A 228,312-nucleotide genomic window follows, 5' to 3' on the forward strand; every position below is an offset into this window, starting at 1 on the left:
GCCTCTTTTGGCTCTTTTATTCCATCGCTCTAAGTCATTGTCAAAAAAGAAAGAATATATGCGAATTCGCTCTTGACTAACCCTCGATTGGAATCTATAGTGATTGCGAGTGGAAAAAAGTGGAGAAAATTGGAGTTTTCTGGAAGCGGGAGTAATTTTTGTTTAGGGGCATCAGTTCGATCAATCTGGATGACAAAGGACGTCTGGCAATTCCCACCAAGTATCGGGAAGAACTGGTGGAATGCTGTGACCGTCAATTGATCGTCACTGTCGCCGTCGACGAGCGTTGTAACGGTGAGCCCGGATGTTTGTGGCTTTATCCTCTTCCTGAGTGGGAGAAAGTCGAAAAAACCATCAAAGCATTGCCTACTTTGAATAAAATGGCGGACAAGCTTCGGCGTTTTGTTATCGGAAACGCTTCGGAATGCGAAATGGACAATCAGGGAAGATTATTGTTGCCCGAAAGACTTAGACGCTACGCCAAGATGGACAAGAAAATCTTTCTGGTCGGGCAGCTCAGTAAATTTGAGATCTGGAACGAAGACGCCTGGACAGCCAAGGAAAACGAATGGCTGAACGGCGATGACGACGAAGGTTTGGAAGCGCTCGGGCCGATTACCTTTTAGTCCGGGGATTTGTTTATTATGAAACATTTGCCCGTCATGTATGCAGAAGCACTGGAGCAGCTCGCCATAAAAAAGGAAGGTATTTATGTCGACTGCACTTTTGGGCGCGGTGGCCACAGTCAGGGAATCTTGAGCCGGTTGAACGATTCCGGCCGATTGCTGGCCATGGACAGAGATCTTGTAGCGATCGATTCGGAAGCAGCGCAAACCTTATTGAAAGACAAACGGTTTAAGTTAAGGCACTGTTGTTTTTCGGAATTGGAAAGCGTGGTGGCCGATGAGGGATGGACGGGGAAAGTCGAGGGGATTTTATTGGATCTGGGGGTTTCCTCGCCTCAGCTTGACGACCCCGAGAGGGGGTTCAGTTTTTTGCGGGATGGACCGCTGGATATGCGAATGGCCCGGCATGTCGGGCTTTCCGCGGAGCAGTGGCTGGCTCAGGTAACGGAAAAGGATCTGGCAAAGGTCTTGTTCGAGTACGGTGAAGAGCGGTTTGCGCGGCGCATAGCCAGAGCTGTTATAGAAAGCAGAGCGAAAACTCCGATCACGACGACACGGCAGTTGGCCGATTTGGTCGAGAATTCGCTCCCTTTCAGGGAGAAACACAAACATCCGGCAACACGCACTTTTCAGGCCATACGCATCGAAATCAACAGGGAGCTGGACGAACTCAAGGAAGCACTGCAGCAATCCGTTCGTGTTTTAAAGCCGGGCGGCCGATTAGTGGTCATCTCTTTTCATTCTCTGGAAGACAGAATGGTCAAGCAGTTTATCAGGTCTGAATCGGGGGCTAAATTTGATCCGGGCAAGCTGCCGGTGAAAGAGGCCGACATAAGTAAAGGCATGCTGAAAAAAATCGGCAAGGCGATCAAGGCCGGTGATCGGGAAATCGGGCAGAATCCCAGGGCACGCAGCGCAGTGATGCGGGTGGCCGAGAGAGTTTAAATGACAAAATATCATTTCATGCTGGCCGGCGTCCTGCTGTCCGGATTGCTGGCGTCGGCGCTGGGGGCGATTTACAGTAAATACTATTCGCGCCTGGTTTTTATCGAGATTCAAAAGCAGGAAAGAATCCTGGATCAATACGAAGTGGACTGGGGGAAATTGCAATTGGAACTGACGACTTTGGCCGAACACGACCGGATTGAACAACTGGCGCGGCAGCACTTAAAACTGACCATGCCGCAACGGGATAAAATAGTTTATTTAAAACCGTAAATGCTGGACTATCAACGAAAAAGCAAAACGAAAGCCGGTGATGGCGATTATTCGTCCAGAAGAAAGTTCGTTGTTTCATTCATGATGGCTTGTATGGCCGTGCTTGTTTTAAAGGCAGTGGATTTGCAGGTTTTGAACAAGGACTTCCTTAAGGAACAGGGAGACAAGAAACATGTAGACGACGTGTCGGTGTCCGCTTACCGAGGAATGATCAAGGACCGAAACGGAGAGCCGCTGGCGATTAGTACACCGGTGCAATCCATCTGGGTGAATCCCAGGGAACATCATCTGGCGGAGATCAGTTTCATCGAGAAGCTGAAAAAACATAAGCAACCGGACGAGCAAATTGCCGAGGAACTGAAAAATTACCGATCGGCGGACCGCAAACACATCAGCCAAATGGAAAAAGTGCTGGAGTTGCCTCAAGGCAAAGTGGCCAAGTTGTTTAACAGCGATCCCACCCGGCAATTTGCGTATGTGGTTCGCCGGATCAGTCCCGGTGACGCTGAGAAGGTGAAGAATTTAAACCTGCCGGGGGTAAATTTCGATCGAGAGTTCAAACGCTTCTATCCGGCGGGTGCCGTTTCGGCGCATATCGTGGGATTCACCGATCTGAACGATATCGGACAGGAAGGCATGGAGAAAGGGTATGAAGCCCTGTTGAAAGGCATTCCGGGAAAAAAACGGGTCATCCGGGACGGCAAGCGTCAGATTATCGATGACGTAGAAAATATAAAAGAACCCGTCTCCGGCGGAACCCTGGAGCTGAGCATCGATCAGCGCATTCAGTATCTGGCTTATCGTGAGTTGCAGTCGGCGGTGGAAGCGCATAAGGCCAAGTCGGGTACTTTAGTGGTATTGGATGCGAAAAACGGCGAAATACTGGCGGCGGTCAACCAGCCCTCCTTCAATCCGAATGTAAGAGAGGATTTAAAGGAAAACTTATACAGAAACCGCGCCTTTACGGAAGTGTTCGAGCCGGGCTCGACGGTAAAACCGTTCGTCGTGGCCGCTGCGCTGGATGGGGGGTATGTCCGTCCCAACGATATTTTTTACACGCATGGAATCTTTGAGATCGGTCGTCATCAGGTTAAGGACGTGCATAACTACGGAGCTCTCGATTTAACGCACGTGTTGAAAAAATCCAGCAATATCGCGGTGAGTCAAATGGCCTTGAAGATGCCGCCGAAATATCTCTGGAATCTTTACCATCAGCTTGGCTTTGGTACGGCGTCCAATGCGGGCTTTCCCAAAGAGGCAAGCGGTATTTTGACGGATTACCGGAAATGGCAGGATTTCGACCGGGCGATTCTGTCGTTCGGCTATGGTCTGAACGCTTCGGCGGTGCAACTGGCAAGAGCGTATACGGCCCTGGCTGACGACGGCATGCTGCATTCGGTCAGTTTGCTGAAGCGGGAGGAAGATCCGGATGCGCATCGGGTTTTTTCCGCGAAGACGGCTCAGAGCGTAAGAACCATGATGGAAAGCGTGATCATGAAAGACGGCACCGCTTATGAAGCCCGCGTGGACGGCTATACCGTTGCCGGAAAAACCGGGACCGTAAAAAAAGCGGGGCGCGGAGGATACAGCAGCAACAAATATTTTGCGGTTTTTGCCGGCTTGGCGCCGGCCAGGGATCCGCGGTTGATCATTACGGTAATGATCGACGAACCTTCGGCCGGGGAATATTACGGTGGGCTGGTATCGGCGCCCGTGTTTTCCAAGGTAATGGCCGGAGCCTTGAGAATCCTGGGCATCGCTCCCGATCAGCAGAGCACCATGCCCCTGTTGTTGACCCGTAATGATTCTTGAAACAGCCTTGCAACTGAGTCAGTTACTGGCAGGGATCGCGGTGGTTGCCGAAGACCGGTTGGTAACCGGCCTGTCGCTGGACAGCCGGACGCTTGTGCCGGGAGATGTGTTCATCGCCTTGGCCGGTTCCAGGCAGCATGGCTTGACGCATCTTGATGAAGCCGTCCGGAAGGGGGCCTGTGCGGTGGTGTTTGACCCCGCCGGAGATACGGCCGGTTTTGCCCTTCAGTTAAAGAGAATACCGCATATTGCAGTAGATCATCTGGAACTGAAACTCGGGGACGTGGCGGCGCGTTTTTACGGGGATCCGTCGCGCCGGCTTGACGTTATCGGCTTGACCGGCACCAACGGCAAAACCTCCTGCAGCCAGTTTCTGGGCCAGTTACTGGACGATTGCGGCATTATCGGAACCTTGGGCTGGGGCGAATGGGGCAAGCTGAACGAAACATTGAACACCACGCCGGACGCCTTGGCCGTGCAACGGATTCTGGCTCAACTGGCGGCCGAGCAAAAAAAATCGGTGGCCATGGAAGTTTCGTCGCACGGCCTGGAACAGGGGCGAGTAAACGGCGTTCGGTTTAAAGGCGCGGTATTGACGAACATCAGCCGGGATCATCTGGATTATCACGGCTCTATGGAAGCTTACGTGCAGGCCAAAATGAAGCTGTTCGATAAACCGGATTTGTCCTTTGCGGTCGTGAACCTGGACGACGATTACAGCAACCGCGTGCTGGCGACTGTTCCTAAGAACGTGGCGTTATGGGGATACAGTCGGCAGGGGAACAAAACGGCACAGGCCGAGTGTCTCGCGCCGGAACGGATCGCCTACCAGGCGGACGGCATTGAATTCGACGTGCGTTGGCAGCATGAATGCCAACGGATACGAATCCCGCTGTTCGGCGAGTTCAATATCGATAACGTGTTGGCGGTTTTAGCCGTCATGCTGGCCTTGGGTCATTCGTTGGAAGAGTCGGCTCGCAGGTTACGCTCGCTGAAGCCGGTCGCGGGCCGGATGGAGCGTTTCGGTGGCGGCCGGGCTCCGGTCGTATTCGTCGATTATGCGCATACGCCCGATGCGGTGGAAAAAGTGTTGTCGAGCGTAAGAAAACATTGTAACTCGGCGGTGTGGGTCGTATTGGGCTGCGGCGGCAATCGGGACCGCGGCAAGCGGCCCGAAATGGGCGCCATCGCCGAACGGTGGGCGGATCAGGTCATCCTGACGGACGACAATCCGCGTTTTGAGGACGGCCAGGCGATCGTCGACGACATCGCATCGGGATGCCGCATGGAAAAGGTGAAAGTGATCCGAGATCGGGAAAAAGCCATACAAACCGCTGTTTTGCAGGCACAACCGGACGACTATGTCGTCATTGCCGGCAAAGGCCATGAGCAGTATCAGGAAATAAACGGCGTAAAGCTGCCATTTAGTGACGCCGGAATCGTAGCAGCGGCATTAAATAAGAGAGCGGATCAAAATGCAATTGTTGTTGAGTGAAATTTCCAGATGGGTGGGCGGCGATCTGATCGGTAACGACGTGACCGTTTCTTCGGTCGGCATCGATACCAGGACGATTCAGCCGGGTGCTCTCTATATTGCCATCAAGGGGAAGACTTTTGACGGTAACGATTTTATCGAACAGGCTGAGCAAGGCGGGGCCGTCGCAGCCATTGTTCGAAAGGGCGTCACGGCAGGAATACCGCACGTAACGGTGGCCGATACTCGTTTCGCTCTGGCCGAACTGGCGGGAGCCTGGCGCCGAACCCTGCCGGCATCGATCGTCGGCGTTACCGGGAGCAACGGCAAGACCACCGTCAAGGAAATGGTTGCCGCGATTCTTTCGGTTAACGGTCAGGTGCTCTACACCCCGGGGAACTTGAACAACGACATCGGCGTGCCTTTAACTTTGCTGCGCCTGAACGAGCAGCATCGGTACGGAGTGATCGAGATGGGCGCCAACCATCACGGCGAAATCGAATATACTAGCCGCTATGCTCGGTCCGACGTGGTGATTCTCACCAATGCCGGCCCCGCTCATATCGAAGGTTTCGGCAGTGTGGAAGGAGTCGCCCGGGCCAAGGGTGAAATCATCCGCACGTTGGGCCGGGACGGCGTGGCCGTCATTAATCGCGACGACCGTTATTACGATTACTGGAAGTCGCTGGCGGGCGACAGGAAAACCCTGTCTTTCGGACTGCACGACCGGGCGGACCTGACGGCGAAAGCGATTAGAACAGGTATTGTCGACAACCGTTTCGCCACGGCGTTTCAACTGGTAAGCGCCGGCGGTTCCGCCGAGTGCGTTCTGCAACTGGCCGGCCGGCACAACGTCGTCAACGCCTTGGCCGCTGCAGCCGCCGCTCGTGCATTGGGCATCGGCCTGGATCAGATTGTATCGGGATTGAAAACATTGCAGCCGGTTACCGGAAGATTGCAGCCTTTGATCGGCCGCAAAGGCAATGTGGTTATCGATGATACCTATAACGCCAATTCGGCCTCTCTGAAAGCGGCCGTGGATGTTTTAATCGGCCTGGACGGCGAGCCCTGGCTCGTTTTAGGCGCTTTCGGCGAATTGGGATCGGACAGCCTGAAAATACATAAAGAAATGGGTGAAATGATTAAGGCCGGCGGCGTTACTCGGCTCTTTGCTGTGGGTGAGGATGCCCGGGCTACCGTCGACAGCTTCGGCAGGGGCGCTGCTTTTTTTGAGACGCAGGAACAGTTGATTGCGTCGCTGGTTCAAGAATTAACAGGGGAGGAAACGATATTGGTTAAAGGGTCGAGAAGCCAGCGCATGGAAAATGTTGTGGCTGCCCTGGTGGATAATTTCAGGGTTTAAGCCATGCTACTTTATTTTGCGGATTATTTGATGACGTTCGACAGCGGTTTCAGAGTGTTTCACTATCTGACCTTCCGCGCCATTCTGGGCGTGCTGACCTCGCTGACGATCAGTTTTATCGTGGGTCCCACGATGATCAGGAAGTTGAGCCGAAAAAAGATAGGTCAGGCCATTCGTGAATTGGGTCCTCAGTCCCATTACGAGAAAAAAGGCACTCCGACGATGGGCGGAACCCTGATACTGGTCGCCATCGCCGTCAGCACCCTGCTGTGGGCCGACTTGAGCAACCGTTACATCTGGGTCATCCTGCTGGTGACTCTGGGTTACGGCGTTATCGGTTTTATTGACGATTACAGGAAAGTCATCAAGAACAACAGCGACGGCTTGTCGGCCAAGGCCAAATATTTATGGCAGTCGATCATCGGTCTCGCGGCGGCGGTGTTTTTATACGAAACCGCGCAGGTTCCGGCGGAAACGCAACTGGTCGTGCCTTTTTTCAAGGACGTCATGCTGAACATGGGCTGGGTCTACGTCGTATTGACCTACTTTGTCATTGTCGGCACCAGTAATGCCGTCAATCTGACCGACGGTCTGGACGGTCTGGCGATCATGCCGACGGTCATGGTGGCAAGCGGCCTGGGCGTTTTCGCCTATTTGTCCGGGCATCTCGAATTCTCGAATTATCTGGCCATTCCCTATTTGCCCAATGCCGGCGAATTGATCGTTTTTTGCGCCTCGCTGGTGGGCGCCGGCCTGGGCTTTTTATGGTTTAACGCTTACCCGGCCATGGTCTTCATGGGCGACGTGGGCGCTCTGGCTTTGGGCGGCGCTTTGGGGGTCCTGGCGGTTCTGGTCAGACAGGAAATCGTTCTGGTGATCATGGGCGGCGTGTTCGTCATGGAGACGGTATCGGTCATTATTCAGGTTGCCTCTTTTAAAATGACCGGCAAACGAGTATTCCGGATGGCGCCCATTCATCATCATTTCGAGTTGAAAGGCTGGCCCGAGCCGCGAGTCATCGTGCGTTTCTGGATCATTACCGTCATCCTGGTGCTCATTGGTTTGGCGACGTTAAAACTGAGATAACCGATGGATAAGGCAGCGATTATTGCGTCATTGAAGCAGAAAGTGGCTCTGGATCCGGAGAAGGCCAAGGTGCTGGTCGTCGGTCTCGGCGTGACCGGACTTTCCGTGGCGCGCTTCCTGTGCGAGCTGGGCTATCGGTTCGCCATCACCGACAGTCGCGACAAGCCGCCCTTTATCGAGGAATTTTTTCGGCAAATGCCGGATACGCCGGTCTTTACCGGCGGTTTCGACGACGGCGCCTTTAAGGTGGCCACTCACCTGATCGTCAGCCCCGGCGTTTCGCTGCACGAAAAAGCGATCATCAAGGCGATAGCGGGCGGAGTGAAAATCGTCAGCGATATCGATTTGTTCTCCTGCTCGGTCCATGCCCCGATTATTGCCATCACGGGATCGAACGGCAAAAGTACGGTCACGACGATGGTCGGAGAAATGGCGAGAATGGCCGGAAAAAAGGTCGGCGTCGGCGGCAATCTGGGGACGCCGGTGCTGGATCTGCTGGATCAGCCGGCAGAAACGTATGTGCTTGAGCTGTCGAGTTTTCAGTTGGAAAGAACTTCGGTATTGAATGCTGCGTCGGCGACCGTTCTCAACGTGACCGCCGACCATCTGGACAGGCATGCCGATCTGGCCGAATACGCAAGAGAAAAACAACGGATATTCGGCGGCGACGGGGTAATGGTGCTCAATGCCGACGACGCCACGGTCATGGCCATGCAGGAGCCGGGCAGAAAGACGTTCACCTTTTCTATCGCCGGCAAGGCTGATTTTTATCTGGAGATCCGGGACGGCGCCGAATGGCTGATGCATAACGGCGAATGCCTGATGTCACGCAAGGATTTGCCTCTGGTAGGCCGCCATAACGCCGCCAATGCGCTGGCGGCGCTGGCGCTGGGAACGGCCGTAGGATTGGATCCGGTAGTCATGTGCAGCGCCTTGAAAAGCTTCAAGGGTCTGGCCCACCGCATGCAGCGGGTTGCCGAGATCGACGGCATCGTCTGGGTCAACGACTCGAAAGCCACCAACATCGGAGCCTGCATCGCCGCGCTCCAGGGCAGCGACGGCAAAGTGATACTGATTGCCGGGGGCGATGCCAAAGGCGCGGACATGAAGGAGCTGACGCCGGTCATTAAAGAGAAGGTCAAGAGCGTGGTGTTGATGGGCAAGGATGCGGAATTGATCCGGCAGGCGTTAAACGGCTGCGTTCCGGTTTATTTTGCCGCCAACATGAGCGACGCGGTAAAAACCGCCGCCAATCTCGCGGACCGGGGCGAAAGCGTGCTGCTTTCGCCGGCCTGCGCCAGTCTCGATCAGTACAAGAATTATCAGGACCGAGGCGAAAAATTTACCGAAGCGGTATTGGAGCTGGTGGCATGAACAAGTGGCTTGAATCGATAACGACCGTCCGGTTTCACGTTGATTACCGGATGCTCGCGGCTTGTCTGGGGCTGCTGTCGATCGGCTACGTCATGGTCGCCTCCTCTTCGTTGCATCTGGGCGTGATGCATGCGAAGAATTTCCTGCACTACCCTGTCCTGCAACTGGTGCATATCGGACTGGGGTTGACTCTGGCAAGCCTTGTCGCCTGTGTGCCGATGCAGCGCTGGGAGAAACTGGGGCCCTGGCTGTTGATTATCGGCTTCGTGCTGCTGACGGCCGTTTTGGTGCCGGGGCTTGGGATTAAAGTGAACAGCAGCATCCGCTGGCTGTCGTTATTCGGTTTTCGGATTCAGGTATCCGAAGTGTTCAAGTTTGCGGCGGTCATTTATATGGCGGGTTACATCACGCGGCATCAGCAAACCTTGAGGGCTTCCGTTTTCGGATTGGTACTGCCGTTGGGTCTGTTCGGCGTCGCTTCTTTATTGTTGTTGCTTGAGCCCGATTTGGGTTCGGCGGTCGTTATTGTGGTGATCGCCATGGGCATGATGTTCCTGGCGGGAGCGCGCTTATTGAGCTTTATCGCCCTGTTTTCCGTGGTGGCCGTGCTGGGTTTTCTGTTGGCTTATCTGGAGCCTTACCGTTGGCGACGGGTGGTCAGTTATTGGAATCCCTGGGCCGATCCGGAAAAAACCGGTTATCAATTGGTTCAGGCGCTGATTTCTTTCGGGCGCGGCGAGTGGTTGGGCGTCGGTCTGGGCAGCGGGGTGCAAAAACTGTTTTATTTGCCGGAAGCTCATACCGATTTTCTATTCTCGGTCATTGCCGAAGAGCTGGGCTTGCTGGGCGTGGTGACCGTCATCGGCTTGTTTGCATTCCTGATCTGGCGCAGCTTTCAATTGGCTCTGGCTGCGGAAAAGGCGGGACAGCGGTTTTCGGCTTACCTGGCTTACGGGTTAAGCGTCTGGCTCGGTTTTCAGTCGTTCGTCAACATGGGCGTCAACATGGGCATTCTGCCGACCAAAGGATTGACGTTGCCGTTGATGAGCTACGGCGGCAGCAGCATGATCGTCATGTGCTGCGCCGTCGGATTGTTGTTTCGAGTCCACCACGAAACCGCGGAAATTAACGCGAGCACGCCGAAAGGAAAGTCGAAATGGACAAACGCATAGTGATCATGGCCGGCGGCACCGGCGGACATGTTTTTCCGGCTCTGGCCGTGGCGCAGTCGCTGGCGGAAAAAGGCTGGCAGGTCAGTTGGCTGGGAACGAAAAAAGGACTGGAAAGTCGGGTGGTTCCCGAGCAGGGCATCGAGATCGATTGGTTGGCCGTCGGCGGCATCCGGGGCAAAGGAGCGGCCGCCAAAATATCCTCGATTTTGGGATTGTTCAAGGCGTGCCTGCAGGCCGGACGGATTTTAAGGAAACGGAAACCTCACGTGGTGTTGGGCATGGGCGGTTTTGTCGCCGGGCCGGGCGGATTGATGGCGCGGCTGCTGGGCATCCCCTTGATCATTCACGAGCAAAACCGGGTTCCGGGCACGACCAACCGGCTGCTGGCGAAGATGGCCACGCGGGTGCTGGAGGCGTTTCCGGGCAGTTTTAACAGAAACATCGAGGCCGTTTGCACGGGTAATCCGTTGAGAAAAAGTTTTTTACAGCAACCGGAAAAAGAAACCGGCGCGTTGCCGCAAGTTCTCAGAATTCTGGTTTTCGGCGGCAGCCAGGGGGCCAAGATCCTGAACGAAATCGTTCCCGAGGCCATGGCGCTGCTGCCGGAAGTCGAGGTTCGGCATCAAACCGGCGCCGCGATGCGCGAGCAGGTGGCGGCCCGGTATCAGGAACTGTCGGTAAATGCCGAAGTAACGGCTTTTATCGAGGATATGGTCGCCGCCTACCGGTGGGCCGATCTGGTCATCTGCAGATCGGGCGCCATGACCGTCAGCGAAGTGGCGGCGATGGGTGTGCCGGCGATCTTTGTTCCGCTGCCGGGCGCGATCGACGATCACCAGGTGGCCAATGCCCGGTTTTTGGCCGACGTAGGAGGCGGCATGATTTTGTTGCAGAAAGATTTGAATGCCGAGTCATTGGCCGAAAAAATAACTCAGGCCAGGACACAGGTGAAAACGATGGCGCAGGCAGCCAGACGATGTGCCCGCCTGGACGCGACCGAGGCAGTGGCAGGCTTTTGTATGACCGAGGCGAAGGCATGACTTTTCCGAATATTCAGATGCCGACCCAGGTATTGGGCAAGATCGAGCGCATCCATTTCGTCGGGATCGGCGGCACGGGCATGAGCGGAATCGCCGAGGTGCTCTCGAATCTGGGTTATCAAGTCTCGGGATCGGACATCAAAGCCAGCGCCGTGACACAACGCCTGGCCGAACTCGGCGTCGCCATCACCATCGGGCATGAGCGAAAGAATATCGAAGGCGTCGATGTGGTTGTCGTGTCCAGCGCGGTAGATCGGAGCAATGAAGAAATCGACGAGGCCTATGTCAGACGTATTCCGGTGATTCCCCGTGCGGAAATGCTGGCCGAACTGATGCGCTTCCGGTTCGGCATCGCCGTGGCCGGCACTCACGGCAAAACAACGACGACCAGTCTCGTGGCCAGCTTGCTGGCCGAGGGCGGGCTGGAACCGAGTTATGTGATCGGCGGGCGTTTAAATAGCGCAGGCAGAAATGCGAAACTGGGACTGGGCCATTATCTGGTCGCCGAAGCCGACGAAAGCGATGCGTCCTTTTTATATTTGCAGCCGATGATATCGATCGTCACCAACATCGATCAGGATCACATGGCGACCTATCAGGGCAGTTACCAGCGGCTTAAGGATACTTTCATCGAGTTTCTGCATCATTTGCCTTTTTACGGCATGGCCGTGCTCTGTCTCGACGACGAAGGCGTCCGGGAAATTCTGCCGCAGTTATCGAAACCGGTAACCACCTATGGCGTGCATGAAGAGGCCGACGTCCGTGCCGTCGATATAAAACAGCAAGGTATGCATACCTCTTATACCGTTCTGCGCAGAGGCGACTATCCGCCTTTGCGGGTGACGTTGAACATGCCCGGCTGGCACAACATGCTGAATTCTCTGGCGGCCATCAGCGTCGCCACGATGTTGGGCGTTGCCGACAGCGCAATCCTTGCCAGTCTGAGTGCTTTCAAAGGCGTAGGCAGGCGATTTCAGATTAACGGCGACCTGATGCTGAAAACGGGCCGGCTGACGCTGGTCGACGACTACGGGCATCACCCGCGGGAAATTGCCGCGACGCTGGAAGCGCTGCGTCAGGCTTGGCCGGACCGCCGGGCCGTGGTCATCTTCCAGCCCCATCGGTACACGCGTACGCGCGATTTGTTCGAGGATTTCGTCCAGGTGCTCTCCACCGTGGACGTGCTGATTTTGATGGATGTTTATTCGGCCGGAGAGAGCCGAATCCCGGGCGCCGACGGCCGGGCGCTGAGCCGGGCGATTCGGGTGCGGGGGCAAGTGGATCCGGTGTTTGTGGAGAATTGGGAAGAACTGCCCCAATTACTGAACGGCATCCTGAAGAACGACGACGTGCTGCTGACGATGGGCGCGGGCAACGTCGGTCAAATTGCCATGCAGTTGCCGCAGCTTCTTACCGAAACATTGAGTTGAGGCGTGCCATGCGATGGAGTTACGAAAGAATGAAAACCGCTCCAGCCTGTTTTACGCCGTGCCTTGCTCCGGACCATGACGAGGCGGAGGAAAACTACGAAATGAAAGGCCATCTTCGGCTCAACGAACCTTTGGCGAAATATACCAGTTGGCGTGTCGGCGGACCCGCGGACCGGCTGTACGTTCCATACGATAAACAGGATCTGATTGAATTTGTGAAAAATCTTCCGGCCGGCGAGCCCGTCTTCTGGATCGGTCTGGGCAGCAATTTGCTGGTCAGGGACGGCGGCATACGGGGCACGGTCATCAACACTAAAGGCCGCCTGAAACAGATCCGCATGGCCGACACGGGACTGGTCTATGCCGAGGCGGGCGTGCCGTGCGCGCATGTGGCCCGTTTTTGCGGAGATCAGGGCTTGGTCGGCGCGGAGTTTCTGGCCGGCATTCCGGGCACCCTGGGAGGGGCCTTGAAGATGAATGCGGGCGCCTTCGGCGGTGAAACCTGGGGAATTGTGCACAGCGTCGAGATGCTGGATGCCGCCGGGCATGCGGCGGTTCGAGCCCGGGACGAATTCAGTGTCGGTTATCGTTCGGTCAAAGGCCATGACGATGAATGGTTTTTGGCGGCCCATCTGCAGCTCGAGTCCGGCGATGCCGAGACCAGTCAGCAGAAGATCAAGGAGTTGCTGGAAAAACGAAACAGAACGCAACCGACCAACCAGCCCAGTTGCGGCTCGGTATTTAAAAATCCGCCGGGAGATTACGCCGCCCGGTTGATCGAGGCGGCGGGTTTGAAAGGGTACGCCCTGGGCGGCGCCTGCGTCTCGGTCAAGCATGCCAACTTTATTGTAAATACCGGCCATGCCACGGCGGCCGACATAGAAGAACTCATTCAATGGGTCCGGCTTAAGGTGCAGGAACAACATGGCGTCGTTTTACAGACGGAAGTGTGCATGGTTGGAGAAAAACAGGAGAACTCAGGTGGTTAAAAAACCGGAAGAATTTGGCCGTGTGGCCGTATTGATGGGCGGAACGGCGGCGGAACGGTCCGTCTCCCTGCGCAGCGGCGCAGCGGTTTACGAGGCTTTGAAACGTAAAGGGGTGGATGCGGTAGCCATCGACGTCACCGGCAGCCCCATCGAGGCGCTGGCGGCGCACAAGATGGACCGTGTATTCAACATCATTCACGGCCGCGGCGGCGAGGACGGCGTTCTGCAGGGCGTGCTGGAGGCCATGAACATGCCTTATACCGGCAGCGGTGTGATGGCGTCGGCCTTGAGTATGGACAAGTTGAGGACCAAGTTGTGCTGGCAAGGTTACGGTCTGAGCACGCCGAAATGGCATCTGTTGCAGGATGAACGCGATATCGATCCCTGCATCGAGAAACTGGGCTTCCCGGTCATCGTCAAACCGGCGCAGGAAGGATCCAGCATCGGCATGAGCAAGGCGAAAACCCGGGACGAACTGGTCAAGGCACTGGCTTTGGCGGCCTCCTACCGCTGCGACGTCTATGCGGAAGCCTGGGTGACCGGCAAGGAATATACCGTGGCGATCCTGAACGGCGAGTCCTTGCCGCCCATTCGCCTGGAAACCCCGAACGAGTTTTACGATTACGATGCCAAATACGCGGCAACGACCACGCAATACCATTGCCCTTGCGGACTCGACCCGGATCGGGAGGAACAATTGAAAAAACTGGCGGAAACCGCCGGTAAGGTTGTCGGCGTCAAAGGTTGGGCGCGAGTGGACGTGTTTATCGATCAGTCGGGTCAATCCCAACTGATTGAAATCAACACCGTTCCGGGCATGACCGATCACAGCCTGGTGCCGATGGCCGCGAAGCAGGCCGGGATAGATTTTGACGATCTGGCCTGGCGCATACTCGAAACCAGCCTGATCCGGGATTGAGCCGGAACTATTGAATTGGGAATGATTTGTTTAGCAGTTCTTATGAGTCATTGCATTCGCCCGCGGATGCCGGTTGCCGAATCGGTCTTGGGAATGGATTGATGCAGGCAGTGAAAATAGTGGCAACTCTGTTGTTGCTGGCAGGCGTGATATGGATTTACGGTTATAAACTCAAGAAATACGGAAACGAAGCGATTCCGATCAAATATGTAAGAACCGAAGGTGTATTTCAGCATATCAGTAAAGACGAAATAAAAAGGATTCTGCTGCCGTTGGTCAAAACCGGAATACTGACCGCCGATATGCAGGCCATACACAATGCAGTAGGCCAACTGCCGTGGGTGGATACGGTTTCGGTCAAGAGGGTGTGGCCCGATGCGATCGATATCCGGATCAAGGAAAAAAAACCTTACGCGCGTTGGGGAGAGAACAGTTTGATAAATGAACAAGGCGTGATTTTCACCCCCGACAACGTAGATCAGTTTCAATCGCTGACCTTGCTGAACGGTCCGGAAAAGCAGCAAATCAAAGCGCTGGAAATCATGAAAGGAGTGAAAACGGCATTGGCGGACCAGTCCATGGAAATGGTGGAGTTCGATATCAACAACCGATGGTCATGGAAAATCAGGTTGGCGACCGGAATGGAAATATTGTTGGGAAGGACGGATCAACTGATGAAATTACAACGGTTTTTAAGAACCCTGGCCCTTCTGGGCGAAGACAGAGTCAAGGCGATGTCGGTGGTTGATTTGAGATACCCGAACGGATATGCGGTTTCATGGAGGCCTGGAAGCGAAAAGGTGGATTGGGAAAAGATGGCAAACCCGCAGCAAACGACAGACAGGCAACCGGAAACAGCGACAAAGAGTAAACAAAATGGCAAAAAAAACAGAACGTAATTTAATAGTCGGGTTGGACATCGGCACTACCAAGGTTGCCGCTATTGTGGGTGAGCTTACCAGTGAAGGTCACATTGAGGTTATCGGCATCGGTTCGGCTCCGTCCCGAGGATTAAAGAAAGGCGTCGTGGTCAATCTGGAGTCGACGGTCACTTCCATTCAAAGGGCCATCGAAGAAGCCGAATTGATGGCGGGCTGTCAGATTAAATCGGTGTTCGCCGGCATTGCCGGCAGTCATATCCGCAGCCTGAACTCTCACGGTATTGTCGCGATCAAGGACAAGGAGGTGACTCAGTACGACATCGACCGGGTCATCGATTCGGCCCGAGCGGTGGCGATTCCGGCGGATCAGAAGATATTGCACATTTTGCCCCAGGAGTTCGTGATCGATCTTCAGGAAGGCATTAAAGAGCCGGTCGGCATGTCGGGCATTCGTCTCGAAGCCAAGGTTCATATGGTGACCAGCAGCGTCAGCGCGCAGCAGAACATCATCAAATGCATCCGCCGATGCGGATTGGAAGTCGATGACATCGTTCTGGAGCAACTGGCCTCCTGTACCGCGGTACTGACCGAAGACGAAAAGGAACTGGGCGTCTGTCTGATCGACATCGGCGGCGGGACCACGGACATCGCCATTTTCGTCGATGGCGCCATCAAGCATACCGCCGTCATTCCGATCGCCGGGGATCAGGTAACGAACGACATAGCCGTCGCCTTGCGTACGCCGACGGTCAATGCGGAAGAAATCAAAAGAAAATACGCCTGTGCTCTCACTCAACTGGCCAGCGTTGAAGGAGCCATTGAAGTGCCGAGCATCGGCGATCGGGCGCCGCGAAAGATTTCCACTCAGAATCTGGCCGAAATCATCGAGCCGCGGTATGAAGAACTGATGTTGCTGGTGCAGTCCGAGCTCAGGCGCAGCGGTTATGAAGAATTGATTGCCGCCGGTATCGTATTGACCGGAGGCAGTGCAAAAGTGATGGGATTGATCGAACTGGCCGAGGAGATTTTCCATATGCCGGTACGAATGGGAGTGCCACAGAATGTCACTGGGCTGGCGGAGGTCGTAAAGAATCCGATCCATGCCACAGGAGTAGGTTTGTTAATGTACGGAAAGGAGCATCAAGTTTTAGGAAAAAGTGTAGATTTTGAAAGCGGTGGATGGCTTTCAAAGATAAGAAATTGGTTTCAAGGTAATTTTTGATTTAGTTTTTTAAGGGGCAGCGGCAATGAAATACGAATTGATGGATATGTGTAGCGAAACAGCGGTTATCAAGGTAATCGGTGTCGGGGGTGGCGGCGGCAATGCAGTCAGCCACATGGTGGGCAGTCATATAGAAGGTGTTGAGTTCATCTGTGCCAACACCGACGCTCAGGCATTAAGAAAGTTGAACGTAAGTACGATTATTCAGTTGGGAGTCGAACTTACCAAAGGTTTGGGAGCAGGCACGAATCCGGAAATAGGAAAACAGGCGGCAGAAGAAAACCGCGAGCGCATCAAGGAAGTGCTGCAAGGCGCGGACATGGTGTTCTTAACCGCCGGCATGGGCGGTGGAACGGGTACCGGAGCCATTCCGGTGATTGCCGGCATTGCACGCGAAATGGGTATTCTGACGGTGGCGGTCGTGACCAAACCGTTTCTGTTCGAAGGCAAAAAGAAGCAGGCGATCGCCGAACAGGGCATTGCGGAGCTTGAGAGATACGTGGATTCGTTGATTACGATACCCAACCAGAAATTATTGCCGGTTCTGGGCAATAACGTGTCGCTGGTCAACGCGTTCAAGGCGGCTAACGATATTTTGCTGGACGCCGTACAGGGCATTACTCAGTTGATCGTGCATCCCGGCATGATCAACGTCGATTTTGCCGACGTCAAGACCGTGATGACCGGAATGGGAGCGGCCATTATGGGTACGGGCTCCGCATCCGGCGATCAGCGCGCCCGGGAAGCGGCCGAAAAAGCCATCGCCTGCCCTCTGCTGGAAGACATCAACCTGCAGGGTGCCAAAGGCATTCTGGTGAACATTACCGCCTCGGACATGGGCATTGCCGAGTTTGACGAAGTGGGCAGCATCGTCCATGAATTTGCCTCGGAAGATGCGATCATCAAAATCGGTACGGCCATCGATCCGGCTTTGGGCGATGAAATCAAGGTGACCGTAGTCGCAACCGGCATGGGCTTGCCTCGTCAGATGCAGAAAGCTCCGGTAAAACTGGTGCAGAAAGCCTCGGCCGGCGAAGTCAGTTACAGCGAGTTCGATAAACCGACCATCATCCGGAACAAATCGGAAAGCAGGGAAACCCGTTTCGGCGTTCCGCCTAAAAACGACGACAACCTGGATTATCTGGATATTCCAGCTTTCTTGAGGCGTCAGGCCGACTGATCGGGCAAACGATGAAAAAACCAAGGAGATGAACGAACAGTAGATCCGGTTTCTTTTCAACGCCTATTTTTGACGGATACCCTGCAGGATTGGCCTCCTGCGGGGTATCGTTGAATAAAGTAGACGGTCGGGAAGTCCCGTCCCTTTACCTCTTACGGGGCGGATCATGATAAAATTCAATCTCTAGCTCCCTATCCCTGACCTTTTATAGTTATGATCAAACAACGAACTTTAAAAAATACCATCAGAGCCACAGGCGTAGGCCTGCATACCGGCGAGAAAGTGTATTTAACGTTACGTCCTGCCGAACCCAACACCGGCATTCGTTTCCGCCGGGTGGATTTGCCCGAACCGGTCACCATTCAAGCTTCTCCTGTCAACGTCGGCGAAACGGTGCTCTCAACCACGCTGGTTTCGGGCAACGTCAAAATCTCCACGATCGAACACCTGCTTTCGGCTTTTGCCGGTCTCGGCATCGACAATGCGATTATCGACGTCAGCGCGGCCGAAGTTCCCATTATGGACGGCAGCGCCGGGCCTTTCGTGTTTTTACTGCAATCGGCCGGGGTCGAAGAACAGGACTGCCCGAAGGAATACATTCGCATCAAGCGCAGTATTCGGGTGGAAGACGGAGACAAATGGGCGGCTTTCGATCCGTTCGACGGATTCAAAGTCACCTTCACGATCGATTTCGAACATCCGGCTTTCAAAAAACACGTCAAAACCGCCACCATGGATTTTTCTTCCACCACGTTCGTGAAGGAAGTCAGCCGGGCACGGACTTTCGGTTTTATGAAGGATATCGACATGCTGCGGCAAAACAACCTGGCTCTGGGCGGGAGCCTGGACAACGCCATTGTTGTCGATGAAGACAAGATTCTGAATGAAGACGGCCTGCGCTATGCCGACGAATTCGTCAAGCACAAGATTCTTGATGCAATCGGAGACTTATACCTTCTGGGGCACAGTCTGATCGGCGAGTTCACCGGCTATAAATCGGGGCATGGCCTGAACAATCAACTTCTCCGGACCTTGTTGAACGAAAGGGACGCCTGGGAAATGATTACTTTTTCCAATGAAGAAGAGGCGCCCATTTCGTTTATGCGTTCAGCCGTGTCGCCGCGGCCGGCGGCCTAAGATCCGGTTCGATTTTCCCCGGCACGGAGTCAGCGGGGCTGGGGATTCACCTCTTTCCTTTCACCTTCGGGTTTCCTGTCATACACCTCAGCGTTCTGCCTGTCAAAAAGCGCGCCCAAAATTCGTGTATCGGGCGGCGGGTATCCAGGGAGACAGCGGGGCTTTACAGCCTGGCCAGGGTCGCGCTTAATTTTTGCAGCGCCCGTTTCAATTCCTCGTCGGCAATATTTTCGCTGTGGTTTCGGATTAACAGGATGTTTTCCGGCGATGGAACATGCGGTTTTTCAATGCTCTTTTTTTCAGGGTCGAACCGGTCCGCAAGAATGCGAATCTGCAAACTTTCTGCCGCAGGTTCATCCGTCGAGGCAATGGCCGTCAATAAGTCATTGTTATAGAATCGGATCTGGGAAGCCCATGCCGCCGAATCGGTATAAATCAGCAATTTTTTGTCATTTTTTACACAATGAAAAACATGCCGGGACAAGGGAGGCGGCAATACCCCGCGGATTCGGTCGAGCATGCGTTGTTGTTGCTCCAACTGGCTCGAATATTGCGCGAGCAGCCGATTGGGAAAGGACGCTGCGGTTTGGAAAGGCATCGGGAACAGGCCAAATCAAAAATCACATCATCCTATGGGGCGATGGGTTTGGCAAGGAAATTTGAGCGCCTTATCCCAGGATTATGAAAGAACGGCGTACGATAGGCGGCAAGATCCAGCCATTTTTGACAAGAACGATTTCATTGGCCTCTCTGCGGCAGGAAAACGCCTCTGTAAAAGCTATTGAAAGCGGTAGGTGAACCACAACCGGAAATTGCGGCCGTCCTGCGGGACGGTATTGATCCGCGTTTCATCGCCGGCGGGATGCTCGTAACGGCTGTCGAACAGATTGTAGAGAGAAGCCGACAGCTCGAAGCCGGGCGCCAGCCGGGCGGCGGTCATCGTTAAATTGGTGACCTGATAATCCGAAGCGCGTAATTCGCTTTTTGTTTTACGTTCCCCGACATATTGCCATTCGACGCCGAGTCTGATTTTATCCAGCCAGACCGGCATCGATAAATTCAATTTGCCGAGATGACGCGGCGAGTTGCTCAGCCAGCAGCCCTGCAAATCGTCCATCGCGTAGGTAAAGGTATAGCTGCCGCGCAAACGCACGCCGCTGTCCCACAGATAATCCCCCTCGAATTCAAAGCCGTCCATGTCGATATCGCCGTAATTGGTATAGACCAGCAAATTGTCCTTCGGATCGTTGACTAAATTGATCAGGTTTCTGATGTTGTTGTGAAACGCCGTTCCGATCAGGCGCAGATTGCCCATCGGCTGGTATTCGGCAATGAATTCGAAGGATCGAGTTTTCTCGGGATCCAGAGTAACCGGCGATTTTTGCACATTGGCCAGATGGTAATATTTCTCGTACAGATTGGGCGCCCGGAAGGCGGTGCCGTAGAGCATTTTTAACGCCAGGGAGTCGGCCGGTTTGTAAATCAGAGCGATGCGGGGATTGACGGTATCGCCGGAAACGCTGTAATAGTCGTAGCGGACGCCGGCGTTCAGAGTGAAATAATCCCAAAACGACACATTATCCTGTAGATAAATGCCATAGCGGGAACTCGTCACTTCGGCATCGAGAAAATTGAAATAAGGATCGTCGTTATAGTTTTGCAGAATGACGTTGAAATTCTTTTGATATTCGCCGCCGAGCACCAGCTTGTGGGAGCCGAGATCCATCACGCTTTTGACTTCGGCTCCGGCCCATTGGCTGCGTTCCATTTCGTAATTATGAGTAGCGCCGAAAGGGTACACGGCGTCAAAGTCGTAAGCGCCGTAAAAAAGTCGGGCGGTCAGATCCATGGCTTCCGTCATTTGATCTTCGTAGCGGGCTTCGATGAAAGCGTTTCTGTCCCGGTAGGTTTCATTGGCATCGAATGTACTGTTGTAAACGGCAATGGGAAGGTTTTTGGTACGGTCGGAATAGATGCCTTCGAGCGTGAACCCTTTGTAATTGATCTTTCCGAAATAGCGGTCGACTTTATCTCCGTCCTGGTAATGGGCGATGCCGTCGGAAGGACCGGCGGCATCGATTTCGGGAAAATAAAGGGACTTGTGACCATCGCTGCGGTAGCGTGAAACGGAGAGAATGGATTCGACGCCGTTTTCGAAGCGATAGCCGGCGCTGGCTTTTTCACGGTCCATGCCGAAACTGCCGAAGCCTCCGGACAGGGCCGCGCCCTGTAGATCCCTGCCCTGCTTGGTGATCACGTTCATGACGCCGAACAAGGCGTTGCTGCCGTAAATCGATGAGCCGGAACCCGGAACGAACTCGATCCGTTCCACGTCTTCCAGATCGATGAGTCCGTCGGTGCCGATGCTGGCGCCGTCGTAAATGCTGTCGTTGACCCGCCGCCCGTCGATCATCAGCAGCAAACGGGAATTGTAATCGCCCGACCGGCTGAACCCCCGGGCGCCGAAATATTCGTAAGCCCGGTCATAGGTGGTATAGGTGCCGCGGATGCTGCGGATGACGTCGGCCAGGGTAAGATAGCCGAAATCCCTGATGTCTTTGGCGGTGATGACGGTCACCGCGGACGGCGCATCCATCTTCTTTTGAGGAAACTTGGACGCCGTGGTGACGTCCAGATTCAGCAGTTCCTCGAGCGGCATTTCAAAGATTTGCTGATCGTCGTCGGCTCCGTAAGAGCCGGCGGAGTAACCCAAGGCTAAAGTAAAATCCAGAACCAAAAGAACGAGTTTTGCACGCCGGCTGTTAACTGAGTTCCGCTTTGCCATTATCGATGCTTTTGACTTGTAACCGGCTGGGATGAGGATAAGGTCATTGCCGTCCTTGAACGACATGAAAGAATTCCGTCATTCGAATAGCTGAAAAGAGAAGGTGGAAAAAAGCGGATGTACAACATGAAACGTTAATTCGCCTCCTGGTTCTTCTCCTGATCTGAAACATGGACAAAGACTTGCCGCCTTTTATCGGCCGCGTATGAAGACGGAAGCGAGCAATAAGCAAAAACAATTCAAAATTTCTGTGACCGATGTCAACTTTCCGGACATGATTCTTAATGATAGTAGAGATTTCGGCGTTTTCCAGCAGGCAGGATGCGGGATGCGTGCGAGGAAAAAGACGGGGAAAGAATGAGGGAACAGGCGCCGTTGGCTAAAGCCCCTGCCGGACCGGTTTCCGGTTTGGGGAAGATCCCATCCGGAAGAGATTGCGGGTCCGGGGCCAGGCCGCGCCTGAAGGCCATCCGTACGGTTATGCGAGCAGATTGATCAGCACGTTTTCATAGATCGAGCTTAAAATCTCGAGATCCTCCAGCGCGATATGCTCGTTGATTTTATGGATGCTTTCATTGATGGGGCCGAGCTCGATCACTTCGGCGCCGGTCGGAGCAACGAAGCGCCCATCCGACGTGCCGCCGCCGGTATCGTCTTTCGGGCGGTAGCCCGTCACTTTTTCGATGGCGCCGTGGGCGGCATCGATCAGAGGGCCTTTTTCGGTAAGAAAGGGATTGCCGGACAGACGCCATTGAAGCTCGTAGTCGAAGCCGTGTTTATCGAGAATGGCCCGAGTGCGCCGCTTGATGGTTTCTTCGTCCAGTTCGGTGCAAAAGCGCAGGTTGAACAATGCCTCCAGGGAGCCGGGAATGATGTTTTCCGCGCCGGTGCCGGCATGAATGTTCGATACCTGCAGACTGGTCGGCGGAAAGAAACGGTTGCCCCGGTCCCAGATTTCCTCGGTCAGTTCCTTTAATGCCGGAGCGAACGCATGAATCGGATTCTCGGCAAGCTCGGGATAGGCGACATGGCCCTGAATGCCGGAGACGGTCAGTTTCGCGCACAGCGAGCCGCGGCGGCCGACCCGGATCACGTCCCCGATCCGCCGGTCGCTCGAAGGTTCGCCGACCAGGCACCAGTCGATTTTTTCATTCCGCGCTTCCAGCACTTCGACGACTTTCACGACGCCGTGCGTGGCGATGCCTTCCTCGTCGCTGGTCATCAGCACCGCAATGGAGCCGCGATGGCCGGGATAGGCGGCGATGAAACGCTCCACGGCGGTGATGAAGGCGGCGATGCCTCCTTTCATGTCGGCGGCGCCGCGGCCGTAGAGCTTGCCGTCGCGAACCGTGGGTTCGAAAGGCGGAGACGCCCAATGATTTAACGGGCCGGTGGGAACCACGTCGGTATGGCCGAGAAAAACGAACAGCGGCTTTGCCCGGCCCCGCCTGAGCCAGAGGTTGCGGGTATCGGCAAAATCCAGGCGCTCTTCGGTAAAGCCCAAGGGAGTGAGCCGGGCAGCGAGCACGTCCTGACATCCGGCGTCGTCGGGAGTGACCGACTCGCGCCGTATCAGGTCCTGCAGAAGTTCCAAAGTTTTCGTCATCATCCGTTTTTCGGCGGCAAGGTTGAAGTCGCGGGCGTGGGTCCGGAAAAGAGGGCGGCGTATCGGTCGGCCTTGAAGCCGATCATCAACTCGGTGCCGGTGTCGAGGATCGGGCGCTTGATCAGCGTGGGCGTCGCCAGCATCAGACGGCAGGCTTTGTCCCGGTCCGGATCGGCCCGCTGCTCTTCGGTCAGTTGCCGCCAACTGGTGCTGCTGCGGTTCAGCAGGTTTTCCCAGCCGAGTCGGTCGGCAAAACGGTTAAGCAACTCGGACGTCAAGCCGTCGCTGCGGTAATCATGCAAACGGCAGGCGATGCCGTTCTGCTCCAGCCACTTCTGGGCCTTTTTGCACGTGTCGCAATTTTTGATGCCGTAGAGGGTGATCATGAATGACGTTTATAACTGGCTGTTGAGCAATTCGTCCAGGCTGGGCAGGGATTTGTCCGCCTTGAGACGGGATTTGTACAAATCGATGAATTCCATGAAGGCCTGTTCCAGGTCTTCCAGAATGCTTTCTTCGTTGTCGCGCTCCTCCCCCGGCACGTCGCCGGAGTCGAGATAGTCCTTCTGCAAGGAAATTTCGCTGTTCAAGGACAGCATTGCGTAAATGACGGCGTTGTTGGAAAGGTTGATGCTCATGATGGATTCGGCTTGAAATTGGGTTATGGTGATGAAGGCCGGGCCGGAGTGTGGCGCATTGCTTTAATGACTGAAGAGGCGTCTTGTCCTTGGTTCAATCTCGCCTGCTCATGGTTGACAAGCAGGCAAGACGGCGTTTCGGTCAATGCCCCGGGTTAAGACCGCCTCCCTGCGGCCGTATTTTTCCTTAGACCATTAATCCCGCAGCAGTTCGTTAATGCCGGTTTTACTGCGCGTTTTTTCGTCGACCTGTTTGATGATGACGGCGCAGTACAGGCTGTATTTTCCGTCCGCGGAAGGCAGATTGCCGGAGACCACGACCGAGCCGGCCGGAATGCGTCCGTAAGTGATTTCGCCGGTCATGCGGTTATAGATTTTGGTGCTCTGGCCGATGTAGACCCCCATCGAAATGACGCAGCCGTCTTCGACGACGACGCCTTCGACGATTTCCGAGCGGGCGCCGATAAAACAATTGTCGCCGATGATCGTCGGGCCGGCCTGCAAGGGTTCCAGAACCCCGCCGATGCCGACGCCGCCGGAAAGATGCACGTTTTTACCGATTTGCGCGCAGGAGCCGACCGTGACCCAGGTATCGACCATGGTACCGCTGTCGACATAGGCGCCGATGTTCACGTAAGAAGGCATCAGGATCGCTCCGGGCGCGATATAGGAGCCGCGCCGGGCCACGGCGTTGGGCACGACCCGGACGCCGGCCTTGGCGAAGTCCTCTTCGCTGTAGCTGGCGAACTTGCATTCGACCTTGTCGTAGTAACGGGTGTTGCCGCCGTCCATCAGGCGATTTTCATTGATTCTGAACGACAATAATACGGCTTTTTTCAGCCATTGATGGGTTACCCAGTCGCCGTCGATTTTTTCCGCGACCCGGGCCTTGCCGCTGTCGAGCAGATTGAGGCATTCCTGGACGGCGCCGCGGATTTCCTGGGAGACGTTGGCGGGGGTGATGTCCGCGCGCTGTTCGAACGCCGCGTTGATGATGTCTTCAAGTTTTTTCATGTCGGTTTTATAGCGTGTTTAAGAAATTTTTGATCCTTCGCGCGGCTTCGACGCATTCCTGAAGCGGCGCGACCAGCGCGATACGCACATGGTTGACGCCGGGATCGAGCCCATTGAATTCGCGCGAAAGAAAGCTGCCCGGCAATACGGTCACATTTTCCCGGGCATACAATTGCCGGGCAAATTCGATTTCCGAAACCGGAGTTTTCAGCCAGACATAAAAACCGGCGGGCGGTTTGGCGACGTCGCAGACCTCGCCGAGAATATCGATGACAGCATCGAACTTTTCCCGATAAAGCCGCCGGTTTTCGCGCACGTGGCGCTCGTCTTGCCAGGCCTGAATGCTGGCGTGCTGGGTCGGCACCGGCATCGCGCAGCCGTGATAAGTCCGGTACAGCAGATAATCGTTCAGAATCGACGCGTCGCCCGCGACGAAGCCCGAGCGCAATCCCGGCGCATTGGAGCGCTTGGACAGGCTATGGAACACGACGCAGCGTTTGAATTCGGTGTTGCCGAGGCGGCAGGCGGTTTCCAGAAGGCCCGGCGGCGGGTTGTTTTCGTCGTCGTAAAGCTCGCTGTAGCATTCGTCGGAGGCGATGACGAAATCATGCCGCTCGGCGAGCCGGAGCAGTTGCTCGTGGGCGGCGACCGGCATGACCGCGCCGCTCGGATTTCCCGGCGAGCAGATGTAAATCAACTGGCAGCGGCGCCAGACGGATTCCGGCACCGAGCCGAAATCGGGCAGATACGAATTGCTTGCCGGCGTATTCAAAAAATAGGGTTCCGCTCCCGCCAGAAGCGCCGCGCCTTCGTAAATCTGGTAAAAGGGATTCGGCATGATCACCACGGGGCGCTCCCCGGCAGACGGATCGACCACGCATTGAGCAAACGAAAACAGCGCTTCCCGGGTGCCGCTGACCGGCAGAATCTGACGCTCGGCGTCGATCAGGCCGGCCGGCAGCCGAAAACGGTTCGTCAGCCAGTCGCCGATCGCCTGTCTGAGCTTGGGCAGACCCTTGGTCGTGGGGTAATTGGACAGCCCGTGCAGATGGGTCAGCAAGGCTTCCTGAATCACGTGCGGCGTCGCGTGCGCAGGCTCTCCGATCGACAGTACGATGGGCGATTTGCCGGCGGGCGCGGCGATTCCCTGCTTGAGCTGCGCCAGTTTTTCGAACGGGTAAGGTTGCAGCAGTTTTAAACGTGGCGTCATCGTTTATTGGCAGCGCGGTTGGCGGCCCATGGCCTGGGCTTGCTGGAAGAGTTGCATGGCTTGCGGCATGTGTTGCTGCAGATCCTGTTCCCGAGTCGCGTGCGAAGGGTGCGTCGACAGGAATTCGACAGGCTGCCGTCCCTGCATCGCCTGTTCCATTCTTTGCCACAGATTGATGCTCTGCCGGGGATCGAATCCGGCTTTCGCCATCAGATCGAGGCCGATAATGTCCGCCTCGCTTTCCTGCAAGCGGCTGTAGGGCATCAACACGCCGTACTCGGCGCCGAGCCCGAGCAGACCGAACGCGGTTTGCCCCAGCGTCGAGGTGGGCGTGCTCATCGCCTGAATCAGCGCCATCCCCGAACTGACCGCCATTTCCTGAGATGCCCGTTCATTGCTGTGCTTGGCCAGGACGTGGCCGATTTCATGGCCGATCACGGCAGCCAACTGGTCCTGATTCTCCACCAGGTTGAACATGCCGCTGTACACGCCGATTTTATTGCCGGGCAAGGCGAAGGCATTGTAGGAGGAATCCTCGAAAACAACCACTTCCCAGTTGCCGCCTGTTATTTGAGTGATGTTGCCGGCTATGCACCGGGCGATTTCATTGTAGCGGGCGTTCGTGCTGAGAGGTTTGTCTTTCTTCAGCGTATCGAATGCCTGCAGGCCCATCTGGTCGACTTGCGCGTCGGACATCAAAATCAGTTGTTTTCTGCCGGTAGGGCTGACGGCGCAAGCGCTGAGCAGGCACGCCGCCGCAACGGCGGCAAAAAAGGGTTTCAACATAATTCCGTCTCGTCAGAATTGAAAAAGGCATTTTAACGTAAACCGTATCATCTTGGGATGAAAAAAATCACTGCAAGCGGCGGCGCTTCCGCTTGAATGCTGCTGAGTGCACGCCTCGTTCCGCTGAAAAAGTCACGGATTCCGGAAGCGTTCGTTATCTTTGGAACGGTTAAACCGGCGTACCGTTAGCCCGATTCTCCGCAACCTTTTATAATCCTTTCTCTTTCCTGTTTCCCGTCCGAATTCCGATGCCCGTGAACGCAACCTCCTTGTACCGCAAACTGGCCTGGCGTTTGCTGCCGCCGCTGTATCTTATCTATATTCTGGCCTATCTCGACCGCATGAACATCGGTTTCGCCCAGTTGCAGATGAAGGAAGCGCTTCGGTTCAGCGATACCGTTTACGGGCTCGGTGCCGGCATTTTTTTTATCGGTTATACCCTGTTCGAGATTCCGAGCAATCTGATTCTGGAAAAAGTCGGCGCCAAAATCTGGCTGACGCGGATCATGATCACCTGGGGGCTGATTTCCAGCGCGATGGTGTTCATAGAAACGCCGCGCGATTTTTATATCCTGCGGTTTTTGTTGGGCATCGCCGAAGCCGGATCGTTCCCGGGCTTGATTCTTTATTTCAGCTACTGGTTTCCGGCGCCGGTCCGGGCCAAATTCGGCGCCGTGCTGATTACCGCGACCGCGGCCTCGGGCCTGATCGGCGCTCCCCTCGCCGGCTTGTTGCTGAGCGTGGATGGGTTTATGGGCTGGCAGGGCTGGCAATGGCTGTTTCTGGTCGAAGGCATTCCCTCGGTTGTCTTCGGCGTCGTTTTGTATTTCTGGTTGACCGATCGGCCGGCGCATGCGTCCTGGCTCAGCGAGGAAGAAAAAGCCTGGCTTGAGCGCACGCTGGCGGCCGAGCAAAAGTCGGCTTCCCATGCTCATGCCTCGGAGCTGAAACAGGCGCTGCTGCATCCGAAAGTCTGGCTGCTGGCCTTGCTGTATTTTGCCGTGGTCGTCAATTATTACAGCATCAGCCTATGGCTGCCGCAATTGATCAAGAGCTGGTCGGGGCTCGACAACGTGCGCACCGCGTTGCTCACCGGGCTGCCGTATCTGGTCACGGTGATCGCGATGGTGGTGGTCGGCGCGCATTCCGACCGGACTTCCGAGCGCCGCTGGCACATCGTGCTCTGCGGCTGGACGGCGGCGGCCGCGTTCGCACTGAGCCCCCATCTTCAGTCGCCCGTATGGGCGCTGATCGCGATTACGGTGGCGGCCGCCGGCATCTGGAGCATTCTGGCGCCGTTCTGGACCCTGCCCCATGCGTTGCTGAAAGACGGCGCGGCCCGTGCGTCGGGCCTGGCCTTGATCAATTCGGTCGGCAATCTCGGCGGATTTGCCGGGCCGTATTTCGTGGCCTGGCTAAAGACCGCGACCGGCGACTTCAAAACGGCGTTGCCGATATTGGCGTTGATCCTGGCGGCCGGTGTGCTGCTGGTGTTTGTTGCTGCCAAGCCGCTGAGTCGGCGAACGGACACGGGCCGTATCGATCTTAGGAGGCGATAAGATTAGCTATGGAAAAGTCAACCGGATTTTATTACAATAAACGGTTAAATTTTTCCTCTTCAGCAATTCTCATAAGTGTAAATAACCCCGTTTTAGGTCTGTTTGCGCTGTCTTGAGCTAATCGAACTAGATACTATGGATCAATACAACCTTACGCTTGGAATTCCCGGCTTTAGCTATCCGGATTTATACGATGCCGCACGTCTGAAAGATTTAATGGATGTGTTCGATGCTTCAGTAAAAAAGCATGACGTTGAGCTTTTTGACAAGTTTGCCGCTTATCGCCAGTGCCAGGGCGAAGGCATGTCGGCGGAAGCGATTTCCGATCTGATGGTAAAAATGGGGCCCTATGTCGGCCAGTTCGTCGCCCGGCTGTTCAAGGTGGAAGGCGAGCATCAGGTGCAGGCTGCGAAAATCAGGGAAGAATTCGAGACCATTTTTACCTACAAGAACGAAGTGGTCGGCAAGTTGAATCTGGCGTTCAAGGATCAGTCCATCGCCGATTGGGATGCCGCGGCGATCCAGCGTCGTTTCGATTTGCTGATTGCGGCCGCTTTTCCGGAAGCGGACCGGGACAGCGACGCCGAGCGTCGGGTGGCTCGCGCCGGCGCGGCCGTAGGATTGCTGGCGGCGCACTACAAGGCGATCGCCAAAGGCAAGGAAGGCACTTATCCGAACGCCGACGAGGCGGCGGCGAGTCTGCGCAGCCGATTGTCCGATCATGCGGAAGCCTCGTCCGAGCTGGCCGACGTCATCGCGGCGCCGGATATGGCCGGTTTCGTCAATGGCCTGATGGATCTGGTCCAGCGCTGGAGCTTCGTTGCTCAGCACAATCCCGAGATCGCAGACCACTGGCTCAGTTTCAAGTTTCCCGAAAAGCGCGATTTCGATCATCTGGTCGAACACGACACCGTCGACAAGGGCGAATTCACCGCGTGGATGGGCGAGCTGGCGCACCGGCGCCGCCGCGACGGGTTCAAATTGACCGACCCGCGCTTCAATCAGCGCGAAGTGTTGTCCGAGGTCGACCATTGCATTTACTGCCACGAGCGCGACACCGACTCCTGCTCGAAAGGCATGCGCAACAAGAAAACCAATACCTTCAAAGTCGACCCGCTGGGCGTGACCACGACCGGTTGCCCGCTCGACGAAAAGATTTCCGAAATGCACCTGGTCAAACGGAACGGCGACAACATCGGCGCGCTGGCGATCGTCATCGTCGACAATCCGATGTGCCCCGGCACCGGTCACCGGATCTGCAACGACTGCATGAAGGGCTGCATCTATCAGAAGACCGATCCGGTCAACATTCCGCAGATCGAGACCAACGTGCTGACCGACGTTTTGTTCATGCCGTACGGTTTCGAAATTTACAGTCTGTTGACCCGCTGGAATCCCCTGAACGTCAAGCGGCCGGTCATGCTGCCTTACAACGGCAAGAACGTGTTGGTGGTCGGCCTGGGTCCCGCCGGCTACACGATGAGCCACTATCTGTTGAACGAAGGCTTCGGCGTCGCCGGCATCGACGGCCTGAAGCTCGAGCCGTTGCCGTCGGCTTTGACCGGCGATGCGGAAAGCCTGCCGATGCCGATCGCCGATTTCAGGGAACTCTACGAAGATCTCGACCAGCGCGTGCTGGCCGGGTTCGGCGGCGTCGCCGAGTACGGCATCACCGTTCGCTGGGACAAAAATTTCCTGAAGGTCATTTATCTGACGCTGCTGCGCCGCGCCTCCTTCCGCGCCTATGGAGGCGTGCGTTTCGGCGGCACGGTCACGATCGAGGACGCCTGGGCGCTGGGTTTCGATCACATCTGTATCGCCTCCGGCGCGGGCAAGCCGACCATCATCGATCTGAAAAACAATCTGCTGCGCGGCATCCGCAAGGCGTCCGATTTCCTGATGGCGCTGCAATTGACCGGCGCGGCCAAATCGTCGTCGCTGGCCAATCTGCAGGTGCGCCTGCCGGCCGGAGTCATCGGCGGCGGTCTGACCGCGATCGATACCGCGACCGAATTGATGGCGTATTATCCGGTGCAGGTCGAAAAGATCCTGAACCGCTACGAAACGCTGGCGGCGGTTTACGGAGAAGCCGCCGTGCGCAATCGCTACGACCGGGAAGAACAGATCATTCTGGAGGAGTTTCTGAGGCACGGCCGCGAGATTCGGGCCGAGCGCAAACGCGCCGAGGCCGCGGGCGAACAGCCGAATTTTCAGCCTCTGGTCGAAAAATGGGGCGGCGTTACGCTGTTTTACCGGAAAGGCATGCACGATGCGCCGGCCTACCGGCAAAACCACGAGGAAATTTCCGAAGCGCTGGAAGAAGGCATTGCGCTGGCCGAAGGCATGAGCCCCATCGCTGCCGTGCCCGATGAGTTCGGTCACCTCTCAGCCGTCGAATTCGACAAGCTGGCGCTGGAAAACGGCCGCTGGACCAGCAAGGGCCACGCCGTCCGGGTGCCGCTGCGCAATCTCTACATTGCCGCGGGCACGTCGCCGAATACGATTTACCAGAGCGAATACCCCGATACGTTCGTCATGGACAAATGGTTCTTCCAGCGTTACCAGCCGGAATGGACCGACGGTCAGGTCGAACTGGTGCCGATGCACGATGAAGCCGCGCCCAAGCTCGGCAAGCCGGCGCCGTTGACTTCGTATCAAAAAGACGGCAAATTCATCAGCTTTTATGGCGACAACCATCCGGTTTATGCCGGCAACGTGGTCAAGGCGATGGCCAGCGCGAAAAACGGTTATCCGTATGTCGTCAAACTGTTTGAAAAAGAACTGGCGAGTTTGAATCCCGCCGCTCAGGCCGAGCGCGACGCCGCGCTGAAACGGCTGTTCGCAAAGCTGGACGAGGCTTTCACCGCGACCATCGTGGCCATCAACCGGCTAACGCCGACCATCATCGAAGTGGTCGTGAAAGCGCCGATGGCGGCGGAAAAATTCCATCCGGGCCAGTTTTACCGGGTGCAGAATTTCGAAGCGCTTGCTCCGGTGGTCGAGGGCACCGTTCTGGCCGCCGAAGGACTGGCGTTGACCGGCGCGGAGGTCGACAAGGAAAAAGGCACCATCTCGCTGATCGCGCTGGAAATGGGATCGTCTTCTCGTTTGTGCGCGACCTGGAAGGTCGGCGATCCGTTGATCATCATGGGCGTCACCGGCACGCCGACCGAGATTCCGACCGGACAAACGGTGCTGCTGATCGGCGGCGGCCTCGGCAACGCGGTGCTGTTCTCGATCGGCAAGGCGCTGCGCGCCGCCGGCAACAAAGTGATTTATTTTGCCGGCTACAAATACCGCCGGGACATTTTCAAGATCGAGGACATCGAAGCCGCTTCCGACATCATTATCTGGTCGGTCGACAACACGCCGGGAGCCGAACCGTTCAAGACGACGCGTCCGCAGGACAAGACCTTCATCGGCAACATCCTTGAATGCATGCTGGCTTATGCGAAGGGCGAACTGGGCGATACGCCGATTTCGCTGAGCGACGTCGACCATCTGATCGTCATCGGTTCCGACCGTATGATGGCCGCGGTGAAGGATGCCCGTTACGATGTCCTGAAGCCGTACCTGGGCAAGGTGCAGCATGCGGTCGGCTCGATCAATTCGCCGATGCAGTGCATGATGAAAGGCATTTGCGCGCAATGCTTGTGCAAGCACGTGGACGCCGAAAGCGGCAAGGAATATTTCGTCTATTCCTGCTATAACCAGGATCAGGATCTGGACAAAGTGGATTTCCCGCATCTGAATGCCCGTCTCAGGCAAAATACGGTGCAGGAAAAATTATCGAATCTGTGGCTGGATTATCTGCTGGAAAAACGGAAAGCGGCGGAAGGCACGGATTGAGAATCGGTCGGCTTTCCTTTTTGGAAAGCCGATTTCAAGCCGCCGCCGGACAAGGTTCCGGCGGCGTTGATAGAGTGCGGCCTATGACAAACGCTTGGCGATACGGCTGTAGGCTTCCTTGAGTTCCTCTCCGATGATTTTGGCTTTGGCGATGTATTCGTCGGAGGTTTCGACCGTATCGTCGGCGATATCGGCCGCTTTCTGCCGGATCTGGCTCCATTGGCTTTCAGCCGCGTCAAATTCTTCCTTGGCTTCCATCGAGGCGAGATGAAGCTTCAAGCTGATTTCATCCCGTTCGGTTTTCAGCTTCTCTATCAGTTTTTCGAAGTCTTGTTTTACCGTCATTGTCCACCTCGTTCGTGCGAAATAAAAGGAACTAAGCCAGGGTATGAGCGAAGTCTAAACTGTTTGCGGGTATAATGCCATCGATTTCTGAAAGGTTTCTGCCGCCGTGCGAGGACATGTTTTTTCGGAAATAAATTCAGGAGCGCGCGATGCGGTTCGATTCAGACCCCAGGGCATCGAGCGCTCCCCACTATTGCCAACCGCTTGTGAATCCGTTGAATATGAAAATCGCCATTCTGTCCCGCAATGCCAAACTGTATTCGACTGCCCGGCTGGTTGAGGCGGCGGAAAATCGCGGGCATCAAGTGCGGGTGCTGGACGTCTTGCGCTGCTACATGAACATCACCTCGCATAATCCGTCGATACATTACCGGGGCGAGGATTTAACGGGATTCGACGCGGTCATTCCCCGCATCGGCGCCTCGGTGACTTTTTACGGAACGGCGGTGCTGCGGCAGTTCGAAATGATGAACGTCATGCCGTTGAATGAGTCGGTGGCGATTTCCAGGGCGCGCGACAAACTGCGCTCGACGCAACTGTTGGCCCGAAAAGGCATCGGCCTGCCGGTGACCGGATTTGCCAATAATCCCGACGACATCACTGATCTGATCGAACAGGTGGGCGGCGCGCCGCTGGTGATCAAGTTGCTGGAAGGCACGCAGGGGATCGGCGTGGTGCTCGCCGAAACTCATAACGCCGCCGAAAGCGTGATTCAGGCGTTCATGGGGCTGAAGGCCAATATCATGGTGCAGGAATTCATCAAGGAAGCCGAAGGCAGCGACATTCGCTGTTTCGTGGTCGGCGACAAGGTCGTGGCCGCGATGAAGCGGCAGAGCCGGCCGGGCGAATTTCGTTCGAATCTGCACCGCGGCGGCACCGCCTCGCTGATCCGGCTGACGCCCGAGGAGCGCTCGACCGCGGTGCGGGCGGCGAAAGTCATGGGGCTGAACGTCTGCGGCGTGGACATGCTGCGCTCCACTCGAGGGCCGGTCATCATGGAAGTGAATTCATCGCCGGGACTGAAGGGCATCGAGGCCGCCAGCGGCAAGGACGTCGCCGGATTGATCGTCGAATTCATCGAAAACCGTTTCAAAACGTTGGAATCGACTAAAGAAAAGCCCTCTTCCCAGCCGTCGCCGCGGACCCGCACTCGCGGAAAAGGCTAAAGCATCTTCGATTTGTATACCCTGTAATCGGGTTGGGATAACGCATTAGGTTCGAATGCACTTCTTTCCGGGCAAGGAAGGCTTCTGTCGCTATTGGTTCAAAAGCCGGCTGTTTTTTCCGGAAATGTACGATTATTCGGCGAAATTTTTCCCTCCTTGAAATAGCTTTGCCGAATCGCCATTGTATCCGTTAACCGAAGTTTTATTTCAAACAACCGGCAGGGCGAGGCGATGGATCCGGGTTTTTACCGGATTTTTCCTCTCCGGGCTCTGCGATTATTCTGATAACCTTAATTTTAAGGAGTATTCAATGGCAAAAGCACAGCAACAAGCGGTCATCGTTTCAACGGTTCGGCAGGATTCCGGCTCGGATTATCACGACGATGATTTTACCGACGACACCGATTTTCCGAATTTGGCGGAAGGCGCGGACAAGGACGCGAAAAAAGCGAGCGCGCGCAGAAAAATAGAAATTTATTGGGAAAAAAAGCGGCTGAAAGAACAATTGGATGATTTCGATGAATCCGAGTTTGATTTTTGAGCGCAAAGAAAAATTAAACAACCTTGAGCGCTATCCGGAACTGCCCGGGAAGCACCGGTCAAGCCGAAAAGCCGGGAGTACCCTTTCGTAAGAGTTCCATTCAAAATCTTCGTTTCTGATGACGTCGACGCGTCAGGCAGCCCGGACATTCGTTATTGAGGGGCAATTCCCAATAAGGAGTCGAGTTTCTTGAGACGCTCCAGCTCATACAGTTCGTCGAATCCCCCGACGTGCAGAGCGCCGATGTAAATTTGCGGGACCGTCCTGCGTTTCGTTTTGCGTATCAATTCCTCCCTCAGACCGGGATTCGACCCGACGTCGATTTCCGTATAGCCGGCGCCTTTTTTATCCAGCAAGCGCTTGGCCATGATGCAATAAGGACAAATGCGGGTAGTATAAATGACGACGTCAGTTCTCATAAATAAGTCTGAAAAGGTGTTCGATCGGGGGCGAAATTGTCGAGGATGGCGCCGGGCGGGTCAACCGGAGCGCAAGAAAATTCCAGAAAGTCGAGACGGACCGGTTCCATCACGGTCATGTTGCCAACCGATGACGAAAAATCGTCCGGCCATCGCTGAGGCCATGAGCCTTGCGAATCTCAGACAGTGTCTGGAATGGATTTCTCTCCATGCGCTTGTTCAAGAATTTTGGGGCGGTCTGGATCTAATTCAACCCGCCTGCCGGTAGATTTGCCGCTCTTTTTTCAGATACAATCAGACTGTCCCGAGAAAAAGAAACCGATCGCTTCATGCCGAATTTCCGTTTTGTCAAATACCTGTTCAGCAGTTTCCTGGATCTGGTGCCCATTTTTGCCGTCGTTCTGGTCTTTCAAGTGTTTGTGATCAAACAGCCGGTTCCTGATCTGGAGCGGTTAATATCGGGTTCGCTGTTCGTAATTCTCGGTCTGACTCTTTTTGTCCAGGGACTCGAGCAAAGTCTGTTTCCGCTGGGTGAAGACATGGCTTACGCATTTGCCCGCAAAGGCAGCCTGTTCTGGCTGCTGGTCTTCGCCTTCTGTTTGGGTTTTGGCGCGGCCATCGCCGAACCGGCTCTGATTGCGGTCTCCAGGGAAGCGGCGAATATTGCCAGTGAGGATCATCTGATCGATGCCACTGACGCAGCGAAAGATAGTTATGCGCTGGGGTTGCGTATTACCGTCGCTTTCTCTATCGGCTTGGCCATCTTGATTGGCGTATTAAGGATTATCCGCGGCTGGCCGGTGCATTACCCCGTTTTCGTGGGATATGTCTGTGTCGCCGTCATTACGAAGTTTGCTCCGTCCGAGATCATTGGCATTGCCTATGATTCGGGCGGCATTGCTACGTCGAGCATCACCGTTCCGCTGGTGACCGCTCTGGGAGTCGGTCTGGCTACCGTCATCAAAGGCCGCAATCCCATAACGGACGGCTTCGGGTTAATCATCTTCGCCTCCTTGTTGCCGATGATTTTCGTCATGATTTACGGGATGGCGGCATGACCGAGTGGTTAGTTCATTTTGGCCTCAAATTGCTGGTCGTCAGCCGGGATATCTTGCCGATTATTGCGACCGTGATCGGCTTTCAATTGCTGGTGATCAGAAGGCCGCTGGCGCATCCCAGGAAAGTGGTCTTTGGTTTTATTTATGTTCTGTTGGGAATTGTTTTCTTTCTGGAAGGGCTGGAAATGGCTTTGTTCCCTTTGGGAAATTTGATGGCTACCCAGTTGACTGATCCTGAGTTTTTGGGTGTGAGTGCGCTTGACGAGTCCCTTTCCTGGCAGACTTATCGCTGGGTATATCTATTCGCCGCCAGTATTGGTTTCGCCACGACGTTGGCCGAGCCGGCGCTTCTGGCTGTTGCCCTCAAAGCCGAACAAATTTCGGGAGGGACGATTCGGGCTTGGGGGTTAAGAATTTCTGTTGCGGTCGGTGTCGGGTTCGGGATCGCCCTCGGCACCTTTCGGATTGTTACAGGCTCTGAGCTCTATTGGTTCATCATAAGCGGTTATATTATCGTAATGATACAGACGCGCTTCGCTCCTAAGTTAATCATCGGCCTGGCTTTTGATTCCGGTGGCATTACGACCTCCATGGTAACCGTCCCCATGGTGACTGCTCTGGGTCTGGGGCTGGCCACCGCTTTGCCCGGCCGAAACCCCGCTCTGGATGGTTTCGGTCTGATCGCCTTCGCCAGCTTGTTTCCGGTCATTTCGGTACTGGGCTATGCGCAAGTTGCCCAATGGCTCAACAAAAGCGGCCTTTCTTCCAATTCGTGAGGTAATCCATGCATTTCAAACTCATCATAGCGTTCGTCGAAGACGACAAAACCGACCTGGTGCTCGATGCCGCCCGCCACAGCGGAGCCAAGGGCGCAACCGTGATCAGCAACGCCCGCGGCGAGGGCATGAAGCAATCGAAAACTTTCTTCGGCCTGACTCTGGAAGCGCAGCGCGACGTCCTGTTGTTGCTGGTCGAAGAACACATCAGCCGGCATATCCTGGAAAAAATTGCCATTGTGGCGGATTTCGACAACAAACCCGGCACCGGCATCGCCTTCCAGATCGATGTCGAGGATGCGATCGGCGTCCTGCATCAGGTGGAAGCATTAACTCAAGAACTCGAGGGGACTATATGATTGAAAATCGCCTTATTATCCGGGTCAGGGACATCATGAAAACCGACTTCGGTACGATCGACGGAATCGCCACTGTGCGGGATGCCTTGAACAAAATGAAAACATTGAAGACGTCGGTGTTGATCGTCAACAAGCGTCATGACGACGATGAATACGCTTTGATCAACTGCGGTGATATTGCGCGGCATGTGCTGGCCAAAGACAAAGCCCCGGAGCGGGTGAACGTCTATGAAATCATGACCAAACCGGTCATTTCGGTCCATCCGGACATGGACATCCGCTATTGCTCGAGGTTGTTCGCAAACTACAATCTGGTGCGGGCACCGGTGGTCGAAAACAAAAAGGTGATCGGCATCGTCAGCCCCAATTCCCTGGTTTTGGACGGACTGTACAAATTGACTCAATAAATGGCATCGGATACAAAATAGCAGTACAATTTTCAACTTGCAGAGTAAGGATGTTGAAGAGTGGAAGTTCCTAATGGGGTAAGTAGGTGATCCGATTATCAATGTTGTTGTTCTGTATTAACCGTAAGTTTTTATTCCAGGAGTTCAAAATGGCAACAGGCACTGTTAAGTGGTTTAACAACACAAAAGGGTTTGGTTTTATTGAACCTGCAGAAGGCAAGGAAGATGTTTTCGTCCATCATTCGGTAATTCAGGGAGAAGGATTTAAAACCCTGACTCCTGGTCAAGCGGTTACTTTCGACATCGAATCCGGCCCCAAGGGATTGACTGCCGTCAACGTCTGCCCTTCCAAATAACGGCAGCGGGTTTATTCGACAAAAAACCCGACGGCCTGCCGAATCCAGCGGTTGAGCAATTTCTTGTAGCCGCTGCGATTTGGCCGGTTTGCCGGTTCCTCGGTCGTAAGGAATAGAGCCCATTCCGCTATCGGTGAAAGATCGGCCGGACGGAACAGACAAGGCCGCGCACTCTTGTTTTTATTTTTCGGATTTATGTGCGGACAAAGCCGGCCTGGAATGGCGGCAACGGCTTAAGGTCCCGAAGCGTCTGCGGGATCGCCTTCATATGGCGTGGCATAACTGCATTCTTTCTGAGGGCAGACCTTTTCGACGCCGCGCCGTTTGGTTTCCTTGATGGTCAGAATCGGCCATTGGCAGGCCGGACAGGTTTCTTTGAACGGCGCATTCCAGAGTGCGTAATTGCATTTGGGATATTCCGAACAGGAATAAAAGATTTTGCCGTTGCGCGATTTGCGTTTCAGGAGACTGCCTTTTTTGCACTGCGGACATTCGACTCCGGTGTCCAGAGGTTTTTCCAGAGGCTCGATATAGCGGCATTTGGGATAGGCGCTGCAGCCGATGAATTTGCCGTAGCGGCCCGCCTTCAGGACCAGCGGCGAAGCGCAGCTTGGGCACGTGCGTCCTTCCACCACTTCGGGTTCGTCCGGACTTTTGGCGTCTTCATTGAGATTTCGGGTATACGAACATTCCGGATAATTGGTGCAGCCGACGAACCGGCCGTTGCGGCCAAGGCGTATGGACAACGGACTGCCGCATTCCGGACAAGTCTCGTCAATGGCTTCCTGAGTCACGTCCTTTCGCTGGACGCTTTCGTCCTTGTCCTGAATCAAGGACGTAAACGGACGCCAGAATTCGCCCATCAACGGAATCCAGTCTTTTTCGCCGCGGGAAACGGCGTCCAGATCATCTTCCAGTTTCGCGGTGAAATCGTAGTCGACGTATTTCGTGAAATGTTCGGTTAGAAACTTGTTGACGATTCGGCCGACGTCGGTCGGATAGAAGCGTTTGTTTTCCAGAGTGGCGTACTCTCGATTCAGCAGCGTGGAAATGATCGACGCATAGGTGGAAGGCCGTCCGATGCCATGCTCTTCCAAAGCTTTCACCAGGCTGGCCTCGCCGTAACGCGGCGGCGGCTCGGTAAAATGCTGGCCGGCGAGGATGTCGTTCAAGGGCACCGGCCGCCCTTCTTCCAATACCGGCAAGAAACTTTCCTTGTCGTCGCTGTCGGCGGTGTCGTCCTTGCCTTCCAGATACACCGCCATGAATCCGGGATTGGCGATCGATGAACCGGTGGCTCTGAACACGTGTTGGCCGTTGTCGCCGCAGGTCAGATCCACCGCGATCACGTTTAACGTCGCCTGAATCATTTGGCAGGCGATGGTCCGCTTCCAGATCAGATCGTACAGCTTGAATTGTTCGTCACTCAGGTAGGCCCTGAGCTGGCTCGGCAAGTATCCGGGATAAGTGGGGCGTATCGCCTCGTGTGCTTCCTGTGCGTTTTTCGATTTGGTTTTGAAAAGACGCGGTTCTTTAGGAACGTTTTCGGCGCCGTAGGTTTCGGCGATCAGTTTGCGCATTTCGGCAACGGCTTCTACCGACAGATTGACGGAGTCAGTACGCATGTAGGTGATCAGGCCGGCGGTTTCGCCGCCGATATCGATGCCTTCGTACAACTGCTGGGCGACCATCATCGTGCGCTTGGTCGTAAAGCCCAGTTTGCGGGAGGCTTCCTGCTGCAGGGTCGACGTAATGAATGGCGGGGCCGGGTTGCGTTTTTGCTGCTTTTTTTCCAGTTTCGCGACCAGCAGCTTTCCGTCCGCCGCATCGAGCAGAGTCCGTTTGGCTTTCTCGGCCGAGACTTCGTCGGTGAAGCTGAATTGGTTCAGTTTTTTGCCGTCGAAGTGGGTCAGCCTGGCTTTAAAGTTTTGTTCCTGGGCCGTCAGCAAGGCTTCGATCGTCCAGTATTCCTGGGTCTTGAAGGCTTCGATTTCCTGTTCGCGCTCGACGATCATCCGCAGCGCGGGGCTTTGCACCCGTCCTGCCGAAAGGCCTCTGCGAATTTTTTTCCACAATAACGGCGACAGATTGAATCCCACCAGATAATCGAGGGCTCTGCGCGCCTGCTGGGCATTGATCAGATTGGTGGACAGATGTTCCGGATTGGCGATCGCTTCGGTCACCGCTTTTTTGGTAATCTCGTGAAAAACGACGCGGTGCACCGGCTTGTCCTTGAGAATCTTTTTTTCTTTCAGCAATTCGTAAAGATGCCAGGAGATGGCCTCGCCTTCCCGGTCCGGGTCGGTTGCGAGGTATAAGGCATCGGCGGATTTAAGGGCTTTGCTGATGGCCTGCACGTGGCGCAGGTTCCGTTCGATGACTTCGTATTTCATCGCGAAGTCATGCTCAGGATCCACGGCGCCTTCTTTGGGCACGAGATCGCGCACGTGACCGTAGGAAGCCAATACCTGGAAATCCTTGCCCAAATATTTTTCTATGGTTTTGGCTTTTGCAGGCGATTCTACAATGACAAGATTCTTGCTCATTTATTCCGTAAGGAAAGGTGAAAGTTGGCAGAAAAAACTGTGGCTGATTTGCCTTTCGCCTTTGACCCGATTTATTTAATTAATGCAGATAGGCCGGCACCAGATCGTAGACGATGTCTTCCATTCTGGAAAATGCAATTTCTTCGTCCGGTTGACTGAGTAATACCATTAATACGATCCATTTCAGTTTTTCGATCGATATTTCTTCATTTTCCAGAGCCATGACCCGGTCGATGACGATTTCCCGATTGGCCGGGTTCAAGATTCCGCTGTGTTCCAGAAACATGATGAAATTGAGGCAGTCGAGATCGAGCTTTTCTCTTTCTTCCGGACAGAAGATACGGAACGCCGCGGTCACTGTCGGCCGGATGGCGCGTTGCACGCTCAGCGATTCCAGCCAGTCGAAGGCTTTGCTCACCTCTAGTTGATCAAAACCCGCTTCCATTAATTCGGTTCTGATCACGTCGCTGTCCGGCAGTATTTCAATTTCGTCTTCCATATAATTTTCAAACAAATACATCAGGACATCAAAAATATTTTCTTTCATAAAGGTTATTTCCGCCTATTTAAGTCGAGTATAGCAACCGCCGGGGGTGGCTTCGATGTAACCCTGCAATTCCAGAATCAGCAACATTGAGGAGATTACTTCAACGGTTTCACCGGAATTTTCAACCAGCGTATCGATAGATGTTGGGCTGAACATGACAAGATTCAATAATGTTTGTTGCTCCAGGTCAAGTGTTGATTGCGTATCGGCAGGTGTATATTTATTATCCTGCTGATTATATTGGTTTAATTCTTCAAGAATGTCCTGACAGGATTCTACCAGTTTCGCGCCTTCCCGGATCAGGGCATTGCAGCCGCGGGCCAACGGATTGTGAATCGATCCCGGAATGGCGAATACTTCGCGGTTCTGCTCCAGCGCGAACCTGGCGGTTATGAGCGATCCGCTTTCCCTGGCCGCCTCGACCACCAGCAAGCCCAGGCAGAGCCCGCTGATGATGCGGTTCCTCCTGGGAAAATGATCCGCCCTGGCCGGCGTTCCCGGAGGAAATTCCGAGACGATGGCGCCGGAACTCACGATCTTGCCGGCCAATTCCTTGTTCCTTGCGGGATAAAGGCGGTCCGGTCCGGTGCCTGCAACGGCTATCGTTTGGCCGGGACCGCTCAGTGCTCCTTGATGGCTCGCCGCATCAATGCCCAGGGCGAGACCGCTGGTGATGACAAAACCGTACCGGCTCAGCGACTGGGCAAAATTGAATGCGGTTTCCAAGCCGAGCGAAGAAGGGTTACGGCTGCCGACGACGGCAATTTGCGGACGCGATAACAGGCCGGTATCGCCGCGGACGAAAAGTACGGGAGGTGGATCGGAAATTTCCTTTAATTGCGGCGGATAAGCCGGGTCGGTGAAGGTTACGAGATTGTTGTGTTCTTGTTGCAGCCAGGAAAGGTCGAGATCAACCGTGGACCAGTCCGGGTTTTTGATTGCGTGAATTATATCAGGTTTCAGGCCCAATGCGGAAAGAGCTTGGACCGATTCCTCAAAAAGTTGGCTGGGCGCATGCGTCTCGAGCAGCCTCAGGAAGGTTTTGCAGCCGATGCCCGGCGTGCGCAACAGCGCCAGCCAATATTTGATTTCGTGTTCGAAATGTCGAGTCTTAATTTTCAGGGAGTTTGAACTTTGTCTAAAACGTGAATGGCCTGATGAGCTTCCATGACCAGAGCGTAACTGATGCGTTCAAAAGAACGGAACACCATCAGCTTGCCGGCCATCTCATCGGGAAGTTGAACCAGATCGTTCTTGACCCGGCTGTACGGATCGGGACTGACTCTGCCGTGCTGCAGGATGTCCAGTTCGTGGCCGGGTTTCAGCCCGTCGCTGGTGCCTCTGTCGATCACGACGACACTGTATCGTCCGATTTGAGTAACGCCGTCGAGTACGCCAATGATGTTACCTTTTATACTTTCTTCCGGAGGAGTGGGAAAATAGTTCAGAATAATTTCTTCGTTCAAGTTTTCCATGATCCGGTCGCCGATGCGAATTTCGCCGCTCGCCTTGGTGATCGACAAAGTGGCCGGATCACCGGGCTGCAGCAGCGAGGCATCGGCGATGTAATCGGCTTCATAACCGAGGACTTCACGGGTTTCGGGATCGGTATACGTATCCCCTGCCCGATAGACGGTAAATGACTGGCTGGTAGCGGCATCGATCGACCGGACATAGATTTTGTCGCCGATGCCTGCGATCAGATGCTCGCCTGCAAAATCGATGACGTAGGGCGCCTTGTCCAGCTCGTTTTTGCCGACTACCCTGGGAGACGTCAGGTATTTGGCGATCGTATCGGCGGGTATCAGCTTGACCGCTTGTTTTATGCCCGTTTCCCGAATGCAGGGTTTGAGTTTGCCGCCTTCGGAAACGGCAAAATTTGTCCGGCCGCTTTTGACGTCTTCCTCGCTGATCACGCAGGGAGCATCGGAGGCCGGTCCGGCGAGAGGAGCGGTTTTGGATAAGCTCAGTTGCGGTTTGCCGTTGACAATCGAAAAATACACCGTATCGCCCGGATAAATCAGATGGGGATTTTTGATTTGGGAATTATAACTCCACAATGCCGGCCATTGAGATGGGTTTTTTAGAAATTTTCCGGAGATGTCCCATAACGTATCGCCTTCGACCACGGTATAGTGATCGGGATGGGACGGATTGATCTGAATCTCATCAGCCCATGCGGCCGCGCTGACTACGAAAGGAACTATAAAGCCAATGAGTGTTCGAAAAGCCATGTCTGAATCCTGCCGGTTCTTTTAGTCAATTTGAATTCAAAGTTTAGAAGATTTCATATAGAAATCCAGGCGATTCTATGAACCAGTCCAAACTCTTGATCTGCGGCAGGAAAGAGAAAACGATTTCAATAGACTAATGAAGAGCGCGCCATCTTTGCGCCCTAGTGAATGTTTCCTTGGTATTGCAAAATTTGACGCTTTATCGGGTTGGGACCGAGTCTATTGTTGATGTTGCCCTTGAATTTACGGAGAAAATGGATAAGAGGGAATACGAGTGCGTGGCGATAGCGGGCATGATGTTTAATATTGAACCGAATCAACTTGGCTCACGTTTCAAGTTTGATTCAATCAATTCAAAAATGCCTTTAACTCTCCTAATGCGCAAAAAGTCTCGAGGTCGGTCTGGCCGTCCAGGTTGAATGCACTGTAGCTAAAGCCGTCGGAGAGTTTTATCGCTCTAACGTTGGCGTTCTCCAGGGTTCGTAAACGCTCGCAATAGGCATCAAGAGCGGATTCCTCTTCTGTCAGGATAAAAGGAATTTTCTCATGCAATGCTTGAGCGATTAATTTTACGTCGTCTTTTACTGCTGCCCCATTATCGCCGTTACCGATTTCACATAGCAGGCTCCAAATGCGGCCTACTTCCATCGAATGGGGCGTATTGAACGGAAGGGAGCGGAAATTTTTTAGCGGTAAATCGGTAATCGGCTGCCTGATGGCAATTTCAGCCGCGACAATGGCGGAAAAATAAAGAGGCGACTCTCGCTCCAGTAAAGCTTTGTAGTATTGTTGGGCGACGCTATGGTGGGGGCGATTGCGGTCAAGTAATGAAATCAAAAAACTGGTATCCAGCATGACAGGCGTTTTCATCAGAGGTTGCCCCGCAATTTTTCTACCCATTCCGTCGAGTTCGGGACATTCGACCATGCCAGCGTTCCTCTTTCCACCATAAGCCTGAATTGATTTTCACTATAGGCGGGATGGTAATCCTCGAAAGCGATCAGGTTCAAATTGCGTAATTCTCCGGTATGCAGGTTTTCCTCGGCCGTTACATGGAGCAGGGCCGGGCGGTATAGCCGATTCTGCTCACCTTGCGCCAGTAATTCCTGAGTCGACGCAATAGTCAGAGTTTCTCCGCTTTCCAGTTTGAGATGCACGTTGGCCCTTGTGCTCCCGCCCATGTCGACGATGTGGCCATGCACGTATTTTTCCACGTAAACCCATGACTCTTCAGTCTTGTGCAAGCTGGAAGCCGAGTCGATTGAAAAAAATACTCGATCCGACGGATCGCTCACGGAGTAGCACCTATCAGGATTTTTTTGAGCCGCATTCTGCCATCGCGCCAGGACGCCCGCTCGTTTCGGGTCGATCGAGCCAAGGGACTGGGTGAAACCGAGATGCTCCAGATCACTCCAGAGAGAGCGGGCTGAAAGCAAGCCACTGACCACGAAAGCCAATGACCCTTCTTTTATTGAAACGATGACCTTTGAAAGATCGAGATCCCGGCTTGAGCCTCTTAAAAAGTCATTGACGTCTTTTTGAAACTCGCCCAGCAATATTAAAGGAATATGAGCCGGACTGACCTGATCATCATTGATGCGGTCACTAATGGCAAAGCGTAGTTGGTTTCCTGGAGCCATGGCGATTAAACGAAAAGGGTTGTTTGAGCAATCAGAAAAGCACTGAATAGCGCTGAATAGGATAATGCGATGGCATCTTATCAAGAATTCTTTTGAAAAAGTAGACTGGATGGTTATGAATGAAGTTGTACCGTTCCAGATGAATCAAGCCATAACCGATTGAATTGATGATTTCCGGTATGGGGATGCGATGAAGGTCAACTTCTCGTTTGTTGTCAGAGCCGTTTCTCAAATAGAGGCCGTACCATAAAAGCAGATGTGGAACTTTTACCCGTCTGCCGCCCTCTTTTGTGTCAACAGGGGGGCAACCCCAGGGCGCGACGCCATAAGTAAATTATCCGGCCTATCGCTGGAAGCCCGATAATTTCTACATTTGTTTAGATTTTTTACAAAATCATATAGAATTCCAGCATTGTAGCTATTGTTGATAGTGGAGAGATTGTTGAGTATTTTAACTGTTCTGGAATTTCCGGATGAAAGGCTGAGAAAAAAAGCCGCACTCGTTAAAACGGTCGATGAAAATATCATAAAACTGCTCGACGACATGCTGGAGACCATGTACGAATCCCGAGGCGTGGGCTTGGCTGCGACCCAGGTGAACGTGCATCTTAGGGTCATCGTCATCGACGTGAGCGAAAACAAGGATTCGCCCTTGTTCTTGATCAATCCCGAAATCATTGAAAAAGACGGGGTTGAAGAATCGGAGGAAGGTTGTTTGTCGGTGCCCGGCTTTTTCGAGAAAGTCAGGCGGGCCGAGCACGTGGTGGTCAGGGCTCTCGGCCGGGACGGCAAGCCTTTTGAATTTCCGGCTACCGGATTGTTGGGGGTTTGCGTTCAGCACGAGATGGATCATCTGGAAGGCAAATTGTTCGTCGATTATCTGTCTCCGCTCAAGCGCCAGCGAATCAAGAAAAAACTGGAAAAAATACATAAAATGGAACATGTCGGCTGATGAAAATCATTTTCGCCGGTACTCCGGATTTCGCCGTGCCGACTCTCGAGATGCTTTTGTCTTCGGGACATGAAATCGTTGCGGTATACACCCAGCCCGACCGCCCTTCCGGCAGGGGGCGCAAATTACAACCCGGTCCGGTCAAGGAAATCGCTTTAAAAGCCGGAATTCCGGTATTTCAGCCGCTCGGCTTCAAATCGCCGGAAGCCCTGGAGCAATTGGTCTCCCTGCATGCCGATCTGATGGTCGTCGTTGCCTACGGCATGATTTTGCCTCAAGCCGTTCTGGATGAGCCGAGGCTGGGCTGCATCAATGTCCATGCTTCTCTTTTGCCGCGCTGGCGCGGAGCCGCTCCGATCCAGCGGGCGATCATGGCGGGCGATCGGCAAACCGGCGTGACCATCATGCGCATCGCTCTGAAGCTGGATGCCGGAGACATGCTGCACAAGGAAGAAATCCCCATCGGACCCCACGACACGGCCGACGAATTGCACGACAAACTGGCTGTTCTGGGCGCCCGGGGACTGGCCGGGGTGCTGCCGGAACTGGAGTCCGGACGTACTCATGCGGAGCGGCAGGATGAAAGCCGGGTGACTTATGCGCATAAGCTGGAAAAAAGCGAAGCGGAGTTGGACTGGTCGCGGCCGGCGATCGAGCTGGACAGAAAAATCAGAGGGCTGTGCTCGTGGCCGGTCGCGCAAACCCTATTCGACGGGAAGATTCTCAGAATATGGCGCGCGGAAATTGTCGGCGAAAGGGCCGAGGCCGAACCCGGCACCGTGATCAGTTCCCGGAGAACTGTGGACGTCGTTACCGGCGACGGAATACTGCGGCTGCTGGAAGTGCAGTTGCCGGGAGGAAAGCGCATGCCGATTGAAGCCTTTCTCAATGCACACAACGTCAAGGGAATCAGGTTAGGTTGAAGCTCCTGAATTCAAGGCTGGCTGCCGCCGGGATCGTGGCCGAGGTTTTACAGGAGGGACGTTCCCTGACGGCTGCGTTGGAAGGCGTCCTGTCGTCGGTGCCCTCCGCCAGGGACAGAGCGTTGATTCAGGCGCTGTGTTTCGGCGTTTGCCGGTCTTATCACCGACTGGACTTCATTTTGAACGAGCTGGTGGAAAAGTCGATCAAGGACGGGCAAGTCCGGGCGCTGGCGTTGGTGGGACTGTATCAGTTGCAGGCCATGAGAATCAAGCCTCATGCGGCCGTGTCCGAAACCGTGAAAGGGGCATCGAAAAAACCCTGGGCCAAGGCGCTGCTCAATGCCCTGTTAAGAAATTATCTGAGACATCAGGCCGACCTCGAGCAAAAGGCGGACGGTGATCCTGCGGCGGCCTTAAGCCATCCCGAATGGCTGATCGAACAGGTCCGTCAGGACTGGCCGCATGAGGCGGCAACGCTGCTGAGGGAAAACAACCGGCCGCCGCCGATGGCCTTGAGGGTCAATCTGAGCCGCCTGTCCCGGGAGCAGTATCTGCATCGATTGGCTGAGCGGGACATTCCGGCGGAACCGGTCGATTTCTGTGCGTCGGCCATTGTCTTGACTCAGCCGGTACCCGTCGAATCGCTGCCGGGTTTCGACGAGGGTCTGGTTTCGGTTCAGGACGTCGCGGCGCAGATGGCCGCCTATTTGCTGGAGGCCAAGCCGGGGCAAAGAGTACTCGACGTCTGCGCGGCGCCGGGCGGGAAAACGGCTCATATTCTTGAACTTCAGCCGCAATTGGCAAGCCTGGTGGCCGTCGACAAGGAAGCCTCCCGAATGGAACGGCTGGGCGTTAATCTGACGCGGTTGCAATTGCACGCCGAGCAGGTCACCGGCGATGCCGCCCATCCCGAAGCATGGTGGGACGGCCGGTTATTCGACCGGATTCTGGTCGATGCGCCCTGCTCCGCGCTCGGCGTCGTCCGCCGGCATCCCGACATCAAGCTGTTAAGGCGCGCTGACGACATCGGCGCTCTCCAGTCCCAGCAGCAATCGATTCTCCAGGCCGTCTGGCCTCTATTGGCGCCCGGCGGCATCCTGCTTTATGCGACCTGCTCCATCCTGAAGCAGGAAAACGAACGGCAAATGACGGCTTTTCTATCGGCGCATGCCGATGCCGCCGAGTGGCCCATCATGGCCGACTGGGGCATTCCTCAGTCCTGCGGCCGGCAGATTCTTACCGGGGAGAGGGCGATGGACGGATTTTATTATGCGCGCCTCGAAAAACGGTAAATTGATTATGTTGCTGAGCCTTCTGGGATGGCTGTCGGCTGTTCCGGTTTCGGCCGGCGCCCGGTCCGTTACGGTCAAAAATGCCGAACTGCATTTGCAGGGAGGCACCTATCTTCTGTCCGCCGAAATCGACTATCGGCTCGGCGACAAGGCCACGGAGGCTCTGCGCAACGGCATTCCTCTGTTCTGGGACATCTGCATTCGCATTCAGCAGCAGCGCAAGTATCTGTGGGACAGAACGATTGCCGAAAAAAAATTACGGTATCGGATTCAATATCACGCCCTGCTCAACATGTACAGGGTACGAAACGAGAACAGCGAAGAAGTTTATAATTTTTCCACGCTGCCGGCGGCGCTGGACCTGATGTCGTCGATACGCGACATCCCGATAGCGAGCAGGGCCCGCCTCGATCCTGAACGCCGGTACGTCGCCAGGCTCAAAGTCAGCTTCGATCACGAGGCCCTGCCTTTGCCGCTGCGCCCGATCGCCTATCTCAACCCGCAATGGTACTTATCCAGCGACTGGTATGTATGGTCCCTGACAAAATAAAACCCCCGGTCAGCCTCTCGATTTTATTGCTGTTCGCGCTGATTTTGCTGTCGCTGCAACTGATGAGCACGGCCACGCAGGAATCCTCCGAATTGAGCGCCATGTATTCCTGGCTGCTGCTGGTCAATGCCCTCGGTTCCGTGGTCCTGTTCGTGCTGGTGGGAGCCAATATTTATTCGCTCGCGCGGCAATTGAAAAAGCGGGAAGCCGGTTCCCGGTTAACGATACGGATGCTGTCCCTGTTCGTGCTGCAGGCGCTGGCTCCTGCCGCCATCGTGTTTTATTTTTCGATGCAGTTTCTGCATCAGGGCATCGACAGTTGGTTCAACGTGGAAATCGACCGGGCGATGGAAGACGCTCTGGAGCTCAGCCAGGCCTCGCTGGACCAGCGGATGCACTGGCTGCTCAAGCAATCCCAGCAATTGGCCAAGAAACTGGAGCAGACTTCGGAAAACCTGGCTTCGCTGGAAATGGAAAATCTGCGCGAGAGTTCCGGCGCGGCCGAAATGACCCTGTTTTCGCGCCGGGGACGAATCATAGCGTCGAGCAGCATTTATGCGAGCGATATTTTGCCGAGCCTGCCGGACGAGAATATCTGGCTGCAATTACGGCAGAACAGCGACTACGTCGCGCTGGCGCCGGTGCGCGAAGAGGAATTGATGATCCGGGTGATCGTGTCGGTCAACAAGGAAGAGCCCCAGTATTTGCAGATTTTGTATCCGGTGCCGGTACGAATTGCCGATCTGGCCGATTCGGTGGAATTCGCCTTTGTCCGCTATCAGGAAATGAACTTCCTGCGGAATTCGCTAAAGATCAGCTTTTCGCTGGCCTTGTCGCTGGTGCTGTTGATGAGCTTGCTGGCCGCCATCTGGGTGGCCTTCATTTCCATCCGGAACATCATTGCCCCGGTAAAACAACTGGTCAAAGGGACTCAGGCAGTCGCCTCGGGCCGCTACGATCAGCAATTGCCGGTGATGGCTCAGGACGATCTCGGTTTTCTGGTAGAATCGTTCAATGAAATGACGCACCGGCTGGCCATCGCTCGCGATGAAACGCGGCAGGCGGGCGTCGAAGTGGAAAACCAGAGGGCTTATTTGGAAACGATACTGGCTAATTTAACGGCGGGCGTGATCAGCTTCGATTCCGATTATAAGATCCGCACCGCCAATCAGGCGGCTTATCGAATTTTTCACATTCACGTCAGTCAGTTTATCGGACGCTCGCTGCTCGAGCTCGCCCAGGGTTATTCTGAATTGTCGCAGCCTTTGACAACAGTTCATCATATTCTGGAACAGGCGGACGACATCTGGCAGCAGCGCCTTGCCTTTTTGGGTCCGAACGGACGGCAGGAACTGCTGTGCCGGGGCACGCCTCTGTTTTCTCACGTCGGTAGCCGGGTGGGCGCCGTCGTGGTGTTCGACGACGTGACCGATTTGATTCAGGCGCAGAAAAACGCCGCCTGGGGCGAAGTGGCAAGAAGGCTCGCTCATGAAATCAAGAACCCGCTGACGCCGATCCAGTTGTCGGCGGAGCGGCTTCAGCATAAACTGGCGGCAAAACTTGAAAGCCCCGATGCCGACATCCTGAAGCGGTCGACTCAGACCATCGTGCAGCAGGTCGAGGCGATGAAGGAAATGGTGGACGACTTTTCGGAATACGCCAAGCCGTCCAAAAAGCAGAGCGTCGATATCGACATGCCCGCTCTGATCCAGGAAGTATTGGCGCTCTATGCGTTAAAATCGGGCATCACGTTCAATGCCGACCATAAGACCGGTCTTCTGGTACTCAAAGGCGACCCCGTCAGCATCCGGCAGGTCCTTCATAACCTGATCAAGAACGCTCTGGAGGCGACCGATGAGAAGGGGCACATTGAACTCAACCTGAGGCGGGTGCAGAAAAACAACACCGATTTTATCGAGATAGCCCTTTACGACGACGGCCCCGGCATCAAGGAAGATCAAATTGAGCAAATTTTCGAACCTTATGTTACAACTAAAGCCAAGGGCACAGGCCTGGGTCTGGCCATTGTCAAGAAAATCATCGAGGAACACGGCGGCGCCATTTGGGTCGACAGCCGCCGAAAAGTCGGGGCGGGTTTTATCATACAGTTGCCGGCGAGCCATTTATAATTGAGTGATCCCATGAATGTGAATACTTCGCGAATCTTAGTAGTAGACGATGAACCGGAAATTCGCCGTTTGGTCGGCGAGATTCTGGAAGACGAAGGCTATCAGGTTTCGATGGCGGAAAACGCCGGCGCCGCCAGAGAGCTGAAAAAAACCAAAAACCCAAGCCTGATTTTGCTGGATATCTGGATGCCCGATGCCGATGGCATTACTTTGTTGAAAGAATGGGTCTCGGAAGAAGGCGCGCTGTGCCCGGTCATCATGATGTCGGGACACGGGTCGGTCGAAGCCGCCGTCGAGGCTACCCGGCTCGGCGCTTACGACTTTCTGGAAAAACCTTTGTCGATGGCCAAGTTGTTGCTGATCGTGGAACGGGCGCTGGAGGCCAGCCATCTGCAAAAAGAAAATGCCGGGCTTAAACAGCAACTACTGGCGGACGTCGAGCCGGTCGGCAAAAGCGCCACCGTCGCCCGCATCAAGGATCAGCTCAAGCGTCTTGCCCAGCACGATGCGCGCGTACTGCTCGTCGGCGAAGCGGGGGTCGGCAAGGAGATGTATGCGCGTTATCTGCATCAGAACAGCGCGCATCGGGACGGCCCTTTCGTCGATGTCGCGGTCGGCAGTATTTCTCCCGAAAATTCGGCGGTGGAGTTCTTCGGCAAGGAAACTCAGGGCAAGGTGTATCCCGGCTTGCTGGAACGCGCGGATAAAGGCACCCTGTTCCTGGGCGAAATCGGCGGCATGGACAGCGAAACTCAGTTGCGGCTGCTGAGCGCTTTAGAGTCGAGTTCGTTTCTCCGGGTCGGCGGCAGCGAAGCGATCCGCGTGGACGTCCGGGTTGTGGCTTCGACGAGGATTCCTCTCGACGAGGAAATCAAATCGGGCCGTTTCCGCCAGGATTTGTACTATCTGCTCAACGAAGTCACTCTTGAAATTCAGCCGCTCCGGGAGCACAGCGAGGATGTGCCGGCCTTGCTGAACTTCTACGTCGACTATTTCGTCAAGCACGAAAACCTCCCGTTCCGGAAATTCTCGATGGGTGCCCAGAACTTTTTGCGCAATTACAGTTGGCGCGGCAACGTGCGGGAGCTGAAAAATCTGGTGCAGCGCCTGATGATCCTCGGCGTCGGGGAAGATATCGAGCTGGAGGAAGTGAAGTCGGCGCTGGGAACGGTCACCGGCGACATGTCCGGGGCTTCCGTGCCCGATTTTTTCAACCTGCCGCTGAAGGATGCCCGCGATCAGTTCGAGAAAGCCTACCTGGAATACCATCTGGAGAAAACGGGCGGCAGCGTGGCCAAACTGTCCGCCACGGTCGGCATGGAGCGGACTCATCTCTACCGGAAGCTGCATTCGTTGAACATCAAACTGTGATTCCGACCGGATTGATTCGGTAGGGAAAAGGTGCTGCGGCGCATGGCCTGATTGGGTGCAACCCTTGTTCTCGGACGCTGGATTGCCTTGGCGCCTGAGGCGATCCGGAACCGATCAGGGTCAATGGTTTTTTCCACCCCATTACCGGGAGCGACCGTATTGAACAGCCCACAGGCTCAAAAGAAAGAACGGCAAGCCATCGGCACGCTCGTCGAAGTCCACGGGCCGGTGGTGATTATCGATTGCCGCCGGTTGCCTCCGTTGCGCCAGGCTCTAGCGGCCAGCTTCGATCACAAGCAGTATCTTTTCGAAGTGCATCAGCATCTCGACGAGCGGCACGTCAGAGCCATCACGCTGCACGGCACCGCCGGACTCAGCCGCGGCATGACCGTGTTCGATACCGGCGCGCCGTTACAGGTGCCGGTCTCGGAGCATTGCCTCGGCCGATTGCTGAATATTTTCGGAGAGCCTCTGGACGGACAACCCGCGTTGGCGGTTAACGGATTTCGCAATATTCATTCCAGACCGCTGCCGTTGTCCGAAGCCATGGCAATGACCGGCATTTTGCAGACCGGCATCAAGGTCATCGATTTGCTCTGTCCTTTCGTCAGGGGTGGAAAAACCGGGCTATTCGGCGGCGCCGGCGTCGGCAAGACGGTGTTGGTCATGGAATTTATTCACGCAGTGTCGTCGATTCATAAGGGTGTTTCTGTGTTTGCCGGGGTCGGCGAGCGCATCCGGGAAGCGCACGAGCTGTGGCGGGAAATGCAGCAAGCCGGCGTCATGTCCGATACCCTGATGGTTTTCGGGCAGATGGACGAGTCGCCCGGCGTTCGGTTTCGGGTCGGCCTGTCGGCGCTGACCTATGCGGAATATCTGCGCGATTCGCTGCACAAGGAAGTGCTGTTCGTCATGGACAATGTCTTCCGCTTCGTCCAGGCGGGCAGCGAAATCTCCAGTTTGCTGGGGCGCATGCCCGCCACCGTCGGCTACCAGCCGACGCTGACCTCCGAAGTGGCCGAACTGGAAGACCGCATTTTATCCACGCGGCAAGGCTCGATCACGTCGGTGCAAGCCGTTTACGTGCCGGCCGACGACATGACCGACCCGGCGGTCAGCGCCATTCTGAGTCATCTCGATACCACGGTGATCCTGTCCAGGGACCAGGCCAGCAAGGGCATCTATCCCGCGGTCGATCCTTTGCGTTCCAGCAGCAACCTGATGGACCGGCAGACTTTGGGTAACCGCCATTACGCCGTTGCCGAGGCGGTGCGCGAACATCTTGCGCGCTACCGCGAGCTGGAGGATATTATCGCCATGCTGGGTATCGAGGAACTGTCCGAAACCGATCGGAAAATCGTCATGCGCGCCCGCAAACTGCAACGCTACCTGACCCAGCCGTTCTCCGTCCTGGCGCAGCACACCCGGCAGGCCGGGGTATCGGTGCCTCTGGAGCGGACTCTGGACGACTGCGAAGCCTTTTTGGCCGGCCGCTACGACGACATGCCCGAAGAGCAGTGTTACATGCGCGGAAGCATGCAGGATCTTTTATGAATTCGTTCGTTCTGAACTTGTGTGATGCTACCCGTCAGATGAGAATTACCGACGTCGTTTCGGTTGTCGGCATGGACGCTTCCGGCTGTTTCGGACTGCGGGCGCGCCATGCGCCGTTCATGACCGCTCTGACGTTCGGCCTGGCGCGCTTCCGGACGGCGGACGGAGTCTGGACTTATCTGGCCCTTCCCGGCGGCATCCTGTATTTCAGGCAAAACGAATTGACGCTGAGCACCCGTCATTTTCTGCTCGATACCGACCTTGAACGGGTCGCCGGATTGCTGGAGCGTCAACTGGCCGCCGAGGAGGACAATCTGCAAGCCACCCGGGACAGTCTCCGTCATCTGGAACGGGCCATGTTCAAGCGCCTTCTCGCCCTGCAGAGAAACAAGGAATAGCCTATGAGCCGACAGCAAAAACTCAAAAAAAAGATCGAAGACCAGGTCGTGCGCATGAAAAAGGCCGAGCGGGACAGGGCCACCCTGCTTTCGCAAACCGTCTACATCGGCACGCTGGGGCTGGTCATGGTGTTGCCCGTGGTGGCCGGCGCTTATCTGGGCCGATGGCTCGACGGGATGAGCGAAGGCTATTCGATGCGCTGGACCCTCAGCCTGCTGCTGCTCGGCGTCGTGATCGGCATTTTTAACGTGTATTATCTGATCAAGGACTAGGCGGCGGACCCATGGAAACCGATTATTCATTTGCGCTCGGCCCTCTGACGATCCAGGCTTCGGTCGTTACCACCTGGGGCGTGATGCTGCTGTTGTTCGGATTGGCCTGGCTGTCGACGCGGAACCTGAAAATGTTTCCGGGCGTATTGCAGACCGTGGTCGAAGGCATTGTCGCGACGATCGAGGAAGCCGTGCTCGCCGTGGCGCCGGAGCACGGCCGGCTGATCCTGCCTTTCATCGGCACGCTCTGGCTGTTTCTGATTGTCGCGAATCTGGTCGGGCTGATTCCGGGGCTGCATTCGCCCACCCGGGATCTTTCGGTCACCTCGGCTCTGGCGGTATTGGTCTTTTTTTCGGTGCCGTGGTACGGAATCAAGACTCAGGGTTGCAAAAACTATCTGCGTCATTACCTGACGCCCAGCCCGCTGCTTTTGCCTTTTCACATCATCAGCGAATTCACCCGCACGCTGGCGCTGGCGATTCGCCTGTTCGGCAACATGATGAGCCTGGAAATGGCGGCGCTGCTGATTTTGCTGGTGGCGGGCTTTCTCGCGCCGATACCGATTCTGATGCTGCACATTATCGAAGCGCTGGTGCAGGCCTATATTTTCGGCATGCTCGCGCTGATCTATCTCGCCGGAGCGATTCAGTCCCAACGGCACGACTCAAAGGAGTAAATAAATGAGCGATATTTCCCTGATTGTCATTGCTTCCAGCGTGGCCGCCGTGATCGGCATCGCGCTGGGCGTCATGCTGCCGGCCCTGGCCATGGGCAAGGCGATCGGCAGCGCGCTGGAGGCGCTGTCGCGGCAGCCCGAGTCGGAAAGCTCGATCATGCGGACCTTGTTCATCGGCCTGGCGATGATCGAATCGCTGGCGATCTATTGTCTGGTCATCATCCTGATTGTGCTGTTTCGAAATCCCTTGCTGGAATACATCGTCAAATAGGCGTTCAAGGCAGCCATGACATTCGACGTTTCCACTTTTATCCTTGAAGTCGTCAATTTTCTGGTCCTGATCTGGATCCTGCAGCGTCTTTTTTACAAGCCGCTGCTAGCGATGATCGCCAGGCGCCGGCAGTATATCGACGATTCTTTGGCCGATGCGAAGAAATTGCGCGAGGAAGCCGAGGAGCTTCGCAATCTTTATGAAAACCGGCAAAAGGTATGGGAGCAGGACAAGCAGGCGGCGATGGCCGCACTGCATCAGCAACTCGAAGGCGAGCGCACGAAACAGATGGACCTGCTTCGGGTCGAGCTGGAAGAGGAGCGGCGAAAAGTAAATGTGACTTTGACCCGCCAACTACAGGAGCAGCAACGGCAAGCCGAGAAACAGGCCCTGTTGAACGGCGCCCGTTTTGCCGGTATCCTGCTGCGGCAGGCGGCCGGACCGGAGCTGGAAGAGCGTTTGTTCGACCTGCTGCTGGATCATTTCAACGTACTGCCCGAAGCCTGCCGGCTATGTCTGGAAACGCTCGGTCAAGTCGAATCGGTTGCTATCAAGGTAACCACCGGTTATCCGTTCCCGGCCGCCCGAAGGCAGCGGCTGGAGCACAAGTTCAGCGCCTTGCTGAGCCGGCCGGTTGAGTTTCACTATGCTCGGGACGCGGCCCTGATCGCCGGAGTGCGGCTCGATATCGGTGATTGGGTGCTGCACGCCAACCTGAAACACGAACTGGCCGGTTTTGCCGAGATTGCCTATGAGACCGAATAATCCGGTCGGCGTGCTGCAAAAACAGAGCGACTGGCTGGATTCTTACCGGCCGGAACTGCGCATCACGGAACAGGGCACGGTCGTTTCGGTCGGCGACGGGATCGCCTGGATCAAGGGGCTGCCGTCGGCGGCCATCGAAGACGTGCTGATTTTTGCCGACGGCAGCCGGGGCATGGTATTCGATCTTCACCGGGATGGCATCGGCGCCATTCTGCTGTATGAAACCGAACGGCTGACCGCGGGCACGACCGTCCGGCATGCCCGGCATTCGCTCAGCATTCCGGTCGGCGATGAATTCATCGGCCGTGTCGTCGATCCGTTGGGCGCGCCTCTGGATGGCTTGCCGGCGCCGGCCGGCGCCGGCCGGGGCTTGCTCGAGCAAGGCTCGCCGCCGATCAGGGCAAGAGATTTCGTGCACAAGCCTCTTTATACCGGCCTTAAAATTATCGATACGCTGATTCCGGTCGGCAAGGGACAGCGGCAACTGATCGTCGGCGACGAAGGTCTGGGCAGAACGTCGATCGCGCTCGATACGGTGCTCAATCAAAAAGGGCAGGACGTGATCTGCATTTACGTCCTGATCGGTCAGAAGCGCTCCGCCGTGGTCGGTGCGATCGAAACCTTGAGAACCCGTGACGCGCTGGCCTATACCGTTTGCGTCGTCGCCGAAGCCAGCGACTTGCCGGGTTTGCAATACATCGCTCCTTTTGCCGGTTGCGCGTTGGCCGAGTACTGGATGAGGCAGGGCCGGGATACGCTGATCGTCTACGACGACCTGTCCACCCATGCCCGAACCTATCGGGAACTGTCCCTTCTGTTGCGCCGTCCGCCCGGACGCGAAGCGTATCCCGGCGACGTCTTCTTCGTTCATTCCCGCCTGCTGGAACGCTCCACCTGCCTGAACGCCGAAAACGGCGGAGGCAGCATGACCGCCCTGCCGATCGTCGAAACCCAGCAGGGCGAAATTGCCGCCTACATTCCGACCAATCTGATTTCGATTACCGACGGCCAGATCTATCTGGACGAAGACCTGTTCAATTCCGGATTCCGCCCGGCCATCGATATTGCGCGCTCGGTTTCTCGGATAGGCGGCAAGGCGCAGCACCCGCGCATTCGCGATCAGGCCGGCAAAATGAAACTGGATTATTTGCAGTTTCTCGAACTGGAGGCGTTTACCCGCTTCGGGCAACGCCTGGAAGCTTCGATGGAGGCAAGGATCAAGCGGGGACGCCTGTTGCGAGAGTTGCTCAAGCAGGAGCGTCTGAGACCGCTGAGCCGTCTTTTTCAATTGGCTTGGCTGACGGCTTTCAACGAGGGCTTGTTCGATCAGGCGGAGCCCAGGGAAATCGCCGTCTGGCTGGCAAAAATCGAAAACGGCGTCGCGGAGTCCGGGTTGAATCTGGACAGCCCTTCCGGGCAGTGGCGACAAGCGGTCAGACACTGGCTTAATCCCGAAGGCAGGCGGCAGGAAGCATGAGCCGAAGCCGCAAATTGCAACTGCATGTCGCGCAGATCGAGGAAATACGCACGATATTAAATTCGATGAAAAATCTGGCTTTTATCGAAACGCACAAACTGACTCGCCTGGTGACCTCTCAAGAACAGGTGGTCGCCAACATCGAACAGGCGGCCAGGGATTTCTTGTATTTTTACCGCCGTGAGCCGGAGCCGACCGTTGCCGGATCCGGCCGGATCGGGATTGTCCTGGGCTCCGAGCGGGGCTTTTGCGGAGATTTTAACGAGCGGCTGATCGATTTGGCCGCGGCCGAAAACTATTCGGGTCTTGTTGCCGTCGGCAGCAGGCTGGTGGGCCGGCTGGAAAGCTGCGGTCCGCACACTGCGGCGACGTTGCCGGGAGCCAATGTCGCGGAAGAAGTGCCGGCGATTCTGGATCGGCTGATCGATTCTGTCCAGTTTTTGCAGAAGGAGTCCGGCCATTTGATTCTGACCGTTGCCTATCACGATTACAAAGCCGGCAAGATGAGGCAACGGCAACTCCTTCCGCCTGTCTGGCCGGCGAAGGATGGAACGCGGCAGCGGGGGGCGCCGCCCTTGCTCAACCTGGAACCGGCCGAGTTTTTCGCCGAAGTCGTTCACCATTACTTGTTTGCCTCGTTGCATGAAATTTTCTATCTTTCCTTGATGGCGGAAAATCAAAGCCGCCAGCAGCATCTGGACGGTGCGGTTCGGCATCTGGAGGATGAAATGGTCAGGTTGCGCCGAAAAGCGCAAATTGTTCGCCAGGAAGAAATTACCGAGGAAATAGAAGTCATTCTGCTCAATTCGGAGAATCGGTAAATAATTCCGCCTCCGATTCATCCTCCCTTCGCCGTTTAAAATTAACAAATGGGTTTGATCCTGGTCGGTCAGAGCAAGGCACCGTTCTGGATGCCGATTGATGGCGATAAGGGAGCCCCGGCTTGCAGGAAGATGGAAGCCCTTTTTATCCCGGCGAGTTGTCTTCGATTTTTTTGATGCTGAAACGGCAGACGCAGTCTCCTTTGGCCATGCAGTCCGATTGATTTACTTCCCGGTCCAGCAAGCGGGACATCAGCGCCAAATCGAGCGCGCAAATTTCCGCATGTTTTTGGGCGAGATCGTGGAATACGCAGTTATGCGCCTGAATGCTGACCGTATTGTTCTCGTTGTCGCTCACCGCTTCCGTCTGGTAACCCAGCTCTTCCATGACCGCAGCCAGTTCTTTCATGCGCGCGTTCAGGCTTTTTCCTTCAAATCGGCCGCGTAGTTTTTGCGCCAGAGCGGTGCCCAGCATGCTCATGTAGCTTTTGAACTGTTCCGGGCCCGACTCCCGGATTAAATTGCCGAGAACCATTTCCAGGAACCACGCGTATTGTTTGGGAAAATAGTTGATTCCCTTATCGGTAATCACGTAGAGCGTGGCCGGGCGCCCGGCCGTTTTATTCGATTGGTCTTTTCTGATGTAGCCTTCATTCTCAATGGTAAAAAAATGCTGCTTTACCGCCGTCCTTGAAATACCGAGGGCTTCGGCAATGTTGTCGATGCTCAAGCCGCTCCTGTTTTTCAGTAACAGCTCAAGTATTTGATGCTGGCGCGAACTGATCTTTCGAAGCATAAAAAATCCTCATCCGAACTTAAGTTATTAGAATCGCCCAGATTCCGGAAGGAGAATCAAGCCTGCCGCAAGCGCGGCAATGACCTAAAGTCTGACCCTATTTCTCTATTCCATCTTTGAGTCCGGCTATGGCGGACGATCAGGCAGAGTATAAAATCAATCAAAGTATTATTTAACAAATATATCATAAATAAATTGTATAAGTTACTTATTTGGTTTAGACTTGACTCTAACTGAGGTTGACCCGTTTTCGGAATTCGGTCATTCGAAGGAAGGCTGCTCACGAATGCTGAAGCGGTGGGCCTGGCCGAGGCGATTTTTGACCCCCCTTAAAAAATCGCGGCCGGCGTCTCAGAAAACGGGAAAACTTCAGTTCCTTGCCAACCAGGGTTAAGAAAAATAATTTCCAATATCAATTTGGGAGAGGACTATGTTAAGAAGAATTTTTACCATCTGTTGCATGTATATTCTTGCGCAGCCAGCTTACACGCTGGCCGCGCAGGAAGGGACGGGAAATACCCATCTCATTAAAATGGAGGCGGCGAAGCTGGATTCCGGACAGTTGGCTTACCGAATGGTCAGCCATCGAGTGCGCAATTCATCCGGGCTGGTGCAGGATCTGACCAATCAGTACAGCACCGAGCCCACCATTCCCGGACCGACGATTGTCATGACCGAGGGCGATGTCGCGGAAGTGACTCTGGAACACGCCATAAAGAACGCGTCCGACCCGGTCAGCATTCACGTTCACGGCGTTCATTACAAGATGGACAGCGACGGCACCATGAAGGTGTTCAATCACACGGCCGATCAGGCCGCCTTCCCCGGCAAGTCTTACACTTATAAATGGACCGCAGCGCCGGGCACGGCGGGCACCTGGCCCTACCATGACCATGCCTTCGGCAATCCGATGCTCGGCGCGGAAGACAAGGGCTTGTACGGTACCCTCATCGTCAATCCGAAAAACGGCAAAGTGCCGGCGATGATCGACGGCCAGATCAAGCAGGTGGATCTGAAGGACGTCAAACGCGAGTTCATTCTCTGGATGCATGAAACCACCTTTTGGGGTCAGGAACTCAATCATCTCGCCAATCGCCAGATGCCTCTATGGAGCAATCCGACGATTGGCGCCCGCGAAGGCGAACTGGTGCGTTTCCACGTCATCGGCATCGGCACCGCCTTCCATACCTTCCATCTTCATGGCCACCGCTGGATTCAACCCGGAACATCGCATTTGGTCGATACCGTCAACATCGGCCCGATTGCGAGGGAAGCCTTTGTGATCAAGGCCGGCGAAGGAGTCGGCCCCGGCAACTGGCATTATCACTGCCATGTTCTGCAGCATATGCAGAGCGGCATGATGGGCGGTTTCAGAGTGGTCGAAAATTAAATGCGGAGAATATAATCATGAAAAAAATATCCAAATTGACAGCAGCGATTTTAATGACCGGTTTTGGCGCACCTGTCTGGGCGGCCCAGTCTTCAGGCTCCGACGATCTATTCCTGAGCACGCCGGGCCTGATGCCCTCGGCGGTGCTGGAGATGTCCGACGAACCGGGGCTGTGGTTTAAAGACCCGGTCGACGGCGACGCCCTGGTGGTCATCAAGCCCAAACAGGCGGCGATGATCAAGATGACCGACACCAATACCGAACACACCATCACCAGTCTTTTGTGGCCGGCAGGCGCGGAAAACTTCCCGGTAGACCAGGAAAAACCCTCCAGCGCCAGCGTGACCCAGGCTTTCAACAAGCCGGGACTCTATGTCTTTACCTGCAAGGTGCATCCTTACATGTTCGGCGCGGTTGTGGTGGACGACCCGAACACGACGGGGCTGGACATCGGCAGCGAACTGCAGTTGGTGACCGGCGCCAAAGTGCCGGCCAGCAGCGATATTGCCAAGCGCCTCTTGCGCACTTTCTTCGTGGTGACCACGCCGAGCCTCTGGCGCGATTACAGCAAGCCCAAATGGGAAGTGAATTTCCCCGACATTCCGCTCAACATCGAGGGCAATACCATCAGCCTCAGCGCGCTCAGCATGACCATGCCCAATGAACTGAAAAAACCCGGCACGCCCGGAATCGGCGAAGTCTGGGTCAATACTCAGTTCGAGAAAATCGACGGCAAGAAAAAAGCCGGCTCCGCGACACGGATCAATACGGCGGACTGGAGCGTAACTAGCAAGTTCAAGGGCGTCAAGGAGGATATGAACAATCCTCACAACATGTGGACCGACAAACGCTATCAAAATATCTATCAAACCGCGTGGTTTGACAAGAAACTGCTGACCTTCGACCGCGCCAGCGGCCAAACCTATAGTGAGGTCGTGGTCGGCGAATCGCCATCCCATGTCATTTCTCGGCCTTCGGATGACATGCTTTATGTCGCCATCAACGCAGGAGAGCAAGTGGTTAAAATGACGGGCGGCAAGAATCCGTCCGCACAGAAGAGCATCAATACCGGACCTCATACGTCGCCTCACGGCCACTATATCACCGAAGACAGCAAGTACATGGTGACCCCGAATGCGCTCGCAGGCAGTGTATCGGTGGTGGATCTAAACACCGATACGAACACCGAAATCCCGACCGGCGGTGTCATTCCGATTGCCGTCTGGGGCAAACCGGACGGTTCCACCGCTTACGCCGCGAATCTGCTCGGCACGCCTCCGTTGCTCAGCTCGCTCGCGGTCATCGACATCCCCGGCAAGAAAAAGTTGATGGATATCAATCTGGCCGCGGACTACGATCCGGTCTCCGGCAAAATCAGCGGTGAAGCCTACGGCCTGCTGCCGATCCAGACCCCGGTCAGTCCGGACGGCAAGTACGTGGTAACCGCCAATACCTTGAGCGCCAGCATCACCATTGTTGACACCGCCACGAACAAGGTGGTCAAGAGCCTGCCTTGCGACCCAGGTTGCCATGGTGCTCATTTCGGGATGAAGAAGGGAGGTGGCTACTATGCCTATGTGGCCAGTAAATTCGCCAACGACCTGGTCGTAGTGGATATGGACAAGCTGGAAATCGCCGGCCGGGTATTATTGGCCGACCTCAAGGACAGCAGCATCACGGCTTACAACGGCATGGGCGGCCAGGGTATCTTGCCGTTGCCGATCGTGGAGCACGGCTATCTGAAGGAAACGCTGAAGCTCTCCGGCAAAGGCGAACTCAGTCCGGAAGTGGAAGGCTGGCTTCAGGCTTTGACCGAGGATCAGAAGGGGCACTAATCCGAAAAGGCGGGGCTGGAATCATCCCCGCCTTTTTAAGTTCGCCAATCTAGCAGGTTAATCAAGGATTCAAGACCAGGATTTATTTTTGTGGATAAAAATAGCCGTTTGCTCGTCCTATTGAATGTGCCGCCAGCGGTTTGATCTATTCCCCGTCGATTTACCGAAGGTAGGGAACGGGGAATGTTTCTCGATTTATTAATTGGAGATACGCCAATGAATAGAATATCTCGTAACCAACAAAAAATGCTGTCCGTCATTGTCATGATCGCCGGCTCGGGGTTCTTTTTTAATGAGGCAGTCTTTGCCCAGCCTTTGTATCAGGTCAAAGGGAACAGCGTTGATAAAGCTACGTTTAATGGGTGGACTATTTACAGAACAGAAGCTTGCGGGAGCTGTCATGGACCGACTGCGGAAGGCAACGTGAGCAATCCGAATTTACTTCACAGCATGAAAAACCTGACTAAAGAGCAGTTTAGCAGGGTTCTTCTTGATGGCCGCGGCATCATGTATTCTTTCCGCGGCAACAAAATGGTGGTTGACGGCATTGACGATCTGTACGCCTATCTTAAAGGGCGTTCCGATGGGGCTGTTCCTGCAGGCGATCTGACGGAAATGAAATAACGGGAACGCAAGAAAACACACCGACCGGCAGCGTGCTTAACCGAAACGTGGCCAGGAACTCACTGTTCATTACCGAGCTTTCGCGAGCGCTAGCTTTATACCAGTAAGGCTGTTAATCGTTCGCTATAGAGTCTGCATTATAACTTACTTCAGAGCTATTACCGCGCAGTAATAACCAAGTTTTTAAGTTAAAGGAGGAAAACATGGCAACACATCATGCAGCACCGGGAGAAATTGTCGATCTGGCTAGCTGGGCAGATGATCTGCCTGTAGAAAAAACAAAAGTCATAGTAAAAACGGATCAAATGCAATTGGCGCGCCTGGTCATACCGAAAGACAAGGAGTTCCCCAGCCATAAAGTGCCGGGCCCTATAACAATCCAATGCATAACGGGGAAAATCTTGTTTACCGCCATGGGGACGGAACAAGAATTACATTCAGGCCAGTTACTCTATCTGATGCCGGGAGAGCCGCATTCACTTAAGGGTATCGAAGATTCAGTTGTTCTTTTGACGATTCTTATTGCGAATCAATAATTTTTAAATATTCTCCATCGAAACGCGCCAGCGGGAAATGCAGCTTGGCAATACGCAAAAGCCGACCTTCTTAGGTTCTTGCTATTTGATTTCTGCGGATCCGCCGTTTACAACAAAAAATAAGAAGACTTAAGCCATGCCTAACTATACAGTCAAACTGACATGCAAAAGGGAAATCGCGGAAGGAACGATGGCTTTTTATTTTGAAAAGCCTGACGGATTTACCTACAAAGCAGGCCAATTTGCAAGGCTTACTCTTGTCAACCCCGATGAAACCGACGGCGAAGGCAATTCGCGAACCTTTTCATTTGCGAGTGCGCCATACGAGGACGATCTCATCTTTGCGACCCGGATGCGTGACACGGCGTTCAAGCGGGTATTGAAAATCATGGAGCCCGGTACGGAAATCAGGCTGAATGCACCGTACGGCTCTTTCACGCTGCACGATGATGAGAGCGTTCCGGCTGTGTTCCTGACCGGCGGTATCGGCGTGACGCCGGTAAGAAGCATTATTCTTCAAACTCTACACGATCATGTTCGGCACCGGATCCTGGTTTTTTATTCCAATCGAAAACCGGAGGATGCCGCGTTTCTGGATGAGTTAAAGACGTCTTGCGACAGAGACTCGAACTGTACTTTTGTCGGTACGATGACGCGAATGGAAGCGTCCGGCCGCGAATGGCACGGAGAAACCGGCGTTATCAGCAAAGCGATGCTTTTTAAATACATGAATGATTTGAAACTTCCTATCTACTATCTTGACGGCCCGCCCGCCATGGTGGGCGCGATGCGTCAAATACTGAGCGAAGCGGGCGTCGACGCTAACCGTATTCGCACGGAAGAGTTTTCGGGTTATTGATGACGCAGGTAGCGTCAGCCGCCCGCCTGTTTTCTCGCCTATTTTAAGGAGAGCACCATGAGTGTTGCCGCACAACCCCTAACGGCAGAGGATCCGGCGCTGTCTCCCTGGTGGCTGCGCACGGTATGGATCGTGATGATGCTGGGCTTTGCGGGCTTGATCGCAATTACTTCATTGGCCTATCGCAACGCTCCTCCGATTCCGGCCCGGATCCTCGATGCACAAGGTAGGGTTCTCTTTACCGGCGACGACATCCGCGAAGGCCAGGCAGTCTTCCTCAGATACGGATTGATGGACAACGGCAGCATCTGGGGGCATGGCGCCTACCTGGGGCCGGATTACTCGGCTGCGGCATTGCACCGCATCGGCGAGGATGTCGCCGAAGTTATTGCACAACAGCAATACCGGAAGCTCTTTTCCGCATTAACGCCAGGTCAGCAGGCCGCCGTGTATGCGCAAACCACAGTCGAGCTAAAAACCAATCGGTATGACGCGGCCAGTTCGACGCTGCATCTGACCCTGCCGGAGACTGCCGCCTACCGCCGACAGATTGCTTACTGGGCCGATTACTTCCTTGGCCCGGAACGTAATGGCGGGCTCAGGCGTGGATTAGTCAGCGATCCGACCGAAATACATCAGCTTAGCGCGTTTGTTGCCTGGACAGCATGGGCCTCGGTGACTAACCGCCCCGGTGAAAATTACTCGTATACCAATAACTTTCCGTACGACCCTGACGTGGGTAATGCTCCGATACCCGGCGCCCTGGTGTGGAGCGCTCTGAGTCTTATCATGCTGCTGGCCGGTATTGCAACGGTGCTGGTGCTGTTCGGCAAATTCGATTATCTTGGCTGGATTAGCGCCGGATCGCATGTGCACCCGTTTCTGTTGCCCGGACGAGCCAGCCTTGGCCAGTTGGCGCTGGTGAAGTTCTTCGTGGTGGTGGCGCTGCTATTTCTTGCGCAGACTTTGGCGGGCGGTGCGACGGCGCATTATCTTGCCGATCCCGGCAGTTTTTACGGTTTTGAACTGGATAAGCTGTTTCCGAGTAACCTGACGCGCACCTGGCATCTGCAAACGGCGGTTTTCTGGATCTCTACCGCTTATGTTGCCGCGGCATTATTTCTCGGCCGTTCGCTGCGCAACGATGAACCAAGGTGGTTTGCTGGCTGGGTGCATCTGCTGTTCGGTGCTTTCGTCACGGTCATAATGGGCAGCCTGTTAGGCGAGTGGCTGGGCATCTCGCAAATGCTGGGCCGGTGGTGGTACTGGCTTGGCAATCAGGGCTGGGAATATCTGGAGATCGGGCGTCTGTGGCAATACCTGCTTATAGCCGGGCTGCTGGTGTGGTTTGCGATTTTGTTGAAGCTGGTGCGGCCAGATACGTTAAGCGAGCCCTCGGCGAAACCATTGGTTAAGCTATTCCTGCTGGCTTCCCTGGCGATTCCGCTGTTCTATTTTCCGGCGCTCTTCTTTGACGCCAGGACTCACTTTACGGTGGTGGATACCTGGCGCTTCTGGATCATTCATCTGTGGGTCGAAGGTTTCTTTGAATTCTTCGCCACTACGATGGTGGCGCTGCTGTTTTATCAATTGGGGCTAACCCGGCGCAACGTCGCACTGCGCGTGATTTACCTCGACGCCATCCTGTATTTCGGAGGCGGTATGATCGGCACCGGCCATCACTGGTATTTTACCGGTCAGAGCGGATTTAATATGGCGCTGTCGGCGATGTTTTCGGCGCTGGAAGTCGTGCCCTTGACGCTGCTCACCCTGGACGCCTGGGATTTCGTGCGCACCACGCGTGCCGACTGCGACGACTGCGGCAAACCGATGGCCGTACCGCATAAATGGACGTTCTACTTTTTGATGTCCGTGGGCTTCTGGAATTTTGTCGGCGCCGGCATCTGCGGATTCCTGATCAACTTGCCTATCGTCAGCTACTACGAGGTCGGCACCCAACTGACGCCCAATCACGGCCATGCCGCGCTGATGGGCGTGTTCGGCATGCTGGCGCTGGCGCTGATGGTATTCGTGTTGCGCCAAACCAGCAGCGACGACCGGTGGATCGGCATCGAAAAATACGTAAAGGTCGGATTTTGGGGAACCAACATCGGCCTGGCTCTGATGTTGGCGATGAGCCTGTTCCCCGGCGGCGTGTTGCAGATTTGGGATGTCGCCCAGCATGGCTACTGGCATGCGCGCAGCCTTGACTACATCGGAAGTGAGCGGACGCGATTGATCGAATGGTTACGTCTGCCCGGCGATTTGGTGTTTATCCTGTTCGGAGCCCTGCCGTTGGTAATCGCATCCGTCAAAGGTTGGCTGAGCGTGTGTCGACAGTCGCCGGACTAGGGCATTTTCCTTGCTCGAAGGGGGGAATGAATTATCCCTTACTCTGTAGGCGGTGAACTCGAACCCAAAATGTTGAAATTCGAAATGGCGACGGCCATTCCATCCCCGCCTTTTTAAGTTTTCCTTGTTGTGAAGCGCCGAACCCGGACAAATTCTCTTCAGAATAAGACGGTGTTTTATATTCAGATTTGGCAGCGGCATGCGGTTTTAAAGGCGCCGTCCGGGTCTGAGCCGGATGCTTATCATTATTATTGCTCGGGCTTTTTTCTGACTCTGAAGCAGCATTTGGCGCCGCCTTTCGACATGCATTCGGTATGATCGATTTCCCTGTTCAACAACGTGGCGATCAGGGTTCTGTCAAACTCACAGATTTCCTCGTATTTATTGGCGAGGTCGTGATAGACGCAATTGAATGCTTCAATGCTGCGCTGCTGTTCTGCCGGGTCTTCGCGGGATCGGGTCAGAAAGCCCAAGCCGTCCATGACTTTTAACAATTCCTCGATCTTTTTTTCAATAGTCAGTCCTTCAAATCGGGGCAGCAGGCTTTGAGACAGGGACAGTCCCAGTTGGTGCAGATATTCTAAAAAGGCTTCATGGCCCATTTTCTCCTTGAGACTGGCCAAAATGAGCTCGGAAAACCAGGCGTACTGCTTTGGGAAGCTGTTGAATCCGGCTTCGGTCAACACGAAGGAGCGAACGGGACGCCCTGCGGTTTTATTTAGAGAGCCGAGCGTCACGTAGCCGTCGCGTTCGAGTTTATTCAAATGCTGCTGAACGGCATTTCGGGAAATCCCCAGCGCCGCGGCGATCTCGTCAATACACAGGCCTGCTTTGCTTTCGAGTAAAAGATCTAAAATTTGCTGTTGCCTGCTGCTTATGCCGTCGGCCATCAAAGTTTGCTCAATATGACTATTTAAATAATTAATCATACCCTATTTAAGGCTATTCAACCATAAAAGTGTATTGATTTTTTCGTTAGAGTAAATTGGATTTCGGCACGCCAGGCAATAATATGAAATATAAATATTGCAAAAGTTGAATATGTAGGTAGAATTATAGGGCAATCCTGGCTGGAAATGCCGGATTGATTGAAAAAACACAGCAATTTAACTATCAAGGAGAACTCCGAAATGAGCTTGAGCCTCTATGAAAGAATCGGCGGGGAGCCCGCAGTCAACGCCGCGGTGGATATTTTTTACCGCAAGGTTCTTAACGACCATCGCATCAACCGCTTTTTTGACCATACCGACATGGACCAGCAGATCGCCAAACAAAAGGCCTTCTTTACCATGGCGTTCGGCGGTCCGAATAATTATACGGGGAAGGACATGCGCAATGCCCATGCCCGTCTGGTCAAGATGGGGCTGAATGACTCCCATTTTGACGCCGTTATGGAGCATTTGGGCGCTACCCTGGTTGAATTGAAGGTGCCGCAGGATTTGATTGCGGAAGCCGCAGCGATCGCCTTAGGCGCGCGCGGCGACGTGTTAGGCAGATAAGGGCGCAGACAGGCCGTGATTTCCTTGGGAAACCCACGGCCTTACAAATTAGGAGTGAAAACATGTTTAAAATAGCGGTCGAAAAAAACAGTTACTCTTGCGGACCGGGAGAAACGGTGCTCGATGTGCTGGTAAGGGAAAACGTACCGGTTTCTTACGCATGCAAAAAAGGCACTTGCCATAGCTGTCTGGTGCGCAGCCTTGAAACACCGCCTCCGGCTGCCCAGTCGGGGTTAAAGGACACGTTGCGAGTGCAAAATTATTTTCTTGCCTGCCAGTGCCGTCCGGAACAGGACATGACCGTCAAACTGCCCGACCAGTCCGAGTTTTACTCCAACGGGACGGTGATCGTCCATCAAATGCTCAATAGAAATACTTTGCTGTTGGTGATCGCCTTTAAGGATGCGTTTGAATTTAAAGCCGGCCAGTTCGTCAATCTACAGCGGCCGGACGGGTTGACGCGCAGTTATTCGATTGCCGATATTCCCAGGGAAAACAACGCCTTGGAATTTCATATCCGACGCTTGCCCGGCGGAAGATTCAGCGAATGGCTACACCAGGAAGTTACGGTCGGCGATCAAATAGCGGTCTCGGAGCCCAGAGGGCACTGTTTTTATTTGCCGGACAGAAAGGATCAGGGAATTCTGCTGATCGGCACGGGAACAGGCCTTGCTCCTCTGGCCGGCATTCTGACCGATGCGTTGTCGCATGGCCATTCCGGACCCATTCTGCTTTTTCACGGCAGCCGAGAGATTGAAGACTTATACCGGATAGACGAGATGCGCGATCTTGCGGAGCGGTATCCGAATTTCCGTTATACGCCCTGTCTGTCCGGTAATCGTGTTCCCGAAGGTTTTGTCTGCGGGCGGGCGAACGACGTTGCGATGTCTTCGATTGCCGACCTGAAAGGCTGGCGCGTTTTTCTCTGCGGGCATCCGGACATGGTCAATCAGATGAAAAGGCACGCTTTTCTTAAAGGTGCCGCCACAGCGGATATCTATACCGACGCTTTTGTCCTGGCCAAGGATAACGAGCTGGCGGTTGCTTGAGTCGATCTTGTTTATAAAGGCTCCGCGCCTGTAGGCAAGAGCCGATTCGCTTCATTGGGCCTCGAATTCTTGGCGGGAATAATGACGGCCGACGCTTTTTTCCGGCCGGCCTTCTCAAGCCTCGACCGTGACGCCTGTCATTGAGCCGGTCAAGTCCTGCAGACCGGTCCGTTTGGTCCGAACAACGCCGGGAATGATTGAATGGACGGAGAATGGACAGGGGTGGACGTTCAACTTTTTCTCGAGCGGTATGTGTTATATCGGTCGGTAATTGGGTTTGATTTTATGACTCGATTGCCGATCTTATATTGATATAATAATCGGAATAACCAATCTTTGCGCCTGTGCCGATCGAACGTTCGCTCTTTCGTTCCCCAGTCCATCCGCTGTCATTGCCAAGCCGTTATGTTGAATTTTAAAAATATCGCCCTGCGCCGCGGCGCCCGGGTTTTGTTTGATCAAGCTTCCTTCACCATTCACAGGGGCCAGAAAGTGGGCATTACCGGCGCCAATGGGGCCGGCAAATCCAGTCTGTTTGCTCTGATCCGGAACGAACTGCATCCCGATGCGGGCGATTTTTCGATGCCGCCCGGTCTTGAAGTGGCCCACGTGGCTCAGGAAACTCCGAGCTCCGAGCGCCCGGCTCTCGATTATGTCATGGACGGCGACCGGGAGTTGAGGCAATTGCAGCGCCTGTTGCAGGAGGCCGAAGCGATCGACGACGGACTCAGGCAGGCGCAATTGCATGCCGCTCTGGACACGATCGGGGGGTACAGCGCCGAAGCAAGGGCTTCGCGTCTCATGAACGGTCTGGGCTTCAGTCCGGCCCAGGAAAGAAATGCGGTCGCCTCGTTTTCCGGCGGCTGGCGCATGCGTCTCAATCTGGCCCAGGCCCTGATGTGCCGCTCCGACGTTCTTTTGCTCGACGAGCCGACCAACCATCTGGATCTGGACGCCGTGATCTGGCTGCAGGACTGGCTTTGCAAATATCCCGGCACGCTCTTGCTGATTTCCCACGACCGGGAGTTTCTCGACGCCATTACCGACCACGTCGTACATATCGAGCAGAATAAGGCGGAGATTTATACCGGCAACTATTCGGCTTTCGAAAAGATGCGCGCGGAAAAACTGGCGCAGCAGCAGGCGGCCTTTCAGAAGCAGCAGCGGGAAATCGCCCATATTCAAAGTTTCATCGACCGGTTCAAGGCGCAGGCGACCAAAGCCCGGCAGGCGCAAAGCCGGATCAAGGCCCTGGAACGGATGGAGATCATTGTCCAGGCGCATGTCGATTCGCCGTTCAATTTCAGTTTTCCCGAACCCGGACGGATGTCCAATCCGCTGCTGACGCTCGACAAGGCCGACATCGGTTACGGTCAAACGACCGTAATTGAACAAGCCGATCTGTCTTTGTCTCCGGGCGATCGGATCGGCCTCCTGGGCCCGAACGGAGCCGGCAAGTCCAGCCTGATCAAGGTATTGTCGGGAACCATGCTCCCGTTGTCCGGAGAGCGGCGGGAATCGGCCCATCTGAAAATCGGCTATTTTGCCCAGCATCAACTGGAGCAGTTGCGTCTCGACGAGTCGCCTTTGTGGCACTTGCAAAAACTCGATCCTCAGGCCACCGAAAAGGATCTGCGCAATTTTCTCGGCGGTTTCGATTTTCAGGGCGACAAGGTTCTGGAAGCCGTCAGGCCTTTTTCGGGCGGAGAAAAAGCCCGTCTGGTGCTGGCCATGCTGGTCTATCAGAATCCCAACCTGCTGCTTCTGGACGAGCCGACCAACCATCTCGATCTCGAAATGCGCCAGGCCTTGAGCGTGGCGTTGCAGGATTATCAGGGGGCGATGGTCGTCGTTTCGCACGACCGGCATTTATTGCGGGCGGTCACCGACCGATTCTTGTTGGTGGCCGAAGGTCGGATCAAGGTCTTCGACGGCGATCTGGACGACTACCGGAATTGGCTTGCCGAGCAAAAGAAAGGCGAAGAAAAACCGGACTCCGAGAGTGCTCCGGGATTGACCCGCAAGGATCAGCGCAAGCTGGATGCCGAGCGCCGGCAGAAGATGAAGCCGCTGTACGACGCGTTGAAAAAAGCCGAAAATTTGGTTGAAAAATATCATAATGAGCAGCGGCAACTGGAAACGGCTCTGGCCGATCCCGCCCTTTATGAAGATTCTCAAAAAGACCGGTTAAAACAGATTCTGGCCAGAAAAGCGCAAATCGATAAAGCGCTGGAAGAAGCCGAGGCCGGCTGGCTGGAGGCCGAAGAACGACTGGAAGCGGCGAAGTAAGGCTTGATTTTCCTTCAGCCGATTCGATCGGCTGGGCCGAAAAAAGGAATTAAGCTGCGTTATTAATATAGGGAAGGTTACTTCGGCTGTTTAATCCGGCGTGCTTCGCACGGGCCGAAAATACGCTCGTCAGGGAACATGGCGGGTTGCGGCACGAATTATTTTTCATCGGGGGGCGGTATCAATGTATGAAACGATAAAATTGTTGTTTGATATCTGCCTTTTTAGAAAAGGACCCGCCGATATTCCTTATTCCCGGTGGCTGCAAAAAATTCTGCTCCTGACCTATGCCTCTGTCCGTTTTTTAATGCTGAATTTCGACATGGACTGGCGGAACGTGCTACTGCACATCGGAGTGGAGATCACTTTTATCTGGAGCTTCAGTTGGATCATGCTGTATTGTATCGGCAGATTGCCTCGCCTCTGCCAGGTAACCAGCACTTTTTACGGCACGTTTGCCGTGATCGGCTTTTTTACATTGCCGGCGTTTGCCTCGATCGCCATAGGACATGGCGGATGGCTTGTGTTTATAGTGATGCTGGCGATAACAAGCTGGTTTTGCGCGGTAACGGCGCATATTATTTACCATACTCTGGATCAGCGATTAAGCTTGAGCATCGGCGTGGCGTTTTTATTTCTTATGGGATCCTATCTGTTGCTGGATTTCTTGTTTCCCGACCGTTTCGGTATTATTTAAGGAGCTATTATGGGCAGCTATAAACATATTTTGTTGGCAGTCGACTTTTTTGATCAGAATCAGTCTGTTGCGGACAAGGCGAAAGACCTGGCGGAAAAATATCAAGCCAGGTTGAGTATTGTTCACGTGGTCGATACGCTGCCTATTGCCGATCCGGCTTATGAGATGCTGATGCCTTTCGATATGGATTTGACGGCGGAATTCATGGCTACCGCAAAAACCAAACTAATCGCGCTGGCCAAGGAACTGAACGTTGACGAAGCCGATCTGCGGCTGGAGGCCGGCAGCCCCAAACAGGAAATCATTCGCGTTGCTGAAGAAATCCAGGCCGATTTGATCGTGCTGGGCTCGCACGGGCGGCATGGTCTGGCATTGTTATTGGGATCCACCGCCAACGGAGTTTTACATTACGCAGGGTGTGACGTACTGGCGGTCCGTATACAATAAGCGCTGCGAAAATAACCGGTATTCAGGTCGGTACAAGCGACAAATCGCCGGGCGCAAAAAAATCTTTAATTTAGGTAAGTCAAAAAATGATTGGACATATTGAAAGCTACGATCCTGAGCAGCAAACCGGAGTGATAAAAAGCGGAGAGGAATCTTTTTCATTTCATATGGACGACTGGCTTTCGGACGTTCCGCCCGATGCAGGCGATGACGTCACTTTTGAACTTGAGGACGGCAAAGCCAGTCGGATCAGCTTGGTCGGCGCCTATCTGGAGAAACCGAAAGCGGTCAAATTTAAATATCTGGCGGGCGCTTTGTCGCTTTTTTTCGGCTGGGCGGGTTTGTCCCGATTTTATCTGGGAGATTATCGAATAGGGTTCGTTCAGATCGTCTTGACGGCGATTTTGCTGCGGTCGGGGTTTGTGGTTTTCGTCCCGCAATGGGGATTTGTGGAAGCCATTTTGCTGTTTTCGGGAAAAATCGATAAGGATGCCAAAGGGCGCCCGTTGAAATAAACGATGATCAGGATATCGAGACGATCGGCACGGGCGATGGGGCGCCGCCTGTGCCGTCGGGTGATTTAGGGAAGTGTGTCAATAAATCGGATTGGAAAAACCTGAACAAGAGGCATTTCCAATCGATCCTGCGGAATGGATTGGAAATGCCTCCTGATTGGCGTGTTTGGCTTTGCGCCGATATTGGCTCTTGTCTGCGAAGATTTTGGCCTTGTTGAAACGGCCGGCGTATTTGGCTACGGGGTTTTGCCCGGGAGAATTGGCTATTTCTTTCAAATTTCTACGTTTTTTCATACATTACCTCTTATAATACGGAACTGAATTTTTTCAGAAGAAAAGATTATAAATTTTTTAATTAGATTCCGAAACCGTTGTGAAATTCCAAAAAGATTTTGATGTGATCGTAGTGGGCGGCGGTCATGCCGGTACCGAGGCTGCTCTGGCGTCCGCCCGGTGCGGAGCGAAAACGCTGCTGCTGACGCAGAATCTCGATACGCTGGGCCAAATGAGCTGCAATCCGGCCATTGGCGGTATCGGCAAGGGCCATCTGGTAAAAGAGATTGATGCGCTCGGCGGCTGCATGGCCAAAGCGATCGATCTGGGCGGCATCCAGTTTCGTATTCTGAACGCCAGCAAAGGGCCGGCCGTTCGAGCGACCCGCGCCCAGGCCGATCGTAAACTGTACAAACAGGCCGTAAGACACATGCTGGAGAATCAACCGAATCTGGCTCTGTTTCAGCAAACGGTGGCCGACCTGATTGTCGTGGGAGACCGGGTGGCCGGCGTCAAGACTCAAATGGGCCTGAGCTTCATGGCGCAGGCGGTAGTTTTGACCACGGGCACTTTTTTAGGCGGAAAGATCCATATCGGCCTCGAAAATTACAGCGGCGGCCGCGCCGGCGATGCGGCTTCGATCGCTCTTGCCCAACGCTTGAGAGAACTGCCGTTCAGGGTCGACCGGCTGAAGACCGGCACGCCGCCGCGCATCGACGGCAGGACGATCGATTTCGGCAGACTCGAGCAACAGCACGGCGACGATCCGGTGCCGGTGTTTTCCTTTATGGGCAGCCGCGATCAGCATCCCCGGCAAATACCCTGCCATATTACCCGCACCAACGGTAAAACACACGACATCATCCGCGCCGGCCTGGACCGGTCGCCTTTGTATTCAGGCATCATTGAAGGCATCGGACCGCGCTATTGTCCTTCGATCGAGGACAAGATCGTACGCTTCGCCGATCGGGACACGCACCAGATTTTTGTCGAACCGGAAGGGCTCGATACCCATGAAATTTATCCGAACGGCATTTCCACCAGTCTGCCGTTCGACGTTCAGTACGCGTTCGTCCGTTCGATGCACGGCTTTGAAAACGCCGAAATCGTACGCCCGGGCTACGCCATCGAATACGATTTTTTCGATCCGAGAGATTTGAAGGCTTCTCTGGAAACCAAGCACATGCCGGGTTTGTTCTTTGCCGGCCAAATCAATGGCACCACCGGTTATGAGGAGGCCGCGGCTCAGGGTCTGATTGCGGGACTGAACGCGGCGCGCCATGTACAAGGTCTGGAAAGCTGGAGTCCCGGGCGCGATGAAGCCTATATGGGCGTCATGATTGACGATCTGATTACCCGGGGCACCCAGGAACCTTACCGGATGTTTACCAGCCGGGCCGAATACCGTTTGCTGCTCAGAGAAGACAATGCCGATTTGCGTCTGACGCCCAAAGGACGGGAGTTGGGATTGGTCGATGACGAACGCTGGCGTGCGTTTGAAACCAAACGTGCGGCCGTTTCCGATCTGCAGGAAAGCCTGAAACGGAAATGGATCCGTCCGGAAACGGAGCAGGCGGCGCTGGCGGAACAATACTGGGGCAAGCCGCTGCTGAAAGAGGCCAGTTTGATTGAATTGCTGCGCCGTCCGGAAGTCGATGTCAAGCGGCTGCTGTCTTTTCTTGAGGAAGGCGGGACGGTGTCCGAAGCGGTCGGCGAGCAAGTCGAAATCCAGACAAAATATGCCGGCTATATCGTCAGGCAGCAGAACGAGATCGAGAAAGCCTCGCGCTACGATCATTTGCGCCTGCCCGAAGCTCTCGATTATAAAGGAGTTCCCGGCTTGTCCAACGAAGTCAGCGAGAAGCTGAAGTCGCAACGTCCGGAAACGTTAGGACAGGCTTCGCGTATTCCGGGGATTACTCCGGCGGCCATTTCCTTGCTTTTGATTTATCTGAAAAAGAAAAGCGCCTGATGGAACGCTGCCGAAAATTGCTCGTATCCGGACTGGAGTCATTACAGTTTAATCTCTCCGAAAATCAAATAGATCAGTTGCTGGCTTTTATTCTTCTGATCGAAAAATGGAACAAGGCTTATAATCTGACGGCGATACGCAACCGGGAAGAGATGGTGAACCTGCATCTTCTCGATAGCTTGGCCGTGCTTCCTTATATCGAAGGCGGCCGAGTCATCGATATAGGGACCGGTGCCGGACTGCCGGGAATTCCGTTAGCAATAGCCCGGCCTGAAACCGTATTTACTCTGCTCGACAGCAACGCCAAGAAAACGAGGTTTGTGCAGCAGGCCGCTATCGAGTTAAAACTTAAGAATGTGGACGTCCAGTTGGGGCGAGTGGAAAATTTTCATCCGAAAACGACGTTTACGACTGCCATAACCCGAGCCTTCGCCACACTGCCTGAAATTGTCAAACTTTCTTCCCATTTACTCGAAAAAAACGGCATTTTATTGGCAATGAAGGGGCAAAAAGCCGATGCGGAAGTGGCGCAACTGGCAGCGAAATCCGATCTTATCCCGCTTTTGATTCCAGGGATAAAAGTTGAAAGATATGTGGTTAAACTAAAAATGCAAGATATGTCCGAGGAAATGGTGTGGGAAAAATAATTGCCGTAACCAACCAAAAAGGTGGCGTGGGTAAAACAACGACCAGCGTGAATCTGACGGCCTCGCTGGCGGCAGCCAAGCGCCGAGTGTTGCTGATTGATCTGGACCCTCAGGGTAATGCCGCCATGGGCTGCGGTATCGATAAACAAAAAGTAAGCCATTCAAGCTACGATCTGTTGCTCGAAACAGTGCCGGCCTCGGAAACTATTATCAATGTGCCGGAACTTGGTTTTGCAGTGGTCGCCGGGAATTCCGATTTAACCGCCGCCGAAGTCCATTTGATGCAGGCGGACCGCCGTGAGCGCCGGCTGGCCGATGTTTTGCTTCCGATCAAATCGCAGTTCGATTACATCTTGATCGATTGTCCGCCGTCCTTGAACATGCTGACGTTGAATGCCATGGTGGCGGCCAACAGCGTGCTGATTCCGATGCAGTGCGAATATTATGCCCTTGAAGGTCTTTCGGCATTAATGAGCACGCTTAAGAGCATTCAAAATTCGGTCAATCCCGAGCTTTACCTGGAAGGCATTCTGAGAACGATGTACGACGACAGAAGCCGTTTAACGAAAGACGTATCGGAACAACTGGTCGAATATTTCGGCAACAAGGTGTTTAGAACCTGCATTCCGAGAAACATTCGTCTGGCCGAGGCGCCCAGTCATGGGCTGCCGGTGCTGAATTACGATAAAACTTCCCGAGGCGCTGTGGCTTATATCGCCTTGGCGGGGGAATTGATTAGAAAAGAGAAAAATTGACGGCATGGTAGTAAAGAAACGGGGACTCAATCGCGGTCTGGACGCCTTGCTCGGCGAGGCGCCGTCCTCTGTAAAAGAGGAAACACAGCATCAACTGCAAACTCTTCCGATCGAGTTCATGCAGCGCGGCAGATATCAGCCGCGGAAAGACATCGATCCGGAAAAGTTGCAGGAACTGGCGGATTCGATCAAGGCTCAGGGTGTGATTCAACCGGTGGTCGTCCGGAAAATCGATCCGGAAAAATATGAGATTGTCGCGGGAGAACGCCGATGGCGCGCTGCCCAGTTGGCCGGGCTGCAACAAATTCCCGTGGTCGTCAAGGAAATAGACGATCGCACGGCCATGGCAATCGCGTTGATCGAAAACATCCAGCGGGAAGACCTCAATCCCCTGGAAGAAGCCGAAGCGTTAAGGCGTTTGCTCGACGAGTTTCAGATGACCCATCAACAGATTGCCGATGCGGTCGGAAAATCCAGGGTGACGGTGACCAATCTGTTGAGATTGATGGAGCTGCACCCGGAAGTGAAAAAACTGGTCATCAACCGGCAGTTGGAAATGGGGCATGCGCGGGCGCTGTTAGCACTGGAAGGCTCTAAACAGGTTGCGGTTGCCAATAAAATAGTCAAAGAAGGACTGACCGTAAGAGCGGCTGAACGGCTGGTAAAAGAAAGTCTGGAGGCCCCCAAGACTTCTTCGCCGAAAGTAATGGACAAGGATACTTTGCGGTTACAGGAACAATTGACTGCAAGATTAGGGGCCAAAGTCTCCATCGACCATAAGGCCAACGGTACCGGCAAGCTCGTCATCACTTATGCCAGTCTCGAAGAGCTGGACGGCATCATCGGGCAATTCAAATCGTAAGCCCTTTGTCCGTTTCCTGTCGAAACGGGAAAAGCCTTCATGAACTTTTCCCGTTCGCCCAAACCTCAGGATTATAAGCATTTTCTTGCCTGAGTTTTAGTTCTTAATCATTAAAGGCCGGAGTGTTTATGTCGAATATTCTTAAAAATAGTGTGAGATCTCAATGACTACCCCGGTCAATAAAATTCACTAGCCGGGATATTTGTACTATATTTCATTCTATGAAATATAGTTCCAGATTTCTCGATAGCCGAACTGACTCGTCCTGCCTGCCGCAACAGGAAGGAGAATGCACTCATGCCGCTTTCCCGATATCAGGAATGAACCGTTCTATCCGTTTGGAAACAATCTACGAGCTGTTCGACTCCGTACTTAATCCCGACAATAATGATTTTCCTCTCGATGAGGACAGGCCGCATGATTCCGAATGTTCGCATCTGATAAAGACGAGAGAAAACGCTACCGCTCCGAGCTTGTTTGCTTTTAATCTACGGAACGGATATGCGGCAAATTAACGATTATTGTTTATCCTTGCTATCGATTTTGGTTCGAGCGCTTTCCGGAGGGGCTGATGTTTCAATGGTTTCGTTTAAGAAATTATTGAGAGAACTGTTCATGTTTCTCGTTATTTTGCATCCTTCCGAACTACTCCTTGCAGATGAACTTAAACCGAAGGTATTAGATTCCAGCGGTAAAGCCAGCAGTCTTTCCCAGGAAACCATCAGGGAAATTTTCTTCATGCGTCTGAGTTCCTGGCCGGACGGCTCCCCTATCCGTGTATTTGTCCTTCCCGATAATAACCCCATACACGTTCAGTTTGCGAAAGAAGTGTTGGGTGTATACCCGTTTCAACTTCGATCCGCATGGGACCGCCTGGTTTATTCAGGCACTGGCGTGGCTCCTACCACCGTCGAAACTCAGGAAGAGATGAAAGCGCGTATTGAAAGGACTCCAGGCGGCATAGGTTATATCGGCAAATAAGGAGAATTTGAGTGAAAGTGATACTTCAGGTTTTTTGCCAATACAAAATAACTCAAAAGATCCTGGTTGCAATCATATCTTTTGGGGTAGCTTTCGAAGCTTTGGCTCTTGAGTGGCACAATGGGGATTGGCAGGTACACGGTTTCTTAAGCCAGGGGTTCAATTACACTACGGATTATCAGGTTTTTGGCTCCAGTAGGGATGGAAGTTTCGATTTTACCGAACTGGGCATTAACGGATCAGTTAAACTGACGCCCAATCTTTTAGTGTCGGCGCAAGGGCTTTATCGAAGTACCGGCGCATCAGATACGCAGGGAGCTCGTCTTGATTTCGCGCAGATCGATTACAGCGTACCTGTGCTTGATTCGGCAGCGGTGCTGGGTGTTCGTGCCGGTCGTGTGAAAGTTCCTTTCGGTCTCTATAACGACACTCGAGACGTGGTATGGACGCGGCCAACCGTACTTTTGCCTCAATCGATCTATTTAGATACACTCGCTATACGGCAAGCCCAGATTGCGGCCGATGGAGGCATATTATACGGACGATATACCTACGGAGATCACAGGTTCGGATTGGAATTTTTGGCGGCAGAGCCTCAGGATGATACGGGCGGCACCGCCGCGTTTCTGACTGGACTTCCTGATGCAGTAGGGAAAAATATGAGCGGTCGAGCATATTTGTTAGGAAGAGCCTCTTATGAATGGAAAGGCGGACAAGGGCGCTTAATGGCTACTGTAGTCGATCTGGATCGAGACTATAATTCCACATCGCCTACCATGCCTTCTGGCAACGTTAAAGTAACCTATCCATTATTTTCTGGACAGTACAATGCAGAGCACTGGTCACTGACGGCCGAATATGGCTGGATTGGTCTTCAGCGTACTGGTTTTACACCGTTTGTTCAGCAAAGCACTTCCGAAAATTTCTATGTGCAGGGTGAATATCGGTTTACACCGGATATTTCGGGAATACTGCGCTATGATGTTTTTCATGTCAATCGGGATGACCGGGATGGCGATCGAGCCTCGGCTCTGACAGGGCTGCCGCGTCATCGTTTTTACGCGCGTGACCTGACTGTCGGAGTGCGCTGGGAATTTGCGCGCAATTTTTTGCTGGCTGCGGATTATCACTATGTTAACGGTACGGCTTGGCTTAATACCACCGATAATCCCGATCTAAACAGTGGCGGCGGCGGTCCTGCCGATTGGAATTTATTTACTACAATGCTGTCCTTTCGATTCTGAGAGTTTGCATGGTGGTTAACGACGGTTCTAAAAAAAACAGAATACTTCGTTTTAACAGTCTGCATCACAAGGGGCTGTTATCTCTGAGTTTATTGCTGCTCACTTTAAGTGCCGCATTCGGAACCTTGAATTACTGGTATCTCAAGGTTCAATCTCAGTCTCAGCACGCGGCAACTCAAGCGGCCCTGCAGGCAGAGTTCAAAGGTCTGATCGATCATTCGGTCAACCGTTTGCAGCGTTTGGGCGTCGTGCTCGCCTCGCTCGGCAAATTGACCGGGCGTATCGATCCGAATGGCGGATCTGCCAATTCCGATCTTTTGAAACAACAATTCGCCAGTGTTCGTTATGAACTCGACGTTGACCATGTGATGGTTTTTGACCCGGAGGGTAATATTCAATGGGAATGGTCGCCGGAGTCGAGTAAGCCGGTTACCACGCAACAATTGGCTGATAAATTGAAACGGGTTCGGGAAACCGAGCAGCCGACTGTCGCCCTTTCTTGCGATCCTCACTGCAGTCTCGATGTATTCATGCCTTTGCTGGCAGCAGGCCGGAATGTCGGCTTTATTTCTCTTAGCCAGCGAATAGCGGATCTGGTATTGGAATTTTCAACCGCCACAAGTGCCGATGTCGCCATTCTAGTGCCGGTGACCGATGCGTCCGGCAAGGTTTTGCCGCGCTGGTCCCTACAAACGGCGGCATTGACCCACGGTCAAGAGCTAAAACCGATTATTGAACATCTTTCCGAACGTTATGCAACGCCTCTGGATATCCCTAGCGATCTATGGTTGCCATGGAAAGAAAAGAATTACAGCTTGCACGGCGTGCCGCTCAACAAAATCATGGATGGCGCAAACGGATATATTTTATTTATTTCCGATGTAAGCGCAATCACCTCGGCTTTACAGCAATACAAGCAGGATGGTCTGCTGTTGATGGGCGGCGCATTGATCTTTGCCGAGCTTTTCTTGTTAATGCTCATACGGCATCCGTTGTTACGGCTCAAGCATTTGGCGGATACGCTGCCTTTGGTAGCGCAAGGAGGCTATCATGAAGCTTGCCGGCAGTTAAATCCTCGTAGCCGCCTGGACCGAAGCCGGGATGAAATCGACATTCTGTATGAGACTTCCGTTAAATTAGCTCAGCAAATCGAAGAGAGTCAAATGGCCCTGGCATCTGAAAGGGATTTTATTCAGGGCCTATTGGATAGTGCTCAGGTCATGATACTTACCCAGACCGCTTCCGGCAGAATCCATACTGTCAATAATTTCATGTCTCACCTTCTTGGGCGTTCTTTCAATAATCTTCAAGGTACTCCTTTTATTGATCTCATCGAACAGGATTCGGGTAGAGAGCATTTCGAAAAAAACAGGGAAAATCTGTTTTCTTCCTCCCTTCATCGTTTGGAGCATGAAGCGACCGTCATCGGCGTGGATGGCGAAAAGCGTCATATTCTATGGGTTCATACCCATCTAGGTCATGGGCATAAGGATGACGTAACCGTGCTGTCGGTCGGTATGGATGCCACCGACCGCATACAAGCCGAAACCCGCAGTCGCTGGCTGGCTCACCACGACCCATTGACCGGTCTGGCTAACCGCCTGCGCTTTCAGGAAGAGCTGGAGCGCAGTTTTGCCGAATCGAACCGCAGCGGCATACCGACAGCGCTGCTTCTGCTCGATCTGGATTATTTCAAGGAAGTTAATGACAGCAGCGGTCATGCCGCGGGCGATGCCTTATTGGTCTATCTGGCCGACGAGTTGCAATCAAGATCACGTAAATCCGATCTTGTTGCTCGGTTAGGAGGAGACGAATTTGCTGTATTGATGCCGGCAACGGGTCAGGTAGGCGCCGAATCTTTTGCCCAGTCTCTGAATGAACGGCTATCGGAACGGCAATTCCGGTTTGGCGATAGAGAGTACCGCATATCGGCCAGTATCGGCATCGCTCTGATGCCTTGGCACGGCGAGAATGTGGAGGCTCTAATGGCCAACGTCGATACCGCCATGTATCAGGCTAAAAAAGCGGGGCGCGGACGTTGGCGTTTTTATTCGAAAGGTCAAAACATGCCTTTGTTTCCGGGCATGACGGAAAATTTGGTAAATATGAGATGAAGAGTATAAGGCATGAATACGCTAATATTTACTGACGTGAGAACGTATGACGAATTAAAAATACACTAAGCTTAGGGAGTGAATTTGAACAACCAGGTTTGATGTTACGAGACAGGGCATCCAAGCCGCCTATATACGGACGAATTGTCAGTATGAGCCGATCAAATTTTTAAAGGATGTTATTCTGGAATTTATGGCGAAGAAAAATTGTACCGTAAAACCTTGTGTTTTACTAGAGGCTAGGCTTCCCTTTTTCGAAAATCATAGCCGGATCCTCCTGCCGACCATGGTTGATCTATTAGAAGTAAAAGATTTCTCTTGCTCGGGCATGAAAACTGTCCGCAATAACAATAAAAATTCCGTATCAATTTTATAATTAACCCTGGGATGCAGTTATATGATCAACTTTCCTAAAATCCATTGTCCTATCCCAAGCGCTGTTAACCCGTATGCTGAAATCGTCAATAATCATACCTTGTCTTGGATAAAAAAATTCGGTTTAGTTCCGCACGAAGATAACTTTGATCTTGTAAGGAAATCTAAATTCGGCTGGTTACTGGCTCGCGCCTATCCGAATGCACCTCTTGAAGAGCTTAAAATAGTATCTGACTGGAATACTTGGCTATTCATTCGAGATGATCAATGTGATGAATCCGGCTTGGGTAAAGATCCAATTCTTCTCTCCCACGTACATGCAGACTATATCGAGATACTTAACGGACGATCACCGAAGCAAAACAGTTCGCCTTTAGCCCATGCGTTATATGATATACGTAACCGCCTAATGAGTAAAGTAACTCCGGCGTGGTGGGGGAGATTTATTTATAGTGCAATCGAATATTTCGATTCCACAGAATGGGAAGCTCAGAATCGGGCATTTGGCATTGTTCCCGATACGAAAACTTATATTTTAATGCGGCCATACACCGGGGGCTTATATACCGATATTGAGCTGATCGATATTACTGAAAACATAGATTTACCGTTGCATATCCGTAAAAATGATGTACTTCAGCGCTTGGCATTAAAGGCCAATAATGTTGTGTGCTGGTCGAACGATATTATTTCGTTTGCTAAGGAATCCAGGCATCATGATGTTCATAATTTGGTCGCAACATTGTTGTCTTCACAGCATTCTCTACAGAAAGCCATTAATTTGGCGACTGAAATGACTAATTCGGAAATTAGGGAATTTCTTGAGCTAGAGAAGAAATTGCCATCCTTTTCACCTGAAATAGATGCTCAGCTACAAAAATTTGTGGGAGTATTGCGATCCTGGATGCGAGGTAATCTTGATTGGGCCTATGAGTCGGAGAGATATGTCATAGAATCTACTGACTGCGTTATGGCATTATAAGTTTCAAGAGTTATTGTTTTCGAGTATCTCTTTTACAGGTCTAAAAGACTTTCGATGCACGGCCACAGGTCCGAATTTTTCAATTTCGGCTAGATGTTTTTGGGTTCCGTAACCTTTATGAATCTGAAATGAAAAGTCGGGATAGATGTTGCTGTAAGCACGCATGAGTTCATCCCGATAGACCTTGGCTACGATGGAGGCCGCGCTGATTTCCGGGACGGTTCGATCTCCCCGCACGATGGCTTGGGTTGGCATCGGCAGTACAGGCAGTGCATTGCCGTCAATCAATACGCAGTCGGGTACGACGGGTAATCGATGGACAGCCCGTTGCATAGCCAGTAGGGTGGCCTGCAGGATATTGAGGCGATCTATTTCCTCGACGTTCGATTCAGCTACCGACCAAGCCACAGAGCGCTCCTGGATGGCATGGAAAAGGGTCTGGCGTTTTTTTTCGCTGATTAGTTTTGAATCAGCCAGGCCGGCGATCGGTCTGGCCGGATCCAGAATGACGGCCGCGGCAACGACCGGTCCTGCCAAAGGTCCGCGGCCCGCTTCATCGACGCCGGCGACCAAACCTTGCCGTAAAAGGGATAAAGTTGGCATTCTGTCTATTAAGCCAGTGATTGCTTGAGTCAGGGCTTCAGCGGTTAGCCGATCGCTAACGCAAAATGCCGCGGCTCACGTTGCGCAAAAAATCAACCATCAGAGACAGCTCCTTGCTGTCGCCGGCCAACTCTTCCATTTGATCTATCGCGTCTTCCAGTCTGAGATTCATCTTGTAAATGATTTTGTAAGCCTTTCTGATCAATCGAATGTCTTCGGACGAGATGCCGTTGCGTTCCATGCCGACCGAATTGATGCCGTGCGGTTTGGTCGGCTTGCCTCCGACCATGATGAACGGAGGGACATCCTGCGTTATCGCGCTGCCCATCGCGGCAAAGCTGTACTGGCCGATTTTTGTAAACTGATGCACCAGGGTAAAACCGCCCAGAATGGCATGGCTGTTCAAACAGACGTGGCCGGCCAGGGAGGCGCCGTTCGCCATGATGACGTGGTCTCCGATAATGCAATCGTGGGCCACGTGCGTATAAGCCATAAACAGGTTGTCGTTGCCAATATGAGTCACGCTATGATCTTGCTGCGTTCCTCTGTGCATCGTGGCGAATTCCCGGATGGTATTGCGGTCTCCTATTTCCAGTCGGGTAATTTCGGACGCATATTTTTTATCCTGAGGATCTTCTCCGATCGAGGTGAACTGATAGATGCGGTTGTGTTTGCCTATTGCCGTGGGGCCTTTGATCACGACATGCGACCCGATTACCGTGCCCGAGTCGATTCTGACGTCGGGACCAATCACGGAATAAGGGCCGATGACAACGTCATCGGCAAGTTCGGCCTTTTTATCGATTATTGCGGTTGGATCGATCAAGGCTAATCCACCACCGCAGCGCATCGGATTTCCGCGCTTGCCACAAATTCGCCGTCCACTTCCGCGCAGCAATCAAAAGCCCAGATGTTGCGTTTGCTCTTAAGGAATTTAGCTTCCAGCATTAATTGATCACCCGGAACGACCGGTCTTTTGAACTTCGCTTTATCGATGCCGACCAAATAATAGATCATGCCGCGCAACACGTCGGGTGACGTTTCCGAAGCCAACAGGCCGGTCGTTTGTGCCAGGGCTTCTAGAATGAGGACGCCGGGCATGACCGGTCTTTGCGGAAAATGCCCTTGGAAAAAAGGTTCGTTGTAAGTCACGTTTTTAACGCCTAACAGCCTGATTCCTGGTTCGCACTCTATCACCTTGTCAACCAATAAAAACGGATACCGGTGCGGCAAAAAATCTTGTATTTGTAAAATATCTAGTTTAACGGACATGGATAAACGGTGCTACGTAAGAGTGATGAGTGAAAAAGGACCGCCAGGCGGCCGGCTTATTCCGGCATGCTTGACAGTTTTTTCTGAACCTGAGCCGTGATGTCTATCTTGTCGCTGGCAAAAATAACTCCGTCAATTAATATCAAGTCGAAATTTTGCTCCTTGGCGATCGCCTGAATAGCTTCAACGATACGGCGCTGCAATTTGCCGAGTTCTTCGTTACGGCGGGCATTAAAGTCGTAACTGGTTTCCTCTTTCGTTCTTTCGAAATCTCTTTTCTTGTTGAGTATCTTTTTTTCCAGGCTTCCGCGTTCCGAGTCGCTCATGATGGACGCATCTCTGCTCAATTTTTCGTCCAGGCTCTTGATTTCATTCAGTTGCGTATCCAATTGCTTTTTTCTGGGAGAAAATTCCTGTTCCAAACGTTTAAGGGCTTTTTCCGTTTGAGGAGTCTCTTTGAGAATGGTGGGCATGTTGACGACGCCGACCTTTAATTCGGCAAAGCTCACGTTTGCGATCAGCAACAATCCTAAAAATAAGGCAATTTTTGTTTTCATTGTCAATTTCATCTCCAGAGTTAAAGTTAAATTATATATTACTGATAATCTTGTAGATTATAGGGGATAAGCATTCTAATCCAAAACAACTTCTACTAGAAATTCTGGCCGAAGTTGAATTGGAAAAATTGTTTTTGGTCGCCCGGCTCGGTAGCCGTTCCGGATTTCGCATTTAACGGCAGGGCGGCGCTCACGGATAAGGCGCCGAATGGCGAAAGCCATTCACCGGAAACTCCGGTGGAATACCTGAGATCACTGACACTGAAGCCGTCGCTGACGGTCCCCGCATCAAAAAACGCCCCCAACCGGATCGATTTGGTTTCTGAAAAGAAAGGAACCGGGAAAAACATTTCGGCATTGCCGATGACTTTTGTCGAGCCTCCGATGGGGTTGCTCGCAACGGGTACGCCGTTGACGAGGATATGAGCTCTGGGACCTAGTGTGTAGTTCTTGTATCCCCTTACGGAGCCGGTGCCGCCGGCAAAGTAATTTTCAAAAAACGGTAGCCCGTTCGTGTCGCCGTAACCGTCTCCGTAAGCGAATTCTCCCTGCAGCCTGAAGGTGAAATCCTTGGCCAGTGGAAAGTAAACCTGGTGCTTATAGCTTAATTTATAGTATTCCAGATCGCTCCCGGGGATGGTGGCTAAAGCGGATAGCCGCTGCTGGCCGCCTTTGGTCGGGAAGAGTGCACGGTTTAACGTATCGTGAGTCCATCCTATGGAAGGAGCGAAGGTTAAAAACGAATCGCCGTATTGCTGGACAAAATCCTTAATTTCTATGTACGAGTTGTCGGTATCTCTCAGAGTAGTTTGCTTGACGTCGGCATCGAAGCGCAATTGATCAAATTCATTGAGTGGAATGCCAAAATTAATACCGGCATTATAAACGTCGGTGGAGTAACTGGCGATATTGACCTGACCGGCATCCCGACTGGTGTAACCCAGGTTATATCCTTGACTGACCCCGTCGACGGTGTAATAGGGATTAAAGAAGCCGAATTGATAAGAAGTAAGGTAACTGCTGTTGTTGAACACAAGGCTGACCCGTTTTCCCGAGCCGAAGACGTTGTCCTGGGTAATGTTGGCATTCAATACGACGCCCTGCACCTGGGAATATCCGATACCCGCCGACAGATTGCCCGAGGCCTTTTCGGTCACTTTGTAATTGACGTCAATTTGATCGGCCGTGCCGACGACCTGGGGAGTTTCGACATTGACCTCTTCAAAATAGCCCAGGCGCTCAAGACGAGTTTTCGAGCGTTCAATCTTGGAGCTGGAGGCCCAGCTTGCTTCCATTTGCCGCATTTCCCTGCGTAAGACTTCATCCCGTGTTTTGGTATTGCCTTTCATATTGATGCGGTGGACATAAGCGCGTTTGCCCGGATCGACGAAGAAGGTCATGTCGACCGTTTTCTTGGCTTCGTTGATTTCCGGCACCATATTGACGTTGGCGAAGGTATAACCTTCGTCGCCTAAACGCTCGGCAATGGCTTTCGAGGTTTCCGTCGCATTTTTTCTGGAAAAAATCTCGCCGGGGCCGACGCTGACCAGTTTGATCAGTTCTTCCGGCTTAACGATGAGATTGCCTGCCAGTTTTACTTTTTCCAGCGAATAAATGTCGCCTTCCTTGACGTTGATGGTGACATAGATGTCCTTTTTGTCCGGGGTGATCGCAACCTGAGTGGATTCGATCGAGAAATTGATATATCCCCGGTCGAGATAGTAGGAGCGCAGAGATTCCAGGTCGGCCGACAACTTTTGTTTGGAATATTGATCGTCCTTGGTATAGAAGGACAACAAATTGGTCGTGCTTAATTGCAGCGCGCCCAGCAAGGTTTTGTCGTCGAATGCCTTGTTGCCGACGATATTGATCTGTTTGATCTTGGTGACCCTGCCCTCGGAAATCTGAATATGGATTCCGACCCGGTTGCGAGTCAGCGGGGTAACTTCGGTTTTAATCTTTAAGGCGTATTTGCCGTGGCTGAGATATTGGCGGTTTAATTCCTGCTCGACTTTATCGAGCACCTGTCGGTTGAAGACTTTGCCTTCCGACAAACCGATCGAATCCAAAGCCTTCGTCAAATCTTCCTTGCTTAAGTCCTTGTTGCCTTCGAATATGATTTTTGCAATGGAAGGACGCTCCACGACGTTGACGATAAGCGTGGAGCCTTCCCGTTCCAGCGAAATGTCCTTGAAGAAACCGGTTTTGAATAGGGCTTTAATGGCCGGAGCGGCATTGTCCAGAGAAAATGTATCGCCTACGTTGACCGGCAGGTAGTTGTAAACCGTGCCTAATGAAATACGCTGTAAACCTTTGACCTGAATATCCTTGACTATAAACTCTTCATCGGCTTTAGCGGCCTGGGCCATCAGCAGGCACAGAAAAAGCAGGCGAGAAAAGGAATTTAATTTCATGTGGTCGTCGAAAAAAAGATCGTAAATTTATAATCTTTTTGATTATAACATGGAAAATATTCAAACAGCTTAAGCCCGATCGATCGGAAAGCAGAGCACTTCGTCGATCGAAGGTTTCTGTAACAATACCATCAGCAGCCGGTCCAGGCCGATGGCCATTCCCGAGCAATCGGGCAATCCTGCCGCCAGAGCCGCAATAAGCCGGGTATCTTTTACCGCGGCAGGGAGTTGTCTTTCGCTTCTGATCGTCAATTCTTCATTGAACCGCCGCTCTTGTTCTTCCGCATGGCTTAATTCGTAATAACCGTTCCCCAATTCCACGCCATCGATGAACAGTTCGACCCGATCGGTCGTTTGAGGTTTGTGTTCATTCAGGCGCGCCAGGGACGATTGGCAGGCAGGGTAACCATAGACCATGCATAATGCGTTCTTGCCGAGATGAGGCTGAACTTTATGGCTGAACAAAAAATCCAGCCAGAGAGAGTGGTCGTGGCCGCAAATGTCCACCGCCTCGCCGAGGGCATTATCCCGGGCGTAAGCGCAGTAATCCTCGTAGGCAAACCGCAGCGGATTCAAACCAGTATGGCGCTGAAACACTTCCTGATAGCTTATTCTCAGCGTCGCCTGCAACGGACGCCGTTCCTTGAACAGGTTTTGAATGAGCGCCTCGCAATCATCCATCAAACGGGACAGGTCAAAGCCGACGCGGTACCATTCCAGCAGGGTAAATTCCGGATTATGAAACCGCCCCGATTCGCCGTTTCTGAACGATTTGCCTATCTGATAAATCGAGCCGCTGCCCGCGGCCAGCAGCCGCTTCATCGCAAATTCAGGCGAAGTCTGAAGAAAAAGGGTTTGCCGTTGCGGAGCCCAATTGAACTCGGTGCTGAAGTAGGCCAGTTGTGGATCGGTGCCGATGGCCCGACCGAGCAGAGGCGTTTCCACCTCCAGAACCGAGTGTTCCAGAAAATAATTACGAATCGACCGGAGCATGTGCGCTCTTGCGCGCATCAGTTCCACGGAGCAGGTCGGCTGCCATTCGGTCGACACTATTCTTTTACGCGCGAAACGTACTCGCCGGTTCGGGTGTCGACTTTGATCACTTCGCCCGTCTGCACGAACAAAGGCACTCGAACCACGGCGCCTGTTTCCAGAGTAGCCGGCTTGCCGCCGCCGCCGGAAGTGTCTCCGCGCACGCCGGGATCGGTTTCAGTGATGGCCAGCTCGACAAAGTTGGACGGAGATACCGCCAGGGGGACGTCGTTCCATAAAGTAACCGTGCACATGTCCTGGTCTTTGAGCCATTTGGCCGCTTCGCCGACCGACTTTTCATCGGCCTGGTACTGTTCGAACGTATCGGGTTTCATGAAATGCCTGAACGAGCCGTCGTTGTAAAGATATTGCATCTCTACGTCCACCACGTCGGCGCCTTCGAGAGATTCTCCCGATTTAAAGGTTCTTTCTATGACTCGACCGGTTTTCAGGTTTCTGATCTTGACCCGGTTAAACGCCTGGCCTTTTCCGGGTTTGACAAATTCATTTTCGATGATGGCGCAAGGGTCGTTGTCCAGCATGACTTTTAACCCGGCTCTGAATTCATTGGTGCTAAAACTAGCCATTTTCTCCTCGAGACTCTTAAAAACAATGTAAAATCTTACCATTATAATAGAGGCCTGTATCGAGATAAATTAAATAAGTTAATTCATGTCAGAAATTCCAGCCGAAATACGGCATTATCAAAAAAATTGGCAGCAGCAGCTTGCCGAAGCGATCGGTTCTCTTGAAGAGTTGTGTGCTTATCTGGATTTGCCGATGGACCAGTTGCCGGTATCGGTGGCCGCTGCAAAGGATTTTCCTTTGCGGGTTCCGCTGAATTTTGCCGACTGCATGGAAAAAGGCAACCCGAACGACCCTTTGTTGCGGCAGATTTTACCGGTACGGGATGAGCTGACGTTCTATCCGAATTATAGCGACGACCCGGTAGGGGATCTTCAGGCGGCGACGGAGTCCGGCGTTCTGCATAAATACCACGGCCGGATGCTGATGATTAATACCGGCAGTTGCGCAATCCACTGCCGCTATTGTTTTCGGCGCAATTTTCCTTACGGCGACTTTCAACTGAGCAAACAGCGGGAGTTTGCCGCCGTGCAGTCGATTCGGGAGGATTCCTCCATTACGGAAGTCATCCTGAGCGGCGGTGATCCGTTGCTTCTGAATGATGCGAGGTTAGGCAGCCTTATTCGGGAGTTGTCGGCCGTCGGTCATTTGCGGCGGATCAGGATACACAGCCGTTTGCCCGTGGTGCTGCCGTCCCGCATTACCGAAAAGTTGGTAGGTTTGCTTGTTGAAAGCGGTAAGCAGATCATTCTGGTAATCCACTGCAATCATGCGAGAGAAATCAATGACCGCGTCGCGGCCGCTTGCCGCATTTTAAACGGGAGCGGCATCACTGTGCTCAATCAATCGGTGCTGTTAAAAGGCGTGAACGACAGTGCCGATGCGCTGTGCGAATTGAGCGAGCGTTTGTTTGGTGTCGGCGTTATTCCTTATTACCTGCATTTACTGGATAAAGCCAGGGGAACCGGGCACTTTGAAGTATCCAGGACGGAGGCTCTGGCGATTCTCCGACAGGTGCAGAACAGATTGCCCGGCTATCTTGTGCCCAGGCTCGTGCAGGAGCAGGCCGGCGCGCCGGCCAAGCAGCATGTTTATTGAGCATTGTCCGTGCGCCAACGATTCGGCGATTTTTTGCCAAAATAAACCGGTTTTTCTGGCGAAGCAATTTTCCGATGAACCATTCCCGCTCAAATGGTTTATCATTAGCGCTTTTTTAAAAAATAACAAGCTCAGAGAGCGCCCTGATTAAATAATGAGCCAGCATTCACAATCAAATACCGACCGCAGCTTCTCACTCATCCTGTTGTTTGCGGTGACTCTATTTATCAGCGCATCGCTGATGTTTGTCCTGCAGCCCATGTTCGGAAAATTGCTGCTGCCCCTCCTCGGAGGGTCGCCTTCCGTCTGGAATACCTGCATGGTTTTCTACCAAAGCATTCTGTTTCTTGGCTATTTGTACGCCCATGGCCTTTCCACTACGCAAAGCCACCATCGTCAGGTTTTGCTCCACGCCGGGGTTATATTGGTCAGTCTTGTTGCCTTGCCCGTGGGCTTGCCGGAACAGGTCTCGCCGCCCACCGACAGCAATCCGACGCTATGGCTCTTGTGGACGCTTTTGCTTTCGATCGGGCTGCCTTTTTTTGTGGTCTCGACGACTGCGCCGCTGATGCAGAAATGGTTCGCCGGCGTCGGCCACCATACCAGTCACGACCCTTATTATCTGTACGCAGCCAGCAATGCCGGCAGTTTGATTGCTCTGCTCAGCTATCCGTTTTTGCTGGAGCCTCATGTCGGCTTGGCCGAGCAGCAACAATACTGGAGCATCGGTTATGTTCTGCTGGGCGTGCTGGTGGCGGGCTGTGCTTTTGTCTTGTGGAAATCGCAGCAAAAAGAAGCGGCAACCGAGGAAAGTGTTCTCGAAGACATCACGTTGCAGCCGGTCACCAAGTTGCACTGGCTGGCGCTGGCTTTCGTCCCTTCGAGCCTGCTGCTGGGACTGACCAATTTTATCAGTACCGACATTGCCTCCGTGCCTTTGTTGTGGATTATCCCGTTAACCTTGTATTTGTTGTCGTTCATTCTGGTTTTTTCCAAGTGGGGCGATCGCATTCATCCGGTTATGGTCTCCTTGCAGCCGATGGTGTTGCTGCCGTTCATCGCCTATTCGTTCATCAATCCGGCGGTACTTCCTTACTGGGTTGATTTGGGGCTGCATCTTACGGCGTTTTTCATTGCCGTGATGGTGTGTCACGGCGAGTTGGCCCGGCTTCGCCCCCATACCCGCTACTTGACGACTTTTTATCTCATCATGTCGTTTGCGGGCATGCTCGGCGGCATGTTCAATACGTTTGTGGCGCCTTTCGTATTTAACGGCGTCTATGAATATCCTATCATGATCGTTGCGGCGCTGTTGCTGCGTCCCGGACTGAAGTCGTCTGTCGAGTCCGGTAAACTGGGCTGGTTGCGGCAAGCGATCTTCCCGGCGGTGTTGCTGGTGATGGGGATGGCGATTTATGCCGGCATCGACAATTTGCCGGATTACCTGGATACGATCGGCGTCGGTTTGATCTTGCTGGCCGGTTTGTCTTATTCTTTTCGGGCCAAGCCTTTAACGCTGGCTTTGTTGAGCGGCATTCTCATTTTTTTCACGATGGCCCTGCATGGGCTCTTGTCCAATACGCTCTATCAGGAACGCACTTTTTTTGGCGTGCTGTCGGTACGGGAAAGCGTTTTGATCAACGAGCAAAACCGGCCGGAAAAATATCACGAGTTTTTCCACGGAACGACCAAGCACGGGGCTCAGCGCCTGGCGGCCGACGTGTCGCGTACTCCGTTGACTTATTTCAGCCGTCCGGGTCCTATCGGACAACTGTTCAGCGTGTTCGATAACAGCGACCGGAATTGGACCGTCGGCATTATCGGCCTGGGGGCGGGAACCCTGGCCTGCTATGCCAAGGAAGGGCAAAACTGGACGTTTTACGAGCTGGATCCGCTGGTGGTGGAGATTGCCGAGAATCCGGCTTATTTCAGCTACATCAGCCAGTGCAATCCGAAGGTCAACATGGTCGTCGGCGATGCCCGGCTGTCTCTGGAAAAGGAACCCGATCAAAAATTCGATCTCTATATTGTGGATGCTTTCAGCTCCGATTCGATCCCCATCCATTTGCTGACGCAGGAAGCCATTCGGCTTTACTTCAAGAAGCTGAAGCCGAACGGCATACTGGCGCTGCATATCACTAACCGGCATTTGGCTTTGAAAAAAGTATTGTCGGATCATGCCAAGCGGCTGGGCCTTTCGGCGCTGATTCAGGAATTTAAGCCGTCAACCGATATTCCGCTCGTCGTGGCAACGGACTGGGTGGTGATGGCGGCCAAGCCGGAAACGTTGGAGTCCTTGCGGACCAGTAACCTGGGAGAGTGGCAAAAGTTGCCGCTTTATTTCGATTTGAAACCTTGGACCGACGATTTCAGTAATATTGTTACTATCTGGAAATAAAGGAGAGCGTCATGAGCCAATCCCCCATTTCGTGCGAGCTTCATGATTATATTGAAATAGCCTGCATGCACCGGTATCAGATAAAAATCAAATTGAAGGGCGGTCGAGTCGTAACGGGAGTGGCGGTCGACACGTCGGTTACCGCCGAAAAGAAGGAGTGTCTGGTGATCGAAAACGGAGAAAGGCAGTCGATTGAATTGACTCAGATAGCCAGAATTGAGGCTTTGTCACCCGATGCCGTTTTTAAGGAAATCGACTTCTAGAAAACTCTGCCTGCACAATTCGATTGTAGTCACGTAAGGTATTTTCTGGAGAATTTACATCCGGTCTTCGGAACTTCTCCGGAATTTCGAGTTATACGCTGAGGTTGAATAAACTCACCTGAGCCGTGCCAATGACGAAATTAACGGGCGTGGCCGGCAGGGAGGGAGGGTTCCGATAAATAAATCGAACTCCTCCGCCACGTTGTAAAATTTCTTTTTCCGGGTTGGTTGTCGGCATTGCTTCTGCCGTTGGTTTTCGTCCATGGGAGGGGTAAACTCAGGCTCCGTTTGGCTTGATTCAAGGATAAAGAATCTTTTAAAGCCCTTCGATGCCGGATATTCCGACCAATGTCCAATTGTCAAAGTCCATGGCTCCTTCCTGATTTTCGCCTTCATCATAGGTAATGCGGCACAGATATTTTTGAGCAGTGCCGCCTCCGCCCGATTTGTCGCCGATCGTGATTTCGGCATTTACCATAAATTGATAATTGCCGAGGCTCCAGACTTTTAGAGGTTTTTCGGCAAATTCAACCGATTGGTCGGAGTCAAGCTCGGATTTGATATAGTTGTTGCAATGCATGAAAGCGATATCGCCCAGCTCTGTGGAGATGGGTAATTGGCTGCCTTGATCTTTGGTGTCGACAAGAAAGGCGTCTGACTTGATCACGTCATTCACCAGAGGCATGATCACCTTGTTCTGGAAGAAAATGAGCAGGCCAAGTCCGACAATCAGTACAAGCAGGCTGTATTTTTTAAGAAAATTTTTCATGGATGTCAGGGGTTGATCGAATAGTTCAGGTGGGGCAATTGTAACAGAAATCATGGTTTTAAAGGCATGTGATTTTATGGGTGGCAAGGGGCCTATTGCCAAAATCCGCTTAAGACTATTTTTGGACTTGACAAGGGGGTGCGAGCTGGTAAACTGTGGTTTCATCAAATTGACTTGATGCATTCGATTATTTTTTTAAATAAGAAGAGTGGGAACAGGGATCAGTAATAAAAAAAGACTCCCGGTCGACGTCGGCTGGGGATTTGATAATTTTTAGGAGGTAGAAATGGCAGCTACAACTGAATCAGTGAAAGCTGATGCTGCGGAAGCACCGCTGTTAAATAAAAGAAATCTGTTCCTGGGCGTAGCACTGTATAACGTGTTTTATGCATGGGTTCGCTGGTACGAAGGTGTTTATGGCTGGTCCGCTGGTCTTGACTCATTCGCGCCAGAATTTGAAACGTACTGGATGAACTTCCTGTACATCGAGTTCGTTCTGGAAGTATCGACTGCAGGTATTCTGTGGGGCTACATCTGGAAAACTCGTGACCGTAAAGTTATGTCGATCACTCCAAGAGAAGAGTTGAGAAGACACTTCACGCACTGGATCTGGCTGGTTTGCTACAGCGTTGCAATTTACTTCGGCGCTAGCTACTTCACAGAGCAAGATGGTACATGGCATCAAACGATCGTTCGCGATACCGACTTCACTCCAAGTCACATTATCGAGTTCTATCTGAGCTATCCTATCTACATCATCACCGGTGGTGCGTCTTATCTTTACGCTAAAACCAGACTGCCAACCTATCAGCAAGGTCACTCCATTGCTTACATGGTTGCCATTGTAGGTCCTTTCATGATTCTGCCAAACGTTGGTTTGAACGAATGGGGTCATACTTTCTGGTTTATGGAAGAGTTGTTCGTTGCTCCTTTGCACTACGGCTTCGTATTCTTCGGATGGGCTGCTTTGGGTGTATTGGGTGTACTGAACATCGAAGTTTCGGCACTTTCAAAACTTCTGAAAAAAGACCTGGCTTAATATTAGCCTGAGCTTGTAATAACTATCTCCTAGCTGTTTCGTCACCAAGTTGTTGGCGAAACAGCATAGAGAAAGATAGTAAATAAAAATAATTTTAAATCCTTTAGGAGGTAAGCTAATGAGCGCATCTCAATCAGCTGTACGTTCACGCGCGGAAGCAGTTAAAGTTTCTCGCACGTTCGATTGGCTAATCTGTTTTGCTTTGTTCTTCACCATTCTCGGTGGCTATCACGTTCACTTCATGTTGACTGGTGGTGACTGGGATTTCTGGACAGACTGGAAAGACCGTCGTCTTTGGGTAACCGTGTTGCCTATCGTTGGTATTACATTCCCAGCGGCTGTTCAAGCAGTTCTGTGGTGGCGTTACCGTCTGCCATTCGGCGCAATACTGGCCGTTCTGGGCCTGTTGTTCGGCGAATGGGTCAACAGATACTTCAACTTCTGGGGATGGACTTACTTCCCAGTTAACTTTGTATTCCCATCACAATTCGTTCCAGGCGCTATCGTTCTGGACGTAATTCTGATGTTGTCTAACAGCATGCAGTTGACTGCCGTTATCGGTGGTTTGGCTTACGGTTTGCTGTTCTATCCAGGCAACTGGCCAGTCATCGCTCCATTGCACGTGCCTGTTGAATACAACGGCATGGTAATGACTCTGGCTGACTTGCAAGGTTACCACTACGTAAGAACTGGTACCCCTGAGTACATCCGGATGGTTGAAAAAGGTACACTGAGAACTTTCGGTAAAGACGTTGCTCCAGTATCTGCGTTCTTCTCTGGTTTCGTGAGTATCATTATCTACTTCTTGTGGCATTTCTTCGGAAGATGGTTCGGACAACAAACATTCACTCAACAAACCTAGTCGCTTGTTGAAAGAGTTTGTATCTGAATAAAAATAATGACTAGCAGAAATAAAACTGCTGGATACTCTAGAAACTATAGATTCTCTATTAATAGAGGAGGATATATGAAATTGATAAAAGACAAAGTGGCAAAATTATCCTTTGTCGCACTGCTGTTGACTGTTACGGCAGCGATGTTCTACACGCCAACTGCATCAGCTCATGGTGAAAAATCGCAAGCGGCATTCATGCGTATGCGTACAATTCACTGGTACGATCTTAACTGGTCAAAAGAAGTATTGGCCGTTAACGATACAATGACAATTTCCGGTAAATTCCTGGTATTCGCAGGATGGCCTGAAACTGTTGACAAACCAGAAAGCGCATTCCTGAACATTGGTATTCCTGGACCAGTATTTATCCGTGCTGGATCTTGGATCGGTGGTCAATTGGTTCCTCGTTCCGTTAGTCTGGAATTGGGCGAAACTTATGAGTTCAAAGTATTGTTGAAAGCACGTCGTCCAGGTGACTGGCACGTTCACACTATGATGAACGTTGAAGGCGGTGGTCCAATCATTGGTCCAGGTAAATGGGTAACCATCACCGGTTCAATGAGCTCGTTCACCAACCCAATCACCACTTTGACCGGTCAAACAATCGACCTGGAAACTTACAACCTGAGCAACACCTATTTCTGGCATACTTTCTGGTATGCTATCGGTGTCGCTTGGATGGTTTACTGGATGCGTAAGCCAATGTTTGTTCCTCGCATGATTGCTGTTGACGCTGGCAAAGGTGATTCGTTGATCACTGGAACCGATAAAAAAGTTGCTCTGGCATTCGCTGCCGGTTCAATCGCTATCGTTGCATTCACAATGCAAAGCACCAACTCACAATACCCTGTAACAACTCCATTGCAAGCAGGCTTGTTGCGTGGCATGAAACCAATCGAAATGCCAACTCCGACTGTTAGCGTGAAAGTTGACGATGCTACCTATCGTGTACCAGGCCGTTCGATGAACATGACTCTGACCGTAACCAACAACGGTGATTCAGCAGTCCGTTTGGGTGAATTCAACACTGCTGGCGTTCGTTTCCTGGATGCCAACGTAACTGAAGACACCACCGGTTACCCAGATGACTTGTTGGCTCCAGAAGGTCTGACTGTTAGCGATAACAGCCCACTGGCTCCTGGTCAAACAAGAACCATCCAAGTAAACGCATCTGACGCAGCTTGGGAAGTATATCGTTTGGCTGACTTGATCTACGATCCAGACAGCCGTTTTGCTGGTTTGCTGTTCTTCCACGACGAAAATGGCAACAAGCAAGTCGTAACGATCGACGCTCCATTAATCCCAACATTCATCTAATGAGTGAATTAGCCTAATACTTGTTAAAAGGCTAATTGGGTAAACCCCCGCTTTCGAAAGAAGGCGGGGGTTTTTTATTTTATAGGGTTTGTTATTCTCTAAGATGTGATACTGAAAATTAAATTTTTTGAAAAGCGCGTCAAAAAATCAAAAATCGGGTTTTCGTGAAAAAACGGAAAGTGGGAAAAAAGCTCAATAAATAACAGCGCGCTTAATCGATTTTCAATCTGGAATTATTTCTAATTGCATCAGCCAATGAAGTCGTCATTTCAGAGCATAAGGCGCTTAGATGAGCCTTTATTTTGCATTCGGCTTCCATGTTGACTTGTCAGTCAATACAGTTTTTGCCGGTATTGAAGCGATGCCTGGAATTTCATATAGCTCAAGATAAGTTCTTAGCAGAAAGTCAGTTGGTATTGAGCGCCAAAACCAGCGGTAATTTCATCAATAGCTTGCTCAAGTTCAGATGGCGTAAACGATTTGAAAGGCAACCACTCGTATTTCATTTTGCGCCATAGCATTTCAATGCGGTTCAACTCAGGACTGTACGGGGGCAAAAAGTAAAAACGCATGCCTTTTTCTTCCAGTAAGTCCCAATAAGGCTTGAGTTTTTTGGCAGTATGAATCGAAGCATTATCCAAAATGACTACGAGCGGTTTTTTTATTCGCTCAATCAGCCCCATCAAAAAACCAAAGAACCACAAACCGTTTACGCTTTTCCACAATTTAGCCAGCATCAGTGCTCCCGAAGATCAAAGAGCGCCAATGACATTCAAACGTTGCCCCCGCTTTGCCGTGACGGCGTGGGTCTCACCACTTTTCGTCCAGGCCGAGCGATTAGGAGGTTGTGCTGAGAATCCTGCCTCATCCACGTAAGCCAATTCAATTTCACCCGCGTTCGCTTGCCGGATCAATCCGTTAATCTCGTGTTGGGCTTGTTCGAAGCGTTCGGGATCGCGCTTTTTTTTTTAAACTATAGCGCGTTCGTTTCCACACGTAGCCCAAGAGTTTGAGTTCAGTTCGCAAGGTCGTCGGTCCAATATGGACTTGATATTGCTCTGCTAAGCGCGTTAATAATTCTCGGGATGATAAAGCTTCGGCTTCAACCCATTGTCCTAATTGTTGCCGATGTTCATTGGTCAGTTTCGTCGGGGCGCCGCTTCGGGGCTGATCCGGTAAACTGGCTAAGCCTCGCTTCAACCATTTACGTCGCCGAATACGAACCGCTTCTCGACACAGATTCTGTTGCTCGGCCACTTCTTTAACGGTTTTTCCAGAGGCCAATAATAAAACCGTCTCGGCGCGCTCACGTTCACGCCAATCAGAGCTCTTCTTTATGACTGCCCGTAGACAATCACTTTCAATTTCCATTAACTCTACCCGTGCCAAATGATGTTCCTTAGCTGTATCCAAATACTCAATAGCATAACGCAAACGGACTTCTTGCGAAGCACTTACAATTATTGGTTTCAAAACTTGAAAAGCATCTACAGTCCATGCATCAAAGCGCTTCCAAATTGTTTTAACCAATATCTCTGATTTTGATAATCGGGCAGATGATGCGCAACTAGAGTCCAGAAATGGTGCGAATGATTTCTAAATTGAATATGACAAAGTTCATGAACGACAACGTACTCAAGAACAGGAAGAGGAGCCAGAATAAGAAGCCAGTTGATATTAATATCATTGTGAATACCGCAACTTCCCCACCGTGTTTTCTGGCTTTTTATGGAGATAGAGCGAGGAAAAAGATTTTTGTTTGGCGCGTGCTGCTGCACTATTAATTCCACTTGAAGTTTTAATTGCTGCTTCATCCAGACGGTCAAGGCTTGTCTAATCGCATGACTGGAAGATTCGTTTAAAAGGTATTCGGGAACCGATGCAATAAATTCATCCGCTAATTCGATTTTGACCTTTTTTAATTTTGACGGACGAACGACAAGGGGATAAAACACTCCTAAATAAGGAATGTTTACTCCATGATGATAGCTTTCTGGAGATAATCTGTTGTATTGCGATTTTTTGGATTCCAATTTTTTTAAAGCATTGGTAATCCATTGCTGTTGCGATAAAACAAATTGGTGCAGTTTATGTTCGGAAACATGGCGGGGAGCCACTACTTCAATTTTGCCCGGTGCGACGATTATTCTCGTTTTAATTGCACGTTCACTGCGGCGTATTTGATAGTGGAAAGGCAAAGAATTCAAGTATGACAATATGAAAAGTGGATAATGAAGCTGAAATTCCTACTTGTTGGCATCGATAAGATTGGAATAAAAACTAAAAACAAGAGATTTATTATAGCTGCGGAAAGAGAGTGTCAAAAAAACCGGTTCAGGGTAACGCCGATCAAATCAATAGAATTCCAGTAGGAAATTTCCATGCTTCTTATTATCATCAATGGCTCATCTAAGTCAACAGTTTTTCAATAAGTCATTAGCAAATAAAAAACTTTGTAATGGTCCCATTTATCATAATGGGAAGACCAAATAGGAGAATTAGGAAAAGCGATATCATTGCTTAAAAAGCTTGATCAATTTGCTTTGCAAGGATTTTCGAAAGGACGACTGGACTTCGGTAATCCCCTGTCTTTGCCAGGAGCTGAGAAGAAATTTATATTGTTAGATCTCGGCTTCTTCGAATATAAAAAACCCGCTTGGCTGTAATATACCAAGCGGGTTTTTGTTTTAAAGAAACGAGGCTTTAAGACGACTTACATCATGCCGCCCATGCCGCCCATTCCTCCCATACCGCCCATGCCGCCCATATCCGGCATGCCTGAGCCTTTGGTATCGGCTGGAGCGTCGGCTATCATGACTTCAGTGGTCAGCATCAGGCCGGCAACGGACGCTGCGTTTTGAAGCGCGGTGCGGGTTACTTTGGCCGGGTCCAGAATGCCCATTTCGATCATGTCGCCGTATTGACCGGTTGCCGCGTTATAACCAAAGCTGCCGCTCCCTTTCTTGACTTCGTTGAAGACCACGGAAGGCTCGTCGCCGGCGTTGGCAACGATTTGACGCAGAGGTTCTTCAATCGCACGGCGAAGAATATTAATGCCGACGGTTTGATCGTGGTTGGCGCCTTCCAGTTTTTCCAGTGCCGAGATGGCGCGAACCAGTGCGGTACCGCCGCCCGCTACGACGCCTTCTTCAACGGCTGCGCGGGTGGAATGCAGAGCATCTTCAACACGGGCCTTCTTTTCTTTCATTTCGATTTCAGTCGCTGCGCCGACTTTGATGACGGCAACGCCGCCTGCCAATTTGGCCAGGCGTTCCTGCAATTTTTCCTTGTCATAATCGGAAGTGGCTTCTTCGGCCTGGGCGCGAATTTGCGCGACTCGGCCTTTGATTTTATCTTCGGAGCCGGCGCCGTCGATGATGGTGGTATTGTCTTTGGTAATTTGCACCCGTTTGGCTGTGCCCAGTTGAGAAAGCTCGGCTTTTTCCAGAGTCAGGCCGACTTCTTCCGCAATGACGGTGCCGCCGGTCAGGACGGCGATGTCTTCCAGCATGGCTTTGCGGCGATCACCGAAACCGGGCGCCTTGACCGCTGCTACTTTCACAATGCCGCGAATTGTGTTGACAACCAGAGTGGCAAGAGCTTCGCCTTCCACGTCTTCGGCAACGATTAGCAGAGGGCGTCCCGATTTGGCGACTGCTTCCAGGACCGGCAACATTTCGCGAATATTCGAGATTTTCTTCTCATAAATCAGGATCAGAGGATCGTCCAGTTCGACGCTCATGCTGTCCTGTTTGTTGATGAAATAAGGAGACAGATAGCCGCGGTCGAATTGCATGCCTTCTACCACGTCCAGTTGGTTATCCAGGCCGGAGCCTTCTTCAACGGTGATCACGCCTTCCTTGCCGACTTTTTCCATGGCTTCAGCAATAATTTTCCCTACAGACTCGTCCGAGTTGGCCGAGATGGTGCCGACCTGAGCAATCGCTTTGTTGTCGGTGCATGGTGCAGCGGAAGCCACGATCGCATCGACGGCTTTGGCCACCGCCAAATCAATGCCGCGTTTCAGATCCATCGGATTCATGCCGGCGGCGACCGCTTTCAAACCTTCGTTAACGATGGATTGCGCCAAGACCGTCGCGGTGGTGGTGCCGTCTCCGGCGACATCGGAAGTGTGAGAGGCGACTTCTTTAACCATTTGAGCGCCCATGTTTTCGAATTTGTCTTTTAATTCGATTTCTTTTGCAACCGATACACCGTCTTTAGTAATGGTTGGAGCGCCGAAGCTTTTATCCAGAATTGCATTGCGACCTTTGGGGCCCAATGTGACTTTTACCGCATTTGCCAAAATATTCACGCCTCTGGCCATACGGCTGCGAGCGTCATCGCCAAAATATACGTCTTTTGCTGCCATTTTTATTCCCAACTATGTAAATAAGTGATTGTAGATAAGAGAACGTTTGGGTTTAACCCAAAATACCCATGATGTCGTCTTCTCTCATGACGATGAGTTCTTCACCGTCAACCTTGACTTCGTTACCAGAGTATTTACCGAAAAGCACTTTGTCGCCGACTTTGACCTGTAGTGGGCGAACCTGGCCGTTATCCAGTGCTTTGCCTTCGCCGACAGCCAGAACCACGCCCTGGCTTGGTTTTTCAGCCGCGGAACCAGGCAGGACAATACCGCCGGCGGAAGTCAGCTCTTCTTCAACGCGTTTGACTATCACTCTGTCGTGTAACGGACGTATTTTCATTCAATATCTCCTAACGTTAAAATTAAAAATTATTAGCACTCGCTAGTAATGAGTGCTAATGATAATCAGCTTTTGCAGTCTGTCAAGTTCTTTGGCATCATCCGCTTTTCAAGATTTAAAAAACGAAACAATGAACGACAATCAATTATTACGATACAGCCGCCAAATCATGCTGCCCCAGATCGATGTGGAAGGGCAGCAAAAATTGCTTTCCGCTCACGTACTTATTGTCGGCGCAGGCGGTTTGGGTTCGCCCGCGGCCATTTATCTTGCCGCTGCCGGAGTCGGCCGTATCAGCCTGTTCGATGATGACGAAGTGGATTTATCCAATCTGCAAAGGCAGATTGCTCACTACACTGACGATATAGGGACGGCGAAGGTAATTTCAACCCGGCAAACATTGAATCGCTTGAATCCGGACGTGGATGTCCGGGCCGTAAAACAGAGATTGATGAGCGTGGAGCTTGAGCAGGAAGTCATGAACGCCGACGTTGTAATCGATTGCAGCGATAATTTCGCTACCCGTTTTGCCATTAACAAAGCGTGTGTCGAACAGAAGACGCCTTTGGTGTCCGGGGCGGCGATCCGGTTTGAAGGCCACATTTCCGTATTTACCCCTGGCCGAAATGATAGCCCTTGTTATAATTGCCTGTACCATTTTGACGGGGAAGAGCAGTTGAATTGCTCGACGAATGGCGTCATTGCTCCCATTACCGGGATAATCGGCAGTATTCAGGCGCTGGAAGCAATGAAGCTGATCATGGCCGTCGGCGAAACCTTGTGCGGACGGTTATTGCTGGTGGACGGGCTGTCGATGGAATGGAACACTCTGAAGTTAAAAAAGAACCCGTCCTGTCCCACTTGCGGTGATAGCGGAAAAATATCCGGTAGGGAATCATAAAAGGCTTCCGGGTGCGTACTGAAACTCCCGGAAGCCCATTGAGCGTTGTTTATTTATTTGCCTATGATTCCTTTAATGGTAGTTATGGCCTTTTCGGCAAAATCGTTGATCACCGAAGGGCTGTCGCCATGCGGCTCCGTTTCGCCAAACGGTTTTGCATTGATTTGGGTAAATTTATAAATGAAATAGCCCAAGGGTGCAAACGTCGCTGCCGCGAAAACGAGCATAACTACCCATAATTCAACCACTTCACCCATGACACCTCCTCAAGATTTTTTAATTATTGTAATCGGTGAAGTCCGATAATACTCTTTTCTCCGGTAAAAAACACCCGTATCTTCATCTTATTCCTCGTAAATGTAACCAGAGCGGACGAGCCGTTTTCGGAGCTATGGAAAACAATTGTCTTCGGTCTCCGGTGGGGCAGGATAATTTTAGCCGGCCAAGGTTGCGTTAACAAAGGGTTCATCGTATACTTCGAGCTGGCTTACTTGATCAAGCTGGCATAAACACAAAAAAACTTCTGGAGGTTAATACAATGAAATGGGAAACACCAAGCTATACTGACCTGCGTTTCGGCTTCGAAGTGACGATGTATATTTACAATCGTTGATTACGATACGATCTATGGAAACAAGGGGGTTCGTCGAGAACCCCTTTTTTTTGCCTGAACTTTCTTATTGCCGTATCATTTCATTTTCATAGGCAATTTTTGGGTTATCTTAAATCATGAAGATCAGAGTTCTCGGTTCGGGAGCGGGCGGCGGCTTTCCGCAATGGAACTGCAATTGCAATAATTGCCGTAGAATACGCCGCAAGGAAATGAACGGCAGGGCACGCACCCAGTCGTCGATTGCGGTCAGCACCGACCAGGCCAATTGGCTGCTGATCAATGCATCTCCCGATATTCGCGCCCAACTGGAGGCGTTTCCCGCCATTCAGCCCAAGCAGGGCGTACGCGACACCGGCATTCGGGCAATCCTGCTGATCGACAGTCAGATCGATCACACTACGGGTTTGCTCATGCTCAGGGAAGGCAGGCCGTTGGAGATTTATTGCACTGAAATGGTCAGACAGGACCTGACGACCGGATTTCCGGTCTTCAACATGCTGGCCCATTACTGCACGGTCAATCACCACCCGGTGCCGACCGACGGCGGCAGTTTCACCATTCCGGGCATCCATGATCTGCGCTTTTATACCCAGGCTCTGAAAAGCAAGGCGCCGCCGTATTCCCCGCACCGGCACGACCCGCACGAAGGAGACAATATCGGCTTGATCATCGAGCAGATTTCGACGGGGAAAAAACTGTTCTATTCACCGGGTCTTGGCGAGATCGAGCCGCATGTGCTGGAAGCCATGCTGCAGGCTGATTGCGTCATGGTGGACGGCACCTTCTGGACCGACGAGGAAATGTGCACTCAGCAAATCAGCCATAAAAAAGCCCGGGAAATCGGCCACCTGCCGCAATCGGGCGAAGGCGGCATGATCGAGGTGCTGAACAGCGTGGCCAAGGCCCGCAAACTATTGATTCATATTAACAACACCAACCCGATTCTGGACGATGATTCCGCCGAGCGCAAACAGCTCGATGCGTGCGGTATCGAAGTCGCTTACGACGGTCTGGAAATCGATTTATAACGGAGACCTTATGACCGACGTCGACAAAAAAGCCTGGAGCCGGGAAGAGTTCGAAGCCCGTCTGCGCGGCATGGAAAAGTATTACCATGTTCATCACCCTTACCATATCCTGATGAATGAGGGGAAACTGACCAAGGAGCAGCTTCAGGGCTGGGTTGCCAACCGCTACTATTATCAAGTCAGCATTCCGTTGAAGGATGCGAATATCCTCGCCAATTGCCCCGATCGGGAAACCCGGGCAAAATGGATTCAGCGCATTCTCGATCACGACGGTCATCCCGGCGATCCCGGCGGCATTGAAGCCTGGATTCAGTTGGGCATTGCAGTGGGTCTGACCCGCGAAGAAATTACTTCGCAACAATTCGTGCTGCCGGGCGTTCGATTTGCCGTCGACGCCTATGTGAATTTCGCGCGCCGGTCCGAGTGGCATGAAGCGGCCAGTTCCTCCCTGACCGAACTGTTCGCCCCCAAGATTCATCAGCAACGCCTCGACAACTGGCCCGAGCATTACCCCTGGGTCGAACAGGAAGGCTATGTTTATTTCCGCAAACGTCTGACCGAAGCGCGCCGGGACGTCGAGCACGGTCTTGAGATTACGCTGGACTGGTATAAAACCCGCGCGCAGCAGGAGCGCATGCTGCAAATTCTGCAGTTCAAACTGGACGTGTTATGGACGATGGCCGACGCGATGTATATGGCCTACGTCAATAAGATGCCGCCGTATTTCAACATTGATAAATAAAACTCCTTCGGTAATTTACCAGAATGTAATATCGCCTCAAGCAAGCCGGGACATTAAGCCTGCCCAAAAACAGATCAAAATGAGCATTCATCCGGAACAACCCATTCATTTTTCTCCCATGCACCGCCTGCAATGGGAAGAAGCCCAGCAGAAATACGTCATTCTTTATCCCGAAGGCATGGTCGAACTGAATCAGAGTTCGGCAGAGATACTCAAGCTGTGCGACGGCACTCATACTCTTGAACAAATCGTCGGCGAGCTGGAACGGAAATTCGAAACCACCGGTCTGATGGGCGATATTACCGCTTTTCTTGAGGTTGCTTTGAAAAATGGCTGGATCCAACAATAGAAACATAACACCGCCGCGGTGGCTGCTGGCGGAACTGACCTATGCCTGCCCTCTGCAGTGCCCGTATTGCTCTAATCCGATCGACTACAGCAAATATCCTTCCGAACTGACCACGGAAGACTGGAAGCGCGTGCTGTCACAGGCGCGCAAAATGGGCGCGGTGCAGCTCGGTTTTTCCGGAGGCGAGCCTTTGACCCGCAAGGATCTGGTCGAGCTGGTCGAACATGCCCGGCAGCTTGGCTATTATACTAATCTGATTACGTCGGGTTACGGCATGACCGAGGAAAAAATCGTCCGGCTCAAGGAAGCCGGCCTCGATCATATCCAGGTCAGCATCCAGGCCAGCACCCAGGAACTGAACGACCACCTCGCCGGTACCGAGTCGTTCCTGCATAAGCAGGAAATCGCCCGGCTGGTCAAGAAGCACGGTTATCCGATGGTGCTGTGCGTCGTCATCCACCGCGAGAATATCCACCAGATGCCGGATATCCTGGCGATGGCCGAACAGCTCGGCGCCGATTATCTGGAGCTGGCCAATACTCAGTATTACGGCTGGGCGCACGCCAACCGCGATCTGCTGATGCCGACCCGAGAACAGTTCGAACAGGCCGAAGCGATTGCTCAGGCGTTCAAGGAAAAGGTCGCGGGCCGAATGAAAATTTACTACGTCGTTCCCGATTATTACGAAGACCGGCCGAAGGCCTGCATGAACGGCTGGGGCACGACCTTTCTGACCATCGCGCCGGACGGCGTTGCCCTGCCCTGCCATTCGGCACGCGAACTCCCCGGACTCGACTGCCCCAACGTCAGGGAACACAGCATCGAGCAAATCTGGAACGAATCGAAAGCCTTCAATTTCTTTCGCGGAGACGACTGGATGAAGGAGCCGTGCCGAAGCTGCGACGAAAAAGAAAAGGATCACGGCGGCTGCCGCTGCCAGGCTTATCTGCTGGCGGGCGACATGTATGCGGCCGATCCGGTCTGCAGCAAGTCGCCCCATCATCATTTGATCGAAGCGGCGATCGATGCGGCGAGAGCCAGCGCCTTGTCCGGTTCGGAAAAACCGCTGATCTTCCGCAACAGCAAAAACTCACGATCGATGTCCTGACTTCAGACAGCCGAGCCCAAAGGAGATCGGCGAGAAGGAGGCGCTTTCGCAAAATCTTCAGCGAAGCAGAGCGCTTTCATATTGAACGTAGAGGCGAATTCATTCGCCTCCGGTTCTTATCAAACCTGGACGAAACAATTCGCCTCTCCAGCCGGAAGTATACGAGTCGAAAAGACGTTAGAAGCTTGAGATAACAGAATGAGGTGATTTTTTGATGAAAATGCAGCCGAAGCCTCCAAAGCAGCCCAATCCTGCCGACTTGCAGGACTTGCATCGGCTCTTCCAGAGCGGCCGCCTGCCTGAAGCCGAGACCTGGGCGCAAACGTTGCTCGGTGAATTTCCCAGGGCGATCCCTTTGTATAATTTGCTCGGCCTGTGCCAGCAAGGCCAGGGCAAATTGCGGGAAGCGGCGGCCAGTTTCCGCAAATTGCTGGCGATCGACCCCGGTATTGCCGAAATTCATTTCAATCTCGGCGCGATTCTGACTCAGTTGGGCGAGGCCAAGACGGCCATAGCCAGTTTCCGGAAAGCCGTGCAGCTCAAGCCCGGCCTGACCGTGGCTCATTTCAACCTGGGTTCTTTGATACAGGCACAGGGTTTTCTTAAGGAAGCCGCGCAACATTACCGGCAAGCTCTGGCATTGCAACCCGATTTCCTCGAAGCGCTCGGCAATCTCGGCACCGTTCTGCAGCAGCAGGGAAAACTGGAAGAAGCCGAGCAATGCTACCGCAACGCTTTAACGATTCAGGCCGATGCGCGCGGCCATTTCAATCTCGGCACGGTATTGTACGGATTGGGGCGGCATCAGGAAGCGCTTCCGGAGTTTCGAAAAGCGGTCGATCTGGAGCCGCAATTTGCCGATGCCTGGAATTCTCTGGGAGAAACCCTGCGCGACCGCGGCGAGATGGAGGAAGCGGTGCGTTGTTACGAGCGTGCGCTGGCGGCACAGCCGGAACACGGCCGGGCTCAATACAATCTGGGCGAGACGCTTTGTCTTGCCGGCCGGTTGCAGGAAGCGATCCCTCATTTTGAAGCGTCGGATTTTGCCGACAGCAAGGAGCGGGCGCTGCAATGCCTTTACAAAACCGGGCAATTCGAGCTGTTCAGTCAGCGCTTCGAGCAGAGAGCGGCCCAAACCCGGCATCATTCGGTGCTGCTCGGCGCTTTGTCCACCCACTACGCGACCAATTTCGGCCGGCAGAATGCCTACCGTTTTTGCAAGGAGCCGATGAACTATGTGCTCCTTACCCGGATCGACGAGCTGGCCGCGTCCGGAAGCCCGCTGCTGCAATCGCTGCTCCAGGATATCCGGCATCTGGCGATTGCTGAAAGAAAGCAGGGACGCCTCTATTATGGCATGCAGTCGGCCGGCAATTTATTGCTGCGTTCCGAGTCGTCGTTCCAACAACTGGCGGCGCTGATTCGCCGGAAAGTCGCCGAATACCGGCAGCATTTTGCCGGCAGCCGCGAAGAAATCATCAAGGCGTTTCCACGCCGGATCGAGTTTGCCAGTTCCTGGTACCTTCGGATGAATCAAGGCGGCTATCTGACTTCGCATATTCACGAGGAAGGCTGGATCAGCGGCTGCGTGTATTTGAAATTGCCGGAGAAGCACGAAGGGCATGAAGGCAGCTTCGAATGCGGCACCGACGGCGACGATTATCCCAGGCTGCATGACCGGTTTCCGACCCGGATTATCGATCAGCAGGTCGGCGATCTGGTGCTGTTCCCTTCTTCGCTGTTTCATCGCACGATACCGTTTCATTCCGACGAAGAGCGCATCTGCGTGGCGTTTGACGTGCAGCCTGCGGTTTCTCCGGCGTTAACCGTCCGCTAGCGCATGCTACAAGCCGTGCCATGGCGTATACAGGCCGTCGACGTTGACGCCGAATAATTCCAGAACCCGGCCTACGGTTTCATCGACCATGGCCGAAAGCGAGTCGGTTTTGCTGTAAAAAGCGGGCATGGGCGGATAAACGATGCCGCCCATTTCGGTGACGGCGGCCATGTTCCGGATGTGCGCCAGGTTCAGCGGCGTTTCTCTGGGCATCAGCACCAGGCGGCGCCGCTCTTTCAGGACCACGTCGGCCGCCCTGGAAATCAGGTTGTCGCCGAAACCGTGCGCGATCGCCGAGAGCGTTTTCATCGAACAAGGCGCCACGATCATGCCTTCCGTTTTAAAGCCGCCGCTGGAGATCGTCGCGGCGATGTCGCCGATGCCGTGTGTGACGTCGGCCAGGCGGGACAATTCGGCGCGCTTCATGTTCATTTCGTGCTTTAAATTGACGACGCCGGCGTCGGAGATCACCAGATGGCTTTCCCATTCTTCCTGCGGCTGCAGCACCTGGAGCATGCGGACGCCATACACTGCGCCGGTTGCGCCGGTCAGGGCGATGATCAATCGTTTTTTCTTGGTCATTTTGTAATTCGGTGTCGGCAGGCAAGGGAAGACGGCGGTAAAAAGGATGACTCCGTTCCTGAACGAATTCTTCCGGCTATTTGCAAGGCTTGGCCCGAAGTGCGAACCGGTCGGTTGCGGCAACCAGGGCGTCGATCATGTCGGCTCCCTGGGCGATATGGCCGGCCTCGGGCAGGATCACGTAGTCGGCGTTCGGCAACGCCTGATGCAGTTTCATCGCGGCTTCCATCGGACAAACCAGGTCGTGGCGGCCGTGAATGATCACAGAGGGAATGTCGAGCAGCCGCTCGCAGCGGTCAAGAATCTGGTTCTCCCCGATAAAATAGCGATGGCCGGCATAGTGCAGTTCCATGGCCGCCTGCCGGACCATTTTTTCGGTCACGTGTTCCTCCTGTTCCGGATGAAAGAGATTGCCCAAGGCGACCTGGCTGCCCCAGGTTGTCCATTCCCGAGCGACCCGGCGCCGGGCCACTTCGTCGTCGCCCGAGATGGCTTTACACAATCCCTGCAGAAGATTGCCTCGATCCGGAACCGGAATACTTTCGTAGAGGCGCTGCCACTGTTCGGGATAAATACGGCCGGCTCCGTTCAAGAGAAACCAGTCCATGTCGCATTGCCGCGCCAGAAAAACGCCGCGCAGGATCAGGCCGAGAACGTTGCCCGGATGTTGCTGGGCGTACAAAAGTCCCAGCGCCGCTCCCCACGAGCCGCCGAAAACCAGCCATCGATCGATGTGCAACCGGGCCCGAATTCGTTCCATGTCGTCGATCAAATCTTGGGTCGTGTTGTTTTCGATGTCGCCGAATGGCCTGGACTGGCCGCAGCCGCGCTGATCGAAAAGAACGATGCGATACCGTTCGGGATTGAAATAGCGCCGGTGATCCGGCTTGGTGCCCGAGCAAGGGCCGCCGTGCAGAAAAATCACCGGAATGCCGTCGGCATTGCCGCTTTGTTCGACATAAACCGAATGTCGGCTGCCGGTTTCGAGAAAAAAAGTGTCGTAGGGATCGAGTTCAGGATAAAGGGTTTTCATGGTTAGAAAAATGTAAGTTCCACTGTCGGGTTTTCCTTGGCCGGTAGACAGGGGAAATTGTAGCGTATCCTCGCTATGGGCGCTGGCGAGCGAACAGCATTATTAAAAAGCGGAACGGCCGGGGAGGATTCTATTGAACAAACCTGTAGTCTGCCTCAAAGATGGTCCGTCTTATTGACGCGGGCGCCGTTAATCGTAGAATTCGAGATCAGCGCCGCCCTCCCAACAGGGAACCCAGAACGCCGCGCACCAGTTGCCGGCCCAACTGGCTGCCGATGCTGCGGGCCGCGCTTTTCAGCAAGGCTTCGGTCGGGGTTTCCCGCGCACGGCTGCGGCCGGCGGCGGAAGACTTTTGTCCGGCTATTTTGGCTTCGATTTCTTCGATGTCGTGCTGCTCGGCCCGGTTTGCCTTCTGTTTGAGCAATTCATAGGCCGATTCCCGATCCACCGTTTGCTCGTATTGCCCTTTGTAAGGAGAACGAGCGATGAGCTCCTGGCGCTGGGCATCGGTCATCGGACCCAGGCGGGATTCGGGCGGACGGATCAGGATTCGTTGCACCGGCATCGGGCTGCCGTCCTTGTTCAGCACCGAAACCAGGGCCTCGCCCTTTTTCAATTCCTGAATCGCGGCTTCGGTATTGATGCCGGGATTGGCGCGGAAAGTGCCGGCGACGCTTTTAACGACGGCCAGATCCTTCGGCGTAAAGGCCCTCAAGGCATGCTGGATTTTAAGCCCGAGCTGGCCGAGAATATCTTCGGGAATATCGAGCGGACTTTGGCTGATGAAATATACGCCGACGCCTTTCGACCGGATCAGCCGGACGATTTGTTCGATTTTGTCGAGCAGCGCTTTCGGGGCCTGATCGAATAAAAGATGGGCCTCGTCGAAAAACAGCACCAGCTTCGGCCGGTCGGCATCGCCGATTTCCGGAAGATTTTCGAACAATTCGCTCAGCAGCCAGAGCAGAAAGGCGGCGTATAAGCGCGGTGATTTCGACGTCAGCTCGGCCGCATCCAGAATACTGACGATGCCGTTGCCCGAGAAGTCGGTCCGGCATAAATCCTCCAGTTTGAGAGCGGGTTCGCCATAGAAACGATCGGCGCCTTGCTGCTCGAGCACCAGCAATTGCCGTTGAATGGCTCCCAGGCTGGCGCCGGCAATCGTGCCGTATTCGGCCTGCAATTCCCTGGCGTTTTCTCCCATCCAGGTCAGCATCGAGCGCAGATCCTTCAGGTCGAGCAACAGCAAGCCGTTGTCGTCGGCGATTTTAAAGCAACTGTAGAGTACGCCGCTTTGGGTATCGTTGAGTTCGAGCAGATTGCCGAGCAACAGCGGCCCCATGTCGGAAACGGTGGTGCGCACCGGATGGCCGCTTCTGCCGAAGAGGTCCCAGAAGACGGCCGGATAACCGCGCGGCTGGAAATCGTCCAGGCCGATTTCGCGGAGACGCTCGGCGATTTTTTCATTCTTCTCGCCGGGCAACGCGATACCGGACAGGTCGCCCTTGATGTCGGCCAGAAAAACCGGCACTCCGATACGGGAAAACCCTTCGGCCAGAATTTGCAGCGTGACCGTTTTACCCGTACCGGTTGCCCCTGAAATCAGGCCGTGTCGATTGGCCAGTGCGGCATCCATGATAACTTGGCTATGAGGGCTGCCACCGACTAATATTTCCTGCATCGTTCATGCTCCCGGTTGGTTAAGATTTTTCCTCCATCGTAGCACAGTGAACTCTTGCAAGATAGGGGCTATTACTCTATAAATATAACCTTTGAATGCGGGGGCCGGCCTTGTTTTTCGACATCGGGCCGGTACAGGACGGACATTTCTGAATGAACAAAAAATAAACGGCTACGGGAGCTTCCGCAGGGGTTTTCATCTTTTTTGCTCTGTTGGATCCGGCCGCCTCCTGTATTGGATATTCAAATTTAAGTATTGAGGTGAACATCATGGCAACAGTAGCAGATCCGATTGTCGGCAGTTGGTACAAAGATCTGGAAAACAACCTGACCTTTAAAGTGATCAACATCGAAGACAGCGACGATTCCATCGAGGTGCAGTATCTTGATGGAGACATCGGCGAATACGACCACGAAAGCTGGTATAACTCGACTTTTGATTACATCGAGGATCCGGACGACTGGAGCGCGCCTTTTGATGAGCTGGAGAGTGACGACCTGGGTTATTCCGATCCCGACGAACACAGGCCCAACCCCGAAGACCTGGACATAGACGATTATCTGGATTGATTTGGAACAATTTATGAAAATGAGTCCACAGGAGTTTCTGGACTGGCAATCGAAACGTATTACCTTATTAGCAATGTCCGGGGCCGGCAAGACGACCTTGGCCAATAAATTGCCCAAGGCCAACTGGTTCCATTATTCGGGCGACTATCGGATCGGCACGAAATACCTGAAAGAGCCGATACTGGACAATCTCAAACGTCAGGCGATGACGGTGCCGTTTTTACGCGAGTTGCTGCTCACCGACTCGATTTATATCGGCAGTAAAATTACCGTCGAAAATCTTGCGCCGGTTTCCAGTTTTCTGGGAAAACTCGGCAGCCCCGAACTGGGCGGCTTGCCTTTGCAGGAATTCAAGCGCCGCCAGAAACTGCATCATCAGGCCGAGATCGCTGCGATGAACGACGTGCCCGAGTTTATTCACAAGGCCGAGGACATTTACGGATACAGACATTTCATCAACGATGCCGGAGGCAGCGTATGCGAACTGGATTGCCCGGACGTGCTGGAAACGCTGGCCGCCCATACCGTCATCGTCTATATCAGGATACCGAAATCGCTGGAGCAGACCATCATCGAGCGGGCCAAATCGGACCCCAAGCCGCTTTATTACCGGGAAGCGTTTCTCGACGCCAAGCTGGATGAATTCATGAAGATGAGGCATTACTCAAGCCCGGACGAAATCCCCCCCGATGATTTCGTCACCTGGATTTTCCCCGAGCTGTTCAAATCAAGAATCCCCCGGTACGAGGCGATCGCCGAGCGCTACGGTTATACGATCGATGCCGATCAGGTCGCTCAGATAAAAACCGAGAGCGACTTTCTTGGATTGGTGGCCGAAGCGATGGCCCAACAGCAGTGACATTGACCGAGTTTAAATTATGCCCCTAGTTGCTCACACCGAGTTGCCTACCTTTCAGAGGCTGCGCGAAGAAGGCGAAACGATCCTGGCGCCCGACCGCGCCAGTCATCAGGACATCCGGGAAATGCACATCGGCCTGCTCAACATCATGCCCGATGCGGCGCTGGAGGCGACGGAAAGACAATTTTTCCGGCTGGTCGGCGCCTGCAACCAGATCGCCCAGTTTCACGTCCATCCCTTCACCATCGACGGCTTGCCCAGGAGCGATGCAGCAAAAGCGCACATCGCGAAATATTACGAGCCTTTTGAAAAAATCAAGGAGGATGGCCTGGACGCCCTGATTATCAGCGGCGCCAACGTAACGCGTCCGCACCTTCAGGAAGAGGATTTCTGGATGCCGCTGACCGAGGTGTTTTCGTGGGCCAAGGAAAACGTGACGTCGGTGCTCTGCTCCTGTCTGGCCACTCACGCCTTGATCCAATACTGTTACGGCATCGAGCGCACCCGCCTGCCGGGCAAGCGCTGGGGCGTGTTTTCGCACAAATTGACCGACCGCACTCATCCTTTGGTCGCCGAAATCAATACGCGCTTCGACGTGCCTCACTCGCGCTTTAACGAGATATTTCAGGCCGACATGGAGCGGAAGGGGCTCAAGGTGCTGGCGGTCAGTAAAGAGGCTGGGGTGCATCTGGCGGTCAGTTCGGACGGATTCCGCATCGTATTTTTTCAGGGGCATCCCGAATACGACGAAATCAGCCTGTTGAAGGAATACAAACGCGAGGTGCTGCGTTATTACCGAAGAGAAATCGAGGATTATCCGCCTTTTCCGGAAAATTATTTTAATGAGGAGGCAAGGCAGATTTTTACCGTCTACCGCGATCACGTCGTTTCGGCAAGACGAAACGGACGGGAACTGGAGCCATTCCCCGAAAACCGGGTGCTCGAACACATCGACAACACTTGGAGAGACACCGCCAAAGCGGTTTTCAACAACTGGCTGGGAAAGGTGTATCAACTGACCAATCAGGATCGCCGTCTGCCTTTTATGGAAGGCATCGATCCCGACAATCCTTTGGGTTTATAAATGGATGAACTGTTTCTGCAGCGCGCCGTTGAAGTCGCTGTCGAGAATGTCGAAATCGGGGGCGGACCGTATGGTGCCGTCATTGTCAGGGACGGCGTTCTGATTGCTTCCAGCGGCAATCGGGTGACGCAGGACCTGGATCCCACCGCGCATGCGGAGATCATGGCCATCCGCCTGGCCTGCCGGAAGCTGAACGATTTCCAGCTCAAAGGCTGCGTGCTCTATACCAGTTGCGAGCCATGCCCCATGTGCCTCGGAGCCATTTACTGGGCGCGGCTCGATAAGGTTTATTTTGCCTGTAACCGCTACGATGCGGCAGCCGCCGATTTCGACGACAGTTTTATTTACGACGAAATCTCGGTTTCACCGCTGGAGCGGAAGATTGCGATGGTGCAACTGAGTTTGCCCGATGCCCGGCTTCCGTTTCAGGTGTGGTCGGAAAAAAACGACAAGATACCTTACTGAGTAGCCGGCGCTTCTGCTGGAGGCGATTGCGGTGCGGTTTCTGGCGCTACGGGCGCAGCTACAGGAGGATTCGGCCGGGCTTCCGCCGGAGGAGCCGGAGAGGGTGCTTCCTCGTTTACCGTAGGAGCGGGCGCGGCGGATTCCGGTGTCTTATCGGCTATCTTTACCAGCCAGCCTTTTTGTTCGTCGCAGCCCAGTACCGCTTTGACGCTGGCGTCGATCCGGGCGAACTTGCCGTTCAAACTGGACGGCAATTTGGCTTTGATCCGATGAAAAGTCGAAGTGCTTTCGACGGTGTAGTCGACTTTTTCTCTTCTGGCGGTCAGCTTGAGTGTGGTGGGGTCGGCCCAGGCCGATATCTTGAATTCAAATTCCGATTCGGGAGCCACTTCGATCCGCTCGGGTTCCTTATATTCGGTAAGAGTAAAATCGGTATACTTCGGTTTCTTGCACATTTCCTCTTCGATGTCCGCTTCATAGGCGAGAGCCGGGCCGTTAAGGCAGAGGGCAGCCAAGGTGAATGCAAAGTTTATTATTTTAATTTTCATATACAAACCCGCCGGTATCTTTATTGTTATAAGTTTTTAAAGATGCAACCTTACGAACTTTAATTATATTTCAGTCAAAATTCAACCGTATTTATTATGATGTTTTTAATGAAGAATTGGCCGGTTGACTCCTTTCCGATCGTTGCAAACGATTGTCATCGATAAAAATTTTCAAAAGACGGCGATAGCGCTCACCCTCCTCTCGGGATGTCTTGTACAATATCGCCGGTTTAATCCATTCAGAGACACGACATTGAGCACAAAAAATCAAGAGACCCTGAACTACAAAAGCGCCGGGGTGGACATTGCCGCCGGCAATGAACTGGTGGAGCGCATCAAGCCGATCGCCGCCAGAACCCGCACCGCCGGCGTCCTGGCCGGGCTGGGCGGTTTCGGCTCCCTTTTCGAACTGCCGCTGGACCGCTACCGGAATCCGGTGCTGGTGTCGGGCACCGACGGCGTGGGAACCAAGCTGAAACTGGCGATCGATATGAACGTTCACGATACCGTCGGCATCGATCTGGTGGCGATGTGCGTCAACGACATCATCGTTCAGGGCGCCGAGCCGCTCTTTTTTCTGGATTATTTCGCTACCGGCAAACTCGACGTGGACACGGCCGCTTCGGTCATCGAAGGCATCGGCAAAGGCTGCGAGCTTGCGGGAGCCGCGCTGGTCGGCGGAGAAACGGCGGAAATGCCCGGCATGTATGCGGCGGGCGAGTACGATCTGGCGGGCTTTTGCGTGGGCCTCGTGGAAAAGGACAAGGTTCTGGACGGCAGCAAGGTCAAAGCCGGCGACAAACTGATCGGCATCGCCTCGTCCGGCCCCCATTCCAACGGCTATTCGCTGATACGGAAAATTTTGCAACAAAGCGGTGCTGACTTAACCGACCCGTTTCACGAAAAATCATTGGGCGCAACCTTGCTGGAGCCGACCCGGATTTATGTCAGATCCTTGCTGTCGCTGCTCGAAAAAATTGATGTGCATGCGCTGGCCCATATTACCGGCGGCGGCATCACCGAAAATTTGCCGAGGGTTTTAAGCGTCGGCATCGACGCCCGTATTCGCCTTTCCGCCTGGGAGTTTCCGCCCATTTTCCGATGGCTGCAAGAGCAGGGCAACGTCCCGCAAGACGATATGCTGACCACCTTTAATTGCGGAATCGGCATGATTGTCTGTGTAGCGCCCGAGGACGAATCGTCGGCTATCGACGCGCTATCCCGTTCCGGCGAAACCGCGTTCCCGCTAGGAGAACTGGTCTCGGCCGAAGGCAAGCCCAAAGTGGTCTATATCCCTTGAATATCCTCGCATTTTTGCCCGATGAGCGAGAGGGAAAAGCGAGGCGGCCCCTTTTCACTCTTCTTTCGCTGGACTCCTCCGGCCAATAAAAAAGGTGCATTTCACTGACTCAAGATGGATCAGGGGAACGTTCAATCCGGCGCTCCTTCGTCCTTCGCAAAGGACCGATTTAAAATTCGGCTTACGAAATCTTCCGGCGAGACCGGTGTCGCCTGGCGGTTATACCCTGTCGGCGCCGGCACGGCTAGGGAATGCCGAAGTTCCGGCCAGCCTGTGCGGCGGACTGACCTGGGGAATTCATTTGTCTCCGGACGCGCAGGGCAATATTTTCGATCTGTCTTAATCTTGTCTCAAGAGACAGTAATGATACAGGCATAAGACACGCCTGTGTCTCAGGTCCAGATTCTTGCTCGAACCATTTCTGGCCGCATGAAAATAATCTTTTGAATTCAAACAGAAAAATGGTCTTGCGTAATTTTGGCACGTTATTTGATTGCTTATACGAACCACGCTGAAAAAACGATCCGCCGAATCGGCAGGTAGCGGGAGAGCCGTATCCGATGCTGAAGATCATCGAAGAAATCGGATGAGTCTTATTTCCGGTCAAGACAGTGCAGCTCATAAAGCCCCGAAATGAAAGTTAGGATTATGTTGCTGACTGAAAATCGATGCCGTAGTACTAAAGTACAATTCAATTTTTCTATCATTCGGAGTATGGTGTCTTCTCAAACAGCGGAAATGACGTCGAGCGTTGGTTCGTGCCCGACAAAGACGGTAGGGATAGCGTGCAAGATGAATAAAGAAAACGAATGTCTCGCGGATGTTTCATAAGGGGAGAAGAAAAATGACAACGACCTTTAGATTATTGTATTGGGTACTCGTGAGTTGGCTTGGAACAGGTTCCTTGGTACTAGCCGAGGTAGTGGACAGAGGTCCGATTCCCGATCAGTACATCATTACCATGAAATCGAGCGAACCGGCCTCCGGAAGGGCTGCGGAAATGGAAAAACTGCACGGCTTGAAAATTGCCCATGTCTATGATCATGTTTTAAACGGCTTTGCAGCCCATGTTCCGCCGGAGCGTCTGCAGGCGCTTCTGAAGGATTCCCGAGTGGCCAGCGTGGTCCAGGACCGTTATGTCCATGCAGACGCTCAAACGGTCCCGACGGGAATCGAAAGAATCTTCGGCGACATCAGCTCGGCAGAATCCGGGAATGGCTCCGGCAGCGTGAGTAATATCAATATCGCTGTGATCGATACCGGCATCGACTTGAAGCATCCCGATTTGAATGTCGTCGGCGGAAAAAACTGCTCCACGGGCAGAAACTATGCCGACGGCAATGGCCATGGCACCCATGTGGCCGGGACGATCGGCGCCAAAGATAACGGTGTCGGCGTGGTGGGCGTGGTGCCGGGCGCTCGCCTGTGGTCGATACGCGTCCTGGATAACTCCGGCAACGGCGCCTGGAGCAGCATCATTTGCGGTATTAATTTTGTGAAGCAGAACGCCCGCATTATTAAAGTGGCCAATATGAGTCTCGGCGGAGACGGCACCGATACCGGATGTGACGACGGCGGCCTGCATCAGGCCATCTGCAATGCGGTCAATGCGGGGGTAACCTTTGTCGTGGCTGCTGGAAATGACGGAGGCGATGCGGCCAATCACGTGCCCGCCGCTTTCGACGAGGTCATTACCGTTTCCGCTTTGGCCGATTTCGATGGTCTTGACGGCGGATCGGCAGCGGCCACCTGCCGGACCGACGAAGACGATACGTTTGCCGACTTCAGCAATTACGGTGCCGATGTGGACGTGATTGCTCCGGGAGTCTGCATCTATTCCACCTGGAAGGGCAGCAGTTATGCCACGATGAGCGGTACGTCGATGGCGACGCCTCACGTTACCGGCGCGGCGGCCTTGTACATAGCCAACAATCCGGGCAAATCACCCGCCGAGGTCAAGGCGGCTTTGCAAGGAGCGGGCAACCTGGACTGGTTTTATGATACGGATCCCGACGCATTCCCGGAGACTTTATTGGACGTCGATTCGTTTTGATCGATTACGCATATTTGCCTTTGCTGGGCCAGCAGTTCGCTTTTAAAAGCAGCTCAGTCCAGGAAAGGCATCCGCTTCAATCAATCCCGAGTCATTGAGTCGGGCCCGCCTTGTCTTTTCTTCCGGATTTATCCCCCAGGGCTTCCAGAGCCATCTGCGGAAGCTCCCTCCATTCCTCCCTGGGCCAATGCTTGATGTAACGCCGGAATTGGCGCTGCGTCGACAAGAGCGGAAACGCATCGGCTCCGACCAGGGCGCGCATCTCTGCACAATGCCTCGGAATCTCTTCCCTGGCTTGTTTGTAACCGAATCCCGATCCTCCGTAAGCGACGCCGAGCAAGGCCAATTCGGCGAGGGTGGCCAGTGCCCAGGCCCTGCTTTCGCCGGTGGACTGACGCAACTGCCAGTGCGTGATTTGCCGCGCTGCGGCCCACCAGAGGCCATATTTTTTCGATAATTCTTTAAAGTCCCCCGCATCGGCCAATACCGGCGTGGCCTCGATCGAAAGATATTGCGTAATGACCCAATAGTTATGCGGTTCGGCTTCCAGCGCTTCCCGATAAAATTCCCGGGAGGCTTCGTAGGCTTTTCTGCTTTGCTCATGGTTTTTCTCACTGTTTTCCGATGCGGACTGACCTGAGGCAAGCAGAGCATAGGCAATGCCGATGCGTTTTTCGCTGGCGGCACTCATCCCGAAGCGCTCGGCTTTTATCTTGGCGGAAGCCGTCGCTTCCGGTTGTTCGCGCCAGGCTTTCAGTTCGGCCCGGATGGAGCGGCACCGCAATTCGATTTCTTCCCCGCAATCGGCAGGGATGGACGTCTTGATTTCGGATTCTTCATTGGCTCCCACCAATTCGTCGACGCGGTCAAACAGGATATCCAGTTTTGCCCGCATCTGGCGATCTCTAAAGGCCGCAACCTGTTGCTCGAAATCGGAAGGCACGGTTGCATAGGCGACGATGCTGGCCCAGTCGTGCGTTCCGGCCGAATCGGTGCGCAGGCGCTGCCTCAGCTCGTAAATCACCCAACGCGGATCGGCGCCGTTCAGCAAGCGGCTGTAAAGCATTTCGGCCGCAATCGCGGAAGCGCGCATCCATAACGGAAATTGAGAAGCGATCACCCAGGGAATGCCGGCCGCATGCAATTCATGAGCAATACTGCCGCCGGGCGTCAGTACCGATTCGATATTGCCGGAGTCGCAGGTGGCGAGAGAAACCATCGTCGGACAAAATTTCATTTTTCCCGACGCATCACGGGCGGTCAGAGCAATGGCAAGGCGCTCGCCGTCCACCACGTCCTGCTGGCTGTTGAGGTCGCCGCACAGGGCAACCCCGTAGCGTTTGTCGCCCGAGTTTTCCAGAGGAGCGCCGTGCGCCAGAATATGAACGTGGGTGTATTCGGTAGTACTGCAGGCGTCGCGGATTTGTTTCAGGCTGGCATTCGGCAGCACCGTCAGTATTTTTTTGACATCCTCAACGCGTTCCCGGGCCATGCCCCGATTCCTCAACTTGACCCAGGGTTCGATCGCCATCCGCAGTGCATTCAGATGCGCCTGGGCCGGCACCTTGAGGTTGTCCGGTTCGGCGAACGCGAACAGGATGCGCACCGGACGGTTCCACTGGATCGGCAGCGGCGAGCCCCGGCGAATTTGCCGGGTTATCGTGATCGGGGTGCGCGTTTGTAGAAAGAGCGGCGAGCCGGAACTTGGAAACCCGTCCATGCCGATCGCGAATTCGAACGGAATCAAGCCCAATTCGAAGGCCGAAAGAGACAGAGACAAATGCACCAGCCGGCCGCTGTCGCCGACCGCATTGCCCAATTCCGACAACAGCGCCGGAACCTGGCCGAAAACCCGGCCGATCGCTTCGCCCATGTCGCGGACTTCGGCTTGCCGTTGTTCGTCCCGGCCGGGGTCTTTGCCGGATTCGTAGCGCAACCGGCGCAAACGCATCAGCAATTGCCGGTGTTCGAACGGCATCTGGACCGTCACCGGCCCGTCCTCGCCGCATAAGGCGATATAAGGCGTGAGCGGAGAAAGCAATTGATTGTGCGGCGGTCCGGGCCGTAAAAACTCGAGCTTGACTTTCTGGATGGCCTTGTCGGGGGTGGCGTTCATCTTACTTCTCCGGGAATTTTTTTATTTCCAAGGGCTTGCCGGAACCGTCTCCGACCACGTGCGTCAGCCGGCCGACCGCCTTGCCGCCTTCCTCTACGATCGAGACCGCGCTGGTTTGATCCATGACGAACGGTTCGCCTTTGATCCTGGCCTCGTCAAGTCTTTCCATTCGGCCGTTGACGAGCACTTCGTAAACTTCCTTGAAAGATTTCGTATCTTTGAGCATGTCCGGAGTGAACTGCATCAGGCGTATCCAGGTGCCGCTGTTGAAATAGTAGCGCCCATCGGCTATTTCGATGGCGCGTTCCAGATGAGTATGGCCGGTCACGATAAAATCGACGGCCGGCCCGACGGCGGCGGTGACTTGCCGGAAGGTGTCGTCCTGGTCGTCAACAACGAAGGTTTTGTCCTTCGCCAGCCAATCCAGCAGCGCGCGGCGGAGCGCTTCATCCTTGCCGACGCCGGTCATCCAGTCCCAGATCAGTTGCGGGGTGCCCAGAGTGCCGTCGGCCAGCGTCGAAAGCGCATCCTTGTGTCCGATCCGTTCTTCCGCTTCGAGTAACATGGCATCGGCGCAGCCTTCCCCGGAAGCGCGGCCGCTCAACAGGTTCGGCCCCAATAAACCATCGACCGAAAGCGGCACGGCGGCATCGGGCGCGGGCGTCTGAAAGCCTTCCGCCGAAAGGCGCTGGTCGACCTGCTGCCGCCCCTCCACCTTTTCGCCGACGATCGAGATCAATCGGCCGATTTTTTTTATCTGGGAAGGGTCGAGCACCAATAAGGTGCCGATGGCGGCCGACGTTTCCGGCTTGAGCAGGTCGATCCAGGCGAATTTGCGCTTGACCTCGTTCATTACCTCTTTCACCATGCGCGTGCCGGCGTTCGGGTACCATTCGCCGGGATCGAGCGGGCGGCCGGCGTTCAGACGGCGCCCGACTTTCGCCAGGTCTTCGTAGCGGTTGTAATTCCAGGCATCCACTTCGTTGCCGTGCGTGCAATAAACGCGGGCGTTTCCGACCGTGCAGGCATAGCCCGCGCCGGTGGCGGAAAATTCGATCCGTGCCCGGGCGGACAGATCATTTCCGGCCAGCCGCGAAACAATCAGCCGCTGAACGGTAGGAAAAGCGATTTCAATATCGTGATTGCCGATGACGAACACCAGCATGCGGCCGGGCAACCTGACGAAATCGGCAAGCGCCTGCCAGATGCCGGAAAAAGACGGATCCTCCATGATCCGCCGCAGGGTTGCGACCGCTTCGTCGACCGCGACGTAGCCATGAATGTCTTCGGCCAGGGTGTCAAAGACATCGCCGTTCAGAATCAGCCCCACCCGGCCCGAAGGCCGCTGCCGCCCGACCCAGGCAATATAACCGGCCAGACGCCGCGTTTCGCGCAAAATCTGAAAACCCGGCTTGCCGCCCATGTGGATGTCCGAAATGACATGGATTTCGTCATACTCGGGAAATTCGTTCATCGTTTGTCCCTCCTTCGGGAAAGCCGATTCTTGTTCCACCCCGAAGGGTTTAGGATGATAGCGCGATAAATTATAGTCCCATGTCGCGCCGAATGAGGTCCTGCCTGGGCCTGAAAGCCAACAGTCAGGCCGGGTGGACGCGAATCAGCCGAATGTCGACTTCTCTCTCGACATAGCTCCACTCTCGGGAAGCGCGCAGCTCCGCGGTCAAATCGTCAAACAAGGAAGCATCGCCCGGCGCGAATTCGAACCAGGTGAGAAAGTCGAACGGTTCGTTCTCGCTCAAGTCTCGGCAATGGTATAGCCGGCGCGCGATGGCGGGCAGATAATTCAGGCCGGTTTGGATGTGCCTCGACCGGGTTTCCAGAATCTCGCGCCGCTCTTCCTGGGTGAGATTCCACCAGGCGGCATTTTTGCGAATGGGAATCAGGGCGGCACAGACCGCCTCCGGTCTGCCGAGATCCGGCTGTTTTGCGGCCAGCAAGGCTTTCTCGCAACGGGTAAGATAGCGGTCGTAGCTGGTGATGCCGCTGAGCAGCCAGGCGGCGCCCCGGCGTTCGAGAAATTCCTGAGAGCCGATGATGTTCAGTTTTTCGACGGGAGCCAGCGGTTCACCGGTCAGGGTGCGCATCGCGGTAACCTGCCAGGGTCCGGAAATTCCGCCTATAAAGGTGTAAAATCGCGAATTCATGTGATTCCGTCCATTCCAGAAAACTATGCGGCTGGCTTTGTCGTAAAAAGGGAAATGCTCGATTCAAAGGAATGGGTCGACATCTTAGCAAAAAGCGGGATGAACGTAAAAACCACTGCCCATGACGACGAGTTATTGCTTGATGGGAGGCCGGGCGGAAGCAGGAAGCGCAGGATTGTTTTTGAAAACCCGAACCTGTAGATTGTAGGACCGGGCATGTTGTTCGGTGCTCTTGTTTATCTCGCCACGCTGATATGCCATGAAGAACCACCGCCGAAAACCGGACCGGGATTTTGAGCACGCCGCCGAATTTCGGTTTTATGAAGAACTGAACGATTTTCTGCTGCCGGAGCAGAGAAAGCAATCCTTGCCCTATCGCTTCAACGGCCATCCCGGCATCAAGGACCCGATCGAAGTCTTCGGCGTGCCGCATACCGAGGTCGATTTGATCGTCGTCAACGGCATCTCGGTCGGCTTCGGCTACCCATTGCAGGATGCGGATCGAGTGGCGGTGTATCCGGTCTTCGAAGGGATCGATATTTCTCCGATTGTCCGGTTGCGCGACAAGCCGCTTAGAAACACCGCTTTCGTGGCCGACGTCAATCTGGGCAAACTGGCCCGGCTGCTGCGCTTGCTGGGTTTCGATACGCTGTTTGCCAATTCGTTCGACGACCGGGAGATCGCCGCCATTTCGGCCGAGCAAAACCGCATCGTGCTGACGCGCGACCGCCGTCTGCTGTATGCCAAAGCCATTACTCACGGCTACTGGGTGCGTTCGGTCGTGCCGGAACGGCAACTGGCCGAAGTCGTCGAACGGTTCGACCTGTCCGCTCAAATCCGGCCGTTTCGCCGCTGCACCCGCTGCAACGGGTTAATCGAAGCGGTCGAAAAAAATCAGGTTTTAGCTCTTCTGGAACCTAAAACCAAAAAATATTATGACCGCTTTTACCGCTGCCGCGATTGCGGTCAGGTGTATTGGGAGGGCTCTCATGTCGATCATGTCAGGACGCGCCTTGGCCGTTATTTGAGCCGGGAATAGAAGCAAGACGCCTTCTTTTTCTTAATTTACCGATACGTCCGATTCTTACGGAAAAATCCGGTTGATGAAATCGGCGACGCGCCCGATTTCTTCCAGACAGACCGAGTGTTCCATCATGAAGTCGTACCATTCGACCGGGTACTGCATCGCTTTCAATTCGTCGCAGGTTTGCTTGCCGTATTCGACGGCCACCACCGAGTCGAGGATGCCGTGCGCCATCAGGATCGGCGTATTGTCGTTGGCCGGAGCGCGCTCGGTTCTTAATTGTCCGGTTGTCGGCAATAACGTGGACAGAGCGACGATGCCTCCCAGCGCCTCCGAGAATCTCAAACCGGCATGCAGAGCAATGGCGCCTCCCTGGGAGAATCCGGCCAGCAGAATGTTTCGGGAGGGAATGCCTTTGTCGATCTCGTCGCGAATGAGGCGTTCCACCAACTCCGACGAACGGTAAATGCCGGGGATGTCGGGTTCGAGCTTCGGCGCCAGAGAAAAAATATCGAACCAGGCGCGCATTTTCATGCCGCCGTTGATCGTCACCGCCAGCACCGGCGCGTCGGGAAAGATGAAATGGATGTTGGCCTCGGCGTTCAAGCGCAATTCGGGCACGATCCCTTCAAAGTCGTGACCGTCGGCGCCCAGTCCGTGCAGCCAGACGATGCTGTATTTATGTTCCGATTTGGGCTTGATTTCAACGATACTGAGTTTCGAATGCATGGTCTACCTTTGTGATGGATTACCAGAAATTGCCGTTGCATTTGGGCAGGTCGGGATTCATGACGTCCCACGGCTGGGCCTCGGCCGCCCACATGTCCATTTGCGGGCGATAGAAGGCGGGGTCGTCAAGCGTGCCCGCAACCACGGGCCTTAACCGGGGAAAGGCGCTGTTCCGTCCGAACAAAGGGCTGCCGCATTTGGGGCAGAACGCACGGTAGACGGTGTTGCCGCTGTCGGCGACGGTCGGATATTCCATATAACTGCCGCTGACGCGGAGCGCCCGGTCGGGAACGAATAGAAGAGGCTGATAAGCCGAACCGGAAGCTTTCTGGCAAGTTCGGCAATGGCAATTGATCATGCGCACCGGCTCCTCGCTAATTTCATAGCGGACCGCACCGCAAAGGCAACCGCCGGTAAGTGGCCGTTTCATAGTGTTTCCTCAAGCGGGTTAGGAGGTTGATCAAAAACACGAATGGCTCGCACCCTTTGACAAATTTCCGCCCCTCTGTCCAAATGAAGAATGGGACTGTTGCGGCACGGCCTGCCGTCCTTCCTTGAACGGTTCTTCAGATGTAATCTTATTATGATTATAAGACTCCAGTCACGCCGAACCTATCCCGCAAAAGGCGATTAAAAGTCTGCGGCTTGTCTTGTACCGGAGCGTTTCCGGCAGAAATCACGGTACCCAGAGTGAAGAGCCGCCGGTCAGGCGGCGCTGGAGGAAGAATGACCGAACCAGTCCAGACTGTCTTCGGTAGCGCCCACGGGGCGGTATTCCGCGCCGACCCATCCGGAATAAGCCGAGTTCTCGATTGCGGCAAATACTCCGCCGAAATCGATCCGGCCGGTTCCGGGCTGGCCCCGGCCGGGGCAGTCGGCAAACTGGACATGGCCGATCAGACCGGCATGACGGCCGATGAATTCGATGTAATTTTCCGCCATTCTTTCCATATGGTAGATGTCGTATTGCAGAAAAATGCCGGGATGGTCGAGTTCACGCCGGATTGCCAGCATTTGTTCGCCGTTGTGAATGATGAAACCGGGCATGTCGTGCGTATTGATCGCTTCGAATACGGTTTTTATGCCCAAAGGGAAAAAGGTTGCCGCCGCATACAGCAGATTCTGCTTGAAGGTGTCCAGATAAGCCGGCTCCCGCCGCCGGTCGAAACAACGTCCGGGCAGTACGTTGATCGCGGCCGGCTGTAGCCTTTCGGCGTAACGGAGTGCCTCCTTAACCGCCTGCCTGAAACGGGACTGTTTTTCCGGAACGCAGGCGAGGCCTTCTCCACCCTGCATTAAATCGTCCGCGGCAATGTTGAGCAGGACCAGTTTCTGCTTGTGCTCGGATAATTGTTCTTCGATTGCCGCCGGTTCCAGGCTGTAGGGGAACTGAATCTCCACGGCATCAAAGCCGTGGGTCTTCGCCAGACCGAAACGCCGGGGCAGTTCCGCTTCGGTAAAGAGCAGGCTCAGATTGGCGCTGAAGCGCAGCATTCATCGTCTCCGAATAATTTGATCAAGGTCGAGGGATCGTCTTCGAGATAACCGTGGCTGCCGTGCAACTGCATCAATTGCGCGGCCAGCCCCGACATCGGCACGGCATTGCCCAGTTGGCCGGACAAATCCACCGCCATGCTCAGATCCTTCAACAGCGTTTTGACCCGCCATTTGACCGGCTCGAAGGTCCCGGACGCCATTTCCGGGCCGACAATCTGCAAGGGGCGGGAATCGGCGAAACCGCCGGCCAGAGCTTCCGGAATTTTTTCGGCAGCGACTCCGGCCCGTTTCGCCAGCGCCATCATTTCGGCGATGACCAGCACATTGCAGCCGACGATCATCTGATTGCAGATTTTGGTGACCTGGCCGCTGCCGACCTCGCCCATGTGGGTCAACTGCCGGTACAGCGGCGCCAGAACCTCGCGTGCAACGGCAATGTCGGCGGCGCTGCCTCCGGCCATGATCGCCAGGCTGCCTTGTTCGGCGCCGCCGACGCCGCCGGAAACGGGCGCATCGACCCAGCCCATGCCGCACCGGGCGTGCAGCGCGGCCGCCAGTTGCCGCGTCGTTTCGGGATGAATGCTGGATAAATCGATCAGCAGCTTGTCCTGGGCGCCGTTCGGGAGAATGGCCTCGTTGACCACGATTTCGACCGCTTTCGTATCGGCCAGGCACAGCAGCACGACGTCGGAGTCTCTGACCAGATCGGCCATCGAGGCGTAAGCACGGGCGCCCGCCTCGACGACGGCGGCGAGCTTTTCGGGACTGCGATTCCACACGTTGACCGGAAAACCGGCTTCAAGCAAACGCAGGGTCATCGGCTTTCCCATCAGTCCGATGCCGATAAACCCCAGAATTCTATTTTTCGCTGACATAGTCACGGATGAGAGAGTGGATAAAGCGGTGCCGGTTTTGCATCGGAACCGCCGATGCCGGCCAATCGCCGATTTGGAAACGTTGTCAAATTCCCTGATCCAGTTCGGCCAGGATGAATTCCCGATGCCGGACAAACAAAAGCACTCTTTCCTGCAGCAGCCGGAAATCATGAATCAGCGCCGGATAATTGTTGTCGAGCACGTATTGCTCCAGTTTGCCGGCGGGCTCCTCAATCCCCGTCAGACCGCAAAAGCAGGCCGAACCGTGCATTTTATGGACGATGTCCTTGGCCGTTTCATAATGGCCTGCCGACAGGGCCGATTCGATGCAGACGATCTGCTCGGGCAGTTCTTCAAACAATTTTTTGAAGACCGTGAACGCCAGTTTCCGGTTGTTTTTGGTTTTTTCCAGAACGATCCCGATATAATCCGAAGCCGTCAAGGCTTCCGGTTGCTTGAAGTTTTGCATGTGCTTGCCCGATGGCTTGGAATAATGTCTTTTATTTTAATACAATCACCCAAAGAGAGTTGTTCTTGTCCGGAAATTTTATCCGGCTGTTCATATTCGCATTCAACCCTATCGATCCTGATCCGTTCTTGAGGAGTCTTAATGAAAAAATGTCCGTCGTGCGGTCATGAAAGCGATCGCTCGGGAATGAAATGTCCTGTTTGCGGCGCTTATTATTCGAAAATCATCCAGTTGATCGACGAAGAGGAGGAAAAAGAGGAAAGAAGTTCCTTTCGGGGGCGCTGCCGGCGCATCCTGAAATCCGGCAACGTCCGGCAGGAACTGGCCGGCGAGCTGAAATCGGCGTATGCCGATCTGCCTCCCAGGGCCAAGTTCAGTCTTTTCGTGATTTTTATGTTTGTATTCGCGTTGATCGTTTCGGTCCTGTAAGAGAAAAACGACCGTCCGCCGCCGGATTCCGGGGCTCGGATATAAATTCTTGAAAAATCCGTGTATTATTCTCTTTTTATCTATGGAGATTTGAATGCATTACGTGACCTTGATCAAAGGCGATGGTATCGGCCCTTCCATCATGGACGAGGCCGTTAAAGTAATTGACGCCGCAGGCGCAAAGATTCAATGGGAAGAAGCGCACGCCGGCCTTGGCGCCTACGAAAAATTCGGCACGCCGCTGCCGGATGAAACGATGGCTTCTTTCGATAAAACCCGGGTTGCATTCAAGGGACCGTTGACCACGATCGTCGGCGGCAGCGGCTTCCGCAGCATCAACGTGGCGTTGCGCCAGAAATACGAACTCTACGCCAACGTGCGGCCGGCCAAGAGCTGGGCGGGCGTGAAAACCCGTTACGACGACGTCGACATCGTCATCGTCCGGGAAAACACCGAAGGCCTGTACGCCGGGCTCGAACACTTTCTCACTCCGAAAAAGGACATCGCCGAAAGTCTGGCCGTGGTGACCCGCACCGGCTCGGAGCGGATCATCGACTACGCGTTCAAATACGCGCGCGAAAACAACCGTAAAAAAGTCACTGTTTGCCACAAGGCCAACATTCTGAAATACACTCAAGGCCTGTTCCTCGACGTCGCCAGGGAAATCGCGGCGCGTTATCCCGACATCCAGTTCGACGAGAAAATCATCGATGCGGCGTGCATGCATATGGTAATGAACCCGAAGCAGTTCGACGTGGTCGTATGCACGAACATGTTCGGCGACATTCTTTCCGATCTGACCGCAGGGCTCGTGGGCGGCCTGGGCCTGATACCCGGCGCCAACATCGGCAGCGATGCGGCCTTGTTCGAAGCGGTGCACGGCAGCGCGCCCGATATCGCGGGCAAGAATCTGGCCAATCCGACCGCGGTCATCATGGCCGGAGCGATGATGCTGAACCACTTCGGCGAAACCGAGGCGGCGCAAAGAGTCGTCAGAGCCGTTGAAAAAGTCGTCAACGACGGGACGCACGTGACTCCCGACCTGAATTCGAATTCCGGCGCCGGCACGAAAGAAATGGGCGATGCCATTGTCTCGGCATTGGAATGAGTCTTGCTTGAAATTGTCTAATGGTAAAAAGCGGAGGCAGGATCGGCTTGTCAATAAGCCTGAACCGGAAGACGCTTAACTTTTTGCATCCATCTGGGTCGGAAACGATCCATCGTGGGGCAGTCGTGCCCCGCATCCGGTATGAGAGGAATTGAAGATACTTTATGCTAGAAAATTATCGTAAACATGTCGAAGAACGCGCCGCCGAAGGCATCGTGCCGAAGCCGCTCGACGCGCAGCAAACTGCCGCACTGGTCGAACTGATCAAGCATCCTCCGGCCGGGGAAGAGCCATTTTTGCTGGATCTTCTGGCCCATCGGGTTCCGGCGGGCGTCGATGAAGCCGCCTATGTCAAGGCCGGGTTTCTGGCCGCGATCGCCAAGGGAGAAGCCGTCTCTCCGATTTTATCGCCTGCCGAAGCCACCCGTTTATTGGGCACGATGCTGGGCGGCTATAACATCCAGCCTCTGATCGATCTTCTCGATCAGGCCGAGCTGGCGCCGGTGGCGGCGAAGGCGCTGGCGCATACTCTGCTGATCTTCGATGCCTTCCATGACGTCCAGGAAAAAGCCGATGCCGGCAATGCCCATGCGCAGCAGGTGATCCGGTCCTGGGCCGAGGCCGAATGGTTCACCGCCCGGCCAGAAGTTCCCGAAAAACTGACCGTGACCGTTTTCAAAGTGACCGGCGAAACCAATACCGACGACTTGTCGCCGGCGCCCGACGCCTGGTCGCGTCCCGACATTCCGCTGCACGCGAAAGCGATGCTGAAAATGCCGCGCGAAGGCATCACCAATGCGCCGGAGCAGATCGCCGAACTGAAAAAGAAAGGCTTTCCGGTCGCCTATGTCGGCGACGTGGTCGGCACCGGCTCGTCCAGAAAATCGGCGACCAACTCGGTGCTCTGGTACATGGGAAGCGACATCCCGTACATTCCGAACAAGCGCGAAGGCGGCGTCTGCATCGGCGGCAAGATCGCGCCGATCTTCTTCAACACGATGGAAGACTCCGGAGCCTTGCCGTTCGAGTGCGACGTCACCTCGATGGCGATGGGCGACGTCATCGACATTTATCCTTACGAGGGCATGGTCAGGCGTCATGAAAGCAGCGAAGTCGTCTGCCGGTTCCAGTTAAAAACCGACGTGCTGCTCGACGAAGTCCGCGCCGGCGGCCGGATTCCCTTGATCATCGGACGCGGCCTGACCGACCGGGCAAGAAAATCCCTGGGGTTGCCGCCTTCGACCGTATTCCGCCGTCCGGACGCCGTTCAGGACAGTGGACGCGGCTTCACCCTGGCGCAGAAAATGGTCGGCAGAGCCTGCGGCGTTGCCGGCGTCCGTCCGCATACCTACTGCGAACCGCACATGACCACGGTCGGTTCGCAGGATACGACGGGACCTATGACCCGCGACGAATTGAAAGACCTCGCCTGCCTGGGCTTTTCGGCCGACCTGGTGATGCAGTCGTTCTGTCATACCGCCGCCTATCCGAAGCCGGTCGACGTCGAGATGCAGCACACGCTGCCCGACTTCATCATGAACCGCGGCGGCGTCTCCTTGCGTCCCGGCGACGGCATCATCCATTCCTGGCTGAACCGGATGCTCCTGCCCGACACCGTCGGCACCGGCGGCGATTCGCACACCCGCTTTCCGATCGGCATTTCGTTCCCGGCCGGTTCCGGCCTCGTCGCGTTCGCGGCTGCGACCGGGGTGATGCCGCTGGACATGCCCGAATCGGTGCTGGTGCGCTTCAAGGGCACGATGCAGCCCGGCATCACGCTGCGCGACATGGTCAATGCGATTCCTTATGCCGCATTGCAAAAAGGGCTTCTGACCGTCGAGAAAAAAGGCAAGAAGAACGTCTTTTCCGGCCGCATTCTCGAAATCGAAGGACTTCCGGATCTGAAAGTCGAACAGGCCTTCGAATTGTCCGACGCTTCGGCCGAACGCTCGGCCGGCGGCTGCACGATCCGCTTGAACGAAGCGCCGATCCGCGAATACCTGACCTCGAACGTGACCTTGCTGAAATGGATGATTGCCCAGGGTTACGGCGATCGGCGCACGCTCGAGCGCCGAATCAGGGCGATGGAAGACTGGCTCGCGAATCCGGTGCTGCTGGAACCCGATCCGGACGCCGAATACGCCGAGATCATCGAGATCGACATGGACGAGATCAAGGAACCTTTGCTGGCCTGCCCCAACGATCCGGACGACATCAAGCCGCTGTCGGAAGTTGCCGGCACGAAGATCGACGAAGTCTTTCTCGGCTCCTGCATGACCAACATCGGTCATTTCCGTGCCGCCGGCAAACTGCTGGAGCAGCAGAAAGGCGAACTGCCGACCCGTCTGTGGGTGGCGCCGCCGACCAGAATGGATCAGAACCAGTTGACCGAGGAAGGCTATTACGGCACTTTCGGCAAAGTCGGAGCCCGCACCGAAATGCCCGGCTGCTCGCTGTGCATGGGCAATCAGGCGCGGGTTAGGGACAATGCGACCGTGGTCTCGACTTCGACCCGCAATTTCCCGAACCGGCTCGGCAACGGCGCGAACGTGTATCTGGCGTCGGCCGAACTGGCCGCCGTCTGTTCCTTGCTCGGCAGGATTCCGACCGTCGAGGAATACCGGCAGTATGCGGAACGGATCGGTGCGACCGCGGACGATACCTACCGTTATCTGAATTTCGACCGGATGGACGGCTATCGGAAACAAGCGGATAAAGTGGCCCTGGACGTTTAAGAGCCCGGCAGCGTTCCGGTCCTCCTTTTCGTTGCGGAGGGTCGGAGCCTTTCCGGCGGAGATGCAGCCGCATTATCGGCCTCATGCTGAAAAAAATTGCTCAGAAGATTACCTCGTCTTCCTCGTCCGAATTGTTGCCCGATCTGGCCGGAATGCTGGAACAGCGCTACCGGGATCAGGTGGCGCAGCGGCATATTCAGTGCGATCCGGCTCAAATCGAGGCCTTGCGCCGGTTGCAGGCGCTTTTGGACAGCCTGCTGGCGAATCTGAGCTATCGGAGCCTGCCGGCGGCGCGAAGGTTGCTCGTCAAGCGTCCTCCCGAATGCAAAAGCCTCTACATATACGGCGACGTCGGTCGGGGCAAATCGATGTTGATGGACTGGTTTTACGAAGCCTGTCCTTTCAGTCGGAAGCGGCGAGTTCATTTCAACACCTTCATGCTGGAAGTTCATGCGTTCATCCATCAATGCCGGCAACGGAACAAGACGGGCGCGATCGAGGCACTGGCGGATCATATCAGGGAATCGGCGCTGCTGCTGTGCTTCGATGAATTCCATGTGACCGACATTGCCGATGCGATGATTCTGGGGCGACTGTTCGGCCAGTTGTTCGAACGCGGCATCGTGACCGTGATGACCTCCAACCGTCCCCCGAGCGAATTGTATCAGGGCGGCCTGCAACGAGAGCAGTTCCTTTTTTTCATCAAAGTGCTGGAAAGCCGGGCCGACATTGTCGAACTGGCGGCGAAGGAAGATTTCCGGCTGGGCCATTTGCGGTCTTTGAAAAAGACCTATTATTTCCCGATCGATCGGCAGGCCGACCTCTTCATCAAACACTGCTTCGAGGAATTGACCGATCATTCCGCGATAGAGCCGCGCATCTTGCCGTTGCTGGGCCGGACGGTGCAATTGTCCGCCGCTCACGGAGACGTCGCGCTCAGTTCGTTTGAAGAGCTTTGCGTGCAGCCGCTCGGCGCCGCCGACTATCTGCTGATTGCCGGAGAATTCAGCACGCTGATCGTGTCGGACATCCCGAAACTGACCACGGCCAACCGCAACGAAGCGAAACGCTTCGTCACGCTGATCGATGCGCTCTACGAGCATAAGGTCAAACTGATCTGCACGGCCGAAGTGGATGTTCCCGAGCTCTACACCGAAGGCGACGGGGCTTTCGAATTCAAGCGCACGGTCTCGAGGTTGATGGAAATGCAATCGGACCATTACCTCAAGGCCGAGCACATCAGCGCGTTGAAGAAATAGAGGCTGCGTTTTCACTGCCGATCCACCGAGGTGCTTGGGCCTGGGCGCCCGGCTTTATCCCGATCAGGCTCTGGTTTAGCGGGGCGCCGACGTTCGAACTTTGTTTCTTCTTCCGGGTCTTAAATGCTGTATTCGGCCAAATCCGGAACTGTTCCGGCATAAAACCGGCGGGACGAAAGGTCTGGTTTCAGGTGCCATGACAGACGTGCCGAAGCCGTACGGTTCTCCGGCGCCCTCAAACTGAAAAAGAGGCGGTTTGCAATGAACGGAATGCCCACAGGGACTCTGTCCCGCTCTTATCCAAAGCCCAAAAATCCGAACGCAGGAAAACGGTCATGCCGTTGCCTATAGCCGATTATGCACTCATCGGCAATACGCGGACGGCTGCTCTGGTGGGGCGCGACGGTTCGATCGACTGGTTGTGTTTGCCCCGTTTCGATTCGGCGGCCTGCTTCGCATCGCTGCTGGGCACTCCGGAGCACGGGCGCTGGCTCGTCGCTCCTGCCGGCGAAATCAAGGAAATCAAGCGCCGTTACCGTCCGGGCACGTTGATTCTGGAAACCGATTTTACCACCGTCGAAGGACAGGTGCGCCTGATCGATTGCATGCCGCTCTGGCCGGGCCGATCGGATGTCGTCCGGTTGGTGCAGGGCATCAAGGGCTGCGTCCCGATGCGCATGGACCTCAGGATCCGTTTCGACTACGGTTCCATCGTGCCGTGGGTTCATTCCCTGGAAGGCGGGCTGGCGGCGATGGCCGGACCGGATGCCTTGGAGCTTCGGACCATCGTCAATCTGCACGGTGAAGATTTCAAGACGATCGCCGACTTTTCGGTTATCGAAGGCCAGTTGATTCCGTTCGTGCTGTCCTACTTCGCCTCGCACGAGCCGCCTCCGCTGCCGATCGATCCTTTTGCTTCGGTCAATGCCGCGACGGTCTGGTGGGAGTCCTGGTCGAAACACTGCACTTATCACGGACCCTGGCTCGATAAGGTGCAGCGTTCGGTGATTACTCTGAAAGCGCTCACTTTTGCGCCCACCGGCGGCATCGTGGCCGCTCCAACGACTTCCCTGCCCGAACAGCCGAAAGGAATACGCAACTGGGATTATCGTTTTTGCTGGCTGCGCGACGCCACTTTTACCCTTTATGCGCTGCTGAGCTCCGGTTTCCGGCAGGAAGCGGCGGCCTGGCGGGAATGGCTGATCCGGGTGGCCGCCGGCCGCCCCCAGGATCTTCAGATCCTTTACGGCCTCGCCGGAGAACGCCGTCTCCATGAGACCTCCCTTGGCTGGCTGCCCGGCTATCAGGGAGCCGCACCGGTGCGCATAGGAAATGCCGCCAGCGAGCAATTCCAGCTTGACGTTTACGGAGAAGTCATGGATGCACTTCACCTGACCCGCATTGCCGGGCTGGATCCCGAGGCGCATGCCTGGGAAATCCAGAAGGTGCTGATGGATTTTCTGGAATCCTCCTGGCAGCGTCCGGACAACGGCATTTGGGAAGTGCGGGGCGGTCCCCGGCACTTCACCCATTCCAAAATGATGGCCTGGGTCGGGGTGGATCGGGCCGTGAAAGCCGTCGAACGTTTCGGTCTGGACGGGCCGGTGGAACGCTGGCGGGAATTGCGCGGGCGCATCCACGCCGAGGTGTGCGAGCGGGGCTTCAATCCGGAGCTGGGCAGTTTCGTGCAGTCCTACGATTCGACGCGATTGGACGCCAGTCTGTTGATGATGCCTCTGGTCGGTTTTCTACCGCCGAAAGACGAGCGGGTGCGGGGGACGGTCGAGGCGATCGAGAGAGAGTTGCTTCAGGATGGATTGGTGCTGCGCTACGTCACCTCGGGCGAGGTGGACGGGCTGCCGCCGGGGGAAGGTTTTTTTCTGCCTTGCTCATTCTGGCTGGTCGACAATCTGGCCATGCTGGGCCGTCATGACGAAGCGTACCGGTTGTTCGAGCGGCTTCTGTTGTTCGGCAACGACGTCGGCCTGTTTTCGGAGGAATACGACCCTCGCGCCCGCTGCCTTCTGGGTAATTTTCCCCAGGCGATGACCCACGTGGCGCTGGTGAACAGCGCCGGCCATTTGTCTTCCGGGACCGATCCGAGCCGTCATCGAAGAATGGGTAGTGAAAATGGCTATGCCTTTCCTTGAACCTCCGGAGCCGGCAAGGGAGCTGAAGCCGTAAATTGAACTAGTCAAAAAATGGAGCAGTCTCAAAAATTATGCGGAAAACAGCTTTGTTGGTCATCCGGAAATTTACCAAAGCTGAAAAATTCGAATCGATATCCACGTAATAAAGCAGGGGTAATCACTATTCTGTCCGGGCGAATAAGTGCCCATTAGAGCTTTTCCTCTATAACCGGCGGAAGATGCTTTTATCCAATGTTTATTAAGGAGGTATCCCATGTTAACAACAAAACCGTTCCCGGCAATTCTTTTCTTTACGGCTTTCGTTTTTTTTGCTTCCCCTCTTCTAGCCCAAACCGAGGAAGAACAGCAGGAAGAATCTTTTAGCCAACCTGTTGAAAATTTAACCGGTCATGTGGGCGATGTGCCGGTTTATTCCCATATTTACGGCGCGGATTTCATGAACGAGCAAGAGCGGTGCAATTATTTACTGACTCTGGACGGGATGAAGACAAAAAAAGAACGGGATGAATTCCGGGCCAGACACCGCGACAAAATCGACAGGCTGCGTAAAGAACGCGGCGGTTGACGTAGGCCATTCTTGCCCGGCCGGAGAAAAAAGTACGGCCGGTCCAATGGATTGCCTCTGCATGTTCCGTTAGCCGGTTTGGAACGGGAAAGCGGGAGAAGGGACATTGACGCGGCGGTACGGGAATGCCGGTTTTCCCGCTGTGTAAAGAGCAGAAGCCGGCGAGATCGTCCGGATACGGCAAAAGACAAAAAGCCGTAGCCCGGCGTATTTGCTTTTTTCATTTTCAAACCCAGGATAAAGCCGCAACATGATCGACAAGAATCCGGGAGTCCGGAATTCAGAATCCTCCGAAAGGCCGGAGCGACGCTCTTCCCGACCCCGTTATTTGGTGTGGTTTTTATTGATATTGCTGTTCTCCTGGTACTGGTACGGCATTGAGCAAACCCGGCCGCCGCTGAACCTTTCGTATACCGAATTCAAGGCCAGGGTGCGGGCCGATCAAGTGGCTGAAGCGACTTTGCGGGGCGACCAGGTCTCCGGCGTTTTGCGGGAAGATTCTTCGAAGAAACATACCGCCGCCGAAGAACGACAGCCCCCGCCTCGTTTTATCACCACACTGCCTCCGATCGACGATCCCGAGCTGATTCCCTTGCTGGAAAAACACGGAGTGAACGTCAGCGCCGAGTCGGAACAGGCCCGATGGTGGCAGCAGGCCTTGATCGGTCTGATTCCCTGGTTGTTCATTCTCGCTTTTTTATGGTATTCCCCCCGCCGGATGCAGGAGAACATGACCGGCGGCGAAGGCCCGGGCGGACTCTTCGGCTTCGGTAAATCCAGGGCCAAACGTTTTCGCAGCGGAGAGTCCCGGATTACCTTCGACGACGCGGCCGGGCTGGAAAATGCCAAGCGCGACATGCGCGAGATCACCGGCTATCTGAAAGATCCCGCCCGCTACCGGAAATTGGGTGCGTACATCCCGAAGGGCATTCTGTTGATGGGGCCGCCGGGCACCGGCAAGACCCTGATGGCCAAAGCGATGGCCGGTGAAGCCGGAGTGCCGTTCTTCAGCATCAGCGGCTCCGAATTCATTGAAATGTTCGTCGGGGTGGGCGCCTCGAGGGTGCGGGACCTGTTCGAAAGCGCAAAAAAAGAGGCGCCGGCCGTTATTTTCATCGATGAAATCGACTCGGTAGGCAGAGCGCGCGGTGCCGGCCTGGGCGGCGGCCATGACGAGCGGGAGCAGACCCTGAACCAGATACTGGGCGAAATGGACGGCTTCGATCCGCATGAAGCCGTGGTCGTTCTGGCCGCCACCAACCGTCCCGACGTGCTCGATGCCGCCCTGCTTCGGCCGGGACGCTTCGACCGCAAGATCACGCTGGATTTGCCCGATAAAAAAGCGCGCCTGCAGATTCTGAAAATTCACAGCAAAGCGGTGCCGTTGACGAGCGACGTCGACATGGAACGCTTGGCGGCGCTGACCGCGGGATTCGCCGGAGCGGATCTGGAGAACCTGGTGAACGAAGCGGCGCTGATGGCCGGCCGCGAGTATAAGGAACAGGTCGATATGGCGTTGCTGTTGAACGCACGCGACAAGGTCGTGCTCGGAGGCAAACGCGAACTGGCCATCGGCGACCGGGAAAAAAGACTGATCGCCTATCACGAGGCGGGGCATGCCGTTGCCGCGAGCCTGCTGCCTCACGCCGATCCGCTGGACAAAGTTACCGTCATTCCCCGCGGCCGGGCCCTGGGTGCGACCGAACAGGTTCCGGAAGAGGAGCGGCATAATCTGAGTGAAAGTTATTTGCGCGATCGCATCGGCGTGATGCTGGGCGGCCGCGTATCCGAAAAATTGATTTTTGGAGAATTCAGCTCCGGCGCCGAGAACGATCTCAAGGAAGCGACCCGCCTGGCCCGTCAAATGGTGAGCCATTGGGGCATGAGCGACAAGCTCGGCCCTCTCGCCTTCCATCGCGGCGAAGAACACGTTTTTCTGGGCCGCGAAATAGCCCAGCCCCGGGATTTCAGCGAATACACCGCGCGAATCATCGACGGCGAGATCGGCGCTTTGCTGCGCGGCATTGAAAAGGAAATCGCCGACCTGCTCAGGGACTACCGTCCGCAACTGGACGCTCTCGCCGAGGCGTTGCTGGAAAACGAAACGCTGGAGGCTGCGGAGATTCGGGCCATCATCGAGTCGAAACCCGCCGTCGCGTACAGGAAGGCGGTGCAGGGCTGACTCAGCGTTCCCGGTGCCAGATCAGCCGGCCGTTCCGGTAAACGGCTTTGACCCGGTGGTAAGGCACGGCATGGAGCCGCCCTTCTTCATCGATCAGTTCAAACGAAAAATGATCGTTCTTCGGAAAGATCAGCTCCTTGAAAGCGACCATCAGGACCTGTTGTTCGATCCGGTCGTAATAGCCGATCCTGAAATCGTCCTTCGCCCAATCCGCATCCCAACGAATGCGGCTCAATAACGCTTGTATCGGCTGCATCGGCTTCGGTCAATAAATTGCAGAAAAAATGTCAGGCACGATACACAGCCGGCCTGGCGCCGGAAAACCAATTCCAACGTTTTCGACAGTACCGGCGGTGAATCGTTCGCGAATTGCCGAAAAGCTTAAACCCGGACTATTCCTATGGGAATGATCCTGTGATAGATTAATCCTGATTCGATTTGTCGGGCCTGGACGTCCGAAATTGCTGGATTTTTGTCATTTACCCGGCAAAAAAAAAGATGCACTGTATCGTAATTCAAAAATATACCAGCAAGGAGTTCGGTCATGACCTACGCCAGAACAACGCCTTTAATGCAACATCGCCGCATTGCGATGGTGGTCTATCCCGACTGCGAAATCATGGACGTGACCGGGCCGATGGATGTGTTTTGCTTCGCGAATTACGCCTTGCGCCTGTCAGGGCGGATTGCCGAAACGGAGTCGGTCTATTCGCTGTCGCTGATCGCCGAACAGTCCGGACCGATCAGGACCGCTTCAGGAATGCGGCTCTGCGCCGATCTGGCGTATGAAGACATTCCCGAAGACACCGACACGTTGATGGTGACCGGCGCGCCCTTTACCGTGGACTCCTGGCGCGACGAGAAACTCAAACGGTGGCTGCCGGGCATGGCGCTCAAGGTCAGGCGCGTGGTGTCGATCTGCACCGGTGCGTTCGTATTGGCCGAATGCGGTTTGTTGAACCACCGCAAGGCCACTACCCACTGGCTTTTTTGCGAGCAAATAGCCAGCCAGTATCGGGACGTTCAGATTCTGCCCGACAAAATCTTCGTGCGCGACGGCAATGTCTATACCTCCGGCGGCGTCACCGCCGGCATCGATCTGGCGCTGAGCCTGGTCGAAGAGGACTGGGGCTGGGAAGTGGCGGCCAGCGTGGCCAGGGGCATGCTGATCTTCATGCGCCGTCCGGGCGGGCAGTCCCAATTCAGCAGCTACATCTTCAATGAAGCCAAAACCCGCAAGGATTTCCGCGAATTGCAGGCGTGGATCGTCAGCCATCCGGAAGAGGATCTCAGCGTGGAAAGTCTGGCCGGGCGCATGGCCATGAGCCCCAGGAACTTTTCCCGCGTTTTCTGCCAGGAAATCGGCCTGACGCCGGCCAAGTTCGTCGAACGCGTGCGCCTGGAAGCGGCGCGCAACCTGATGCTGCGCTCCGACCATCCGATGGAAAGCATTGCCAGCCAGTGCGGATTCAACAACTCGGAGCAAATGCGCCGTTCGTTTCAACGGTTTTTAAATGTAACGCCTCAGGAGTATCGATCGAATTTCAAATAGCCGCTTCGGGCCGGGAGCCGGCAACCGTATATAAAAATCATAATAATAAAAAGGGGGGTACACTGCATGCGAATTTTATTGATTTCATCCTCGTACAACGGCTTGTGCCAAAGGGCGCACGTCGAGCTGGAAGCCTTGGGACACGATATTTCGATTACGCTGGCGCTGAGCCCAGACGATATCCGAAAAGGCGTCACCTTCTTTCAGCCCGACCTGATCATCTGTCCGTTCCTGAAGGAAAAAATACCCGAAGACGTCTGGAGCAAGCACCTGTGCCTGATCATCCATCCGGGCATCAAGGGCGACCGGGGGCCTTCGTCGCTGGACTGGGCGATCCTGCACGGCGAGCAGGAATGGGGCGTGACCGTCCTGCAGGCGGTCGAAGAGATGGACGCCGGCGATATCTGGGCCGCCGAAACGTTCAAGATGCGCCCCGCCAGCAAGGCCGGCATTTACCGGCGCGAATTGACGCAGGCCGCGATCAAGGCGATGCTGCTGGCGGTCAAGCGCGTCGAATCCGGCAGCTACCGGCCCGAACCGCTCGATTATTCGAAACCGGACGTACGCGGCGAGCTCCGGCCGCTGATGAAGCAGCAGGAACGGAAGATCGACTGGGAACACGACCACGTCGCGACCATCCTGAAAAAAATCAATGCCGCCGACAGCGCGCCCGGCGTGCTCGACGTGATCGACGGCCAGGAATATTATCTTTACGGAGCGCACGAAGAAAGCCTGCTGCAGGGCTGGCAGCCGGGCGCGATCATTGCCCATCGCCACGGCGCGATTTGCCGCGCGGCGATCGACGGCGCGGTCTGGATTTCGCACCTGAAACGTAAAAACATCGTCAAGATCCCTTTTTACAAACGTTTTCTGTCGCACGACAGGCATTTCGATTTCAAGCTGCCCGCCGCGAAGGTGCTGGGCAGCGTGCTGAAGGATACCCCCGAATCGCCGATCGATCCTTTATTCATGGGTGCGGAACCGACCTTCAAGGAAATCTGGTACGAAGAAAAAAACCAGGTCGGTTATCTTCATTTCAATTTTCACAACGGCGCGATGTCAACTTCCCAATGCCGGCGGCTGACCGAAGCCTATCGTCTGGCGCTGGCGAAGCCGACCAAAGTCCTCGTGCTGATGGGCGGCAGCGATTTCTGGTCGAACGGCATTCATTTGAACGCGATCGAGGCGGCCGAAAATCCGGCCAATGAGTCCTGGCGGAACATCAACGCGATCGACGATTTCGTGCTCGAAGTTCTGAATACCGAGGAAAAACTGACCGTTTCCGCGGTCTGGGGCGGCTGCGGCGCCGGCGGCGCGATGGCGATTCTGGCCGCCGACAAGGTTTGGGCGCGCGAAGGGGTGATCTTTAATCCGCATTATAAAACGATGGGATTGTACGGTTCCGAATACTGGACCTATTCGCTGCCGAAGCGAGTGGGGCCGGTCAAAGCGCTGGAACTGACCGAAACGCCGTTGCCGATCGGCACGAAAAAAGCCAAGGCGATCGGCTTTATCGATGACGTTTTGTCCGACCACTACGATGACTATCTGCGGCAGATTCGGCAAAAAGCCGAAGCGTTGGCGTCCGATCCCCATTATGACCGCCTGCTCGAAGAAAAGCGCCTGCTTCGGCAGAAAGACGAGCGGGTGAAGCCTTTGTCCGCCTACCGCGCCGCCGAACTGCAGAAGATGAAGATCAATTTTTCGGGCAAGTTTTACGGCGGCGAAGTCAATTATCACGAAGCGCGCTACAACTTCGTGCACAAGGTCCGCCCGAAGGAAACGGCCGCCTATCTGGCCAAGCACATGCGGCTGGACGCGGCGAAACTCAGCGAACTTCGACAACCGCTGGCTTATTGAGGAGGCCGTCATGTTCTTCAAACACTGGCCGGTGCTGTTGGTCGACGACGAGCCCGACGTGCTGGCGATTTCGCGTCTGGCGATGAAAAATTTCGAAGTCTACGGCCTGCCCCTGAAAATTTATTCCGCGGGCAGCAAGGAAGAAGCGATCCGATTGATCAAGGACGACGTCGAGGTCGGCTGCTCGCTGGCGGTCGCCATGCTCGACGTCGTGATGGAAACCGAGCGCGCCGGGCTCGAACTGTGCGACTACATCCGCAACCACCTCGGCAACAAACTGACCCAGATCTTTATCCGCACCGGCCAGCCGGGGATTGCGCCGGAGCGGGAAGTGATCGACCGTTACGACATCAACGGTTATTTCACTAAAGTCGAGGCGACCGAAGACAAGCTGTATTCGCTGATCAAAAGCAGCATTCGCCAATACCTTTCCTACGGCATGGCGCTGGCGACCGTCGAGCTGTCGAATAACCTGATCGAAGCGGCCGGGTCGCGCAGAAAGTTGCTCTATGCGCTGTCTCCGATCGGCGGCCTCAGTCCGGAACAAGCCGAAACGCCGCGCTGGCTGATCGTCGACGGCGAGGTGCTGTTTGCCGATGAAATCGACGCGGACCGCGGCCTGCAATTGATGGAACGCCTCCGTAACAGCGAAGGCAGGCCGATGAATCCTTCCGGAGACCGTTACGTGCTGGACGAACAGGGTTATCGTCTGATCGAAGTGGCGGGCGGGCCTGCCCGCGCGCACGTGGCGTTTTTATTCAAAAGCCGCTTCACTCCCCCCGAATTGATCGTGACCCTGATGCACGGTTTCGTCGGACAACTCGCGGTGATCTGGCGGCAGAGCCGGATGGACTGCTAGTTTTTTCCAGACAACGATCAGCCGCGATGAATCATTATTTCTACGACGGCAGGAATCCCGGCGACGCCCTGGAAACCCGCTACGACGCGGGACTGGTGGTGTTGTCGATTGCGATCGTGATCCTGGCGTCCTATGCGGCGCTCAGCGTCGCCGGGCGCATTCGCGCCGCCGATTCCGGCACCAAACGCCGCAGTTGGCTGCTGGCCGGATCCCTGACGATGGGCGGCGGCGTCTGGGCGATGCATTTCATCGCGATGCTGGCGTTGAAGCTGCCGATGGCCGTCAGTTACGACGTCTCGATCACGATTTTGTCGACGGTTCCCGTCGTATTCTCCAGCTACGTGATGCTGGAAGTCATCAGCCGGCCCAAAATCAGCCAGTTGATCCTGCTGGCCAGCGGTTTGATGGGACTCGGCATCGGCGCGATGCACTACATCGGCATGGCCGCGATGCAGGGTCTCTCCCGCCGCCTGATCATGATGTTCGATCCCGGGCTGGTGGCGCTCTCGGTGCTGACCGCGGTGGTGCTCTCCAGTGTCGCCCTGTCCATCGACTTTATCGTGGAGCGCAACAAAAAGGCGCGCAGTATGCTGTGGTCGAAGATCGGCGCGGCCTTCGTGATGGGTTTTGCCGTGTCGGGGATGCACTATTCGGGCATGGCGGCGACCTATTTTTTTGCCGGCGACGCCTCGCCGGCCGTGACCCACAGTGTTTTAAACACGTCCGCGCTGGTGTTCTGGGTATCGTTCACCTCCGTGTTGATCGCCTCGCTGGCAATCTTCATCACCATCGTCGACAGCCGGATTCAGCAGGCCACGCTCGAGGAAGCGGTCAGCCGCTTTCGCATGCGCGAAGCGATCGAAAGCATACCGGACGGTTTCTGTCTGTTCGACATGGAGGACCGCCTGGTCGAGTGCAATCAGCGCTACCGCGAGATCATGAACGTCGGCGTGCCGATCGTGCCCGGCATGACCTTCGAGTCGATCATGCGCTGCGCCGCCCGGGCCGGCTTGATCCTCGACGCCGAGGACTGTGAAGAAGAATGGCTGGCCGAAAGACTGACCCGGCACCGCACGCCGCGCGAAAATTTCGTCGAGCATTTCAAGGGCGACCGCTGGATGCGGGTCAGTGAAAGACGGGTCTGGAATACCGGCACGGTGGCGATCAGAACCGACATCACCGAGCTGAAACAGACCGAAATCGAATTGTCCAAGGCGATTGCGGAGGCGCAAAAGGCGCGCGCGGTGGCCGAAGAAGCAAACAGCGCCAAGAGCGCTTTTCTGGCGAACATGTCGCACGAACTGCGCACGCCGATGAATGCGATCATCGGCTACAGCGAAATGATGCTTGAGGAAGCCAGAGAATCGGGGCAGGAGCAGGCGGCCGGCGATCTGCTGAAAATCCATTCCTCGGCGGTGCATCTGCTCGCCATCATCAACGAAATCCTCGATCTGTCCAAAATCGAAGCCGGCAAAATGGAATTGTGTTTGGAAGAGATCCATTTGCCTTCGGTGATCGACGAGGTCGCCAATACGGTGAAGCCGATCATTGTCAAAAACGCCAACACGTTGTTCATCGACTGCCCCGACGGGATTCCGGCCGTCAAGACCGATTCCATCAAGCTGCGGCAGATATTGTTGAATCTGCTCAGCAATGCCGGCAAGTTCACCCATGCCGGGGAAATCAATTTCAGCGTCACCCTGGACGACGCGCCCGAACACGGCTGGATCGTTTTCGCGGTGCAGGATACCGGCATCGGCATGAGCCGGGATCAGGTCGACAAGGTGTTCGCCGCCTTCACCCAGGCCGACAACTCGACGACCCGCAAATACGGCGGGACGGGTCTTGGCCTCACCATCACCAGGAAGTTTTGCGAAATGATGGGCGGCACGATCGCGATCGACAGCGAGCCCGGCCAAGGCTCGTTGTTTGTCGTGCGGCTTCCGTTGACTTTAAGCTGTTGAGGTTTCCATGCCCAAAATCCTGCTGGTCGAAGACAACGAACTGAACCGCGACATGCTGTCGCGGCGGCTGGTCAAATACGGCTACGAGATCGCGATTGCGGTCAACGGCGAGGAAAGCGTGCGGCTAGCCCAGGAACTTCGGCCCGATTTGATCCTGATGGACATGAGCCTGCCGGTGATGGACGGCTGGCAGGCGGCTTCGCAGATCAAATCCGATCCGGACGTCCGGCACATTCCGATCATTGCGCTGACCGCCCACGCCATGGGCGAAGACCGGCAAAAAGCGCTGAACGCCGGCTGCGACGAGTACGATACCAAGCCGATCGACCTGACCCGGCTGCTCGATAAAATTCGACTGTTCGTTAATAATGGAGAGGCCTTATGATCGATGCCCAAATCCGGCATGAACTGCTCAACGCCTTGAATCAGATCACCGGCTATGCCGAGATGCTGGCCGAAGACGCCGGCAGTGCAGGGCGGCAACAGCAGTGCGACGATCTGGGCGTCATACGGTGCGCGGCGCATGGCCTGGCGCAGCGCCTGGAGGACATTTTTTCCGCACCGGCCGTTGCTGAGCCGGCCTGTCGCGAGTGTCGACCGCCGCTGCCGGCCGCCGAGAGCTCCGTTGTTTTCGAAACTTCCGGCGGAAACGCTCTCGCCGGCGCACGCATTCTGGTGGTGGACGACGATCCTGCCAATCGGGCGCTGCTGTCCCGACTCCTGCAATGCCAGGGCTGCCGGATGGAAACCGCGAATAACGGCGTCGAGGCGCTGGCGCGTCTGGCCGAGGAGCCGTTCGATCTGATCCTACTTGACGTCCTGATGCCTGAAATGGACGGACTCACGGTCCTGGCGAAGCTCAAGCAGGACAAAACGCTCGGCAAAATTCCGGTGATTCTGGTTTCGGCCTGCACCGGAATGGGCCAGGTCGTCAAAGGCATCGAACTGGGCGCGGAAGATTATCTGCCCAAGCCGTTCAATTCGACTTTATTGAGAGCCCGCATCGGCGCCAGCCTGGAAAAAAAACGGCTGCGCGACCAGGAGATGGCCCTGATCGGCCAGACGGTGCAGGCGGAAGCGGCGCTGGAGCGCCATCGGACCCTGACCCAGGCGGTGGCCGGGGTCGCCCATGAAATCAATACGCCCCTGGGGATCGTGCGCACCGCGCTGAGCGTGGTCCAGAATCGCCTGGCGAAGCCGGAAATTCAAGCATTGTTTGGCGAGCACGAGGAATTGCTCGAAGACGTTCTCGAATCCTCCGATTTGATGGTCAAGCACGTCAATGCGGCGTATCGGTTGATCGAAAACTTTAAAAAAATCGCCGTCGATCAACTGGCCGAACAGCAGCAGATCGTCGATCTGCCCGAATTGGTCAAGGACTCGATCGATCTGTTCAAACTGAGCGCCCGCCAGGCCCACCTGGAAGTTGCGCTCGATATGTCCGCCCTTCGAAACGGCCGGGAATGGCAGGGAAATCCCGGACACGTCAGTCAGATCCTGCTGAATTTTTTACAAAACATCGAGCGTTACGCCTATCCGGACGGACAAGGCGGCAAGGTTGACGTTGCGCTGGCCGACCGGCCGGCCTCGGCGCAGGTTCCGGAACAATTCGTGCTGACGGTACGCGACTACGGCGCCGGCATCGCCGAAGAGCACGCGGCCCGCATCTTCGAACCTTTTTTTACCACAGGGCGAGGCCGCGGCGGCACCGGTCTGGGGCTTGCCGTCGTAAACAATCTGGTGACTTTGGCGATGCGCGGCCAGATCTCGGTGGCTTCGGAGCCCGGAGCGGGAACCTGCTTTACGGTGATTTTTCCCAAAACCGCCCAAGGCACCGAGATCAAGACTCACGTTCAATCCGGTATATAGAAACCGCCACCGGTCCGTTCTTTCGGCAAATCGAAAAAGATGTCCGTGCTTTAAAATCTTGAGGAAGCCTTATACCGTTTCGGGTCAGTACATAGGTTCCCGGTAAAACAGCAGAATCATGCCCACTCCCAGCATGGCAAGGCAACCGGCCAGGCCGGCCCTACGGCTTTCCGTGATCTGACCGGCTTGCCTCAGGCGAAGCTCCAGCCAGCGTCCGCATGCCATGATAACCGCCAGAAACCCGACCGAGTTGTGCGTGGCCCGGATCAGATATTCGCTTTTCGGCTCGAATCCGGCATGGCCATGCAGGAACAGGATAATGGCGCCGAAGGCCATCAAAGCAGGAAACACGTAGGACAGATTGACGCTGCCTTTGCCGCTTCGGGACCGAATTTCTACTGCCGCCATTGCAAATGTGGCGAGGGTGGCTATGCGGTGCTGCATGATTTCCCCGTCGCCGAACGTACTTTCCCAGAAACCCAACGGCCCCAACGGCCAGGCCTGCGGATCGTTGCGGAAGAAAAGGAAAAGGCCGAGACCGGCGAAGCCCAATGGCCAGTAGCGAGCCCAAGGGAATCGAGGGTGATAAGACAGTAGTGCGATAAAGGCCATCGCCGTCAGCAACAAACCGCAGACATTGTGGTTGTAGTCGGACCATGCGGCCGATGCCCAGGACGGAACATAATCCACCACGGCGAGACGGCCGGCTTCACCTGCCAGAAACTCCGCATGGCTGGGAGAGACCAGACGGGGGAGACCCGGAGCGAACATGCCGGCAACTTCGGAAAGACTTGCCGTGAGTTCCGGAATATCGGCGGCAGGCGGCTGCGACGACAGGCTGGAAGCGATGAACAGCACCGCCGCCAGCAACAGGAATTCGGTCTCGAGGTAACACGGTACTTTGTGCTCGATCTCGGATCGGAGAGATCGCCTTGCGGCCCGATGGTTCAGTAAGGCGAACCCCAGCGCGCCTCCCAGTAAGGCTGTCTTGACTGCAATCAAACTGCCGTAGGCGGTTCCGACCAGCCCGCCCCAACTGCCTACATAGCTGGAGGCGAGCAGCATTCCGGTCGTAATCAGTACCAGGACGGCCGGAATGCCCATCCGGGCGAACCGGCTTAAAGCCGTCGGCCAAAAGGCGCGGGCTGCGGCGTCTCGGCGGCCGAGACTGCGCAGCAAGAGAAGCTGAAAGAGACCACCGGCCCAAACTCCGGCAGAGCATTGATGGATAACTGTGACCGTCATCAACCAGCCCCGGTTTTCGAAACGGCCGACGGCGTGCACCAGCCAGGCACCGCAGATAATCAACGGGAGCGCCAGAAGGATTGCGACTATCCAGGCAAACTGCCGATGGGGAATCCGAAGCAGGCGGCGAGCACCAACGGCGAGCGCCGACGCCAGCAGAAAGCGCAGCATGCCGGCTTTGAATTGTACGGTTCCGGAATAGGCCGAAAGCGGAAACTCTCCCAGTGCGGACGCTACGAGCCATCCTTGAACGATCAGCCCCAATAAAGTGGCTGCCGCCAACACGACCGCTCCGATCAAAACGCCCCAGGCGTTTCGGTGAAGAATTAAAGAGAGGTGCGCGTTTCCGGATTCCGGACCCAGTACGACCGCGCGCCACAGAAGGCCACCCACGATAAAGCTGAAGCCGAGCAGCGCCACGCCACCGAGTGTGTCGTCGAGAAAATTCGCTAAACCCTGTAAGTACATGAGGATTCAAGAGTAAGCGGCGAGCTGAATGCCGATGCCGGTTGTGCCGATCCGGCGGGCCGGTTTAGCCCCGGGTGGGATTCGTACCGACAGACTGTCGTAAGTAAATTTATTATTCATTGGAAAATTAGAAGAAGGAATTAGAGCTTAAGTTCATTATTCGCAGCGTCGGCAGTCCTAAAAAATCCGCCGGACCGATAGAGTACAGAATGAAGAGAGCATGAATAAAAAGAGGAACCGTATTCTGTACGAAAAACCGCATTTCGAGTAATGCAGGAGGCAGACTGACGTAAATCCATAATGGCGGGCAGTCTGACGGATGCCTGTGATTCGCAGTAATTCGCCTATTTTTTGATGGACAGATAGCCACGAGACCGTTTTCCTGCGGACGATCAAGCGAGAGATTGGCGGTCTTCCGGTACCCTATGTGCGGCAACGGCCATGCGAGAGACGGAGCCGACGATGGTATTGTCTTCGAATCAGTTCTTCTCCATTTTCTTCTTGCCTTTATTGTTGTAGTAATCCTGTATGCCGGGAAAAGACCGGCAGTTGCGGCACGACGGAATCTCACTCTTATCGGTCAGCATCCGGGTTCGAAAGCTTTGGAATCTTTCTCCGGCCCAGACGCTGGCAACTCCCCCATCGCGAAAGACGTTGCCTTGATCGGGCGGATTCAGGTTGAGAAAGCAGCACGGTTTGACGTCCCCGTCGTGCTGAATCATCGGCAATGACCACAGCCAGTAACAGTGATTCGAAGCGGGCGGACTTTCTTCGGTTTTCGTTGCCGGCAGGGCGGCGCTTTTGGCCGTTTGGTATTCTTCCGAGGTTCCGGCCTTGCGGATATTCAAATATTCGATTTTTAACTCGCGGGCCAGCCGCTTGACCTCGTCCAGTTCCGACCGGTTGTAGTCGAAGACCAGATATCTCAGAATAATCACCGGCGTGCGGCTTTTCAGCTTGTCTTTCGTGTTCGTTATGTTCCGCAGGCTGGCAAGCACGCGCTCGGCCTTGCCGTTCTTGTGGTACTGAGCGTAAATCTCCTGGGAGACTCCTGAGATCGAGACGGTCATGACGTCCAGCCCGCTTCGAACCAGCTTTTCCGCGTGATCTTCGCTGTGAAAAAAATGGCCGTTGGTGCTGGTGACGACCGCCATGCCGTTCGTGGTAGCATAGGCGATCATCTTATAAGCGTCCTTGTGCATGAAAGGTTCGCCGGAATTGTATAAAACGATCAAAAAGACGTGGGCCTTGACCTCGTCGACGATTCGACAGAAGTCGTCATAACTCATTTCGCCGTTCGCCTTGACATGTTCGCCCAATCCCGTAGGGCAGGCAGGGCATTGCAGATTGCAGACGTTATTGACGTCGATCTGAAGGATCGAAGGCAGCCGGGTGACCGCCGGCCGCCTCAATACGGCATAGCCGAAATTGACGGCAAGATTGAACAGCTTGCCCGCGGTGATCTGACGCTTGAGCACGCTCCTTACGGCAATCTGAAACAATAAGCTCAGGTAAGCTTTACGATGGTCGAGTATATCCATGATAAAAGCCCTCTCTGCAGTGCGTAGTGAATCAAGAACGACATGCAGGCCGCTCAAGACGTGAATTAAGGTGCAATAGAAATGAAACGTCCTGGCATCCCGTGCCGGTTCATCGTTCCGATCCCAGCCTCTTATGTTGCAAGAGGTAAGGCGGGGCATGGCTTGCTCCGGGCACGCGGAGGCCCTATCCGCCTAAAGGTATTACCGAGTGTTTTAGTATTCTATTCCCTTTTTTCGGCAACTCAAACGAATTAGTTCGACAACTAGAATTTTTTCTGAAACGAATGCCGCTTTGCCGGCGATCATTGAAATAAAAGTGAGATTTTACTTGCAGGTTTCGGTCCGTTTAGAGCAATCGGAAGGGGCGGGGAATGGATGGTCTCGAAGAAGATGCTTTCGGTGTGCGCCGGCCGTTTCCGGATGGGTCCGGAAGGTTTTCATTCCTTGTGCCCCTTGGTCAACCAGAGAAAGATGCCCAGGGCGACCAGCAAAAAACTGCTGCCGAAAAGTATGCTGACCGGATAATAAAGCTTGCCGGCCCATTCCAGTTGGCTGTATTTGATGATCATGATGAGCGCTTCCAGAACCAGCATAATACAGACGGTTCCGACGAACCGGGTGATCGTTCTCCGGATATTTAAATAGATGTTTTCGTCGTCGTCCGGGAATTTGTATTCTTTATTGATGCCGGCGCCCAGTTCGAACATGGCCAGCGAAATGATGTAGGTGTTGATGGAGTCTATGATCGTAGTGATGAAATCTCCCTGAGGATGAATGATGAATTTAAGAAACTGATAACTTGCCATCACGACCAATAAGACCGACAGGGCGTGAAATATCGAAGAAAAGACGATTGCCATGATCTGTTTATAATCCAGCATGCGGATAGCTCTTGTCGTTGGATAGGATATGCAGGCTGCGTGACGCCTCAGGATAGGAAAAAACCCTTTATTTTGAATTAGTCTTTTGCCGGGGAAATTCGTTCCTCGATTCCGACCGGATCCGGATTTAATAATATTCTCTTCGAGAAGCCTTTCTTTTCGGAAAGAACGGAAAAGCCGGGCTTGCCATGGGCGAAACAAGACAGGAACCTGTGCGCGGTTTTACAGTCTATGAGCTGGCGCAATCTCCATTTTCTCGTCGGCCTGGTTCTCCTACTTTCCGGCTTCCACAAATCTTGTACGGCTTCCTGTTTATTGCTATGGTGCCCTTCTTTAGTTTCTCCGTCTGTACAAACTTTTAAAGAGAAGTAGCGGTGCTTAAATTTTTATTTGGAATCCTCGTAGTTCAACTGGTGACTGCCGTGACCTTGATGGCGGGTCTGAACTGGTTGAAAGAGCCTCAGTTTATCGCGGTCGTCGTCTTGTTCTCGGTGGTGGTCGCGTTGCTGGCGGCTTTCTGGTTTGTTTACATCGGCCGCGATCTCAATAAGGACGAACTGCGGAAACTTCAGGAGCGGCATGCGTTTGAACGCGAACGCCTGCTGCTGAATGCCGAACGCGAAAAAGCCAGCATTTCTGCGGAAAGAGCCCGGTTGCAGGAACTGCACGCCCGGGAACGGGAAAAGATTCTCCTGACGGCGGAGCGGGAGAAAGCCGATCTGGCTTTGCAGGGCTACCGGAATCAGGAAAAAGAAATAAGAAAAGCCTACGCCAAAGCCAATTTCAAGATGGGCGTGGTTTGCTCGCTGGCGGCGGCGGCCGGCGGCGCTCTGATCTTCAGTCAATTGGTTACGGTCGGGGTGATGGTGCTGGTGGCTTCGGGCAGCGGCCTTGCCGGTTATCTGGCGCGGGCCCGGTATGAACGGGTGTCGAGAGAGCGGTTGCCTGGAAATAAGACCAAGCTGCTAGAAAACCGGACGATTCTGCCCGTGCCGTTGGAAAAAGAGTATGAGGAATGAGCTTCTTGCGAAGCAATGGATCGTTTCCGGCATAGCCCGCGGTGGCCGTCATTCCGGCCAGATCAGCGGCGCCAGTAAGATCACGACCAGACCGCAAAGAATCGTCATCGGCGTGCCGATCCGGATGAAGTCGGCGAAGCGATAGCGGCCGACGCCGTAGATCAGAAGGTTGCCGTGATGACCCATCGGCGTGAAGCAGGCGGTCACGGAAGCCATCGCCACCGTGACCACGTACGCTTCGGGCGCGTGTCCCAAAGCTTGCGCCAGAGAGGCGGCGACCGGCGCGAAGACCGCGGTAGTCGCCGCGTCCGACATGAATTGCGTGATGACGGCCACCATGACGAAGATCATCGACAAAATGAGCAGAAGGGGCCATTCCGCTACCAGATTCTGCAATCCCTGCGCCAGAAGGACGGCCGTACCGCTTTTCTGCATCGCGGCTCCGAGCGGGACTGCGCCGGCAATGAATACATAAATGCGCGTGTCGATCGCACGATAAGCCTGGCGTGCGCTCAGACAGCCCGAGAGGACCATCGCCAGGGCGCCTGCCAGCACCACGACGTCCAGGCGGACGGCGTTAAAGGTTGCGGCGACGATGGTCGCCAGCATGATGGCGGCGGTCAAGCCGGCCTTGCGCCGCGGCTGCAATTCGCCGTGAAACGGGACCATCATCAGAAAAGCGCGGTCCTGCGCGATGGCGGCCAGCGCTTCTTCCTCGCCCATCAGCACCAGCACGTCGCCGGCTTCCAGCCGGATGCTCGAGAGTTCCTGCCGCAAGAAGCCTTCCTGCCGCCACAGGCCGACCACCAGCGCCCCGTAACGCCATAAAAAATCGATTTCCCGAATACTGCTGCCGACGAGTTCCGAGTTGGGAGCCACCACCGCCTGCACCAATTGCTCCGTGACATCTTTTTGCTCGCCTCCGGGAGAAGGCGCAGCCGCGCCGTACCGGGCAACCGGATGCAACTCCACGCCTTTCTCTTCCCGAAAGGCGACCACGTCCTCGGGAGGCGTATTGACCAGCAGCACGTCGCCTTCTTTCACTTTTCGAAGGCTCCGGAGGTCGTCCATTCTGCGTCCCGAGCGAAGCCAGCCGACGACGATGAAATGATAATGATCGTCCTCGGTGATTTCGCTCATTGTTTTGCCGATGAACGGCGAATTCGGCAAGATCTTGATTTCGGTGAAATAATTATCCAGGCGAAAGCGGTTGGAAGGCTCTTCCGTTCCTTGTCGCTCCGGCAGCAGAAAACGGCCGACGAGCAGCATGAACAAAATGCCCGCGGCCGAAAGGCTTAATCCGATCGGGGCAATGGAAAAAATGCCCAGTTCCGGACGTCCGAATCGCTGCAATGTTTCGCTGGCTACCAGAAAGGCCGGAGCGCCGATGACGGTGATCGTGGTGCCGAGCGATGCGGCAAACGAAAGCGGCATCAGCAGTTTGGATGCCGGAATGTTCCGCTCGCGCGACAGGTCGAGCGTGATCGGCAACATGACTGCGGTCGTCGTCACGTGATGGGTGACGGCGGAAAACAGCGCCACCGCCGACATCAGCACCGTCACGACCCGGCTGTACGCGTCGCCGGCCAGACGCCCGATCCATTGGCCGATTTTCTCGGCCAGTCCGGTCTGCCGGAAAGCCCCGCTCATCACGAAGATGCCGGCGACAATGATGGCCGGTTCGCTGCCGAAACCGGCGAGCGCTTCGGAAGGCGTTAACACCTCCGTCAGGGTCAGCGCCAAGACGATGAGCATGGCAACGATGTCGTTGCGGATGCGTTCGGTGATCATCAGGGCGAAGGACAAAACGAGAATGACGATAAAACTCAGCCGAGGCGTATCGAGATTTTCTATCATACCGCTCTCCTTTCTGGTGAGTTTGCCGGCTTACTTCCAGCCCCCCATCGCCGGCACTAACGAATGCGGCATTATAAAAAAAAGACCGGAAGGCCGGCTCGATCGTTCATATCCTTTCGATTCGATGCCGACCTTTCAAATTTTTTGGTAGAAAAGGAAGAATGAAAAAAACCGATGTACCTGAAGATTTTTCTTGTTTCGCCCCATTTGTAAGTTTTTTAGTTGAAAACGGCCCGAACAATTGATCGGCGAGCCATTTTTTTATCGACAATCCGGAACCTAACAAATACAATAAGTCTCCAAGAATAAAGCCTTTTGCGTAGGCCGCACTATTTTTTCCATCGTATCCCACCGGCAAGCCGCGGGGATATGGGAGCGTATCAGTGACACTTTGAGCAGCCGCATGGAAAGACTGGATCGGGAATTCAAGCCCTTGCTTCGCCCTTATAACCTGGATTATCTGGAGACCTATTCCGGAGCCGTTTACGGCGTCTGGAAGAATTTTCGTCTCGCTTATCTGAATCCCGGATGGTACCGTTTCGCCCGCGAGAACCGAGGCGGGCCGTACGTTTCCAGAGAATGGAAACTGGGCCGTTCGATTCTGGACGGTATATCGTCCGACCTAAAGGGATTTTATGCGGCGAAATTCAAGGCCTGTCTGCATTCTCATACCGTATGGAGCCACGATTGCGAGTGTTCGGACCGTACGATTTACCGTTGCTGTCATCAGATTGTCTATCCGTTGTCGCAACAGGCCGGTCTGCTGATCGTCAATTCCCTGATTGTCGAAGGAGTTCGAGGTCCAGTCCCGGCTCTGGAAAGTACGGCCGATCAATCGATTTATCTCGATAAAAACGGTTTTTTCTGCCAGTGCGCTTATTGCCGAAGAATGAAGAACTTTCGCGATAGGGAACGTTGGGACTGGATTCCCGCCTGGGTAAATCGCTACCCGAAAAATACCAGCCATACTTTTTGCCCGTCTTGTTTTGCCCATTATTTTCCGGCGGCTGCCGCCAAAGGGGCATGAAAGCCAATGGACGGTTGTACCGGCGACACGGCCCGGTTTTGCTTTTATCCATTCCCGAAGCTCGAAAGTTTTGTGACGTCAATTCCGGTCTGAATTAAAACAAGCCCAACAATCTCTAATTAAATCGTACTGTTCGGGATAAAGCGGAAACCGGCTTCTGATTTCTCTCAAACGAGAAATCGACACTTATCGACGTATCACTGTAATATTGAGGTTGAATCACTCAACCCCGGGAGAACCGATATGGCAACAAAAACTGACTTTACTACCGACGAATGGGAAATGCTGCGTGATGCGCCCAATCTTGTGGTGCTTGCGGTCGCCTTTGCCGGCGCCAGTGGATTTTTCGGCAGCATTGCGGAGGCCATGGCTCCCTCCGGCGTTATTATGGAAGCCGCGCAGGGCGGCAATCAGCTATTGCGGGAAATTTGCAAGAAAGAAGAAATGACTTCTTCGGTCGATTCGATCAAAAGCATGGCCAAAGCCGGCGGCGATTTTGCCGTTCTGCAATCGGACTTGCGCCGGGAAGCGATCGCCAAATCCCGTGGCGCCGTCGATCTGCTGCGGCAGAAAGGCAGCCCTGACGATGTCGTGGCGTACCGGGGATTTCTCCTCACTCTCGGCGACAAGGTCGCCAATGCCGCGAAAGAAGGCGCCTTCCTCGGCTTCGGCGGCGAAAGAGTCAGCGAACCCGAACGCACTTTGCTGGCGGAACTGGCCGATGCCGTGGGAGCTTTTCAGGCATGATTTTTCTTGGATAAAACCTGTTTTTCCTTGCCAGTCCCGGCGGCGGAGTGCGTGACCGAATGGGCCTCCTTCGTCGGCATCCCCATTTTCCTCTTCCGGGGCGATGACGGCCCGATTCTAACGGCTTCAAACAGTCGGGGCCCGAAGTCATAACGGATCTGCCGGGTTGCACGGAACCGGCAGGTCTTTCTGCTGGATTTAACCGGAAACCGGGTATTGCCGAATCAGACGCCGAAGGCGAATGAACCCGTCCCGGTCGCGATAAACGGCGCTTCAACCTTTTCGACGGTAGGTCAAACCGACGGCTTCCGGAGCCGGCATTCCAGCCGTTTTATAGAATCGCCCCTGCCTCACGCCGTGATCGGGTTTCACCGACAGGCTCCATAAAATCAGAATCCGAAACCAATCCCTGGCCTGTTTTCAAAGTGTCTCCTTATTGTCTCAAGAGACAGCCGTGAGACGGTTTTTGAGGCATAAATATGTCTCATCACATGCTCCTTCCCTGCAATTTTTTCCGATAGCCGTAGACAAGTAATTGACGTAGATAATGAATTTCGTCGACTGCGCTGTTGGCCTGCTTCTTGATTATAAATACATCGGGATGGGTGGCCGAAGAAGTAGGCCTCCAGCTAAATTGGCTCAACCGGATCAGAAAATCAACGTGGATTTGAACAAGACGAATTAATTTTGAAGTTTGAAAGTGGCCTCCATTCCAACCTCATCTTTTTCGGGCTTGATGAAGAACATGAACTGAATTGCAAAAGGCATTCGTTGAAATGCCTCGAACATGCAATCGTTGAGTTACGGCTAATCCTGAAGACGCTGTCGCTCTCGGCAAGCGGGATGCTTTATCCTTGAAATCGAGAATCGGGGTCAAGGAGCAATAGTGGTCTTAATAAATTTTTAATGTTTGAAAGCGGTTATTTATTTACATTAACAAATGCAAGCGGACGCTTTTTATTATATTGACTGTCCGTTTGTTTTTTTCATTTCCTTACCCAGAGAGTAATCCATGAAATATTCTTTGTTAAACCCACGGAGTAAAAATCAGCTTTCCACGATAATTTTACAAGGATCTGTTGCTCGTTCCCTGACGCTAACTATCGGCATCGGTCTGTCGGGAGCTGCGTATGCCGCCTCGGGCGATACGACGGCACCTACGGTTCCCCAAGGCCTCGCGGCCGCCTCGACCGCTTCACGGATCAATCTGTCATGGCAGGCCGCCACCGACGATGAATCCGTCAAAGGCTATAGGGTGTATCAAAACGGCGCGCTGATAGCCGACGTGAAAGGCACCTCGTTCACCGATACCGGTCTGGGCGCCGCGAAAACCTACAGCTACACTGTCTCCGCTTACGATGCGGCGGGCAACACATCGGCATCGTCTTCTCCGGTCAGTGCAACGACTTCGGCGATAGGCAGTTTTGGCGAAAGCGCTTCGGTTTCGGCCACAGCCGCAGCGCCAACGCTCAGCCGATCCGCCCCGGCCGGCATCTATTCCATTGATACCCTCGTGGACAAGCCGTTCGTGGATGGTGTTCTGATTCGCGTTGGCTGGGACCAGATTGAAAAATCGCAAGGCTCTTACGATTTTTCAAAGATAGTGAATACAATCCAGCAAGCCGAAGCGGTGGGTCAGAGCGTCAGCATCGCCACATTGGTGATGAACGCCCCTACTTGGCTGCTCTCCAAGTGTAAGACGTTCAGTTCCGGGAACTATGGAAAAGTCTGTGTACCCTGGGACAGTACCATGCTGTCCGCCCTGCAAAAGCTCGTCAATGCCATGAGCACGACGAAAGTGAATGGAACCGCCTTGAAGGATGACCCTACGGTTAAGCAAATCGACGCCTCGATCGGCGGCATTCAATCCGTCCGGTTGACTAATATGCCGTCGGGTTACAACGCCACCACGTTTGCCAATGCCGTCTACCAATCGGTAGGGTACTGGGCCTCCGCGTTTCCGAACAAGCACTTGTATGTGGGTTTGTTCGGAGTTTCGGATGGAAAGTCGAACCCCTCGACGGCTGAGACCATACGGGACGGCTTGTTGTCCAAATACAAGGTGAACTTTTTTCAGGAGGTATTGACGGGCGACTCCCCTTCTCTGGGCGGAGATTTGGGCGACGTTCTTGCCGCCGTCAAGAGCAAAACCGGCATCATGTTTCAGGCCTGCGGGGAATGGAAGAACCAAAGAAAATGGTCGCAGTGCGACTGGCTCAAAAACGACTCGCCGAGTGCGGGTATGAGCAATGGTTTTAACAATTACAATGCCACCTATTTTGAAATTTATCAAACGGATCTGGTGAACAGTGCGTATTCTTCGCAGTTTCAACAGTGGCATAAAACCTTACAGCCTTACCTGCCGTAAGGTTTCCGCCTGATTTCGGATTTTGAAAAGGTACGCTGAAAAATTTTTGCCCTTGCTGTCTTTTATCAAATGCAATACTTAATTAACGTTTATTTTATGGAGAATATCTTATGAAGAATTTTCAGCGTTACCTATTATCCGGACTGGCGCTGGCCCTGGCGGTCATGGCCACTCCCGGCCAAGCCGTCGTCCGGGGCTTCGTGCCCAACCCGAGAGGGGGCAACGTGACGGTCATCGACAACGCCAGCGGCACGGTCGTGACCAATATCGTCGCCCAGAACGGGGCCTCCTACATCGTCTTTTCGCCGGACCTGAAGACCGCCTACGTGTCCAACCAGGGCTCGAAATCGGTCTCGGTGATCGATACCCTGACCAATACCGTGACCACGACGATCAGCGTCGGCACGACTCCCGAAGGCATGGTGGTCACCACCGACGGCTCGAAGCTGTACGTGGCCAACAACCAGGACGGCACCGTGTCGGTGATCGATACCGCTTCGAACACCGTGATCAAGACGTTGACCCTGCAGAAGAGTCCGCGGTTCATGGCCAGGACCCTGGACGGCCACTGGATTTACGTGACCAACCAGGGCTCCAATTCGGTCAGCGTCATCGATACGCAGACCGACACCGTCGCCAAAACCATTGCGGTCGGCGTCACTCCGCTGCGCATCACGATCAATCCGGCCAGCACCCGTATCTATGTCGCCAACCATAACTCGAACACCGTCTCGGTGATCGATACCGCGACCCAAGCTGTGATCTCGACGATCACCGTCGGCACCAAGCCGGCGGGCATGGCGGTGACGCCGAACGGGGCCGAGCTCTGGGTGGTCAACATCAACAGCGCCAACGTCTCGGTGATCAATACCTCGAACAACACCGTCACCCACACGATCACCGTCGGCGCCACGCCCTGGACCATCGACTTCTCTCCGGACGGCACCCTGGCCTGCACCGCCCCGGCCAACGCCAACACCGGCGTGATCATGGACACCGCGACCAAGACCGTGAAAGTGACCTTGCCGGTGGGCACCGGTCCCTACTGGGTCAAGTTCGACCCGCAAGGCAAGAACTGTTACGTGACCAGCCCGATCGACGGCAAGATCACGATCATTAACGCCAGCACCTTGTCGGTGTTCAAGAACATCACCACCGGCGGCGGCGCCTGGACGGTGGACGTCCGCGACATCCCGACCGGCGGCAGCACCGATTCGGACGGCGACGGCATCCCCGACAGCAGCGACAACTGCCCGACGGTGGCCAACCCCGACCAGGCCGACAGCGACGGCGACGGCGTCGGTGATGCCTGCGAAACCGCCTCGACCAATCCGGTGATCAACGCGGTGTCGCCGGCCACCGTCAGACGCGGCACCAGCGGCGTGGCGCTGACCTTGACCGGCCAGAACTTCGAAGCCGGCATGACCGCGGCCATCCTGCCGTTTCCGGGCGGCGTCTCGGTGCAGTCGCTGACCGTCAACAGCACCACCAGCGCGACCCTGACCGTCAACGTCGCCTCGACGGCGCGCACCGGCTGGCGCGGCATCAAGCTCACCAAGACCTCCGGCGCAACGGGATCGCTCTCCCAGTCCTTCAGAGTGCAATAAAAAAATCGGCCCGGCTCAAGGTCTTCGGATCTTGAGCCGGACCGGCGACGCCTCTCTTATCCTTTTACCGAACCAGCAGAATTTGCTGTTTTAGTGCCTTCTTCGGGTTTCGCCTCAGGTCTGGCCGAAGCCCGATTTCAAATGCTCAGCCAGAGCGGTTAAACGCTCATTAAAATCACTCGTTATTGAGATAAACTAGAAAATTGTGAATGAAATGAACGAAGATACTCCTCCCTTCCCAGCTCGGTCAGTCTCTTCGTTATAGCGGGAATTCCGGTATTTCTTCAATAATTCGAGCTTATTTCCAGCTAAGCTAATAAAATTTAAATGCTCTAACTGGATAGAAAACTGGATTCGTCATGCTCACAACCCATCCTCAAAACATGCCGGAATGGCTTTTCAGAGCGCTGGATTCCGCCAGTTGCGGCATCACGGTCGCCGATGCGCAAGATCCGGACATGCCTCTCATTTATGTCAATCCGGCATTTGAAGCCATGACCGGTTATTCAAAAGACGAAATCCTGGGGCGGAACTGCCGGTTTCTTCAGGGGGCGGACCGTGAACAGTCCGAGCTGGCGGTCATCGGCCGGGCGTTGAAGGAAGGTCGGGAAGCCTCGGCGGTTCTCAGGAATTACCGTAAAGACGGAACGTTATTCTGGAATGAATTGCGGCTGTCTCCGGTTTTCGACGACCAGGACCGGCTCGCCTATTATGTCGGCATTCAAACCGACGTCACCGCGCAAAAGGAAGCGCAGGCCAAATTGCAAAGGCAGAACCCGAGTTTTCACGAATGCCTCGAAGCCATCCCTTTCGGCGTACTGGTTCTGGATGTGGAAGGGCGGATCTTCTTTGCCAACAAAGCGGCAAGTCTCATTATGGGAAGACGCTTCGAGCCGGGCGACAGTATCGAGGATTTCTCCGTCTATTGCCAGGCTACCGTGGTCGGCACCGGCCAGCCTTATCCGCGGGAAATCCTGCCGATCAGCCGAGCCCTGACGGGGGACGCGGCGTCAGTGAGCGATATGGAGATTCGGTCCGGCCATCGAGCCGTCCCGCTTCACGTCAGCGCCTCTCCGATACGTAATCCGCAAGGCGAGGTGACCCATGCGGTGGCGATTTTTGCCGATATAACCGAGATCAGGGAAAAGGAAAACAAGCTGAAGGAAGAGGAAGCGCGTTACCGCGCCCTTATGAATAGTTCCCTGGATGCGGTCGTTACGACCGATGCGTCCGGAATCATTCAATCCGTCAATCCGATGGTAAAGTCCATGTTCGGCTACTCTCCCGAAGAGCTGCTGGGACGCAACGTCAATCTGCTGATGCCTGAACCTCAACGGAGTCTGCATGAGCATTATATCGAGAACTACTTGAAAACCGGGCAATCCAATATCATGGGAGCCGTCCGGGAATTGTCGGCATGCCGGAAGGACGGTACGGTGTTTCCCGTTGATGTCTCGGTAACCGAGGTAAAGCTTCCCCAAGGGATTTTGTTTAAAGGCATCGTGCGTGATGTTTCCCCGCGCAAGAAAGCCGAGATGCTGGCTGCGCATACCCTGGCCGAGCTCAAGAGAAGCCAGGAAAATCTGTTGGTTTTGCTTAACCAGTTTCGGGTAGGCACCTTGATGCTGGATGCCGAACATCGAGTCGAATTCGTCAGCAAGTCCTGCGAACAGTTCGCCGGGATCGATCACCAGAGCGCTCTGGGACAGGCGTGGGATCAGGTGCTGCCTTTCGCGATGCAGTCGAAATTGCAGTTGCAGCAGATGCTGGATCGCTTACCTTCCGAACGCTATCGCATCACTTTACACTGGGAGGATTCCGACCAACAATCTTACTGGGTCGAATGCGACGTTCGCGACGATCCTCAGAACTCCCATCGTCATATCTTGCTGCTGTACGACGTCACCGAAATTCATCGGCTGCGGCAAGCCATCGAGGAAAGCCGCTACGGCCGCATGCTCGGCAACTCCGAGCCCATGCGGGAGCTGTTCAGTCTCATCAAGGACGTGGCCCGCGGGGACTGGACCGTACTGATCGAAGGCGAAACCGGCGTCGGCAAGGAACTGGTGGCTCATAATATTCATGCGGCCAGCCCGCGCAAGGACGGGCCTTTTATTGCCGTCAATTCGGCCGGTCTGAGCGAGTCGCTGCTGGCCAGCCAGCTCTTCGGCCATCGCAAGGGCGCGTTCACCGGGGCCGTGATCGATCAGGAAGGACTTTTCGAGGCGGCGCACGGCGGCACCTTGTTTCTGGACGAGATCGGGGATTTGCCGCTGAACATGCAGGCTTCCCTGTTGCGTGTGCTTCAAGAAAAGGAGATCACGCGCCTCGGCGAGACTCGTCCGCGCAAGGTCGACGTCCGGATTTTGGTGGCGACCCACAAAGACCTGGCCGCAGAGTCACGGGCGGGACGTTTTCGCGAAGATTTGCTCTACCGGTTGCGGGTGGCCCGGCTTTGCGTGCCGCCCTTGCGCGAACGCAAGGACGACATTCCCCTGCTGGTGGAAGCGTTTCTTCGAAACAGTTACCACTTTTCCAGCAGGATTCAACCTCGATTCGGCGCCGAGGCCATGCAATGTCTGATGAATTACGACTGGCCGGGCAACGTGCGCGAGCTGAAAGCCTGCGTCGATTATGCCGTCATACACTGCAAGGGCGAGCGCATCGAGGGTCAGGACCTTCCGCCGGAAATCAGCCGAGCCGCAGCGCCTGCCGTGATTGAGTCGGAGCATTTGCTGTCCGTTGGGGATGAGCGCGAACGCATTCGGGAGGCGCTGAAAAAAACCCGAGGCAACCGTCTGCAGGCCGCCAAACTGCTCGGCATCAGCAGGGCAACCTTCTACCGCCGTCTGACGGAATTGGACATTGCCAAAGATCAATGACTCTTCATTACGGCGACGACGTTTTTTAACAGGGAGCCATCCTCTGTCTCAACTCTTAAAAAACCGAAATGGCGAGGGATAGAGATTGCCTGGAGCGATCCCTGGCCATTTGCCGCTACCTTCCGTAGAACATCCCGCGAGAGCTTCGAGGGATTGCCGATTTTGTTCACATCATTGAACCTTTTTCCCTCATAACGCGATAAATGACTACCGCGCATCCAATGCTGTTTTCCAATTTCGGGTAATTTTCCCGGCCTGTCGTGTGCGATTTATTGATCGATTCCAACGCTCTTTCAAAACTCTTCGAATCCAATTCCGAAAAGAAAGCTTTATCCGCTTCCATGGCTAGGTAAGCGGTTCTCTAAGTTCTTTCGGTTCTCTCTATTTAGTATCTTGCAGGATTAAAAATATGAAAAAAATAATAATGGTTGGCCTGTTGATAATAAGTTCATCAGTAAATTCATACGTTCTAACGGAATGGACGAGCGATCCCGGAGGTACGGCCATCGCCAGGGATGCTTCGGACAACGTCTATACGGTGCATGCGGACATCAATCCAGGAAGCGAAATCAATCTGACCAAACGCGACTCCGAAGGCAATATCCTCTGGACGGCCACGGCGCCCAACATCGACACCGGTTATGAAGTCGCCAATTGGGTGTCCGTGGATACGGCCGGGAATGTTGTCGTGACCGGCAAATTGCAGGGAGGAAGTTTCGAAAACCGCACGAATCGTGCCGGGCTGATCCTGAAATTCGACCCGGCGGGAAAGCTGTTGTGGTCGCAGAATTTCGATGGCATAGACAATGGCTCCTACACTCAAACCCATCGAGTCGACGCCAATAACAGTATCTACGTTCTCGGCGTGGGCAACAGCGGTATTGCCAAAGTGAGGAAATACACAGCCGATGGGACGTTAATCTGGACCTACGGCACAAGCGGAACGCTGACCTATCCTTATAACCTGAATATCACTCCGAATAATGACGTTTTGGTCATGACCTCGGCGTCGGCCATTTCGGGGTCCATTGTCTATGCCAAGCTGGATACCAACGGCAATCCGCTGTGGCGCAAATTATTAAACAGCCGTAGCTCGGGCTTTGCCGCGGATGATGCGTTCGGCAATACTTTTCTGGTTCATATGGAATACGGCGTAACCGACGAAGGCACCGTCATAAAAAAGATCTCGCCGACTGGAACGGTTATTTGGGAAACGATCCGTAAAAGGATGATTTCGCCTTTCGTCGGCGTCGGCAGCGACAACAATCCGGTCGTGAGCGGGCTTAATACGGGAGTGGGAGCCGCGTTTGCAAAATACGACAGCGATGGCAACGAGCTTTGGGAGAATCTCGACGCGGACGGCGCGTCCATTGTTTTGCAGCAATGGTCGCCCACGCAAATGGACGAGCAGAATAATGCCTATGTGCAAGGTTTTGGCGCATTGTGCAAAGTCAATAGCGACGGTACGTCCGCGTGGACCACAGACAGCAGCAGCAATGATGCGGGATTTTCCGTCGGCAACGATCAGAGCGTTTATACGGTAGGGGCAACCACGGCCAAATTAGTCGAAATACCCGGTTCGGCGCCCTCGGCGGATCTGGTGTTGAGTCTGAGCGTTACGCCAGGTTCGGCGATGACCGGAGAAACCATCAGCTACCAGGCGACCGTGACCAACAATGGCCCATCTTCCGCTACGGGCGTGACCGTTACCGGTTCGGTATCGTCCATGACGTCCTGCAGCATCGGCGCGCTTTCATCAGGCGCTAGCGCGAGCTGTACTCTTACCGAGACCGCTTCGACAGCCGGTACGTTCTCCCGTACGGTGACCGTCAGCGGTAACGAGACCGATCCCGTTTTCACCAACAACAGAATCGAGACCTTCATTACCGTCGTTGCCGCGTCATCCGGCGCCGATCTGGCTTTGACGATGACCGACGCTCCGGATCCGGTCAGGAGAGGCGCCAACCTGGTGTATACGCTGACGGTACAGAACAACGGACCGAGCCAGGCGGGCAATGTTTCACTGAGCGACGTGTTACCGGCCAACGTCACCCTGGTCGGCGCCGTTCCTGCGCAAGGCACCTGCACCGGCAGCGCCACGGTCAACTGCACTTTGGGGACCTTGAACAACGGCGCCAAAACAACGGTAAAAATTACCGTCCGGCCCAGAGTAACCGGCACGATCAGTAACAGTGCCAGCGTCGGCAGCGCATCGGTCACCGATCCCAACTCGGCCAACAATAGCGCAACGGCTACGACCACAGTCAGAAGGTAACGGCAGTGCAATAAGCGGCATCGGCTTTCTGACGGATCATCGAAAAAGCCGCTTTTGATTATTGCGGTTAAATCGGATTCCGGGATTAACCCGCGGAGTACGGAATAGCATCCGCGCGTATTGTGCCGTATGATTGAACTCCATTCGGTGCAGTACGCGACCAGTCTATCAGGATTACGATCCCTATGCGCCGAAAAGTCGAATGCGGACGGTTACGATTGAGTGCAAGAAAACAATTTGCTACTGTGCCTGTCATTGACCTCACCCACGGGATTTTATTATGATCGGCACCATTACCGCATTCCTGATCACCTACCGGTTTTCCAAAAGCGCCAAAGCGACCGGCAAGGACCCGTTGTTTTCGGCTATCCTGGATTTTCTGGCTTATCTGGTTCCCTGCCTCGCCTGAACCCTTATCGTCACCCCGGGCCTTGCTCGATGCAGTCGAACACGATCCCGGCATCCTGTCCGGCTTGTTCGTCAATTACGCTGATATTCTGGTGGGCATCGCCTGCGCCATCGGGATTAAATTGATGCATTTCAAGCGGGTTAAAACGGAGTAGAAATTTGCATAGGCTGTAGGTTGGGTTGGCGAAGACAACCCAACAAATCGGAGCAGGAATGTTGGGTTGCCAAAAAACAGGCAACCCAACCTACGGTGCTTGACCTGAACGCCAGGCAAGGTGTATGGTCCGAAGCCGAAGCTTTTCGTTTGCTGACTTCAGGAAATCTTCGAATATACCTAAATTTCCATTAGAAAAAGGAGACAGATCATGAGTTTGTTCGACTTTGTCAGTAATATCGGGACCAAACTGTTTGGCGACGAAAATGACGCCCCTGCTGCAATTAAAAAACGGATTGATGAAGATAACCCGGGCCTGGAGAATTTTCAGGTGCAAGTGAAGGATGGGCGCGCCGTCTTGAGCGGCACCGCGAAATCCGCCGAAGCTCTGGAGAAAGCGGTGCTGATCGTGGGGAATACCCAGGGCATCGAAAAAATCAATATCGATGCCGTCACTGTCGCGGACGGAGGCAAAATCGGGAGCGACGATGAATTTTATACGATCGAAAAAGGCGATACGCTGTGGAAAGTCGCCGAAAAAGCATACGGAAACGGCGCCCAGTATCAAAAAATCTTCGAAGCAAATCGCGAAGTGATCAAAGACGCGGATAAAATCTTTCCGGGCCAAAAAATCCGTATTCCTAAAAATATCCAATGAAAGACTGATAGGTTAGTCAACCGCTTGCCGGCGACTGCTTCTTAGTTCGTAGCCTCTCGGGGCGATATCCATGCAGTTGTCGTTAACCGAATATATTGCAAGATGAGTGTTGGGTTGCGAAAAGCATGCAACCCAACCTTGTATCTACGCAGTTTATAGAGTTTTTGAGCAGGCTCTTCGACAAGCTCGGCGTAAGGTAAATTTATGGCTGGGATTAATAGCCTGTAAATCTTTATCTTTAGGAAAAAAATGATTTCACGGAAGACGTAAAATTGTCCCAGCCTTTTTCTAATTTGGCTGAAGCTTCATCCCAACCTTCCTCTAGGGAATCTTTTACATCATCCCATTTATCATCCGCGGTGTCGGCAACTTCCTGTGCTTTCGCTTTGGCTTGCTCGAGTTTGGGTTCCAAATCATCAATAGCCGCGCGAATATCGCTCATCCTTTCCTCTGATTCGTCCTTTACTTTATCTTTCAGCGCGGACAGCTGTGCTTGCCGTTCATCAATGGAGGATTGGATTTTAGAAAGCAGTTCATCTTTGGTCATCGTCATATCTCCGGAAAGTAGGCTTGAGAGAGCATAACTATCAATTCGGTATCAAAAATTGATCATGGATAAATTCCACAAATTAACGACTTTGAGCTCGTGTAATAGTTCATTGGAGTACCAAAGATTTAATGTTTAGGTCATGGAAAAAATTCATATCAATGACGTTACTGTCGCGAATGGCAGCAAAACCCGGGCAACGTGAGTTTGATACAATCAAGAAAGACGATACGTAATTTATAGGCTAGTTTGGCGAGGCCCCTCAAGCCAGTCAATGCAACAGAGTAGGGGATTGCCGAAAGTGGACAAACAACCTAAACAGCTATGCAGCCGATACGCTGAAAAGTCGAATGCGGACGTTGCGCTTGAGTGCAAGAAAACAATTTGCTACTGTGCCGCTGCCACTCACCTCACCCACGGGATTTTATTATGATCGGCACCATTACCGCATTCCTGATCACCTACCGGTTTTCCAAAAGCGCCAAAGCGACCGGAAAGGACCCGTTGTCTTCGGCTATCCTGGGTTTTCTGGCCTATCTGGTTCCCTGCCTTGCCTGGACCCTTGCCGTCACTCCGGGCCTTCGCGATGCGGTGGAACACGATCCCGGCACCCTGTCCGGCTTGTTCGTCAATTACGCTGATATTCTGGTGGGCATCGCCTGCGCCATCGGGATTAAATTGATGCATTTCAAGCGGGTTAAAACGGAGTAGAAATTTGCATAGGCTGTAGATTTGTAGGTTGGGTTGCCAAAAAGCAGGCAACCCAACCTACGCGGCTATTTTCGACGCGGGTAAAAGCTGCCTGTCATTTTTTCTTATAAAAATTATTGGTATAGCAGGACATCAGCGCCCCCCTGACCAAGGTAATATCATCCTGCTGATAGATCCGGCTGCCCTTATCGCTCAGAGTCGGCATGAGATTTTTGGTTTCGTCGGAAATATCGCCATCGCCGAACACCTCATCTGCCACGCAACTACAGTAAGCGCTAGCCTGATCTATAGGACGTGAGGTACTCTCCTGTTGTACACAACCATTGATGAAAACTGATTTAACCCCGGCAGCCTCGCCATTCCCGCCGCCGCATCCCGCCAGACCGATAAATAGCACCGTTAAAAACCTCAAAATTTGTTTGTTCATTTTTATTTCTTATTATCGATTAAAGTTATGGAACTATTTTATTTATCAAAACGTAAAGCGCGGCCGATCAATTCTCAGGTCGGTTTGGCAAAGACAACTTAATAACGGAAGCTGACAACCCAACCTTTGGTGCTACGATATTTAGCAGAGTCAAAATATTGATTTAATAATTCGAGGCTCGCATAAGTATTGCCCAGAATTATTAGACCAGCGAAGTGATGAATATCCACCTAAAAGCCTATGTCCAATCCATCGGTTATCAATAATTTCAAGGTCTTTTTTATTAACCAATAATAGTCTTCCCATAAACTCTATCCATTGCTTAGGAGAAATTAGAGTTGTTGAATAAGCGTGTAATGATCTACCGCTATCATAAAAAGCCATGTTTTTAAATATATTTATTGGTAACAATTTTTTTAATCTATAAATTGTATCAGCCGTTAATGAGTCTTCAATTGAAAAATCAATCATCGGTATGTGCATGAAGCGTCCATTTACATGCACTTTAGAATGTATAGCTAGTTCTTGATCACTGTTAAGTGAATTGATTAATTTGGCAATATATTCCTCAGAAAGATTGTCAGAAACAATATCGATGTATTCTCTCTCGTCGAAAAGAGAGTCTGGCTTATATATATATTTGCTAAGTTGAAAAACTATGTTTTTTTTGTCTCTTAATTTTTCAACAAAAAAATATGGGTGATCTTTATTAATCAATGAATTCTAATTCCTTCAAGAATTTGATATGTTTCCAGTGCAAAATCGTCCGTCATTCCAGATATATAGTCTACAATTAAATGCGCGCGCCTCGTTGCCTCACAGCCAGCCTTTGATTTATATTTTTTGATATAATTTGGAGGAATTCGACGCAGTAATCTTATATGGTAATCTAAATGATGTTTTGTTATTAAATTAGCATCGCCATTTACTAAAGCATTAAAATGATTTTCTTCCAAATCCAATAATATTCCAAAATGCTTTAATAACCCTGTTATTACGCTCCTACCCGCAAGCTCCACCTGTTCTGCAGAAATATGCGAGTATATATTCTTCCTTGCATAACTTTTGACTTCTTTGATCAGTCCACCTACTTCTGATGTTTCTGGTAATAGATTTACTTTTTCACCATCGAAGATTTCTTCCATCTGATTTATAAAGCTTTCAGAAACAACCCCAACAGCATCTGTAATTGTTTTTGTCTTAAATGCGATAAATGGATCAATATACGAAGAATTCATATCGATACTCTTAAATTTGATTTTTAATTGCTCCAAAGAAACAATATTCTTTTCTAAGCCATCTTCAAGATCACTCATTGAATAGGCGATATCATCTGCAGCATCCATTAAATACATTAATGGAAATTTATTTTTAGAACTCCAACTTAATTTCTCGCATGCCTGCAGATAGTAATTGTATTCGCTCTTAAATAAACCAATTTTTTTGATCTCGGGGTCATTTTTTTTATCTTCGCTGATATAAGGATACTTAACCATAGACAACAGCAAAGTACATGTTAGATTAAATCCATATTCATCAGCTCCACTAAGAAATGATGCAAGACGAAAACCTTGTGGATTACCATCAAAATTTATTAAATCATCTGGAACAGTTTCGCTATTCTTTTCTCTATCTTTAAACCAATCTCGAATAGCTGACTCGCCAAAGTGACCAAATGGAGGATTACCTATGTCATGCAATAAACAAGCGGTTTCGATAGTATTTACAAAAGCGGCTAATTGCTTGTAATTAGAAGAGTCAAAAGCATCTAATTTCTCGATTATCTTTTGACAAATATAACGACCAATTTGACTTACTTCTATCGAATGCGTCAACCTGGTTCTGACTGCGGCGTTCGGCTCTAAAGGAAAAACTTGTGCTTTTTGTTGCAACCTACGAAAAGCTGGAGAGTTAACAACTCTTCCTTTATCACTTTCAGAAGCTATTAATATTCCTGGCCTTCCACTAGTTGAAGTCCTTAAACGATCTTCTTTAAGCAAAGCTAATAGTCTTTCAAAATTTGAATTCATATTCTTTAATTGTTCCCTACTTAACTAGGTCGTCGAGTGTCAATTCGCAATCTGGCGCAAAGGTCTGCATAAAAAACAATACTTCTGGCTGTTCAACCATACTGAATATTATTTTTTCAAGCTGCTTGGTTGCAACTTCAAACTCAGTGTTACCAGCTTTTAGTTCTGCCTGACATTTTAAATAAGCTGAGATTTTATCTGCAGCTTTGATAATTTGTTGTAGCTCTATTGGTAAATGTTCGTGATCAAGCAATTGCCGGTAATCTTCTTTTAGATCTTTAGGAAGTATACTTAATAATGTCTGTTCAGCTTGATGTTCGATCTGCTTATAAGCATCAAGAATCGCCGATGAATGATATTTAATAGGAGTTGGCAAATCTCCGGTAATAACTTCGGTGACATCATGATATAAAGCTGCCGTTGCAATGGCATTTGCATCAACTTGACCATCAAAATAACGATTTTTAATGAGCGCCAAGGCGTGCGCAATTACAGCGACATCCCAACTATGCTCCATTACGTTCTCTTCGTGCGCATTACGCATTAGGCCCCAACGTTTAATCCATTTCAGCCGTGAAAGATAGGCATAAAAGCTACTAGTACTATCAGTCATTAGAGTTTTATCTATAATTTGCAGTTACTTTTAGTCTGTAGGATTTGCTAAATTTCTGCAAATCAAGATGAAGCGTTGCATTATCTTATTTATTTTTGATCATGACCGCCGATGATTTTCTTTGGAAAACTTAACAATCGTACATAGTTAAAGTTAGGCTGAAAAAGCCTATTCCTTGCGATAATAGGCTTCATGAATGAGATCTTTTTCTACAATTTGACCAACACCTCACCTCGCCCCATCTCCGCCATATCCCCAGCATAGCGCCGCACGCGATTAAATCCAGCCGCTGTATCGGCAAAGCGCGAGTTCAGGCTTTTGAACGAAGCGAAAAGCATCGGCAAAAATCCCAACGTATGCGCGCCGCAGTCGTTGAAGCTGGCTGGAAACTGCGGCGGGTTCCACAAGAGCAGGGTGCCGCGGCGCATCGCGTAGCCGAGGTAGCGGCCGGTCTGGCCCATGACGGCGATGGTGCCGGCGGTCATTCTGGAACCGCAGTAGTCGCCGGCGTTGCCTTCGATCAGGATCGTGCCGCGGCGCATGTGGTCGCCGACGCGCTCGCCGACATTGCCCCGGACCAGGATCAGCCCGCCTTTCATGCCCATTTTGTTGCCGGGCAAGGCGCCGCCGAGAAAGTCGCCGGCGTCGCCATCGATTTCGAGCGTGCCTTTTTTCATTTCGCAGGCGGCGTAGAGGCCGGCATTGCCGGTAACGCGGATATTGCCGGCCTTCATGCCCATGCCGAGATAGGCGCCGGCGTCGCCTTCGACTTTAATGCGGCCGCCGTTCAGCTCCTTGCCGATGAAGTCGAGCTTGCCGAAGCTGTTTTTGATCACGATGTTCTGAGCATCCCCGCCGGTTATGCTGAACAGCGCATCGACGCGCAGTCTGACCTTGCCGGATTGCAGTTCGAGCGCCGCGATTTCGGAAATTTCCTTGCCTTCGAGGTTCTGGCAGACCAGAGGCGACAGATCGACGCGCTGGTCGGGACGGTGTTTCAACGTAAACGTCAATGCGCTCATGCCATGATCTCCTGCAGATGAAAATGAAACGGTCCGAGTTTGCCTCCGTAATTGCCAGCGCTGATGCGGGTGATGCCGTGTTCCGCGCCGAGATCGCAGACGGCCTGGATGCCGACGCGCATCGCCTTATTGATATCCTCCTTGGTCAGGCCGTCGATGACGATTTCCATCACCGATTCGACTTCCGGGGACAATTCTGTCTGGGTCATGCCTTTCAGGGTTGGGCAGAACGCATCATTGGTCGAGGCGCCGAGCGCCTTGTATTTGGAGCCGACTTTCGAGCCGGAACGCACGACTCCGCCAGGGAACGGCATGATCACGTTCGGTACCTGGCGCATCGCCTCGATCGCCGCTTCGCAGGCGGCCAGAGCTTCGGGTTGCGATTTGGCCAGCACCAGGAAGTTGCCGCCGCCGATCGCATCGACCTGAGCTGTGGTCGCTTCGGCCAGGAATTCGCCGTCCATCACCGGGATGCGCCAGTAACGCTTGCCGCCGATCTGTTTCGAGACCTGAAAGCCGTCGCCGAAATAGCGCAGGTTTTTGCCCAAAGGAATCGGCTTGCCGCCTTCGATGCCGGCGAACAGCGCCGAAGTCGGGGAGGTCAGCACGCATTGCCCGGCGCGGGTTTCGAGTTGCTTCGCGAGACCCTTGCCGCCCATCGCGAAGATCATGATCGAGACGCCGGGCCGTCCGTCCGGCGTCTCGGACGGATCGAGCACCCGTTCGATGCCGGCCTCGCAGCCGCAGGCGATCACCGAGGTCGCGAAACCGGTCATCGCCTGGGCGGAAATCATCGCCCATTTTTCGTTCTGCGCGGTGATGATCGCGCGCGTCGCCTTCATCGGAAATGCTTCCGCGAAGGTTGCATCTATCGTTACGCCGTTAATAATCATGCTTGATACTCTTTTTCAGTGTTCTTTTCATTGTATTGAACCCAATCGATGCGTTTTCCGGTCGCTCTTTCATACAGAGTTTCCGGCGAAACATCGAAACCGCAATCCCAGACGACAGTTGCCCATTCATCCAAAGTGAAGGATTTGAAACGATTGATATCCCTTAATGGCGCGGCGGCATCGTACTTGAAAACCAGATCCTGTAGATCGACATCGCCCGATTCACCGGTATTGAAAACCAGTCTCAAACGATATGCATCAAGATATGTGGCTGTTTTTACGCTGACAATCATATTCTTACACTAATGGTTTGATTTTATGGAAATCCTTGGTATGCCACATTTTCAATAATTCGGGTTGATGAAGCTCCGCCCATTCTTCAACCAATCCGCGAACTTTTCCCGGCAGATGGCCCGCCAGGATATTCAACGATTCGATTGCCACCACAGCCTTGTATTCGTTGTATTTGACGTGAAAATGCGGCGGATTGTGTTCATCAAAATACATAAAAATGACAATGCCAAGAAATCGGCTTATTTCGGGCATGTAACGTTCTCGAGTCTCCTAAAGCCCTAAACACGTTCTTTCAACGGATGCGCGCTAATACTGCCTCGCCCGTCTTCGGTGATTTCGTCGTCGCTGATCTTGAAATTGCCGAGCTTCATCGTCAGATAGCGGTCGAAATAGTCCTTCAGGCCCTTCTCGACCGACGGGTCGAAATCGGGCTTGACCACGTGAGTGGTTCCCCACTTCGTAGCGATCACCTTGCCGTCTTGGACAACCAGATCGCCATCCTTGAATACGTAATCGGGCTTTTCGAACATCTTTTCCCGGTCGGCATTGTCGGTGTAGACCGTGACGTCGGCCCAGTTGCCGGGGCTGAGTCCGCCGCGATCGTGCAGTCCGATCAACCGGGCCGCGCCGGCGCGGGTCATGATCGCGATTTCCTGCATTGTGTATTCGCGGTCGATCGAGGCCAGCGTCGTCATTTTCTGCGCTTCGGGATGAATCGTCGCCAGCATGTCGTTACGGAACGACTTGTCCATCAACAGGCGGATCAGGTGCGGGTAGCTGGTGAACGGCGCGCCGTTCGGATGGTCGGTGGTCAGAAAGATGCGCCATGGATCGTCGACGAGCAAAAAGGTTTCGAGGCCGATCGCCCATTGCAGCGCGTTGACGAAGTTCTGGTCGCGGTATTTGAACGGCACGACGCCGCAGCCGGCGTCGCACTCGATGTCCATCGTGACCCACTTGTTCGGATTCGCGAACTTGTGATTCGCGTGCTGACGCATGTTGTCGCCGGACGCCGTGACGGTCTGCCCGAACAGGATCTGACCGACGTCGATCGTGATGTTCTTGTGCTTGTTCACCGCTTCGGCGATCTTTGCCGCGCCGGAGGAAAATTTGAAGTCGCCTTCGGTGCCGTAGCTATGGAACTGGATGTGCGTCAGGTGCATCGGCAGGCCGCCGATCCCTTCGATCGTGTTCAGCGTCGTTTCCATGTTGCCGGGCACTCCGAGGTTGCAGCCGTGCACGTGCAAAGGATGCGGCACGCCGAGCTCCTTGACCGCGGTCGCCAGCGTTTGCAGAATCTGCCTCGGGGTCACGCCGTAATGGCTGTTTTGCTCGTCCAGATCAAGCTTGCGTTGATTGAACTTGAACGCGCTGATGCCGCCGGGATTCACGACCTTGATGCCGATCGCTTTGGCGGCCTGCATCGTCCAGGCGACATAGTCGTTGACGGCTTTCTGATCTTTCCTGGCGGTCAGCAGGCGCAAGAGGTAATCGTCGCTGCCGAGCATGACGTAGCCGCCTTTGTCCAGAATCGGGATGTCCGCCATTTCCATGTGTGCCTGGCGCGCGTTGACCGGCAGCACCGCCGGTTCGAAGCCGGCCGTGTAGCCCATTTCGGCGTAGCGGTAGCCGGTCACGAAGGTGCTCGGCATCGCGTGGCCGCAGCCGGATCTTGTGCATTCGGTGCGGGCGATCGGGTCCTGACGGTGGTCTTCGGGCAGCATCGTCCGGGCGATGGTGCCCTTGCCGCCGCCGATGTGCGTGTGCATGTCGATCGCGCCGGACATGACCACCTTGCCTTTCAGATCGTATTCCCGGTCGATCGGGACGTCCTTCGCGGGCTTCTTGACGATGCGCCCGTCCTGAATGTAAATGTCTTGTTTTTTTCCCTCGATCCCGGCGGCAGGATCATAGATGGTTCCGCCAGTGAGTTTGATCAGCATTGAGTTGCCTCGCATAAAGCGTGTTCAATCGCATGGAGCGCGTCGGCCGTGCTGGGCAGGCCCGAGTCGCGCAATTTTTTCAGACGTATCGCCACGACGTTGTCCATCCGGTAGGCGTGTCCGGCATGATCGATGCCGGGGGTGCCCACCGGAATGAAGACGTCGGGTTCTTTGGCAAAGGTCATGCCGGAGCGGCCGATCACGATCGTCGGCAGATGGTCGGTCGGGGGGACGGCTTGGGCGTTGAACGCCTGCACCCAGACCAGCGCATCGGCCTCGCCGCCGGCGATCAGCTCGTTGGCGTCGTTCAGGAAAGGGTCGTATTCGGGATAGCCGCGCGAAAAACGGAGGCGCGCGGGATAACCGGTAGTCCAGCCGCAAACCTGGTTCGCGGTCTGGTCGCCTTCCTTGCCGCCCAGAGGCAATCCGGAGCAGCGGGTATTCATGTCGTTGAGTTCCTTGATCATCTCCGACAGCGTCTGAACGGTCAGTTCGGCCTGGCGGAACGCCAAGGCTCCCGCCGCCCAGGTTACGACGCTGTAGCGCGCGGCCTTCAATTGCTCGGCAATCGTCTTCAACTCGGAGACCGCGATGCCTGCAACCGATTCCGCCTGAACGGGACGGCCTTTGACCAGGGCCCGAAGGACCGAGGTGACTTCCGGAAGGTCCGCATCATTGCAGCTCAGGACTTTCGGAGCCTGGCCTTTCGGCGAAGTCGACGCATTGCCGGAAGGCGACTTGCCCAGATAAATCACCTGCCGGCCTGCGGTGTCGTCGAGAAACATCGCTTCGGAATTCCACAGGTGGCGCTCGAAAAAACGCGGCGCGAACGCTTCCGGATCGGTGCCGACGACCAATAGAAGATCGCAGCGGTTTTTGACTTCGGCCAGCGTAGTGTTCATCCAGCCCGAATCCTGCACTACCAGAAGATTGTTGCGGGCGGCCGAGAAATTCATGTTGTCGACCACGGCTCCGCAGCGGTCCGCCAGCGCCAGCAAGGCCCGCATGCCGTTGACGTCGGTCGCGCAGCCGCCGATCACCGGCAGCCTGGTATTTTTCAGCAGGGCCGCGGCTTTTTGCGCCGCCGCTTCCAGACTGACTTCCTTGCCGCCGGCACGGGGGCTGATATCGGTAATGGGCTGTTCGAATGCGGGCGTATTCACTGCGCAACCGTTGGCCGTCACTTTCACCGTCCGGCCGTCGATCCGGACCGCCAGATCGTCGGTGCCGATTCCGCAAAAAGGACTCGGTACTTCTTTTATCTCAGTCATTCGATATCTCTCTTGCTAATTACTGTAGACAGGATCAATGGATTTACGTAATCGATCTAACCTATTATTCTAACCCGAATGACGGCCTCTGTCCCAATAAACAGAGCCTGCCGCCATCTGATTTTTGGCCTGAATGAAAAAGATTTTTCCCTATCCTGAGAGTCCCGCCGTTGCAAAAATATCCTGTTTCGCTCTTTATTTTCCGCCGGGATCTGCGGCTTTACGACAATACGGCCTTGAACGAAGCGCTCAGAGCGTCCGGTCAGGTCGTTCCCTGCTTCATCTTTGATCCTCGCCAGATCGAGCCTTATCCCTATCAAAGTGCGCCCGGATTGCAGTTCATGCTGCAAAGTCTTCAAGATCTGCGGGAGCAACTTCAGGCGCGGGGAGCGGAGCTCACCATCCGGCACGGCTTGCCGGAAGAAGTCGTTCGGCAGGCTGTAATCCAATCAAAGATCGCTGCCGTTTTTTGAATCGGGATTATACGCCGTTCAGCCGGCAACGGGATGAGGCCATTTTGCAGTTGTGCCGCACGCTCGGCATCGATTGCCATGTTCTGTCCGATGCGCTGCTGAACGAGCCGGAAGAAGTTCTCAAGAGCGATCAAACTCCGTACCAGGCGGGCTTTCAAAGGATTTTAAAGCCGGTTGATTTATTTCATCGCGATTTTGCAGCCGGCGCTGCAAAAGAACACCCGGTCGCAATAACGGCCCATCAGTTGCGCAGCCTTGCCGGATAAATCGACGAAGCGCCGGGCCAACGGATTGTCGGGAATGATGCCGAGCCCGACGTCGTTGTGCACCAGCACCATCGGGCACGGCAGATGCATCACCGCGTTCAGCTCCTGCAGAATCTCGGCGTCGGAGGACTCGTGATACAGCCGGTTGTTCAGCCACATCGAGACGCATTCGACCAGGACCGGGCCGGGGCAACGCTCGATCGCGGCAAACAGCCGAAGCGGCTCCTCGACGGTGACGAACCGGTCCCGGCGCCGTTCCCGATGGACCCGGATCCGTTCCCTCATTTCGTCGTCGATGAACTCGGTCGTCGCCAGATAATACGGCTTGTTCTCTCCGGCGTTTTCCAGAATGTAGGCTTCCGCCAGACGCGACTTGCCGCTTTTGATGCCGCCGGTAAACAAGGTCTTCACAACGCCTCCAGAATGCGGGCGACGTCGACGTGGGCTTCGACCATCGCGGTGAACCGGTCGATTTCCGCTTCCCGGTACGCTTTATAGGCATAGCCCCGGTACTCGGGATGGAGGCTCCCGAAATACTCGCCGCGAAAGGCGTCGTCGTCGAACACGCCATGGACGTGCGTGCCGGCGATGCGGCCCCGCTGGTAAAACAGAGGGTATTTTTCCAGCCGTCCACAGTGAATTTCATAACCGGGAATGGTCAGGCCGGAAAACAGCGAATATTTTCCGCGCGCCAGAATTTTCGGAGTCCGGTACACCACCGTGTCGTCGATCAGGCCCAGACCGGCCTCGCTGCCCGGCGTGTCATGCTCGACGGCGTCCGGATCGTGCAGGGTTTGGCAGAGCATTTGGTAGCCGCCGCACAGCCCGAACACAGGCTTGCCGAATTGTCGTATCGCGTCGAACAGACCGTTTTGCTTCAGCCAGCGGAGATCGCGGATAACCGTTTTGCTGCCGGGCAGGAGGACCATGTCGAAGCCCTCCAGAGGATGGTAGCCGTCGATCAGCTCGATGCGCAGCTCGGCATCGCTCATCAGCACGTCGAGATCGTTGTAATTGCTGAGCCCCGGATAAGCGATCACGGCCACGCGGATCAACGCGCGGCCGAGGCGCTGCCGGTAATTGCAGAGCGACTGGGAGTCTTCCATGTCGATGTTGAGCGGCCGATAGGGCACGACGCCCAGTACCGGCACGCCGAAGCGCTCCCGGATGATTTTTTCCCCGTCCTCGAAAAAGCGGCGGTCGCCCCGGAATTTATTGACGATGACGCCGATCGTATTCGCCCGTATGCCGGGCTCCATCAAGGCCAGCGTGCCGTAGATCGAGGCAAATACGCCGCCGCGTTCGATGTCGGCGACCAGAATGTTCCGAGTATCGTACGTCTTGGCAATGAAAGTATTCGACAGATCCTTGTGCAGCAGATTCAGCTCGACCGGCGAGCCCGCGCCTTCGGCGACGACCAGATCGTAGTCTTGCAGCAGGCGGGAAAACGCGATTTTAACCTGCGCTTCGAGCAATCCGATCCGCCGGTAATAATCGGCGATCGACTGGTTCTGATGGACCTGGCCGTTGACGATGACCTGCACCGAGCCCTCGCCGTGCGACTTCAGCAATATCGGGTTGAACAGATGGCTGGGCTCGAGCCGGGCGGCTTCCGCCTGCAGGCACTGCGCTCTCGAAATCTCGCCGCCTTCGACGGTGACTCCGGAATTGTTCGATACGTTTTGCGCCTTGAACGGGGCCACTTTCAGCCCCCGGTCGGCGAAAAGCCGGCACAGGGCCATGACCAGCGTGGTTTTTCCGGCGTCCGAACCGGTGCCGAAAACGGCCAAGGGTTTCTTCATCGGTTTAAATAGTCGATATGAGTGTAATCGGACTGATGTTGCAATTTGTGCACCGAGCCCGGATTGATGCGCAGTTGAAAGGCATTAGCCAAAGGCAGGGTCAGCACCCGTGCCAGCAAGGCCCGGATCGCGCCGGCGTGGGTGACGATCACGACCCGCTCGTAGGGCCGGGCCAGAAGCTCCTGCCAGAAGCTGCCGGTGCGCCGGTACAGATCGGTAAAGCTTTCGCCGCCCGGCGGCCCGACTTCGACAAAATGCTCGGTCCAGTAGCGCAGCCGGTCGGGCTCGACGTCGTCGAACCGGCGCCCTTCCCAATCGCCGAAGTTCAGTTCCAGCAGACGGTCGTCGAGCGTCACGTCGTCCGACAGGGCTACGGCCAGTTGCCGGCAGCGGCTCAGCGGACTGCTGAAAACGGGCCAGTCCGAAGCGATTTCCGGCAATTTCGCCGAAAGTTGCCGGGCGTCTTCGGCAAAACTCTCCGCCAGCGCCATGTCGGTCTGCCCGTAGCAAAGTCCGGATTCGGCCGCGGTGCGGGTATGCCGTATCAGATAAATGTCCATAAGGCGCTGATGCTGAGATAAAACACGGATTCTGCGACCTGCTGGCAGGCGCCGAGGCAATCGCCGGTATAGCCGCCGATGTGGCGGTGGCAATACCGGCCGAGCCACAAGGCGGCGATCAACACCGGCGGAACGGCCGCGAGGCTGGCTGCCGGCAGCCAGGCGAAAGGGATCAGTGCGAGGCCGGACGCGAAAACGAGATCGGAAAGTGCCGGGCGATAGGCCGCGGCGCCGCCTTTGCTGGTTTCTTCGCGGGCATAGCGGTAACGGTGCATCAGCAGCAACGGCATCAGCCGGCTGAGGCTGTGCCCCGCCAATAAAATCGACGGAACGGCGGCGGACGGCATCGAGCCGAGCAGGCTGATTTTCAGCAGAAGCAGCAACAGAATCCCCAGCGTGCCGTAAACGCCGATCGCCGAATCCTTCATGATTGCCAGAATGCGCTGCTTGCCGTAGCCGCCGCCGAAGCCGTCGCAGACGTCGGCGAAGCCGTCCTCGTGAAAAGCGCCGGTGAGTAAAATGCCGGCGATCAGAGCGGCAAGGACCGCGACCGTTTGCGGCCAGACGAGGTCGGCCAGAGCAAAGGCCGCGGCCGAAAGTCCGCCGACCAGCCAGCCGATTGCGGGAAGAAAAACCGAGGCTTCCGGCAGCCTTCGATAATCCGGGGCCGGAGGACACGGCAGGCGCGTATAGTAACCCAGCGCCAGGAAAAACAGTTTCGGATGAGGCATCGTCGGCGAATTTATTTGAGCCGTTTCCACCGGCCCGGGACATAATCCAGCGCTTCCTGAATGTTCAGGTCGCGGGTGGCGCCTCCGGTTCGTACGTAGAATTTGGGACCGTTGCCCTGGTCGAGAAATACGGGCCGGCGCGACGGCGAAACGATCAGCCGGCACACGTCCTTGCGGTCGATCACGTGGAACAGCACATGGACGAAAGAACAGAGATCGGCGCCCAGATTGCTGGAAATGGAGGTCATCAAGGCCTGCTCGAAGCCGTCCTGATCGGGCCGTTTCAGCGTCTGATAGTCTTTTTCCAGACCCAGGATCTCGCCGTTGTCGGCGACACCGATCAGCAGCGTGCCTCCGACATGGCTGTTCAGAAAACCCGCCAGGGTCTTCAGGACCACGCCCTCGAGGGCGCGGTTGATGCGCGATTCGGCCAGATCCCAGCGAAACGTCGATTTGAATTCCAGATAGGGACCTTCGCCCTGCCGAATGATCGACGGCAGGTCCTTGTCCAGTTCCGACTTCAGGCGGTCGATCGGCATGAAGCGGTGATGGATGACCTTGTAGAGCCCGAGCGACAACACGCCGATCATCGCCCCGATTTCGGCATAGAAGATGATCAGCAGCAAATTGTTCTGGGAAATCCGTCCCATCAGCAGGTCCTTGACCTGGCTCAGCATGTATTCGATCGAGGACAGCGCATCGGCGTCCTGTTCACGTGCGTTGATGTAATCGTAGCTCGGGGCGAGCACGAGTATGCCGATGACGGCTCCGGCCAGGGCGGCGATCAAGTAAAGTTTTAACTGCTGACGCCAGATCAGCATCATCAACAAGAGAAGTCTTTTCATTAAGCGTTTTCGGTCATATCGTAAAAAATGATTCGCAAATATTTCCAGTAGAGTATCCCGGATACTTTAATAAAAAATTAACTGAGATTCTGCCGTTCCCTTTTTTCCAGCAGCTCATGGTAGTGAAGTTTGCCCCAATGTGCGGGAATCGACGCCGGCCTCTGCGAACGTGGCCATCTCGTTCAGAAAGCCGGTAGCCGATCGCAGCAAGGGGAACGCCAGAGCGATGCCCGAGCCTTCGCCCAGGCGCAGGTCGAGGTTGAGCAAAGGCCGAGCCCCAAAATGATCCAGCAAAGCGCGATGGCCCTGCTCGCAGGAGACATGGCTGAAGATGCAGTAGTCGAGCACGTCCGGATACAGTCCGGCAGCGACGAGCAGGGCGCTGCAGGCGATGAAACCGTCCACCGGAATCACCATCTTCAACTCGGCGGCTTTTAGAAAAGCGCCCGTCATCATCGCGATTTCAAATCCGCCGAAAGTCGCCAGGGCCTCGAAAGGGCCGGAGACGTCGGGATGGCGCCGGACGGCCTGGCGCAATACCTCGAGCTTGTGCTTGAATTGCCCGTCCGAAAGCCCGGTGCCGCGTCCTGTGCACTGTTCCAGCGGCAGACCGGTCAGACAGTGCATCAACAGGGCGGCCGACGAGGTATTGCCGATGCCCATTTCGCCGAAACCGACGCAGTTGCAGCCGGTCCGGTAGAGACTCAGAACCTGTTCGGCGCCTGTCTGCACGGCGGCGAGGCATTGATCCGAGGTCATGGCCGGCTGTGTTAAAAAATTCCGGGTGCCTCGGCCGACCTTGGCGTCGATCAGGCCGGAGCAAGAGCCCAAATCCGCGTTTACTCCGGCATCGACGATCCGCAAGGCGATGCCGTGCTGGCGAGCAAAGACGTTGATCGCGGCGCCCCCCGCCAGAAAATTGGCGACCATCTGCGCCGTCACCGACTGGGGATAGGCGCTGACGCCCGAGTCGGCGATGCCGTGATCGCCCGCGAACACGATAATGTGCGGATTATTCAATGAAGGCGTCAGGCTGTTCAGAATCAGACCGATTTGCAGCGCCAGCGCTTCCAGTTGGCCCAAGGCGCCCAGCGGTTTGGTTTTCTGATCGATTTTGGCCTGGAGAGCCGGAGCCAGGTCCTCCGGCAACGGCGTAATGTCGAACGCTAGCGGCACGGGGTATTCCAGTCATTCTCGAACAGCAGGGCATCAAGCTCCTTGCGTTCGGCCCAACGTTCCTGTTCCAGCATCGGCCGGTCGTAAAATCGGGCGACGTGGCCGAGGCACAAAATGGCCGCAGGATGGCTGCCGGCCGGCATCGCCAGCAAAGTCTTCAATTCTTCCGGATCGAACAGAGACACCCAGCCCAGGCCCAATCCTTCCGCCCGCGCGGCCAGCCACATGTTCTGGATGGCGCAGGCCAAGGATGCAAGATCCATTTCCGGCAGCGTACGGCGCCCGAACACGGCCTTCTCTCGTCCGTCGGCCAAGGCGGCCACGAGCACCACCGCGCATTCGCTCAAGCCTTCGACCTTCAATTTCATGAATTCGTCTTCGCGCTCGCCCAGGGCTTTGGCCGTGCGCCGGCGTTCCTTCTCGACCAGCGCATGAATCCGCCGGCGCAGGTCGGCGCAGGTGATGCGGATGAACCGCCAGGGCTGCATGAAGCCGACGCTGGGCGCACGGTGCGCGGCCTCGAGCAAACGTCTCAACTGTTCGGGATCGACCGGATCGGGCAGGAAATGGCGCATGTCGCGCCGCTCGTAAATGGCCCGGTAGACCGCGGCGCGCTCCGCGTCGGAGAAACGGTGCCGGGTCATGGGCTCAGGCAGCTCGGCGATTCATCCAGCCGCAGCCAACGGTAATCAAAGATGATAGGGATGCACGGCTTCGAATCCATGAACCTTGGCTTTGGTGGTGAAGGCCGGCGGAGTCCAGTTCGAGTCTTCCCGGCCGGCCAGACGGCCGGCCAGCCACTGGGCCTGGCTCCGTATCGGCAGGATATAGGCGTACAGTTTGCCGTTCGGCAGTTCGGCCAGGTCGCCCAGTGCGAAAATATCGGGATCGCCGGTCTGCAATCTTTCATCCACCTTGATGCCTCGGCCCACGTCAAGTCCTGCCTGTTGCGCCATTTCCGTGCGCGGCTTGAAGCCGCAGGCCACGATCACGCCGTCGAATTCGGCGGCGGCACCGTCCGTGTTCGTCAGGCTGATTTTGTCGCCGTCGCGGGCGAGGCTTTGCGCGGACTGGTTCAGCAACACTTCGACGCCCGATGCCGTCAGGATCTCCAGCAGGCGCTGAGAATCCTCGGCTTCCAGTTGGCGCTCCATCAGGCGGTCCATGACGTGGAACAAAGTCACCGGGTCTCCGGACACGGCCAGATCCGAGGCTACTTCGCACCCGATCAGGCCGCCGCCGACGATGGCCCAGTGCGGACGGCGGTTCCGGTCCAGAAAACCCTGGCGGAACGTTCTCAAGACTTTCAAATCGGCCAGGCTGTTCAGACAAAAAAACAGCGGCCGGTAAGGCCGGAGCGGCGGCGGAATGAAGGCGGCCGACCCCTGGGCGATAATCAGCTTGTCGTAAGACAGCGGCGTCTGCCGGCCGGCGTCTTTCCATTCGATAGTCCGGTCGCTGCGGTGAATCGCGGTGATCTCGGCGCCGCAGAGCACGTCGATACGATTGCCGCGCAGCGCTTCGAAGGGCTTCAGGATGATGGATTGCTCGATGTCGTTCTTGCTGAATCCCCGCGACAGCAGCGGCCGGGAATAATAGCCGTCGGTTTCGCGGGTGACCAGCGTAATGTCGGAATCGGCCGCCAGCGCGCGATATTTTTCGGCAAAAGTAACCCCGGCGACGCCGGAGCCGATAATGACCACATGCATATGTTTCGCCTGAACCGGGGATTAATCGATTAATTCGTAATCGCTTTTTACCGTGCCGCATTCGGGGCAGCGCCAGTCTTCCGGCACATCTTCCCAACGCGTTCCGGGGGCAATGCCGGTATCCGGGTCACCGTCTTTCTCGTCATAGATGTGGCCGCAAACAGTGCATTGATATCTTCTGTATTCAGACATGGTTTCACCTCTTTTTGTCATCAGAGACGGCTCCGCCGGGGAGCCGGGTTGGCCCGGCTTATTTTTCTGTCCATTTTCAATCCGGGCTCGGCATTTTATGTTTAAATGGCAAATGGCTTGCCGCTTCCTGCCGGTAATTATGCACGGCTTTTCTCTCCCGCGCTAAAAAATGTTCGATGGCTTTGGCAAAACCGGGGTCTTTAATCCAGTGCGCAGAGCAGGTAGCGACCGGCGTAAACCCGCGTGCGATCTTGTGCTCTCCCTGAGCGCCGGAATCGAAGCGTTGCAGGCCCTGCTCGATGCAATATTCCAGGCCCTGATAATAGCAGGCTTCAAAATGCAGAAAAGCGAATTCTTCCAGGCAGCCCCAATAGCGGCCGTACAAGGTATCGGCGCCGATGAAGCTGAGCGCGGCGCCGACATGGGATTTTTCTTTGACGGCCAGCACCATCAGCATTCTGTCGCCCATCGTTGCCGCGCATTTCAGAAAAAAGTCGAGATTCAAATAAGGGCGCATGCCTTTTTTCAGGTAGGTCATCTGATAGAACCGGAAAAATGCCCGCCATTCGGCCTCGCCGATGTTGCTGCCGGCGAGGCGGATCAATTCGATGCCGGCCTCCTTGACTTTCCGGCGTTCCCGGCGGATCATCTTGCGCTTGCCGGAAGTGCAATTCTGGACAAAATCCTCGAAATCGCGGTAGTTTTCATTAAACCAGTGAAACTGCACGTCTTCGCGGAGCAGAAGGCCGGAGGCTTCAAGCCCGGCCGCCTGGGCCGCGCTCGGAAACAGACAGTGCCACGAGGAGACGGCATGGGTTTCCGGATGATCCTTGAGCGCGTTCAACAGCAACGGGAGCAAATCCGCTTCCGAACGAAAGCCGTCGCACGCGAGTCGGGGACCCTGGCAGGGGGTAAAGGGAATCGCCGTCAGCCACTTGGGATAATAGGAAAAACCATGCCGCTGATAAGCTTCCGCCCACGGCTGATCGAAGACAAATTCGCCGGCGGAATGGTATTTCAGATACAACGGCATCAAGGCGGTCAGCCGGTCTCCGTCGAAAACCAGCATATGCCTGGCGATCCAACCGGTTTGTTCGGAGACCGAGCCGCTGTCCTCGAGCGCCGATAGAAACTCATGGCGCAGGAAAGGATAACGTTCCCCGGCCAGACGGTTCCAGGCCGACGCGTCGATCCGGGAAAGGCTATCGATCAGTTTTACATCCATAGGTCAAAACGTTACCGTTCAATCTGCGGAATACGAAATTCATAGAATATCATCAACCGGCGGAGATTCGCCAATGAAGCTCGGCAAACCGTTTTCACAAGCTTGCGAAAACAATAAGGATCCGATCCTGCAAGTCATTCACACCGTATTCGACCGGCCGGCGACGGTTTGGGAGATCGGCAGCGGCACCGGACAGCACGCCTGTCATTTTGCCCGTAGCCTGCCTCACATTCAATGGCAGCCGACCGATCTGGAAGAGCGGCTTCCGGGCATGCGCCTCTGGCTGGAAGAAGCGCAATTGGCCAACATCCGTCCGCCGCTGAGCCTGAACGTGGCCGACTCCGAATGGCCCTGCCGGACCATCGAGGCAGTGTTTACCGCGAACACTCTGCACATCATGAGCTGGGAAAAGGTCGGGCTGTTCTTCCAAGGGCTGTCGACGCGTTTGATTCAGAGCGCGCCGGTGTGCATTTACGGCCCGTTCAATTACCGGGGAGCTTATACCAGCGACAGCAATGCGCGCTTCGACCGATGGCTCAAGGAGAACGATCCGGCCAGCGGCATCCGGGACTTTGAAGCAGTCGCACGGCTGGCGTGGCAAAGCGGGTTGACGCTGATCGACGACGTTGCCATGCCCGCCAACAATCGGCTGTTGATTTTCAGAAAAACCGGAATGGCGGAGCTTCCGGACGCGCCGTTATAATTCGGACAGCAACTGGTCGATCATGTTTTCCGCCTGCCTCAGATAGCCGCCGCCGAACAGGTTCAGATGGTTCAGGATATGGTAGAGGTTATAAAGGGTTTTCCGGGTTTTGTAATCCGGATCCAGCGGCCAGGCTTCCCGGTAGGCCGCATAAAAATCCTGGCTGTAGCCGCCGAATAATTCGGTCATGGCCAAATCGGTCTCGCGGTCGCCGTAATAGCAGGCGGGATCGTAAACGACCGGACGTCCCGACTTGTCGACCGCGCTGTTGCCTGCCCATAAGTCCCCGTGCAACAGCGAAGGCTCCGGCCGATAACGATCAAAGAAACAAGCCAATTGCGAGCACAGGCGCTCGCCGTTGAGCTGCAGGCGTCCCCGATAGCCGTTTTGATGAGCCAGTTTCAACTGAAAGGCCAGGCGGTTGTCGCGCCAGAACGAAGGCCAGTCGTCCTGGGGACTGTTGATCTGCGGCGTGCTGCCGATGGTATTGTCCCGGCTCCAGCCGAAGTAAGAGCGGGTCTGGCGGTGCATTTGAGCCAGTTGCCGGCCCAGCAGGCGGCAGGAGGATTGGCTCGACGGGCCGAATTCCAGATGCTCGAGCACCAGAAAGGCGTGCTCTTCGGAGGCGCCGAAAGCGACGGGCGCCGGAACCATGACCGTTTGCGTGCCGGCAATTTCCTGGAGGCCCAGGCATTCGGCCTCGAACATCGGCAACGTACTGGCATGGTTGAGTTTGACGAAATAAGCGGCGTCGTTCCCCTGGAGCCGGTACGAGGAATTGATGTCGCCTCCGGCGAGCGCTTGCGCCGCCACGACCTTGAAAGGCCGGCCGGTAGCCGATTCGATTTGTCTGGACAGGGCTTCCCAATTCATAACAGTTCGGTATTTCGGTTTAAAGCAGGTCGAAACCAGATCCATGCATGGCCCGGCTCTTTTCCTGACGCGCCTTTGCGCCGTCAAGCCGAGGACGGCGGCATTCTCCTTTTTTTGTTACTGAGAGCCGAAAAAGGCCGCCAGCGCCTTCATGTCTTCTTCGGAAAGATTGCCGGCCACCGCCTGCATGGGGCCGCTTTTCCGCTCGCCCGACTTGAAGTTCTTCAGTTGTGCGATCAGGTAATCCGGATGCTGGCCGGCCAGCCTTGGAAACTGGCCGTTGCCTGCCCCCTTTTGCCCGTGGCAGCCCATGCAGATGGCGGATTTTTTCTCGCCCTCCTTGGCCAGTTCCTGGTTGCCGCCGGCTTTGGCCGCGGGCTGAGCGGAATAATAGGCGGCAAGGTTGTCCATGTCCTCGCGGCTCAAATTGGCGGCCATTCCCTGCATCATCGGGTTTTTACGAGTTTCCGATTTAAACGCTTCCAGTTGATTTACAATATAAGCCGGCTGTTGCTTGGCCAGGCTGGGCCATTGCGGATTGCTGCTTTTGCCGCCCTGTCCATGGCAGCCGGCGCAAACGGCCGATTTTTGTTCGCCGGCTCCGGCATCGGCTGCAAAAGCCGGCATTCCCCACAAACACGAAAACATCAGAGTCGCTGCAATGAATGGCTTCTTATTATTCATTTATTTCACCTCAACGAAAATAACGACGGACAAGTTCCTGAAGGATGAGCGAAAGGCCGCGTAAGATCCGGTCTCTTGATTTCTGTGGAGAGTAATATACAACTTAAAGCCTCCGGTGATAATAAAAAGTTCTTCAGTCGAGTAAGATATGCACCACAATGAAGCCCATTCGGTTCCCGAGCCGGCCATCGGCATCGGCGGCATCGTCTTCAACAGCCGCAACCAGGTTCTGCTGATCAAGCGGGACAAGCCGCCCGCGCAAGGATTTTGGTCCGTTCCCGGCGGCAAGCAGGAGGCGGGAGAGTCGATGGCGGAAGCCTGCCGCCGGGAAATCCTCGAGGAAACCGGCCTGATTACGGAAGTAAGACAAATCATGGCGGTCGTCGAAAGACGAGTCGAAAATTTTCATTATGTCATCATCGATTTTCTGGCTCAGCTCATGGACCAGCCGACGGTCCTGCCGGTGGCCCAAAGCGATGCCAGCGAAGCCCGCTGGATCGACGTCGCCGATCTTGCCGATTATCCGCTGGTGGAAGGCCTGGCGGAAATCATCCGGCGCAGTCATGCCGTGCACGTCGGCACGGGCTCGGACGGGCTTGTGGATCTTCAGGCCCGGGCGACCGATTTTGTGGTCCGCGGCTGACTTTGCCCGGGCAAGCGGCGCGCACCCCCCTTTTGTTTTTTGTCCCCGCACCCCATATCGCCAGGGAGTCGGCCGTTTCAGGGGTATCCTGTCCCATAGGAAGCCGGCTTTTACCTGGCCGATCGAGCGCTGATCGGCCTCGCCAATGGATATCAATCCATTACACTTCAATCACAGAATAGTTCGCATGTCGGAAAAACATATCTATAAAGTTGTTTTCGTTAATCAGGAACAGGTCTACGAAGTCTATGTCGGGAACGTCTATCAGGGCGACTGGTACGGATTTGTCGTGATCGAGGACTTTATCTTTGGCGAAAAAAGCACGATTGTGGTCGATCCGACGGAAGAAAAACTGAGGCACGAATTTGCCGGCGTCGATCGCTGCTTTATTCCTATGCACCGCGTGGTTCGGATCGACCAGGTTAAAAAACGGGGAACGGCTAAAATAGTCGCGCTCGGCAAGGACGGAGCGGAACGTTGCGACAAGGTGGCTCCCTTGTATTCGCCGGATAAGAAATGAGCACGTGCTGATCCTTCCGATCGTGCGGTGATCCGGAAGGATGCTACTTTACAATGCGTAAATTGGGTTTCTCGGAAGGTTTTTTCGGCGTGGAATCGCCTTCGGGACCCGAGTCGTCTTCAGGATCGAAAATCATGCCCTTGCCGTTTTCCTTGGCGTAAATGGCCAGCACCGCAGGCACGGGGACGACCAGATGCATCGCCTTGCCGCTGAAACGGGCATTGAATTCGATCGCCTCGTTGCCCAGGGACAGGGCGTCGACGGCTTCGGGCCTGATATTCAGGATAATCTTGCCGTTTTCCGCAAACTGGAGCGGCAAAACGGCGTTGTTGTCCTCGGCGTTGACCAGGAGATGAGGGGTCAAACGGTTGTCGACAATCCACTCGTACAACGAACGGATCAGATACGGTTTAAGCGGCGTCATTTGGGCAGCACACCCATGTCTTTCTCGGCATCGCTCAGGCTGCGCTTGAATGCCGGCCTTCTGAAAATACGCTGCGCATAATTGGTGATGACCTCGTTGGGCGTCGATACGTCGATGCCGATGCTGGGCAGACGCCATAAGAGCGGCGCCAGCGCGCAGTCGATCAGGGAAAATTCGTCGCTCATGAAGAACGGCCGGGCGGCAAAAACGGGGGCGGCCGAAAGAAGGCTTTCCTTGAGCATTTTTTTGGCACGGGCCGATTTTTTTTCGCCTGAAAACAATATCTCGTCGAGCAACTGATACCAGTCCTGATCGATTCGTTTGATCACCATCCGGGCGTTGGCTCTGGAAACCGGATCCATCTGATGCAGCGGCGGGTGCGGGAAGCGTTCGTCCAGATATTCCATAATGATCCGGGAGTCGTACAATACCAGATCCCGTTCTATCAGGGTCGGGGAAACGCCCGTAGGATTCAGTTCAAGCAGATCTTCGGGCGGGTTGGCCGGGTCATAATATTCAACATCGGCAACGACCGCTTTCTCGTGTAATACAAAGCGGGCCGAGTGGCTCATCGCACAGGTTGGAGAAGAAAATAGCGTCATCACGGATTTACGGGTAATAACATTGGCCACGAATAACAACCTCTTTGAACAGATAGAACGGTAAATTTCGCCATTGTATCATGTATGAGGCGTTTTTTTGATGGGGCGCTGTAGCCCAAACCCAGCCCGCTCGTTACGGGCCGGCCGGGTCGTCGGGCAGGGTTAAAGGACATCCTTCCAGTATTCCTTTTTCAGCAAATAAGCAATGGTCAAAAGCATGAACAGGAAAAACAGCACGTATTTGCCCATGCTTTGCCGTTCCAGTTGCACGGGCTCCCCGACGTAGACAAGGAAGTTGACCAGGTCGTTGACCCAGGCATTGAACTCCTTGGGCGAAAGCGTGCCGGGTTCTTTCAGAATGAGCTGTTCGACCACCTGTTTCCCTTCGACCATCTTCACGACCGATTCCTGCTGGCCCTGGAGCTGCCAGAGTACGTTCGGCATGCCGACGTCCGGAAACACGACGTTATTGACGCCTAGCGGAGCTTTGGGTTCGAGATAAAATCCCTTCAAGTAGCTGTAAAGCCAGTCGGCGCCGCGTGAACGCGCAATCAGCGACAAATCCGGAGGCTGCGTGCCGAACCATTTGGTCGAATCGTGCGCATTCATGGCGGTGTGCATCTGGTCGTAGATGCTGGCCCCTTCCGGCGCGATCTCCTTCAGGAACTTCTTTTCATCGATGTCCAGATCCTGAGCGATTCGCTTGTAGCGCATGTACTTGATCGAATGACAGCCCAGGCAGTATTTGACGAAATGATGCGCTCCGCGCAGCAGCGACTCGTTGTCGGTTATGTCGATGCTGGCGTGTTGCAGCTTGATGCCTTCTGTAGCGGCCGCCCCGAAAGACAGAGTTAAAGTAATTATCAATGTAATAAATTTTTTCATGTCAATCGAGGCTCGCTTTCAGGTTTTTTGCAAATCGAGTGATGATCTTGACGATGCCTTTGGGATTGGGCCGTCTTCTCAAGGTGGCCGATCCGGGCCCGGACGAAGCGGTTGCCGGCACTTGTATGGTGGCTTCATCCAGGAGCGTCTTCAGTTCCGCCAAACGGTATTCGAGACTGGGTGTTTTCGTCGTGCGCTTCGGTACGGGTTTGGTCTTTTCCCAGCGGGTATAGATGGGCATCAGCAGGAAAAAGCCGAAATAGATCGAGGTGCAGATTCTTGCGACAATCGTTGCAACCGGAGTAGGGGGCTGCGTGCCGAGATAACCCAGGATGAGGAAGCTGACGACGAAAAGGAACAAGCCCTTTTTATAAATGCCCCCCCGGTAACGGATTGATTTGACCGGGCCGCGGTCCAGCCAGGGCAGCAGAAACAGGACGAAAATGGAGCCGCCCATCGCAATGACGCCGGCGAATTTATCGGGAATAGCCCGCAATATCGCATAGAACGGTGTAAAGTACCAGACCGGCGCGATATGCTCGGGCGTTTTCATCGGATCGGCCGGGATGAAATTGGCGTGCTCGAGAAAGTAGCCGCCCAATTCCGGCATGTAGAAAATGATCGTCGAGAAAAAGATTAAAAACACCGCCACGCCGACAATATCCTTTACCGTGTAATAAGGATGGAAAGGAATGCCGTCGAACGGAATCCCCTTGGCGTCTTTGAGTTTCTTGATTTCGATGCCGTCGGGATTGTTGGAACCCACTTCGTGCAGAGCGACGATATGCAGGAACACCAGCATCACCAGGACCAGAGGCACTGCGATGACGTGAAACGCAAAAAACCGGTTCAGAGTGGCATCGGAGACGACATAATCTCCTCTGATCCACAAGGATAAGTCATCGCCAATGACCGGTATCGCGCTGAACAGCGAGATGATCACCTGCGCGCCCCAATAGGACATCTGGCCCCAGGGCAGCAGGTAACCCATGAAGGCCTCGGCCATCAACGCAACGAACAGAAACATGCCGAAAATCCAGATCAGTTCGCGCGGATGTTTGAACGAGCCGTACAGCAGAGCCCTGAACATGTGCAGATAAACCACGATAAAAAAGGCCGAAGCGCCGGTCGAATGCATGTAGCGCACCAGCCAGCCCCAGTTGACGTCGCGCATGATGTACTCGACCGAATCGAAGGCCAATTTGGCATCGGGCTTGTAGTTGATGGTTAACATGATTCCGGTGAGTATCTGGATAACTAAAACCAGCAGGGCCAATGAGCCGAAGTAGTACCAGAAGTTGAAGTTTTTTGGCGCATAATAATGCGTCATGTGCTCATTCCAGACTTTAGCCAGAGGAAACCTTTCTAAAATCCAGTTGCCGAACGAAGTTAAACGGGACGGTTTCATGCGCTTGCCTCATTGGTGGATTCGCCGATGACCAGCAAGGTATCGGTCACGTAACGGTAAGGAGGAATTTCCAGATTGGTCGGGGCGGGAACGCCGCGGTAGACCCGCCCTGCCAGATCGAACCAGGAGCCGTGGCAGGGACAGAAAAAGCCGCCTTTCCATTTGTCGCCCAAATCGGCCGGAGCGATTTCCGGACGGAAAGTCGGCGAGCAGCCCAGATGAGTACAGATGCCGATCGCCACGAAAATTTCCGGTTTGATCGAGCGGACAGGATTTTTAGTGTAAGAAGGCTGAATGGATTCTTCGGATAGAGGATCCCGAAGTTCGCTGTCCAGGGTTTGTAACGTCGCAAGCACTTCGGGCGTCCTGTTCAGGATCCAGACGGGTTTGCCGCGCCAGGCAACGCGGAGCAACTGGCCGGATTCCATTTTGCTGATGTCAACTTCCACCGGCGCTCCGGCAGCCATGGTTTTTACGCTGGGCTGCATCTGAGCAAGAAAAGGAACGGCCAGATAGCCGGTTCCCACTGCGCCAACCACGGTCAAGGCCGAGGTTAAAAACTGGCGTTTGGACTTATCGACGCCTTCTTTATTCATTAGAGAATTCTCCTGGTTTGGTCTTTGCCATTATTAAGTGCGCTTAATTTTCGGGCAAATATACCACTAGAACCTAGTGAATTTGAAGAGCTTGAATTGAATTGTTTAGGTGCGCCTTCAGGAGCCGGAATTGTTTCAGTGGCGTATGCCTGTCGGCTGAGGCCTAAAGTCATGAACTTGTAAGGGATTATTGCGAACCGGACCGAACGCAACGGTGCTTCATGCGCTCAGGGTTTTTGTCAACGCCGACAGGAACCGGGCATTTTCTTCGGGCTTGCCTACGGTCACCCTCAAGCAGTCGGTCAGTGCTCCGCCTTGCGGATTGAGATTCTTGATGAGCACGCCCTGGCGCAGCAGCGAGGCGAAAATGCCGTCGGCCCGACCGGGCTGCGTCCTGAACAGGATGAAATTCGCGGCGCTGGGGTAGGGCGTGATGCCGTCCAGTTGCTTCAGCCGATCGAAAACGATCTTTCTTTCGGCGCAGATCTTCTGTGTTTGCTCGTCGAACAGCGCTTTATGGGTCAGCGCGAACCGGGCGCTGGCCTGGGTAAGAATGTTGATGTTATACGGCAGGCGGATTTTGTTGAGCTGTTCGATCCAGTCCGGATGGCCGGCCATGTAGCCCAGCCTGAGGCCTGCCAGCCCCAGTTTCGATACCGTGCGCATGACCAGAAGATTGTGCCGGCGCCCTGCTTCCGGAAGAAAACTGGCTCCTGCGAACGGCTCGTAGGCTTCGTCGATGACGACCAGACCGGGCGCGCTGCGGATGATCTCGTCGATCGAGGCGGCGTTGAACAAATTGCCGGTGGGATTGTTCGGGTAGGCCAGAAAAATGATCGAAGGCCGATGCCGTTCGACGGCGGACAGCAGTGCCGGCAGGTCCAGTTCGAAGCTGTCCGGCTGCAGGGGCACGCCGATGTAGTTCAGGCCCAGACAGCGGCTGATCTGCCGGTACATGACGAAGCCCGGATCCGGCGACAGCACGCCGGCGTTCGGTGGCAGCGCCATCAGCAGCAACTGGATCAGTTCGTCCGAGCCGTTGCCGAGGAGCAGAGCCGATTCGGCCGGTATCCGATACACGGACCGGAGCGTTGCGGCCAGCTCCGCCGCTTCCGGATCGGGATAACGGTTGAGCTGGCACTCGGCGAGGGTCGCCAGCCAGCTTTTTTTAACGTCTTCCGGCCAACTGTAGGGATTCTCCATCGCATCCAGCTTGATCAAGCCGTGAGCATTGGCCACTTTATAGGCGGACAGAGCCAGCACTTCCTGGCGAAATACTGAGGAAACGGGATCGGTTTGCGTCATGGTTTATTTTAAATCGGTGGGATGGGAATGCGTCGGGGCGGCCGATGGAAAACCGTCGGCCTGCCGCCGCCTTGATCTTTCCTTTATTCGGTCCGGTATTCGGCCGAGCGGGCATGCGCGGTCAATTGTTCGCCCCGGGCCAGGATCGAAGCGGCCCGGCCCAGGGTTCTGGCGCCCGCCGGCGAGCAGTTGATGAGACTGGTCCGTTTTTGAAAATCGTAAACTCCAAGGGGCGACGAGAAACGCGCGGTTCCGGACGTCGGCAGCACGTGATTGGGACCGGCGCAGTAATCGCCAAGAGCCTCGGCGGTGTAACGCCCCATGAAGATCGCACCGGCGTGGCGAATGTGCCGGCTCAGGGCTTCCGGCTCCGCCACCGAGAGTTCCAGATGTTCCGGAGCAATCCGGTTGGCGACCGAGGCCGCGACAAGCAGATGGTCGACCCGGATCAGGGCGCCGCGTTCCGTCAGTGAGGCGCGGATGATGTCGGCGCGCTCCATCGTCGGCAGCAACCGTCGGATGCTCGCCTCGACCGCATCCAGAAAGCCCGGATCGTCGCTGATCAGAATGGCCTGGGCGTTTTCGTCGTGTTCCGCCTGCGAGAACAGGTCCATGGCGATCCAGTCGGGATCGGTTTTGCCGTCGCAGATAATTAAAATTTCGGAAGGGCCGGCGATCATGTCGATGCCGACTTGTCCGAACACCAGTTTTTTGGCAGTCGCCACGTAAATGTTGCCGGGGCCGACAATTTTGGCGACGGGAGGGATGGTCCCGGTGCCGTAGGCCAGCGCGGCCACGGCCTGAGCGCCACCCACGGTAAACACCCGGTCGACGCCCGCCAGCCAGGCGGCCGCGAGCACCATGGAATTGGCTTCTCCCCCGGGCGTCGGCACCACCATGATCAGTTCGGCGACGCCCGCGACCTTGGCGGGGATGGCGTTCATCAGCACGGAAGACGGATAGGCGGCCTTGCCGCCGGGGACGTAGAGACCGACCCGGTCCAGCGGCGTGATTTTCTGCCCCAGGACGGTGCCGTCCGCCTCGGTAAACTCCCAGGAGGCCATTTTCTGATGTTCCGCGTAGGCCCGGATGCGGTCCGCCGCGGTTTGCAGGGCCTTGGCCTGATCCTGCGGCAGGCCGTCCCACGCCTGTTTCAGCACGGCCTTCGGCATTTCCAGTTCGCCGGCCTGGGTGATTTGGCGCCGGTCGAAGCGATTGGTGTACTCGACCAGAGCCTGGTCGCCGCGGCTGCGGATATCGGCAAGGATGTCGATCACCCGGCGATGGACGTCGAGATCCTCGGATTCGTTCCAGGCGAGCAACTGCTCCAGTTGCCGGTCGAAATCGGGTGCCGCCGCATCGAGGCGGGTCATGCGTAGTTCGGTCATGGCGTTACCTTTGCGCTAAAGTGGTTTCGAATTGCTCCAGCAGGGTTGCAATCGCCTGGTTCTTCATTTTCATCGCGGCTTTATTGACGACCAGCCGGGAGCTGACGTTCATGATCAGGTCGCGCGGTTCCAGATTGTTGGCCCGCAATGTATTGCCGGTGTCGACCAGGTCGACGATGCAGTCGGCGAGTCCTACCAGAGGCGCCAGCTCCATCGATCCGTACAGCTTGATGATCTCGGCCTGGATGCCCCGGTCGGCAAAATAACGCTGGGCGGTCTTGACGTATTTGGTCGCCACCCGCAGCCGGCCCTGGGGCGGCGGAGCGTCCTTGGGCACGGCGGTCATCAGTCGGCAGCAGGCGATGTTCAGGTCCAGCGGTTCGTACAGACTTTCGGCGCCGTGTTCCAGCAGGACGTCCTTGCCGGCGATGCCGAGATCGGCGGCGCCGTATTCGACGAACGTGGGCACGTCGGTGGCCCGGATAATGACCAACTGGACGTCTTCCCGCGTGGTTTGCAGAATCAGCTTGCGGCAGGTTTTCGGATCGTCGACGGGCATGATGCCGGCATCGGCCAGGAAAGGCAGGGCTTCTTCGTAAATTCTGCCCTTGGAGACGGCGATGGTAAGCATAAATTACACCTTAGTTCGGAACGCGGCGAATGGTGGCGCCCAGTTGCGCCAGTTTTTCCTCGATGTGATCGTAACCCCGGTCGATATGGTAAATCCGGTCGACCAGCGTGCTGCCTTCGGCGGCCAGGGCCGCAATGACCAGGCTGGCCGAGGCGCGTAAATCGGTGGCCATGATCGGGGCCGCGGTCAGCTTGTTCACGCCGGTGCAAATGGCGGTGTTGGACTCCAGTTTGATGTCGGCGCCCATGCGCTGAAGTTCCTGCACGTGCATGAAACGGTTTTCGAAGACGGTTTCGGTAATGATGCCGACGCCTTCGGCCACGGTGTTCAGCGCGATGAACTGGGCCTGCATGTCGGTCGGAAAGGCCGGGTAAGGGGCCGTGCGGACCGAGACCGCTTTCGGCCGCTTGCCGTGCATGTCCAGTTTGATCCAGTCGTCGCCGGTAGTGACGTCGGCTCCGGCTTCGGTCAATTTTTCCAGCACTGCGTCGAGAATGTCGGGGCGCGTGTTTTTCAGTTTGACCGAGCCTCCGGTAATGGCGGCGGCGACCAAATAGGTACCGGTTTCGATCCGGTCGGGCAGGATCGTGTAATGGAGATTGTCGACGCCGAGCCGGTCGGCGCCTTCGATGACCAGAACGTCGCTGCCGATGCCGGAAATGTTGGCCCCCATTTTATTCAGGAAATGCGCCAGGTCGGTGACTTCCGGCTCCTTGGCGGCATTTTCCAGAATGGTGGTGCCTTCGGCCAGTGCGGCCGCCATCATCAGGTTTTCGGTGCCGGTGACGGTGACCTGCTCCAGCACCAGCCGACAGCCTTTCAGCCGTTTGGCCCGGGCATGGATGTAGCCGCCCTCCACGGTAATCTCGGCGCCCATTTTCATCAGTCCGTTCAGATGAATGTCGACAGGTCGAGTGCCGATGGCGCAGCCGCCCGGCAGCGACACGTGCGCTTCGCCGAAACGCGCCAGCAGCGGCCCCAGCACCAGAATGGACGCCCGCATCGTCCGGACCAGTTCGTAAGGCGCTTCGTAACTGGTGATCGAACTCGAATCGACTTCGATGTTCATTTTTTCGTCGACCAGCAAATGCACGCCCATGCGCCCCAACAGTTCCATCGTCGTGGTAATGTCGTGCAGATGGGGAATGTTGCCCACCATGATTGGTTTTTCCGAAAGCAGCGTGGCGGCCAGGATCGGCAGGGCGGCATTTTTGGCGCCGGAGATGCGCAGTTCGCCGGAAAGTTGGGTGCCGCCGGTAATAATGAGTTTATCCATACAAAGTCTTTTTAGAGTCTATTGAAATTGAAAAAACGGCCGTCCGGAGTCAATCGGCATGGCTTTGGAAATGGCTGGTTTTATCGAAGCCGCTCAGTTTGGCCAGCGTGAGGAGTTGCTGTGGAATATTGCGGAAATGCAGATGAGTTCGGCGAGCGCGGGCGCGTTTCAACCATTCGATCAATAAGGCCAAGCCGGCGCTGTCGGTACAGGCCACCTGAGCCAGGTCGATCGTGACGTCCTTTCCCGAATTCAGGAATGAAGAAGCCTTCAGGGTCCGTTTGTCGATCGTCGCGAAAGTCAGATCGCCGTCGATCAGAAACAGCCCGCCCCCTTTGTCGATGATGTTGAGTTTGCTCACTTCTTTTTTTCTTCCGCGGATTTGAACAGAAACTGGCCGATCGCCTTTTCCAGGATGATGGCCGACTGGGTAATCTCGATGTTGCTGCCTTCTTTCAGGTATTCTTCGGAGCCACCGGGTTCAAGGCTGACGTATTGTTCGCCGAGCAGGCCGGCGGTGAAGACGCTGGCGGTGGTGTCGCTGGGCAGGTTGTCGTATTGCGAATAAATCGACATTTTGACCACCGACTGATAGGTTTCCGGATCGAAGCCGATCGAGCTGACCTGGCCTATTTTGACGCCGGCGACGGACACCGGGGATTTCACTTTCAACCCGCCGGAATTATCGAAGCGGGCAATGACCGTATAGCTGTCCTGCTCGATGAAGGTGCTCAAATTGCTCACCTGAAGGGCCAGAAAAAACAGCCCGGCGATGCCGGCGGCGACAAAAAGCCCGATCAGGGTGTCCTGAGTGGTGGTTGACTGCATAGATTAATCGTCTCCAAACATGAGTGCGGTCAGGATGAAATCGAGACCCAAGATACTAAAAGCGGAATTGACCACGGTGCGCGTGGTGGCCCGGCTGACGCCCTCGGAAGTCGGAACCGAATCGTAGCCTTCGAACAGAGCGATCCAGGTGGTGACGAAACCGAACACGAGGCTTTTGATGACGCCGTTGACGATGTCGTCGTAAAAATCGATGTTGGCCTGCATCTGCGACCAGTAGGAACCTTCGTCGACGCCCAAAAGGCCGGTGCCGACCAGTTCGCCGCCGATGATGCCGACCGCGCTGAACAGGGCGGCCAACAGCGGCATCGCCAGAAGCCCGGCCAGAAAGCGCGGCGTGATGATCCGCTTGACCGGATCCACCGCCATCATTTCCATGCCGGACAGTTGCTCGGTCGCTTTCATCAGGCCGATCTCGGCCGTCAATGCCGAGCCGGCGCGACCGGCGAACAATAGGGCCGAAACGACCGGGCCGAGTTCCCTGACCAAGGAGGCCGCAACCATGAGTCCCAGCGTTTCTTCGGCGCCGAAGTCGGACAGAATGTAATAACCCTGAAGGCCCAGAACCATGCCGACGAACAGGCCCGAAATGACGATGATCAGAAACGACAGCACGCCCACCGAATACATCTGGTTGACCAGCAGGCGGAGCCGGGGCAATACCGTGGGAATGCCGGACACCGTATGGAACAGAAAGCGGGTCCCCCGGCCCAGTTTGGTAAAGCCGGCGCGGGTGTTTTTGCCTAGGAACTGCAGAAATTGAGTCATATCGAGTTGTCGTTAATAACGCTTTCCGGTCGACAGCAGATCGTCCAGATAGTCTCTGGCCGGATAATGAAAATGCACGGGGCCGTCGGCGGAGCCGTTCATGAACTGCTGCACCCAGGGCGAGGCGGAATGGGCAATTTCCGACGGAGTTCCCTGGCCGACCACTTTGCCGTCCGAAATCAGATAGATGTAATCGGCAATGGCCGAGGTTTCCTGCACGTCGTGCGAGACGATGACGCTGGTCAGGTTCAACGTGGTGTTCAACGATTTGATCAGATGCACCAGCGCTCCCATCGAAATCGGATCCTGGCCGGTAAACGGCTCGTCGTATAGGATCATCATCGGGTCCAGCGCAATGGCGCGGGCGAGCGCAATGCGCCGGGCCATGCCGCCCGACAGTTCGTTCGGCATCAGGGTGCGGGCGCCGCGCAGTCCTACGGCCTGCAATTTCATCAGCACCAGCGTGCGGATCATCGATTCGGGCAGGTGCGTGTGTTCCCGGAGCGGGAAGGCGACGTTGTCATAAACGCTCATGTCGGTTAGCAGAGCGCCGCTCTGGAACAACATGCCCATCCGCTTGCGCAGTTCGTACAATTCGGCCCGGCGCAGACGATGCACGTTTCGGCCGTCGACCTCCACCGTGCCGGCGTCGGGCGTTAGTTGTCCGCCGATGAGTTTGAGCAGAGTGGTTTTGCCGGTGCCGCTGGGACCCATGATTGCGGTGATTTTGCCGCGCTGGAGGTCAAGCGAAATGTCGTCGAAAATTTTCTTGTCCCCGCGCGAAAAAGACAAATTTCGAACCGAAACCAGAGGATTTTGTGAGTTGACGCTGTTTTCCATGCGGCGATCGGAATATCGATAAAAGACAATCTAAACCCGCTATTTTGAATGAATATTCCTTATAAAGTCAATAAATTGCGGCAATTTTTATAAATCCCCCGAAACTATGAAGGGCGGCGGACCGGAACGGAAGCGGCGATTTCTCTCGTACCGGTCCCGCCCGGTCATTCCGGGAGCGCTTCGGCGGATTCCCCCTGGCCGCGGCGTTGAATTTAGGACATAACCCGGATAAACATGTCATAATGTGCATTTTTTGAATGTTATTTCAGGATTATCAAGGGCATGATCCCGCCATGCCGGAGCTTGACGCGACGAGCCAGCCGATGATGAAACTACACGACTCAAAGCTACGCGAGCTGGGCCTGGCGGTTATCCAGGTCGAGGCTCAGGCCGTGGCGGCCCTGGCCGAGCAGGTGGACGACCATTTTATCTCGGCCTGCAAGCTGATGTTCAATTGCCCGGGCCGGGTCGTCGTCACCGGAATGGGTAAGTCGGGGCATATTGCCGGCAAGATCGCCGCCACCCTGGCCAGTACCGGAACGCCCGCGTTTTTCGTCCATCCGGGCGAAGCCAGCCACGGCGATCTGGGAATGATTACCAAGCAGGACGTCGTGCTGGCGTTGTCGAATTCCGGCGAAACCGAAGAAGTGTTGACCATCCTGCCGATCATCAAACGGCTGGGCGTGCCGCTGATCGCGATGACCGGCAATCCGGCGTCCACTCTCGCCCTCGCCGCGACTACCCACATCAACGTCGGCGTCAAACAGGAAGCCTGCCCGCTCGGTCTGGCCCCGACCTCCAGTACGACGGCGGCGCTGGTAATGGGCGATGCACTGGCGGTCTCGCTGCTGGAAGCGCGAGGTTTTACCCGCGACGACTTTGCCTTGTCGCATCCGGGCGGGAGCCTCGGCAAGCGCCTGTTGTTGAGGGTCTGCGACCTCATGCACGTCGGCGATAAAATGCCCTCGGTTCCGAAATCGGCGCTGGTCACCGAAGCCCTGCTGGAAATGACCGAAAAAAAGCTGGGAATGACGGCGATTGTCGATTCCTTCGGGAAAGTCGCGGGCATTTTTACCGACGGCGATCTGAGGCGCATGCTGGGTAAAAATCTGGACGTCGGCAAAACTTCGATTGCCGAGGTGATGACGGCGAACTGCACCGTCATTCCGCCCGACATTCTGGCCGCCGAGGCCATGGAGATCATGGAGCGGAAAAGAATCAACGCCCTAATCGTGACCGACGCCGGGCATCGGGCGGTCGGCGCGTTGAATATGCACGACCTGATTCGCGCGGGAATACGGTAACGACTGACACGGACAACATGCAAGCTATTATCGAAAAAGCTAAAAAAATCAAATTATTGATTCTGGACGTCGACGGTGTTTTGACCGACGGCAAACTGTTTTTTGACAATCAGGGCAACGAATACAAGTCGTTTCACGTCCGGGACGGTTTCGGGCTCAAGCTGCTGCGCACGACCGGCGTGGAAGTCGCCGTAATTTCAGGCAGGACATCGGCCTCGGTGAACTTGCGGATGAAGAATCTGGACATCGAGCACGTCTATCAAGGCCATGAAAACAAGCGGGCGGCTTTCGAGGACATTATCGGAAAAATGCAGGTAACGCCCGAAGAGGTCGCCTTCGTGGGCGACGATTTGATCGATTTGTCGATCATGAGCCGGGTCGGTCTGGCCGTTGCGGTGGACGATGCCAATACGGCGGTCAAACAGCGCGCCGACTGGTGCACCCGCCTGCCGGGCGGCCAGGGGGCGGTCAGGGAAGTCTGCGATCTGATCATGCAGGCGCAAGGGCATTTCGAGGGTCTGGTTGCCGCCTACCTGCAATGAGATTACGGGATTTCAAAGTTTACCTCTATCTGGGAGGAATTGCTCTTTTAAGCTGGCTTCTGGTTAAATTGACCGGTTTCGAGCTGATCGCGCCGGGCGCCGTTCCGCCCCACAGTCCGGATTTTTTCAGCGCGGGTTACACCAAGAACGAAATGGACGCCTCCGGCCGACTGAAAAGTAAACTGATTGCCGACAGAATGATCCATTACAGCGACGACGGCACCACTCATCTGGAGAACCCTTTGATGTATTTCTATAACGAAGCCGCTCCGCCCTGGAGGGTTCGCTCGGAAAAGGGCGTGATGTCTGCGGACGGCAAGAACCTGATTCTGAACGGCAAGGTTTCGGTGGTGCGCGATGAAGCCGAAGGCGTCAAGCCGGTCACGATCAATACGTCCAACGTCAGAGTCAAACCGGAAACCAGCTATGCCGAAACCGACGAATGGGCGGAACTGATCAGCGCCGCGAACAGAACGACCGGAATCGGGATGAAACTGTTTTTCGCCGAGCCGGTTCGAGTGGAGCTGCTGGCTAACGTCAAGGGGCAATATGAATCAAAATAAACCGACCCGTTTCTTTCGTACGGGACTTTGGCTGTCCGTTTTTTACAGTGCCGCCGTGCTTGCGCTGGAGAGCGACGCCGATCAGCCGATCACGATCGATTCCAATACCGCCACCTACGACGACAAGGCGCAAGTCAGCATTTACACCGGCGACGTGATCTCGATTCAGGGCAGCATCCGCGTGAACTCGGATAAACTGACCGTCTATTTCGTCAACGGCGAAGCCGACAAACTGGTCTTTACCGGCGATAAGGCCAAGTTCAAACAAACTCCCGAGGTAGGCAAGGAAGACATTACCGGCGAGGCGCTGATCGGCGAATATTATCCGAAAAAGAATTTGTTGATATTGAAAAACCAGGCCGTCGTCTGGCAAGGCACCGGCACGTATGCCAGCGATTACATCCAATACGACATCAAGACCTCGCTGGTCAAGGCCGGAGAAAAAGACTCGGACGACAAACGGGTGCGCGTCGTCATCAAACCGAAACCGAAACAGCAGTAATAGCATGGCCACACTAGCGGCAAACCAGCTTGTCAAAACCTTCAATCACCGCAACGTCGTCAACGGGGTGACCATGCACGTCAATACCGGCGAAATCGTCGGCCTGCTGGGACCCAACGGCGCCGGAAAAACCACCAGCTTCTACATGATGGTCGGTTTGATCAAGGCCGATTCCGGCAGTATTACGCTGGATTCCCGGGACATTACCCACCATCCGATGCATCTTCGGGCGCAACTGGGCGTCGGCTATCTGCCGCAGGAGCCCTCGGTCTTCCGGAAACTGAGCGTTGCCGACAACCTCCGGGCGGTACTGCAAATCCGGCCGGATCTGACCCGTGGCCAGATCGAGCTGGTGATTGAAGAATTGCTGCAGGAGTTTCACATTCTGCATCTGCGCGAACAAAAGGCGTTGAGCCTGTCGGGAGGCGAGCGGCGGCGCGTGGAAATCGCCCGGGCACTGGCGACCAATCCCCATTTTATCCTGCTGGACGAGCCTTTCGCGGGCGTCGATCCGATCTCGGTCGACGACATTAAAAAAATCATAGAGCATTTGAAATATCGGGGAATCGGCATCTTGATCACCGAGCACAATGTCCGGGAGACCCTAGGCATTTGCGACCGGGCGTATATACTAAACGAAGGCCGGGTGATCGCCGAAGGCGGCGCCGACGCCATTGTTGCCAATGAAGAAGTGCGCAAAGTATATTTAGGCAGCAACTTCAGTTTGTAAAACACAACCGACAATCGATTTATTTTTCCGCAATGAAACAATCTTTCCATCTTCGGCTCGGCCAGCAGATGACGATGACGCCTCAATTGCAGCAGGCGATCAAGCTGCTGCAAATGTCGACATTGGATTTGCAGCACGAAATAGAGCAAGCCCTCGAATCCAATATGATGCTGGAGATAAGCGAGGAGGAGAGCGGCTTTCAAACGCTCGAGCCGGTTCCCGAGAAAAGAACCGAACTTTCGGATCAGGTCACCAGCGAAGGATCGCAGACGGAAATTCCCGATGAATTGCCGATCGATTCGTCGTGGGAGGACGTTTTCGAGTTTTCGCCCGAATTCGGCGCCGCGAACTCCGAAGAGGTCGAATTCGAAACGCAAAGCAGCAAAACCTCGAGTTTGCTCGACCATCTCTTGTGGCAACTGGATTTGACCAAGTTTAGCGAACGCGATCATGCCATTGCGGTGGCGATCATCGATTCCATCGACGAAGACGGTTATTTGATCGGTTCGCTCGAAGACGTTTATCAGGGGCTTAAAGGCCAACTGGACGATCTCGATCTCGACGAAGTCCAGGCGGTGCTGCATCGAATTCAGCACTTCGATCCGCCGGGCGTTGCGGCGGCCGATTTGGGCGATTGCCTGCGCCTGCAACTGTCGCAGCTTCCGGAGTGCACACCCTACCGGGAGGAAGCGCTGACGCTGGTGACGCGCCATCTGGACCTCCTGGCTCATCATGAGCGGAGCAAACTGATGCGCCGCCTGGGTCTGAACGAGCATGCCCTGAACGAGGTGGTGGCTTTAATCCGGACGCTGGATCCCAAACCCGGCGCGCGCTTGAAAAGCGAAAGCTCCGAATACGTGATTCCCGACGTCTACGTCGTCAAGAAAAACGGAAAATGGCAGGTCAACCTGAATCCCGACATTGCTCCGAAACTGCGCATCAATCCTTTTTATTCGTCGATGATCAAAAGGGCGGACGACAGCAAGGACAACGTCTGCATGAAAGATCACCTGCAGGAAGCCCGATGGTTCATCAAAAGTCTCAACAGCCGCAACGATACGTTGCTGCGGGTGGCGCGAAGCATTGTCGAAAAGCAGGCCGGTTTTCTCGAACACGGCTCCATCGCCATGAAGCCGATGGTATTGAAGGAAATCGCCGAAGAGCTGGAATTGCACGAGTCCACGATCTCCCGCGTGACCACGCAAAAATACATGCATACGCCGCAAGGCATCTACGAATTCAAGTATTTTTTTTCCAGCCACGTCTCGACCGAAGGCGGCGGCGAGTGCTCGTCGACCGCGATCCGTGCCTTCATCAAGGAATTAATCGCCAACGAAAATCCCATCAAACCGTTAAGTGATAGTAAAATAGCCGATTTATTAAATGAAAAAGGCATCAACGTGGCTCGCAGAACCATAGCCAAGTATCGGGAAGCCATGCTCATCCCGCCTTCAAGCGAAAGAAAGCGCTTTCTATAAGCCCGCCCATTGATAAAAACCAGTCATCAACACCAACAGGAGTTTATTCCATGCACGTAATCGTAACAGGCCATCATCTTGAAATTACCGAGGCGCTCAAGGCGCACATCGACGCAAAATTTGAGAAATTGGCGCGTCATTTTGATAATGTTACCGACGTCCACGTTATTCTGACCGTAGAAAAATTGGTTCAAAAAGCCGAAGCCACACTGCAGATCAGCGGCGCCAAACTGTTCGCCGAGGATTCCCAGGAGGACATGTACGTAGCCATCGACAATATGGTCGACAAGCTGGATCGTCAGATCACCAAATACAAAGAGAAAAACTGGGGACACAGATAAAATAAGGATGCGCCTGGGAACAGGTCCGGCGTAGTCCCCCTGTTCCTGTTGTCTTTAGTTTTATAGACCGGTGGATTATGAAGCTATTGATTATCAGCGGCCTTTCCGGCTCGGGCAAAAGCATCGCGCTGGAGACGCTCGAAGACTGCGGTTATTTTTGCATCGACAACTTGCCGGTGACGCTGCTCGAGGACTTCATCAATCGTGTGATGCTGGAGGACTCCAAGACCTACGCCAAAACGGCCATCAGCATCGATTCCCGGAATCAGTTGGAAAAACTTCCTTATTTTTCCGACAGCATGAACCTGATCCGCAGCAAAAAAATAGATTGCGAAGTCGTTTTCATGCAGGCGGAAGAATCCACTTTGCTGAAGCGCTACAGCGAAACGCGCCGTAAACATCCGTTGACCGATTTCAATGTTCCGCTGTCGGAAGCATTGAAAATCGAAAAGGAAATGCTGGCTCCGATTTCACGTTACGCCAGCGTTGTTATCGATACCAGCCGGACGCACTATCATCAGTTACGCGAGCTGATCCGAGAGCAGTTCCATGAGCGGGACATCAAACACATCTCGCTGCAATTCCAGTCGTTCGGTTACAAGCACGGCATCCCGCTGGACGCCGATTTCATTTTCGACGCCAGAAGCCTGCCCAACCCGCACTGGGTTCCCGAATTGCGCCCCAAGACCGGCAAAGACCAGGACGTCGTCGAATTCCTTAAAGCGCAGCCTCTGGTCGCCGAATTTTTTCAGGACGTCAGCCATTTTCTCGAACGCTGGATTCCCCGATTCGAAGCCGAAGGCCGAAGTTATCTGACCGTGGGTATCGGCTGCACCGGCGGCCAGCACCGCTCGGTCTATCTGGTCGATGCCCTGGCCCGGAAATTCAGAAGCCCCGTGCTCAACGTGATCGTCCGCCATCGTGAATTGCATTAATCCGCCGGCCGGCTAAAACCGTCTTCTTTCCTTATCGATCGTTTTCTTCCGGCGGACGGATTGTTGCAGAACCGGTCTTCCGGGTCGGGCCAAGGGCTTTTTTTATCGTGGCGAACTGCGCCAGTTGAGCTTCGACCCGTCCGTTAAAGGTGTCCGGCGGATAGTTGCCCCGGTCGTCGGGACGGCCGGCGGCCATGCCGGTCAGCAGTTCCAGCGCTTGATCGACGGTGCTTACCGCATAAATGTGAAATTGCCCGGTTTGCGCCGCATGGACCACGTCCCAGCGCAGCATCAAGTGTTTGAGGTTGGCGGACGGGACGATCACGCCCTGGCTGCCGCTCAAGCCCTGTTTGGCGCAAATGTCGAAAAATCCTTCGATTTTTTCGTTGACGCCGCCGATCGGCTGAACCTGGCCCAATTGGTTCAGAGAACCGGTGATTGCCAGATCCTGCCGCAAAGGAACCTGCGTCAACGAGGACAGAATGACGCACAGTTCCGCCAGGGAAGCGCTGTCGCCTTCGACCTGGCCGTAGGATTGTTCGAAAACGACGCTGGCCGAGAGCGAAAACGGGCTTTTTCGCGCATAGTGGGCGCCGATGTAGCTTGACAGAATCAGGACGCCTTTCGAATGGATGGCGCCGCCGAGCTTCGTTTCCCGCTCGATGTCGACGATCCTGCCGGCGCCGAGGCGCGTGGTCGCCGTGATTCGGGACGGCTGGCCGAAACTGAAGCCGCCCAGTTGCAAAACCGAAAGGCCGTTGATCTGGCCCGCCACTTTGCCCGCGGTATCGATCAGTACCGTGCCGCGATGGATGTTTTCGTAGAGTTTTTCCCTGATCTTGTCGAGTCTTCGGGTTCTGTGGTCGATCGCCTGCTGGACGTCGCTGTTGGTAATTTGGTTGTGGCCGTTGTTTTCCGCCCAAAAATCGGCTTCGGTCAGAAGATCCTTGATGCTCCGCAAATGAGTCAGCAATTTTTCGGCATCCCCGGCCATCCGGGCGCTGTGTTCGACGACCCTGGCCACCGCGTTCCGGGTCAGGGGACGTAATTTTTCACGCCGAGACAGCGTCGCCAGCAGACGGACGTATTCGTGGTTCTTGTCCGCTCTGGAAACCACGTCGTCGAAATCGGCGGCCACTTTGAACAGGTCCTGAAATTCGGAATCATAGGCGCTCAAAAGGTAATAAATCAGCGGGTCGCCGAGCAGAATCACCTTGACGTCCAGCGGTATCGGCGCCGGCTCCAGGGAGGACGCGCTGATCAGGCTGAGCGCGCGTTCCAGGGATTCGATGCGGATTTCTCCGGCCTGCAGGGTGCGTTTGAGGGTTTCCCAGGCATAGGGCTGAAGCAGCAGCTTTTGCGCATCGAGAATCAGATAGCCGCCGTTGGCCTTATGCAGCACGCCGGGCTTGATCATCGTGAAATCGGTCACGAGAGAGCCCATATAGGCCTGATGGTCGATGCGGCCCAGAAGGTTGCCGTAGTTGGGGTGGTCTTCGTAGACGACCGGAGCGCTCCGGGTGCCGCTGAAGTCGACCATCAGATTGACCTGGTAGCGCTTGAAGGGATTGGGCTCCTGCGCCAGTTCCATAAAGGGCGGGACTTTGTCGCTGTGCGGAATGAAATCCCGGATGTGCTCGATGACGTCGGCTTTGACGTCTTTCAGATAGTCCAGTATCACTTCGTGTTTGGCGTATTTTTCCAGCAGGTCGTCGATCGAGTGATTCACCGCCAGTTCGGCGACTTCCCGGTTGAGCGCCTGTAGTTTACGCTTGGTTTCCTTGCGCCAGGCGGGAAATTTCTTCAGCAAGGCTTGCAGGCGATTTTGAAATTCGTAGATAGTATTCTGGATTTCGTGTTGTTTGGCTTTATCGAGCTTGTTGAATTCTTCAGAACCGATCGGCTGATCCTTCTCGTCGCCGGGCATGAAGGCGAAGCCGGTCGGAGTTTCGGTCAGGATGATATGTGCGTTGGCCGCCTCATCGCGCAACTGGCTGAGCTGGTCGATTTCGCGTTGGCGCGAATCGCTCTCCAGCTCTCCGACGCGTGCGCGGTACTCGTCGCCGTCGAAAGCGGCCGGGATCGCGACGCTCAATTCGTCGATCAGTTCTTCCATGTCGGCCTGAAAAATCCGGCCGTGTCCCGGTTCCAGCCGGATGGCCGCCGGTTTGGCGGGATGGCTGAAATTGTGAACGTAGCACCAGTCGGACGGCACCGCTTGCCGGACAGCCTCGTGCTCGGCCAATTGGGTCACCGAAGTGAGTTTGCCGGTGCCCGAAGGCGCCAGAGCAAAAATATTGTAGCCGTTCTGACGTATGCGAATGCCGAATTTGATCGCTTCTATGGCGCGTTCCTGGCCGACGCCCAAATCAATGTCTTCCAGTTCTTCGGTGGAAGAAAAGGTCCATTGGGAGAGATCGCAAGGTTTATAGAGTTGTGACGGATCGACAGGTGTATGGGTCATGGACGGCTCTGTGCAATTAGCTTTTTATTAATATTAAAGATGGACAAGTGAATGCGCTCCTACGCCCGTAGCCAGTGCTGGAGAACCGGAAAGGCTTCGGAGACGTCGTTCATTTCCCTTGTGAGGACGGATGAGCGGATTTCTTGCGGTGGCTCGATTCGGAATCCCGCCGGGCAGTCCCTTAAGGATAAAGTATAAACCGGCACTTCACGCAATGCTGCATCAATATGTATCATATCCCGGCTTGCCGGCGTCCTGCCGGTTTCCCTCACACATTCGATCGCCATGGCGGAAGGGAATCGGACAATGCCGTTAAGTAAAGAAAATAATACACGGTAGGGTGGATAAGCGAAGCGCATCCATCGTACGGAACTTCGATTGTCCGCGGCGGAAGGGAATTAGAACGGGCATTTCTTGTCATTGAATGATAAAGAGCGCGAATCCGTCGACAGCCGTTTGACTCGATCGACGGCTGAAGCATGTTTTGATTATTGGAAAGGCGTTTTAAAACAGCCGTTTTTCCGCCCGATACACTTTAACCATTGGCCGGTCGAATGGAATATAAAGATTATTACAAAATCATGGGCCTTGCCAAGGAGGCGACGCCGGAGGAAATAAAACGGGCTTACCGGAGGCTGGCCCGGAAATATCATCCCGACGTCAGCAAGGAACCGAATGCGGAAGCCAAGTTCAAGGAACTGGGCGAGGCCTATGAAGTGCTTAAGGATCCCAAAAAACGGGCCGCCTACGATCAGATAGGGCAAAATTGGCAGGAAGGTCAGCGCTTCACCCCGCCTCCCGACTGGGCTCCCGATTTCGGTTTCGGCGGCGGTTTCACGGGCGCGCACGGTTCGGGCTTCAGCGATTTTTTCGAGGCCCTGTTCGGCGGCGGTTTCAGACCCGGCGAAGCCGGTGGCTCCCGTCAGGAATTTCATGCGCACGGCCGGGATCAGCATGCCAGGATTCAGATCGATCTGGAGGATGCCTATCAGGGAGGAGAACACGTGATCTCGCTCAATGCGCCTGAAATCGATGCCGGAGGCCATGTCGTTTCCAGAATCCGCACGCTCAGCGTCAAGATCCCCAAAGGCGTCAAGGCGGGACAGCGCATTCGACTGGCGGCGCAGGGAACTCCGGGTATGGGCGGCGGCACTCCCGGCGATCTCTATCTCGAAATCGAATTCAAGCCGCACCGGCTGTTTCGGGCCAAAGAACGGGATATTTATCTGGAATTGCCGGTAACGCCATGGGAAGCCGCCTTGGGCGCCACGGTCGGCGTGCCCACGCTGGGAGGAAAGGTTGAACTAAAAATTCCCGCGGGCTCTCAAACCGGCAGACAACTCCGTTTGAAGGGCCGGGGACTTCCCGGCAATCCTCCCGGAGATCAATACGTGACCCTGAAAATAATGGCCCCGCCGGCGGCAACGGAGGCGGCCAGAAAACTCTACGAACAGATGGCCAAAACCATGCCGATGAATCCGCGCAATGAGATGGGAGGATGACGATGAAGAAGGAATTGTTGGTTATCTCCGGCACCCTTCTGGATGAAACGATGCGCTTTACCCTGGTTGAACTGTGCCGATACGCCGAAGCCACGCCGGAACGCGTCATCGAAATGGTCGACGAAGGCGTATTGGAACCGCAGGGGGCTTCGGTCCATACCTGGCGTTTCGATACCAAGGCCTTGAAGCGCTTGCAAATCGCCATCCGCCTGCAGAATGATCTCGGGGTGAATCTGCCCGGCAGCGCCCTGATTCTCGACTTGCTGGAAGAGATGGAAACGCTGCGGCAGCAATTGGGACATTAAGAGCCCGTCCGATAGAGTAATGAATCGTGTTCATCGTCACCCCACCGCCTGGGCAAGCCAGGGTTTGACAAAATTGAGCAGCAGTCCCGCCGTACCAGAAGCGATAATGACCGGGATTACCCCGGCTTTATAGCGTAACAGCGCCGCCATCGCGAAGAAGCCGATCGTGGCGGCGACAGCGTCAAAACTTCCCGCGAAGCCTTGCGGCCAGAAAACGTGGTAAGCGAAAAAGGTGGCGAGATTGAGAATGACGCCGACCACGGCAGCGGTAATGCCGGTCAGAGGCGCGGTGAATTTCAGATTGCCGTGCGTGGATTCGACCAGCGGGCCGCCCATCAAAATGAACAGAAAGCTGGGCAGGAACGTGAAATAAGTCACGACCACGGCAGCCACGGCACCTGCCTTGAAGAGCTGATCCGGACCGAACAGTTCACTTGTCCAGCCGGCGACGTAGCCGACAAAGGTCACCACCATAATGAGCGGTCCCGGCGTCGTTTCGCCCAGCGCCAGCCCGTCGATCATTTGCTGCGGGGTCAACCACTGATAATGTTCGACTGCGCCTTGATAGACATAAGGCAGCACCGCATACGCGCCGCCGAAGGTCAGCAGCGCCGCCTTGGTGAAAAACCAGCCCATCTGCGTCAAGGCGCCGTGCCAGCCGTAGCGTGCACACAGTAAGCCGATCGCTCCGCCCCATAAAATCCCTCCTGCGCACAGCATTCTGCTCAAGCCTTTCCAGGTGAACCGGGCATGAGCCGGCGTCGGCGTATCGTCGTCGATCAGCGCCGGGCCGTGACTTTGTCTGGCCGCGCCGTGTCCGCCGCCGACGGCGAATTTTCGGGGCGCGAACTTGCCGCCGGCGGCACCGAGCAGTGCGGCGACCAAGACAATCAGCGGAAACGGCGCATGCAATGCAAAAATGGCGAGAAACGCCAGCGCCGCCATCGCCCACAACAGCCAGTTTTTTAACGCCCGGGAGCCGATCCGGTACGCGGCGAAAAGGACGATGGCGGTAACCGCCGGTTTGATGCCGTAGAGCGCTCCGGCAACAGCGGGCAGATGTCCGAAAGCCATGTAAATCCAGCTCAAAACGATCAGAATCAGCAGCGACGGCAGAACGAACAACCCGCCGGCGATGATGCCGCCCCAGGTGCGGTGCATGAGCCAGCCGATGTAGATCGCCAACTGCTGGGCTTCGGGGCCGGGCAACAGCATGCAGTAATTGAGTGCGTGCAGATAGCGCCGTTCGGAGATCCAGCGTTTCTTCTCGACCAGATCCTGGTGCATGATCGCGATTTGCCCGGCCGGGCCGCCGAAGCTGATGAAACCGAGTTTCAGCCAGTACCGGAAGGCTTGTCCTAAAGTGACCGGCGGAGGAGGCGTTTGCGAAGGAGCGGGTTCATTCATGAGTCGTTTCCTGAAAAGGCTTGATAAATCGCGTCGAAAATCTTTTCCGTTTCGGCGAGCAAGGCATCGTCATCGGTCCAGCATCGCCGCATCCCGCGAACGAGCGCTTCCAGTCCCGCGGCTTCATGGACGGTATTCTACTTCTTAAGCGCATCGGTAGGTCAACGAAAATTAATCGTTTGATTTCCGGGACTCCCGGCAGAAACGCGGCTGCTCTCTAATGGATGATGGGTTATTGTGAGTTGGCGAGGCAAGGTATGACCAGGTCGGCAAAAAGGAAAAAAGATCAGAAAAGATACAGGATGAAAGGAGCGGTAGTTGCTAAAATTTATCGCCATATCATTGCAAATCCCATGTTTTTTCGGGACAATTGCTGATTGCGCTTAACTTTCCGGACAAGCGATGGACCGGCGGAAACGATTCCGACTACGCTGCCGGTCCGGTCGATTCCGGCCGGTTAAACGGATGGTTTGATATTATAAGTACAGGCAGCGAGAGGATAGGCCTTAGGCATGGCGACAAAATCCAGATTCATTCAACTGATGGACACCACCTTGCGGGACGGTGAACAAACCCAGGGCGTTTCCTTTACTCCGGCAGAAAAAGTCAACATTGCGAAAGCCTTGCTGCAGTCGCTCAGGGTCGACCGCATCGAAGTGGCTTCGGCCCGTGTCTCTGCAGGAGAGAAGGAAGCCGTCACCAACATCAACCAATGGGCGAAGCAGGAAGGTTTCGACGGCTGCGTCGAAGTGCTGGGCTTCGTCGACCATACCCGCAGCGTCGACTGGATTCTGGAAACCGGCGGCAGCGTCATCAATCTGCTGACCAAGGGCAGCGAAAAGCACTGCCGCGAACAACTGGGCAAAACGCGGGAACAGCATACCGCCGATATTCTGCAGACCGTCGACTACGCGCTGAGCCGGAGCCTGAAGGTCAACGTCTATCTGGAAGACTGGTCGAACGGTTACCAGAACAGCCCCGATTACGTTTACGCGCTGATGGACAGCCTTAAGGAGGCCGGCATCAGCCATTTCATGCTGCCCGACACGCTGGGGGTGATGTCCCCCGACGAAGTCTTCACCAGCTTCAGCGACATGTGCCGGTGCTACCCGGCATTGCAGTTCGACTTTCACCCGCACAACGATTACGGCCTCGCGACCGCCAACGTCATGGCGGCCGTGCGTGCCGGCGCGACCGCCGTCCATTGCACGGTAAATTGCCTCGGCGAGCGCGCCGGCAACGCTTCGCTGGCGGAAGTGGCGGTGGTGTTGCGCGACAAAATGAACATGCAGTTGTCGATCGACGAAACCCACATCGTGCGGCTCAGCAACATGGTCGAGAATTTTTCCGGCAAGCGCGTCGCCGCCAACGCGCCGATCGTCGGCAGCGACGTCTTCACTCAGACTGCCGGCATCCATGCCGACGGCGACCATAAAGGCGGTTTGTACAAATCCAGATTGAGCCCCGAGCGGTTTTCGCGCTCTCGAAGCTATGCTCTGGGCAAGATGAGCGGCAAGGCCTCGTTGAAGAAAAATCTGGAGTTGCTGGAGATCGATCTGTCCGAAGAAAACCAGAAAAAAGTGCTGGCGCGCATCGTCAGCCTCGGCGATTCCAAACAGACCATCACCACCGACGATCTGCCGTTCATCATCGCCGACGTGCTGGAGAGCAAGAACTACCAGCACATCAAGTTGCTCAACTGTTTCATTACCAGTGGCCTGCATCTGGAGTCGACCGCCAGCCTCCGGCTGGACGTGAACGGCGCCAAACACGTGATATCGGGGGCCGGCAACGGCGGCTTCGACGCCTTCATCGACGCCGTCAACAAAGCGATGAAAGAGCACGATTACACCGTGCCGCCCCTGGCTGACTACGAAGTCCGCATTCCCAAGGGCGGCCACACCGACGCCCTGACCGAGTGCGTGATCACCTGGAACTGCGGCAGCGAACTGCGCAAGACCCGCGGCGTCCATGCCAACCAGGTTTTTGCCGCGATCATGGCGACGCTGAAGATCATCAACATGCAGTTGCATGAGTTGAATCAGAATACGGCTTGACCTCACCGAGAGGATGATGGGGTGGGGTTCTCGAATCAGGCAGATTGTGGAGTTAAATGACTTATGAAATATGCCGTTGTGATCGAAAAAACGCAATCGAAGTTTTCCGCATTTGTCCCCGACCTTCCCGGATGCGTTGCCATGGGAGCGACTGTTGAAGAAGTAGAAAATCAGATTCGGGAAGCCATCGAGTTTCATATCGAAGGTATGCGGCAGGATGGCGAAGAGATACCGCAGCCGAGTTGTTCTGTGGAATATATTGAGGTGGCTGCATAACTCAATGCCCCGGATGCAGTAGATTTGCCTTCGGCACAATACGCGATAAAGCTCTATTTTGCTCTATGCGGAATGCGAAAACGCAGTGTAAGATCAACAGAGTCAGCGAATCTTGATAATGAAATCAAAAGTGACTACGCTCACTCGGCGCTTTCTTATTGTATTGGCTTGCGCGGCGGCAGCCGTTGCGGCCGGTTTCTCGATTGAAGCGCTCCTCAGCCATCGATCCGGCTGGCCGTTCGGCCATACCCGGGCAGGACATGTAGCCGGCTGGGCCGGATTTGCTCTCACGCTGAGCGTATTCGGCTATTCGGTAAAAAAGCGCTCAGGATCAAGAACCGCCTGGCCCAAAGGCTGGTTTTTAGTTCATCAGGCGATGGGGATCGCGGGGCCGTCGTTGATTCTGATTCACTCGGGCTCCCATCTTCATGCCTTGGTCCCCCTTCTAGCCCTGCTGGCGATGGCCGTTACCGTAGTGAGTGGCGTCGTCGGTGTAGTAGTTCATCGCAAAGCATTAAGTTTGATGAAGAGCCGGCGTGCAGAATTCCTCGGCCAGGGGCTTTCTCCCGATGAGGTCGAAGATCGGCTTTATGATCTGGCGGCGGCCGAGAAGGCCTTCAGGACTTGGCGGATCATTCATGTGCCCATGTCTGTGATCTTTTTGGTTTTGACGATCCTTCACATCGTGGGCGCTTTGTATTTTGGAGGATGGTAATGCGATTTTTTCCATTTCTTCACCGCACCGCCGCCACGGCTGCCATGGTTCTTCTCCTTTTGCTGGCGTGGCTCGTTTGGGGGACGCTGAAATATCCCGAATCGCTCTGGGCTCCGGGCGATTTGAGCCGGTTTCATGCAGAAACCGCCTGCAACGATTGTCATCGGCCGTTTCAGGGCGCATCCTCCGAAAAATGCATTGTCTGCCACAATGAAAAACGATTTTCCGAAGGCTCGAATCCGGCCGTATCGGCGTTTCACCGGAAAGCCATAGACGAGCGGACATCGTGTGCGGACTGTCATACCGAGCATCGCGGCGTCCTGGCGAGAATAACTTATGGAACGATGATCAATCCTCACGGAGAATTCGTATTCCGGGCTACCGGCGCGGACTCGTGTACGGCTTGTCACGATTTCAGCGCCGGACGGGAATCGGACTCGTTCGTGCTTGATAACGCCGTCGTCAGGCGGCTGATGGCAGCAGGAGAGGGAGCCCATCGGCGGGGAAAAATGGCTGATTGCCTGGTTTGTCACGGCAGCCCCGGCATCGACGATGGCGAAGATTAATGTCATCCGACAGGACCGTAGGAGGAAAAAAGCGAACCGCATCGACTGAAGACTTCCACCCGGCCCTGAACAAATAAAATCAATCCGGGTCTACATCATCACGTAAACCCCACCCTGTTCTGCATTTGGTTAACCGAAAGGGGGATGCCATGCCCTACCATAACTTATCCGACCTGCCCGACTCGGTAAAAGACAATCTGCCCAAGCACGCCCAGGAGATTTACAAGGAAGCGTTCAACAACGCCTGGGATCAATACAAGGACCCGGAGAAACGGCGCGACGATTCGTCCCGGGAAGAAGTGGCCCACAAGGTCGCCTGGTCCGCGGTCAAAACGAAATACGAGAAAAAGGCCGACGAGTGGGTGGCCAAAAAAGAGTAGTTCACCGAAGCCGCTTTCAACCCTCGGAGAAATTCCTTCCCGCCCGGGATTTTTTCCCGAAACGGCCGCGTTGCCGCCGGCTTTTCCCGAAGCGGACGCGATATTTTTTTAACCGGAAAGAGAGTGACATTTTCTTGCGCTCTTCTTACAATTCAAGTTCCTTATTGAGTTGAAGGATCACGTTAACGTCATGGCTTTACGTCCGCATAACCGAAGACAAAGACTCGGCATCGCCTTTTTTCTCCTTTTCCTGGCGACGGCAGCCTTCGGCAATCCGCTGGAAGACTATGTTGCCGCCGCCGATTCGAACTACCGCTGGCTGCCCGTAAAATTCATCAATTACTCCTGGGGAACGGTCGGACATTACGATCTGACCAGCCAGAACTGGCGCGGCCATCTCTGGAAGCATCGTCTGGTCGTCGTCAGGCCCAATTCGGTCCGCAATCCCGACATGGCGTTACTCAGAATCGCAGGAGACGGCGACGGCGAAGGCCACGTCGACAGTTTGAAAACCCTGGCGGAGCGAGGCGGTGCGATCGCCGCGGTCCTAATGAACGTGCCCAATCAGCCGCTTTATGAGAATCGGCGCGAAGACGCCTTGATCGCCTACACTTTGAACCAATACGTCAAGACCGGCGACGAGACCTGGCCTTTGCTCTTTCCGATGGTGAAAAGCGCGGTCAAGGCGATGGACGCCGTTCAGGAAATCGCCCGGATCCAGCACAACCAGCAAATCGGCCGTTTTGTCGTCACCGGCGCTTCGAAACGGGGCTGGACCACCTGGCTGACGGCGGCGGTCGATCAACGAATCGCGGCGATCGCGCCGATGGTGATCGATACCTTGAACATGAAGGTGCAACTGCAATGGTCGGAGCAAATCTACGGCAAGCAAAGTTCGAAATTGCAGGATTATACCGAGTTGAACCTGCACCGGAAGATGGACAATCGGGCGATGCAGAAACTGCGCGGCTGGATCGATCCGTATGCCTATATCCGGCATTTCACGATGCCGAAGCTGATCCTGCTCGGCACCAACGACCCTTACTGGACCGTCGATTCGCTCCGTCATTACTGGGACGAGTTGCCCGAGCCGAAACTGATCTTTCAGACCCCCAATGCCGGCCACAACCTGAACGGCGGCTGGGAGGCGCTGCAGACCTTAGCCGCCTTTTTTGAGCTGGTCGCGGACCGCAAGCCGCTGCCCGAAATCAACTGGCATTTCGATCGGACCTCGTCACGGAATCAGGTAAAGGCGCAGGTGTCCGTCAACCGGAAGGCACAGGCCATTCGCTTGTGGAGCGCCTATTCCGGAGACCGGGACTTTCGCAATGACGTCTGGGCGGAGCGGCCGCTGGACATAACCCCCGGAAGCAGCCATGCGGCCGCCGAAATCGCCGTGCCCGAGGCCGGGTACCGCGCCTTTCTGATGGAAGTGGATCTTGCCACCGAGTCCGGTCACGAGTACAAGCTGTCGACCGTCGTCAGAGTGACGCCCGACACGAAACCCTGCCTCTGTTGGTCCGTTCCCGAAAAACCGTAAGGAGGCCCTGCCTATGCACGCTTTTTCCGATGCTCTGAACTATCGAACTTATGGTGACAAAGTCTTTCTGGTGACCGGCGCGACCGGCGCGATCGGCAAGGCCATCGCCCGGCAGCTCGCCGGCACGGACGATTCGGAAGTCGTTCTGGTCTGCCGCGACCGGAGCAAAGCGGAACGGACCGTGAACGAAATCATCCATGCCACGCGCAATCCCAGGGTGCGTTTTATCCTGGCCGATTTGAGCCGGTACCGGGAGATTCGCGGACTGGCGGAACGCTGGAGCGGGCCCCTGCACGTCCTGATCAACAACGCCGCCTGCACTCCGCGCAGCCGTCTGGAGACGCCCGAAGGCATCGAATTGCAGTTTGCCACGAACGTACTGGGCTATTTCCGGCTCATCGACGAATTCACTTCCATCTTGAAAGCCTCGGCGCCGGCCCGGATCGTCAACGTCGCCAGTTACTGGGCCGGGGGGCTGGATCTTGGCGATCTGGAGTTCACCCGCCGGCGCTATGACAACGACAAAGCCTATCGGCAGTCCAAGCAGGCCGACCGCATGCTCAGCGTGGCTTTTGCCGAAAAACTCGAGCCTTACCGCATCGCGGTCAATGCTTGCCATCCCGGCGACGTCCATTCGGTCTTAAGCCATAACCTGGGCTTCGGCGGCCACGAGACGCCGGATCAGGGCGCGGCCACTCCGGTCTGGCTGGCGACCCGGCCGGACGGGCAGCATCAGACCGGGAAATATTACGAACACGGGCGCGAGACCGCTTGCGCTTTCAGCCGGGACCGGGCGGGAGTGAAGGCTCTGTATGATATTTGCGGAAACTACTGTTGAGAAGCGGACTTTGGCCGGGCGCCGGGCAAGACAATCCCGGCGATCATGGCGCGTTCCGGAGCGAATGAATTCGTCAGCGAAGAACAATCTCAAAGCCTGTCGATGTCTTTCAGCCTTTGCTCCAGCCAGCGGTCGATGATCTCCAGAAGCTGTTCCTTTACCGGGCTCGCGGAAAAAAGCTGTTCGTGATGGCTGGCGTCCGCCAGCAGCACGATCCGGTTGTGGGGGTTGAGACGGCGGGTCGCCGCCGCAAAATCGGTATTGCCCCAGGCCGGCGTGATGGGATCGTGTTCGGAATAAATCAGCAAATAAGGAAGATCGAATTGCCGCATGCGCGCCCGAAATTCGATGATTTCTTTCTCCACGCTCAGCACGAAGCTTAGCAGCGAGCGCTTGATCATGTATTTGTCGTGGATCAGGCGGATTTTTTCCTCTTCCGAGTCGGTCAGATAATTTTTCACCCAGTCCGGTGCGGTCGGCGAGAACAACAGGCGAAGGCCGGGCAGGGACAGCAGTTCAATCAGGCCGTCCTGCAGCGGAACGGCGACCAGGGCGACGAACTGATTGAACAGCATGACCGGGAGCGGCTCGGCGTGCGGATTCAAAAAGTGTTCGTGCGTATGGAAGGTAAAGTCGACGATCGGATTCTGGAACCATCCGCGCCAGCCCGGCACTTGCGTGACGGAAAAGGCCGGGCCGCTGAAGACTATGCCTTGGACCCTGGCCGCGGCCGGGTCTTCTTTGGCCTGAAGCAGATAGCTTGAGGCGACCAGGGAGCCGAGGCTGTGCGACAGAATGAAAATCGGCAGCGGTTTCCGGCCGGAAGGGCTGCGGCAGCGGCCGGCCAGGTAGTTCAGTGCCTGCCCCAGATCTTCCCGCATCGGCTGCAAATCGTCCAGCCGTTCCTGTTCGAGAAAGGCGCGGCCGACGTCGTAGCCGGGCGCGCCGCCGGTCACGCGGGCGTGGGCCTTGGCCAGCACCGGATTGCTCATGCCGTGGGCGGTCAGATCGATTCCTACCACCATAAAGCGGCCGGAGAAATGCCGGGCGACGTCGCCGTAGCGGCCCACGTGTTCGTTCATGCCGTGCACGATGAGCAGGCAGCCCTGCATCGAAGCCGGCGATCGAGGCGCGAGCGTCTGCAATTGCCGTCGGGCATCGCTGCCCGCAACCGGGAGAGTGACCGCTTCGCCCCAGAAAGGATAGGGCTGAGTGACCAATTGCCGATGAGCGCAGCCGATCAGCAGCGGCAAGACGCAAAGAATCATCAACGCACGCATCGGCAACCGCTCGTTCCCTTATTTGCGTTGATAGGTTCCTATCAGTTCGGCCTGATCCAGAATGTGCCCGGACATGGCCCTCTCCAGCCGGGCCTTGTCGGGCTGGTGCAAATCGGGCAGTTCGACGTCCAGGGCGTAGAGCTTGAAAAAATAACGATGCCGGCCGATCGGCGGACAGGGTCCGCGGTAACCGGTTTGCTTCCAGTCGTTCTTGCCTTCCAGCGTGCCCTGCGGCAAGTCCTTCGGAGCAACGTTTTCGGCCAGGCCGGAAGCCGACGGCGGAATGTTATAGAGCAGCCAGTGAACCCAGGTCATTTTGGGAGCAGCCGGATCCGGAGCGTCGGGGTCGTCGACGATCAGGACCAGGCTTTTGGCCTGGGCAGGAACGTCGACCCAGCTTAAAGCGGGCGAAACATCGGCGCCGTCGCAGGTGTATTCCTGGGGAGCTTCATTGAGATGGACGAAAGCGGGTGATTTAAGAGATAGGGACATGGCGGTTCCTCCTTCAATCGACAAAGCGGTGGCGGTATGGCCGCAAAGCGTTAAACAGACGATTCTGAGACATCGCTGATGCATTCCGGTTTTCATTGTTTTCCTCCTGCTGAAAGGTTAATGCCTGCAAGCAGGGTCAAATCGGACCCGTGTTGAGGGTTCCGGGAAAGCTCCTTGGGAACTGCTTGCGTTAGGGAATCTCCTTGCCTTTCGGCGTTTTTCGAAAGTCTTCCGGCGTAAGATTTTGGGTCAGGGTAAAGACGCCTTCGACTACGTGCCGGCGCATTTCTATTTCGATCATCACCGTTTGATTGGGTTCGAAATAACGTTTCAGCGCGGCGAAGGTTCCTTTGTGTTCGGCCACGGTGTAATAGGCAAAACCCGTTTCGGGACGGGCGATGATCTTGAATCCGAATTTACCTTCCAGTTCGGGCCGGTTCAATCCTTCGTTCATTACGTCGTAATTGACGTAATAAGTCAGTTTGCCGCGGTTCAATTGATTCCGCTGGCGATCGACGAAAAATCCTTCCGGCAAATGATTTTCATTGTACTGGGGTCCTGCGGTAAATAATAGATCGTAGTCGGTGAGCTGATTGCCTTGGTCGTCGATCAAACGGAATACCAGCATGCAATAGCGGTTCGTGATGAAGGTGCGTTCGATAAGAAAAAGGGCGCGCGCGTGTTCGATGCGTTCGTCCTGCTGGGTTTTAACCGTCATTGCGTCGAATTCCTTGACGGCCTTGTTGTAGGCGGAAGCCGTGCCGATCTGCAGGCAGCGCAGGATGGCGGCCAGGGTCGGGTGAGAGCCGTCATCGCCAGCGCGCACGCTGCGGATGATGCCGATGTCTTCGCCGGAATGGGACAGGCCGGGAAGGACGCCGAATACGGTTTTCTGGAAATGGTCGTTCTTTTTGAGTTTGAGCGTGCCGTCCGTTTGCAGCAGTCGGATCAGCCCGAAATTCATGTTGGCGGAGGCGACGCGGACGATGCCGTCGGAGCCGGCTTCCCCGGTATAGGCGTTCAGGTTGTCGTAGAAAGCCCGGTCGATTTTCTGGCCGGTCAGAATAAATACGAAAAGCCCGGCGCTGGTGCAGTCGTAGGACAGCCATTCGCAATTCAAATCCCAGCTCTGCTCGCTGCCCAGTTCCAGCCAGTTGAGCACGCCGGCGCCCGGCTCCACGCCTTCGGCGAAATACCTCAACCGGGCAAGTCGGCTTTTGCCGAGCTGCGCCAGGGCGGAGCCGTGATTGGGCGGAGCCAGCATGATCAGATGGCTCAGAGGGCAGGAGGACAACTGGTTTCCGTAGAAGCGGGTAATCCAGTTTCGCACCAGCGGCCCTCCGGTCGAATGGGTGATGCAGACAAAGCGCTCGCCTTTTTTGAGTTTGGGCAAAACCTCCTTGGCCACCGCGTTCTGCATGCCGCGCGCGATGTCGTCCATCGTGATTTCATCGAAAAAACTGACGTATTTGGCCAGGTACAGATGAGTCGTTTCGATTTTCAGGCCGGCCGGAGCCTTGGCCAGCAACGCACGGGGCAGCCCGCCGTAGGTATCGGTATTGGTGACGCTCCAGCCGTGAATAAAGACGATAAGCATTGGACAGCACTCCTTTGGTTTAGTGGTGGGCGGATTATCCCTCTAATAATTATCTTATAGCAACGGTACGGCAAAGGCTATGGCATTGCACTGGGTGCAAGTCCGACAAAAAAGGGAACGACTGCCATAAGAAGAGGAAATTTTTAATTGTAGCCCGTCAACAATTTGCCTCGGCAGCGGGGATGACCGCGTTCCGTTGGGCGCCGTCTGAAAAAGACCTGCGAGGTTTTTAAAACCTCGCAGGTCCGGTTCTATTGTTTCGTTTCAACAGGGCTGACTGCTAGCCTTGCTCCATGTATCCATTACCGGGGCATTCAAGTTTTGATACCATTTCCAGGCGTGACTTAAATGAAATGATAAGTCTCAAATTTCTGATATAGCGACTTTGGCTTAAATCCGGGAGCAATCCTTATTTTCTAAAATTATTACCGAGTCAGGTTTAAAACAGTTTTAGTTTCCTACGACTTTTAATACGAAGGCATCCCAAAAACCGCCTGCGAAAGTGGGTTGGAATGCGTTTACAGCAGGAAAATCGGTAGACATTGTCGATCCTGTTACATAAGCGTTTCCGGAACGGCTAACGGCAATGGCCGTAGGTTCGTCCAGCCCGCTTCCTGCGATACACATTGAATACAATAGTTTTGAACCTCTGGCATTCAACTTGGAGATTTGGATATCACTGCTTGCATCATTGCAGTTAGCCATTGCAGGGCCTGCTAATACATAGGCATTACCCCACCTGTCCACGTCGACACCGCCTACTCCTTTGTCAAGGCACGTGGAATAAATCATCCTGGAACCTCCAGCGTTTAATTTGGTAACAAAAGCATCCTGGCCTTGACAAGCATAGAGCGGTAGTTTAACGGGAAAATCGGATGAATTCGTCGAGCCAGATACATAAGCATTGCCGAAGTGATCCACCGCAATGGCCGAGCCGGCATCGATATCATTGCCTCCCAAACAGGTGGAATAGACCACCCGTGTCCCTGCCGCATTCAACTTGGTTACAAAAGCATCGTTGAGAAGGAAGCCTTGGTCGCTGTAAGCACAAGTTGATTGCAACGAGTTAACCCTGGGAAAATCGGACGAAAAAGTAGAACCCGTTACATAAACGTTATTAAAACGGTCGACTGCAATTCCCGAGGTGGTATCCCGATAATCGCTGCCGCCGAAACAAGTTGAATAGATCAGTCTCGTACCTGCTGCATTCAACTTACTTATGAAGATAGGTTTGCCTTCACAATCATACAGAGGATTTACAAAAGGAAAATCGGAAAAGGAAGCGCCTGTCACATAGAGGTTTGCCGATCGGTCGAGGGCAATATCGTGAACATCGCCTCGCAAACAAATCGAATAAATCAGAGAAGATCCGTCCGGACTGATTTTTGTTACAAAGCCTCCTCCATTCTCGCAGCTATCCGTTAAAGGTGGCACCGGTGGAGCGGAATACAGAAAGGGAAAATCGCTCGATCCGGTCGATCCCACCACATAGGTATTGCCCAAGTCATCGGCCGCAATTCCTTGGGCGCTATCTGAGGTGAAACCACCGAGAACAGTGGAATAAATCACCGAACCCTTCGAATCGAATTTTGTAACAAAAGCATCCCCATAAAAAAAGAATGGATCTCCAGGAAGGCTGCTATTGACTACGGGAAAATCGCTTGAGGTGGTAAAACCGGCAACATAAGCGTTGCCTGATTTATCGATAGCGATATCGAAGCTAAAATCATCGCCGTCGTCACCAGCTCCCTGAGCACTGCCGCCCAGGTAGGTGGAATAAGCCAGCACCGGATCGATGACCAGCGGTCTGGAGGCATCGTATCGGGCCACCTGAAAGCCGACGTCCGCCGTTTTCCCCTGTTTATCCGGATGCAGCGCATAGCTTCCGGCCACTTCCTTGCGCACGCCGGCAATTTCCTGATAAACGACCGGCTTGTGCTGAATCACCTGGCCGCCTCGGGTTTTGATGACGAGCTGCCCGTTGGCGTCCAGGCTGAGCTGTTCTGCGCCTTCGACATGAAACCGGATCGCTTTCGGGTCGGCGCCGGGGGCGACCACGAAGTCGTATTCGAGCTGTTTCTGATTGCCGTAGTAGACCAGATCAATGCCGGGATAGACGCCGTTGTATTTCACCTTGGCATAGCTCGGGATGCCGGTGCGCCACGCTTTCGGGTCCTTGCCGCGCAAATAATGGGTCTTGCCCGGCAACTGGTCGAGCCCTTCGACTTGGGCTTGGGCATTGCCTCCTTTCAGCTGCATCCTGAGTACAGCGGTAGAAGCGGGTTTCGGCAGGGCCGATTTCATCGGCTTCATCAGGTTCAATTTTGTCCTGGACGTTTGGGCTTCAGGTTGACGCAAAGCCAGCACCGCTTCGGTCGGCGTCAGAAACAGGCTGTAGCCCTGGCCTCGGGACAGGAACTGCACTTTGGGGTCGGTTTGCCCGAGGTTGGCTTCGAAGCTCAGCAGCCGTTGGCCGAAGGATTCGGCGAGCAGCGCCCTCTGTGCCGGATCGGTTTGCGAAGGCGAAGCCTGGATTCCGGGAGCGGCCAACATTGCCGAAGAAAGAAACCCGGTTGCGAGCATGAGGCGGAATATGGTTTTTGTCGAAAATTCGGAAAAATCCGGTAATTTATGAAAGTTCGAATGAGTATTCATGACGACTCCTTAAGTTTTATGGTTTTATTGGAATGAGGTTATACACCGTTTCCATGCTCCGTACAGAAACGGCACATAAGGACGTTATTAATTGCCTACGATCTTCATCACAAAGGCGTCCTGGTCTCCTCCCCCGAAGTCCGGTTGAGCGGCTTGCCGGGTAGGCAAGTCCTCCGAGCGGGTTTCACCCGTTAAATAGGCATTTCCAAAACGATCCACCGCAATGCCTCTGCCCACTTCCCTGCCACTGCCTCCGATGCAGGTGGAATAGAGCACTGCCTTACCCGAAGCATTCAGCTTGTTTAGATAAGCATCGCCGTTGGTGCCGTCACAAGTGAATTTTATCGGCCGAACTTTAGGAAAATCGGTAGAAAAAGTAACTCCCGTGGTGTATACATTGCCAAAGCGATCCAGGGAAATTCCCGTGCCTGCATCAGTCGAATTGCCCCCTAAACAAGTGGAATAGACGGCTCTGCCCGTTGAAGTGAATTTCGTTACAAAAGCGTCGCTGCCGGTGCAGTTTTTCAGCGAATTTAACATCGGAAAATCGTCCGAGCCGGCGCCGCCTGTTACGTAAGCGTTTCCGGAAGCATCGACGGCGATGGAACTGGAGTCGAAAATGCTTTCACTGCCATCGCCGCCGAGATAGGTGGAATAGATCAAAGCATTGCCCGAGGCGGTAAATTTCGCTACGAAATAGTCGGTAGAGTTAAGCGGTCCGCCGCCGTATGCCGGTTGAAAGGCGTTTTTCGTGGGAAAGTTTTCATCGGCGGTGATTCCCGTCACGTAAGCGTTTCCGAAGCGGTCGACCGCGATGTCGGTCCCTTCGTCAAAACTTCCTTCTGTAAGGGGATCGGCATGGACTCCTCCCAAATAAGTGGAATAGACGAGTGCATTTCCGGCGGGATTGAGCTTGGCGACGAACGCATCGGATTCACCTCCTCCGTAGGTCGGTTGCAAGGCATTTATTACGGGAAAATGAGTGGAGAAAATGGAGACTAATCCGGTCACATAGGCGCTTCCGAAACGATCCACAGCGATGGCTTGACCGAAGGTGCTGAAGCCAAGGCATGTCGAATAGATCAGGGATGCGCCGTCCGGACTGAGTTTGGTTATAAATGCTCTGAATAGAAACTCGGGGTCACAGGATTCTATCGGATTGAGTGTGGGAAAATCGCTTGAGGTGGTAGCGCCGGTAATAAATATATTGCCTTGATTGTCCACGGCGATTCCGGTGCCATCGCTTTGTTCACCCAGAACAGTGGAGAAAATGATGCCGCCTGCCGGATTGAACTTTGTGACAAAGGCTCCCCCGCCGGCCAACGGCTCGGCATTTCCGACCGGAAAGTCGGCCGAGTCGGTGCTGCCTGTGACGTAGGCATTACCCGCATTATCCACAGCGATATCATAATCAAAGCTGAAATCGTCTCCGCTGCCGCCCAGATAGGTGGAATAAGCCAGCACCGGGTCGATGATCAGCGGCCTGGAGACATCGTACCGGGCTACCTGAAAGCCGACCTCGGACATTTTTCCTTCTTTGCCGGAGTTCAGGACATAGCCTCCGTCAATGACCTTGCGTACATCGCCGATCTCCTGATAGATCACCGGCTTGTGCTGGATGACGCCGCCGCCCGGCGTTGTAACGACCAACCGGCCTTTGTCGTCCAGGGCCAATTGTTCCGCGCCGCTAAACTGGAGCCGGATCGTTTTCGGGTCGGCGCCGGGAGCCACGATGAAATCGTATTCCAGTTGCCTCTGCTTGCCGTAATAAACGAGGTCGATTCCGGGATAAATGCCGTGGTATTTCACCTTGGCGTAACCGGGAATGCCGGTGCGCCAGGTTTTGGGGTTTTTACCGCGGAGGTAATGGGTTTTGCCGGGCAATTGGCCGAGTCCCTCGACGGTTGCCGCGGGATTGGCGCCTTCCAGTTGCATCCTCAGCACGCTGACAGTCGACGTTTTGGCCGGTTTGACAGAATTGAGCGAAGGCAATTTGCCGGGTTTAAATAGCGCTGCCGAATCCGTTTTGCGCAAGCTCAGTACCGCCTCGGTCGGCGTCAGAAACAGGCTGTAGCCCTGGCCCCGGGACAGAAACCGGACTGTGGGATCGGTCTGCCCGAGGTTGGACTCGAAGCTCATTGGCCGTTGGCCGAAAGATTGAGCCAACAGAGCGCTCCGGGCTGCTTCCGGCGCGGACGGAGTCGCGGCGGCCTGACTGCCGGATGCGGCCAGGGCGCCTAAAGCGAGCAAGAATAGGCGTCCCTGCCGCGATATTTTTCCTTGCCGATATATTGACGAATCGGTTGCTTTGATCAGGGTTGAATCGGTGTTCATGGAATCCTCCTTCTTTTAATGGTTGTTGGTGGTTGAAATTGGCCGGACAGCGAATAAAGTTGAAAAATAACGGCAAGGCGGAGCGCTCCCTGTCTGCATTGCTCGATTCCGAACAACGCAGACAGAAACTGCCGGGCCTTTCGCTAGTTGCCCTTGACCTTGGTCACGAAGGCGTCGCTGCTGCCTCTTAAAGCCGGCTGCAGAGCTTTGAAGGTGGGAAAATCGGCCGAATCGGTGCCGCCCGCAACATAGGCGCTGCCATAGCGGTTCACCGCGATGCCCTGACTGTAGTCGTCATCGCGGCCCCCGAGACAGGTGGAATAAATGAATCTTGTCCCGGCCGCATTGAGCTTGGTCAGCGTGACGTCGTAATCCGATTGGACGGCGCAGTTCGGCTGCAATGCACGGAACACGGGAAAGTGCTGTGAATCGGTGGAACCTACGATATAGGCATTGCCGTTGCTGTTTACGGAAATGGCATTGCCGTAATTATAATTATCCCCTCCCAGATACGTGGAATACACCAGCGCGGAGCCGGCGGCATTCAGTTTGGCCACGAAAGCATTGGAATAGCCTTTGAGCGTATTCTGCAATGGCCTTACTGTCGGAAAATCGCTCGAGTTCGTGGTGCCCGTGACGTACGCATTGCCGGAACCATCGACCGCGATGCCGGCCGTTGCGCAAAAAGGATCGCTGCAAATTTCGATTTGCTGGCCGCCGAGATAAGTCGAATAAATCAAGGCGGAGCCCGATGCGTTCAGCTTTGCGACAAACGCGTCGGAATCGTACGTACCTCCGGCCTTGGCGGGTTGCAAGGGATGCACCGTAGGAAAGTCGGATGCCGTGGTCCAGCCCACGATATAGGCATTGCCGAACTTGTCCACTGCGATGTCTTCGCTCGCCTCGCCGAATGTCTGGTTGCCTCCGAAGTAGGTGGAATAAATCAGCGAGCCTGTAGGGCCGATCTTTGCCACGAACGCATCCTGTTCTGCCAACAGCGATGCCTGCAACGGATGAAGCGTGGGAAAATCGGTAGAACGAGTTAGCGCCGTGACATAAGCATTGCCCAATCGATCGACCGCGATGTTCGAATTGAACTCCGCACTGCTGCCGCCGAGGCAGGTCGCATAGACAAAGGCCGTGCCCTCGGCATTCAGCTTGGCTACGAAGGCATCCCCTTCGTAGTCGTTGACGATGTGGCAGTCTGCCTGCAATGGGTTACGCTTGGGAAAGTCTGCCGAATAGGTATAGCCTGAAATAATTGCATTGCCCTGGTAATCGACTCCGATACTTTCTCCGACGTCGGAATCGCTCCCGCCAAAATAAGTAGAGTAGAGGACTCTGTTGCCTTTGGCATTGAATTTGGTTACGAAAGCATCCGCCGAACCGCCGACGGAAAGCGGTTGAGATCCGTTCACGAGGGGGAAGTCGACCGAGGCGGTGGTTCCTGCTACATAAGCATTGCCCGAGCCATCCACGGCAACGTCATCTGCAATATCATAATCACTCCCTCCAAGAAAAGTGGAATAGGACAGCACCGGGTCGATAATTAACGGTCTGGAGGTGTCGTAGCGAGCCACCTGAAAGCCGACGTCCGCCGTTTTTCCTTTTTTATCCGGATGCAGCAGGTATCCTCCGGCAATGGATTTGTGCACGCCGTCGATCTCCTGATAGATCACCGGCTGGTGCTGGATGACTTCGCCGCCCTCGGTCTTGACGATCAATTGCCCGTTGCTGCCCAGGCGGAGTTGTTCGGCGCCTTCGACGTGAAACCGGATCGCTTTCGGATCGGCGCCGGGAGCCACGATGAAATCGTATTCGAGCTGCCGCTGCTTGCCGTAGTAGACCAGATCGATGCCGGGATAAATGCCGTGGTATTTGACCCTGGCGTAGCTCGGAATGCCGGTGCGCCAGGCTTTGGGGTCCTTACCGCGCAGATAGTGAGTCTTGCCCGGCAGTTGATCGAGACCTTCGGCTTGGGCTTTGGCTTGGGTTCCCTCCAGTTGCATCCTGAGCACGCCGACGGTTGAAGTTTTGGCCGGTCTGACAGGATTGGACGAAGGCAATTTGCTGGGTTTGAATCGAAGTGCCGAATCCGTCTTGCGCAAGCTCAGCACCGCTTCGGTGGGCGTCAGAAACAGGCTGTAGCCCTGACCTCGTGACAGAAACTGCACGGACGGATCGGTCTGCCCGAGATTGGCTTCGAAGCTCAACGGCCGGTGAAAAAATGAATCGGCAAGGTGCTCTTGTCTTGTTGTCTCCAGTTGTGTTGCTGCGACCGCCGTACCGGATGCCAGGGCAAGAGGAGCGATCCAGGCGAAAACCCCGGTTTTTAAAGCGGGCCGTTTGCACTGTCTTGCCGGAACTGAAAGCGGTCCCGACAGAAATGAAAAAATGGATGGGTTGTACATGGTGTCCTCCTTCCTGCATTTTAATAGTGAGTTGTCAAGGTTGGTCGAACAGTAATCGGTTGACGTCAAGCTGAATAACAGGTCCTGATTGCCCAATCCGGTCATCCTGTTGTACTTACGTATAGAGGAGGAGGGTCTGGACGGAGAAGGGAATGAGCCTCGCTTCCGGCTGAGGATCATCAAGGTCGTGTTTAAACAAGGGGAGAGGAGCGGTCCCAAGACAAGGATACTTGTTGATGTCCGAATCCCTTAATAATGACAACCCTGGGCTTAAAAACTATTACGATTTTAATATCCTGTCAATAGGCTAATTCGCCCGGTGGGGGCGGGATAGATGTCCCTAATGACTGGAGAGGGATTTGGATCAAGGGTAGGCTGTTATCCAATGGAGTAATGGCGCAAGCCGGCCGGTTTTT

220 protein-coding genes and 2 pseudogenes are annotated in these 228,312 nt (G+C 54.6%); 127 read left to right on the forward strand and 95 right to left on the reverse strand.

Translation table 11 applies throughout. From position 1 onward, the window contains the following. Positions 1–158: 158 nt before the first annotated feature. The 17 genes from mraZ (at position 159) to lpxC (ending at position 18,923) form a co-directional block, all read left to right on the forward strand. The gene (mraZ, locus tag A3OW_RS0117680) at positions 159–626 is read left to right on the forward strand and encodes a division/cell wall cluster transcriptional repressor MraZ (protein WP_020564785.1); all 468 of its coding nucleotides are present in this window, start codon (positions 159–161) and stop codon (positions 624–626) included. Between the two features lie 18 nt (positions 627–644). Next, positions 645–1,571, forward strand: coding sequence for a 16S rRNA (cytosine(1402)-N(4))-methyltransferase RsmH (rsmH, locus tag A3OW_RS0117685; protein WP_020564786.1), 927 nt, complete (start codon positions 645–647; stop codon positions 1,569–1,571). Then, a complete protein-coding gene (gene ftsL, locus A3OW_RS0117690; protein ID WP_020564787.1) occupies positions 1,572–1,844 on the forward strand; it encodes a cell division protein FtsL in 273 nt (90 codons plus the stop codon). It abuts the gene before it with no gap. Then, positions 1,845–3,656 carry a peptidoglycan D,D-transpeptidase FtsI family protein gene (locus A3OW_RS0117695; protein WP_020564788.1) on the forward strand — a complete coding sequence of 604 codons (1,812 nt, stop codon included), beginning with the start codon at positions 1,845–1,847 and terminating at the stop codon, positions 3,654–3,656. After that, positions 3,646–5,151, forward strand: coding sequence for a UDP-N-acetylmuramoyl-L-alanyl-D-glutamate--2,6-diaminopimelate ligase (locus A3OW_RS0117700; RefSeq protein WP_020564789.1), 1,506 nt, complete (start codon positions 3,646–3,648; stop codon positions 5,149–5,151). Before A3OW_RS0117695 ends, A3OW_RS0117700 begins: the two co-directional genes overlap by 11 nt. Further along, the gene (locus A3OW_RS0117705; RefSeq protein ID WP_020564790.1) at positions 5,132–6,493 is read left to right on the forward strand and encodes a UDP-N-acetylmuramoyl-tripeptide--D-alanyl-D-alanine ligase; all 1,362 of its coding nucleotides are present in this window, start codon (positions 5,132–5,134) and stop codon (positions 6,491–6,493) included. The genes A3OW_RS0117700 and A3OW_RS0117705 overlap by 20 nt, the downstream gene beginning before the upstream one ends. 3 nt (positions 6,494–6,496) lie before the next feature. After that, positions 6,497–7,579, forward strand: a complete 1,083-nt coding sequence (mraY, locus tag A3OW_RS0117710) for a phospho-N-acetylmuramoyl-pentapeptide-transferase (RefSeq protein WP_020564791.1) — start codon at positions 6,497–6,499, stop codon at positions 7,577–7,579. Between the two features lie 3 nt (positions 7,580–7,582). After that, on the forward strand, positions 7,583–8,953 hold the full coding sequence (gene murD, locus A3OW_RS0117715; protein ID WP_020564792.1) for a UDP-N-acetylmuramoyl-L-alanine--D-glutamate ligase: 1,371 nt from the start codon (positions 7,583–7,585) through the stop codon (positions 8,951–8,953). Then, positions 8,950–10,125: a putative lipid II flippase FtsW gene (gene ftsW, locus A3OW_RS0117720; protein WP_020564793.1), complete on the forward strand. Its 1,176-nt coding sequence runs from the start codon at positions 8,950–8,952 to the stop codon at positions 10,123–10,125. The genes murD and ftsW overlap by 4 nt, the downstream gene beginning before the upstream one ends. Next, entirely contained in the window at positions 10,110–11,165 is a 1,056-nt protein-coding gene (murG, locus tag A3OW_RS0117725; RefSeq protein ID WP_020564794.1) for an undecaprenyldiphospho-muramoylpentapeptide beta-N-acetylglucosaminyltransferase, read from the forward strand. Before ftsW ends, murG begins: the two co-directional genes overlap by 16 nt. Beyond that, positions 11,162–12,595: a UDP-N-acetylmuramate--L-alanine ligase gene (gene murC, locus A3OW_RS0117730; protein ID WP_020564795.1), complete on the forward strand. Its 1,434-nt coding sequence runs from the start codon at positions 11,162–11,164 to the stop codon at positions 12,593–12,595. Before murG ends, murC begins: the two co-directional genes overlap by 4 nt. Before the next feature lie 101 nt (positions 12,596–12,696). After that, the gene (gene murB, locus A3OW_RS0117735; RefSeq protein WP_033412819.1) at positions 12,697–13,584 is read left to right on the forward strand and encodes a UDP-N-acetylmuramate dehydrogenase; all 888 of its coding nucleotides are present in this window, start codon (positions 12,697–12,699) and stop codon (positions 13,582–13,584) included. Continuing rightward, a complete protein-coding gene (locus tag A3OW_RS0117740) occupies positions 13,520–14,503 on the forward strand; it encodes a D-alanine--D-alanine ligase (protein WP_083918244.1) in 984 nt (327 codons plus the stop codon). The genes murB and A3OW_RS0117740 overlap by 65 nt, the downstream gene beginning before the upstream one ends. A 101-nt stretch (positions 14,504–14,604) precedes the next feature. Next, positions 14,605–15,402: a cell division protein FtsQ/DivIB gene (locus A3OW_RS0117745; protein ID WP_020564798.1), complete on the forward strand. Its 798-nt coding sequence runs from the start codon at positions 14,605–14,607 to the stop codon at positions 15,400–15,402. Then, on the forward strand, positions 15,380–16,606 hold the full coding sequence (ftsA, locus tag A3OW_RS0117750) for a cell division protein FtsA (RefSeq protein ID WP_020564799.1): 1,227 nt from the start codon (positions 15,380–15,382) through the stop codon (positions 16,604–16,606). Before A3OW_RS0117745 ends, ftsA begins: the two co-directional genes overlap by 23 nt. Positions 16,607–16,631: 25 nt before the next feature. Continuing rightward, positions 16,632–17,786, forward strand: a complete 1,155-nt coding sequence (gene ftsZ, locus A3OW_RS0117755) for a cell division protein FtsZ (protein ID WP_020564800.1) — start codon at positions 16,632–16,634, stop codon at positions 17,784–17,786. Positions 17,787–17,999: 213 nt separating this feature from the next. Further along, entirely contained in the window at positions 18,000–18,923 is a 924-nt protein-coding gene (gene lpxC, locus A3OW_RS0117760; protein ID WP_020564801.1) for a UDP-3-O-acyl-N-acetylglucosamine deacetylase, read from the forward strand. Between the two features lie 163 nt (positions 18,924–19,086). On the opposite strand, the gene A3OW_RS0117765 is transcribed toward lpxC, so the two are convergent. From A3OW_RS0117765 to A3OW_RS0117805, 8 genes are all read right to left on the reverse strand, one after another. After that, positions 19,087–19,521 (reverse strand): DciA family protein, encoded by a 435-nt coding sequence (locus tag A3OW_RS0117765; protein WP_020564802.1) that lies wholly within the window; start codon positions 19,519–19,521, stop codon positions 19,087–19,089. A gap of 180 nt (positions 19,522–19,701) precedes the next feature. Continuing rightward, positions 19,702–21,636, reverse strand: a complete 1,935-nt coding sequence (locus A3OW_RS25410) for a TonB-dependent receptor plug domain-containing protein (RefSeq protein ID WP_033412823.1) — start codon at positions 21,634–21,636, stop codon at positions 19,702–19,704. 550 nt (positions 21,637–22,186) lie between these two features. Further along, complete coding sequence (dapE, locus tag A3OW_RS0117780; protein WP_026223705.1) at positions 22,187–23,314, reverse strand: succinyl-diaminopimelate desuccinylase; 1,128 nt, start codon at positions 23,312–23,314, stop codon at positions 22,187–22,189. Continuing rightward, positions 23,314–23,700, reverse strand: a complete 387-nt coding sequence (locus A3OW_RS0117785) for an ArsC family reductase (protein ID WP_020564806.1) — start codon at positions 23,698–23,700, stop codon at positions 23,314–23,316. Before A3OW_RS0117785 ends, dapE begins: the two co-directional genes overlap by 1 nt. 9 nt (positions 23,701–23,709) lie before the next feature. After that, positions 23,710–23,952: a hypothetical protein gene (locus tag A3OW_RS0117790; RefSeq protein WP_020564807.1), complete on the reverse strand. Its 243-nt coding sequence runs from the start codon at positions 23,950–23,952 to the stop codon at positions 23,710–23,712. Positions 23,953–24,147: 195 nt separating this feature from the next. Beyond that, positions 24,148–24,966 (reverse strand): 2,3,4,5-tetrahydropyridine-2,6-dicarboxylate N-succinyltransferase, encoded by an 819-nt coding sequence (gene dapD / locus A3OW_RS0117795; RefSeq protein WP_020564808.1) that lies wholly within the window; start codon positions 24,964–24,966, stop codon positions 24,148–24,150. A 7-nt stretch (positions 24,967–24,973) separates the two neighbouring features. After that, the gene (gene dapC / locus A3OW_RS0117800) at positions 24,974–26,176 is read right to left on the reverse strand and encodes a succinyldiaminopimelate transaminase (RefSeq protein ID WP_020564809.1); all 1,203 of its coding nucleotides are present in this window, start codon (positions 26,174–26,176) and stop codon (positions 24,974–24,976) included. A 3-nt stretch (positions 26,177–26,179) separates the two neighbouring features. Further along, positions 26,180–26,962 (reverse strand): M48 family metallopeptidase, encoded by a 783-nt coding sequence (locus A3OW_RS0117805; protein ID WP_020564810.1) that lies wholly within the window; start codon positions 26,960–26,962, stop codon positions 26,180–26,182. Between the two features lie 248 nt (positions 26,963–27,210). Between A3OW_RS0117805 and A3OW_RS0117810 the strand changes: the two genes are divergently transcribed. Then, a complete protein-coding gene (locus A3OW_RS0117810) occupies positions 27,211–28,521 on the forward strand; it encodes an MFS transporter (protein ID WP_020564811.1) in 1,311 nt (436 codons plus the stop codon). A 135-nt stretch (positions 28,522–28,656) separates the two neighbouring features. Beyond that, entirely contained in the window at positions 28,657–32,370 is a 3,714-nt protein-coding gene (locus A3OW_RS0117815; RefSeq protein ID WP_020564812.1) for an FAD-dependent oxidoreductase, read from the forward strand. 81 nt (positions 32,371–32,451) lie between these two features. Here A3OW_RS0117815 and A3OW_RS0117820 read toward each other — a convergent pair whose 3' ends face one another. After that, the gene (locus A3OW_RS0117820; protein WP_020564813.1) at positions 32,452–32,715 is read right to left on the reverse strand and encodes a hypothetical protein; all 264 of its coding nucleotides are present in this window, start codon (positions 32,713–32,715) and stop codon (positions 32,452–32,454) included. 221 nt (positions 32,716–32,936) lie between these two features. Here A3OW_RS0117820 and rimK point away from each other — a divergent pair, with 221 nt between their 5' ends. Next, entirely contained in the window at positions 32,937–33,881 is a 945-nt protein-coding gene (gene rimK / locus A3OW_RS0117825; RefSeq protein WP_020564814.1) for a 30S ribosomal protein S6--L-glutamate ligase, read from the forward strand. 310 nt (positions 33,882–34,191) lie between these two features. Next, positions 34,192–34,422: a PA3496 family putative envelope integrity protein gene (locus tag A3OW_RS0117835; RefSeq protein ID WP_020564816.1), complete on the forward strand. Its 231-nt coding sequence runs from the start codon at positions 34,192–34,194 to the stop codon at positions 34,420–34,422. 152 nt (positions 34,423–34,574) lie between these two features. Here A3OW_RS0117835 and grxC read toward each other — a convergent pair whose 3' ends face one another. Beyond that, the gene (grxC, locus tag A3OW_RS0117840; protein WP_020564817.1) at positions 34,575–34,841 is read right to left on the reverse strand and encodes a glutaredoxin 3; all 267 of its coding nucleotides are present in this window, start codon (positions 34,839–34,841) and stop codon (positions 34,575–34,577) included. A 329-nt stretch (positions 34,842–35,170) separates the two neighbouring features. Here grxC and A3OW_RS0117850 point away from each other — a divergent pair, with 329 nt between their 5' ends. The 5 genes from A3OW_RS0117850 (at position 35,171) to A3OW_RS0117870 (ending at position 37,797) form a co-directional block, all read left to right on the forward strand. Further along, positions 35,171–35,899 (forward strand): DUF1538 domain-containing protein, encoded by a 729-nt coding sequence (locus A3OW_RS0117850; RefSeq protein ID WP_020564819.1) that lies wholly within the window; start codon positions 35,171–35,173, stop codon positions 35,897–35,899. Next, entirely contained in the window at positions 35,896–36,675 is a 780-nt protein-coding gene (locus A3OW_RS0117855; protein ID WP_020564820.1) for a DUF1538 domain-containing protein, read from the forward strand. Before A3OW_RS0117850 ends, A3OW_RS0117855 begins: the two co-directional genes overlap by 4 nt. 8 nt (positions 36,676–36,683) lie before the next feature. Next, positions 36,684–37,034, forward strand: coding sequence for a P-II family nitrogen regulator (locus A3OW_RS0117860; protein WP_020564821.1), 351 nt, complete (start codon positions 36,684–36,686; stop codon positions 37,032–37,034). Beyond that, entirely contained in the window at positions 37,031–37,441 is a 411-nt protein-coding gene (locus A3OW_RS0117865) for a CBS domain-containing protein (protein WP_020564822.1), read from the forward strand. The genes A3OW_RS0117860 and A3OW_RS0117865 overlap by 4 nt, the downstream gene beginning before the upstream one ends. A gap of 149 nt (positions 37,442–37,590) precedes the next feature. After that, positions 37,591–37,797 (forward strand): cold-shock protein, encoded by a 207-nt coding sequence (locus A3OW_RS0117870; RefSeq protein ID WP_026223706.1) that lies wholly within the window; start codon positions 37,591–37,593, stop codon positions 37,795–37,797. Between the two features lie 233 nt (positions 37,798–38,030). Here A3OW_RS0117870 and topA read toward each other — a convergent pair whose 3' ends face one another. The 6 genes from topA to A3OW_RS0117900 all read right to left on the reverse strand — a co-directional run bounded on the left by topA (position 38,031) and on the right by A3OW_RS0117900 (position 44,848). Then, a complete protein-coding gene (gene topA, locus A3OW_RS0117875; RefSeq protein WP_020564824.1) occupies positions 38,031–40,343 on the reverse strand; it encodes a type I DNA topoisomerase in 2,313 nt (770 codons plus the stop codon). 79 nt (positions 40,344–40,422) lie between these two features. Beyond that, complete coding sequence (locus A3OW_RS0117880) at positions 40,423–40,890, reverse strand: DUF494 domain-containing protein (protein ID WP_020564825.1); 468 nt, start codon at positions 40,888–40,890, stop codon at positions 40,423–40,425. A gap of 15 nt (positions 40,891–40,905) precedes the next feature. Continuing rightward, entirely contained in the window at positions 40,906–41,958 is a 1,053-nt protein-coding gene (gene dprA, locus A3OW_RS0117885) for a DNA-processing protein DprA (RefSeq protein WP_020564826.1), read from the reverse strand. 50 nt (positions 41,959–42,008) lie between these two features. After that, positions 42,009–43,124 carry a LysM peptidoglycan-binding domain-containing protein gene (locus tag A3OW_RS0117890; protein ID WP_020564827.1) on the reverse strand — a complete coding sequence of 372 codons (1,116 nt, stop codon included), beginning with the start codon at positions 43,122–43,124 and terminating at the stop codon, positions 42,009–42,011. Positions 43,125–43,472: 348 nt separating this feature from the next. Then, the gene (locus tag A3OW_RS0117895) at positions 43,473–43,994 is read right to left on the reverse strand and encodes a type II toxin-antitoxin system VapC family toxin (protein ID WP_020564828.1); all 522 of its coding nucleotides are present in this window, start codon (positions 43,992–43,994) and stop codon (positions 43,473–43,475) included. Next, positions 43,994–44,848 (reverse strand): P-loop NTPase family protein, encoded by an 855-nt coding sequence (locus tag A3OW_RS0117900; RefSeq protein ID WP_198291335.1) that lies wholly within the window; start codon positions 44,846–44,848, stop codon positions 43,994–43,996. The genes A3OW_RS0117895 and A3OW_RS0117900 overlap by 1 nt, the downstream gene beginning before the upstream one ends. A 358-nt stretch (positions 44,849–45,206) precedes the next feature. On the opposite strand from A3OW_RS0117900, the gene def reads away from it, so the two are divergent. The 14 genes from def (at position 45,207) to A3OW_RS0117970 (ending at position 58,217) form a co-directional block, all read left to right on the forward strand. Then, positions 45,207–45,716 (forward strand): peptide deformylase, encoded by a 510-nt coding sequence (def, locus tag A3OW_RS0117905; protein WP_026223707.1) that lies wholly within the window; start codon positions 45,207–45,209, stop codon positions 45,714–45,716. Further along, positions 45,716–46,639: a methionyl-tRNA formyltransferase gene (gene fmt / locus A3OW_RS0117910; RefSeq protein WP_020564831.1), complete on the forward strand. Its 924-nt coding sequence runs from the start codon at positions 45,716–45,718 to the stop codon at positions 46,637–46,639. Before def ends, fmt begins: the two co-directional genes overlap by 1 nt. Continuing rightward, positions 46,636–47,931 carry a 16S rRNA (cytosine(967)-C(5))-methyltransferase RsmB gene (gene rsmB, locus A3OW_RS0117915; protein ID WP_020564832.1) on the forward strand — a complete coding sequence of 432 codons (1,296 nt, stop codon included), beginning with the start codon at positions 46,636–46,638 and terminating at the stop codon, positions 47,929–47,931. The genes fmt and rsmB overlap by 4 nt, the downstream gene beginning before the upstream one ends. A gap of 7 nt (positions 47,932–47,938) precedes the next feature. Next, positions 47,939–48,481 (forward strand): DUF4390 domain-containing protein, encoded by a 543-nt coding sequence (locus tag A3OW_RS0117920; RefSeq protein ID WP_232422399.1) that lies wholly within the window; start codon positions 47,939–47,941, stop codon positions 48,479–48,481. Then, positions 48,463–50,610, forward strand: a complete 2,148-nt coding sequence (locus A3OW_RS0117925; protein WP_020564834.1) for a sensor histidine kinase — start codon at positions 48,463–48,465, stop codon at positions 50,608–50,610. Before A3OW_RS0117920 ends, A3OW_RS0117925 begins: the two co-directional genes overlap by 19 nt. Positions 50,611–50,622: 12 nt before the next feature. Beyond that, the gene (locus tag A3OW_RS0117930; RefSeq protein ID WP_020564835.1) at positions 50,623–51,981 is read left to right on the forward strand and encodes a sigma-54-dependent transcriptional regulator; all 1,359 of its coding nucleotides are present in this window, start codon (positions 50,623–50,625) and stop codon (positions 51,979–51,981) included. A 123-nt stretch (positions 51,982–52,104) separates the two neighbouring features. Beyond that, positions 52,105–53,535, forward strand: a complete 1,431-nt coding sequence (gene atpD, locus A3OW_RS0117935; RefSeq protein ID WP_020564836.1) for a F0F1 ATP synthase subunit beta — start codon at positions 52,105–52,107, stop codon at positions 53,533–53,535. Then, on the forward strand, positions 53,532–53,933 hold the full coding sequence (locus A3OW_RS0117940) for a F0F1 ATP synthase subunit epsilon (RefSeq protein ID WP_020564837.1): 402 nt from the start codon (positions 53,532–53,534) through the stop codon (positions 53,931–53,933). Before atpD ends, A3OW_RS0117940 begins: the two co-directional genes overlap by 4 nt. Positions 53,934–53,936: 3 nt before the next feature. Then, positions 53,937–54,206 carry an AtpZ/AtpI family protein gene (locus A3OW_RS0117945; protein WP_020564838.1) on the forward strand — a complete coding sequence of 90 codons (270 nt, stop codon included), beginning with the start codon at positions 53,937–53,939 and terminating at the stop codon, positions 54,204–54,206. Between the two features lie 11 nt (positions 54,207–54,217). After that, on the forward strand, positions 54,218–54,883 hold the full coding sequence (locus A3OW_RS0117950; RefSeq protein WP_020564839.1) for a F0F1 ATP synthase subunit A: 666 nt from the start codon (positions 54,218–54,220) through the stop codon (positions 54,881–54,883). 4 nt (positions 54,884–54,887) lie between these two features. After that, a complete protein-coding gene (locus tag A3OW_RS0117955) occupies positions 54,888–55,154 on the forward strand; it encodes an ATP synthase subunit c family protein (protein ID WP_020564840.1) in 267 nt (88 codons plus the stop codon). Positions 55,155–55,169: 15 nt separating this feature from the next. Next, positions 55,170–55,919 (forward strand): F0F1 ATP synthase subunit delta, encoded by a 750-nt coding sequence (locus A3OW_RS0117960; RefSeq protein WP_020564841.1) that lies wholly within the window; start codon positions 55,170–55,172, stop codon positions 55,917–55,919. Further along, positions 55,906–57,396 (forward strand): F0F1 ATP synthase subunit alpha, encoded by a 1,491-nt coding sequence (locus tag A3OW_RS0117965; RefSeq protein ID WP_020564842.1) that lies wholly within the window; start codon positions 55,906–55,908, stop codon positions 57,394–57,396. Before A3OW_RS0117960 ends, A3OW_RS0117965 begins: the two co-directional genes overlap by 14 nt. Further along, complete coding sequence (locus tag A3OW_RS0117970; protein ID WP_020564843.1) at positions 57,393–58,217, forward strand: F0F1 ATP synthase subunit gamma; 825 nt, start codon at positions 57,393–57,395, stop codon at positions 58,215–58,217. The genes A3OW_RS0117965 and A3OW_RS0117970 overlap by 4 nt, the downstream gene beginning before the upstream one ends. A 145-nt stretch (positions 58,218–58,362) precedes the next feature. Here the strand turns inward: A3OW_RS0117970 and A3OW_RS0117975 are convergent, their stop codons facing one another. Next, entirely contained in the window at positions 58,363–59,013 is a 651-nt protein-coding gene (locus A3OW_RS0117975; RefSeq protein WP_020564844.1) for a helix-turn-helix transcriptional regulator, read from the reverse strand. A 430-nt stretch (positions 59,014–59,443) separates the two neighbouring features. Between A3OW_RS0117975 and A3OW_RS0117980 the strand changes: the two genes are divergently transcribed. From A3OW_RS0117980 to A3OW_RS0118005, 6 genes are all read left to right on the forward strand, one after another. Beyond that, entirely contained in the window at positions 59,444–60,403 is a 960-nt protein-coding gene (locus A3OW_RS0117980) for a multicopper oxidase domain-containing protein (RefSeq protein WP_232422400.1), read from the forward strand. A 17-nt stretch (positions 60,404–60,420) separates the two neighbouring features. Beyond that, positions 60,421–62,238 carry a YVTN family beta-propeller repeat protein gene (locus tag A3OW_RS0117985; protein ID WP_020564846.1) on the forward strand — a complete coding sequence of 606 codons (1,818 nt, stop codon included), beginning with the start codon at positions 60,421–60,423 and terminating at the stop codon, positions 62,236–62,238. 216 nt (positions 62,239–62,454) lie between these two features. Further along, positions 62,455–62,862, forward strand: coding sequence for a c-type cytochrome (locus A3OW_RS0117990; RefSeq protein WP_033412838.1), 408 nt, complete (start codon positions 62,455–62,457; stop codon positions 62,860–62,862). A gap of 203 nt (positions 62,863–63,065) precedes the next feature. Further along, entirely contained in the window at positions 63,066–63,398 is a 333-nt protein-coding gene (locus A3OW_RS0117995; protein WP_020564848.1) for a cupin domain-containing protein, read from the forward strand. A gap of 136 nt (positions 63,399–63,534) precedes the next feature. Further along, positions 63,535–64,257, forward strand: a complete 723-nt coding sequence (locus A3OW_RS0118000; protein WP_026223710.1) for a ferredoxin--NADP reductase — start codon at positions 63,535–63,537, stop codon at positions 64,255–64,257. 57 nt (positions 64,258–64,314) lie between these two features. Further along, positions 64,315–66,609: a nitric-oxide reductase large subunit gene (locus A3OW_RS0118005; RefSeq protein WP_020564850.1), complete on the forward strand. Its 2,295-nt coding sequence runs from the start codon at positions 64,315–64,317 to the stop codon at positions 66,607–66,609. Positions 66,610–66,857: 248 nt separating this feature from the next. On the opposite strand, the gene A3OW_RS0118010 is transcribed toward A3OW_RS0118005, so the two are convergent. After that, entirely contained in the window at positions 66,858–67,499 is a 642-nt protein-coding gene (locus tag A3OW_RS0118010) for a helix-turn-helix transcriptional regulator (RefSeq protein WP_020564851.1), read from the reverse strand. 240 nt (positions 67,500–67,739) lie between these two features. Here A3OW_RS0118010 and A3OW_RS0118015 point away from each other — a divergent pair, with 240 nt between their 5' ends. The 6 genes from A3OW_RS0118015 to A3OW_RS0118040 all read left to right on the forward strand — a co-directional run bounded on the left by A3OW_RS0118015 (position 67,740) and on the right by A3OW_RS0118040 (position 73,105). Further along, positions 67,740–68,108, forward strand: a complete 369-nt coding sequence (locus A3OW_RS0118015; protein ID WP_033412841.1) for a group I truncated hemoglobin — start codon at positions 67,740–67,742, stop codon at positions 68,106–68,108. A 62-nt stretch (positions 68,109–68,170) separates the two neighbouring features. Continuing rightward, positions 68,171–69,157: a 2Fe-2S iron-sulfur cluster-binding protein gene (locus tag A3OW_RS0118020; protein WP_020564853.1), complete on the forward strand. Its 987-nt coding sequence runs from the start codon at positions 68,171–68,173 to the stop codon at positions 69,155–69,157. A gap of 405 nt (positions 69,158–69,562) precedes the next feature. Then, entirely contained in the window at positions 69,563–71,446 is a 1,884-nt protein-coding gene (locus A3OW_RS0118025) for an ATP-binding cassette domain-containing protein (RefSeq protein ID WP_020564854.1), read from the forward strand. A 184-nt stretch (positions 71,447–71,630) separates the two neighbouring features. Next, positions 71,631–72,143: a hypothetical protein gene (locus tag A3OW_RS0118030; RefSeq protein WP_020564855.1), complete on the forward strand. Its 513-nt coding sequence runs from the start codon at positions 71,631–71,633 to the stop codon at positions 72,141–72,143. Positions 72,144–72,152: 9 nt separating this feature from the next. Continuing rightward, positions 72,153–72,590 carry a universal stress protein gene (locus A3OW_RS0118035; RefSeq protein ID WP_020564856.1) on the forward strand — a complete coding sequence of 146 codons (438 nt, stop codon included), beginning with the start codon at positions 72,153–72,155 and terminating at the stop codon, positions 72,588–72,590. Positions 72,591–72,676: 86 nt separating this feature from the next. After that, on the forward strand, positions 72,677–73,105 hold the full coding sequence (locus tag A3OW_RS0118040) for an NINE protein (RefSeq protein ID WP_020564857.1): 429 nt from the start codon (positions 72,677–72,679) through the stop codon (positions 73,103–73,105). Positions 73,106–73,183: 78 nt separating this feature from the next. Here A3OW_RS0118040 and A3OW_RS29250 read toward each other — a convergent pair whose 3' ends face one another. Next, a complete protein-coding gene (locus tag A3OW_RS29250; protein WP_020564858.1) occupies positions 73,184–73,399 on the reverse strand; it encodes a DUF7230 family protein in 216 nt (71 codons plus the stop codon). Between the two features lie 79 nt (positions 73,400–73,478). Here A3OW_RS29250 and mnmG point away from each other — a divergent pair, with 79 nt between their 5' ends. From mnmG to A3OW_RS0118090, 8 genes are all read left to right on the forward strand, one after another. Beyond that, positions 73,479–75,350 (forward strand): tRNA uridine-5-carboxymethylaminomethyl(34) synthesis enzyme MnmG, encoded by a 1,872-nt coding sequence (mnmG, locus tag A3OW_RS0118050; RefSeq protein ID WP_020564859.1) that lies wholly within the window; start codon positions 73,479–73,481, stop codon positions 75,348–75,350. After that, complete coding sequence (gene rsmG, locus A3OW_RS0118055; RefSeq protein WP_020564860.1) at positions 75,350–75,997, forward strand: 16S rRNA (guanine(527)-N(7))-methyltransferase RsmG; 648 nt, start codon at positions 75,350–75,352, stop codon at positions 75,995–75,997. The genes mnmG and rsmG overlap by 1 nt, the downstream gene beginning before the upstream one ends. Then, positions 75,985–76,752, forward strand: coding sequence for a ParA family protein (locus A3OW_RS0118060; RefSeq protein ID WP_020564861.1), 768 nt, complete (start codon positions 75,985–75,987; stop codon positions 76,750–76,752). The genes rsmG and A3OW_RS0118060 overlap by 13 nt, the downstream gene beginning before the upstream one ends. A 4-nt stretch (positions 76,753–76,756) precedes the next feature. After that, a complete protein-coding gene (locus A3OW_RS0118065; protein WP_020564862.1) occupies positions 76,757–77,614 on the forward strand; it encodes a ParB/RepB/Spo0J family partition protein in 858 nt (285 codons plus the stop codon). A 501-nt stretch (positions 77,615–78,115) separates the two neighbouring features. Next, the gene (locus tag A3OW_RS28710) at positions 78,116–78,595 is read left to right on the forward strand and encodes a hypothetical protein (RefSeq protein WP_232422401.1); all 480 of its coding nucleotides are present in this window, start codon (positions 78,116–78,118) and stop codon (positions 78,593–78,595) included. Between the two features lie 11 nt (positions 78,596–78,606). Next, positions 78,607–79,839, forward strand: coding sequence for a hypothetical protein (locus A3OW_RS0118080; RefSeq protein WP_020564865.1), 1,233 nt, complete (start codon positions 78,607–78,609; stop codon positions 79,837–79,839). After that, complete coding sequence (locus A3OW_RS0118085) at positions 79,800–81,953, forward strand: diguanylate cyclase domain-containing protein (protein WP_232422402.1); 2,154 nt, start codon at positions 79,800–79,802, stop codon at positions 81,951–81,953. Before A3OW_RS0118080 ends, A3OW_RS0118085 begins: the two co-directional genes overlap by 40 nt. A 397-nt stretch (positions 81,954–82,350) precedes the next feature. After that, the gene (locus A3OW_RS0118090; RefSeq protein WP_020564867.1) at positions 82,351–83,310 is read left to right on the forward strand and encodes a terpene synthase family protein; all 960 of its coding nucleotides are present in this window, start codon (positions 82,351–82,353) and stop codon (positions 83,308–83,310) included. A 3-nt stretch (positions 83,311–83,313) separates the two neighbouring features. Here the strand turns inward: A3OW_RS0118090 and rnhB are convergent, their stop codons facing one another. The 7 genes from rnhB to efp form a co-directional block, all read right to left on the reverse strand. Then, on the reverse strand, positions 83,314–83,883 hold the full coding sequence (gene rnhB / locus A3OW_RS0118095; RefSeq protein ID WP_020564868.1) for a ribonuclease HII: 570 nt from the start codon (positions 83,881–83,883) through the stop codon (positions 83,314–83,316). Positions 83,884–83,968: 85 nt separating this feature from the next. Further along, positions 83,969–84,739: an acyl-ACP--UDP-N-acetylglucosamine O-acyltransferase gene (gene lpxA, locus A3OW_RS0118100; protein ID WP_020564869.1), complete on the reverse strand. Its 771-nt coding sequence runs from the start codon at positions 84,737–84,739 to the stop codon at positions 83,969–83,971. 2 nt (positions 84,740–84,741) lie between these two features. Next, on the reverse strand, positions 84,742–85,185 hold the full coding sequence (gene fabZ, locus A3OW_RS0118105; protein ID WP_020564870.1) for a 3-hydroxyacyl-ACP dehydratase FabZ: 444 nt from the start codon (positions 85,183–85,185) through the stop codon (positions 84,742–84,744). 56 nt (positions 85,186–85,241) lie between these two features. Continuing rightward, a complete protein-coding gene (locus A3OW_RS0118110; RefSeq protein WP_020564871.1) occupies positions 85,242–85,742 on the reverse strand; it encodes an OmpH family outer membrane protein in 501 nt (166 codons plus the stop codon). A 95-nt stretch (positions 85,743–85,837) separates the two neighbouring features. Next, a complete protein-coding gene (gene bamA / locus A3OW_RS0118115; protein ID WP_020564872.1) occupies positions 85,838–88,156 on the reverse strand; it encodes an outer membrane protein assembly factor BamA in 2,319 nt (772 codons plus the stop codon). A gap of 69 nt (positions 88,157–88,225) precedes the next feature. Continuing rightward, positions 88,226–89,206: an EF-P lysine aminoacylase EpmA gene (gene epmA / locus A3OW_RS0118120; RefSeq protein WP_020564873.1), complete on the reverse strand. Its 981-nt coding sequence runs from the start codon at positions 89,204–89,206 to the stop codon at positions 88,226–88,228. Continuing rightward, positions 89,206–89,775 (reverse strand): elongation factor P, encoded by a 570-nt coding sequence (efp, locus tag A3OW_RS0118125; protein WP_026223713.1) that lies wholly within the window; start codon positions 89,773–89,775, stop codon positions 89,206–89,208. Before efp ends, epmA begins: the two co-directional genes overlap by 1 nt. Before the next feature lie 85 nt (positions 89,776–89,860). Between efp and epmB the strand changes: the two genes are divergently transcribed. From epmB to A3OW_RS0118145, 3 genes are all read left to right on the forward strand, one after another. Next, complete coding sequence (gene epmB / locus A3OW_RS0118130) at positions 89,861–90,871, forward strand: EF-P beta-lysylation protein EpmB (protein WP_020564875.1); 1,011 nt, start codon at positions 89,861–89,863, stop codon at positions 90,869–90,871. Between the two features lie 154 nt (positions 90,872–91,025). Further along, positions 91,026–93,269 (forward strand): spermidine synthase, encoded by a 2,244-nt coding sequence (locus A3OW_RS0118140; RefSeq protein ID WP_020564877.1) that lies wholly within the window; start codon positions 91,026–91,028, stop codon positions 93,267–93,269. A gap of 11 nt (positions 93,270–93,280) precedes the next feature. Next, positions 93,281–93,532: a Rho-binding antiterminator gene (locus tag A3OW_RS0118145; protein ID WP_020564878.1), complete on the forward strand. Its 252-nt coding sequence runs from the start codon at positions 93,281–93,283 to the stop codon at positions 93,530–93,532. Between the two features lie 316 nt (positions 93,533–93,848). Here the strand turns inward: A3OW_RS0118145 and A3OW_RS0118150 are convergent, their stop codons facing one another. Then, positions 93,849–94,466 carry a hypothetical protein gene (locus A3OW_RS0118150; protein ID WP_232422403.1) on the reverse strand — a complete coding sequence of 206 codons (618 nt, stop codon included), beginning with the start codon at positions 94,464–94,466 and terminating at the stop codon, positions 93,849–93,851. A gap of 121 nt (positions 94,467–94,587) precedes the next feature. Here A3OW_RS0118150 and amoC point away from each other — a divergent pair, with 121 nt between their 5' ends. The 3 genes from amoC to amoB all read left to right on the forward strand — a co-directional run bounded on the left by amoC (position 94,588) and on the right by amoB (position 97,552). Further along, complete coding sequence (amoC, locus tag A3OW_RS0118155; protein ID WP_020564880.1) at positions 94,588–95,340, forward strand: bacterial ammonia monooxygenase, subunit AmoC; 753 nt, start codon at positions 94,588–94,590, stop codon at positions 95,338–95,340. A 118-nt stretch (positions 95,341–95,458) separates the two neighbouring features. Further along, on the forward strand, positions 95,459–96,202 hold the full coding sequence (amoA, locus tag A3OW_RS0118160) for a bacterial ammonia monooxygenase, subunit AmoA (RefSeq protein WP_020564881.1): 744 nt from the start codon (positions 95,459–95,461) through the stop codon (positions 96,200–96,202). A 105-nt stretch (positions 96,203–96,307) separates the two neighbouring features. Further along, the gene (gene amoB, locus A3OW_RS0118165; RefSeq protein ID WP_020564882.1) at positions 96,308–97,552 is read left to right on the forward strand and encodes a bacterial ammonia monooxygenase, subunit AmoB; all 1,245 of its coding nucleotides are present in this window, start codon (positions 96,308–96,310) and stop codon (positions 97,550–97,552) included. 395 nt (positions 97,553–97,947) lie between these two features. Here amoB and A3OW_RS26090 read toward each other — a convergent pair whose 3' ends face one another. From A3OW_RS26090 to A3OW_RS0118190, 5 genes are all read right to left on the reverse strand, one after another. Beyond that, positions 97,948–98,289 carry a transposase gene (locus tag A3OW_RS26090; RefSeq protein WP_020564883.1) on the reverse strand — a complete coding sequence of 114 codons (342 nt, stop codon included), beginning with the start codon at positions 98,287–98,289 and terminating at the stop codon, positions 97,948–97,950. A 181-nt stretch (positions 98,290–98,470) separates the two neighbouring features. Continuing rightward, the gene (locus tag A3OW_RS27330; RefSeq protein ID WP_232422404.1) at positions 98,471–99,082 is read right to left on the reverse strand and encodes a helix-turn-helix domain-containing protein; all 612 of its coding nucleotides are present in this window, start codon (positions 99,080–99,082) and stop codon (positions 98,471–98,473) included. Further along, positions 99,040–99,759: a M48 family metallopeptidase gene (locus tag A3OW_RS0118175; RefSeq protein WP_026223714.1), complete on the reverse strand. Its 720-nt coding sequence runs from the start codon at positions 99,757–99,759 to the stop codon at positions 99,040–99,042. Before A3OW_RS0118175 ends, A3OW_RS27330 begins: the two co-directional genes overlap by 43 nt. Positions 99,760–100,265: 506 nt before the next feature. Then, on the reverse strand, positions 100,266–101,924 hold the full coding sequence (groL, locus tag A3OW_RS0118185; protein WP_026223715.1) for a chaperonin GroEL: 1,659 nt from the start codon (positions 101,922–101,924) through the stop codon (positions 100,266–100,268). A gap of 52 nt (positions 101,925–101,976) precedes the next feature. Beyond that, positions 101,977–102,264 (reverse strand): co-chaperone GroES, encoded by a 288-nt coding sequence (locus tag A3OW_RS0118190; RefSeq protein WP_020564887.1) that lies wholly within the window; start codon positions 102,262–102,264, stop codon positions 101,977–101,979. 130 nt (positions 102,265–102,394) lie between these two features. Here A3OW_RS0118190 and A3OW_RS0118195 point away from each other — a divergent pair, with 130 nt between their 5' ends. Next, a complete protein-coding gene (locus tag A3OW_RS0118195) occupies positions 102,395–103,165 on the forward strand; it encodes a HesA/MoeB/ThiF family protein (protein WP_020564888.1) in 771 nt (256 codons plus the stop codon). A gap of 53 nt (positions 103,166–103,218) precedes the next feature. Here the strand turns inward: A3OW_RS0118195 and A3OW_RS0118200 are convergent, their stop codons facing one another. Further along, positions 103,219–103,422 carry a hypothetical protein gene (locus tag A3OW_RS0118200; RefSeq protein ID WP_020564889.1) on the reverse strand — a complete coding sequence of 68 codons (204 nt, stop codon included), beginning with the start codon at positions 103,420–103,422 and terminating at the stop codon, positions 103,219–103,221. Positions 103,423–103,703: 281 nt separating this feature from the next. Between A3OW_RS0118200 and pqqA the strand changes: the two genes are divergently transcribed. The 6 genes from pqqA (at position 103,704) to A3OW_RS0118225 (ending at position 108,842) form a co-directional block, all read left to right on the forward strand. Beyond that, positions 103,704–103,778, forward strand: coding sequence for a pyrroloquinoline quinone precursor peptide PqqA (gene pqqA, locus A3OW_RS27335; protein ID WP_006892363.1), 75 nt, complete (start codon positions 103,704–103,706; stop codon positions 103,776–103,778). A 116-nt stretch (positions 103,779–103,894) separates the two neighbouring features. Further along, complete coding sequence (gene pqqB / locus A3OW_RS0118205; RefSeq protein WP_020564890.1) at positions 103,895–104,806, forward strand: pyrroloquinoline quinone biosynthesis protein PqqB; 912 nt, start codon at positions 103,895–103,897, stop codon at positions 104,804–104,806. 10 nt (positions 104,807–104,816) lie between these two features. Continuing rightward, on the forward strand, positions 104,817–105,548 hold the full coding sequence (gene pqqC / locus A3OW_RS0118210) for a pyrroloquinoline-quinone synthase PqqC (protein WP_020564891.1): 732 nt from the start codon (positions 104,817–104,819) through the stop codon (positions 105,546–105,548). A gap of 79 nt (positions 105,549–105,627) precedes the next feature. Then, positions 105,628–105,897, forward strand: a complete 270-nt coding sequence (gene pqqD / locus A3OW_RS0118215; protein ID WP_020564892.1) for a pyrroloquinoline quinone biosynthesis peptide chaperone PqqD — start codon at positions 105,628–105,630, stop codon at positions 105,895–105,897. Continuing rightward, positions 105,878–107,005, forward strand: coding sequence for a pyrroloquinoline quinone biosynthesis protein PqqE (gene pqqE, locus A3OW_RS0118220; RefSeq protein ID WP_020564893.1), 1,128 nt, complete (start codon positions 105,878–105,880; stop codon positions 107,003–107,005). The genes pqqD and pqqE overlap by 20 nt, the downstream gene beginning before the upstream one ends. 214 nt (positions 107,006–107,219) lie before the next feature. After that, entirely contained in the window at positions 107,220–108,842 is a 1,623-nt protein-coding gene (locus A3OW_RS0118225; protein WP_020564894.1) for a tetratricopeptide repeat protein, read from the forward strand. A 6-nt stretch (positions 108,843–108,848) separates the two neighbouring features. On the opposite strand, the gene A3OW_RS0118230 is transcribed toward A3OW_RS0118225, so the two are convergent. The 3 genes from A3OW_RS0118230 to A3OW_RS0118240 all read right to left on the reverse strand — a co-directional run bounded on the left by A3OW_RS0118230 (position 108,849) and on the right by A3OW_RS0118240 (position 112,138). Beyond that, positions 108,849–109,424 carry a UbiX family flavin prenyltransferase gene (locus A3OW_RS0118230; RefSeq protein WP_020564895.1) on the reverse strand — a complete coding sequence of 192 codons (576 nt, stop codon included), beginning with the start codon at positions 109,422–109,424 and terminating at the stop codon, positions 108,849–108,851. Between the two features lie 76 nt (positions 109,425–109,500). Then, positions 109,501–110,457: a prolyl aminopeptidase gene (pip, locus tag A3OW_RS0118235; RefSeq protein ID WP_020564896.1), complete on the reverse strand. Its 957-nt coding sequence runs from the start codon at positions 110,455–110,457 to the stop codon at positions 109,501–109,503. Positions 110,458–110,665: 208 nt separating this feature from the next. Further along, positions 110,666–112,138, reverse strand: a complete 1,473-nt coding sequence (locus A3OW_RS0118240; RefSeq protein ID WP_026223716.1) for a helicase HerA-like domain-containing protein — start codon at positions 112,136–112,138, stop codon at positions 110,666–110,668. A gap of 269 nt (positions 112,139–112,407) precedes the next feature. On the opposite strand from A3OW_RS0118240, the gene A3OW_RS0118250 reads away from it, so the two are divergent. From A3OW_RS0118250 to A3OW_RS0118265, 4 genes are read left to right on the forward strand one after another with little or no spacing between them, the layout of a single operon-like run. Further along, positions 112,408–112,707, forward strand: a complete 300-nt coding sequence (locus tag A3OW_RS0118250; RefSeq protein ID WP_020564899.1) for a DUF6763 family protein — start codon at positions 112,408–112,410, stop codon at positions 112,705–112,707. Between the two features lie 13 nt (positions 112,708–112,720). Continuing rightward, a complete protein-coding gene (locus A3OW_RS0118255) occupies positions 112,721–113,566 on the forward strand; it encodes a hypothetical protein (protein WP_020564900.1) in 846 nt (281 codons plus the stop codon). Positions 113,567–113,585: 19 nt separating this feature from the next. Then, the gene (gene metA, locus A3OW_RS0118260; protein ID WP_020564901.1) at positions 113,586–114,650 is read left to right on the forward strand and encodes a homoserine O-succinyltransferase MetA; all 1,065 of its coding nucleotides are present in this window, start codon (positions 113,586–113,588) and stop codon (positions 114,648–114,650) included. Beyond that, a complete protein-coding gene (locus tag A3OW_RS0118265; protein WP_020564902.1) occupies positions 114,651–115,115 on the forward strand; it encodes a nucleoside deaminase in 465 nt (154 codons plus the stop codon). It abuts the gene before it with no gap. Here A3OW_RS0118265 and A3OW_RS0118270 read toward each other — a convergent pair. Further along, complete coding sequence (locus A3OW_RS0118270) at positions 115,109–115,663, reverse strand: hypothetical protein (protein WP_020564903.1); 555 nt, start codon at positions 115,661–115,663, stop codon at positions 115,109–115,111. The two genes, A3OW_RS0118265 and A3OW_RS0118270, sit on opposite strands and share 7 nt — an antisense overlap. 253 nt (positions 115,664–115,916) lie before the next feature. Here A3OW_RS0118270 and purM point away from each other — a divergent pair, with 253 nt between their 5' ends. From purM to A3OW_RS0118285, 3 genes are all read left to right on the forward strand, one after another. Continuing rightward, positions 115,917–116,963 carry a phosphoribosylformylglycinamidine cyclo-ligase gene (gene purM / locus A3OW_RS0118275; RefSeq protein ID WP_020564904.1) on the forward strand — a complete coding sequence of 349 codons (1,047 nt, stop codon included), beginning with the start codon at positions 115,917–115,919 and terminating at the stop codon, positions 116,961–116,963. A gap of 205 nt (positions 116,964–117,168) precedes the next feature. After that, on the forward strand, positions 117,169–117,306 hold the full coding sequence (locus A3OW_RS28005; RefSeq protein ID WP_020564905.1) for a hypothetical protein: 138 nt from the start codon (positions 117,169–117,171) through the stop codon (positions 117,304–117,306). A 501-nt stretch (positions 117,307–117,807) separates the two neighbouring features. Continuing rightward, positions 117,808–119,016, forward strand: coding sequence for a S8 family peptidase (locus tag A3OW_RS0118285; protein WP_157385936.1), 1,209 nt, complete (start codon positions 117,808–117,810; stop codon positions 119,014–119,016). A 91-nt stretch (positions 119,017–119,107) separates the two neighbouring features. Here A3OW_RS0118285 and A3OW_RS0118290 read toward each other — a convergent pair whose 3' ends face one another. From A3OW_RS0118290 to A3OW_RS0118300, 3 genes are all read right to left on the reverse strand, one after another. Continuing rightward, a complete protein-coding gene (locus tag A3OW_RS0118290) occupies positions 119,108–121,132 on the reverse strand; it encodes a CHAT domain-containing protein (RefSeq protein ID WP_020564907.1) in 2,025 nt (674 codons plus the stop codon). A gap of 1 nt (position 121,133) precedes the next feature. Beyond that, positions 121,134–122,606, reverse strand: a complete 1,473-nt coding sequence (locus tag A3OW_RS0118295; protein ID WP_020564908.1) for a metallophosphoesterase — start codon at positions 122,604–122,606, stop codon at positions 121,134–121,136. Between the two features lie 124 nt (positions 122,607–122,730). Further along, positions 122,731–123,297, reverse strand: a complete 567-nt coding sequence (locus A3OW_RS0118300) for a chlorite dismutase family protein (RefSeq protein WP_020564909.1) — start codon at positions 123,295–123,297, stop codon at positions 122,731–122,733. On the opposite strand from A3OW_RS0118300, the gene A3OW_RS0118305 reads away from it, so the two are divergent. Together A3OW_RS0118305 and A3OW_RS0118310 are read left to right on the forward strand one after the other, a co-directional pair. Then, the gene (locus A3OW_RS0118305; protein ID WP_020564910.1) at positions 123,298–123,498 is read left to right on the forward strand and encodes a hypothetical protein; all 201 of its coding nucleotides are present in this window, start codon (positions 123,298–123,300) and stop codon (positions 123,496–123,498) included. 58 nt (positions 123,499–123,556) lie between these two features. Continuing rightward, complete coding sequence (locus A3OW_RS0118310; RefSeq protein ID WP_020564911.1) at positions 123,557–124,336, forward strand: Mut7-C RNAse domain-containing protein; 780 nt, start codon at positions 123,557–123,559, stop codon at positions 124,334–124,336. A 45-nt stretch (positions 124,337–124,381) separates the two neighbouring features. On the opposite strand, the gene A3OW_RS0118315 is transcribed toward A3OW_RS0118310, so the two are convergent. From A3OW_RS0118315 to A3OW_RS0118335, 5 genes are all read right to left on the reverse strand, one after another. Then, positions 124,382–125,050 carry an alpha/beta hydrolase gene (locus A3OW_RS0118315; protein ID WP_020564912.1) on the reverse strand — a complete coding sequence of 223 codons (669 nt, stop codon included), beginning with the start codon at positions 125,048–125,050 and terminating at the stop codon, positions 124,382–124,384. 19 nt (positions 125,051–125,069) lie between these two features. Further along, positions 125,070–125,480 carry a GFA family protein gene (locus A3OW_RS0118320; RefSeq protein ID WP_020564913.1) on the reverse strand — a complete coding sequence of 137 codons (411 nt, stop codon included), beginning with the start codon at positions 125,478–125,480 and terminating at the stop codon, positions 125,070–125,072. 275 nt (positions 125,481–125,755) lie between these two features. Beyond that, entirely contained in the window at positions 125,756–126,544 is a 789-nt protein-coding gene (locus A3OW_RS0118325) for a hydroxypyruvate isomerase family protein (protein ID WP_020564914.1), read from the reverse strand. Beyond that, on the reverse strand, positions 126,520–127,422 hold the full coding sequence (locus A3OW_RS0118330) for an NAD(P)-dependent oxidoreductase (protein WP_020564915.1): 903 nt from the start codon (positions 127,420–127,422) through the stop codon (positions 126,520–126,522). The genes A3OW_RS0118325 and A3OW_RS0118330 overlap by 25 nt, the downstream gene beginning before the upstream one ends. A gap of 85 nt (positions 127,423–127,507) precedes the next feature. Continuing rightward, positions 127,508–127,891, reverse strand: coding sequence for an Hpt domain-containing protein (locus A3OW_RS0118335; protein WP_020564916.1), 384 nt, complete (start codon positions 127,889–127,891; stop codon positions 127,508–127,510). 141 nt (positions 127,892–128,032) lie between these two features. Here A3OW_RS0118335 and A3OW_RS0118340 point away from each other — a divergent pair, with 141 nt between their 5' ends. The 7 genes from A3OW_RS0118340 to ftsH all read left to right on the forward strand — a co-directional run bounded on the left by A3OW_RS0118340 (position 128,033) and on the right by ftsH (position 138,319). After that, the gene (locus A3OW_RS0118340; protein ID WP_020564917.1) at positions 128,033–128,320 is read left to right on the forward strand and encodes a hypothetical protein; all 288 of its coding nucleotides are present in this window, start codon (positions 128,033–128,035) and stop codon (positions 128,318–128,320) included. Between the two features lie 94 nt (positions 128,321–128,414). Continuing rightward, positions 128,415–129,428 (forward strand): isocitrate/isopropylmalate dehydrogenase family protein, encoded by a 1,014-nt coding sequence (locus A3OW_RS0118345; protein ID WP_020564918.1) that lies wholly within the window; start codon positions 128,415–128,417, stop codon positions 129,426–129,428. A gap of 164 nt (positions 129,429–129,592) precedes the next feature. Continuing rightward, complete coding sequence (gene acnB / locus A3OW_RS0118350) at positions 129,593–132,163, forward strand: bifunctional aconitate hydratase 2/2-methylisocitrate dehydratase (RefSeq protein ID WP_020564919.1); 2,571 nt, start codon at positions 129,593–129,595, stop codon at positions 132,161–132,163. Positions 132,164–132,246: 83 nt separating this feature from the next. Continuing rightward, positions 132,247–133,422, forward strand: coding sequence for a cell division protein ZapE (zapE, locus tag A3OW_RS0118355; protein WP_020564920.1), 1,176 nt, complete (start codon positions 132,247–132,249; stop codon positions 133,420–133,422). A 335-nt stretch (positions 133,423–133,757) separates the two neighbouring features. After that, complete coding sequence (locus A3OW_RS0118360; RefSeq protein ID WP_020564921.1) at positions 133,758–135,572, forward strand: glycoside hydrolase family 15 protein; 1,815 nt, start codon at positions 133,758–133,760, stop codon at positions 135,570–135,572. A gap of 253 nt (positions 135,573–135,825) precedes the next feature. Beyond that, positions 135,826–136,137 carry a hypothetical protein gene (locus tag A3OW_RS0118365; protein WP_020564922.1) on the forward strand — a complete coding sequence of 104 codons (312 nt, stop codon included), beginning with the start codon at positions 135,826–135,828 and terminating at the stop codon, positions 136,135–136,137. Positions 136,138–136,387: 250 nt separating this feature from the next. Further along, positions 136,388–138,319, forward strand: coding sequence for an ATP-dependent zinc metalloprotease FtsH (ftsH, locus tag A3OW_RS0118370; RefSeq protein ID WP_020564923.1), 1,932 nt, complete (start codon positions 136,388–136,390; stop codon positions 138,317–138,319). A gap of 1 nt (position 138,320) precedes the next feature. On the opposite strand, the gene A3OW_RS0118375 is transcribed toward ftsH, so the two are convergent. After that, on the reverse strand, positions 138,321–138,575 hold the full coding sequence (locus A3OW_RS0118375; protein ID WP_020564924.1) for a DUF504 domain-containing protein: 255 nt from the start codon (positions 138,573–138,575) through the stop codon (positions 138,321–138,323). Between the two features lie 288 nt (positions 138,576–138,863). On the opposite strand from A3OW_RS0118375, the gene A3OW_RS0118380 reads away from it, so the two are divergent. The 6 genes from A3OW_RS0118380 (at position 138,864) to A3OW_RS0118405 (ending at position 146,423) form a co-directional block, all read left to right on the forward strand. Further along, positions 138,864–139,871, forward strand: a complete 1,008-nt coding sequence (locus tag A3OW_RS0118380) for a GlxA family transcriptional regulator (protein WP_020564925.1) — start codon at positions 138,864–138,866, stop codon at positions 139,869–139,871. Between the two features lie 66 nt (positions 139,872–139,937). Further along, a complete protein-coding gene (locus tag A3OW_RS0118385) occupies positions 139,938–141,731 on the forward strand; it encodes a hydrogenase maturation protein (RefSeq protein ID WP_020564926.1) in 1,794 nt (597 codons plus the stop codon). 10 nt (positions 141,732–141,741) lie between these two features. Then, a complete protein-coding gene (locus A3OW_RS0118390; RefSeq protein WP_020564927.1) occupies positions 141,742–142,590 on the forward strand; it encodes a response regulator in 849 nt (282 codons plus the stop codon). Positions 142,591–142,616: 26 nt separating this feature from the next. Continuing rightward, positions 142,617–144,554, forward strand: a complete 1,938-nt coding sequence (locus tag A3OW_RS0118395) for a sensor histidine kinase (RefSeq protein WP_020564928.1) — start codon at positions 142,617–142,619, stop codon at positions 144,552–144,554. 7 nt (positions 144,555–144,561) lie between these two features. Further along, positions 144,562–144,939: a response regulator gene (locus A3OW_RS0118400; protein ID WP_020564929.1), complete on the forward strand. Its 378-nt coding sequence runs from the start codon at positions 144,562–144,564 to the stop codon at positions 144,937–144,939. After that, positions 144,936–146,423 (forward strand): response regulator, encoded by a 1,488-nt coding sequence (locus A3OW_RS0118405; protein ID WP_020564930.1) that lies wholly within the window; start codon positions 144,936–144,938, stop codon positions 146,421–146,423. The genes A3OW_RS0118400 and A3OW_RS0118405 overlap by 4 nt, the downstream gene beginning before the upstream one ends. 84 nt (positions 146,424–146,507) lie before the next feature. Here the strand turns inward: A3OW_RS0118405 and A3OW_RS0118410 are convergent, their stop codons facing one another. The 3 genes from A3OW_RS0118410 to A3OW_RS0118420 form a co-directional block, all read right to left on the reverse strand. After that, positions 146,508–148,136 carry a copper resistance D family protein gene (locus A3OW_RS0118410; protein WP_020564931.1) on the reverse strand — a complete coding sequence of 543 codons (1,629 nt, stop codon included), beginning with the start codon at positions 148,134–148,136 and terminating at the stop codon, positions 146,508–146,510. Between the two features lie 479 nt (positions 148,137–148,615). Next, positions 148,616–149,677, reverse strand: a complete 1,062-nt coding sequence (locus A3OW_RS0118415) for a radical SAM/SPASM domain-containing protein (protein ID WP_020564932.1) — start codon at positions 149,675–149,677, stop codon at positions 148,616–148,618. A gap of 437 nt (positions 149,678–150,114) precedes the next feature. Then, positions 150,115–150,558, reverse strand: coding sequence for a hypothetical protein (locus A3OW_RS0118420; RefSeq protein ID WP_020564933.1), 444 nt, complete (start codon positions 150,556–150,558; stop codon positions 150,115–150,117). 374 nt (positions 150,559–150,932) lie between these two features. Between A3OW_RS0118420 and A3OW_RS0118430 the strand changes: the two genes are divergently transcribed. After that, on the forward strand, positions 150,933–151,577 hold the full coding sequence (locus tag A3OW_RS0118430) for a hypothetical protein (RefSeq protein WP_020564935.1): 645 nt from the start codon (positions 150,933–150,935) through the stop codon (positions 151,575–151,577). 48 nt (positions 151,578–151,625) lie between these two features. Here A3OW_RS0118430 and A3OW_RS0118435 read toward each other — a convergent pair whose 3' ends face one another. Continuing rightward, the gene (locus A3OW_RS0118435) at positions 151,626–153,434 is read right to left on the reverse strand and encodes an SLC13 family permease (protein WP_020564936.1); all 1,809 of its coding nucleotides are present in this window, start codon (positions 153,432–153,434) and stop codon (positions 151,626–151,628) included. 403 nt (positions 153,435–153,837) lie between these two features. Between A3OW_RS0118435 and A3OW_RS0118445 the strand changes: the two genes are divergently transcribed. From A3OW_RS0118445 to lysM, 9 genes are all read left to right on the forward strand, one after another. Then, positions 153,838–154,461 (forward strand): hypothetical protein, encoded by a 624-nt coding sequence (locus tag A3OW_RS0118445; RefSeq protein WP_033411793.1) that lies wholly within the window; start codon positions 153,838–153,840, stop codon positions 154,459–154,461. Positions 154,462–154,704: 243 nt separating this feature from the next. Next, the gene (locus A3OW_RS0118450; protein ID WP_020564939.1) at positions 154,705–155,208 is read left to right on the forward strand and encodes a hypothetical protein; all 504 of its coding nucleotides are present in this window, start codon (positions 154,705–154,707) and stop codon (positions 155,206–155,208) included. Between the two features lie 1,012 nt (positions 155,209–156,220). Beyond that, the gene (locus tag A3OW_RS0118475) at positions 156,221–157,576 is read left to right on the forward strand and encodes a fibronectin type III domain-containing protein (protein ID WP_020564944.1); all 1,356 of its coding nucleotides are present in this window, start codon (positions 156,221–156,223) and stop codon (positions 157,574–157,576) included. 110 nt (positions 157,577–157,686) lie between these two features. After that, positions 157,687–159,183: a beta-propeller fold lactonase family protein gene (locus tag A3OW_RS26610; protein WP_020564945.1), complete on the forward strand. Its 1,497-nt coding sequence runs from the start codon at positions 157,687–157,689 to the stop codon at positions 159,181–159,183. A gap of 359 nt (positions 159,184–159,542) precedes the next feature. After that, positions 159,543–162,065, forward strand: a complete 2,523-nt coding sequence (locus tag A3OW_RS0118485; RefSeq protein WP_020564946.1) for a PAS domain S-box protein — start codon at positions 159,543–159,545, stop codon at positions 162,063–162,065. A gap of 409 nt (positions 162,066–162,474) precedes the next feature. Continuing rightward, positions 162,475–164,340 carry a CARDB domain-containing protein gene (locus tag A3OW_RS0118495; RefSeq protein WP_020564948.1) on the forward strand — a complete coding sequence of 622 codons (1,866 nt, stop codon included), beginning with the start codon at positions 162,475–162,477 and terminating at the stop codon, positions 164,338–164,340. A 280-nt stretch (positions 164,341–164,620) separates the two neighbouring features. After that, positions 164,621–164,749, forward strand: a complete 129-nt coding sequence (locus A3OW_RS28895; protein WP_020564949.1) for a hypothetical protein — start codon at positions 164,621–164,623, stop codon at positions 164,747–164,749. A 22-nt stretch (positions 164,750–164,771) separates the two neighbouring features. Then, a complete protein-coding gene (locus A3OW_RS28900) occupies positions 164,772–164,903 on the forward strand; it encodes a hypothetical protein (protein WP_020564950.1) in 132 nt (43 codons plus the stop codon). 210 nt (positions 164,904–165,113) lie between these two features. After that, positions 165,114–165,560, forward strand: a complete 447-nt coding sequence (gene lysM, locus A3OW_RS0118505) for a peptidoglycan-binding protein LysM (RefSeq protein WP_020564951.1) — start codon at positions 165,114–165,116, stop codon at positions 165,558–165,560. A gap of 238 nt (positions 165,561–165,798) precedes the next feature. On the opposite strand, the gene A3OW_RS0118510 is transcribed toward lysM, so the two are convergent. Further along, the gene (locus A3OW_RS0118510) at positions 165,799–166,107 is read right to left on the reverse strand and encodes a sll1863 family stress response protein (RefSeq protein ID WP_020564952.1); all 309 of its coding nucleotides are present in this window, start codon (positions 166,105–166,107) and stop codon (positions 165,799–165,801) included. 429 nt (positions 166,108–166,536) lie between these two features. Between A3OW_RS0118510 and A3OW_RS0118515 the strand changes: the two genes are divergently transcribed. Then, the gene (locus A3OW_RS0118515) at positions 166,537–166,818 is read left to right on the forward strand and encodes a hypothetical protein (RefSeq protein ID WP_020564953.1); all 282 of its coding nucleotides are present in this window, start codon (positions 166,537–166,539) and stop codon (positions 166,816–166,818) included. Between the two features lie 94 nt (positions 166,819–166,912). Here A3OW_RS0118515 and A3OW_RS0118520 read toward each other — a convergent pair whose 3' ends face one another. From A3OW_RS0118520 to A3OW_RS0118565, 10 genes are all read right to left on the reverse strand, one after another. Further along, positions 166,913–167,245 (reverse strand): hypothetical protein, encoded by a 333-nt coding sequence (locus tag A3OW_RS0118520; RefSeq protein WP_026223717.1) that lies wholly within the window; start codon positions 167,243–167,245, stop codon positions 166,913–166,915. 150 nt (positions 167,246–167,395) lie between these two features. After that, positions 167,396–167,962, reverse strand: a complete 567-nt coding sequence (locus A3OW_RS0118525; RefSeq protein ID WP_020564955.1) for a primase 1D-like protein — start codon at positions 167,960–167,962, stop codon at positions 167,396–167,398. Continuing rightward, positions 167,959–169,275 (reverse strand): dGTP triphosphohydrolase, encoded by a 1,317-nt coding sequence (gene dgt / locus A3OW_RS0118530; RefSeq protein WP_026223718.1) that lies wholly within the window; start codon positions 169,273–169,275, stop codon positions 167,959–167,961. The genes A3OW_RS0118525 and dgt overlap by 4 nt, the downstream gene beginning before the upstream one ends. A 16-nt stretch (positions 169,276–169,291) precedes the next feature. Then, the gene (gene yfbR / locus A3OW_RS0118535; protein WP_026223719.1) at positions 169,292–169,888 is read right to left on the reverse strand and encodes a 5'-deoxynucleotidase; all 597 of its coding nucleotides are present in this window, start codon (positions 169,886–169,888) and stop codon (positions 169,292–169,294) included. Between the two features lie 209 nt (positions 169,889–170,097). Next, entirely contained in the window at positions 170,098–170,910 is an 813-nt protein-coding gene (locus A3OW_RS0118540) for a formylmethanofuran dehydrogenase subunit C (protein WP_020564958.1), read from the reverse strand. Next, positions 170,907–171,803: a formylmethanofuran--tetrahydromethanopterin N-formyltransferase gene (gene fhcD / locus A3OW_RS0118545; protein ID WP_020564959.1), complete on the reverse strand. Its 897-nt coding sequence runs from the start codon at positions 171,801–171,803 to the stop codon at positions 170,907–170,909. The genes A3OW_RS0118540 and fhcD overlap by 4 nt, the downstream gene beginning before the upstream one ends. Next, on the reverse strand, positions 171,800–172,096 hold the full coding sequence (locus A3OW_RS0118550) for a DUF2442 domain-containing protein (RefSeq protein ID WP_020564960.1): 297 nt from the start codon (positions 172,094–172,096) through the stop codon (positions 171,800–171,802). Before A3OW_RS0118550 ends, fhcD begins: the two co-directional genes overlap by 4 nt. Positions 172,097–172,100: 4 nt before the next feature. Next, the gene (locus tag A3OW_RS0118555; RefSeq protein WP_020564961.1) at positions 172,101–172,349 is read right to left on the reverse strand and encodes a DUF4160 domain-containing protein; all 249 of its coding nucleotides are present in this window, start codon (positions 172,347–172,349) and stop codon (positions 172,101–172,103) included. Between the two features lie 26 nt (positions 172,350–172,375). After that, on the reverse strand, positions 172,376–174,040 hold the full coding sequence (locus A3OW_RS0118560) for a formylmethanofuran dehydrogenase subunit A (protein ID WP_020564962.1): 1,665 nt from the start codon (positions 174,038–174,040) through the stop codon (positions 172,376–172,378). Beyond that, positions 174,034–175,311 (reverse strand): formylmethanofuran dehydrogenase subunit B, encoded by a 1,278-nt coding sequence (locus A3OW_RS0118565; protein ID WP_020564963.1) that lies wholly within the window; start codon positions 175,309–175,311, stop codon positions 174,034–174,036. The genes A3OW_RS0118560 and A3OW_RS0118565 overlap by 7 nt, the downstream gene beginning before the upstream one ends. Before the next feature lie 236 nt (positions 175,312–175,547). Here A3OW_RS0118565 and A3OW_RS27340 point away from each other — a divergent pair. Next, positions 175,548–176,050: pseudogene (locus tag A3OW_RS27340) on the forward strand (deoxyribodipyrimidine photo-lyase). Here A3OW_RS27340 and A3OW_RS0118575 read toward each other — a convergent pair. The 10 genes from A3OW_RS0118575 to A3OW_RS0118620 all read right to left on the reverse strand — a co-directional run bounded on the left by A3OW_RS0118575 (position 175,964) and on the right by A3OW_RS0118620 (position 184,290). Further along, positions 175,964–176,461, reverse strand: a complete 498-nt coding sequence (locus A3OW_RS0118575; protein WP_020564965.1) for a bifunctional adenosylcobinamide kinase/adenosylcobinamide-phosphate guanylyltransferase — start codon at positions 176,459–176,461, stop codon at positions 175,964–175,966. The pseudogene A3OW_RS27340 and the gene A3OW_RS0118575 sit on opposite strands and share 87 nt — an antisense overlap. Beyond that, positions 176,458–177,852, reverse strand: coding sequence for a cobyric acid synthase (locus A3OW_RS0118580; protein ID WP_020564966.1), 1,395 nt, complete (start codon positions 177,850–177,852; stop codon positions 176,458–176,460). The genes A3OW_RS0118575 and A3OW_RS0118580 overlap by 4 nt, the downstream gene beginning before the upstream one ends. After that, the gene (gene cobC / locus A3OW_RS0118585) at positions 177,849–178,412 is read right to left on the reverse strand and encodes an alpha-ribazole phosphatase (protein WP_020564967.1); all 564 of its coding nucleotides are present in this window, start codon (positions 178,410–178,412) and stop codon (positions 177,849–177,851) included. The genes A3OW_RS0118580 and cobC overlap by 4 nt, the downstream gene beginning before the upstream one ends. Then, positions 178,397–179,143 carry an adenosylcobinamide-GDP ribazoletransferase gene (cobS, locus tag A3OW_RS0118590; RefSeq protein ID WP_026223720.1) on the reverse strand — a complete coding sequence of 249 codons (747 nt, stop codon included), beginning with the start codon at positions 179,141–179,143 and terminating at the stop codon, positions 178,397–178,399. The genes cobC and cobS overlap by 16 nt, the downstream gene beginning before the upstream one ends. Positions 179,144–179,154: 11 nt before the next feature. After that, positions 179,155–179,988 (reverse strand): AlbA family DNA-binding domain-containing protein, encoded by an 834-nt coding sequence (locus tag A3OW_RS0118595; protein ID WP_020564969.1) that lies wholly within the window; start codon positions 179,986–179,988, stop codon positions 179,155–179,157. Between the two features lie 114 nt (positions 179,989–180,102). After that, positions 180,103–181,164: a nicotinate-nucleotide--dimethylbenzimidazole phosphoribosyltransferase gene (gene cobT, locus A3OW_RS0118600; RefSeq protein WP_020564970.1), complete on the reverse strand. Its 1,062-nt coding sequence runs from the start codon at positions 181,162–181,164 to the stop codon at positions 180,103–180,105. After that, positions 181,155–181,808, reverse strand: a complete 654-nt coding sequence (gene bluB, locus A3OW_RS0118605; RefSeq protein ID WP_020564971.1) for a 5,6-dimethylbenzimidazole synthase — start codon at positions 181,806–181,808, stop codon at positions 181,155–181,157. The genes cobT and bluB overlap by 10 nt, the downstream gene beginning before the upstream one ends. A gap of 45 nt (positions 181,809–181,853) precedes the next feature. After that, entirely contained in the window at positions 181,854–182,873 is a 1,020-nt protein-coding gene (locus A3OW_RS0118610; RefSeq protein WP_020564972.1) for an NAD(P)/FAD-dependent oxidoreductase, read from the reverse strand. A gap of 21 nt (positions 182,874–182,894) precedes the next feature. Beyond that, the gene (locus tag A3OW_RS0118615; protein ID WP_020564973.1) at positions 182,895–183,065 is read right to left on the reverse strand and encodes a rubredoxin; all 171 of its coding nucleotides are present in this window, start codon (positions 183,063–183,065) and stop codon (positions 182,895–182,897) included. A 76-nt stretch (positions 183,066–183,141) separates the two neighbouring features. Next, complete coding sequence (locus tag A3OW_RS0118620; protein WP_020564974.1) at positions 183,142–184,290, reverse strand: GNAT family N-acetyltransferase; 1,149 nt, start codon at positions 184,288–184,290, stop codon at positions 183,142–183,144. Between the two features lie 73 nt (positions 184,291–184,363). Here A3OW_RS0118620 and A3OW_RS0118625 point away from each other — a divergent pair, with 73 nt between their 5' ends. Continuing rightward, positions 184,364–184,993: a DUF938 domain-containing protein gene (locus A3OW_RS0118625; protein ID WP_020564975.1), complete on the forward strand. Its 630-nt coding sequence runs from the start codon at positions 184,364–184,366 to the stop codon at positions 184,991–184,993. Here A3OW_RS0118625 and A3OW_RS0118630 read toward each other — a convergent pair. Both A3OW_RS0118630 and A3OW_RS0118635 read right to left on the reverse strand, forming a co-directional pair. Then, entirely contained in the window at positions 184,988–185,866 is an 879-nt protein-coding gene (locus A3OW_RS0118630) for a fructosamine kinase family protein (protein WP_026223722.1), read from the reverse strand. The two genes, A3OW_RS0118625 and A3OW_RS0118630, sit on opposite strands and share 6 nt — an antisense overlap. 117 nt (positions 185,867–185,983) lie before the next feature. After that, positions 185,984–186,550 (reverse strand): c-type cytochrome, encoded by a 567-nt coding sequence (locus A3OW_RS0118635; protein WP_020564977.1) that lies wholly within the window; start codon positions 186,548–186,550, stop codon positions 185,984–185,986. Between the two features lie 148 nt (positions 186,551–186,698). Here A3OW_RS0118635 and A3OW_RS0118640 point away from each other — a divergent pair, with 148 nt between their 5' ends. Further along, positions 186,699–187,193, forward strand: coding sequence for an NUDIX hydrolase (locus A3OW_RS0118640; RefSeq protein ID WP_020564978.1), 495 nt, complete (start codon positions 186,699–186,701; stop codon positions 187,191–187,193). Between the two features lie 187 nt (positions 187,194–187,380). Next, positions 187,381–187,713, forward strand: a complete 333-nt coding sequence (locus A3OW_RS0118645) for a DUF1820 family protein (protein ID WP_020564979.1) — start codon at positions 187,381–187,383, stop codon at positions 187,711–187,713. A 43-nt stretch (positions 187,714–187,756) separates the two neighbouring features. On the opposite strand, the gene A3OW_RS0118650 is transcribed toward A3OW_RS0118645, so the two are convergent. From A3OW_RS0118650 to A3OW_RS0118710, 13 genes are all read right to left on the reverse strand, one after another. Then, positions 187,757–188,137: a ClpXP protease specificity-enhancing factor gene (locus tag A3OW_RS0118650; protein ID WP_020564980.1), complete on the reverse strand. Its 381-nt coding sequence runs from the start codon at positions 188,135–188,137 to the stop codon at positions 187,757–187,759. After that, positions 188,134–188,709 carry a glutathione S-transferase N-terminal domain-containing protein gene (locus A3OW_RS0118655; RefSeq protein ID WP_020564981.1) on the reverse strand — a complete coding sequence of 192 codons (576 nt, stop codon included), beginning with the start codon at positions 188,707–188,709 and terminating at the stop codon, positions 188,134–188,136. The genes A3OW_RS0118650 and A3OW_RS0118655 overlap by 4 nt, the downstream gene beginning before the upstream one ends. A 192-nt stretch (positions 188,710–188,901) precedes the next feature. After that, a complete protein-coding gene (locus tag A3OW_RS0118660; RefSeq protein WP_020564982.1) occupies positions 188,902–189,624 on the reverse strand; it encodes a cytochrome c1 in 723 nt (240 codons plus the stop codon). Position 189,625: 1 nt separating this feature from the next. Then, complete coding sequence (locus tag A3OW_RS0118665) at positions 189,626–191,032, reverse strand: cytochrome b (protein WP_020564983.1); 1,407 nt, start codon at positions 191,030–191,032, stop codon at positions 189,626–189,628. Continuing rightward, positions 191,029–191,628, reverse strand: a complete 600-nt coding sequence (petA, locus tag A3OW_RS0118670) for a ubiquinol-cytochrome c reductase iron-sulfur subunit (protein WP_020564984.1) — start codon at positions 191,626–191,628, stop codon at positions 191,029–191,031. The genes A3OW_RS0118665 and petA overlap by 4 nt, the downstream gene beginning before the upstream one ends. Before the next feature lie 219 nt (positions 191,629–191,847). After that, positions 191,848–192,933, reverse strand: coding sequence for a histidinol-phosphate transaminase (hisC, locus tag A3OW_RS0118675; RefSeq protein ID WP_020564985.1), 1,086 nt, complete (start codon positions 192,931–192,933; stop codon positions 191,848–191,850). A gap of 83 nt (positions 192,934–193,016) precedes the next feature. After that, positions 193,017–194,321, reverse strand: a complete 1,305-nt coding sequence (gene hisD / locus A3OW_RS0118680; RefSeq protein ID WP_020564986.1) for a histidinol dehydrogenase — start codon at positions 194,319–194,321, stop codon at positions 193,017–193,019. Between the two features lie 4 nt (positions 194,322–194,325). Further along, positions 194,326–194,952, reverse strand: a complete 627-nt coding sequence (gene hisG / locus A3OW_RS0118685) for an ATP phosphoribosyltransferase (RefSeq protein ID WP_020564987.1) — start codon at positions 194,950–194,952, stop codon at positions 194,326–194,328. A 10-nt stretch (positions 194,953–194,962) separates the two neighbouring features. Next, positions 194,963–196,228 carry a UDP-N-acetylglucosamine 1-carboxyvinyltransferase gene (murA, locus tag A3OW_RS0118690; RefSeq protein ID WP_020564988.1) on the reverse strand — a complete coding sequence of 422 codons (1,266 nt, stop codon included), beginning with the start codon at positions 196,226–196,228 and terminating at the stop codon, positions 194,963–194,965. Between the two features lie 49 nt (positions 196,229–196,277). Beyond that, complete coding sequence (locus tag A3OW_RS0118695; protein ID WP_020564989.1) at positions 196,278–196,589, reverse strand: STAS domain-containing protein; 312 nt, start codon at positions 196,587–196,589, stop codon at positions 196,278–196,280. After that, positions 196,586–197,056 carry an outer membrane lipid asymmetry maintenance protein MlaD gene (gene mlaD / locus A3OW_RS0118700; RefSeq protein WP_020564990.1) on the reverse strand — a complete coding sequence of 157 codons (471 nt, stop codon included), beginning with the start codon at positions 197,054–197,056 and terminating at the stop codon, positions 196,586–196,588. The genes A3OW_RS0118695 and mlaD overlap by 4 nt, the downstream gene beginning before the upstream one ends. Before the next feature lie 3 nt (positions 197,057–197,059). Continuing rightward, positions 197,060–197,842, reverse strand: coding sequence for a lipid asymmetry maintenance ABC transporter permease subunit MlaE (gene mlaE / locus A3OW_RS0118705; RefSeq protein WP_020564991.1), 783 nt, complete (start codon positions 197,840–197,842; stop codon positions 197,060–197,062). Positions 197,843–197,854: 12 nt separating this feature from the next. After that, the gene (locus A3OW_RS0118710) at positions 197,855–198,682 is read right to left on the reverse strand and encodes an ABC transporter ATP-binding protein (protein WP_020564992.1); all 828 of its coding nucleotides are present in this window, start codon (positions 198,680–198,682) and stop codon (positions 197,855–197,857) included. A 326-nt stretch (positions 198,683–199,008) separates the two neighbouring features. Between A3OW_RS0118710 and A3OW_RS0118715 the strand changes: the two genes are divergently transcribed. The 8 genes from A3OW_RS0118715 to rapZ all read left to right on the forward strand — a co-directional run bounded on the left by A3OW_RS0118715 (position 199,009) and on the right by rapZ (position 205,077). Next, complete coding sequence (locus A3OW_RS0118715; protein WP_026223724.1) at positions 199,009–199,986, forward strand: KpsF/GutQ family sugar-phosphate isomerase; 978 nt, start codon at positions 199,009–199,011, stop codon at positions 199,984–199,986. Positions 199,987–200,003: 17 nt separating this feature from the next. Next, positions 200,004–200,528 carry a 3-deoxy-manno-octulosonate-8-phosphatase KdsC gene (gene kdsC / locus A3OW_RS0118720; RefSeq protein ID WP_020564994.1) on the forward strand — a complete coding sequence of 175 codons (525 nt, stop codon included), beginning with the start codon at positions 200,004–200,006 and terminating at the stop codon, positions 200,526–200,528. Continuing rightward, positions 200,525–201,091 (forward strand): LPS export ABC transporter periplasmic protein LptC, encoded by a 567-nt coding sequence (gene lptC, locus A3OW_RS0118725; RefSeq protein WP_020564995.1) that lies wholly within the window; start codon positions 200,525–200,527, stop codon positions 201,089–201,091. Before kdsC ends, lptC begins: the two co-directional genes overlap by 4 nt. Further along, on the forward strand, positions 201,078–201,593 hold the full coding sequence (gene lptA, locus A3OW_RS0118730; protein WP_020564996.1) for a lipopolysaccharide transport periplasmic protein LptA: 516 nt from the start codon (positions 201,078–201,080) through the stop codon (positions 201,591–201,593). Before lptC ends, lptA begins: the two co-directional genes overlap by 14 nt. 4 nt (positions 201,594–201,597) lie before the next feature. Then, positions 201,598–202,323, forward strand: a complete 726-nt coding sequence (lptB, locus tag A3OW_RS0118735; RefSeq protein ID WP_020564997.1) for an LPS export ABC transporter ATP-binding protein — start codon at positions 201,598–201,600, stop codon at positions 202,321–202,323. Between the two features lie 32 nt (positions 202,324–202,355). After that, positions 202,356–203,801, forward strand: coding sequence for an RNA polymerase factor sigma-54 (locus A3OW_RS0118740; protein WP_020564998.1), 1,446 nt, complete (start codon positions 202,356–202,358; stop codon positions 203,799–203,801). A 50-nt stretch (positions 203,802–203,851) separates the two neighbouring features. After that, positions 203,852–204,142: a ribosome hibernation-promoting factor, HPF/YfiA family gene (gene hpf / locus A3OW_RS0118745; RefSeq protein WP_020564999.1), complete on the forward strand. Its 291-nt coding sequence runs from the start codon at positions 203,852–203,854 to the stop codon at positions 204,140–204,142. Between the two features lie 77 nt (positions 204,143–204,219). Continuing rightward, positions 204,220–205,077, forward strand: coding sequence for an RNase adapter RapZ (rapZ, locus tag A3OW_RS0118750; protein ID WP_020565000.1), 858 nt, complete (start codon positions 204,220–204,222; stop codon positions 205,075–205,077). Between the two features lie 31 nt (positions 205,078–205,108). On the opposite strand, the gene A3OW_RS0118755 is transcribed toward rapZ, so the two are convergent. Beyond that, entirely contained in the window at positions 205,109–207,541 is a 2,433-nt protein-coding gene (locus A3OW_RS0118755; protein ID WP_020565001.1) for a Lon protease family protein, read from the reverse strand. 554 nt (positions 207,542–208,095) lie between these two features. Between A3OW_RS0118755 and A3OW_RS0118760 the strand changes: the two genes are divergently transcribed. Next, entirely contained in the window at positions 208,096–209,043 is a 948-nt protein-coding gene (locus A3OW_RS0118760) for a DnaJ C-terminal domain-containing protein (RefSeq protein WP_020565002.1), read from the forward strand. Between the two features lie 2 nt (positions 209,044–209,045). After that, positions 209,046–209,348, forward strand: a complete 303-nt coding sequence (locus tag A3OW_RS0118765; RefSeq protein ID WP_033411797.1) for a chaperone modulator CbpM — start codon at positions 209,046–209,048, stop codon at positions 209,346–209,348. A 36-nt stretch (positions 209,349–209,384) separates the two neighbouring features. Here the strand turns inward: A3OW_RS0118765 and chrA are convergent, their stop codons facing one another. Then, the gene (gene chrA, locus A3OW_RS0118770) at positions 209,385–210,755 is read right to left on the reverse strand and encodes a chromate efflux transporter (protein ID WP_020565004.1); all 1,371 of its coding nucleotides are present in this window, start codon (positions 210,753–210,755) and stop codon (positions 209,385–209,387) included. After that, a pseudogene (locus tag A3OW_RS29155) lies at positions 210,752–210,874 on the reverse strand (hypothetical protein); the annotation flags it as partial. The gene chrA and the pseudogene A3OW_RS29155, both read right to left, overlap by 4 nt. Before the next feature lie 393 nt (positions 210,875–211,267). Between A3OW_RS29155 and A3OW_RS0118785 the strand changes: the two are divergent. The 7 genes from A3OW_RS0118785 (at position 211,268) to A3OW_RS0118815 (ending at position 217,127) form a co-directional block, all read left to right on the forward strand. Then, complete coding sequence (locus tag A3OW_RS0118785; RefSeq protein ID WP_020565007.1) at positions 211,268–212,812, forward strand: alpha-isopropylmalate synthase regulatory domain-containing protein; 1,545 nt, start codon at positions 211,268–211,270, stop codon at positions 212,810–212,812. 63 nt (positions 212,813–212,875) lie between these two features. Then, positions 212,876–213,088, forward strand: coding sequence for a type II toxin-antitoxin system HicB family antitoxin (locus tag A3OW_RS0118790; RefSeq protein ID WP_020565008.1), 213 nt, complete (start codon positions 212,876–212,878; stop codon positions 213,086–213,088). A gap of 130 nt (positions 213,089–213,218) precedes the next feature. Then, entirely contained in the window at positions 213,219–213,803 is a 585-nt protein-coding gene (locus A3OW_RS0118795; RefSeq protein WP_157385937.1) for a hypothetical protein, read from the forward strand. Continuing rightward, positions 213,803–214,369, forward strand: a complete 567-nt coding sequence (locus tag A3OW_RS0118800; protein WP_020565010.1) for a cytochrome c3 family protein — start codon at positions 213,803–213,805, stop codon at positions 214,367–214,369. The genes A3OW_RS0118795 and A3OW_RS0118800 overlap by 1 nt, the downstream gene beginning before the upstream one ends. 149 nt (positions 214,370–214,518) lie before the next feature. After that, positions 214,519–214,749, forward strand: a complete 231-nt coding sequence (locus A3OW_RS0118805) for a ChaB family protein (protein ID WP_020565011.1) — start codon at positions 214,519–214,521, stop codon at positions 214,747–214,749. Between the two features lie 190 nt (positions 214,750–214,939). Then, entirely contained in the window at positions 214,940–216,289 is a 1,350-nt protein-coding gene (locus A3OW_RS0118810; protein ID WP_020565012.1) for a PhoPQ-activated pathogenicity-related family protein, read from the forward strand. 13 nt (positions 216,290–216,302) lie between these two features. Beyond that, complete coding sequence (locus tag A3OW_RS0118815; RefSeq protein ID WP_020565013.1) at positions 216,303–217,127, forward strand: SDR family NAD(P)-dependent oxidoreductase; 825 nt, start codon at positions 216,303–216,305, stop codon at positions 217,125–217,127. An 89-nt stretch (positions 217,128–217,216) separates the two neighbouring features. On the opposite strand, the gene A3OW_RS0118820 is transcribed toward A3OW_RS0118815, so the two are convergent. The 6 genes from A3OW_RS0118820 to A3OW_RS0118845 form a co-directional block, all read right to left on the reverse strand. Then, positions 217,217–218,407 carry an alpha/beta fold hydrolase gene (locus A3OW_RS0118820; protein ID WP_020565014.1) on the reverse strand — a complete coding sequence of 397 codons (1,191 nt, stop codon included), beginning with the start codon at positions 218,405–218,407 and terminating at the stop codon, positions 217,217–217,219. An 18-nt stretch (positions 218,408–218,425) separates the two neighbouring features. Then, the gene (locus A3OW_RS0118825; protein WP_020565015.1) at positions 218,426–218,995 is read right to left on the reverse strand and encodes a YbhB/YbcL family Raf kinase inhibitor-like protein; all 570 of its coding nucleotides are present in this window, start codon (positions 218,993–218,995) and stop codon (positions 218,426–218,428) included. Between the two features lie 94 nt (positions 218,996–219,089). Beyond that, a complete protein-coding gene (locus tag A3OW_RS0118830; protein ID WP_020565016.1) occupies positions 219,090–220,496 on the reverse strand; it encodes an esterase/lipase family protein in 1,407 nt (468 codons plus the stop codon). A 450-nt stretch (positions 220,497–220,946) separates the two neighbouring features. Further along, positions 220,947–223,049, reverse strand: a complete 2,103-nt coding sequence (locus A3OW_RS0118835; protein ID WP_198291336.1) for a DUF7948 domain-containing protein — start codon at positions 223,047–223,049, stop codon at positions 220,947–220,949. A 189-nt stretch (positions 223,050–223,238) separates the two neighbouring features. Beyond that, positions 223,239–225,485 carry a DUF7948 domain-containing protein gene (locus tag A3OW_RS0118840; RefSeq protein WP_026223726.1) on the reverse strand — a complete coding sequence of 749 codons (2,247 nt, stop codon included), beginning with the start codon at positions 225,483–225,485 and terminating at the stop codon, positions 223,239–223,241. 143 nt (positions 225,486–225,628) lie between these two features. Then, the gene (locus A3OW_RS0118845) at positions 225,629–227,896 is read right to left on the reverse strand and encodes a DUF7948 domain-containing protein (protein ID WP_026223727.1); all 2,268 of its coding nucleotides are present in this window, start codon (positions 227,894–227,896) and stop codon (positions 225,629–225,631) included. Positions 227,897–228,312 lie beyond the last annotated feature (416 nt).

Source organism: Methylosarcina fibrata AML-C10, from assembly GCF_000372865.1.
Lineage (GTDB): Bacteria > Pseudomonadota > Gammaproteobacteria > Methylococcales > Methylomonadaceae > Methylosarcina > Methylosarcina fibrata.

Bases quoted from the DNA above. Each gene is read 5' to 3' on its own strand.
- A3OW_RS0118740 (WP_020564998.1), top strand. From the start codon at position 202,356: ATGAAACAATCTTTCCATCTTCGGCTCGGCCAGCAGATGACGATGACG.
- A3OW_RS0118435 (WP_020564936.1), bottom strand. From the start codon at position 153,434: ATGATAGAAAATCTCGATACGCCTCGGCTGAGTTTTATCGTCATTCTC.
- metA (WP_020564901.1), top strand. From the start codon at position 113,586: ATGCCCCTAGTTGCTCACACCGAGTTGCCTACCTTTCAGAGGCTGCGC.
- A3OW_RS0118320 (WP_020564913.1), bottom strand. From the start codon at position 125,480: ATGAAACGGCCACTTACCGGCGGTTGCCTTTGCGGTGCGGTCCGCTAT.
- ftsW (WP_020564793.1), top strand. From the start codon at position 8,950: ATGAACAAGTGGCTTGAATCGATAACGACCGTCCGGTTTCACGTTGAT.
- A3OW_RS0118270 (WP_020564903.1), bottom strand. From the start codon at position 115,663: ATGAAAATTAAAATAATAAACTTTGCATTCACCTTGGCTGCCCTCTGC.
- ftsA (WP_020564799.1), top strand. From the start codon at position 15,380: ATGGCAAAAAAAACAGAACGTAATTTAATAGTCGGGTTGGACATCGGC.
- A3OW_RS0117960 (WP_020564841.1), top strand. From the start codon at position 55,170: ATGACATTCGACGTTTCCACTTTTATCCTTGAAGTCGTCAATTTTCTG.
- A3OW_RS0118375 (WP_020564924.1), bottom strand. From the start codon at position 138,575: ATGCAGCCGATACAAGCGTTATTGAGCCGCATTCGTTGGGATGCGGAT.
- lysM (WP_020564951.1), top strand. From the start codon at position 165,114: ATGAGTTTGTTCGACTTTGTCAGTAATATCGGGACCAAACTGTTTGGC.
- A3OW_RS0118475 (WP_020564944.1), top strand. From the start codon at position 156,221: ATGAAATATTCTTTGTTAAACCCACGGAGTAAAAATCAGCTTTCCACG.
- A3OW_RS0118445 (WP_033411793.1), top strand. From the start codon at position 153,838: ATGGAAAGACTGGATCGGGAATTCAAGCCCTTGCTTCGCCCTTATAAC.
- A3OW_RS0118255 (WP_020564900.1), top strand. From the start codon at position 112,721: ATGAAAATGAGTCCACAGGAGTTTCTGGACTGGCAATCGAAACGTATT.
- A3OW_RS0118635 (WP_020564977.1), bottom strand. From the start codon at position 186,550: ATGAATAATAAGAAGCCATTCATTGCAGCGACTCTGATGTTTTCGTGT.
- A3OW_RS0118420 (WP_020564933.1), bottom strand. From the start codon at position 150,558: ATGCTGGATTATAAACAGATCATGGCAATCGTCTTTTCTTCGATATTT.
- A3OW_RS0118400 (WP_020564929.1), top strand. From the start codon at position 144,562: ATGCCCAAAATCCTGCTGGTCGAAGACAACGAACTGAACCGCGACATG.
- A3OW_RS0118040 (WP_020564857.1), top strand. From the start codon at position 72,677: ATGATTGGACATATTGAAAGCTACGATCCTGAGCAGCAAACCGGAGTG.
- bluB (WP_020564971.1), bottom strand. From the start codon at position 181,808: ATGACCCGGCACCGTTTCTCCGACGCGGAGCGCGCCGCGGTCTACCGG.
- A3OW_RS0118560 (WP_020564962.1), bottom strand. From the start codon at position 174,040: ATGCTGATCAAACTCACTGGCGGAACCATCTATGATCCTGCCGCCGGG.
- lptB (WP_020564997.1), top strand. From the start codon at position 201,598: ATGGCCACACTAGCGGCAAACCAGCTTGTCAAAACCTTCAATCACCGC.
- A3OW_RS0118625 (WP_020564975.1), top strand. From the start codon at position 184,364: ATGAAGCTCGGCAAACCGTTTTCACAAGCTTGCGAAAACAATAAGGAT.
- A3OW_RS0117790 (WP_020564807.1), bottom strand. From the start codon at position 23,952: ATGAGCATCAACCTTTCCAACAACGCCGTCATTTACGCAATGCTGTCC.
- A3OW_RS0118200 (WP_020564889.1), bottom strand. From the start codon at position 103,422: ATGGGTGAAGTGGTTGAATTATGGGTAGTTATGCTCGTTTTCGCGGCA.
- A3OW_RS0117815 (WP_020564812.1), top strand. From the start codon at position 28,657: ATGGATCAATACAACCTTACGCTTGGAATTCCCGGCTTTAGCTATCCG.
- mraY (WP_020564791.1), top strand. From the start codon at position 6,497: ATGCTACTTTATTTTGCGGATTATTTGATGACGTTCGACAGCGGTTTC.
- A3OW_RS0118315 (WP_020564912.1), bottom strand. From the start codon at position 125,050: ATGCATTCGAAACTCAGTATCGTTGAAATCAAGCCCAAATCGGAACAT.
- fabZ (WP_020564870.1), bottom strand. From the start codon at position 85,185: ATGTCCGTTAAACTAGATATTTTACAAATACAAGATTTTTTGCCGCAC.
- A3OW_RS0118515 (WP_020564953.1), top strand. From the start codon at position 166,537: ATGATCGGCACCATTACCGCATTCCTGATCACCTACCGGTTTTCCAAA.
- amoC (WP_020564880.1), top strand. From the start codon at position 94,588: ATGGCAGCTACAACTGAATCAGTGAAAGCTGATGCTGCGGAAGCACCG.
- A3OW_RS0118815 (WP_020565013.1), top strand. From the start codon at position 216,303: ATGCACGCTTTTTCCGATGCTCTGAACTATCGAACTTATGGTGACAAA.
- A3OW_RS0118025 (WP_020564854.1), top strand. From the start codon at position 69,563: ATGTTGAATTTTAAAAATATCGCCCTGCGCCGCGGCGCCCGGGTTTTG.
- A3OW_RS0118335 (WP_020564916.1), bottom strand. From the start codon at position 127,891: ATGCAAAACTTCAAGCAACCGGAAGCCTTGACGGCTTCGGATTATATC.
- dgt (WP_026223718.1), bottom strand. From the start codon at position 169,275: ATGAATTCAAATTTTGAAAGACTATTAGCTTTGCTTAAAGAAGATCGT.
- hisC (WP_020564985.1), bottom strand. From the start codon at position 192,933: ATGACGCAAACCGATCCCGTTTCCTCAGTATTTCGCCAGGAAGTGCTG.
- grxC (WP_020564817.1), bottom strand. From the start codon at position 34,841: ATGAGAACTGACGTCGTCATTTATACTACCCGCATTTGTCCTTATTGC.
- A3OW_RS0118385 (WP_020564926.1), top strand. From the start codon at position 139,938: ATGCGAATTTTATTGATTTCATCCTCGTACAACGGCTTGTGCCAAAGG.
- A3OW_RS29250 (WP_020564858.1), bottom strand. From the start codon at position 73,399: ATGAAAAAACGTAGAAATTTGAAAGAAATAGCCAATTCTCCCGGGCAA.
- lpxC (WP_020564801.1), top strand. From the start codon at position 18,000: ATGATCAAACAACGAACTTTAAAAAATACCATCAGAGCCACAGGCGTA.
- murC (WP_020564795.1), top strand. From the start codon at position 11,162: ATGACTTTTCCGAATATTCAGATGCCGACCCAGGTATTGGGCAAGATC.
- A3OW_RS0118840 (WP_026223726.1), bottom strand. From the start codon at position 225,485: ATGAACACCGATTCAACCCTGATCAAAGCAACCGATTCGTCAATATAT.
- efp (WP_026223713.1), bottom strand. From the start codon at position 89,775: ATGGCTAGTTTTAGCACCAATGAATTCAGAGCCGGGTTAAAAGTCATG.
- A3OW_RS0118265 (WP_020564902.1), top strand. From the start codon at position 114,651: ATGGATGAACTGTTTCTGCAGCGCGCCGTTGAAGTCGCTGTCGAGAAT.
- A3OW_RS0117740 (WP_083918244.1), top strand. From the start codon at position 13,520: ATGGCGTCGTTTTACAGACGGAAGTGTGCATGGTTGGAGAAAAACAGG.
- A3OW_RS0117695 (WP_020564788.1), top strand. From the start codon at position 1,845: ATGCTGGACTATCAACGAAAAAGCAAAACGAAAGCCGGTGATGGCGAT.
- A3OW_RS0117805 (WP_020564810.1), bottom strand. From the start codon at position 26,962: ATGTTGAAACCCTTTTTTGCCGCCGTTGCGGCGGCGTGCCTGCTCAGC.
- A3OW_RS0118250 (WP_020564899.1), top strand. From the start codon at position 112,408: ATGGCAACAGTAGCAGATCCGATTGTCGGCAGTTGGTACAAAGATCTG.
- A3OW_RS0118790 (WP_020565008.1), top strand. From the start codon at position 212,876: ATGAAATATGCCGTTGTGATCGAAAAAACGCAATCGAAGTTTTCCGCA.
- A3OW_RS0117950 (WP_020564839.1), top strand. From the start codon at position 54,218: ATGGAAACCGATTATTCATTTGCGCTCGGCCCTCTGACGATCCAGGCT.
- A3OW_RS0117870 (WP_026223706.1), top strand. From the start codon at position 37,591: ATGGCAACAGGCACTGTTAAGTGGTTTAACAACACAAAAGGGTTTGGT.
- A3OW_RS0117965 (WP_020564842.1), top strand. From the start codon at position 55,906: ATGAGACCGAATAATCCGGTCGGCGTGCTGCAAAAACAGAGCGACTGG.
- A3OW_RS0117940 (WP_020564837.1), top strand. From the start codon at position 53,532: ATGAATTCGTTCGTTCTGAACTTGTGTGATGCTACCCGTCAGATGAGA.
- chrA (WP_020565004.1), bottom strand. From the start codon at position 210,755: ATGAATGAACCCGCTCCTTCGCAAACGCCTCCTCCGCCGGTCACTTTA.
- A3OW_RS28710 (WP_232422401.1), top strand. From the start codon at position 78,116: ATGCGGCAAATTAACGATTATTGTTTATCCTTGCTATCGATTTTGGTT.
- pqqC (WP_020564891.1), top strand. From the start codon at position 104,817: ATGACCGACGTCGACAAAAAAGCCTGGAGCCGGGAAGAGTTCGAAGCC.
- dapD (WP_020564808.1), bottom strand. From the start codon at position 24,966: ATGAAAAAACTTGAAGACATCATCAACGCGGCGTTCGAACAGCGCGCG.
- A3OW_RS0117700 (WP_020564789.1), top strand. From the start codon at position 3,646: ATGATTCTTGAAACAGCCTTGCAACTGAGTCAGTTACTGGCAGGGATC.
- A3OW_RS0118295 (WP_020564908.1), bottom strand. From the start codon at position 122,606: ATGAACGAATTTCCCGAGTATGACGAAATCCATGTCATTTCGGACATC.
- zapE (WP_020564920.1), top strand. From the start codon at position 132,247: ATGCTGAAAAAAATTGCTCAGAAGATTACCTCGTCTTCCTCGTCCGAA.
- A3OW_RS0117860 (WP_020564821.1), top strand. From the start codon at position 36,684: ATGCATTTCAAACTCATCATAGCGTTCGTCGAAGACGACAAAACCGAC.
- A3OW_RS0117765 (WP_020564802.1), bottom strand. From the start codon at position 19,521: ATGCCTTTCCAAACCGCAGCGTCCTTTCCCAATCGGCTGCTCGCGCAA.
- murD (WP_020564792.1), top strand. From the start codon at position 7,583: ATGGATAAGGCAGCGATTATTGCGTCATTGAAGCAGAAAGTGGCTCTG.
- hpf (WP_020564999.1), top strand. From the start codon at position 203,852: ATGCACGTAATCGTAACAGGCCATCATCTTGAAATTACCGAGGCGCTC.
- A3OW_RS26090 (WP_020564883.1), bottom strand. From the start codon at position 98,289: ATGCTGGCTAAATTGTGGAAAAGCGTAAACGGTTTGTGGTTCTTTGGT.
- A3OW_RS0117955 (WP_020564840.1), top strand. From the start codon at position 54,888: ATGAGCGATATTTCCCTGATTGTCATTGCTTCCAGCGTGGCCGCCGTG.
- A3OW_RS0118485 (WP_020564946.1), top strand. From the start codon at position 159,543: ATGCTCACAACCCATCCTCAAAACATGCCGGAATGGCTTTTCAGAGCG.
- mlaE (WP_020564991.1), bottom strand. From the start codon at position 197,842: ATGACTCAATTTCTGCAGTTCCTAGGCAAAAACACCCGCGCCGGCTTT.
- A3OW_RS0118755 (WP_020565001.1), bottom strand. From the start codon at position 207,541: ATGACCCATACACCTGTCGATCCGTCACAACTCTATAAACCTTGCGAT.
- A3OW_RS0118345 (WP_020564918.1), top strand. From the start codon at position 128,415: ATGCATTACGTGACCTTGATCAAAGGCGATGGTATCGGCCCTTCCATC.
- A3OW_RS0118800 (WP_020565010.1), top strand. From the start codon at position 213,803: ATGCGATTTTTTCCATTTCTTCACCGCACCGCCGCCACGGCTGCCATG.
- A3OW_RS0117785 (WP_020564806.1), bottom strand. From the start codon at position 23,700: ATGATCACCCTCTACGGCATCAAAAATTGCGACACGTGCAAAAAGGCC.
- A3OW_RS0117930 (WP_020564835.1), top strand. From the start codon at position 50,623: ATGAATGTGAATACTTCGCGAATCTTAGTAGTAGACGATGAACCGGAA.
- A3OW_RS0118410 (WP_020564931.1), bottom strand. From the start codon at position 148,136: ATGTACTTACAGGGTTTAGCGAATTTTCTCGACGACACACTCGGTGGC.
- A3OW_RS0118395 (WP_020564928.1), top strand. From the start codon at position 142,617: ATGAATCATTATTTCTACGACGGCAGGAATCCCGGCGACGCCCTGGAA.
- A3OW_RS0118150 (WP_232422403.1), bottom strand. From the start codon at position 94,466: ATGAAACCACAGTTTACCAGCTCGCACCCCCTTGTCAAGTCCAAAAAT.
- rsmH (WP_020564786.1), top strand. From the start codon at position 645: ATGAAACATTTGCCCGTCATGTATGCAGAAGCACTGGAGCAGCTCGCC.
- dapE (WP_026223705.1), bottom strand. From the start codon at position 23,314: ATGACGAAAACTTTGGAACTTCTGCAGGACCTGATACGGCGCGAGTCG.
- A3OW_RS0118825 (WP_020565015.1), bottom strand. From the start codon at position 218,995: ATGAAAACCGGAATGCATCAGCGATGTCTCAGAATCGTCTGTTTAACG.
- A3OW_RS0118090 (WP_020564867.1), top strand. From the start codon at position 82,351: ATGATCAACTTTCCTAAAATCCATTGTCCTATCCCAAGCGCTGTTAAC.
- murG (WP_020564794.1), top strand. From the start codon at position 10,110: ATGGACAAACGCATAGTGATCATGGCCGGCGGCACCGGCGGACATGTT.
- murA (WP_020564988.1), bottom strand. From the start codon at position 196,228: ATGGATAAACTCATTATTACCGGCGGCACCCAACTTTCCGGCGAACTG.
- kdsC (WP_020564994.1), top strand. From the start codon at position 200,004: ATGCAAGCTATTATCGAAAAAGCTAAAAAAATCAAATTATTGATTCTG.
- A3OW_RS0118360 (WP_020564921.1), top strand. From the start codon at position 133,758: ATGCCGTTGCCTATAGCCGATTATGCACTCATCGGCAATACGCGGACG.
- groL (WP_026223715.1), bottom strand. From the start codon at position 101,924: ATGGCAGCAAAAGACGTATATTTTGGCGATGACGCTCGCAGCCGTATG.
- ftsL (WP_020564787.1), top strand. From the start codon at position 1,572: ATGACAAAATATCATTTCATGCTGGCCGGCGTCCTGCTGTCCGGATTG.
- A3OW_RS0118615 (WP_020564973.1), bottom strand. From the start codon at position 183,065: ATGTCTGAATACAGAAGATATCAATGCACTGTTTGCGGCCACATCTAT.
- amoA (WP_020564881.1), top strand. From the start codon at position 95,459: ATGAGCGCATCTCAATCAGCTGTACGTTCACGCGCGGAAGCAGTTAAA.
- A3OW_RS0118660 (WP_020564982.1), bottom strand. From the start codon at position 189,624: ATGAAAAAATTTATTACATTGATAATTACTTTAACTCTGTCTTTCGGG.
- A3OW_RS0118610 (WP_020564972.1), bottom strand. From the start codon at position 182,873: ATGCATGTGGTCATTATCGGCTCCGGCGTCGCCGGGGTTACTTTTGCC.
- A3OW_RS0118415 (WP_020564932.1), bottom strand. From the start codon at position 149,677: ATGGATATACTCGACCATCGTAAAGCTTACCTGAGCTTATTGTTTCAG.
- epmB (WP_020564875.1), top strand. From the start codon at position 89,861: ATGTCAGAAATTCCAGCCGAAATACGGCATTATCAAAAAAATTGGCAG.
- A3OW_RS0118830 (WP_020565016.1), bottom strand. From the start codon at position 220,496: ATGCTTATCGTCTTTATTCACGGCTGGAGCGTCACCAATACCGATACC.
- A3OW_RS0118145 (WP_020564878.1), top strand. From the start codon at position 93,281: ATGAGCCAATCCCCCATTTCGTGCGAGCTTCATGATTATATTGAAATA.
- A3OW_RS0118020 (WP_020564853.1), top strand. From the start codon at position 68,171: ATGTTTAAAATAGCGGTCGAAAAAAACAGTTACTCTTGCGGACCGGGA.
- A3OW_RS0118450 (WP_020564939.1), top strand. From the start codon at position 154,705: ATGGCAACAAAAACTGACTTTACTACCGACGAATGGGAAATGCTGCGT.
- fhcD (WP_020564959.1), bottom strand. From the start codon at position 171,803: ATGATTATTAACGGCGTAACGATAGATGCAACCTTCGCGGAAGCATTT.
- A3OW_RS0118555 (WP_020564961.1), bottom strand. From the start codon at position 172,349: ATGCCCGAAATAAGCCGATTTCTTGGCATTGTCATTTTTATGTATTTT.
- ftsZ (WP_020564800.1), top strand. From the start codon at position 16,632: ATGAAATACGAATTGATGGATATGTGTAGCGAAACAGCGGTTATCAAG.
- A3OW_RS0118845 (WP_026223727.1), bottom strand. From the start codon at position 227,896: ATGTACAACCCATCCATTTTTTCATTTCTGTCGGGACCGCTTTCAGTT.
- A3OW_RS0118010 (WP_020564851.1), bottom strand. From the start codon at position 67,499: ATGGCCGACGGCATAAGCAGCAGGCAACAGCAAATTTTAGATCTTTTA.
- cobC (WP_020564967.1), bottom strand. From the start codon at position 178,412: ATGGACATTTATCTGATACGGCATACCCGCACCGCGGCCGAATCCGGA.
- A3OW_RS0118580 (WP_020564966.1), bottom strand. From the start codon at position 177,852: ATGAAGAAACCCTTGGCCGTTTTCGGCACCGGTTCGGACGCCGGAAAA.
- cobS (WP_026223720.1), bottom strand. From the start codon at position 179,143: ATGCCTCATCCGAAACTGTTTTTCCTGGCGCTGGGTTACTATACGCGC.
- pqqB (WP_020564890.1), top strand. From the start codon at position 103,895: ATGAAGATCAGAGTTCTCGGTTCGGGAGCGGGCGGCGGCTTTCCGCAA.
- lptC (WP_020564995.1), top strand. From the start codon at position 200,525: ATGAGATTACGGGATTTCAAAGTTTACCTCTATCTGGGAGGAATTGCT.
- A3OW_RS0117995 (WP_020564848.1), top strand. From the start codon at position 63,066: ATGGCAACACATCATGCAGCACCGGGAGAAATTGTCGATCTGGCTAGC.
- A3OW_RS0118495 (WP_020564948.1), top strand. From the start codon at position 162,475: ATGAAAAAAATAATAATGGTTGGCCTGTTGATAATAAGTTCATCAGTA.
- A3OW_RS0118240 (WP_026223716.1), bottom strand. From the start codon at position 112,138: ATGCAGGAAATATTAGTCGGTGGCAGCCCTCATAGCCAAGTTATCATG.
- pip (WP_020564896.1), bottom strand. From the start codon at position 110,457: ATGAAAACCCTTTATCCTGAACTCGATCCCTACGACACTTTTTTTCTC.
- A3OW_RS0118715 (WP_026223724.1), top strand. From the start codon at position 199,009: ATGAAACTACACGACTCAAAGCTACGCGAGCTGGGCCTGGCGGTTATC.
- A3OW_RS0118665 (WP_020564983.1), bottom strand. From the start codon at position 191,032: ATGAAACCGTCCCGTTTAACTTCGTTCGGCAACTGGATTTTAGAAAGG.
- A3OW_RS0117745 (WP_020564798.1), top strand. From the start codon at position 14,605: ATGCAGGCAGTGAAAATAGTGGCAACTCTGTTGTTGCTGGCAGGCGTG.
- yfbR (WP_026223719.1), bottom strand. From the start codon at position 169,888: ATGACTGATAGTACTAGTAGCTTTTATGCCTATCTTTCACGGCTGAAA.
- A3OW_RS0118030 (WP_020564855.1), top strand. From the start codon at position 71,631: ATGTATGAAACGATAAAATTGTTGTTTGATATCTGCCTTTTTAGAAAA.
- topA (WP_020564824.1), bottom strand. From the start codon at position 40,343: ATGAGCAAGAATCTTGTCATTGTAGAATCGCCTGCAAAAGCCAAAACC.
- A3OW_RS0118330 (WP_020564915.1), bottom strand. From the start codon at position 127,422: ATGTCAGCGAAAAATAGAATTCTGGGGTTTATCGGCATCGGACTGATG.
- A3OW_RS0118620 (WP_020564974.1), bottom strand. From the start codon at position 184,290: ATGGATGTAAAACTGATCGATAGCCTTTCCCGGATCGACGCGTCGGCC.
- A3OW_RS0118000 (WP_026223710.1), top strand. From the start codon at position 63,535: ATGCCTAACTATACAGTCAAACTGACATGCAAAAGGGAAATCGCGGAA.
- A3OW_RS0118195 (WP_020564888.1), top strand. From the start codon at position 102,395: ATGAACGACAATCAATTATTACGATACAGCCGCCAAATCATGCTGCCC.
- A3OW_RS0118835 (WP_198291336.1), bottom strand. From the start codon at position 223,049: ATGTTGGCCGCTCCCGGAATCCAGGCTTCGCCTTCGCAAACCGATCCG.
- A3OW_RS0118290 (WP_020564907.1), bottom strand. From the start codon at position 121,132: ATGAACGCCACCCCCGACAAGGCCATCCAGAAAGTCAAGCTCGAGTTT.
- A3OW_RS0117820 (WP_020564813.1), bottom strand. From the start codon at position 32,715: ATGACGGTAAAACAAGACTTCGAAAAACTGATAGAGAAGCTGAAAACC.
- A3OW_RS0117970 (WP_020564843.1), top strand. From the start codon at position 57,393: ATGAGCCGAAGCCGCAAATTGCAACTGCATGTCGCGCAGATCGAGGAA.
- A3OW_RS0118595 (WP_020564969.1), bottom strand. From the start codon at position 179,988: ATGAAAAGACTTCTCTTGTTGATGATGCTGATCTGGCGTCAGCAGTTA.
- A3OW_RS0118005 (WP_020564850.1), top strand. From the start codon at position 64,315: ATGAGTGTTGCCGCACAACCCCTAACGGCAGAGGATCCGGCGCTGTCT.
- atpD (WP_020564836.1), top strand. From the start codon at position 52,105: ATGGTTTTTTCCACCCCATTACCGGGAGCGACCGTATTGAACAGCCCA.
- ftsH (WP_020564923.1), top strand. From the start codon at position 136,388: ATGATCGACAAGAATCCGGGAGTCCGGAATTCAGAATCCTCCGAAAGG.
- pqqD (WP_020564892.1), top strand. From the start codon at position 105,628: ATGAGCATTCATCCGGAACAACCCATTCATTTTTCTCCCATGCACCGC.
- A3OW_RS0118390 (WP_020564927.1), top strand. From the start codon at position 141,742: ATGTTCTTCAAACACTGGCCGGTGCTGTTGGTCGACGACGAGCCCGAC.
- pqqE (WP_020564893.1), top strand. From the start codon at position 105,878: ATGGCTGGATCCAACAATAGAAACATAACACCGCCGCGGTGGCTGCTG.
- A3OW_RS0117990 (WP_033412838.1), top strand. From the start codon at position 62,455: ATGAATAGAATATCTCGTAACCAACAAAAAATGCTGTCCGTCATTGTC.
- A3OW_RS0118810 (WP_020565012.1), top strand. From the start codon at position 214,940: ATGGCTTTACGTCCGCATAACCGAAGACAAAGACTCGGCATCGCCTTT.
- A3OW_RS0118710 (WP_020564992.1), bottom strand. From the start codon at position 198,682: ATGGAAAACAGCGTCAACTCACAAAATCCTCTGGTTTCGGTTCGAAAT.
- rsmG (WP_020564860.1), top strand. From the start codon at position 75,350: ATGGAACGCTGCCGAAAATTGCTCGTATCCGGACTGGAGTCATTACAG.
- A3OW_RS0118510 (WP_020564952.1), bottom strand. From the start codon at position 166,107: ATGACCAAAGATGAACTGCTTTCTAAAATCCAATCCTCCATTGATGAA.
- A3OW_RS0118300 (WP_020564909.1), bottom strand. From the start codon at position 123,297: ATGAATTCGCGATTTTACACCTTTATAGGCGGAATTTCCGGACCCTGG.
- A3OW_RS0117895 (WP_020564828.1), bottom strand. From the start codon at position 43,994: ATGAAAACGCCTGTCATGCTGGATACCAGTTTTTTGATTTCATTACTT.
- A3OW_RS0117810 (WP_020564811.1), top strand. From the start codon at position 27,211: ATGCCCGTGAACGCAACCTCCTTGTACCGCAAACTGGCCTGGCGTTTG.
- bamA (WP_020564872.1), bottom strand. From the start codon at position 88,156: ATGAAATTAAATTCCTTTTCTCGCCTGCTTTTTCTGTGCCTGCTGATG.
- A3OW_RS0118365 (WP_020564922.1), top strand. From the start codon at position 135,826: ATGTTAACAACAAAACCGTTCCCGGCAATTCTTTTCTTTACGGCTTTC.
- A3OW_RS0118550 (WP_020564960.1), bottom strand. From the start codon at position 172,096: ATGATTGTCAGCGTAAAAACAGCCACATATCTTGATGCATATCGTTTG.
- A3OW_RS0118230 (WP_020564895.1), bottom strand. From the start codon at position 109,424: ATGACCAAGAAAAAACGATTGATCATCGCCCTGACCGGCGCAACCGGC.
- acnB (WP_020564919.1), top strand. From the start codon at position 129,593: ATGCTAGAAAATTATCGTAAACATGTCGAAGAACGCGCCGCCGAAGGC.
- A3OW_RS0117890 (WP_020564827.1), bottom strand. From the start codon at position 43,124: ATGGCTTTTCGAACACTCATTGGCTTTATAGTTCCTTTCGTAGTCAGC.
- A3OW_RS0118655 (WP_020564981.1), bottom strand. From the start codon at position 188,709: ATGAGCCACTCGGCCCGCTTTGTATTACACGAGAAAGCGGTCGTTGCC.
- A3OW_RS0118765 (WP_033411797.1), top strand. From the start codon at position 209,046: ATGAAGAAGGAATTGTTGGTTATCTCCGGCACCCTTCTGGATGAAACG.
- A3OW_RS0117985 (WP_020564846.1), top strand. From the start codon at position 60,421: ATGAAAAAAATATCCAAATTGACAGCAGCGATTTTAATGACCGGTTTT.
- A3OW_RS0118405 (WP_020564930.1), top strand. From the start codon at position 144,936: ATGATCGATGCCCAAATCCGGCATGAACTGCTCAACGCCTTGAATCAG.
- A3OW_RS0118310 (WP_020564911.1), top strand. From the start codon at position 123,557: ATGAAGAACCACCGCCGAAAACCGGACCGGGATTTTGAGCACGCCGCC.
- murB (WP_033412819.1), top strand. From the start codon at position 12,697: ATGAAAGGCCATCTTCGGCTCAACGAACCTTTGGCGAAATATACCAGT.
- rapZ (WP_020565000.1), top strand. From the start codon at position 204,220: ATGAAGCTATTGATTATCAGCGGCCTTTCCGGCTCGGGCAAAAGCATC.
- amoB (WP_020564882.1), top strand. From the start codon at position 96,308: ATGAAATTGATAAAAGACAAAGTGGCAAAATTATCCTTTGTCGCACTG.
- A3OW_RS0118565 (WP_020564963.1), bottom strand. From the start codon at position 175,311: ATGACTGAGATAAAAGAAGTACCGAGTCCTTTTTGCGGAATCGGCACC.
- hisD (WP_020564986.1), bottom strand. From the start codon at position 194,321: ATGACCGAACTACGCATGACCCGCCTCGATGCGGCGGCACCCGATTTC.
- A3OW_RS0118190 (WP_020564887.1), bottom strand. From the start codon at position 102,264: ATGAAAATACGTCCGTTACACGACAGAGTGATAGTCAAACGCGTTGAA.
- A3OW_RS0118380 (WP_020564925.1), top strand. From the start codon at position 138,864: ATGACCTACGCCAGAACAACGCCTTTAATGCAACATCGCCGCATTGCG.
- A3OW_RS0117865 (WP_020564822.1), top strand. From the start codon at position 37,031: ATGATTGAAAATCGCCTTATTATCCGGGTCAGGGACATCATGAAAACC.
- A3OW_RS0118650 (WP_020564980.1), bottom strand. From the start codon at position 188,137: ATGACGCCGCTTAAACCGTATCTGATCCGTTCGTTGTACGAGTGGATT.
- A3OW_RS0117980 (WP_232422400.1), top strand. From the start codon at position 59,444: ATGTTAAGAAGAATTTTTACCATCTGTTGCATGTATATTCTTGCGCAG.
- A3OW_RS0118820 (WP_020565014.1), bottom strand. From the start codon at position 218,407: ATGCGTGCGTTGATGATTCTTTGCGTCTTGCCGCTGCTGATCGGCTGC.
- A3OW_RS0117880 (WP_020564825.1), bottom strand. From the start codon at position 40,890: ATGAAAGAAAATATTTTTGATGTCCTGATGTATTTGTTTGAAAATTAT.
- lptA (WP_020564996.1), top strand. From the start codon at position 201,078: ATGAATCAAAATAAACCGACCCGTTTCTTTCGTACGGGACTTTGGCTG.
- A3OW_RS0118110 (WP_020564871.1), bottom strand. From the start codon at position 85,742: ATGAAAACAAAAATTGCCTTATTTTTAGGATTGTTGCTGATCGCAAAC.
- petA (WP_020564984.1), bottom strand. From the start codon at position 191,628: ATGAATAAAGAAGGCGTCGATAAGTCCAAACGCCAGTTTTTAACCTCG.
- mlaD (WP_020564990.1), bottom strand. From the start codon at position 197,056: ATGCAGTCAACCACCACTCAGGACACCCTGATCGGGCTTTTTGTCGCC.
- A3OW_RS0117855 (WP_020564820.1), top strand. From the start codon at position 35,896: ATGACCGAGTGGTTAGTTCATTTTGGCCTCAAATTGCTGGTCGTCAGC.
- A3OW_RS0117705 (WP_020564790.1), top strand. From the start codon at position 5,132: ATGCAATTGTTGTTGAGTGAAATTTCCAGATGGGTGGGCGGCGATCTG.
- A3OW_RS0118340 (WP_020564917.1), top strand. From the start codon at position 128,033: ATGAAAAAATGTCCGTCGTGCGGTCATGAAAGCGATCGCTCGGGAATG.
- A3OW_RS0118645 (WP_020564979.1), top strand. From the start codon at position 187,381: ATGTCGGAAAAACATATCTATAAAGTTGTTTTCGTTAATCAGGAACAG.
- A3OW_RS0118760 (WP_020565002.1), top strand. From the start codon at position 208,096: ATGGAATATAAAGATTATTACAAAATCATGGGCCTTGCCAAGGAGGCG.
- A3OW_RS0117920 (WP_232422399.1), top strand. From the start codon at position 47,939: ATGTTGCTGAGCCTTCTGGGATGGCTGTCGGCTGTTCCGGTTTCGGCC.
- A3OW_RS0118225 (WP_020564894.1), top strand. From the start codon at position 107,220: ATGAAAATGCAGCCGAAGCCTCCAAAGCAGCCCAATCCTGCCGACTTG.
- A3OW_RS0118540 (WP_020564958.1), bottom strand. From the start codon at position 170,910: ATGAGCGCATTGACGTTTACGTTGAAACACCGTCCCGACCAGCGCGTC.
- A3OW_RS0117835 (WP_020564816.1), top strand. From the start codon at position 34,192: ATGGCAAAAGCACAGCAACAAGCGGTCATCGTTTCAACGGTTCGGCAG.
- A3OW_RS0118785 (WP_020565007.1), top strand. From the start codon at position 211,268: ATGGCGACAAAATCCAGATTCATTCAACTGATGGACACCACCTTGCGG.
- A3OW_RS0118805 (WP_020565011.1), top strand. From the start codon at position 214,519: ATGCCCTACCATAACTTATCCGACCTGCCCGACTCGGTAAAAGACAAT.
- A3OW_RS0117925 (WP_020564834.1), top strand. From the start codon at position 48,463: ATGGTCCCTGACAAAATAAAACCCCCGGTCAGCCTCTCGATTTTATTG.
- rimK (WP_020564814.1), top strand. From the start codon at position 32,937: ATGAAAATCGCCATTCTGTCCCGCAATGCCAAACTGTATTCGACTGCC.
- A3OW_RS0118015 (WP_033412841.1), top strand. From the start codon at position 67,740: ATGAGCTTGAGCCTCTATGAAAGAATCGGCGGGGAGCCCGCAGTCAAC.
- A3OW_RS0118140 (WP_020564877.1), top strand. From the start codon at position 91,026: ATGAGCCAGCATTCACAATCAAATACCGACCGCAGCTTCTCACTCATC.
- A3OW_RS0118285 (WP_157385936.1), top strand. From the start codon at position 117,808: ATGACAACGACCTTTAGATTATTGTATTGGGTACTCGTGAGTTGGCTT.
- A3OW_RS0117850 (WP_020564819.1), top strand. From the start codon at position 35,171: ATGCCGAATTTCCGTTTTGTCAAATACCTGTTCAGCAGTTTCCTGGAT.
- A3OW_RS0118035 (WP_020564856.1), top strand. From the start codon at position 72,153: ATGGGCAGCTATAAACATATTTTGTTGGCAGTCGACTTTTTTGATCAG.
- A3OW_RS0118065 (WP_020564862.1), top strand. From the start codon at position 76,757: ATGGTAGTAAAGAAACGGGGACTCAATCGCGGTCTGGACGCCTTGCTC.
- dapC (WP_020564809.1), bottom strand. From the start codon at position 26,176: ATGACGCCACGTTTAAAACTGCTGCAACCTTACCCGTTCGAAAAACTG.
- A3OW_RS26610 (WP_020564945.1), top strand. From the start codon at position 157,687: ATGAAGAATTTTCAGCGTTACCTATTATCCGGACTGGCGCTGGCCCTG.
- fmt (WP_020564831.1), top strand. From the start codon at position 45,716: ATGAAAATCATTTTCGCCGGTACTCCGGATTTCGCCGTGCCGACTCTC.
- A3OW_RS0118520 (WP_026223717.1), bottom strand. From the start codon at position 167,245: ATGAACAAACAAATTTTGAGGTTTTTAACGGTGCTATTTATCGGTCTG.
- A3OW_RS28895 (WP_020564949.1), top strand. From the start codon at position 164,621: ATGATCGGCACCATTACCGCATTCCTGATCACCTACCGGTTTTCCAAA.
- A3OW_RS0118640 (WP_020564978.1), top strand. From the start codon at position 186,699: ATGCACCACAATGAAGCCCATTCGGTTCCCGAGCCGGCCATCGGCATC.
- hisG (WP_020564987.1), bottom strand. From the start codon at position 194,952: ATGCTTACCATCGCCGTCTCCAAGGGCAGAATTTACGAAGAAGCCCTG.
- A3OW_RS0117975 (WP_020564844.1), bottom strand. From the start codon at position 59,013: ATGCTTCGAAAGATCAGTTCGCGCCAGCATCAAATACTTGAGCTGTTA.
- A3OW_RS0117945 (WP_020564838.1), top strand. From the start codon at position 53,937: ATGAGCCGACAGCAAAAACTCAAAAAAAAGATCGAAGACCAGGTCGTG.
- A3OW_RS0118630 (WP_026223722.1), bottom strand. From the start codon at position 185,866: ATGAATTGGGAAGCCCTGTCCAGACAAATCGAATCGGCTACCGGCCGG.
- A3OW_RS0118325 (WP_020564914.1), bottom strand. From the start codon at position 126,544: ATGCTGCGCTTCAGCGCCAATCTGAGCCTGCTCTTTACCGAAGCGGAA.